This window comes from Rugamonas apoptosis (assembly GCF_014042355.1).
GTDB lineage: Bacteria > Pseudomonadota > Gammaproteobacteria > Burkholderiales > Burkholderiaceae_D > Rugamonas > Rugamonas apoptosis.
In genome coordinates this window covers 454,378-681,614 of sequence record NZ_JACEZU010000001.1, presented here as the reverse complement: position 1 = coordinate 681,614, position 227,237 = coordinate 454,378, and the positions used below count along the sequence as shown (strand labels likewise).

Here is a 227,237-nt window from a genome sequence, read left to right as displayed (position 1 = left end):
CTCCTGGTCAGTCGTTGCGTTAAGCTCAGGCGGCGTCGCCCGGCGCATCCTTGCGGGCCGCTTTTTCCACGATGCCGGACACGCCTTCGCGCCGCGCCAGTTCATCCAGCACCTGCTGCGGGCGCAGGTCGAACTGGGCCAGCAGCACCAGCGTGTGGAACCACAGGTCGGCGCACTCGTACAGCACCTTGTCGGCGTCGCCGGCGGCGCGGGCGTCCTTGGCCGCCATCACCGTCTCGGTGGCTTCCTCGCCGATTTTTTTCAGGATCGCGTCGTCGCCCTTGGCGAACAGGCGCGACACGTAGGAAGTGGCCGGGTCACCGCCGTTGGCCAGCTTGCGCGATTCGATGATGTCCGCCAGGCGGTCCAGGATTGCACTCATGTCGGTTTCGTCTTCGTCGTTTTGGCCACCGCCTTGGGCGCGGTCTTGGCCGGTTCGGGATAAATGGTGGCCGGGTCTTTCAGCACCGGCTCGGCGACCTGCCAGTCGCCTTCCAGCGCGTCGCCCTCGAATTTCTGGAAGAAGCAGGAATGGCGCCCCGTGTGGCAGGCGATGCCGCCGGCCTGCTCGATCTTGAGCAGCACCACGTCCTCGTCGCAATCGAGACGGATTTCCAGCACCTTCTGCACATGGCCGGACTCCTCGCCCTTGTGCCACAGCTTCTTGCGCGAACGGCTCCAGTACACGGCCTCGCCCAGTTCCACCGTGCGCGCCAGCGCCTCACGGTTCATCCAGGCGAACATCAGCACGTCGTTGCTGCCCGCTTCCTGGGCGATCACGGGCACCAGCCCGTTCTCGTCCCATTGTACTTTCTTCAACCATTTGGCCTTGGCGAGGCCGTTGTTGGGGGGAGTAGCCATCATCGTCGCTCCGCTCACGCCAGCCGCATGGGGATGCCCTGGGCCGCCAGGAACTGCTTGGCTTCCTGCACCGTATGCTGGCCATAGTGGAAGATACTGGCCGCCAGCACCGCGTCGGCGCGGCCCAGCTTGACGCCGTCGGCCAGGTCCTGCAGGCCGCCCACACCGCCCGAGGCGATCACGGGGATGCTGATGGCATCCGACACGCCGCGCGTGAGCGCCAGGTCGAAGCCGGACTTGGTGCCGTCGCGGTCCATGCTGGTGAGCAGGATTTCGCCCGCGCCCAGCTGTTCCATCTTGCGCGCCCATTCGATGGCGTCCAGGCCGGTGGCCTTGCGGCCGCCGTGGGTGAACACTTCCCACTTGCCGGGCGACACCTGCTTGGCGTCGATCGCCACCACGATGCACTGCGAACCGTGCTTTTGCGACGCGTCGTACACCAGCTGCGGATTGGCCACGGCCGAGGAATTCATGCTGATCTTGTCGGCGCCCGCGTTGAGCAGGCGGCGCACGTCGGCCACCTCGCGCACGCCGCCACCGACGGTGAGCGGAATGAACACTTGCGACGCCACCGCTTCGATGATGTGCAGGATCAGGCCGCGGTTGTCGCTGGTGGCCGTGATGTCGAGGAAGGTCAGTTCGTCGGCGCCCTGTTCGTCATAGCGGCGCGCGATCTCGACCGGGTCGCCGGCGTCGCGCAGCTCGGTGAAATTGACGCCCTTGACGACGCGGCCATCGGTCACGTCCAGGCAGGGAATGATACGTTTTGCAAGCATGTTGGAACCCGTCGGCCCGCAGGCCATAATCAAAGAAACTGGCGCTTATTCAGCGGCGCCGTCGGTCAGTTCGTCCGCGCGCACCTGGGCCGCGGCCAGGTCCAGCGTGCCCTCGTAGATGGAGCGGCCGCAGATCACGCCTTCGATGCCTTCGTCCTGCACCGCGCACAGCGCTTCCACGTCGCCCAGGTTATGCAGGCCGCCGGAAGCGATCACGGGGATCTTGACGGCCTGGGCCAGCTTGACGGTCGCTTCGATGTTCACGCCGCCCATCATGCCGTCGCGGCCGATGTCGGTGTAGATGATCGATTCCACGCCATAGGCTTCGAACTTGCGGGCCAGGTCGATCACTTCATGGCCGGACATCTTGCTCCAGCCATCCGTCGCCACCTTGCCATCCTTGGCATCCAGGCCGACGATGATGTGGCCGGGGAAGGCGCCGCAGGCGTCGTGCAGGAAACCGGGGCTCTTGACGGCGGCCGTGCCGATGATGACGTAGCTGATGCCGGCGTCCAGGTAGCGCTCGATGGTGTCGAGGTCGCGGATACCGCCGCCCAATTGGACGGGAATCTCCTCGATATCGTTTTCCAGCGCGAAGTCCTGCACCACCTTGAGGATGGCCTTGATGGCGCCTTCATTCTTCGGCTTGCCGGCGAAGGCGCCGTTCAGGTCGACCAGGTGCAGGCGGCGGGCGCCCTGCTTGAGCCAGTGCAGCGCCATGTCGGCTGGTTCTTCGGAAAATACGGTGGCAAGTTCCATATCGCCTTGCTTGAGGCGCACGCAGTGACCGTCTTTGAGGTCGATGGCAGGAATGAGCAGCATGATCGTGTCAAAAGTGAGAGTGAAAGGGGGTGGAACTCAAGGTTGCCAGTGAACGAAATTCTTGTACAGCTGCAAGCCCATGGCAGCGCTCTTCTCCGGGTGGAACTGGGTGGCGAAGATGTTGTCGCGCGCCACGGCGCAGGCGAACGGCTTGCCGTACTCGGTTTCGCCCACCACATGGGCCGCTTGCGCCGGCTGCACGAAATAACTGTGCACGAAATAAAAATAGCTGTTGTCCGGAATACCTTGCCACAACGGGTGAGACGCCGTCTGGCGCACTTGGTTCCATCCCATCTGCGGGACCTTGAAGCGCGAACCGTCCTCCTGCAGCATACCGTCGAGCTGGAAGCGTACCACTTTGCCCGGCAGCAGGCCCAGGCCGGCCGCGTCGCCTTCCTCGCTCACGTCGAACAGCATCTGCTCGCCGATGCACACGCCCATCAGCGGCTTGGTCTCGGCGGCCCGCATCAGCGCCTCCTGCACGCCCGACTCGCGCAGGCTGCGCATGCAGTCGGGCATGGCGCCCTGGCCCGGCAACACGATGCGGTGCGCGTTCTCGATGTCGGCCACTTCGCCGGAAATCTTGACGTCCGCTTCCGGCGCCACGGCGCGCAGGGCTTGCGCCACCGAGCGCAGGTTACCCATGCCGTAATCCACTACAACAATTTTATTCATATTCAAGCATCAAAATGTGACCGGAGCCGCCCGCCCGGCAGGGGCGTGCTTACAGGCTGCCTTTGGTCGAAGGAATGGTGCCGGCGGCGCGTTCGTCCAGTTCCGCCGCCATGCGCAGCGCGCGGCCAAAGGCCTTGAACACGGTTTCGCACTGGTGGTGGGCGTTGGTGCCGCGCAGGTTGTCGATGTGCAGCGTGACCAGCGCGTGGTTGACGAAGCCGCGGAAGAATTCCAGCGTCAGGTCGACGTCGAAGGTGCCGATCATGGCGCGCGTGAACGGGATGTGGTATTCGATGCCGGGCCGGCCCGAGAAATCGAGCACCACGCGCGACAGCGCCTCGTCCAGCGGCACGTAGGCGTGGCCGTAGCGGCGGATGCCCTTGCGGTCGCCGATGGCCTTGGCCACGGCCATGCCCAGCGTGATGCCCACGTCTTCCACCGTGTGGTGGTTGTCGATGTGGATGTCGCCCGTGGCCTCGATATCCAGGTCGATCAGGCCGTGGCGGGCGATCTGGTCCAGCATATGGTCGAGGAAGGGTACGCCCGTGTTGAGCTTTTGCTGGCCGGTGCCGTCCAGGTTGATGGCGACGCGGACTTGCGTCTCGTTGGTGTTGCGCGTGATTTCTGCGGTGCGGTTCATGAAGGGCTCTACGATGATATCAGGCTGCCAACGATGCTTTGAGGGCATCGAGGAAGGCGGCGTTTTCTTCCGGGGTGCTGACCGTGATGCGCAAACAATTGGACAGCACAGCGTGCATTTTACTCACATTTTTGACTAATACCTTGCGATCGAGGAGTTTCGCGTAGGCATCGTCGGCGTTTGGCACCCGTATCAAGATAAAATTTGCCGCCGACGGGAACACCGTCACGCCGGGCAGCGCGGCCATGGCGCCCGCCAGTTCAGCGCGCGCGGCCCGCAACAGGGCCGCTTGCCGGTTCAGCACGGCCACATGGTCGAGCGCGAATTCGGCCGCCGCCTGGGTCAGCACGTTGATGTTGTAAGGAGGCCGCACTTTGTCGATCTGGGCCAGCAATTCCGGCGCGGCCGACATGTAGCCGAGGCGGATACCGGCCAGGCCCAGCTTGGAGACGGTGCGCATCACCAACAGGTTGGGGAATGCGGGCAGGCGGTCCATGAAGCTGGCCTGGGCGAACGGCTCGTAAGCCTCGTCCACCACGGCGATGCCGGTTTCGCCCAGCGCATGGACGATGGCGACGACGGCGTCGGCGTCGAACAGGTTGCCGGTCGGGTTGTTGGGATAGGACAGGTAGACCAGCGATGGCCGGTGCTGGGCGATGGCCGCCAGCATGGCCGGCAAGTCCAGCGACAAATCATCCTTGAGCGGCACGCCGACGAAATCCATGCCCGCGAACTGGGCCGAGCGCTGGTACATGACGAATGATGGCGTGGGCGCCAGCACCACGGCGCGCCGCTCCTGCAAGGCGCAGGCCATGTCGAGGATGGCGATCAGCTCGTCCGAGCCGTTGCCCAGCATGACGTCGTAACCGGCCGGCACGCCCAGCCGGGCGCAGATGCGCTGCTTGAGCGCGCTGTACGACGCCACCGGGTAGCGGTTCAGCGCGGCGTCGGCCAGGCGCTGGCCCAGTTCGCGCAGCAGCGGTTGCGGCAGCACATACGGATTTTCCATCGCATCGAGCTTGATGTAGCCGCTCGCGTCGGGCACATGGTAGCTGCCGATGGCGCGCACGTCGGAACGGATGGTGGCGGCGATGAGGTTGGAAACGGCGGACATCTGGCGGGGCTCCTGGTAGGGTGGGCGGGCTAGGCGGCGACTTCGTCGTCGTCCATCGCGGCGATGGTGGTGCGGGCGCGCTTGGCGACGGGCTTGGGCTTGGCGGCCCGTTTGGCTGGCTTCTTCGGTGCCGGTGCCGCCGGCTCCGGCTGCGCCAGCCGCGCGTTGATGATGGCGCAGTAATCGGGATTCAGTTCAAAGCCGACGAAATTGCGGCCGCAGCGCCGCGCCGCGATGGCCGTGGTGCCGCTGCCCATGAACAGGTCCAGCACCACCCCGTTCGGCGGGCACGACGCCTTGACCATGCGTTCGATGATCTCCAGCGGCTTCTGGGTCGGATGGTCGGCCCGCTCCGGGTGCTCGCGGTGCAGGCGCGACACGCTCCACAAGTCCTTGGGGTTGTAGCCCACTTCCAGCCACTTGGCGCCCACGAAGATGGAGCGCGAACGGGCCTTCTTGGTGGCCGCGTCGTACGGGATGCGCACCGCGTCCAGGTCGAAATAGTAATCCTTGCGGCCCACGAAGAAGCCGATGGTGTCGTGCACCGACGAATAGCTGCGCACGCTGCCGCCCATGGACGGCACCCGGCGGTCCCAGATGATCTCGTTCATCATCGTCATGCGCCGCTTGAGCATGACGAAGATCTCGGGCGAGAAGCGCCAGGTGAGGAAGATGTACAGGCTGCCGTTGGGCTTGAGCTTGGGCAGGGCCAGTTCGATCCACTGCTCGGTCCAGCGCAGGTAATCGTCCACGCTTTGCTTGTCGGACGCGTTACCGTAATCCTTGCCCAGGTTGTAGGGCGGGTCCGTCAGGATCAGGTCGACGGAACCATCGGGGATGCGGGCCAGGCCGGCCAGCGCATCCTCGCAAAAAACCTGGTTCAGCCAAGCGTCGACGGACTCGCTCATACGGGACTCAGATGGCCGACTTCAAGCGCAGTTCAGCGCTGCGGGCGTGCGCCTGCAAGCCTTCGCCGTAGGCCAGTTCCGCCGCCACCTTGCCCAGCGTCTGGGCGCCCGCCTCGCTCACGTGGATGATGGAGGAGCGCTTCTGGAAGTCATACACGCCCAGCGGCGACGAGAACCGGGCCGTGCGCGACGTGGGCAGCACATGGTTGGGGCCGCAGCAATAGTCGCCCAGCGATTCGGACGAGAAGCGGCCCAGGAACATGGCGCCCGCGTGGCGGATCTTGTCGGCCCACTGTTGCGGTTGTTCGGCCGAGATTTCCAGGTGTTCGGCCGCGATCGCGTTGGCGATGGCGCAAGCCTCGTCCATATCGCGCACCTTGACCAGCGCGCCGCGGTCCGTCAGCGAGGTACGGATGGTGGCCGCGCGCGGCATGGACGGCAGCAGCTTGTTCAGGCTCGCTTCCACGCGGGCGATATAGGCCGCGTCCGGGCACAGCAGGATGGCCTGGGCCAGCTCGTCGTGCTCGGCCTGCGAGAACAGGTCCATGGCCACCCAGTCCGGGTCGGTGGTGCCGTCGCACACCACCAGGATTTCCGACGGGCCGGCGATCATGTCGATGCCCACCACGCCGAACACGCGGCGCTTGGCGGCGGCCACGTAGGCGTTGCCGGGGCCGACGATCTTGTCGACGGCGGCGATGCTCTCGGTGCCATAGGCCAGCGCGGCCACGGCCTGGGCGCCACCGATGGTGATCACGCGCGTCACGCCGGCGATGGCGGCGGCGGCCAGCACCATCTGGTTCTTCACGCCGTCCGGGGTCGGCACTACCATGATGATCTCACCCACGCCGGCCACGTGGGCCGGAATCGCGTTCATCAGCACGGACGAAGGGTAGGCGGCCTTGCCGCCGGGGACGTAGATGCCCACGCTGTCGAGCGGGGTGACCTTCTGGCCCAGCACCGTGCCATCCGCTTCCGTGTAGGTGAAGCCGTTCAGTTCCTGCTTCTGGCGCACGTGGAAGGCGCGCACGCGGTCGGCCGCCGTCTGCAGCGCCTGGCGCTGGGCGTCCGGCAGCGCGGCCAGCGCCCCCTGCAGCTCTTCCTGCGACACTTCGAAGGCGGCCATGCTGGTGGCGCCGCCGTAGGGGATGCGGTCGAAACGGTTGGTGTATTCCAGCACGGCGGCGTCGCCGCGCGCCTTGACGTCGGCCAGGATGGCCGTCACGGCCGTTTCGATGGCGTCGTCGGTGCTGGCCTCGAACGCCAGCAGGGCGGACAGGGCGGATTTGAAATCGGCTTGGCTGGAGTCGAGCTTGGTGATCTGAATCGGCATGGTGGGCGGGTTCCGGCTAGGGTCTGGTGTTGGGACTTATTGGCTCTTGGACTGGGAAGCGCGTTCGAACGCTTCGATGATCGGTTGCAGACGCTCGCGCTTGAGCTTCAAGGCGGCCTGGTTCACGATCAGGCGCGACGAGATCGGCATGATCGCTTCCACTTCCACCAGGTCGTTGGCGCGCAGCGTGTTGCCGGTGCTGACCACGTCGACGATGGCGTCCGACAGGCCCACCAGCGGCGCCAGCTCCATCGAGCCATACAGCTTGATCAGGTCCACGTGCACGCCTTTGGCGGCGAAGTGCTCGCGCGCCGTCTGCACGAACTTGGTGGCCACGCGCAGGCGTGCGCCCTGGCGCACGGCCGTCTCGTAATCGAAACCGTTCTTGACGGCGACCGACATGCGGCAGGCGGCGATGTTCAGGTCGATCGGCTGGTACAGGCCTTCGCCGCCATGCTCCAGCAGCACGTCCTTGCCGGCCACGCCGAAATCGGCCGCGCCATGCTGCACATAGGTCGGCACGTCGGTGGCGCGCACGATGATCACGCGCACGTTGGGATCGTTGGTGCCCAGGATCAGCTTGCGCGACGTTTCCGGATTCTCCGTCACGGTGATGCCGGCCGCTTCCAGCAGCGGCAGGGTGTCTTCGAAAATGCGGCCTTTCGACAGCGCCAGGATCAGTTGCGAATTGGACTGGCCGTTAAATGCACTCATGGTGGTTCCCGTTATTTGATGCGGCGGATATCGGCGCCCACGGCCGACAGCTTCACTTCCATGCGGTCGTAGCCGCGGTCCAGGTGGTAGATGCGGTCCACCAGCGTTTCGCCACGGGCCGCCAGCGCGGCGATCACCAGCGAGGCCGAGGCGCGCAGGTCGGTCGCCATCACGGGCGCGCCGACCAGCTGCTCCACGCCCTTGATGAAGGCCGTGTTGCCGTCCGTCTCGATGGCCGCGCCCAGGCGGTTCATTTCCTGCACGTGCATGAAGCGGTTCTCGAAAATCGTCTCGGTGACGCGGCTGGCGCCATCGGCCACCGTATTGACGGCCATGAACTGGGCCTGCATGTCGGTCGGGAAGCCCGGGTATTCGGTGGTGCGGAAGCTGACCGGCGTGGGGCGGCGGTTCATCTGCGCGCGGATCCAGTTATCGCCGATGGTCATTTCCAGGCCCACTTCGCGCAGCTTGTCGAGCGCCGCGTCCATGATGTCGGTGCGGGTGTTGCGCAGCGTGATGTCGCCGCCGGCCGCCGCCACGGCGCACAGGAAGGTGGCCGCTTCGATGCGGTCCGAGATCACGGCGTGCCTGGCGCCATGCAGCTCGGGCACGCCCTGGATCACCAGGCGGTCGCTGCCGATGCCTTCGATCCTGGCGCCCATGGCCACCAGCAGGTGGGCCAGGTCCGTCACTTCCGGCTCGCGGGCCGCGTTTTCCAGGATGGTTTCGCCTTCGGCCAGGGTGGCCGCCATCAGCAGGTTCTCGGTGCCGGTGACGGTGATCATGTCCGTCACGATGCGGGTGCCCTTGAGCTTCTTGCACTTGGCGTAGATGTAGCCGCCTTCGATCGAGATCTCGGCGCCCAGCGCCTGCAAGCCCTTGATGTGCTGGTCCACGGGGCGCGAGCCGATGGCGCAACCGCCCGGCAGCGACACCTTGGCTTCGCCGAAGCGGGCCAGCAATGGACCCAGCACCAGGATCGAGGCGCGCATGGTCTTGACCATCTCGTACGGCGCTTCCAGCTTGGTGATGGCGCTGCCGTTGAGGGTCACGCGCTCGCCGTCCTGGTCCACCTTCAAGCCCGTCTGGCCCAGCAGCTTGAGCATGGTGGCCACGTCGTGCAGGTGCGGCACGTTGGACAGTTCCAGGTCGCCCGCCGTCAGCAGGCCGGCGCACAGGATGGGCAGGGCCGCGTTCTTGGCGCCGGAAATGGCGATCTCGCCGGACAGGCGCTTGCCGCCTTGAATGAGGAGCTTGTCCATGCTTATCCTTGGAATTCTTCTGGGGTCAGGGTCTTCATCGACAGCGCGTGGATTTCCTCGCGCATGCGGTCGCCCAGCGCCGCGTACACCAGCTGGTGGCGCTGGATCAGACGCTTGCCGGCGAACGCGGGCGACACGATCACGGCCTGGAAGTGCTGGCCATCGCCATCCACCTCGAGGTGGGTGCATTCGAGGCCGGCGGCGATGTAGCTATGAATCAGTTCTGGCGTAGTGGACACGATAATTCCTTAATGTTCAATTCGGTATAAACGGTATAAATGATTAGTGCGGCATCCGGTAGCCGCTGCGCAGCAGGCGGATCGCCGCCAGCGCCAGCACCACCAGGAAGCCCGATACGATGCCCAGGCTGACCATCGGGTCGACGTCGGACTGGCCGAAGAAGCCGTAGCGGAAGCCGTCGATCATGTAGAAGAACGGGTTCAGGTGCGACACGGTCAGCCAGAACCTGGGCAGCGAATGGATCGAGTAGAACACGCCGGACAGGAAGGTGAGCGGCATGATGAGGAAATTCTGGAACGCGGCCAGCTGGTCGAATTTCTCGGCCCAGACGCCGGCGATCAAGCCCATGGTACCCAGGATGGCCGCGCCCAGCAGGGCGAACACGGCGATCCACAGCGGCGCCGTGAACGACAGGTGGGCGAACCAGGCCGTGACGATGAACACGCCCAGGCCGACGACGATGCCGCGCACCATGGAGGCCAGCACGTAGGCCGAGAAGATTTCCCAGTGCGACAACGGGGTCAGCATCACGAACACCAGGTTGCCCGTGATCTTGGACTGGATCAGCGAGGACGAGGAATTGGCGAACGCGTTCTGCAGCACGCTCATCATCACCAGGCCGGGAATCAGGAAGGCCGTGTAGTTGACGCCCGCGTACACCTGCACCCGGCCTTCGAGCACATGGCCGAAGATCAGCAGATACAGCATGGCCGTCAGGATGGGCGCGGCCACGGTCTGGGTCGCCACTTTCCAGAAGCGCAGGGTTTCCTTGTACACCAGGGTGCGGAAACCGGTCGAGAACAAACTCATACGGTCCCCTTTTCCATGATTTGCAGGAAGATGTCTTCCAGGTCGGCTTGCTGCAATTGCATCTCGTCGATCACGGCGCCGCTTTCGCGCACGCGCGCCAGGATGGTTTCCACTTCCGCGTAATCGTTGATGCGCAGGTTGTATTCGCCCGGCACGGTCAGTTCCGCATGGGTGATCAGGTGCTGCAACTGGGGCGGCAGCGCGCCCTTCAGGTGCAGGTTGAGCTGGGAGCCGGAAATGCGGCGGATCAGGGCGCTCATGGTGTCGAGCGCGACGATCTTGCCGGCCTTGAGCATGGCCACCCGCTTGCACATGGCTTGCGCCTCTTCCAGGTAGTGGGTGGTGAGCACCACCGTGTGGCCTTCGCGGTTCAGGCGCGAGATGAATTTCCACAACGTCTGGCGCAATTCCACGTCGACCCCGGCCGTCGGCTCGTCGAGCACGATCACGGGCGGCTTGTGCACCAGGGCCTGGGCCACCAGCACGCGCCGCTTCATGCCGCCCGACAGCGCGCGCATATTGGTGTCGGCCTTGTTGGTCAGGTCCAGGTTGAACATCACTTCGTCGATCCAGTCGTCGTTGCGCGCCAGGCCGAAATAGCCCGACTGCAAGCGCAGCGTCTCGCGCACCGTGAAGAAGGGGTCGAACACCAGTTCCTGCGGCACCACACCGAGCTTGCGGCGGGCGGCGCGGAAATCCGTCTGCACGTCATGGCCGTGGATGGTGACGCTGCCCCCATCCGGGCGGATCAGGCCGGCGATGATGGAGATCAGGGTGGTCTTGCCGGCGCCATTTGGACCCAGCAGGCCGAAGAACTCGCCCTCCTCGATCGCCAGGGAAACGCCGCCCAGTGCCTGCAGCGACTGGTAGCGCTTCTGGACCTGGTTGATGTGGATAGCTGTCATGCTTGACTTGTCAGTTGTTGCCGCAGCGCAAGGACACGGCAGGGATGCTCGTTGGCGGAAGGTGGTGCTCGTCGCCGCGGCACGGTTTTGGCGGCGGCAACGTTCAATTATAGGGGAAATTTGGTCCGGCAGAGCCGGACCGGGCGATTCGGGGGAGACGGGAAAGGGTCAATGGTGATGCAGTTCGGCCGCCGTCAGGCCGATGGTGGCCGACGCGGACGCGCCTGCCAGGGGAAGCGACTCGGCCGGGGCCGCGTCGGGGAACAACAGGTTGCACACGCCGTACAACTTGGTCAGGCTTTGCAGGGCCGGCGGCAGGTTGCGCAGCGCCAGCGCGAAGCCGGCCTCGCGCGCGGCCCGCTGCCACGCCAGCATGACGGCCACGGCCACCGAATCGACCGTCAGCACGTGGCACAGGTCGAATTCCTTTTGCCCCGCGCGGATGGCCGCCAGCCCGCGCTCGAGCGCCGCAGTGGCGTTGAGCACGGTCAGCGACGACAGCGACTGCAGGTTGTCTAACGTTTCGGCCATGGTCGTCTTAGGTCTTATTTCGCGTTGGAAGCGGCCTTGAGCGGCTTGTTGGCCAGCTTCTTGTTCTTCTCCGACAAGGCCTTGATCAGGCCGTCGATGCCGCCCTTGCTGATCTCGGAGGCGAAGGTACCCTTGTAGGTTTCCACCAGCCAGGCGCCCAGCACGTTGATGTCGTAGATCTTCCAGCCGTTAGCGGGCGACTTGGCGACGCGGTAGTTCAGCGGAATCGGTTCGCCGCGCGGCACGTTGACCTGGGAACGCACTTCCACTTCCGTGTCGGAAGGATCGGCGCGCATCGGCTTGAATTCCACCGTTTCATTCTTGATCTGCGACAAGGCGCCCGAATAGGTATAGATCAGCAGCGTGCGGAACTCGGCCGACAGGGCTTTCTGCTGGTCCGGGGTGGCGTCGCGCCAGAAGCGGCCCGAAGCCAGTTGCGTCATGCGCTGGAAGTCCACGTAGGGCAGAATCTTCGACTCCACCAGGTCCATGACCTTTTTCTGGTCGCCGGCCTGGATCGCCTTGTCGGCCTTGGCCGTGTCGATCACGTCCTGGGAAATGCGTTTGACGAGCACATCCGGCGCCTCGACGGCGGCCGGGGCGGCGCCGGCGGTGGTGGCGGTGGCAGCGGTGGCGGCGCCGGTGTAACCGGCCAGCGCGAAGGTTGCCAGGGCAAGCAATTGTTTGATGTATTTCATGTTTTTCTTACCTATGTTTGGTTCTCGACGGGGTCACAGGCTGTCTTTTTTTGCAGCCGGTGTCTCGGAGTTTAACTCTTTTGGCGCCGGTTCGGATGACACGGGCGCGGAAGTTTCTTCGTCGCCAACTTTTTTCACGCCATCGTCGTCATCATCCCGGGATGGCTTGTGCGGCGGCGCTTCGCCGTCGTAGACCTTGCTTTCGCGCCGTTGCAAAAAGCCGTCGCGCACGAATTCATAGCGGTCCAGCGCCGCGTCTTCCAGCAGCGAGGAAGCGTCCAGCAGGTTGGCGCGCTGGTCCACGGCACGGGTGGCCGTACCGATGTTGCGCAGGTAGATCGGTTCCTTGTAGCGCCAGATGTCGCCGTTGAAGTCCAGCGGCAGGGCGGCCGTGTCGCGCACGGTGGAGGCGCCGAACAGGGGCAGCATCAAATACGGACCGGACGGCACGCCCCAGTGGCCGAGCGTCTGGCCGAAGTCTTCATTGTGCTTGGGCAAGCCCGCCTGGGAGGCGAAGTCGATCAGGCCCAGCAAGCCGAAGCTGGAGTTCAGCGTGAAACGGGCCACATCCGACATGCCGGCCTCACCCTTGCCTTGCAACAAGTTGTTGACGGCGCTCCAGGCGTCGGCCAGGTTGCCGAAGAAGTTGTCGATGCCGGTCTGCACGAACGACGGCAGCACGGCGCGGTAGGCGGTGGCGGCCGGTTTCAGGGCCACCTGGTCGACCGTGTCGTTGAACTTGAACATGGCGCGGTTGAAGCTCTCGTACGGGTCGCGCGGGTTGGGGCCGGCGCAACCGCTGAGAACGGCGGCCGCACCCAGCGTCAGCGCGACGGAACGCCATTTGACGGGGATGGGATTCATTTGGCGTCCTTTCCTTCCGCTGCCTTGCTGTAGATGAACTGGTTGATCAAGTCTTCCAGCACGGCGGCCGACTGGGTGCGGGCGATCTTGTCGCCGGCGGCCAGGTTGTTGGTGTCGCCGCCCGCCTCGATGCCCACATACTGCTCGCCCAGCAGGCCGGCCGTCAGGATCTTGGCCGAGCTATCCTTGGGGAACTTGTAGCCTTCGTCCATGTCCAGCTTGACCAGCGCCTGGTAACTCTTGTCGTCGAACTGGATCTGGCCCACCCGGCCCACCACCACGCCGGCCGCCTTGACGGGCGCCTGGGGACGCAGGCTGCCGATGTTGTCGAACTTGGCCACGATAGTATAGGACTTGCCGAACGACAGCGAGTTCATATTGCCCGCCTTGAGGGCCAGGAACATCAGCGCCGCCGCGCCGATCACGATGAACAGACCTACCCACACATCCAGAGATTTACGTTGCATAACATCATCCTAAAGAATTTTTCGGGCGGCGGCGCGTGCCGCCAGCCACTGTGTTGCGTTTACCGGCGCTCAAACGGCGCTTATTTGCTGAACATCAAGGCCGTCAGCATGAAGTCCAGCCACCAGATCGCCAGCGACGACAGCACCACGGTACGGGTGGTGGCGCGGGCCACGTCTTCCGGCGTGGGTTGCGATTCGTAGCCCTGATACAGTGCGACGAAAGTGATGGCGATGCCGAACACCACGCTCTTGACGAAGCCGTTGAAAATGTCTTTCCAGATATCGACCCCGCCCTGCATCTGCGACCAGAACGCGCCATCGTCCACGCCGATCAGCTGCACGCCCACCAGATAGCCGCCGAACACGCCCACGGCGCTGAAAATGGAGGCCAGCAGGGGCACGGACAGCACGCCGGCCCAGAAGCGGGGCGCCAGCACGCGCTGCAGCGGGTTGACGGCCATCATTTCCATGGCCGACAGTTGCTCGCCCGCCTTCATCAGGCCGATCTCGGCCGTCAGCGAAGTGCCGGCGCGGCCGGCGAACAGCAAGGCCGTGATGACGGGGCCCAGTTCGCGCGTCAGCCCCAGCGCCACCAGCAGGCCCAGCGACTGTTCGGCGCCGTATTTGTTCAGGGTGTAATAACCCTGCAAGCCCAGCACCATGCCCACGAACAGGCCGGACAGGGTGATGATGAGCAGGGAATAATTGCCGATGAAATGCAGTTGCTCGACCACCAGGCGGGGCCGCTTGAGCATGCCCGCGGACAGGCCCAGCATGTTCACGAACATGCGCGCGCCGTAGCCCACGCTGGCGACCTGGTCGCGGGCCGTGGCGCCCAGGCGGGACAGCAGGTTTTCGCCGATCATGGACGCTCTCCCAGGCCCAGGTCGTCGGCCAGCGACTTGCCGGGGTAGTGGAACGGCACCGGGCCGTCCGCTTCCGCGTGGACGAACTGTTTCACGTAAGGGTCGGTCGACACCATCATGTCGTCCGGCGTGCCGTGGGCCACGATCTTGCCCTGCGACAGGAAATACACGTAATCAGCGATGGCGAAGCACTCCTTGACGTCGTGCGACACCAGCACGGTGGTGGAACCGAGCGCCGTATTGAGGTTGCGGATCAGGTTGGCCGTCACGCCCATGGAGATGGGGTCGAGGCCGGCGAACGGCTCGTCGTACATGATCAGTTCCGGATCCAGCGCGATGGAACGGGCCAGCGCCACCCGGCGCGCCATGCCGCCCGAGATCTCGGCCGGCTTCAGTTTGGCCGCGTTGCGCAAGCCGACCGCGTGCAGCTTCATCAGCACCAGGTTGCGGATCAGTTCTTCCGGCAAATCCGTGTGCTCGCGCAGGGGGAAGGCCACGTTTTCGAACACGGTCAAGTCCGTGAACAGGGCGCCATGCTGGAACAACATACCCATTTTGCGGCGCAACAGATACAGGTCATCGGTCTTGAGTTGATGCACCACCTGGCCGTGCACGGTCACCTGGCCCTTTTTGGGGCGCAACTGGCCGCCGATCAGGCGCAGGACAGTGGTCTTGCCGCTGCCCGAACCGCCCATGACGGCCACCACTTTCCCGCGCGGGAAGTCCATCTGGAGGCCAGACAGGATGGGCCGCTTGCCATAGGAGAAGTGCAAATCGCGGATTTCGACTAGATTGGGCACATCGGTACTCATTTTTTGGGATGCCGTATTGTAGTGCAGAAATACACAACTCTGCTGACAGGCCCCTGATTCGGGACGGGAAATGGCAGATAATACAACACTAATGAACGAAAAGTCAGCAAGTTACAATTGGAAACCAGTTTAATTTGTTGCGACGCAGCAAATCATAATGCAAAAAGCCGGAAGCGGCGGGTGCGGCACCCGTCGGCTTCCGGCCTGGTGCAACGATAATGCAGCTTAGCGCGGCAGGACCGACGAACCCATCAGGAATTCATCGACGGCGCGGGCGCACTGGCGGCCTTCGCGGATAGCCCATACCACCAGCGACTGGCCACGGCGCACGTCGCCGGCGGCGAACACCTTGGGCACCGAGGTCTGGTAGCAGCCATCGCCGTCGGTGGTGGCCTTGGCGTTGCCGCGGCCATCCTTCTCCACGCCGAACGCGTCCAGCACTTGCTGCACGGGCGACACGAAGCCCATGGCCAGCAGCACCAGGTCGGCCTTCATTTCGAATTCCGAGTTCGGCACTTCCGTCATCTTGCCGTCTTTCCACTCGACGCGGCAGGCGATCAGCTTTTCAACCTTGCCGCCCTTGCCTTCCAGGCGCTTGGTGGCCACGGCCCAGTCGCGCTGGCAACCTTCGTCGTGCGAGGACGAAGTGCGCAGCTTGGTCGGCCAGTACGGCCACACCAGCGGCTTGTTTTCCTGCTCGGGTGGCATCGGCATCAGTTCGAACTGGGCCACGGACGCGGCGCCATGGCGGTTGGAGGTGCCCACGCAGTCGGAACCGGTGTCGCCGCCGCCGATCACCACCACGTGCTTGCCGGTGGCCTTGATCTGGTCCTTGACCTTGTCGCCCGCGTTGACCTTGTTCTGCAACGGCAGGAAGTCCATGGCGAAGTGCACGCCCTTCAGTTCGCGGCCCGGCACGGGCAGGTCACGCGGCTGCTCGGCGCCGCCGGCCAGCACCACGGCGTCGAAGTCCTTGGCCAGGTCTTCCGGGAAAATGGTTTCCTTGGCCCAGTTGTTGACGTTGGCGGGGAAGTCCTTGCCCACCAGTACGCTGGTGCGGAACACGACGCCTTCCGCTTCCATTTGCTTGATGCGGCGGTCGATGTGCGACTTTTCCATCTTGAAGTCAGGGATGCCGTAGCGCAGCAGGCCGCCCACGCGGTCGCTCTTCTCGAACACGGTCACGGCGTGGCCGGCGCGGGCCAGTTGCTGCGCGGCGGCCAGGCCGGCGGGGCCGGAACCGATCACGGCCACTTTCTTGCCGGTCTGCTTGGCGGCCGGTTGCGGCACCACCCAGCCATGTTCCCAGCCTTCGTCGATGATCTTGTGCTCGATCGACTTGATGCCCACCGGGTCTTCGCTGATGCCCAGCGTGCACGCCGATTCGCAGGGCGCGGGGCAGATGCGGCCCGTGAACTCGGGGAAGTTGTTGGTCGAGTGCAGCACGTCCAGCGCTTCGCGGTAGTTGCCGCGATATACCAGGTCGTTCCAGTCAGGGATGATGTTGTTGACCGGGCAGCCGTTGTTGCAGAACGGGATGCCGCAATCCATGCAGCGCGCGCCCTGGACCTTGGCTTGCTCGTTGGTCAGCGGGATGACGAATTCCGCATAGTTCTTGAGACGGGCGGCAGGCGGCAGATAGCCCTCTTCCTGACGCTTGAATTCCATGAAGCCGGTGATTTTACCCACGATAAATCCTCAAATAATGTGCTGGCGGGGGGCAGGCCGGAGCCTGCCCTCGGTCGTAATGTGCTGGTTGGCTCAGGCGGCTTTAGGCTGCACGACGGACGCTTCGTTCGCCATGTCCTCGGCCATTTCGGCCAGCGCGCGCTTGTACTCGCTCGGGAACACCTTGACGAACTTGCTGCGGCCTTCGGCCCAGTTGTCGAGCAGGTAACGCGCGCGGGTGCTGCCCGTGTGCTTGAAGTGACGCTCGATCAGGCGCTTGAGGATCACTTCGTCCGCTTCCGGCTCGCCGTCGCGGTGCTGGCTGTGCCAGGTGGCGCGGTCGAGGTGCTGCTCGGCGGCCGTCAGCACGGATTCCAGGCTCACCATGGCCGTGTTGCACTTGCCGGCGAAGTCGCCGTCCGGGTCGTACACGTAGGCGATACCGCCCGACATGCCGGCCGCGAAGTTACGGCCCGTGGCGCCCAGCACCACCACCGTGCCGCCCGTCATGTATTCGCAACCATGGTCGCCCAGGCCTTCCACCACCGCCGTGGCGCCGGAGTTACGCACGGCGAAACGCTCGCCGGCCACGCCGTTGAAGAAGGCTTCGCCACTGATGGCGCCGTACAGCACGGTGTTGCCGATGATGATGTTATCGACCGCCCAGCCACGGAATTCCGTGTTCGGACGCACGATGATGCGGCCACCCGACAAGCCCTTGCCCACGTAGTCGTTGCCTTCGCCCACCAGGTCGATGGTGATGCCGTGCGCCAGGAAGGCGCAGGCCGACTGGCCAGCCGTACCTTGCAGCTGGATGTGGATGGTGTCGTCCGGCAGGCCGGCGTGGCCGTAGCGCTTGGCCACTTCGCCCGACAGCATGGTGCCGACCGTGCGGTTGACGTTGCGCACCGGCGAGATGAACGAGACGCGCTCGCCTTTCTCCAGCGCCGCCTTGGCTTGCGCGATCAGCTTGTGGTCCAGCGCCTTGTCCAGGCCGTGGTCCTGCTCTTCGGTGTGGAACACGGACTGGCCGTTCTGCACTTCCGGCTGGTAGAACACGGTGCTGAAGTCCAGCCCGCGCGCCTTCCAGTGGGCCACGGCTTTCGATTTGTCCAGCAGGTCGGCGCGGCCGATCAGCTCGTCGAAGGTGCGGATGCCCAGTTGCGCCATCAACTGGCGGGCTTCCTCGGCCACGAAGAAGAAGTAGTTGACCACGTACTCGGGCTTGCCGGAGAACTTGGCGCGCAGCTCGGGGTCTTGCGTGGCCACGCCCACCGGGCAGGTGTTCAGGTGGCACTTGCGCATCATGATGCAGCCTTCCACCACCAGCGGCGCGGTGGCGAAGCCGATCTCGTCGGCGCCCAGCATGGCGGCGATCACGACGTCGCGACCGGTCCGCATCTGGCCGTCGGCCTGGACCCGGATGCGGCTGCGCAGGCCGTTCAGGACCAGGGTCTGCTGCGTTTCCGCCAGGCCCAGTTCCCATGGCGTGCCGGCGTGCTTGACCGACGACAGCGGCGAAGCGCCCGTGCCGCCGTCATGGCCAGCCACCACCACGTGGTCGGCCTTGGCCTTGGTGACGCCGGCGGCCACGGTGCCGATCCCCACTTCCGACACCAGCTTGACCGAGATCGAAGCGCGCGGGTTGGCGTTCTTCAAGTCGTGGATCAGTTGGGCCAGATCTTCGATCGAGTAGATATCGTGGTGCGGTGGCGGCGAGATCAGACCCACGCCCGGCACCGAGAAGCGCAGCTGGGCGATGTATTCCGACACCTTGTGGCCTGGCAGCTGGCCGCCTTCGCCCGGCTTGGCGCCTTGCGCCATCTTGATCTGGATCTGGTCGGCCGAGTTCAGGTACTCGGCGGTGACGCCGAAGCGGCCCGAGGCTACCTGCTTGATGCGCGAGCGCATCGAGTCGCCTTCCTGCAGCGGAATGTCGACCACCACGCGGTCCTTGCCGACCACGGAGGCCATGGTTTCGCCCTGCTTGATCTTGATGCCCTTCAGTTCCATCGTGTAGCGCGCTGGATCCTCGCCGCCTTCACCGGTGTTGGACTTGCCGCCGATGCGGTTCATGGCCACGGCCAGGGTGGCGTGCGCCTCGGTCGAGATCGAACCGAGCGACATGGCGCCGGTGGCGAAGCGCTTGACGATTTCCTTGGCCGGTTCCACTTCTTCCAGCGGAATCGCCTTTTTCGGGTCGAGCTTGAACTCGAACAGGCCGCGCAGGGTCAGGTGGCGCTTGCTCTGGTCGTTGATGATCTGCGCATATTCCTTGTAGCTGGAATAGTTGTTGGCGCGGGTCGAGTGTTGCAGCTTGGCGATCGCGTCCGGGGTCCACAGGTGGTCTTCGCCGCGCACGCGGAATGCGTATTCGCCGCCCGCGTCCAGGTGGTTGGCCAGCAGCGGATCGTCACCGAAGGCCAGGTGGTGCAGGCGCAGCGCCTCTTCCGCCACTTCGAACACACCGATGCCTTCCACGTTGGAGGCCGTGCCCTTGAAGTACTTGTCGACCAGCGACTTGTTGAGGCCGATGGCTTCGAAGATCTGGGCGCCGCAGTAGGACATGTAGGTCGAGATGCCCATCTTGGACATCACCTTCATCAAGCCCTTGCCGATGGCCTTGGTGTAGTTGTAGATCGCCGTTTCGCCCGACAGTTCGCCCGGCATGTCCTGCGCCAGTTCGATCAGCGTTTCCATCGCCAGGTAAGGGTGGACGGCTTCCGCGCCGTAGCCGGCCAGCAGCGCGAAGTGGTGCGTCTCGCGGGCCGAGCCGGTTTCCACCACCAGGCCGGTGGAGGCGCGCAGGCCCTTGCTCACCAGGTGCTGGTGGATGGTGGAGGTGGCCAGCAGGGCCGGGATGGCGACGCGGTCGGCGCAGATCGAACGGTCCGACACGATCAGGATGTTGTGGCCCGACTTGACGGCGTCCACGGCTTCCGCGCACAGCGACGCCAGGCAGGCTTCCACGCCATCCTTGCCCCAGGCCAGCGGGTAGCAGATGTTCAGTTCATACGACTTGAACTTGCCGCCCGTGTGGGCGCTGATGCCGCGCAGGCGGGCCATGTCGTTGAAGCCCAGGATGGGCTGCGCCACTTCGAGGCGCATCGGCGGGTTGACGTTGTTGGTGTCGAGCAGGTTCGGTTTCGGGCCGATGAAGGACACCAGCGACATCACCATCGCTTCGCGGATCGGGTCGATCGGCGGGTTGGTCACTTGCGCGAACAGCTGCTTGAAGTAGTTGTACAGCGGCTTGAGCTTGTTGGACATGACGGCCAGCGGCGAGTCATTGCCCATGGAGCCCGTGGCTTCCTCGCCGGCCACGGCCATTGGCGCCATCAGGAACTTCAGGTCTTCCTGGGTGTAGCCGAACGCTTGCTGGCGGTCCAGCAGGGAAGGCATGGGCTTCTCGCCCGGCGCGGTGGCGTACTTGGCGCGGTTGTGGGCCAGCTGGCTTTCGCTCAGCTTGATCTCGTCGAGCTTGATGCGCACGGCGTTGATCCACGCCTTGTAGGGCTTGGCGTTGGCGTAGGTGTCCTTCAATTCCTTGTCGCCGATGATGCGGCCCGCTTCCAGGTCGATCAGGAACATCTTGCCTGGCTGCAGACGCCATTTCTGGATGATCTTCGATTCGGGAATCGGCAGCACGCCCGATTCCGACGCCATCACCACCAGGTCGTCATCGGTGACGATGTAGCGGGCCGGGCGCAGGCCATTGCGGTCCAGCGTGCCGCCGATGTAGCGGCCGTCGGTGAAGGCCATGGCGGCCGGGCCGTCCCATGGTTCCATCATGGCGGCGTGGTATTCGTAGAAGGCGCGGCGGTTGTCATCCATCAGGCCGTGGTTTTCCCACGCTTCCGGAATCATCATCATCATGGCCTGGGCGATCGGGTAGCCCGCCATCAGCAGCAGTTCCAGCGCGTTGTCGAAGCAAGCCGTGTCGGACTGGCCTTCATAGATCAGCGGGAACAGCTTTTGCAGGTCCTCGCCCAGCACGGCCGACTTCATCACGCCTTCGCGGGCGCGCATCCAGTTGAAGTTGCCTTTGACGGTGTTGATCTCGCCGTTGTGGGCGATCAGGCGGTACGGGTGGGCCAGCGGCCACTCGGGGAAGGTGTTGGTGGAGAAGCGCTGGTGCACCAGGGCCAGGGCCGACACGCAGCGTGCGTCCTGCAGGTCGCGGTAGTACACGCCGACCTGGTCGGCCAGCAGCAGGCCCTTGTAGACGATGGTACGGGCCGACATCGAGGCCACGAAGAATTCCTTGCCGTGGATCAGCTTCAGTGCCTGGATCGCGTGGCCCGACGATTTGCGGATCACGTACAGTTTGCGTTCCAGCGCGTCCGTCACCATGATGTCGGCGCCGCGGCCGATGAAGATCTGGCGGATCACGGGTTCTTTGGCGCGCACGGTGGGCGACATCGGCATGTCGCAGTCGACCGGCACATTGCGCCAGCCCAGCACGACCTGGCCTTCGGCGCGCACGGCGCGTTCGATTTCCTGTTCGCAAGCGATGCGCGACGCGTTTTCCTTGGGCAGGAATACCATGCCGACGCCGTATTCGCCTGGCGGCGGCAGTTCGATGCCTTGCTTGGCCATCTCGTCGCGGTAGTACTGGTCAGGAATCTGGATCAGGATACCGGCGCCATCGCCCATCAGCGCGTCGGCGCCCACGGCGCCCCGGTGATCGAGGTTCTTCAGGATCAGCAGACCCTGCTCAATGATCGAATGGCTCTTGTTGCCCTTGATGTGGGCGACGAAACCGACGCCGCAGGCATCGTGTTCATTGGACGGATCGTACAGACCTTGGGCTTTCATTGGGGGTTCTCCGCTGCAATTTGGACTATCGAAGCCCTAGAGTAGTGCAATGCAGCAGAAACTTCAACAATAACAATTAGGGTCGGAGTCGAATTAAATTTTTAAATGATGCCGCAAAATTTAATTAGGGACAGAGTGAGTGCAGGATAAAAGAAATGCGGCTGGGCGCCGTTTCCGGCGCGCCGCCGTGTGTGGTTCAACAATATCGATTGACATATCCAATATGCTGGACGAAAATTCCAACATGAAAGATCCTGCTTACCCACCGCCGCCACCAGACATCAACCAGCGCATCGCGGATCGCCTGCGCGCCTTGCGTGGCGAGCGCGGCCTGTCGCTCGATGTGCTGGCAAAGAAGAGCGACGTCAGCCGCTCGATGATTTCGCTGATCGAACGCGGCGAAACCAGCCCCACCGCCGTCGTGCTGGACAAACTGGCATGCGGCCTGGGCGTCACGCTGGCCTCCCTGTTCGAAGCGCCGCGCCCCGACGCCAGCCCGCTCGTGCGGCAAGCCGAGCAGTTGCAATGGACCGATCCGCAGTCCGGCTACACGCGGCGCAATATTTCGCCGCCCCATTTCCGTTCGCCGCTGCAGATCGTCCAGATCGATTTCCCGGCGGGCGCCACCGTGACCTACGAGGCGGGACGGCGCGAGGTCGGCATCCAGCAGCAGGTGTGGATGCTGGCGGGCTGCATGGAAGTCATTGTCGATGGCAACGAGCACCGCTTGCTGGCGGGCGACTGTTTGGCGATGCGGGAGAACCAGCACATCGTTTATCGGAATACCAGCGCGCTGGCGGCGCGCTACGCCGTGGTGGTCAACACCGGTTTTCTCACTTCCTGAAGGGACAACATGCGTATTTCCTTTGAATCCCCCGACCAGGCCGATGCCATCGCCCTGGTCGCCGAGCTGGATGCCTACCAGGACGCGCTGTATCCGCCCGAAAGCCGGCATGCGCTGGACCTGACAGCGGTCACGGAACAGGGCCTGCTGTTCGTCATGGCCCGGGACGAAGCAGGGCAAGCCGTGGGTTGCGGGGCCGTGGTGCTGGGCGCGGAATATGGCGAGCTCAAGCGCATCTACGTACGCCCCCAGCAACGCGGCTCAGGGCTGGCGAAAAAGATCGTGCGGACCCTGGAGGATGCGGCCATCGCGTCCGCATGCACGGTACTGAAACTGGAAAGCGGCCCCTATCAGCCGCAAGCGCTGGGCTTGTACGCTCGCTGCGGCTACGAACGCTGCGCTCGCTTCGGCACCTACGCGGATGATCCCTTAAGCGTATTCATGCAGAAGAATCTCGCGTTCAGTTGACCGGCTCGGACGGCTCCGCCACGCCGTTCTCTGCCGGCGCCGGCTTCTTGAACGGCCGCCCCCGCTTGGCGGGCAAGACCTGGCGCTTCATCTTGTGCTCCAGCTCGCGCTTGTACTGGTCCGAACCCAGCGGCCAGCCCTTGAGCACGGCCCGGTCGATGGTGTCGATCTGCTCCGCCGTGAGTGCCGTCTCGCCCAGCGCGATATAGGCCGCTTCGCGCTGGAATGGTGTGTTGCCCAACTCCCAATATTGCGGATGATCCGTGATCAGCGCGTCCACCAGCTGGCCCGCGTGGTGGGCGTAGCTGGACCAGGGATAGTCGGCGGCGGCCGCCGCCAGCCCGGCCCGCACCGGGTTGAACTCGATGTAGCGGCTGCATTGCATGAAGAAATGGTCGGCGTCCACCACGGAGGTCTTGTAACGGCCATTCCATAGCGTGCCGCTGCGGCCGTATTTCTGGTTGAAGTAGGGCACGTAGTAACGGCCTATCCATTGCATCATCTGGCCCAGGCCCTCCGCGTCGGAGGGCGTGGCGAGCAGGTGCACGTGGTTGGGCATGAGCACGTAGGCGTGGATGGCGACCTGGTAGTTGCGGGCGGCCGTGCGCAGCCAGCCGAGGAAAGCCAGGTAATCGGCCGTGTCCTGGAACACGGGCTGGCCATTGTTGCCGCGCTGGATGACGTGGTGCGGCTGGTTGGGAATGATGAGGCGGGGCAGTCGGGCCATGCGGAAATCAGGGGAAAGTGAGGCCGGCGAGGGCGGGCTAAGCCCTTATCTTACCCGCCAGCCTCTACTCTGTCCCTGATTATTTTTTAAAATCGTAACATCGGCCCGACTCTGTCCCTATATTGTCAGAATTCTTCCCACTCAGGCGCCGCCGCCTGTTGTTTGCCGGGGCGGACCACCGGCAGCGCCGTGCGCGCCGGGGCGGCCGGCAGGGAACGGGGCGCCGTTTGCGCCCGGCTCGGGCCTTGGCCGGCGCCCGTCAGCTGGAACACGCTCACCACCTCGGCCAGGGCCGTGCTCTGGTCCTGCAGTGAGGCGGCGGCGGCCGCCGCTTCCTCCACCAGGGCCGCATTCTGCTGGGTCACCTGGTCCATCTGCGAGATGGCGCGGTTGATCTGTTCGATGCCCACGGTCTGTTCCGAGCTGGCGGCCGTGATATCGCCGATGATATCTGTCACGCGCCGCACGTTGATCACGATTTCCTTCATCGTGCTGCCGGCCTCGTCCACCAGACGGGCGCCAGCCTCGACCTTGTCGACGGAATCGCCGATCAGTTCCTTGATTTCCTTGGCGGCGGCGGCGCTGCGCTGGGCCAGGTTGCGCACTTCGGTGGCGACGACGGCGAAGCCGCGTCCCTGTTCGCCGGCCCGGGCCGCTTCCACGGCCGCGTTCAGGGCCAGGATATTGGTCTGGAACGCGATGCCGTCGATCACGGCGATGATGTCGACGATCTTGCGGGCCGACGCATTGATCATGCCCATGGTGTCCACCACTTCCTCCACCACGGTGCCGCCCTTGACGGCCACTTCCGAGGCCGACAGCGCCAGCGTGTGGGCCTGGCGCGAACTGTCGCCATTCTGCTTGACGGTGGCCGTCAGCTGCTCCATCGAGGACGCCGTCTGCTGCAGCGAGCTGGCCTGCTGCTCGGTGCGGGCCGACAGGTCCAGGTTGCCGCTGGCGATCTGGCTGGAGGCGGTGGCGATGGTTTCCGTGCCCTGGCGCACCTGGCCGACGATGTTGACCAGGCTGGCGTTCATCTCCTTCAGCGCTTGCAGCAACATGCCCGTCTCGTCGGCGCTACGCACGTCGATCCGGCTGTTGAGGTTGCCCGCCGCCACCGTCTGCGCCACTTGCACCGCCTTGTGCAGCGGCCGCGTGATGGACACGGCGATCAGGTAGGCGAACCAGCTGCCCAGCACCAGCCCGCCGGCCACCAGCGCCAGCAGGAAGCGCTGGCCGTCGCGGTATTGCTGCTGGACTTGGGCGGCCAGAGTGCGGCCCACGTCCGCCTCATAGCTGCCGATCTTCTCCACACTGGTCAGGTAGGCCGTGAACTGGCCTTCCAGTTTGCTGTCGACCAACTGGCGGGTCGCCTCCTGGTCGGTCTTCTTGAGCTTGAACACGATGTCGCGGGTGGCGGCGTAATCCTTGCGCACGGCCGTCACGGCGTCCAGCAGGACTTTTTCCTCCGGACTGACGAGCATGGGTTCCAATTGTTTCTGGATGGCGTTCACACGGGCCCGGGTAGCCGCCGCCTGTTGCGCCTCGGTGGGCGACTCGGCCTGGTCCGCATTGCGGGCGAAGGCGATCACGCGGATACCGGAAATGCTGATCAGGTTGTGCCATTCGGCCGTCAGGCGTTCCTTGAGCATGGCTTCGCTGACCATTTGCTCCGTCAGCCGCCCCACCTCTTGCAGGCGCCAGATACCGGCCGCCGCCATCGCCATCATCAACACCAGCATCAGGCCAAAACCGCCGCCCAGCCGTACCCCAATTTTTAAGTCGGAAATCTTCATCGTGAACTCTCCCCAGTCATGGACAATGCGCCCACCCGCTGTCGGTAGATACGATCAGATGGTGCGTGGAAAGTTCATACTACGTGATGGATAGCAGGAGAAAACTCACATATTCCCACAAGCAATAAAAATACCTGCGGTATTGTTGAGTAAAAGTCAAGAAATGTTAAAGCTGGCCGACAGGCTGTAGCCTTCGCCATAGGCGCTGCGCAGGGGCAGATCCTGGCCCAGGCCGGTGCGCGCCTTTTTGCGCAAACGATACACCAGCATATCCACGCGGCGGCCGGCGTCGGGATCGTCGCCGCCGATCCCGGCCACGATCACCTGGCGCGGCACGGGCCGGGTGTTAATGGTGAGCAGGTGCAGGAAATTGCATTCCTTTTCCGTCAGCGTGATGGCCAGCCCTTGCAGCTCCAGCTGGCGGGCCGAAACCCGCAGCGTCCACTTGCTGGGCACAGGCACGGGATCCTGGGGACCCACGCGCCGGTCCAGCGCCTCGATGTGGGCGGCCAGTTCGGGGAATTTGATGGGTTTGGTCAGATAATGGTCGGCGCCCAGGCGCAGGCCCAGGATGCGGTTGTCGAACGCCACCCGCCCCGTCAGCACCAGCAGCCCGATCTGCGGATACAGCTGGCGCATGCGGGGAATCACATTGAAGCCATCCTCATCGGGCAAGCCCAGGTCCAGCACCACCACCCCCACCTTGCCCTGGCTGAGGGCGGACCACATCTCGCTGGCGTTGTTGGTGATATGCACCTCGTGTTCAAGCTCAGTCAAAAACTCTGCCATCTCTTCGGCATAGTCCAGATTGTCTTCCACGATGAGTATTTGCGTCATTGATGCGCCATTTGGTCCGATGTGTGAGCAATCGTGCTCAATTCTGCCCCGTGGCAGAGTGAACTTGCGTCGGGGAATTATCACTGCTGCCTAGTGCTTGTGCAAGGCTTTTCCCGGCGGCGGCGGCGGCCGGCAACCAAATCCGACATTCCACGCCGCTTTCAGGAAGATTCTTCACGTCCAGCGTGCCGCCGTGGACATCGACCACGGCCCGCGCCATGTACAGGCCCAAACCGGAGCCGGCGATGCCGGCCGCGTTCGCGCCACGGTAGCCCTTGTCGCATACGCGCCCCAGGTCGGCGGCCGGGATGCCCTCGCCATGGTCGCGCACCAACAATTCGATGCCGCCTTCCATTGCCTTTTTACCTATCAATTCTATCGCGGTATCGGGTTTTGTGTACTTAATTGCATTATCGATTAAGACTTCTATTGCCAGACGCAGCCCATCGGGCTCGCACCGTATCCACTGCGGCAAGCCGGTGCAGCGCACGGCGATGGCCGCGCGCCGGGCGCGGGCCTGGCTGGCGGCCGTTTCCAGCAGGGCCTGGGGCGAGAGCTCATTGGGCTGGCGGGCGCGGCCGATGCTGGCCAGCCGCTCCGGCGACAGGTAGTCGTCCACCATGGCCAGCAGGCGGTCGACGGCGCTCTGGATCTTGCTGTAGCGCTTGCGGGTGGCTTCATCGTGGTGGGCGCCCGTCATTTCCAGGCGCTGGATGGCGCCGTCGATGGTGGCCAGCGGGCTGCGGAATTCATGCGACACCATGGACGCGAATTTCTTGTGCTGTTCGGCCAGCGCGCGCTGTCCGCTCAGGTCGCGCACCACGCCCACCAGGGTGGCGGGGCGGCCATCGTCGCCCAGCACCACGGTCGATTCGATCTCGACCGGCACCAGGTGGCCATCCGCGTGCGGTTGCTCGGACTGGCGCACCACACGCATGCGGCTCAGGTCGCCCGCCGCCAGCCGGGCCAGCCGGGCCGGCAACTGGGCCAGCAGGGCGGCCGCCAGCGGCTGCGCCGTGTCGAGCCGGTAGCCGAACTGGCGTTCGGCCGCCGGGCTCAAATACGTCAGCCGGCCGCTGGCGCAGTCAGCCATCCAGCTCACTTCACTACTGTGTTCAAGCAGCAGCCGGTAGCGGGCCGCGTTGAGACGGGCCTCCCGCAGCGCTGTGTCGAGTTCCTGAACTGTTGGCATGAATGAAACTACATTTATAAAGCAACATGGGCGAGTATAGCCCCCTCGGCCTTAATCGACCAGCGGGGCGAAGATCTGCTGCAAGTCTTCCTGCGTCAACGCCATCTTCTGCGATTCCCCCTCGGCCAGGATGGATTGCGCCAGGTCCGATTTCTTCTGTTGCAAGACCTGGATCTTCTCCTCCAGCGTGCCTTTGGCGATCAGCTTGTAGACGAACACGGGCTTGTCCTGGCCGATGCGCCAGGCGCGGTCGGTGGCCTGGTTTTCCGCCGCCGGGTTCCACCACGGATCGTAATGGATCACCGTGTCGGCCGCCGTCAGGTTCAGGCCCACGCCGCCCGCCTTCAAGCTGATCAGGAAGATCGGCACGGCACCCTGCTGGAACGCGGCCACTTGCGCGCCGCGGTCCTTGGTGTCGCCGGTCAGCAAGGCGTACGGAATGTCGCGCGCCTCCAGTTCCTGCTCGATCAATTCCAGCATGGAGGTGAACTGGGAGAACACGAGGATCTTGCGGTCCTCCTCCAGCAAATCCTCCACCATCTGCATCAGGTCGGCCAGCTTGGCGGAACCGGCCGTCTGCTTCTTGGCCGGCAGCGATTTGACCAGGCGCGGATCGCAACATACCTGGCGCAGCTTGAGCAAGGCCTCCAGGATCACGATCTGGCTGCGGGCCACGCCCTTGCGGTCGATTTCGTCGCGCACTTTCTGGTCCATGGCCAGCCGCACCGTCTCGTACAGGTCGCGCTGGGCGCCCGTGAGTTCCACCTTGCGCACCATTTCCGTCTTGGGCGGCAATTCCTTGGCCACGCTGTCCTTGGTCCGGCGCAACAGGAAAGGCTTGATGCGGCGGTTCAGCAGGGTGCGCCGCAACGGATCGTCCTGGCGCTCGATGGGGTGGCGGAACTGGGTATTGAAGGTCTTCTCGTCGCCCAGCAGGCCCGGCAGCAGGAAGTGGAATTGCGACCACAGCTCGCCCAGGTGGTTTTCCAGCGGCGTGCCCGACAGGCACAGCCGGTGGCGCGCGCGCAACAGGCCGGCGCTCTGGGCCGCCTTGGAGCGGGTGTTCTTGATGTAGTGCGACTCGTCCAGGATGACCAGGTGGAAATCATGCTCGCGCAGTTTTTCCTCGTCGCGCGGCAGCAGGGCGTAGGTGGTCAGCACCAGGTCGGACTGGGCGATCTGGTCGAATTGGGCCATGCGATCCTTGCCTTGCAGCAGCAGCACGCGCAGGCTGGGGGCGAAACGGGCCGCCTCGTCCTGCCAGTTGCCCATCAGGCTGGTGGGGGCGATCACCAAGGTGGGGGCCGTCAGCCGGCCCGCCTCTTTTTCCACCAGGATGTGGGCCAGCGTTTGCACCGTCTTGCCCAGGCCCATGTCGTCGGCCAGGATGCCGGCGAAACCGTATTCGCGCAGGAACTGCATCCAGGCCAGACCGTCGGCCTGGTAGTCGCGCAGGGTCGCCTGCAGGCCGGCCGGGGTGGCCACCCGCTTGACGGCGCCGAACTGGTTCAGGCGCGCGCCCATCTGGCGCAATTCCTCGCCGCCCGTCCAGCGCAATGCCACGTTGCGCGACAGTTCGTCGAGGCGGGCCGCGTCCAGCGTGGCCATGCGCAGCGAAGTCTTGATTTTGTCGCTGAAATACAACTCACCGAGCGTATTGAGGATGGGTTGCACCCGGCCCCACGGCAAGGCCACCCGGTTGCCATCGGGCAAAGTGGCCAGCATCTGGTCGTGGGCCGCGTAGGCGGCCATGGTTTTCGGATTGAAATCGTGAGGCGCGTTGCGGATCAGCTGCACCAGCACCGGCAGCAGCGGCACCCGTTGCTGGTTGACGACGATGCCCAGTTCCAGCTCGAACCAGGCGTGGCCGCCGTCGGCGCTGTCCGGTGTCACGTCCGCATACCAGTCCTCCACGGCCGTCATGTCATAGCGATAACGGGGGCTCTTTTCCACTTTCCAGCCTTGCGCCAACAAGGTGGCCAGGCCGTCGCCGGCGAAACGGATCCAGTCGGCTTGGCCGGCCAGCAACTGGCCGCCTTTCACGCTGCTCAGCGGCTGGGCGCCCGGCTTGCGGAAGTCCATCGATTGCAACAGTTCCAGCGCGGCCGTCTCGGCCGCCATGTCGCGCTGGATGATTTCCGTCACGTCGCCGCGCTGGCGCACCACGCGCTGGGACGGGTCGAACGACACCCGCTCGCCATCGTAATCGTAGGACAGCACGGCGAAATCGTGCCAGCGCTGCACGCTGCCGTCGGCCAGCATGGCCGCGTCCAGCAGCAGCACGGGACGGGGACGCACGTCCTCGCGCACGCGCTGGGGCAAGGGCTGGGGCAGCGGCATCAGTTGCTGCAAGCCATGGGCCAGCAACAATTGCGATACACGCACCTTGTCGTTGGCTGTGAGCAACGGTGCCTGGGCCACCAGCGCCTGCAATTCAGCCAGCGGGATGGCGGCGCCGCCCTGGTTCAGTTGCAGCACGCCGCAGGACAGGTTGTCGATATACCACGGTGGATCGGTCGGCAACATGTAATCGATCTGGTCGGCGCCATGGTGGCGCGCGCCTTCGGGCGCCTCCACCTGCCAGCCCAGCCGCAGTCCCTTGCCTTCCTCGCGCCACACGAGGTTGGCCGGACGCAACGGTCCCGCCTTGAGCGGATATACCAGGCCATTGCCCACGTCGGCCCAGGAGTTGGCCCACAGCAATTTTTCCTGATCGGACAGCATTTGCAGCAGGGCCGCGCCGATCTTGCCGCGCGGCTCGGTGGCGCTGCCCGTCTGGGAGGCGGCGCCGCTGCGCATGGCCACGAAGAAACGGATCAAATCCTCATCGCCGGGGGCCAGGAAGCTGGGCGGGGCCGACAACAGGGAGAAAATCTCACTGACCGGGCTGGCGGCGGCCACGTCGCCGTTGGCGCGCAGGCGCGCCTTGTACAGGCACAGGGCCACATGGCGGCCGCCGCTGGTGGGCGCCATCACGTAGATCAAGCGGAACTGGGTCTGCTTGGGATCGGCGTCGACCGGGACGGCGGGCAGTTTGGCCTTGGGATGCGCGGCCGCATCCACCCGCTGCAGCCAGATGGCGACAGCGTACGACAATTGGTTCGCGGGCGGCGCGGGGCGTGCCGGTACGGCTGGGGCATCGGTGGCGTCGTCGCGGGTGATATCCATAGGGCGCATTGTTGGTCAAAGATGGTTCAAAAACGGCAACAGGCAATATTATCCGCGATACGGGGCTTCGTGTTTGCGTAATCTTCAGCAAGCTTCACGGCGCGTAGGGCGGCGCACAGTCCTTTTGGACTGTCAAGACTGGCGCAATCGCTCCGATTGCGTATCATTCCGGGCTTGACTGCTTAGGAACCACCCCTCATGTTGCCTTCCATCGAACAACGTCTTGCCCTGGAACTGGCCGCCAAGCCCGTCCAGGTCGCCGCCGCCATCGCCCTGCTGGACGAAGGCGCCACCGTGCCTTTCATCGCCCGCTACCGCAAGGAAGCCACCGGCGGGCTGGACGATACCCAGTTGCGCCTGCTGGAGGAACGGCTGCGCTACCTGCGCGAGCTGGAAGAGCGCCGCGCCGCCATCGTCGCCTCGATCACCGAGCAAAACAAGATGACGCCTGAGTTGTTAGATGCAGTCATGCACGCGGAAGACAAGACCCGGCTGGAAGACTTGTATCTGCCCTACAAGCAAAAACGCCGCACCAAGGCCCAGATCGCCATTGAAGCGGGCCTGGCGCCGCTGGCCGACGGCTTGCTGGCCAACCCGGAACTGACTCCTGAAATGGAAGCCAATAAGTTCCTGCGCGACGCTTTCACCACGGCCGACGGCAACAATCCCGGCGTACCCGACACCAAGGCCGCCCTCGACGGCGCGCGCCAGATCCTGATGGAACGCTTCGCCGAAGATGCCACGCTGCTGCAATCGCTGCGCGAGTACGTCCTCGATCATGGCGTAGTGGAATCGAAAGTCATTGAAGGAAAGCAAGAAGAAGGCGAAAAGTTCGCTGATTACTTCGATTATTCGGAAACCCTGGGCACCGTGCCGTCGCACCGCGCGCTGGCCCTGTTGCGCGGCCGCCGCGAAGGCATCCTGGACGTGACGCTGCGGCTGGACACGGAAGCGGAAAAACCGAAGTGGGACGCGCCCCACAACCCATGCGAAAGCCGCATCGCGGCCCGCTTCGGCATCAAGCAGGCCGGCCGGCCGGCCGACAAGTGGCTGGCCGACACGGCGCGCTGGACCTGGCGCGTGAAAAGCTTCATGCACCTGGAAACGGAACTGATGGGCGCACTGCGCGAACGCTCGGAACTGGACGCCATCAATATCTTCGCCACCAATCTGAAGGCGCTGCTGCTGGCCGCGCCAGCCGGCCAGCGCGCCACCATGGGCCTGGATCCGGGCCTGCGCACGGGTGTGAAAGTGGCCGTGGTGGACGCCACCGGCAAGGTGGTGGACACGGCCGTCATTTACCCGCACCAGCCCAAGAATGACTGGGAAGGCTCGCTGCACGTGCTGGGCAAGCTGGCCGCCAAGCATAACGTTTCCCTGATCTCGATCGGCAACGGCACCGCCTCGCGCGAAACGGACAAGCTGGCACAGGATCTGATCAAACGCCATCCGGACCAGAAACTGACCAAGATCGTCGTCTCCGAAGCGGGCGCCTCGGTGTACTCGGCTTCCGAATTCGCCTCGCGCGAGTTGCCGGACATGGACGTATCGCTGCGCGGCGCCGTCTCCATCGCCCGCCGTCTGCAAGACCCGCTGGCCGAACTGGTGAAGATCGATCCCAAATCGATCGGCGTGGGCCAGTACCAGCATGACGTGTCGCAAACCCAGCTGGCCCGTTCGCTGGACGCCGTGGTGGAGGATTGCGTGAACGCGGTCGGCGTCGACGTGAACACGGCCTCGGCGCCGCTGCTGGCGCGCGTGTCGGGCCTGTCGGCCTCGGTGGCCCAGTCCATCGTCACCTACCGCGACATGAAGGGCGCGTTCCCGTCGCGCGCGGCCCTGAAAGCCGTGCCGCGCCTGGGCGACAAGACGTTCGAACAGGCGGCCGGCTTCCTGCGCGTGATGGGCGGTGAAAACCCGCTGGACGCCTCGGCCGTGCACCCGGAATCGTATCCGCTGGTGGAAAAGATCCTGAGCGATATCAAAAAGGATATCCGCGCCGTGATCGGTGAAACGGCCGTGATCAAGACCCTGAGCCCGGCCAAGTATGCGGACGACAAGTTCGGCGTGCCCACCGTGACCGACATCCTGAAGGAACTGGAAAAACCGGGCCGCGACCCGCGGCCGGAATTCAGCACCGCCACCTTCAAGGAAGGGGTGGAGGAAATCCGCGACCTGCGTCCGGACATGATTCTGGAAGGCGTGGTGACCAACGTGGCCGCCTTCGGCGCCTTCGTCGACATCGGCGTGCACCAGGATGGACTGGTGCACATCTCGGCCCTGTCCAACAACTACGTCAAGGACCCGCACACGGTGGTCAAGGCGGGCCAGGTGGTGAAGGTGAAAGTGCTGGAAGTGGACGAAAAGCGCAAGCGCATCGCCCTCACCATGCGTCTGACGGACAGTGCGCCGCAAGCGGGCGCCAACCCGCAGCAGCGCGGCGACCGTAACGACCGCAAGAGCCTGGGGCAACACCAGAAGCAAACGGCCCGCTCGGAGCCGATTGGCGGCAGCATGGCGGCGGCGTTCGCGAAGTTGCGCGGCTAGGTCTCCGCCCCGGACCCGGGCCGGCGCCGGGGCGTGTATGCCCTCGTGCCGACGCCTCGCTCCCCCCGGACGCACCAGAAACAAGGACGCCACCTGCGGGTGGCGTTTTGATTGGTTCTACACGGATTGGCGGGAAGCTACTGCGCGGGCACAAGGGCCATACACCCCAGGGGCAGACCCTGATGCAGGCGCTGCCGTGGCCGGCCCCGCGCACCAGGGTCATTTCCTTCAATACAGGCGCGCCCTCGCCGCGTATCTTCCGCTCCGGTAGCGTTCATTCACCGGAGACCCGTCACTATGAGCATTCTTATTTCCATGGCCGCCTTCGCGCTGGCATCCTCTATTTCCCCCGGCCCCGTCAACATCGTCGCGCTCAGCAGCGGCGCGCAGCACGGCCTGCGGGCCAGCATGCGCCACGTGACCGGCGCCACCGTCGGTTTTACGTTGCTGTTGCTGTTGACCGGCGTGGGCTTGCAAGCCTTGTTGGCGCGCGTGCCCGCCCTGACACAGGCGACGCAGCTGGGCGGCGCCGCCTTCCTGCTGTTGATGGCATGGAAACTGGCCCGCGATGACGGCAAGCTCACGCTCGGCGGCGACGGCAAAGGCCCGTCACTGGTGGTGGGCGCGGCCATGCAGTGGCTCAATCCGAAAGCCTGGGTGGCGGCCGTGGCCGGCGTCAGCGCGTTCGCTGCGAACGGCGACGCGGCACTGGTCTGGCGATTCGCCGCCCTCTATTGCGCGGTCTGCTACGTGTCAATCGCTTGCTGGGCTTATGCCGGCACGTTCCTGCGCCGCCGTTTGCACGATCCGGCCGGCATGCGGCGGTTCAATCGCGCCATGGCGCTACTGCTGGCGGCCAGCGCCATTTACCTGCTGTTCAGCGGCGATATTGGCCCGGCGTCGCGGCCAGGAAGTGTTTGAAGATGCGCTGAAAATGGGCCTGGTCGGAAAATCCCGTTGCCAGCGCCACGTCGGCGATCGCGCCGCCACCTTTGAGCAAGCCACGGGCGCGCTGTACCCGGCGGTTCAACAGGTAGGTGTGCGGCGTCATCCCGTAATGCTTCCTGAATGCGCGGATCAGGTACGACGGCGACAGGTCGGCCGCGGCGCAGATGTCTTCCAGCTTGAGCGCCGCGCTGCAGTTGTCGCTGATGTAATCGGCCGCCCGCGCGAGCTTGTGGTTGGCATCGCGTGCCATTGGCGTGGCGGGGTCGAAACTGGACTGCATTTGCTCGAAAAACGCCACCGACGCGCACTGCCGCAACAAGGGATCGGCCGCATCGTCCGTCAACACGTCAAAAAACCGGTTGAAGTCCGCGTACAGCGCCGGCGCCGTGCTCATGGTGGCGGCAAGGGGATGAAAATCCTGGTTGGCGCTGAAACCCCATTCATGCTGCAGCCGGCCCAGCCAGGTGGGCTCGACGTACAGCATCCGGTACGACCAGGGCTCATCGCTGATCGGGTTGCAGCCATGGACGTCGCCGGGGTTCATCACCACCACGCTGCCGGGGCCGGCATGCTGCCGCGTGGCCTGGTTGATATAGTCGGTCCGTCCGTAACGGATCACGCCGATCGAAAATGTCTCGTGGGAATGCTTGGCGTAGCGTACCTTGCGCCCATCGACGATCGCCCGCGCCTCGACGAACGGCAGGCTGGCATCGCGCCAGAATTGGTGACCGGAGTGGGCAGGAGGAGGCGACATGCGCATAGGATACCTGCAACTTACATGCCGCGTCAGATCTTCACGCGCCACCTGACCAGCCTTTTTCGGAAACCTCTTTCATTTCTTCGAGGGCCGCCACTTTTTTGTCTTACCAGCGAGCAAACCAATAAAGCCACTGATGGTTGCCTCTGGGCGGGCCGCAATGGTCCGTGCCATCAACATCAAGATGCTTGGCGCTGACCCGTTCCCGCCCCGCCGACCCCGGTTTCTGCCAAAACCATGATCTCCGGGCGCTGCCCCGCCATACCCGCCCGGCCGTTTTCTTATAAAATACAGGCATCTTTAATTTATTTCCCCTGAGGCAGCTATGAGCGACGTACAAACCTGGATCAAAGAGACCGTGACCAACACCCCTGTGGTGCTGTTCATGAAGGGCACGGCCCAGTTCCCACAGTGCGGCTTTTCCGGCCGCGCCATCCAGATCCTGAAAGCGTGCGGCGTGGAAAACATCGCCACCGTGAACGTGCTGGACGATGCGGAAGTGCGCCAAGGCATCAAGGAATACTCGAACTGGCCCACCATTCCCCAGCTCTACATCAAGGGCGAATTCATCGGCGGTTCCGACATCATGAACGAAATGTATGAGTCGGGCGAACTGAAAGCCCTGCTGGATGCCTGATCGGCCGCAGCGGCTCGTCATCGCCATCACGGGCGCCACCGGCGCCGTGTATGGGGTGCGGCTGCTGCAACATCTGCGGGCCATGCCCGGCGTGGAGACGCATGTGATCGTCTCCGACGCCGCCGTGCTGACCCTGCAGCAGGAAACCGGCATGACGCGGCGCGCCGTCGAGGCGCTGGCCAACGTGGCGCACAAGACGCGCGACGTGGGCGCGTCCATCGCCAGCGGTTCCTTCCAGTCGGATGGCATGGTGATCGCACCATGCTCGATGAAGACCCTGGCCGCCGTGGCCCATGGCCTGTCTGACAACTTGATCGCGCGCGCGGCCGATGTGGTGCTCAAGGAGCGCCGCCGTCTGGTATTGATGGTGCGCGAGACGCCCTTCAACCTGGCCCACCTGCGCAATATGACGGCCGTGACGGAAATGGGCGGCATCATTTTCCCGCCCCTGCCCAGCTTTTACCACCAGCCCAAGAGCATAGACGAGATGGTCGACCATACCGTGGCCCGCGTCATCGACCTGTTCGGCATCGAACACACGCTGGCGCCCCGCTGGCACGGCATGAAGCCGGCGACGGACGCCTGAGCGGCCAACACCTGCCTTTTAAGACTGATGGGATGGCGGCACCGCCCCCGCGCCGTCCGCATGGCGGCGGCGACAGCACTGCTGGCACCACTGGCCGGGCCCTGATGGCCCCGGCACGACACCCTAACGTTTCTCGAACTGGGCGCCGCAGGCCTGCTTCAATTCCCGGGCTTCCTCCACCATACGGCGCTGGGCAATGCGCTTACGCATCACTTCCGCATGCTGGGCCGCTGTCATGGGCGGCGCGGTCATCAGGTCTTTCAGTTGTGCGACGTTGCTGTAATTGCTTTTGATAAGGCGGCTCAAATGCTCGACTCCGTAATGAAGACTGCTCGACGCGAAAACACCCCCAATTATGAGCCACTATTGGCAACTGCGCAGTAAGAAGCGAGTCATTGCCAAAAAATAAAATGGTTCATCGGGCATTGTGCGCTTCGCACGTGTCGCGCGCATGACACAGCGCGAACATGCCCGGCCCGCGTCGGGCGGGCAAGCCGGCGGCGCGGAGTTTTGCTACAGAGCAAAAAACCGAACAAAAATCGAAGGGGATTGAAGAGAGCTTAAATTTAATGCGGAATCGACGGCCTGCCCGGCCGTGATTTTTGTTCAGGACAAGCAATGGCGATTTGTTACTTTTGGTAGTTTACGCGCACCAGCATACGGATAAATTCACGCGCGATCTGGCGGTGATGTTCGTCCAGCCGCTGCAAATCAGCGATCAGCTTGACGTCGGCCGACTCAAAGCGCGACAGCCCGTTGCCGCCCTCGCCGGCGGGTGCGCCCGCCTCCGGTCCGCCAAAGCGCAGCCATTCCGCCGGCACGCCCAGCCACTGCGCGATCATGCGCAGCTTTTCCTGGGTGGGAATGGCTTCGCCTACCAGCCACTTGCGCGCCGCGTGGACCGTGATCGGACGGCCATCGAAGCGAATGTTAAATTCCCGGGCCAGACGCGTGGGGCTGTCGGGAGAGTAGTGAGCATTTTTGAGCGCCTGTTGCAGGCGCTGACTAAAGCTTTCGCGTTCATTGGAAGAATTCATAATTGCACTATTTCACGTTGCCGCATGAAAGTCAGTCTCTAGTATGCAAACACTAATTGTGACATATATTGATTTAACGTTTGACATTCTATCTCACATGCGCACGGCCAATGAGCAACACCGCTACCAAACTATATTTGGTCGCGGCCAGCGTCAGTTCCAGGCAAGCGGGATGCGGATGGAGGTTAAATGGCAAGATTGATACCATAACACTTTATGCCCACCGCCGGCCAGCCCGGCCACGCAATTTCCGTTATAAAACTACGGCATCCTCCCCCGGGCGGCCCGGGGCTGCTTATCGCCGCTGAAATCTAATGATGCCGTCGCGCCCCATTTCGCGGCGCACGATACCTTCCTGCCACAGCTTGTGCAGGTGGGCCAGCGCTTCCCCCAGGGCGAAGCTGAGCTGGTGGGCGTCCAGCGCCCGCTTGAACATGATGGGCACGATGTCGGCCGCCGACTGCCATTCGGCGCAGGCGGCCATCACTTCGGCCAGCCGCTCCACATGGTGCTGGCGCAGCTGGGCGATGCGGGTGTGCAGGCCGCGGAACGGCTTGCCGTGCGAGGGCAGCACCAGCACGTCGTCCGGCAGGGCGGCGAACTTGCCCAGCGAGTCCAGGTACAAGCCCAGCGGGTTGGCTTCCGGCTCGACGGCGAACACGGACACATTGGTCGAAATGCGCGGCAGCACCATGTCGCCCGAGATCAGCACGTTGAGCGCGGCGCAGTACAGCGAGGCATGCTCGGGCGCATGGCCAAAGCCGGTGATCACTTGCCACTGGTGGGCGCCGACGGTGATCAGCTGGCCATCCTGGATGCGGTGATAGCTTTCCGGCACGGACGGCACCAGCGACGGGTAGTACTGGCGCCGGCTGGCCATCTTGTCCAGCATCTCGGGGTCGCGCAGGCCGTGGCGCTGGAAGTGGGGCACGGCGGACGAGCCGTCCACACCGGGCAGGGCGGCCGACATCATGCGCGCGAACGCGTATTCGCCGGCCGTGGTCCACAGCGGCGCCTGCCAGCGCTGGCCCAGCCAGTCGGCCAGGCCGATGTGGTCGGGATGGCAATGGGTGGCCAGCACCCGCTGCAGCGGCCGGCCCGCCATGGGGCCGGCGAAGATGGCTTCCCAGCCGTCCCGGGTGGCGTCGGTGGCCACGCCGCAGTCGACCACGGTCCAGCCGGCGGCGCCCGTGTCGCTGTCGTTGTCGCTCAGCAGCCACAGGTTGATGTGATCGAGCGCGAACGGCAGCGGCATCCGCAGCCAGGCCACCCCATCCGCCAACGGTGTGACGGTGCCGACGGCGGGCACGGTGTCGCCCAGCGGATACTGCAATTGCGATTCAAGTGGATTCATGGCGATCTTTCGGTGCGGGCGCGCTACAATGTGATTGACGTTGACGTAAACGGAAGCTGGCGACGATTGTAAACGGCGCACACCGCGTCCGTCATCCAGATTCCGCCACTTTACCGCAAGCCCTACCATGCCGACCTATACTATTACCGAACTGGCCCGCGAATTCGATGTGACGGCGCGCGCCATCCGCTTTTATGAAGACCAGGGCCTGCTGAGCCCCACGCGCGAAGGCGCGGGCGGACGCAACCGCGTCTACACGCCGCGCGACCGCACCCGGCTCAAGCTGACCCTGCGCGGCAAGCGCCTGGGCCTGTCGCTGTCCGAGATCAAGAGCCTGGTCGACATGTACGAATCGCCCAAGGATACGGCGGCCCAGATGCACCGCTTCCTGAACGTGCTGGCGCAGCACCGGGAAACGCTGGAACAACAGCGCGAAGACCTGGAAATGGCGCTGGCCGAGCTGACCGCCCATGAAGATGAATGCAAACGCCTGCTGGCGGCCCAGACGGGCGAGCAGCAACCGGCCGCCACCCCATAAGCGTGGGCGGGGCCCTCAGGCCGCCGCCCCGCCCGTTTCACTTGACGTTTACGTTAACGTCACATAAGCGTATCATTGCCACACCACTACCCGGCCCACCCAGCCACTTACACGACAATAGAGGATGACATGCTCCATCTCCCCGGCCTGACCTTTGACCATGGCGAAGACATCGCCGCCCTGCGCGAAGCCGTGCAACAGTTCGCCGCCGCCGAAATCGCGCCGCGCGCCGCTGAAATCGACCGCAACGACCAGTTCCCCATGGACCTGTGGCGCAAGATGGGTGAGCTGGGCGTACTGGGTATCACCGTCGGCGAGGAATACGGCGGCGCCAACATGGGCTACCTGGCCCACATCGTGGCGATGGAGGAAATCTCGCGCGCCTCGGCTTCCGTCGGCCTGTCCTACGGCGCCCACTCCAACCTGTGCGTGAACCAGATCAAGCGCAACGGCACGGAAGAACAGAAACGCAAATACCTGCCCAAGCTCATTTCCGGCGAATACGTGGGCGCGCTGGCCATGTCCGAACCGAACGCCGGCTCGGACGTGGTGAGCATGAAGCTGCGCGCCGAATTCAAGGGCGACCGCTGGGTGCTCAACGGCAGCAAGATGTGGATCACCAACGGCCCCGACGCCGACGTGCTGGTGGTGTACGCCAAGAACGACCTGGAAGCCGGCCCGCGCGGCATGACGGCGTTCCTGATCGAAAAAGGCTACAAGGGCTTCTCCGTGGCGCAAAAGCTCGACAAGCTGGGCATGCGCGGCTCGCACACGGGCGAACTGGTGTTCGAAGATTGCGAAGTGCCGGCCGAGAACGTGCTGGGCGGCCTGGGCAAGGGCGTCAACGTGCTGATGTCGGGCCTGGACTTCGAGCGCACCGTGCTGTCCGGCGGCCCGCTGGGCATCATGCAGGCGTGCATGGACAACGTGGTGCCCTACATCCACGACCGCAAGCAATTTGGCCAGCCCATCGGCGAATTCCAGCTGATGCAGGGTAAGATAGCCGACATGTACTCGACCATGATGGCGTGCAAGGCATATGTGTACGCCGTCGGTCAGGCTTGCGACCGGGCCAAAACCCCGGAAGCGGTCCGCCAGCTGCGCAAGGACGCGGCAGGGGCCATTCTGTACAGCGCGGAAAAAGCCACCTGGATGGCCGGCGAGGCGATCCAGACCCTGGGCGGCAACGGCTACATCAACGAGTATCCGGTGGGCCGCCTGTGGCGCGACGCCAAACTGTACGAGATCGGCGCCGGTACCAGCGAAATCCGCCGCATGCTGATCGGTCGCGAACTGTTCGCGGAAACCATGTAAGCCTGGGGCGGTCCGTACGCCGTTCCCGCGCGGGAACGGCGCTCACTCACCAGCCCAACCGCGAGTAGGACATGACCCAAGCTGCTTTCCCTAAACTGCTGTCTTCCCAGATCGCTTTCGACATCGCGCGCACCATCCGCGACGGTTTCGACAAGCACTACCGGCTCTTTCGCCAGACCAGCCAGCAGGCCAAGCAGCACTTCGAGCAGGGCGCCTGGCGCGAGGCCCAGTTGGCCGCGCGCGAGCGCATCGGCTTTTACGACAAGCGCGTGCACGAATGCGTGCAGATGCTGGAAGACGAGTACGACCAGGAGGAATTGACGGACGATGTGTGGCGCGAACTGAAGCTGCACTACATCGGCATGCTGTCGGACCACAAGCAGCCGGAACTGGCTGAAACGTTCTTCAACTCCGTCTGCTGCAACATCCTGCACCGCACCTATTTCCACAACGACTTCATCTTCGTGCGGCCCGTCGTGTCGACCGAATATATCGAGACGGACGAGCTGTCGCCCACCTACCGGGTCTATTACCCCGGCAAGGACGGCTTGCACTTCGCGCTGCGGCGCATCATCACCAATTTCCAGCTGAACGCCAAGTTCGCCAACCTGGACCGCGACGTGGACCTGGTGGAAGCGCGCTTGCGCCAGCTGTTCGGCACCATCCGCATGGAGCCGAATCACCAGATCCAGGTACTGTCGAGCCTGTTCTTCCGCAACAAGGGCGCCTACATCGTGGGCAAGGGCATCAACGGCAACAAGGAATACCCGTTCATCGTGCCCATCCTGCACAACCGCAACGGCGAACTGATCCTCGACACCGTGCTGTTCGACCTGGAACAGATCACGGTGCTGTTCTCGTTCACGCGCGCCTACTTCCTGGTGGACATGGAAGTGCCGTCGGCCTACGTGCAGTTCCTGCGCAGCCTGATGCCGCGCAAGCCGCGCAGCGAGATGTACACCATCCTCGGCCTGCAAAAGCAGGGCAAGACGCTGTTCTATCGCGATTACCTGCAGCACCTCAAGCACTCCTCCGACCAGTTCGAGATCGCGCCCGGTATCCGCGGCCTGGTGATGCTGGTGTTCGCGCTGCCGTCCTTCCCCTACGTGTTCAAGGTGATCAAGGATTTCTTCCCGGCGCCCAAGGAAACCACGCGCGCCCTGATCAAGGAAAAATACCTGCTGGTCAAGAACCACGACCGCGTGGGCCGCATGGCCGACACGCTGGAATACTCCAACGTGGCCTTCCCCAAGCACCGCTTCACGGACGACCTGATCGCCGAGCTCAAGCACTACGCGCCATCGCTGGTGGAGGAGGAGGGCGAGCAGCTCATCATCAAGCACCTGTACATCGAGCGGCGCATGGTGCCGCTCAACATCTGGCTCAGCAACGCCGACAAGGATGGCGACGATGCCCAGATCGAGCATGGCGTGCTGGAATACGGCAACGCCATCAAGGAACTGGTGACCGCCAACATCTTCCCCGGCGACATGCTGTACAAGAACTTCGGCGTCACCCGCCACCAGCGCGTGGTGTTCTACGACTACGACGAAATCGAATACATCACCGACTGCAATTTCCGCGTGATCCCCACCCCGCGCACGGAGGAGGAGGAAATGGCGTCCGAACCGTGGTATCCGGTCGCCAGGAACGACGTGTTCCCGGAACAATTCGGCACCTTCCTGCTGGGCAACGCCAAGATCCGCAAGTATTTCATGAAGCACCACGCCGACCTGCTGACCCAGTCCTACTGGCAAGCCCGCAAGCAGCGCATCGTCGACGGTTACGTGGAAGACGTGTTCCCCTATCCGCAGCACATCCGTTTTTGCCATCAGCACCTCACCACACCCCCGGCGGTCACACCGCCACCCTTTATGGAGACGTTAGAAAATGAATGATCCCATCGTAATCGTCGGTGCCGCGCGCACTCCCATGGGCGCCTTCCAGGGCGACTTCTCGGCCAAGAGCGCCAATGACCTCGGTGGCGTGGCCATCGCCGCCGCCGTGGAACGGGCCGGCGTCGATCCCCAGCTGGTCGAGCACGTCTATTTCGGCAACTGCCTGATGGCCGGCCAGGGCCAGGCCCCGGCCCGCCAGGCCCTGCTCAAAGGTGGCCTGCCCACCTCCACCGGCGCCGTCACGCTGTCCAAGATGTGCGGTTCGGCCATGCAGGCGGCCATCTTCGCGCACGACCAGCTGGTGGCCGGCAGCGCCGACGTGGTGGTGGCCGGCGGCATGGAATCGATGACCAACGCGCCCTACCTGGTGCCCAAGGCACGCGGCGGCTACCGCATCGGCCACGGCATGCTGTTCGACCACATGATGTACGACGGCCTGGAAGACGCCTACTCGCGCAACGAGAAAACGGGCGAAGGCCGCTCCATGGGCACCTTCGCGGAAGAATGCGCGGCCAAGTACCAGTTCACCCGCGAAGCGCAGGATGCGTTCGCGATCGAGTCCGTCAAGCGCGCCCAGCTGGCCACGACGGAAGGCTATTTCAAGTGGGAAATCGCGCCCGTGACCGTGTCCGGCCGCGGCGGCGACACCGTGATCGACAAGGATGAAGGTCCGCTCAAGGCCAAGCTCGACAAGATCCCCGCACTGCGCCCAGCATTCAAGAAGGATGGCACCATCACGGCCGCCTCGTCCTCGTCCATCAACGACGGCGCCGCCGCGCTGGTGATGATGCGCGCCTCCACGGCCAAGAAGCTGGGCCTGACGGCCATCGCCACCGTGCACGGCCATGCCACCTTCGCCCAGGCGCCCGACCTGTTCGCCACCGCCCCGATCGGCGCCGTGCAGAAGCTGTACAAGAAGATCGGCTGGAGCACCAAGGACGTCGACCTGTTCGAGGTTAACGAGGCGTTCGCCGCCGTGGCCATGGCCGCCATGCGCGACCTGGAGATCCCGCACGAGAAGATCAACGTGCACGGCGGCGCCTGCGCACTGGGCCACCCGATCGGCGCATCCGGCGCCCGTATCCTGGTCACCCTGATCGGCGCCCTCAAGCGCACCGGCGGCAAGCGCGGCGTGGCCGCCCTGTGCATCGGCGGCGGCGAAGCCACGGCGATGGCGATCGAACTGGCGTAAGCGCCACCTGTCAGACGCGGCCCCGTCCCACCCCATGCACGGGGCCGGGCCGGGCGCCGCGTCACCCTTGAGCCGCAACACGGAATACGGCACATACCGCGGCACATACCGCAGCAAGTAACGCCGCAGATAAAGGACTCCCATGCCAACCGCACTCATCATCGGCGCCTCGCGCGGCATCGGCCACGAACTGGCGCGCCAATACCTGGCCGACGGCTGGCGCGTGATCGCCACCGCGCGCCAGCCACAGGATTGCCAATTGCTGGCCGACCTGGGCGCCGAAACCCACACGCTGGACGTGAACAACGTGGAAGCGTGCGCCGCGCTCGGCTGGCGGCTCGATGGCGAACAGCTGGAAGTGGCCATCCTCAACGCGGGCGTGTACGGCCCGCGCCACGATGGCTTCCCGCTGCAATCGGATTTCGACAGCGTGATGCACACCAACGTGCTGGCCGCCATGCGCTTGCTGCCCATCGTGGCGCCGCTGGTGTGCGCGGCGCGCGGCAAGCTGGGCGTGATGTCGTCACACATGGGTTCCTTATCCGAGCGCGACAACGCCAGCGGCACGTTATACCGGGCCAGCAAGGCGGCCCTCAATTCCGTGCTGATCGACACCGCGCTGCAGTACGGCGCCAAGGGCGCCACCTGCGTGGCCCTGCATCCGGGCTGGGTGCGCACCGACATGGGCGGCAGCGAAGCCGACCTGGACGTGGCGACCAGCGCAGCCGGCCTGCGCCGCACGCTGGCCGGATTGCCGCATGCGGAACACGCGGTCTATCGCAATTACGACGGCACGCCTATCGGCTGGTAAGCGTCTGAGCGCTCGCCGGCACGTAACCGGGGTCAGCCCCCTGGCTGCCGCCGGCGGTACGTTCCTTTTTCAACAACGAACACGAGACATCATGATACTGAGCGACGAACACAATATGATCCGCGACGCCCTGCGCGCGTTTTCCCAGGAGCGCCTGGCGCCCAACGCTGCGCGCTGGGACAAGGAACATTACTTCCCCAAACAGGAACTGAAGGAACTGGCCGCGCTGGGCGCGTTCGGCGTGGCCGTGCCGGAAGCACTGGGCGGCGCAGGCCTCGACTACGTGTCGCTGGCGCTGGTGCTGGAAGAGATCGCGGCCGGTGACGGCGGCACCTCCACCATCATCTCCGTCAACAACTGCCCCGTGTGCAGCATCGCCATGATGTATGCCAACGAGCGCCAGAAGGAACAGTGGCTGCGGCCATTGGCCCAGGGCGACATGCTGGGCGCGTTCTGCCTGACGGAACCGCACACGGGCAGCGACGCGGCCGCCCTGCGCACCACGGCCACCCGCGACGGCGACAGCTACGTGCTGAACGGCGTCAAGCAATTCATTACCAGCGGCAAGTATGCGGACGTGGCCATCGTCATGGCCGTGACGGACAAGGCGGCCGGCAAGAAAGGCATCAGCGCGTTCTGGGTGCCGACTTCGACGCCAGGTTACATCGTGGCCGGGCTGGAGCAGAAGATGGGCCAGCACTCGTCGGACACGGCCCAGATCCTGTTCGAGAACTGCCGCATCCCGGCCGAGAACCTGATCGGCGAGGAAGGCCAGGGTTACAAGATCGCCCTGTCCGGACTGGAAGGCGGCCGCATCGGCATCGCCTCGCAGTCGGTCGGCATGGCGCGCGCCGCGTATGAGGCCGCGCTCACGTACGCCAAGGACCGCGAAAGCTTCGGCCAGCCCATCTTCAACCACCAGGCCGTGCAGTTCCGCCTGGCCGACATGGCGACCCAGATCGAAGCGGCGCGCCAGTTGATCCGCCACGCGGCCTCGATGAAGGACGCCAGCCAGCCCTGCCTGAAAGAAGCGGCGATGGCCAAGCTGTTCGCCTCCGAGATGGCCGAGCGCGTGTGTTCGGACGCGATCCAGGTGCATGGCGGCTATGGTTATGTGTCCGACTTCCCGGTTGAACGCATCTACCGCGATGTGCGCGTGTGCCAGATCTACGAAGGCACGAGCGACATCCAGAAACTGCTGATCGCCCGCGCGCTCTAAGACGCTCGTCAATTTGGGACGTAACACAATTCTCACGGCGAGAATTGGGTTACGTCCCAATTTTTTTTAACGCGTGCGGGGTTCCACGTCCACATAGCGCCACGTCGTCAGCTCGACGGGATGGCGCTGGTAGTGCCGGAGCCACGGTTGCCGCAGGTCGGCCGAGATGGGGTGTGTCAACAGCACCCACGGCGCGTAGGCATGCAGCAACTGGGCCATCTCGTTGAACAGCCTGGTGCGCTCGGGTGAGTCGCCCAGTTTGCTGGCGCGCTCGTAGCGCTCGTTGAAGGCGGGCAGGTTGAAGCGGGCGTAGTTGGCGCGGCCGCTGTTGGGGCCGTACAGCAGCTGATAAAAATTGTCGCCGTCGGGGAAGTCGGCGATCCAGTTGGTTTCAAACATCATCACCTTGCCCAGGCGCGAGGCTTTGATCACTTCCGTCTTCTTGTCGCTCTTGAATTCCACCCGCAGCCCGATGGCGTTCAGGTTCTTGCGCCACAACTCGTCGCGCAGCCGGCCCACCGTGCTCGGTTCCGTGTGCATGATGAGCGTGAGCGGCTGGCCGTTGGGCTGGCGGCGGTAGCCGTCCGCGCCCAGCCGGTAGCCGTAGCGATCCAGCAGCGCGCGCGCCAGTGCGGGGTCGTAGGTGGTCGGGCTGCGGAAAGTCGGGTCGTAGCCGCGCACGTTGGGCGGCAGCGGCGTTTGCGCGGGCAGGGCCAGTCCTTTTTTCAACAACGCGATGTCTTCCGCGCCGTTGTAGCCGAGCGCGATGGCGCGCCGCAGCGCCACCTTGTCCTTGCTGTAGCCGCCGATCAGCGGGTCGTCCATGTTCATCCACATGTAGTAGGTCTGCAGCACGGGGAAGGGCGTGAGCGCGATCCCCTTGCGCGCCAGCTCGGGCTTGAGGGTGGGCGTGGCGTCGGCCGTCAGCACCATGTCCTTCATCGATTCGGGTACCTGCTCCAGATAGTCGAATTCGCCGTTCAGGAAGCCCAGCATGCGCGACTGGTATTCCTCCATGATCTTCACTTCCACCCGTTGCACCAGCGGCAGGCGCTTGCCTTCCAGCGACGCGGCCAGCGCGCGGTCGGCAGGCGCCACGTCCGGTCCGGCATGGAATACGGTGGGGCGGAAGTCGGGATTGGCCAGCAGCGTGATCTTGTCGCTGTGCTTCCATTCACCCATCACGAACGGACCGGTACCCACCGGGTGGTTGCCGAACTGGCTGCCGTAGGCGTCCGCCACTTCGCGCGCCACCACGCCGGTGGCGGGGATGGCCAGATAGAACAAAAAGTTGGGGTCGGGCGCCGTCAGGCGCAGTTGCAGCGTGTATTTGTCGAGCGCGCGCAGGCCGGCGATGGTCCGATCGTAGCGGAAGCCTTCTCCCTTGAGCGCGCTGTCGCCTTCCAGTTTGCCTTCCAGCAGGAACAGCCACGGTGATTTCAGGGCCGGGTCGTACAGGCGCATCAGGCTGTACACATAGTCCTGCGCCGTCACTTCGCGCCGCGTGCCGTGGAAGGCGGGGTCGGGCGAGAACACCATGCCGGGCTTGAGGTGGAAGGTGTAGCGCAGGCCGTTTTCATCGATGGTGGGCATGCTGCTGACCGTGTTCGGCTGCAACCGCACGGGACGGGCCAGGTAGTCGTAGCGCAGCAGCGGGTCGAACAGGTTTTCCAGCAGGCTCAGGCTGGCCAGGTCGGAGGCGACAGCCGGATCCAGCCCCGTTTCGCCCGTGCTCAGGAAAGCGTGCAGCACGTGGGGCGTGGCGGCCAAGCCGGCGGTGACAGCGCCGCTCATGGCGGCCGGGCCGGCGGATACTGCGCCGCTCGCGGCCGCCAGCGCCAGCAGCGCGGCGCCCAGCATCGGTTTCCAGTAACGCTTCATGTGATATCCAGTTGAGAATGCGCGGCCAGCATACTCTATACTCTGCCTGCAATATTGCCTATCCCATCTAGTCCGAGGAATAACCCGCTTTATGTCGCTCAATTACATCTGGTCTGGCTTCTTCCTGGTGGGTTTCGCCGCGGCGCTGGCGCAGTGGCTGGTGCTGGGCGATACGGAGATCTTCAAGCGCATCATCGAGGGCACCTTCGATTCGGCCCGCCTGGGCGTGATGGATATCGCCCTGCCGCTGGCCGGCGTGATGACGCTATGGCTGGGCATCATGAACATCGGCGAAAAGGCCGGCATGGTGAACCTGCTGGCGCGCGTGATCTCGCCATTCTTCTCGCGCATCTTCCCGGAAGTGCCGAAGAACCACCCGGCCACCGGCCACATGGTGATGAACTTCTCGGCCAACCTGCTGGGCCTGGACAACGCGGCCACCCCGTTCGGACTGAAGGCCATGGAAAGCCTGCAAACGCTCAATCCCAACAAGGATGAGCCAAGCAACGCGCAGATCATGTTCCTTGTGCTGCACACCTCCGGCCTGACCTTGATCCCGGTGGCCATCATGGCCCAGCGCGCGATCCTCGGCGCGCACGATCCATCCGACATCTTCATTCCCTGCATGATCGCCACCTATGTGGCCACCATGGCCGGCATCATCGGCGTGGCGATACGCCAGCGCATCAACCTGTTCAACGGTGTGGTGGTGGGCTGGCTGGGCGGGATCACGGCCTTCATCGGTGCCACCGTGTGGTACTTCACCCAGTACCTGGCGCGGAGCGAGATCGAGCAGGTGTCCAAGGTGGTGAGCAACCTGGTGCTGATGATCGTGATCGCCGCCTTCATCATCGCCGCGCTGTGGAAGAAGGTGAACGTGTATGAAGCCTTCATCGAAGGCGCCAAGGGCGGCATCCAGACTTCCATCACCATCATTCCCTACCTGGTGGGCATGCTGGTGGCGATCAGCGTGATCCGCAACGCCGGCGTGCTGGGCTTCGTGATCAGCGGCATGGACTGGCTGGTGACCCAGCTGGGCTGGAACGCCGACTTCGTGCCTTCGCTGCCGACGGCGCTCATGAAACCATTGAGCAGCAGCGCCTCCAAGGCCCTGATGATCGACGCCATGAAGACCTACGGCCCCGATTCCTTCATCGGCCGCCTCACCTGCGTGTTCCAGGGCTCGGCCGACACCACCTTCTACATCGTGGCCCTGTACTTCGGCTCGGTGGGCATCCGCAAGACCCGCTACGCCATTTCCTGCGGCCTCATCGCCGATTTCGCCGGGGTGGTGGCCGCCGTCCTCGTGTCCTACGCATTCTTCCACTGACCATGTCCAAGCTGCACCGCTATCTGCTGCCCACCCTGCTCGCCACCCTGTGCGCGAGCGCCCACGCCCAACTGCCGGAACCGGTGGCCCAACTGCTGCAAGCGGCCCGCATCCCGCAGGAGGCGATGGGCGCCGTGGTGCTGCGCGATGGCGTGCCGTTGCTGAGCCACGGGGCCGAACGCAGCATGCAACCCGCGTCCACCATGAAAGTGCTGACCACCATGGTGGCGCTGGAACAGCTGGGTCCCGTGTTCCGGGGACGTACGGAATTGCGTACGAGTGCGGAACTGGTGCGCGGCGTGCTGCGCGGCGACCTGTATTTGCGCGGCGGCGCCGACGCCGATTTCAACGAGGATGCGCTGACCCGCATGCTGCAAGCCTTGCGCAACCAGGGCGTGTGGCGCATCCAGGGCGACATCGTGCTGGACCGCCAGTTGTTCCAACCGGCCCAGCCGGACCCGCAGGCGCCGCCGTTCGATGAATATCCCTACGCCTACTACAACGTGGTGCCGGACGCGCTGCTGCTCAACACCAACCTGCTGCGGCTGGAACTGCGCACCACGGGCGGCCAGTTGTCGGCCGTGATGATGCCGGCCATGGACAAGGTGGGCCTGAAGACGGATTTGAAACTGGTGGACACGCCATGCGCGCAGTGGGAAACGGGCTGGAAGCCGCCCCAGGCCATGCGTACGGACGGCAAGATCAACGTACTGTTGCGCGGCACTTTCCCGCGCGATTGCAGCGCGGCCACCAGCATCAACGTATTGGACCGGCACGACTACCTGGAACGCTTGCTGCGCACCACCTGGAAGCGCCTGGGCGGTGTGCTCAATGGCGACGTGCGCGAGGCGGAAGCGGCCGGCGCCACGCCGGCCACGGCGCGCCTGCTGGCCGAACACGTGTCACGCCCGCTGCCCGAGCTGCTGCGCGACATCAACAAGCAATCTGATAACACGCTGGCCCGCACCATCTTCCTCAGCCTGGGCAGCCTGGAGGCTGACAGCGCGCTGGGCAGCCACCCGCTGCCGCCAGCGGCCGACAGCACGGCCACCCGCGCCGACCAGCGTATCCGCGCCTGGCTGACGGCGCACGGCATCGCCACCGATGGCCTGGTGCTGGAAAACGGTTCCGGCCTGTCGCGCACGGAGCGGGTCACGCCGGCCCAGTTGGCGGCCGTGTTGCAGGCGGGCCAGCGCAGCCTGTGGATGCCCGAATTCGTCTCCAGCCTGCCGATCGCGGGGCTGGACGGCACCATGCGCAAGCGCCTCAAGGACAGCCCCGCCGCCCTGCACGCGCGCCTGAAAACGGGCAGCCTGCACGCGGTGGTGGCGATTGCCGGTTATGTGCCCGACGCCAGCGGCCAGCCCTGCGTGGTCGTGGCTTTCATCAACGACGAACACGTGGCCAACGGCGCCGGCCGCGCCGCGCTCGATGCGCTGGTGGACTGGGTGGCGCGCGGCCCGCAGGCGGTTGCGCCCACCCGGTGAGCCGCCAGCACTATTGAACCATACTGTTTATATCGTTTCTCGCCGCTTCTTACAGCACGCGGATAAAGCTGCGCCGTACCCGATCACGGTCGCCGCAATCGAAATGCCACCATTCCGTGTTGATGCCGATCCAGCCCGCCTGTCCCATGGCGTCGCGCAGCAGTTGGCGGTTGCCGGCCTGGGTGGCGTTGAGGGCGCCGCTGGCCAGTAGTTGCGGCTCCAGCGCGGGGTGGGAACGCTCACTTAAATCGTCGAAGGCGGTGCCCATGTCCAGTTCCTCCCCCTGCTCATCGAGGATGGTCAGGTCGACCGCCATGCCGAAGGAATGGATGGAACCGCGCGCCGGTTCCGCGATATAGCCCAGCAAATCCGTGCCTTGCAGCGCCAGCCACAGTTGTTCCTGCACCCGTTGCGGGCGCAGCGCGTCCAGCACCAGCAGCCGGTAGCCGGGCCAGCGCAGGGCCAGCCAGGCGACCGCCTGTTCCAGCGCGATGGCGGCCTCCTCGTGCAGCCAGGCGCAGTCCAGCGGTGAATACAGGTCGCGGCCGACGAAGTTATCGGCCGTGGCATAGCGCAGGTCGATGGCGATGCCGGCCACGCTATTGAGGGGCCGGAACGCGCCATCGCTGGCGATCGCTTCGCAGCGCAGGCCGGGCGTCATGCCGGCCTCCGCGCCGCGCGCAGGGTGGTGGGGCAAAGGTCGATGTGGCGCAAACGCATGAGAACCATCCTTGTTCAGCTGCCGCGACTAATCACAGCACCAGCGTAGCACGATGGCCCGCGCGCCGCATGGGGCTGGCGCAAAAGCTGCCCGTCAGTGGCCTTCGCCGGGCTCCGCCGGCGGCACTGGCGACACTGGCTGCGCCGGTGACAATGGCGGTACTGGCGGTACTGGCGGTACTGGCGGTACGCGCGGCCCTGTCGGCACCGGGAGGGCCGGCGATGTCAGCACATCAAGGATGGCCGCCGTTTCCGCATCCGGCTCGCCATCGAAACGGGTCTGCCGATATTTGGACTGGAACACCTCCAGCACGTTGCGGGTGGCCGCATCCAGTTCACCCGTCTGCGGCACGGCATAGCCATGTTGCGCCAGTTTTTGCTGGAACCAGCCGATATCGGGCAATTGCGCCGCGAACACAGGCTGGCGCGCGGCCACCTGCACGGGGCTGGGCCAGCGCACCAGGCCGGCGTCGGCCAGTTGCTTCCACGGGAACAGCGGGCCGGGGTCCTGCTTGCGCTGGGGTGCGATGTCGCTGTGGCCCAGCACATTCTCTGGCGGGATGTTGTGGCGCGCCATGATTTGCTTGAGCAGCGGGATCAACTGGTCGATCTGGGCTTGCGGGAAGGGATACCACAACCGGCCATCCGGCGTCTCGCGGAAGCCGGGGTTGACGATCTCGATACCGATTGAACTGACGTTCAGCTGTGTATAAGTCTTCCAGTTACTCACACCCGCGTGGTTGGCCTGGCGCGATTCGTCCACCAGCGCATAGAAGAATGGCTGCTCGCCATCGGTCAGCAGGTAATGGCTGCTGACCACGTCCTGGGTCAGCGTCTTGAGCGAACGTGGCAGGTCGCCGGCCGTGTAGTGCAGCACGATGAACTTGACGCGGTCGCTCTGGCCCCGGGCCGAGTAGCTGTGGTCGAGCCGGGGGCCGGGCGGCGCCACGGCGCAACCGGCCAGCAGCGCCAGCAAGGCCAGCGCCACGCGTGCGCCGCCACGGCGCAAGGTTACTGATTTATTCATGATGGTTATCGGCCCGGTGGAACGGGAAGTGGCGGGCCTGGGCCGCGATGCGGGCCGCCGCGTGGTGCGAGCGCACGGTCTTTTGCTGCAGCGGCACATGGGCCGGTAACTCGGCGCGCATCGATTGCACCAGCAGCGGATGCAGCTCCGCCGCGCGCCCGGCCAGCACCACGGGCCGCAGGCCGTAGCGCCGTACCATGGCGTTGGCCAGCCGGGCCAGTTCCAGGCCGGCGTCCAACAGGATGCGGCGCGCTTCGGGGTCCGCCTCCGCGCTGGCGGCCACGGCCAGCGCCAGCCGGCCTATCGTGCCCCGGTCCTGGCCATACATGAACTGGCGGCTGTGGGCCCAGTCGCTGCCGCCCACGTGCGCGAACACGGCCTGCGCCAGCGGCGAATCGCGCCAAGCGCCCGGCGTTTCATCCTCGCGGCGCCAGATGCCGCGCAACGCTTCACGCGCGATCCAGTAACCGCCGCCGCCATCGTCGAGCAGCACGCCGCGCCCGCCGGCCCGCTGGAACTGGCCATGCTGGTCGACCCAGGCCGCGATCGAGCCCGTGCCGGCGTAGACCAGGTAGCCGTGGCCGGGCGCGAACGTGTCCAGGCAGGCGATTTCGATATCGTTGCGGACGGTGACGGCGTCCGGCGCGATGGCCAGCAAAGTGGCCAGCCAGTGCGCCATTTGCACGCTGTCGCCACCAAAACCGGTGAGGCCGGCGCACACGGCGTCTGGACGGCCGGCCGCCAGCACGGCCGCGCACAGCGCCGTGAAGCTGGCGTGGACGGCGGCGCGGCCCGTTTCGCTCGCCATCTGCAAGGCGGTCAAGCCGCCCACGTGGCCCTCGGCCACGATGGTACCGTCGGCGGAGGCCAAGGCCCAGCGGGTCTGGGTGCCGCCGGCATCGATGCCCAGGCCAAGGCGGGACGTTGGGTGGATGATGGCCATGGTACTCACGCGGCGGCCACCGTCACGCGCGCACTCTCGTTGCCGAGACGGTCCACGGCGCTGACCACAACGGCGCTGGCGGCGCCCGCCGTGCCATCGTCTGGCAGGCGCAGTTCCGTGCGCGCGCCGGGGGCGACGGCGAAGCGCCATTCATTGCCGTAGCGCGACCACACGGCATACTGGGCCACGGCCTTGCCGGCGCCGGGCGCCAGCTTGAGCGCGAGTCCGGCGCCATCACGGCGTGCTGTCACAGCCGGCGTGGCCGGCGGCGTGGTGCCCAGCCATGGCGCGGCCGGCACCAGCGCCGCGTATTGGTATGCCTGGGCCTTGAGCTGGTCGCACACGCCCTTGCGGTTTTCCATCAGGGGCGCCACGCTGAAATGCAAGTGGCCATGGCCGCCAGTACGGCTGCGCGTGACGCCGATCTGCTTGACGATCTCCTCGGGCGGGAAAGCCTTGCCGGCATTGTCGATACGGCTGGTGTACAGGCCCGGCCATACGTGGCGGCGCTGGGTGTTCTGCGCCAGCCAGTAGTCGAGCAGCACGTCGAACGCTTGCGGCGCCTGCGCCACCGGCCAGTACAGCTGCGGCGCCAGGTAATCGAGCCAGCCGTTGGCCAGCCACGTTTCCGCGTCCGCGTACAGCTTGTCGTACTGGCTGAAGCCGACGATGCCGGCCGGGCGCCGGTCCGGCCGGCCGATGCCGAACGGGCTGATACCGAAGCGCACCCACGCCTTTTCCCGGTGGATGCCCTTGTACAGCGCTTCGATCAGCTGATTGACGTTCTGGCGGCGCCACGCGGCCCGGTCCAACTGCCCGCCGGCCAGCAGGTAACGCTGCCACGAGGGCTGGTCGGGAAACTCCAGCTCCGCCTTCTGCCACGCGCCGCCATCGAGCGCCGCGCTCTCGGCGCCGGCCGCGTTGGGCGCGTCGATGGGATAAGGGTAGAAATAATCGTCGATGTGGACGCCGTCGATATCGTAACGGCGCACCACATCCAGCACCACGTCCAGCGTGTGGCGCAAAGCGGCCTGCTCACCGGGGTCCATCCACAGGTAGCGGCCGTAGGACTTGACGGCGTCGGGCTGGGTGTTGGCGATGTGGCCGGGCGTGAGCGGACTTTTGGCCGTCGCGTGGCGGGCCCGGTAGGGGTTGAACCAGGCGTGCAGTTCCAGCCCGCGCGCGTGGGCCTGGTCGATCCAGAATTGCAGCGGATCGTACAGGGGACGGGGCGCGCGGCCCTGCTGGCCGGTGAGGAATTCCGACCACGGTTCCAGCTCGGACGGGTAGATGGCGTCGGCGCTGGGGCGCACCTGCAGCACGATGGCGTTCAGGTTCAGGGCCTTGGCCCGGTCCAGGATGGCCAGCGCCTCGGCCTGTTGCTTGTCCACGCTCAGGTTGGCGCGGCTGGGCCAGTCGATATTGGCCACGGTGGACACCCAGGCGGCGCGAAATTCACGCGGCGCCGGCGGTGGCGCGGCCGGATCGGCGGGCGCGCCCGCGCTGCCTGTCGCTGCACTCCCGCCAGCGCCCATGCCCGCGCCGGTGCCGCTGCCGGGGGCAGCGCCAGGGCCGGGCGGCGCGGGCTGGGCCGGTGCAGCCGGCGGCAGCGGTGTGGACACGCAACCGCTCAACAGCGCGGCCACGCCGCCAGCCACGCAGGCGGCCAAGGACTGCCGCTTTTTCGCATTAAACTCCACTTCCCGTTCCCCGATTCAGATGACGCGCGATGCGCCGCAATGTCTTATTGTAATGCGGCGGGCGCCTGTTTCCGGCCGAACGCCGGATCGATTTTCACCAGCGCGGCCATGAGGAAAGCCGGCACCGTGGCCACGCACACCCAGATGAAGAAGCGCTGGTAGCCCAGTTGCTGCTCGATCCAGCCGCTGGCCATGCCCGGCACCATCATGCCGAGCGCCATGAAACCGGTGCAGATGGCGTAATGGGCCGTCTTGTGTTCACCCTCGGCCACCATGATCATGTACATCAGGTAGGCCGCGAAGCCGAAGCCATAGCCCAGTTGTTCCAGCGCGATACTGGCGCCGATCAGGTAGACATCCTGCGGCTGCGCGCTGGCCAGGTAGACGAACACCAGGTCCGGCACATGCACGGCCAGCACCATGCCCCACAGGCAGCGCTTGAGGCCATAGCGCGCGATGGCCACGCCGCCCAGCAAGCCGCCCGCCGTCAGCGCCAGCACGCCGATGGTGCCATAGACCAGTCCCACCTGGGCCGTCGTCAGCCCCAGCCCGCCCTTGTCGGCCGGGTCCAGCAGGAAGGGCACGGCCAGCTTGAGCAACTGGGCCTCGCCCAGCCGGAACAGCAGCAGGAAACCGAGAATGACGCCGATGCCGGGCTGGCGGAAGAAACTCTTGAAGGTGGCGAAGAAATCGCGCAGCAGCGCGCCGCCAGCGGCCGGCGGCCGGTCCGCGGCAGGACGCGGCAGCATCAACTGGTGGTAGACAAACAGCAGCACGAACAGGATGGCCAGCACGAAGAACACCACCGACCAAGCCAGCCGCACGCTGCCCGTCGCTTCGGCCAAGGTGCCGGCCAGGTACACCAGCCCACCCTGGCCGGCGATCATGGCCAGCCGGTAAAACGTGGAGCGCACGCCGACGAAGGCCGCTTGCTGGTGCTGGGGCAAGCCCAGCATGTAGAAGCCGTCGGCGGCGATGTCGTGGGTGGCGGAACTGAAGGCCATCAGCCACAACACGGCCAGGCTGATCTGGAAAAATTGGGGCAGGCTGGTGGTCAGGGCCACCAGCGCCAGCGCCGCCCCCAGCAGCAATTGCATGGCGATGATCCACAACCGGCGCGTGCGCAACAGCTCTACCAGCGGCGACCACAGCGGCTTGATCACCCACGGCAGGTACAACCAGCCCGTGTACAGGGCGATATCGGTATTCGATATGCCCAAATTCTTGTACATGACGACCGACAGCGTCATCACTACCACGTAGGGAATGGCTTGGCCAAAATATAAAGTGGGCACCCACCACCACGGACTACGTTGCTGCGCTTGCTCCATACCGTCCTAATGATTCAGTTTTTGGTGCCGGGATATAAAATATGTATCATTTTGTCAACGCGGCGCGCACGCTGCCGTCAGCCGCGTCCAGCCAGGCCTGGGCCTGCTCCACGTCCACTTGCCGCAGCAGGGCCACGATGGCCACCTTGACGTGGAACCGGCACTGCTCCAGCACCTGGCGGGCGGCGGCCGCGTCGGCGCCGGTGGCAAGCATGGTGAGCCGCACGGCGCGCGCCATCAGCTTGGCGTTGGTCGGTTGCAAGTCTACCATCAAGTTTCCATACACTTTATGCAAGCGCACCATCAGTGCACTGGACAAGGTGTTGAGCACGATCTTCTGCGCTGTGCCGGCCTTGAGCCGGGTGCTGCCGGAGATGATTTCCGGTCCCGTATCCACCGTGATACCGAGATCGGCCTCCCGCGCCAGCGGCGAACCGGCGTTGTTGGCAATGCCGATCGTGAACGCGCCCAACTTGCGGGCCGCCTGCAGCGCCCCCAGCACATACGGTGTGGCGCCGGACGCGGCCAGCAGCAGCACCACGTCGTGCGGGGCCGGATACAGGCGGCGCAGGTCGGCTGCGCCCTGTTCCGGCTTGTCCTCCGCCCCTTCCACCGACGCGAACATGGCCGGTTGGCCGCCGGCCAGCACGGCCAGCGCCCGTTCATGGGGCCAGGAAAAAGTGGGATGCAGTTCCACGCTGTCGAGCACACCGATGCGGCCCGAGGTGCCGGCGCCCACGTAGATCAGGCGCCCTCCGGCGCCAATACGGGGCAACATGGCTTCCACGGCGGCCTCGATGGCCGGTGCGGCGGCCCGTACGGCTTGCACGGCCCGCGCCTGATCGTCGACCAGGGCCGCGATCAGTTCCGGCAGCGGGTACTGGTCCAGCTGGCCGTGGTCCGGATGGGGGGTTTCCGTTTTCAGCATCGCCCTGGTCCGAGGAGGAGACAGGCTCAGTGTAATCCTAAATTCGTGCCTACCGCCATGAAAGCTTTCCGCCGGATGCTAATTCAGGTGGGGCGGCGCATCTCCGCCACGAAATCGTAGTGATCGCTGTGGCAATAGGAATGGGTCAGTTCCATCGCCTCGCCCGACTCCAGGTAGGCGATGCGGGTGATGTAGAGCACGGCCTGGCCCTCCGGCACGCCCAACTGGCGGGCCAGCTCGGCCGAGGCGTTCATGGCGCGGATGTGCTGCAAGGCCCGCACCGGCGCCTTGCCGATGCTGTCCAGGTACCGGTACAGCGAATCGCCCACCGCCTCCGGGTTGGCCAGTATGGTTTGCGGCAACACGCTGACCTCGTAGGCCATCACCACGTCATCGGCCAGGCGCAGGCGCTCCAGCCGCGCCACCTTGGAATAGGGCGACAGGCCCAGGCTCAGTTGCTCGTCCGGCGACGGCGCCACGATGGAACGCTTGAGCCAGCGCGAGCCGGGCTGGTGGCCGCGCTGCTGCAACTGCTCGGAAAAACTGGTCAGGTTCGACAGCGGCTGCTCGATGCGGGGCGCGATGTAGTTGCCCGAGCCGCGGCGGCGCACCACCAGGCCCTGGTCCACCAGCTGGTCGATGGCCTTGCGCGCCGTCACCCGCGATACATTCAGCAATTCGGACAGCGTCCGCTCGGACGGCAGCGCCTGGTCCACCTGGTAAAGGCCGCTGTGCACGTCATCGGTCAGCTTGCGCGCGATTTGCATGTACAAGGGCGAATTGTCCTTGTCGTCCGGTTTGAATACAGCACTGCTCTGGGTCATACGGATCTCCTATCGGCGCTAGTGTACTGGCGTTGGAGGCCGTGCGCCGGCCAAACAGACGAATTTCCTTCTGTTTGTCGGAAAATGACAAGCGTTCGTACGCACGAATAATGTATTTTCATCATGCTCCGCGCGGCAACGGCGCTATGCTGGCGCCATGGCGCAGCGGTAAACATGCGATCCGGATGCGAAGCGGGCAAGCGGCCCGCCACGCGCCACGATGGGAGAGGCAATGGGACAGCGGGTGATTGTCGTCGGTGGCGGCGTGGTGGGCTTGACCACGGCATGGTGGCTGCTGGAAGCGGGCTACCGCGTGCGCGTGCTGGAGCGCGCGGCCGAGCCGGCCAGCGGCGCCAGCCACGCCAACGGCGGCCAGCTCAGCTACCGCTACGTGTCGCCATTGGCCGATGCCGGCGTGCCCCTGAAAGCGCTGCACTGGCTGCTGCAACGGGACGGCCCGCTGCGGCTGCGGCCCGAGGCCGACCCGCGCCAGTGGCGCTGGCTGGCGCAATTCCTGCGCCGATGCAATACCGTCAGCAACGCCCGCACCACGGCCATGCTGCTGCAGTTGGGCGAGTGCAGCCGCACGGCCATGCAGCAGCTGATGGCGCTGATCCCGCCGGATCAGTTCGCGTGGCGCGCGCCGGGCAAGCTGGTGCTGTATCGTTCGCCGTCGTTGTTCGACCAGGCCGCCGCGCGGGCGAAGGCGGAACGGGTGCCCGAGCTTGGCCAAGACGACGGGCAAGCGGTTCGGCTCTTGTCGCCGGGCGAAGCGCTGCGCCTGGAACCGGCACTGGAGGCACTGCAACCGGCGCTGGCCGGCGCCATCTACACGGGCGGCGAAGCGGTGGCGGATTGCCGTGCGTTCTGCCTGTCGCTGGCACGGCTGCTGCACAGCCATCCCCGCTACGACGGCACGCTGCATGGCGATGCGCACGGCTGGCGCATCGCGGCCGGCAAGGTGGTGGCGCTGGAAACAAGCCTTGGGCCGCAAACGGCCGACCAGTTCGTGCTGGCAGCCGGCATCCAGAGCCGCGACCTTGCCGCACGCGCCGGCCTGCAGCTGCCCCTGTATCCGCTCAAGGGTTACAGCCTGAGCGCGCCGGTGCGCCCCGGCGACCTGGCGCCTTCCATCAGCGTCACGGACTTCGAACGCAAGACCCTGTACGCCCGCATCGGCGACCAGCTGCGGATCGCGGCCATGGTCGACCTGGTGGGCGAGCGGCCCGCCATCGACCCGCGCCGCATCGCCAGCCTGATGCGCACAGCCCGCGCCGCCATGCCCCACGCGGCCGACTATGCGCACGCCGTCGCCTGGTCCGGCCTGCGCCCCGCCACGCCTGACGGCGCCCCCATCATCGGTCCCACGCCGGTACCCAGGCTGTGGCTGAACGTGGGCCACGGCCCGCTGGGCTTCACATTTTCCAGCGGCAGCGCCAGCCTGCTGGCCGGCATGATGCAGGGCCGGCCCGTGCCAATTGCGCTCGGCGGGCTAACGCTGCGCTAATCGGCCGGCGCGGCCCAGGGCACCGATATCAGCGTACTGGGCCTGTACACGGGCAAGGCGCTGCTGGTGGTCGACGGCGGCACGCCCAGGACCTATGCCGTGGGCGACAAGAGGCATTGATTGCCGCAAGGGCCGGGTGGTGCCCGTCAACACGGCCAACGGCACCGTGCCGGGTTACCTGGTCCGGCTCAATAGCGTGCGGGTGGGCGAGCTGGAGCTGTTGCAGGTCGATGCCCTGGTGCAGGAAGGCGGCCTGTCCGTGGTCTTGCTGGGCAATTCCTTCCTGAACCGCTGCGAACTGCAGCGCAACGCCAGCCAAATGACGCTCACCCGCAGCTACTAACGCCTGCCACTGGCCCCGGCCCCGACCGCCTGAGCCGCGCCGGCGGCCCGCAGCGCCTTGGGGCAACCACCCCCGCCCCGTAAATTGGCGGATAATGCGGGATTGTTCTGCAGTCCGCCCCTCACTTCATGCCAAAAAAGACAACTTTGCCAGCCGCCTGTCCCTGCGGCGGTCCTTCCTATGCCAGCTGCTGCGGCCCCTATATCGAGGGCGCCGCCATCCCCGCCACGGCCGAGGCACTGATGCGTTCACGCTACACTGCCTACACTTTAGGCAATGAACCTTACCTGCTGGCGACCTGGCATAGCAGCACGCGCCCCACAGAACCCATCATCGTGGCAGGAGAAAAATTGCAGTGGCTGGGACTTGAGGTAAAATCTGCTTTACGTTTACGTCAACGTAAAGCAGAATCGGATAACGCGCTGCTGCAAGACACCGTCGAATTCGTGGCGCGCTGCAAGCTTAACGGCCGTGCCCAGCGGCTGCACGAGGTCAGCAATTTCGTGCGGGAGCAGGGCGAAGGCGGTTTGCGTTGGTATTACGTTGACGGGAGTTTTCCAGAATAAAGGCGCCGGAGACAGCGCCACAACACGAGGAACAACCATGCCGCACATCGAAAGCAAACTCAATCCGCGCAGCGAGGACTTCAAGGCCAACGCCGCCGCCATGCAAACCGTGGTCGACGACCTGCGCGCCAAGGTGGCGCAGATCGCGGCCGGCGGCGGCGCGGCCGCGTCGGCCAAGCACGTGGCGCGCGGCAAACTGCTGCCGCGCGACCGGGTCCAGATGCTGCTCGATCCCGGCACCCCCTTCCTTGAGTTTTCCCAGATGGCCGCCTACGGCATGTACCAGGACGCCAACGGCGTGGACGCGGCGCCGGCGGCAGGCATCATCACCGGCATTGGCCGCGTGGCCGGCCAGGAATGCGTGATCGTCTGTAACGACGCCACCGTCAAGGGCGGCACCTACTACCCCATGACGGTGAAAAAGCACCTGCGCGCGCAGGAGATCGCGGACCAGAACAACCTGCCTTGCATCTACCTGGTGGACTCGGGCGGCGCCAACCTGCCCAACCAGGACGACGTGTTCCCCGACCGCGACCACTTCGGCCGCATCTTCTACAACCAGGCCAATATGTCGGCCAAGGGCATCCCGCAGATCGCGGTGGTGATGGGTTCCTGCACGGCCGGCGGCGCCTACGTGCCGGCCATGAGCGACGAATCGATCATCGTCAAGGAACAGGGCACCATCTTCCTGGGCGGCCCGCCGCTGGTGAAAGCGGCCACCGGCGAAGTGGTCACGGCCGAGGACCTGGGCGGCGGCGACGTCCACACCCGTTTGTCCGGCGTGGCCGATCACCTGGCCCAAAACGACCTGCACGCGCTGTCGCTGGCGCGCACCATTGTCTCGAACCTGAACCGCACCAAGCCGCAGCAGATGGCGCTGCGCGAGTCGGCCGAGCCGAAATACCCGACCGAGGAACTGTACGGCGTGATCCCGGTCGACACCCGCAAGCCGTTCGATGTGCGCGAAGTGATCGCCCGCATCGTCGACGGCAGCGAGTTCGATGAATTCAAGGCCCGCTACGGCACCACGCTGATCTGCGGCTTCGCCCACATCTTCGGCATGAAGGTCGGCATCATCGCCAACAACGGCATCCTGTTCTCCGAGTCGGCGCTGAAGGGCGCCCACTTCATCGAACTGTGCGCGCAGCGCAAGATCCCGCTCGTGTTCCTGCAAAATATCACCGGCTTCATGGTCGGCCGCAAGTACGAGAACGAAGGCATCGCCCGCAACGGCGCCAAGATGGTGACGGCCGTGGCCACGGCCGCCGTGCCCAAGTTCACCGTCATCATCGGCGGCAGCTTCGGCGCCGGCAACTACGGCATGTGCGGCCGCGCCTACTCGCCGCGCTTCATGTGGATGTGGCCCAACGCCCGCATCTCCGTCATGGGCGGCGACCAGGCCGCCAGCGTGCTGGCCACCGTCAAGCGCGATGGCATCGAAGCCAAGGGCGGCCAGTGGTCGGCCGAGGAGGAAGCGGCCTTCAAGCAGCCCATCAAGGACCAGTACGAGCATCAGGGCCACCCCTACTACGCCACCGCGCGCCTGTGGGACGATGGCGTGATCGACCCGGCCGATACCCGCATGGTGCTGGGCCTGGGCCTGTCGGCCGCCCTCAATGCGGAAATCCCCGATACCAAATTCGGCGTGTTCCGCATGTAATGGAGGCTGCCATGACCTATCAAACCCTGACCATCGCCATCGCCGACAAAGTCGCCACCGTCACCCTCGACCGGCCCGACGTGCGCAACGCTTTCAACGAAACCACCATCAGCGACATCACGCGCGCGTTCGACGCGCTGGGCCGCGACGAATCAGTGCGCGCCATCGTGCTGGCCGCCAACGGCTCCGCCTTCTGCGCCGGCGCGGACCTGAACTGGATGAAGAAAATGGCCGGCTACTCGCACGCCGAGAACAGCGCCGACGCCATGCAACTGGCCGAAATGCTGCGCACCATCTACCTGTGCCCCAAGCCCGTGGTGGCCAAGGTGCAGGGCGACTGCTACGCCGGCGGCATGGGCCTGGTGGCCGCGTGCGACATCACGGTGGCGGTGGAGGAAGCCAATTTCTGCCTGAGCGAAGTGAAACTGGGCCTGATCCCGGCCACCATTTCGCCTTACGTCATCAAGGCCATGGGCGAGCAGGCGTCGCGCCGCTACTTCCTCACGGCCGAGCGCTTCACGGCGCAGCAGGCGCTGCGCATCGGCTTCGCCCACGAGGTGGTGGCCGCCAGTGAACTCGACGCCACCGTGGCCGCCATCGTCAAGGCCCTGGTCAACAACAGTCCGAACGCCGTGCGGCAAGCCAAGGTGCTGGTGCGCGACGTGGCCGGACTTCCCGTCACCGATGCGCTGCTGGCCGATACGGCCGAACGCATCGCCCATATCCGCGCTTCCGAGCAGGGCCGCGAAGGCGTGCAGTCCTTCCTGGAAAAGCGCAAGCCGGCCTGGTTGAACTAGGCCACCTTTAAGCTGGAGTATTTTTGGAACCGAACAAACAAAGCGACTGGGTCGCACGCAGCCTGCGCAGCGTGTGGCATCCGTGCACCCAGATGCAGCATCACGAAACTGTGCCGCTGATCCCCGTCAGCCATGGCCGCGGCGCCTGGCTGTACGACCTCGAAGGCAAGCGCTATCTGGACGCGATCAGCTCCTGGTGGGTGAACCTGTTCGGCCATGCCAACCCGCGCATCAACGCCGCCCTCAAGGAGCAGCTGGACCTGCTGGAACACGCCATGCTGGCCGGCTTCACCCATGAACCGGTGATCCGCCTGTCCGAGCAACTGGCGGCCCTGACGGGCGACGTGCTGGGCCACTGCTTCTACGCCAGCGATGGCGCCTCGGCGGTGGAAATCGCGCTGAAAATGAGCTTCCACAGCTGGCGCAACCGCGGCCAGGCCGAGAAGCAGGAATTCGTCTGCCTCAAGGGCAGCTATCACGGCGAAACCATCGGCGCCCTGGCCGTGACCGACGTGGCCCTGTTCAAGGACGCCTACGGCCCGCTGCTGCGCGCCAGCCAGACCGTGATGTCGCCCGACGCACGCCAGGCCGTGGACGGCGAAACGGCGCAGGACGTGGCGCGCCGCGCGGCGGCCGACGTGGAGCGTTTGTTCACCGAGCGTGGCGACAAGATCGCCGCCATCATCATCGAACCGCTGGTGCAGTGCGCCACCGGCATGGCCATGCACGACCCGCTGTACCTGACGCTGGTGCGCGAACTGTGCGACCGCCACCAGGTGCACCTGATCCTGGACGAAATCGCCGTCGGCTGCGGCCGCACGGGCACCTTCTTCGCCTGCGAGCAGGCCGGCATCTGGCCCGACTTCCTGTGCCTGTCCAAGGGCATCAGCGGCGGCTACCTGCCGCTGTCGCTGGTGATGACGCGCGACGACATCTACCAGGCCTTCTACAGCGCCGACGTCACGCGCGGCTTCCTGCACTCGCACTCGTACACGGGCAACCCGCTGGCCTGCCGCGCCGCCCTGGCCACGCTGCAGATCTTCCAGGAAGACCACGTACTGGAGCACAACCGCGTGCGCGCCGCGCGGCTGACGCAGGCGCTGGCACCGCTGGCCGACCACGAACGGGTACGCAACTTCCGCCAGCGCGGCATGATCTGGGCTTTCGACGCCATCGACGCGCCGGCCGACTTCTCGCGCCGCTTCTTCGCCACGGCGCTGGAACACGAACTGCTGATGCGCCCCATCGGCCCCACCGTCTACATGATGCCGCCCTACATCCTGAGCGACGAGGAAATCGACGGCCTGGCCGCCAACACGCTGGCCGTGTTCAACCAGGTATTGGCGGGCTGACCATGGAACTGTTGAACCGACTGGACGCCCAGCTGCAAACGCTGGCGCAACAAAGCCTGATCCGCACCCGCCGCGTGGTGGATTCGCCGTGCGGCCCGCGCGTGCGCGTGGACGGGCGCGAGCTGCTGGCCTTCTGCAGCAACGACTACCTGGGCCTGGCCAGCCATCCGGCGCTGGCCGCCGCATTGCAAAAGGGCGTCGCCTTGTACGGCGCCGGCAGCGGCGCCTCGCACCTGATTTCCGGCCACGGCCGCGCCCACGCCCAGCTGGAGGACCGGCTGGCCGAATTCGTCGGCGCCCACCTGGAGCGCCCGCGCGCACTGTATTTCTGCACCGGCTACATGGCCAACCTGGCCATCATCACCGGCCTGACGGCGGGCGACCGCGAGGCGGCCGTCTTCTCCGAATCGCTCAACCACGCTTCGCTGATCGACGGCGCCCGCCTGTCGCGCGCCGCCGTGCAGGTCTACCCGCACGCCGACCTGGAAGCGCTGGAGAGCATGCTGCAAGCCAGTACCGCCGCCACCAAGCTGGTGGTGACGGACAGCGTATTCAGCATGGACGGCGACCTGGCCGACCTGCCGGCCCTGCTGGCGTTGTGCGAACGGTACGGCGCCTGGCTGGTGGTGGACGACGCCCACGGCTTCGGCACGCTGGGTAAAAACGGCCACGGCGCGCTCGAGCATTTCAAGCTGCAATCGCCCTACCTGGTCTACATGGGCACCCTGGGCAAGGCGGCCGGCGTGGGCGGCGCCTTCGTGGCGGCCCATGAAACCGTGATCGAAACGTTAACCCAGAAAGCCCGCCCCTACATCTTCACCACCGCCGCCGCGCCCGCGCTGGCGCACGCGCTGCTGGCCAGCCTGGACCTGCTGGAAGGACCGGAAGGCATGCAAAGACGCGCACACCTGGGGGCATTGGTGGCACAATTGAACGATGGCCTGCGCCTGACGCGCTGGCGACGGCTGCCCTCGGACACGGCGATCCAGCCTATCCTGATCGGCGACAACGCCGAAACCATGCGCGCCGGCGCCGCCCTGTATGAGCAGGGACTGTGGGTGGGCACGATCCGTCCGCCGACCGTGGCGCCGGGCACTTCGCGCCTGCGCGTGACGCTGTCGGCCGGCCACACCCACGCGGACGTGGCGACGCTGATCAACGCCATCAATGCCTTGGAAAGGATGTGACATGAGTCTGGACGACCCCGTTCTGGCCGCCACGCCGCAGGTGCAGTCCGCACCGGCGGCCGCCGGCGCGCGCCCCCGCTTCGCCTGTTTCACCACCGGCACCGACACGGAAATCGGCAAGACTTTGGTGTCGGCCGCCATGCTGTACGCGCTGGTGCAAAGCGGCGTACGCGCTTGCGGCATGAAACCCATCGCGGCCGGCGCCGAACTGCGCAACGGCCGCTGGCACAATGAAGACGCCGACCAGCTGATCGCGGCCGGCAACGTGGCGCTGCCGCAGGAACTGACCACGCCCTTCCTGCTCAAGGAGCCGGCCGCGCCCCACATCGCGGCCGAACTGGAAGACGCTTACATTTCGCCCGTGCCCATCCTGGCCGCCTACATCGAAGTGAGCGCCGCCTCGGACGCGGTGGTGGTGGAAGGAGTGGGCGGCTTCCGCGTGCCCTTGAACGAGGAATTCGACACCGCCGACCTGGCCGAGCAGCTCGACTTGCCGGTGGTGCTGGTGGTGGGCATGCGCCTCGGTTGCATCAGCCACGCCCTGCTGACGGTGGAGGCGATCGCCAACCGCAACCTGATGCTGGCCGGCTGGGTCGCCAACGAAGTCGACCCCGACATGGCCTTCATCGACGAGAACATCGCCGCGCTGGAGGAACGCATCCCGGCGCCGCTGCTGGGCCGCGTGCCGCGCCTGGCGCAACCGTCGGCCGCCGCCGCCGCCGAATACCTGGACTTTACCAAGCTGCCCAACTGGCCGGCTGCCTAACCTGTTTGAATGTAGAAGGAAACACGATGTCCCTGACCCAAGAACCGAAAACCGTCGAACTGCACCGTCCCACGGCGCCCATCACTCTGCCCGCCGCCGCCACCTGGCCGGTGGAGGACGTGCTGGCCCTGTTCGAGCTGCCGTTCAACGACCTGATGTTCCAGGCCCAGCAAACCCACCGCACCAACTTCCCCGATGGTGACGTGGAACTGGCCACGCTGCTGTCGATCAAGACCGGCGGCTGCGAGGAGGATTGCGGCTACTGCCCGCAGGCGGCCCGCTACGACACGGGCGTGGAAGCGAAGAAGATCCTCGACATCGACACCGTGCTGGACGCGGCCAGGCAGGCCAAGGACAGCGGCGCCACCCGCTTCTGCATGGGCGCTGCCTGGCGCAGCCCGAAGGACCGCGACATGGACAAGGTCGAGGAAATGGTCCGCGAGGTCAAGGCACTGGGCATGGAAACCTGCGCCACGCTGGGCATGCTGGAAGAGGAACAGGCGCTGCGCCTGAAAGCGGCCGGCCTCGATTACTACAACCATAACCTGGACACGGCGCCCGAGTTCTACGACAACGTGATCTCCACCCGCGACTACCAGGACCGCCTGGACACGCTGGGCCGGGTGCGCGAAGCGGGCCTCAAGGTCTGCTGCGGCGGCATCGTCGGCATGGGCGAATCGCGCCTGCAACGCGCCGGCCTGATCGCGCAACTGGCCAACCTGAACCCGTATCCGGAATCGGTGCCCGTCAACCACCTGGTGCAGGTGGAAGGCACGCCGCTGTACGGCCTGGAGCCACTGGACCCGCTGGAATTCGTGCGCACCATCGCCGTGGCCCGCATCACCATGCCGAAAGCGCGCGTGCGCCTGTCGGCTGGCCGCCGCCAGTTGGGCGAGGCGGTGCAAGCCATGTGCTTCCTGGCCGGCGCCAACTCCATCTTCTACGGCGACAAGCTGCTCACCACCGGCAACCCGGAAGCGGAGGACGACCGCACGCTGCTGACTAAACTGGGCCTGAAAACCCGCGGCACGGTGCTCGAATCGGCGCCGAAAGAGAAGTGCGGCTGCTAAGCAGTTGACGGACCAGCGGCGCCGCTTCCGCGAAGGACGGCGCCACGGCAGGGCACACCAACAGAAAACTTCCAGCTTCGAGCTGCACAGAGAGAGACTATGTTCACAAAAATCCTGATCGCCAACCGCGGTGAAATCGCCTGCCGTGTCGCCGCCACCGCCCGCCGCATGGGCATCAAGACGGTCGCCGTCTACTCCGAAGCCGACGCCAGCGCCAAGCACGTCGCCGTGTGCGACGAAGCCGTGCTGCTGGGCCCCGCCCCGGCCAAGGAAAGCTATCTGCGCGGCGACAAGATCATCGAAGTGGCGCTGGCCACGGGTGCCCAGGCCATCCACCCCGGCTACGGCTTCCTGTCCGAGAACGCCGAATTCGCCGACGCCTGCGCCGCCGCCGGCCTGGTGTTCATCGGCCCACCGGCGTCCGCCATGCGCGCCATGGGTTCCAAGTCCGCCGCCAAGTCGCTGATGGAAAAAGCCAATGTGCCACTGGTGCCGGGCTACCACGGCGACGAACAGGACGCCGACTTCCTGCACGCCCAGGCCGACCGCATCGGCTACCCGGTGCTGCTCAAGGCTTCCGCCGGCGGCGGCGGCAAGGGCATGCGCGTGATTGACAACACGGCCGACTTCAAGGCCGCGCTGGCCTCGTGCAAGCGCGAAGCGATCAGCTCCTTCGGCGACGACAAGGTGCTGGCCGAGAAATACCTGCAGCGTCCCCGCCACATCGAAATCCAGGTGTTCGCCGACACGCTGGGCAACTGCATCTACCTGTTCGAGCGCGACTGCTCGGTGCAGCGCCGCCACCAGAAAGTGCTGGAAGAGGCGCCGGCGCCCAACATGCCGGCCGAACGGCGCGCCGCCATGGGCGAAGCGGCCGTGGCCGCCGCCAAGGCGGTGGGTTATGTAGGCGCCGGCACGGTGGAATTCATCGCCAACCAGGATGGCTCGTTCTACTTCATGGAGATGAACACCCGCCTGCAAGTGGAACACCCGGTCACCGAAATGATCACCGGCACCGACCTGGTGGAATGGCAGATCCGCGTTGCGTTCGGCGAGCCGCTGCCACGCAAGCAGCACGAACTGGCCATCCAGGGCCACGCCATCGAAGCGCGCATCTACGCCGAGAATCCCGAGAAGGGCTTCCTGCCCTCGATCGGCACGCTGCGCCACATGGACACCCCAGCCGCCGTCACCTTTGAACTGGGCGGTGGCGGTGCCGCAGGCAGCGCGGCACCTAACCTACCCGCCGCCGTGCGCATCGACTCGGGCGTACGCGAAGGCGACGCCATCTCGCCTTACTACGACCCCATGATCGCCAAGCTGATCGTGTGGGGCGCCGACCGCAAGCAGGCGCTGGCCCGCATGGCGCAGGCGCTGGCGCAATACAAGATCGTCGGCCTGGCCACCAACATCGCCTTCCTCAAGCGCCTGGTGGAAGGCGACGCCTTCGCCAACGCGGACCTCGATACTGGCCTGATCGAACGCAACCAGGACAGCCTGTTCCCGGCCGCCCACGCCGCGCCGTCGGCCGCGCTGGCGCTGGCCGCCGTCTCCCTGATCGAATCGGAGAAGGACGCCGCCGCCGCGCAGTCGGGCGCCAACCGCGCCGACCCGTGGGGCCAGGCGCTGGGCTGGCGCATGAACTTCCCGTACGCGCGCGCGCTGTCGTTCGCGGACGACTACGCGGCCACGCTGCCGGCCAAGGCCTACGGCGTGGCCGTCACCTACCGCGCCACCGACTGGCTGTTCGCGCGCGATGGCGGCGAACCGCAGGTACTGAGCCTGATGCAGCAAGATGGCAGTGACCTCAGCATCAAGCTGGGCAACACCGCCGTGCATGGCACCGTGCGCCGCGACGGCGAACTGCTGCACGTGTTCACGGGCGGCCAGCACTATCCGCTGCACTACAACGATCCCATGGCCCACGCCGGCGAAAGCGAAGCGGAAGGCGGCCGCCTGACGGCGCCCATGCCGGGCAAGGTGGTGGCCGTGCTGGCCGCCAAGGGCCAGGACGTCAAGAAGGGCGAGGCGCTGGTGATCATGGAAGCGATGAAGATGGAGCACACCATCGCCGCGCCGCACGACGGCCTGGTAGAGGAAATCCTGTACAACGTCGGCGACCAGGTGGCGGACGGCGCGCCGCTGCTGGCCTTCAAGGCGGCGGCGTAAGCGGAGGGCATCATGCGCATCCTGTTGCACCGCGCGGACGGCAAGACCGAGCCGTGGATCAAGGACTTCGGCAAATTCCTGCCAGAGGCCGAGATCGCGATCTGGCACGCGGGCGAGAAAGCCCCGCCGTGCGACTATGCCGTGGTGTGGGCGCCACCGGAAACCATGCTGCCTGAGCTGGCCGATGTGAAAGCCATCTTCAACACGGGCGCCGGAGTGGACGCGCTGCTCAAGTTCGGTGACGCGCTGCCGCGCCACGTACCCATCATCCGCCTGGGCGACGCCGGCATGGGCGCGCAGATGGCCGAATACGTGGTGCACGCCGTGCTGCGTTACTTCCGCCGTTTCGACCAGTATGAAACCCAGGCCCGCGCCAGCACCTGGGCGCCGCTGCCGCAATACCACCGCGAAGACTTCACGGTCGGCGTGCTGGGCATGGGTGCGCTGGGCGGCCAGGTGCTCAAGGCGCTGGCGCCGTTCGGCTTCCCGCTGCGCGGCTGGAGCCGCACCGAGAAAAGCATGGCCGGCGTGCAGTGTTTCCATGGTCCGGCCGGACTGGACACCTTCCTGCGCGGCACGCGCGTGCTGGTGTGCATGCTGCCGCTCACGCCCGACACCAGCAACATCATCGACCGCGGCAACATGTCCAAGCTGCCGCAAGGGGCTTACCTGATCAACGTGGCGCGTGGCGCCCACCTGGCCGAACCGGACCTGCTCAACCTGATCAAGGCCGGCCACATCGCCGGCGCCACGCTGGACGTGTTCCGCAACGAACCGCTGCCGGCCCAGCACCCGTTCTGGCAGGAGCCGCGCATCACCATCACGCCGCACATCTCCGCACTCACGCTGCGCCGCGAAAGCGTGCAGCAGATCGCGGAAAAGATACGCAAGATCGAAAACGGCGAAATGGTCGACGGCATCGTCGACCGCAACCTGGGATACTGAAAACATGAACAAGCAAGCGAGCCTGCCCAAGCAAGTCAAGATCGTCGAAGTGGGGCCGCGCGACGGCCTGCAGAACGAAAAGGAAAACGTCCCGGCCGAGGTCAAGATCGAACTGGTGAACCGCCTCACCAACGCCGGTTTCCCGAATATCGAAGCGGCGTCGTTCGTGTCGCCCAAGTGGGTGCCGCAGATGGCCACCAGCCGCGAGGTGATGGACGCCATCGTGCGCAAGCCGGGTGTGATCTACTCGGCTCTCACGCCCAATATGCAAGGCTTTGAAGCGGCGCTGGCCGCGCGTGCCGACGAAGTGGTGATTTTCGGCTCGGCCTCGGAAGCGTTCTCGCAAAAGAACATCAACTGCTCGATCGCCGAATCGATCGCCCGCTTCGAAGGCGTGGCCAAGGCGGCCAAGGATAACGGCCTGCGCCTGCGCGGCAGCATCAGCTGCGCCTTCGGCTGCCCCTACCAGGGCGACGTGCCGCTGGACGCGGTGGCCGACGTGGTGGGCCGCATGCGCGAGCTCGGTTGCGACGAGATCGACATCGCCGACACCATCGGCGTGGCCACCCCGCGCAAGACGCAAGCGGTGATGGAGCGCGCCATCGCCGCGTTCCGCGTGGACGGCCTGTCGGGCCACTTCCACGACACCTACGGCCAGGCCCTGGCCAACATCTACGCCAGCATGGAAGTGGGGATCGCCATCTTCCATTCGTCCGTCTCGGGCCTGGGCGGCTGCCCGTACGCCAAGGGCGCCACCGGCAACGTGGCCACCGAGGACGTGCTGTACATGATGCAGGGGCTGGGTGTGGAAACGGGGATAGACCTCGACATCGTGGTCGACGCCGGCCAGTACATCTCGCAATTCCTGGGCCGCAAGGGCGCCAGCCGCGCCGGCAACGCCATCGCCGCCAAGCGCGCGCAATAACGAAAAGCGGGGTCAGTTCCGGCATCGTGCCACTCATTTGGCAGATTGCCGGAACTGACCCCGCTTTTGGAATGGAAAAACCCCGTGTGACGTTTCCATCACACGGGGTTTTAAATTTTGGTCGGAGTACAAGGATTCGAACCTTGGACCCCCTGGTCCCAAACCAGGTGCGCTACCGGGCTGCGCTACACTCCGAATAAAGAGAATCATACCGGCTTAGGCACCATCCGTCAAGGGTCAGACCAAACAGTATGTACCATGGCGCGATTTTTTCAAGGCGAAATAGCAAAAATTCAAGGTTGACGCCACACCGCCATGGCCCCGGCGCCACAACACCTTACGCCACCTCACTCGCCGCCGTCCGCCTTCATCTTCAAGGCCAACTCATACAGTGCGTTCTTCTTGCGCCCCGTGATCTGCGCGGCCAGCCCGGCGGCCTGTTTGACGGAACATTCGGCCAGCAGGATGGACAGGATACGCGCGGCTTCCGCGTCCTGCGCGTCGTCGGCGGGCGGGGCGCCGGCCAGCAGCACCACGAATTCGCCTTTTTCCCGGTGCGGATCGGCCTTGATCCACGCTTCCGCCTCGGACAGCGGGCAGCGGTGGACTTCCTCGAACATCTTGGTCAGCTCGCGCGCGAACACCACCTGGCGCTCCGGTTCGAACGCGGCCGCCAGCGCGCCGGCGCAATCGAGGATGCGGTGCGGCGCCTCGTAGAACACCATGGTGGCTGTGACGGCCCGCAGCGACTGCAGGAACGATTCACGCTGCTTGGCCTTGGCCGGCAGGAAACCGACAAAGTAGAACTGGTCGTTCACCAGCCCACTGGCCGACAAGGCCGTCACCGCCGCCGAGGCACCCGGCAGCGGCAGCACGCGCAAGCCGGCCGCGCGCACCGCGTCGACGATGCGGGCGCCGGGGTCGGAGACGGCCGGCGTGCCGGCATCCGACACCAGCGCGATCCGTTCGCCCGCCTGCAGCCGCGCGATCAGGGTGTCCGCCACCTCGCGCTCGTTGTGCTGGTGGGCCGCGATCAGGGGCTTGTGCAGGCCGAAACGGGTCATCAACTGGGCCGTGTTGCGGGTGTCCTCGCACGCCACCGCATTGACCAGGCTCAAGACGTGCAGCGCGCGCAGGCTAATGTCCGTCACGTTGCCGATCGGGGTCGCCACTACATACAATGTTGCGCTAGGATAGGTCTGGTGCGCCGTTTCGCCCATCACGGGCAGGGTGGCGATGGTGCTGGAATCTTGTACTGTCATTGGGGGTAGGATGCTGGCTAAGAGTGTCAGATTACTGGTGCTGGGCATGGCGGCCACGTTGGCCGGCTGCAGCACGCCCTGCGGCGCGCCCGGCCGATTGTGCGCGCCTATCACCTCAATTACAAGCCCGGTGACCAGCCCGGCTCCCGCTGGCGCCACGCGGCCGGCGCCCCGGCCCGCCCCCGAAACGCCGCCAGCGCCGGCCGAAACCTTCGCCGTCGCCATGCCCGGCGCCGGCGGCCCGTCCGGCGCCACCGGCACGACAGGAACGGCCCTGCCATCGTTATCGTCCATGTCGGCCGCCACCGCCCCGGCGGCCGACATGGACGCCATCCCCTCCAATACGCCGCTGCGCTTGTCGCTGCTGCTGCCGCTGCGCTCGGACACGCTGGGCCAGGCCGCCACCGCCGTCAAGGCGGGTTTCCTGGCCGCCTGGGAGCGCGACCGCGACGGCGTCACCGTCACCGTCACCGACACGGGAGACGCCACCGACGACGTGCTGGCCAGCTACGCCAGCGCCCAGGAGCGCTCGGACCTGGTGGTGGGCCCGCTGGGCCGCTCCGCCGTCGGCGCGCTGGCCGCCAGCCCGCTGCTGCGCAAGCCCACCATCGCCCTCAACACGCCGGAAGGCTACGGCACGCCGGGCCAGCCGCCGCTGCCGGCCCGCATGCTGGCCATGGGGCTGTCGATCGAGGAGGAGGCGCGCCAGGCCGCCAACTGGGCCGCCACCGAGCAACCGGGCGCCAGCGCACTAGTGCTGACCACCAGTACGCACTGGCAGCGCCGCAGCGCCGCCGCCTTCGCCGCCCAGTGGCAACGCCAGGGGCTGGCCGTCAGGACGGTCGAGCTGGGCGCGAGCAACGGCTACCTGAACGACCCGGAACTGGTGCAGCTGCGCGCCCGCCTGCAATCGGACCCGCCCGGCCTGCTGTTCGCGGCGCTGGACGCGGCCCAGACCCGCCAGTTGCGCGGCGCGCTCGACGGCGCGCTGCCGCAGGCGCTGCCCATCTACGGCACGTCCGCGCTCAATCCCGGCAACGGCAACAGCTTCCCCAACCGGGAACTGGATGGCGTGCGGCTGCTGGACTTGCCGTGGCAGCTGCAGGCCGACCATCCGGCCGTGATGATTTATCCTCATCCGCCCCAGCCCGAGGAACGCAAGCCCGGCGCGGCCGACCTGGAACGGCTGTACGCGCTGGGCATCGACGCCTACCGGGTGGCGCGTGAGATCGGCCGCCACTCCGGCGTGCGCTTCCAGCTCGATGGCGTGACGGGCCGGCTGACGGTCAGCTTCGGCCTGGGGCCGGCCAGTTTCGAGCGCGTCGAGCAGGCCGCCGTGTACAAGAACGGCGTGCCGCAACCGGTCACCCCGTGAGCGCGCCGTGGCCCGCACCGAGCGCCAGCAACTGGGCATGGAGGGCGAAGACGAGGCGCTGGCCCACCTGAGCCGGCACGGCTTGACGCTGGTGACCCGCAATTTCCTGTGCAAGGGCGGCGAGATCGACCTGATCATGCGCGACGGCGCCCACCTGGTGTTCATCGAAGTGCGGCGCCGGGCCGACACCCGCCACGGTGGGGCCGCCGCCAGCATCACGCCGCATAAGCAGCGCCGCATGGTGCGCGCGGCCCAGGCCTACCTGCTGCGCTGCGCCACGCTGCCGCCATGCCGCTTCGACGTGGTGGCCATCGACGGCGGCCAGTTGCGCTGGCTGCGCAATGTGCTGCAAATGTAAGCATTTTTTACAGCGCTTGTGGGGCGGGCGCGGCCATTGCACTATAATCGCCAGCTATGAATACTCAACGCATCCTGTCGCACTTCCACGAAAGTGCCGAACTCAAAATCCAATCGGCGACCGTGCTCGCCCAGCCGATCTCGCAAGCCATCGAGATGATGTTCTTCGCACTCTCGAACGGCAACAAGATCCTGGTGTGCGGCAACGGCGGTTCGGCCGCCGACGCCCAGCACTTCGCCGCTGAACTGGTGGGCCGCTTCGAACGCGAACGCTTCCCGCTGCCGGCGCTGGCGCTGACCACCGATACCTCGATCCTGACGGCGGTGGCCAACGACTACAGTTACCGTGAGATCTTCTCCAAGCAAGTGCAGGCCTTCGGCCAGGCCGGCGACATCCTGCTGGCGCTGTCCACCTCGGGCAACTCGGGCAACGTGATGGCGGCCATCGAGGCGGCGCTGGAGCGCGAGATGCGGGTGGTGGCCATGACCGGCAAGGGCGGCGGCGCCATCGGCAAGATGCTGACCGACGCCGATGTCCACATCTGCGTGCCGGCCGACCGCACGGCCCGCATCCAGGAAGTGCACCTGGTGACCATACACTGCATCTGCGACGGCATCGACGTCGCCCTGTTCGGAGGAGACGTCAATGAGTGAGTCGCTGACCAAGTCCCGCGCCGGCCAGCGCTGGCAACGCCCGCTGGCGATGACGCTGCTGTGCGGCGCCCTGCTGGCCACCCTGTCGGGCTGCGTGGAGATGATGGTCGGCAGCGCCGTGGTGGGCACCGTGGCCGCCTCGGACCGCCGCACCTTCGGCGCCCAGACGGAAGACCAGGCCATCGTCGTCAAGGGCGAGATCAAGGTGCACAACCTGGTGGGCGACGCCGGCCATGTGAACATCAACAGCTTCAACCGCCGCGCCCTGCTGACGGGCGAAGTGCGCGACCAGGCCATGAAGGAACAGGTCGAACGTGAAGTGCGCGGTATCGAAGGCGTGGCCTCGACCGTCAACGAACTGGAAATCTCGGGCCTGAGCAGCTTCACCTCGCGCTCCAACGACACCCTGATCACCACCAAGGTCAAAGCCAGCCTGGTGGACCAGAAGGATATCTCGGCCAACACGTTCAAGGTGGTCACCGAGCGGGGCGCCGTGTTCCTGATGGGCCGCGTGACCCAGCGCGAAGGCACCATCGCGGCCGAAGTGGCACGCGGCGTGAGCGGCGTGCAGAAAGTGGTCAAAGTGTTCGAGTACATCTCGGAAGAGGAATGGAAGTCCTACCAGCCCAAGCCAACCCCGGCCCAGGCGGCGCAGGGCGGCCAGCAAGGCCAATAAGGCCAGTCAGCCCGGCAAGTGCCATCCGGCCCGCAAGGCACGCTTAAGAATACGGGTCTATAATGGCCCGTACCTGAACTCGCAGCCCAACGTAGCCGATTCCGACCATGCAAGCGACAACTTCCTCCTCCAAGGCCTGGCTCAAGCCCGCGCTGGCCGCCGTGCTGCTGGCTGGCGCCGGCCTGGCCGCTTATGCCACGCTGAACCAGCGCAGCAGCGCGCCCGCCGTCACGTTCATGAGCATCAAGGGCGAGAAGATTTCGCCGGACAGCCTGCATGGCAAGGTGGTGATGGTCAATTTCTGGGCCACTTCCTGCGCCACCTGCGTGGCCGAGATGCCGCAGATGGTGGAAACGTACAATAAATACAAGTCGCAGGGACTGGAATTCGTGGCCGTGGCCATGAAGGACGACCCACCCAACTACGTCGTCAACTACGCCGAAACGCGCCAGCTGCCGTTCAAGGTGGCGCTGGACGTGGCCGGCGACGCGGCCAAGGCCTACGGCAACGTGGCCATGACGCCCACCACCTTCGTCATCGACAAGGATGGCAAGATCCTCAAGCGCTACGTGGGCCAGCCGGAATTCCCGGCGCTGCACAAGCTGCTGGAAAAAGCCTTGCAGGGATAAGCAAAAGACAGGAAAAAGGAGCCGCCGGCTCCTTTTTTACGTCAGAAGCCCGCCTGCAACGACAGGTAGGGGCCGCGCTGGCGCACCGGGTTGAACACGGTGATGTCGCCCAGCACCGCGTAGGCCGCCGTCACCGACACATGCTTATTCGGGAACCAGGCCACGAAGGCGTCGTAATACGCCTTTTCATTATCCACGCTCAGGTTGTGCGGTTTGCGGCGGTACTCCACGCCCAGCACCAGCTTGCGGTCGGCCAGCCAGGCCAGCGACACTTCCGGCATCAACCGCATGCTGTCGCCACGGTCGCCGCCAAAGCCCAATAAGCCCATCTGGTTGGCGCGGGTGGCGCGCACGGTACCGTTCAACAGCAGGCTCTGTTCCAGCAGCAGCTTGGTGGCCGCCACGTAGTAGTCATAGCCATGGTCGTCGCGCGCGCCCAGCTGGCGCACGTCCGTCACGCCCAGCGCGCCCAGGCCGCCCACACCCTTATCGCGCTTGTAGAGCACACCGATGGCCAATTGCGGCATCAGGCTGTCCTGCCCATACACGGCGTCGCCGGCCACGCGCAGCTTGAGGCCGACGATCTGCTGGCGCAGCCGCAGCCGGTCCAGTGGCGCCAGGCTGCCCGCGAAGGTCTGCTCGGCCAGCGACAATTCCAGCCGGTCGGCCAGCCCCACGGCCACGCCGCCGCTGCCCAGCGCGTAATCCTGGGTGCGCACCCACGTGTAATGGGCGTTGGCGCCCCAGCTGTCGCGGGTGCCGTAGCCGCCGATCAGGGCCCACGGCGTGAGGCCACCGCCGGCCGCGCCTTCCAGCTGGCTGACGCCGCCCGTGGCCAGCAACTTGCCCAGATCCGGCCGGGCCCCGCCGGCGCGGGCGGTGACGATCATGGACCGCATCGGCGCCAACCTGCCGATCAAGCGGTTGGCCACGCCGTTGGGCACCTGGTTGCGCGCCATGGCCAGTTGCAGATCCTCGGCCAGCGCGTTGAACTGGGCATCCGTGATCTTCAAGTCCTGGTGCACGGTCACCATGTCGCGCACGGTGCCCACGCCGTCCATGGTCTTGTCGCGGTACTTGCCGGTGTAGGTGCACGGGCCGCCGCTCACTTCGCAGAACTGGTCGGCCAGGCGCTTGGCCACCTGCTCCATGTCGAAATCCTCGAAGCTGTCGCGGATCACGGGATCGGCCAGCACCAGCGGGATGAAGGTGGCGACGATCTTCTGGATGCCCTGCTGGCCGCCCAGGCCACGGTAGACGGCATCATCCCGGGCTGGCGTCTGCGCCGTGGCCAGCGTGGCCGACAGCAGCAGGGCCAATCCCGCCAGCGGGGTCGATCTGCGCATCCTGGCTCCTTATTTCGGGTACAGCACCATTTGCGTACAGCGGAACAGCGCCATGGTCTTGCCGCTGGCCTTGTTGCGCACGGTCGCATCCCATACCTGGGTGGTCTTGCCCAGGTGGACCACGGAGGCGGTGGCCACCACCGTTCCCTCGCGCGCCGTGCCCAGGTGGTTGGACTTCAGTTCGATGGTGGTGAAACTGGACGCGCCTTCCGGCAGGTGGGCCACGCAGGCGTAGCCGCAAGCCGTGTCGGCCAGCGTGACGACGCTGCCCGCGTGCAGGTAGCCGTTGGGCGCCAGGTGCTGGGGCGTGACCTCGAATTCGGCCGTGACGCTGCCTTCGCTCACGTCGGTGACGACGATGCCCAGATAGGCCGGCAACGTGCCGGCGCCGATCTGGTTGAAATAGGCGGGGGTGGGTTTTTTTTCGGTCATGGCGGCTCGGTCGATATCGGTTGCAGGGCCGGGCATGCATCAAGGTGCGGCTCCGGGGGCTGCAACGATGATAGCAATTTTTCCCGACGCGCGTGGCGGGCCGCCGGTTCCCGATCCGATCATGGCCAGGCGGGCCCCGCACAACCTATCCTACAAGACGCGTACCCATGGTCCTTGGTACAGTATCGGCCCGCTGGGGCCGTGCGGATCGGGCGAACCGCCCTTCGGTTCAAGGCTCACGGCCAGCAGCGCCACATCCTCGCCGATGGCGTTGGCCGGCAGCGCCAGCCGGTTGTCGCGCCCGGCCAGCACGCCCAGCGAACGGGGCGCGCCCTGGTGCGGCACGGCCCACAATTGCAACGAGCGGTCGGCCGCCACCGGCGCGGCCGTGAGCAGCCGCACCGTCAACGCGCGATGGCGACTGTCGGCGGTGAGCAGCAGCGCCGGATGGGCCTGCGCATCGGCCAGCGTGGCCACATAGTTAATCACCGGCGCCTCCGCTCGCCCATTGAGCACCAGCGCCAGCACCACCACCAGCAGCGCCGCCAACGCGCTTGAAGCCAGCCCCAGTCCGCGCCAGAACGCCAGCGGCGGCTGGCGCCAGAAAGCCCAGGCCGGCGCCGGCGCGGGCAGTTGCAGGCGCCGCGTGATGCCCTGCCATACCTGCGGCCGTGGCGCCTGCGCGGGCGTGAATTCTGCCAGCGGCGCCAGCCGGTCCTGCCACTCGGCCACGGCGCGGCGCAGGGCCGCGTCGGTCGTCAGCCAGTGCTCGAAGCGGCGGCGCGCGCCGCCGCGCAAGGTGCCCAGCACGTATTCGGCCGCCAACTGCTCGCGCAAATTGTCGTTGCCGCCGATCTTCATGTGCGCTCCCGCTGCGCCAGGCAGCGCCGCAAGCGCTCCAGTCCACGCCGTATCCATGTTTTCACCGTGCCCACGGGCAGCGCCAGCTGATGCGCCACCTCGCTGTGCGACAGGTCGTGAAAATAGGCCAGCCCGATCGCTTGCCGCTGCATGCCTTCCAGCGCGGCCAGGCAGCGGGCCAGCGCCCGCGCCTCGCTGCTCAGCTGCAGCACGTCGGGTGGGGTGGCATGGGGATCCTGCAATGCGTTCATCACGTCGGTGGCAAAGGGGTCGCTGTCGATTTCCACCGTGGCGTCACTGCGGCGCAGCAAGTCGAACGCCTTGTTGCGCACGATGGTGGTCAGCCACGTCATGGGGGCGGCAAGCTGGCTCTGGTAGCTGGCGGCGTTGTGCCAGATGGCGACAAAGCTCTCCTGCAACACATCCTCGGCCAGCTCGCGTTTATGCAATATACGCAGCGCGAAGCCAAACAGTTTCGCGGAGGTAGCGTCGTATAAGGCGCGGAAAGCCTGGGCGTCGCCATGGGCGGCGTCCTGCAGCCAGCGGCGCAGCTGGACGGGGTCGGGTGCTTGGGCGGCGGAGGACACGGCTGGCCTTTGCGCGGGCGGAGGGATGCTGACAAAAATATCACACTTTTGCCAGCCGGCGGGGCGCCACATCAAATCTGCATCCGATTCCGGCGCCGCCACGTATAAGTCCATGCAACACAACTCTGGACTGACTTTCGAGGAGGATGATGATGTCTACTATCAGCAAACGGGCGCTGGCGACGGCGCTGCTGGGCACCGTGGCGGCGGCTTGGTCGCCGTGGGCGGCGGCCTCCAGCCACCGGGAAGCGCCGTTCATCACGCAACACCCCAAGACCGACGGCACCGATTTTTACTTGTTCCGCAGCTACGAACCGGGCCGCGCCGGCTTCGTCACGCTGATCGCCAACTACGTGCCGCTGCAGGATGCCTACGGCGGCCCGAACTTCTTCCACATGGACCCGAACGCCCTGTACGAAATCCACATCGACAACAACGGCGACGCGCGCGAAGACCTGACGTTCCAGTTCCGCTTCACCAACACCAACAAGGACAACACGCTGACCGTGGGCGGCAAGCAGGTGGCGATCCCGCTGGTGATCAACGGCGGCCCCATCGCAGGCGTCAATCCGCCGGGGCTGAACGTGCGTGAAACCTACACGGTCAGCCTGGTGCGCGGCGACCGCCGTGGCGGCAGCCGCACTGCCGTGCTCAATGCCGATACGGGCGGCGCCGTGTTCGACAAACCGGTCGACAACATCGGCAATAAGTCGATTCCCGACTACGCCGCCTACGCCGCCGCGCACGTGTACAACATCACCATCCCCGGCTGCGGCACGCCGGGCCGCATGTTCGTCGGCCAGCGCAAGGACCCGTTCGTCGTCAACCTGGGCGAGACGTTCGACCTGATCAACATCAAGGCGCCTGCCACCGAGTTCGCCGCCAACGCGGAACGGGCCGCGCGCGACGACCTGGACGACAAGAATGTGACGGCCATCGAACTGGAAGTGGCCGCCGCCTGCCTGACGGCGCCCGGCGCGTCCGACCCGGTGATCGGCGGCTGGACCACGGCCAGCCTGCGCCAGGGACGGCTGCTCAATCCGGCGCCCCAGGGCAGCACGGCCTCGAAGGAGGGCGGCCCATGGACGCAGGTGTCGCGCCTGGGCATGCCGCTGGTGAACGAGGTGGTCATCGGCCTGAAGGACAAGGATGGCTTCAACAGCAGCAAGCCATCGGCCGATGGCCAGTTCGCCACCTACGTCACCAACCCCACGCTGCCGGCGCTGATCGAAATCCTGTTCGGCGCCGCCGGCGCCAAAGCACCCACCAACTTCCCCCGCAACGACCTGGTGGCCACCTTCCTCACCGGGGTCAAGGGCCTGAACCAGCCGGCCCATGTGACGCCGGCCGAAATGCTGCGGCTGAATACGGCCATCGCACCGCTGGCGAAGGGTGCGCAGAACCGGCTGGGGGTGATCGGCGGCGACAACGCCGGCTTCCCCAACGGCCGCCGTCCCGGTGACGACGTGGTCGACATCGCGCTGCGGGTGGTGATGGGCAAACTGTGCACGCTCAACATCGGCTGCGTGCCCGGCGATGCGCCGGCCGGCGCCCTGCATTTCACGGACGGCGCCTACCTGGACGACAGCTTCTTCAACGCCGCCTTCCCGTATCTGAAAACGCCCATCCCCGGCTCGCCGCAACAGTAACCGGGTCCATCCGAACAGGAGCGCATCATGAAAAAGCTCAGTCTCATTTTGATGTTGGCCTTGAGTGCCTGCGGCGGTAGCGGTGGTGGCGGCGGCAACGGCGATGGGGCGGGCGGCCCGTCACCTGTGGCGGCGCCCCCGCCATCCGTGGTCGACACCTTCGTCACGGCGCTGCTGGCGCTGGTCAGTGACAGCGGCGACAGCACCGAACCGGCCGCCGTCGACACGCTCGCCGCCACCGCGCCGGAGGACAGCGAACCGGCACCCGTGAAGTAGCGCGCCCGCCACCGGCACAACGATCAGAAAGGCTACGTCATGCACCACCACGCCACCATGCGCCGCCAACTTGTCCTGCGTCTGGCCCTGGCACTGCTACTGCAGGCATGGGCCGCGCTGACGGGCACCGCGCGCGCCACGCCCTACCTGCCCGCGCACGGCGACGACGTGATCGAAGTGCTGCCGCGCCGGGCCGACGCCACGCAAACGGAACTGCGCCGGCTACGCCTCGCGCTGAATGCGCGGCCGCGCGACGTGGCGTTGGCCACCGCGCTGGCGCAACGCTACATCGCCGTTGGCCGCGATGCTGCCGACCCGCGCTATCTCGGTTACGCGCAAGCGGCGCTGGCGCCCTGGTGGCGCGAGGCGGTGGCTCCGCCCGCCGTGCTCCTGCTGCGCGCCACGTTGCTGCAAAGCGGCCATCACTTCCCCGCCGCGCTGGCCGACCTGGAACGGCTGCTGGCGGCCGAACCGGCCAACGCGCAGGCGTGGCTCACGCGCGCCACCGTGCAGACGGTACGCGGCGACTACGCCGGCGCCACGGCCAGCTGCGCGCGCCTGTCGGCGCTGGCCAACGAACTGGCCACGGCCGCCTGCATCGCCAGCGTAGGCGCGCTGACCGGGCGCGCGCAGCCTAGCGAACAACTGCTGGCACTGACCTTGCAGCGCGGCGCCAGTGCGCCGCCGGACCAGCGGCTATGGGCGCAGACCCTGCTGGCGGAATTGGCTGCGCAGCGCGGCGACGTAGCAATGGCCGATGCGCGTTATCGCGACGCACTGGCCCTTAATCCACACGACGCTTACCTGCTGGGCGCCTACGCCGACTTCCTGCTCGATCAAGGACGTCCGGCCGACGTGCTGGCACTGCTGAAGGAGTACACCCGCGTCGACGCGCTGCTGCTGCGCCGCGCGCTGGCGCTGCGGCAGATGCCTGGCGCGGCGGCCGCTCTGGCCACCGACGTGGCCGCGCTGGCCGCGCGCTTCAGTGCCGCCACTGAGCGCGGCGACACGGTGCACCAGCGCGAGCAGGCGCGCTTCGCGCTATACCTGCAACGTGACACGGCATCGGCGCTGGCGTTGGCGCGGCAAAACTGGGACGTGCAAAAGGAAGCGGCCGACATGCGCATCTACCTGGAGGCGGCGGCCCAGGCGCACGATGCAGCGGCCGCCCGGCCAGTACTGGACTGGATCGCCCGCCACCGTACGGAAGGCGCCACCTTGCGCGCGCTGGTCCATCAACTGAACCCGGGGGCATGATGGGACAACTACTCTTGCTACTGGCGCTGCTGCTGTACGGCGCCGCACCACCGGCGCAGGCGCACAAGCCCAGCGACAGCTACCTGACCCTGCGGGTGGATGGCGCCCGGATCGATGGCCAGTGGGACATCGCCCTGCGCGACCTCGATTACGCCATCGGCCTCGATGCCGACGGCGACGGCCGCCTGACCTGGGATGAAATCCGCGCCCGCCAGCCAGCCATCGCCGCCTACGCGCTGGCGCGGCTGGAACTGGGCACGCCGGGCGGTGCGTGCGCGGCCAGCGTCACCAGCCAGCTGATCGACCGCCATACGGATGGCGCCTACAGCGTGCTGCGCCTGCGCGCCCTGTGCCCGCAGCCGGTCGACGCGCTGACCATCGTCTACCGGCTATTCGCCGAGCTCGACCCGCAGCACAAAGGGCTGCTGCGCCTGGTCCGCGACGGCCGCACCAGCAGCGCCATTTTCGATCCCGACCACGCGCGGCAAGCGCTGGCGCCGGCGGCGCCCAACCGGCTGGACCAGTTCCTCCAATACCTGCGGCACGGCGTGTGGCATATCTGGATCGGCTACGACCACATCCTGTTCCTGCTGTCGCTGCTGCTGCCGGCCGTGCTGGCCGCGCGCGGCGCGCCGGCCGCCAGCCTGCGCACGGCATTCATCGACGTGCTGCAAGTGGTGACGGCGTTCACGCTGGCCCACACGCTGACGTTGACGCTGGCCAGCCTGGCGCTGCTGTCACCGCCTTCGCGCTGGGTGGAATCGGCGATCGCCGCCTCGGTGGTGCTGGCGGCGCTGAACAACCTGGTGCCACTGTTTCGCGGACGGCGGCCGTGGGTCGCCTTCGGCTTCGGCCTGATCCACGGCTTCGGCTTCGCCAGCGTGCTGACGGAGCTGGGCCTGGCGCGGGATGCCCTGCTATTGAGCCTGTTCAGTTTCAATCTCGGCGTGGAAGCGGGGCAATTGGCCATCGTCGCGCTGTTCCTGCCGCTGGCCTTCCTGCTGCGGAGGACAGTGTTCTACCACCGCCTGCTAACCGGCGGCTCGGCCTTGATCGCGCTGGTGGCCACCGTGTGGCTGCTGGAACGGGCGTTTGACTTGAAACTGGCCGGTGTGTGACAGCACCAGCCACACGCCCCCACAACGACCACGGACGCCGCATACAAAAAAGGCCGCTGACAACAGCGGCCTTCATTTCGCGGCGGAGCGGAACGCTTATTCGCCGGCCAGCACGTTATGGGCCTGCACGTCGGCGTGGTACGAGCTGCGCACCATGGCGCCCACGGCGGCGTGCTTGAAGCCCATCTTGTACGCTTCCGCCTCGAACATCTTGAACACGTCCGGGTGCACGTAGCGGCGCACCGGCAGGTGGCTGTTGGACGGCGCCAGGTACTGGCCGATGGTCAGCATGTCGATGTCGTGCTCGCGCATGTCGCGCATCACCTGCAGGATTTCCTCGTCCGTCTCGCCCAGGCCGACCATGATGCCGGACTTGGTCTTGACGTTCGGGTAGATGGCCTTGAAGTCCTTGAGCAGCTTGAGCGAGTGCAGGTAGTCGGAACCGGGACGGGCTTCCTTGTACAGGCGCGGCACCGTTTCCAGGTTGTGGTTCATGACGTCCGGCAGGCCGTCCTTGAACAGCTCGAGCGCCTTTTCCAGGCGGCCGCGGAAGTCCGGCACCAGCACTTCGATCTGGGTCTTGGGCGACAGCTCGCGCGTGTGCTGGATGCACTCGACGAAGTGGCCGGCGCCGCCGTCGCGCAGGTCGTCGCGGTCCACCGAGGTGATCACCACGTAGTTCAGCTTGAGGGCGGCGATGGTTTTCGACAGGTTGGCCGGTTCATCCTTGTCCAGCGGGTCCGGACGGCCGTGGCCGACGTCGCAGAACGGGCAGCGGCGGGTGCACTTGTCGCCCATGATCATGAAGGTGGCCGTACCCTTGCCGAAGCATTCACCGATGTTGGGGCAGCTGGCTTCTTCGCACACGGTCACCAGCTTGTTCTCGCGCAGGATATCCTTGATCTCGTAGAAGCGGGTCGAGGCGGAGGCGCCCTTGACGCGGATCCAGTCCGGCTTCTTCAACCGCTCCACCTGCTCGACCGGCACGATCTTGATCGGGATGCGCGCCGTTTTGCTGGCGCCTTTTTGCTTCTCGTTCGGGTTGTAGGCGGGGGCGACGGTGGAGTTGGTGTCAGAAGTCATTTGGCTGCGTGCCCACAGGGGCGGTGGTTGGTTGTTCGATATCGGCTTGTTTGTTGTGCAAACTTGCCGCTTGCGGCGCCAGGTTGCGCCCAGTTAGCTTAATTGCGCTTGTTTACGCTTCGATGCGCGCCAGTTCGCGCACCAGTTCCTGGGCCAGCGCCTGCTGCACGTCGGCCAGTTCGGCCGTCGCGCCCATGGAGCGCATGTCGACCGTTTCCAGTCCGGCATAGCCACAGGGATTGATCCAGGAAAACGGCGCCAAGTCCATCGCCACATTGAGCGACAAGCCATGGTAGGTGCAGCCGTTGCCGCGCACTTTCAGGCCGAGGGCGGCGATTTTGGCGCCTTTCTTCGGTCCATCGGCCATGTAGATACCGGGCGCGCCTTCGACGCGCTCGCCTGCGAGATTATACGCCCCTAATACGTTGATGATCGCTTGCTCGATTTTATGCACGAATTGGCGGGCGTACAGCTTGCCGCCCGGTTTGTTGCGGCGCAAGTCCATCAGCAGGTAAATCACGACCTGTCCGGGGCCGTGGAAGGTCACTTCGCCGCCACGGTCGGTCTGTACCACAGGTATCGAATCGGCCCCGGCCAGCAGGTGGCCACGGTCGGCGCCCAGGCCCAGCGTGAACACGGGCGGGTGCTCGACGATCCAGAATTCGTCGCGCGTGTCGGGCGTACGGGCGTCGGTGAAGGCGCGCATGGCCGCGAACGTGGGTTCATAATCGGCGTGGCCCAGGTGGCGGATCAGCGCCGGTTCAGCTTGGAGTGTGGACATAATGGCTGGCTGCAGGCTGGTTTCGGAGCCGGACGGCGGAAACCGGAACCCCGCATTATAAGCCAGGCCGGCATTCCGGGCTGTCCGCCCCGTCAAGCCGGCCGTAGCCGAGGGCGGCCGGCGCACGCGCCGCCCTGGGCACTACATCAGTTCGGCTGGTGGTGGGCCAGCCAGCGCTGCACGGACGGGCGCTGCCACTGGCCGGCCGCATAGTCGCGCAGCCGTTGCGGCACTGGATCGCCATTGACGATCAGGCGTTGCAGCATCATGGCCAGATCGGTATCGGCGATGCTCCATTGACCAAACAAGTGGGCGCCATCCACCAGTTGTTCGGCCGCGCGGATCAGCAGGTCGGCGCACTGCTGGGCGTCGGCGCTGAGCGGCACGCTGGTGGGGCGGAAGAACACCGATTCCGTGTCACGCGCGGCGCGCAGCGGCATCAGGCCGCTGCGCAACCAGCCTTGCAACTGGCGGGCGCGGGCACGCGAATGGATCTCCTTCGGGTACAAGGCCGTGTATTCCGGCGCGGGGAATGCCTCGTCCAGGTATTCCGTGATGGCGCTCGATTCCGTCAACACGAAACCATCGTGCACCAAGGCCGGGATCCGGCCCGTCAGCGCCTGGTCGCGGTAGGGTGCGCGGCGGTGGGCGCCCGCTTCCAGGTCCATGGTTTCCAGGCTGAAGGGCAAGCCTTTCTCGGTCAGCGCCACATATGCGGACATGGCGTAAGGACTGGCGAACAGGCTATCGACATACAATTTGAAAGACATCATGGCTCCGCGTGCTGAGTGAATGGATTTCACATGGTAAGCCTTGCAAAGGAATAGACATAACGATATATTTTGGCAACTCTAGCTAATTTTATTCACATAAAACCATGCCCGACCCGCACCGCCTGCCCAATTTTTCCGCCCTGCGCGCCTTCGAGGCGGCGGCCCGGCACCAGAATTTTTCACGCGCGGCCGAGGAACTGCACCTGACCCATGGCGCCATCAGCCACCAGGTGCGGGCGCTGGAGGAGGAGCTGGGCACGCCGCTGTTCGTGCGCAATGGCCGCCACGTGAAGGTGACGGCAGACGGCCTGCGTTTCGCGCGCCAACTGGCCAAGGCCTTCAGCGACATTTCCCTGGCGGCCGACGCGCTGCGGCCTGCCAGCGCCAGCCGGCGCCTGACCGTGTCGTCGATACCCTCGTTCGCGGCACGCTGGCTGGCGCCCCGGCTGGGCCAGTTCATCGACCAGCATCCGGATGTGGAAGTGGTGCTGCAGGCCAGCGGCCAGTTACAGGATCTGGTGCGCGACGCGGTCGACGTGGGCATCCGCTTCGGACGAGGCCACTATCCGGGCATGGTGGTGCAGCGGCTGATGGGGGACGTGTACTACCCGGTGGTGAGTCCAACGTACCGGGGCGGTCGCCTGCCGGCCACGCCGGCCGAGCTGGAGCAGGCTTGCCTGCTGCGCTCGGTGGAACCGTGGACGCCCTGGTTCCGCGCGACCGGGCTCGCGCTGGCCGAACCAGCCGGCGGTGTCATGTTCGAGGATTTATCGATGCTGGTGCGCTCGGCCGTGGACGGCAACGGCGTGGCGCTGGTGCGCCATGTGGTGGCGATGCAGGAAATCGCCTCGGGCCAGCTGGTGCGGCTGTTCGACATCGCCACCCCGTGCCCGGATGAGTACTACTTCGTCAGCCCGCCGGCGGCGGCCGTCAAGCCGCAGGTGCAGGCGTTCCGCGCCTGGCTGCTGGCCGAAATCGATCTGTTCCGGCAGCAGCAGGGCGGCTGATTACATGACCACCTTGACCATCGGGTGGGCCGACAATTCCGTGTACAGCGCGTCCAGCTGTTCCCGGCTGGTGGCGCGCACCACCACCGTCAAGCCCGTGTAATTGCCCTTGGCCGAAGGGCGCACCTCGAGCTTGCCTTCGTGGAAGGTCGGGTCGTGCTTTTGCACCACCTGCAGGATCGTGGTGGCGAACTCGACGTGCGTCAAGCCCATCACCTTGATCGGGAAGTCGCTCGGATACTCGATGAGGGACTCCGATGGAGGGATGGTGGGTGGGATCGTCGCTGCCATGGTCATTCCAATCAATATAAATAACGGTCGCGCCAACGCGGCGCTCACCCGTATATTGTAGCCAATTCAGGAATTACCAGTACCGTCCAACGCCATATTAACAAATTAGCAACCACGGGACGTAACACGGTTTTGCCTGGCAGGAAAATCGTGTTACGTCCCCGATTTTGTTCGCGGACAAAAAAAAGCCAGCTGCGGAAGCTGGCTTAAAAAACTATTCTCACTGTCATGAAAATAGTCGGGATAGACTGGTTACGATCCCGACGACCTGGCGTTGCGGGAGTGCCCTCCCTGTCTTGACGCGCTGTCGCCACTGTTGCATAAAACACATACTGTAAATAAAAATAATGTTTTTGGCTACAGTTTTGTGATGAACGGCAACTTTCGCGGCCTGAACGACCAATTTCCTGCCCTGAAATGCAGGATAGGGCCGCGCCTCGACAGGCCGGCGCGGCGTTAGCGCTCCATCTGGCGGCCCCGCTTTTCGCGTTCCTCGTCCCGGTGCTTGTCACTCTCGTTGCCCGGATGGCCGCCGCCCGGATGCGCCTGTTCGTGCTGCTGGGGCTGAGGCTGCGCCTGCGGTGCGGGTTGCGGCTGGGGCGCGGGCCGGGCCGGCGCCTGGTATGACTGCGGCTGGGATGGCGCTGGTTGCTGCGGCATCGCGCGCTGAGCTGGCTGCGCGGGCTGCTGCTGGGGTGGCGCCTGGAACGGTTGCGCGGCGGAACGGGCCGGCTCGGCCTCCGGCCGGATCTGGCGCCGGCCATCCTCATAGCGCACGCCGCGCTCACCGCGTTCGCCACGATCGCCGCGTTCGAACCGCTCGCGATTGCGGTCATCCTGCGACGGCGTCGGCTGCTGGGTGCCGCGCGGCTCGATCAGACGGCCCGGCGGTTGCGTACTCAACGGCTGGTTTTGCTGCTGGTTCTGGAACTGTTGCTGCTGTTGCTGCCGTTGGCGCCGTTGCTGCTCCTCCAGCTGCTGGCGCTGCTGTTCTTCCTGCCGCTGGCGTTGCTGCGCTTGCTGTTGCTGTTGCTGCACCTGTTGTTGCTGTTGCTGCTGCAATTGTTGCTGCTGCTGGAGCTGTTGCTGCTTCAGTTGCAGTTGCTGCTGCTGAAGTTGTTGTTGCTGCTGTTGTTGCTGTTGTTGCTGTTGTTGCTGCTGTTGTTGCTGCTGTTGTTGTTGCTGCAACTGCTGCTGGTACGCGGGCTGCGATTGCCCACGCAACTGCGGCTGCACCACCTGCCCCTGCGGCGCATACCCGGCGCCGCCACGCTCCGGCCGCCGGCCATCGCCGTCACCATGGCGCCTGTCATCGCCATCGCTACGGCGCCGGTCTTCGCTATCGCCACGGCGCCGGTCGTAACCGCGCACGAACGCGGGCGCGGCCGGGGCGGGCGCGGCCACCAGCGGCACTGTGTGTATGACGGCCGGCGGCAGGATCACTTGCGGGCTGGCGCGCACCGGCACCACGTGGCGGGCATCGAACTGCTCGCGCGGCACCACGGTCACGCCTTGATGCGGACCATCGCGGCGTTCGGCCGGACGGCCATTGTGGGTCCACACGAGACGCCGTTCGTGTTCGGGCGACAGGTGGAACGGCGCCACATACGCCTCATGCGGCGCCAGCGGATACCAGCCCAGACCCGGGCCGCGGTGGCCGTCGCGGTGCGACGCCTCCAGCCGGTTGCCGCCCACCCAGCCCACCAGCGCCGGCGCCCAGGCGGGCCGGCCCACATAGCGTCCCGGCGCCCAGCGCCAGCGGTTATCGACCATCACCCAACGGCCATAGTGCGAGGGCGCGTAGCCCCACGGCGCGCGGTCGACCCAGGTCCAGCCGAACGACACCATCCAGATCCATTGCCCATCGCGGTAGGGTGCCCAGTCGGGCGCCACCACGCGCGGCGTCCACAGCGGACCATAATCGGGGCTGTCGGTCCAGCCGCCGTACCGGTCCAGCTCCTCGTAACCGGTCACTTCGCTGGGTACGTAGCGGCTGGCGATGGACGATTCGTATTGGCGGTCGCGCAGGTCGGCCCAGGTGTCGAAACCGTCGCGCAGGGCGGCCCCGGTGCGCACATCGTCGCTGCTCACTTCAGCCCGGTGGCCGGCCCGCACCACCAGCTGGCTGCCGGCGCCGTCCACCCGCGCCACGCCGGTCAGCACGTTGACGACGGTGGTGTCGGCGATACGTTCGGCATCCACCCGCACCGTGCCCGGTTCCACCAGGGTCACGCGGGACTGCGGGGTGGTCAATTCGAAATCGCGCAGCAGGCTGGCGTCGCGCAGGTGGACGCTGGCGCTGCCGTAGTGCAGGCGCAGGCGCACGTTGTCGTCGTCCAGTTGGATCACTTCCAGGTCGGAATCGCCATCGAGCCGGATGGCGGCCGGCCCCACCCGGAATTCCCCGCGCGCGCCGCCGGCCGTGCTCAGGTGATCGCCCGTGGTGACGGGCCAGTTCAGCATGGCGTCGGCCGGATCGCCTTGGCCCACCACCGTCACCTGGCCTTCGACACTGGAAATGCGGCCCACCCGGCCCGGAATATCGTCGGCCAGCACGGGCAGGGTCCAGGCCAGCAACGCGGCGAGGACGGCGGAGGGGAGGGTGATGCGGCGCATGGCGGCGCTCCTAAGCGTATGGCCGCCGGCATGCGGAACGGCCCTGTTTATCGTTGTCTATTTAACGCTGCACAGCCAATGAGGACTACCTGGGTTACAAATGTTTGCACATTCGGTTTTTGCCCATTCGCCCAGCGGTCAACGGTCACGCCGTCGCCGCCGCGCCTCGCTTGACGAAGAACAGGGCGGTGCCGACCGCCATCAGCAGGCCGCCGAAGAAACGGTTCTGCTTGCGCACGGCGCGCGCATCGCGGAAGAAGCGCTGCATGGACGAAGCCAGGAAGGCGTAGCTGTGCATCACGATCAGGTCGATGGTGCACATGGTGGCGGCCAGGATCAGCAACTGCGGCAGCACGGGCGCGCCGCGCGCGATAAACTGGGGCAGCACCGCCACCATGAAGATGATGCCCTTGGGGTTGGTGGCATTGGTCAGGAACCCGGTCAGCACCCGCTTGCGCAGCGACGGCACGATGGCCACTGCCTGCGCCGCCACGGCGTTGGCATCCACGCTGACCTTGGCGCGCCACTGGCTCAGGCCCAGGTAGATCAGGTACAACGCACCCACCGTCTTGACCACGTTGAATGCGATTTCGGAGGCCAGCAGCAGTGAACCGACCCCGGCGCCGGCGATGAACAGCACCAGCAGCAGCCCGGCCTGCAGGCCCACAATGGTGCCGCTGGTCTTGCGCACACCGTACGACAAGCCGTGCGACATCGACAACACCGCGCCCGAGCCCGGCGAGATAGCGATGATGGCGGCGGCGATGACAAACGTGATCCAGGTGGTAAAGCTCATGCTGATATCCGATCCAAAAAAAAAACGCATCCAAAATACTGGCCACGGCGGCGACGCGCCACACGGTATGGGCCATTGTAGCGGCTTCGGCCGCCCGCCGCCGGCGCCGGCTGAGGTAAGATTGCCGGACTTACATCCCGGAGCCCCACCATGCGCGACACCACCACCACCACCCGCCCCACGGAGGGCCGCTGACATGGCCGGCTCCAGCCTGCTGGCCCTGATCGACGACATCGCCGCCATCCTCGACGATGTGGCCCTGATGAGCAAAGTGGCGGCCAAGAAGACGGCCGGGGTGCTGGGCGACGACCTGGCCCTCAATGCCCAGCAGGTGGCCGGGGTCCAGGCCGAGCGCGAATTGCCCGTGGTGTGGGCGGTGGCGCGCGGCTCGCTGCGCAACAAGGCGATCCTGGTGCCGGCCGCGCTGGCCATCAGCGCCCTGGCGCCGTGGGCCGTCACGCCACTGCTGATGGCCGGCGGCGCCTACCTGTGCTACGAAGGCTTCGAAAAGCTGGCCCACAACCTGCTGCACCCGGCCGAGCATGCACAGCACCTGGAGCAACTGGCCGATGCCGTCAGCGATCCCGCCATCGACCTGGTGGCGCTGGAACGCGACAAGATCGCCGGCGCCGTGCGCACCGACTTCATCCTGTCGGCAGAGATCATCGTGATCGCATTGGGCACGGTGGCCGGCGCCCCGTTCGGCCAGCAGGTGGCCGTGCTGGCCGGGGTGGCGGTGCTGATGACGGTGGGCGTGTATGGCCTGGTAGCGGCCATCGTCAAGCTGGACGACGCCGGCCTGTACCTGCGCCAGCGCGGCGGCGCGGTCCTGCAAGCGCTGGGCGGCCTGCTGCTGGCAGCCGCGCCCCGGCTGATGCAGCTGCTGTCGGTGGCCGGCACGGTGGCCATGTTCATGGTGGGCGGCGGCATCCTGTTGCACGGCGTGCCGGGCAGCCACGCGCTGCTGGACGCGGCCGCCCGCGCGGCCGGCCTGGTGCCGGTGGCCGGTCCCGTGCTCGCGCCCGTCACGCCCAGCGTGCTGAACGCGGTGGCCGGGGTGCTGGCCGGCGCCGCCGCGCTGGCCATGGCCGGGCTGGCCAGCCGCTTGCGGCGCCTGCTGCCGGGTCGCTGAAGCAAGGCCTTGGCGAGCGGAACTCGCGCCCGGCGCGAAAGTCCAACCGTGTAGACAGCCGCTGGTCGGCACAGGGCCAGCGTGCAGCGTGCAATGGGCGCGGGAACAGCGTACAGTGGGCAGTGGGCAGTGGGCAGTGGGCAGTGGGCAGGGTACAGGTATGCCCGCAGGACAGGGAGCAGACCATGGAAACCTTACAGGAAAGACTACAATTGGCGCTGGAAGCGGCCAATATGACCACCTGGGATTCGGAGTTGGATGACGGCGACGTGCGCAACAGCACCGTCCGCTGGATGGCGCCGGGTCCGGCGCTGATGGGGCTGGCGCCGGAGGATCTGTCCCAGCCGTTCTCGGCCTTTCTGGCCTGCGTGCACCGGGCCGACCGCGACGCCGTGTTGCGTACCATGCAGGCGGGCGTGGATCGCGGCGACGGCTACGAGCTCGAATTCCGGGTCGTCTGGCCGGACAGCACGCTGCACTGGCTGGCCGCCAAGGCCAAGATCCTGTTCACGCCGCAACACCAGCCATGCGGCACGCTGGGCATGGTATGGGACATCAGCCGCCGCAAGTCCGAGGCGCGGCATGTGGCGCGCCAGCGCGAGCTGGCCGAGATCACGCTGCGCTCGATCGGCGAAGGGGTGATCACGACGGACGCCGACGGTCATACCCTGTATCTGAACCGGGTGGCCGAGCAATTGACGGGCTGGACCAGCGAACTGGCCCAGGGCGTGGACGTCGCCACCACCTTGCGCCTGGTGGACGAGGAGGCCGGCGCCGACCAGGAACACGTGGCCCGCAAATGCCTGCGGCTGCGCCAGACGGTCACGGTGGAGGCCAACAGCCTGCTCATCACGCGCGAAGGGCGCCATATCCCCATCGAGGAGTCGGCCGCCCCCATCTGGACCGACGACAACGAACTGCTGGGCGCGGTGGTGGTGTTCCGCGACGTCAGCCACGAGCGGCGCCTGACCCGCCAGCTCAGCTGGCAAGCCACGCACGACGCCCTGACCGGCCTGATCAACCGCGCCGAATTCGAGAACCAGTTGGCAGTCGCCCTGCACAGCGCCAAGGAGGAAGGCCACGTGCACGCGCTGCTGTACCTGGACCTGGACCAGTTCAAGGTGGTCAACGACACCTGCGGCCACAGCGCCGGCGACCTGCTGCTGCAACTGCTGGCCAAGCTGCTGCAAACCCAGATGCGCGATTCCGACATCCTGGCCCGCCTCGGCGGCGACGAACTGGGGGTGCTGCTGCCCCACTGCCCACCGGCCCAGGCGCTGCATGTGGCCGAGGGTTTGCGCCACTCCGTCAAGGGCTTCCGCTTCGTGTGGGATAACCACAGCTTCGAGCTGGGCGTGAGCATCGGCGTGGTGGAGGTGAACGAGACCAGCAAGTCGCTCAGCGAACTGCTGGTGGCGGCCGACCAGGCGTGCTACCAGGCCAAGGAACGGGGCCGCAACCGGGTGCACCAGTACCAGGAGTCGGACGCCAGGCTGACCCAGCGCCATGGCGAGATGCTGTGGGTATCGCGCCTGACGGAGGCGTTCGATAAGCGGCGCTTCCGGCTGTACGCCCAACCCATCGTGGGCCTGACGGCCCAGGTCGAGCCGCACGAGGAGGTGCTGGTGCGCATCCGGGACGCCAAGGGCCGCCTGATCCTGCCGGGCGCCTTCATCCCTGCCGCCGAACGCTACGACATGATGCTCGACATCGACCGCTGGGTGATCCGCTCCGTGTGCCGCCACATCCAGAGCGTGCGCGACAGCATGACGCCGGACCAAGCCTATGTCGACAGCCACCAGCGCCAGCCGGCGCGCTACGCCATCAACCTGTCGGGCACCTCGATCGGCGACGACGCGCTGCACGACTTCATCGTCGAGCAATTCCGCCAGTACGACGTGGCCCCCGACGAGATCTGCTTCGAAATCACCGAGACGGCCGCCATCGCCAACCTGCCTGCGGCGCAGGAATTCATGCGCAAGCTGAAAGCGCTCGGCTGCAGCTTCTCGCTCGACGACTTCGGCAGCGGCCTGTCCTCGTTCGCCTATCTGAAAGCGCTGCCGGTCGACTTCCTGAAAATCGACGGCGTGTTCGTGCGCGACCTGGCCACCAACGCCATCAACCGCGCCATGGTCAAGGCCATCAATGAAGTGGGGCACGTGATGGGTATCCGCACGGTGGCCGAATTCGTCGAAGATGACGCCATCCTGGCCCAAGTACGCGACATCGGCGTCGATTATGCCCAGGGCTACGCGGTCGGCCAGGTGCGCCCGCTGACGCCCGGCCGCGGCTGAACCGGCGCGGCGCGCCCCCCACCCCCGCAAGCTTGCCAAAACCGCATGGCGACGCGCCTGGCGCCCGCCCGGCTAGCCGATTCCAATCTGGAGATTTTTGATCTAAATCAATAAATTTGCGAGGCTGACTCCTTACACTTGACGTTATAGCTTGCGATAGAGCAAGAATAGACTTTTTTCCTTGGAGATAGCCGTCATGCGCACCAACCTGCCCGTCACCGACCGCGAACAGGAAGTCCTGGACGAACACGCCATCGTGTCCAAGACGGATTTGGACGGCAATATCACCTACGTCAACCCGTATTTCTGCGAAGTGAGCGGCTTCAGCGCCGAGGAACTGATCGGCGCGCCGCAAAACATCGTGCGCCATCCGGACATGCCGCCGGAAGCCTTCGCCGACCTGTGGAACTCCATCAAGGCCGGCTTCCCGTGGACCGGCCTGGTCAAGAACCGCTGCAAGAACGGCAACTATTACTGGGTCAAGGCCAACATCACCCCGATCCGCGACGCCGGCCGCACCATCGGCTACATGTCGGTGCGGGTGCGCGCCGAGCGCGACCAGGTGGTCAAGGCCGAACAGGCTTACCGCGCCATCCGCCAACAGCCCAAGGATAAACCCGGCATCAAGATCCACCATGGCGAAGTGGTGCTGCCCGGCCTGGCCAACCTGCTGGGCCGCCTGCGCCACGCCTCGCTGGCCATGCGCATCTGGGCCAGCACCAGCCTGGTCAACACGCTGCTGGCCGGGGTCTGCGTGGCCAGCCTGCTGGGTTCGGACGGCCGCAACACGGCGCTCAGCTACGGCATCTTCGGCGCCACCTTCATCGGCCTGATCGTCAACGTGTTCCTGTGGTACACGCTGCGGGTGGGCATGTTGCAGCCGCTCAACCACGCGCTGCACGGCGCCCGCGCCATCGCCGCCGGCGACCTGTCGGCCCGGTTCGACACCGACTCGACCGACGAGGTGGGCCAGTTGCTGCGCGCGCTGCAGCAAATGAACAGCAACCTGATCGCCACCATCCGCGACGTGCGCATGAACGTGGAAACCATGGCCGTGGCCACGCGCCAGATCGCGGCCGGCAACGCCGACCTGTCGGGCCGCACGGAAGCGCAAGCGGCCAGCCTGGAGGAGACCGCCTCCAGCATCGAGCAATTCGCCGCCACCGTCAAACAGAACGCCGACAATTCCGTGGAAGCGAACACGCTGGCCGTCAACGCCTCCACCGTGGCGCAGGAGGGCGGCGTGATCGTGGCCGACGTGATCGCCACCATGGACGACATCAACAGCTCGTCCAAGAAGATCGTCGACATCATCAGCCTGATCGAAGGCATCGCCTTCCAGACCAACATCCTGGCCTTGAACGCGGCCGTGGAAGCGGCCCGCGCCGGCGAGCAGGGCCGCGGCTTCGCGGTGGTGGCGGGCGAGGTGCGCAACCTGGCCCAGCGCAGCGCGACGGCCGCCAAGGACATCAAGAACCTGATCGACATGTCGGTCGGCAAGGTCAGCGCCGGCATGGAGCAGGTGCACCGGGCCGGCTCGACCATGGAACAGGTGGTCAAATCCGTACAGCAGGTGACGGCCATCATGCAGGATATTTCCACCGCCTCGCGCGAGCAGAGCATCGGCGTGGACCAGGTCAACTCGGCCATCGCCCACCTCGACCAGGTGACCCAGCAGAACGCGGCGCTGGTGGAGCAGGCCGCCGCCGCCGCCGCCAGCCTGGCCCAGGAAGCGAGCGGCTTGTCGCAGGCGGTCAGCCTGTTCAACTTTGGCCACACCTTGCGCCCACGGGGCGGCAAGCGGCCAGCCAAGCTGCAGCCCGGCAACGTCAAGCGCCTGGCGGCCTGAAGCGGAATTTTTTGTCCCCATCGCACCATTAGATAGTAGAAATGATCATGTCCCCATCCGAAGCCAGCGCCCCACCCAGCGTCGCGTTTTTCCCGACGGTGCAGTTCGACGCTGACATCATCGGCAAGCTGAGCCAGTCCGGTCCCCGCTACACCTCGTATCCCACGGCCGACCGCTTCAGCGAGGACTTCGGCTACGGCAACTACCTGGAAGCCATCGCCGGGCTGCGCATGCGCGGCGGACGGCGCCCGCTGTCGCTGTACATCCACATCCCGTTCTGCGACACGATCTGCTACTACTGCGCATGCAACAAGATCGTCACCAAGGACCGCAGCAAGGCCACCACCTACCTCAGCTACCTGAAGCAGGAAGTGGCGATGCAGGGCAAGCTGTTCTCGGGCATGAACCACATCGAGCAACTGCACTTCGGCGGCGGCACGCCCACCTACCTGAGCGACCGCCAGATGGACGACCTGATGGCCCACCTGCGCCACCACTTCGAGTTCGCGCCCGACGACATCGGCGAATATTCGATCGAGATCGATCCGCGCACGGTCAGCCGCGAACGGGTGCAGTCGCTGCGCGCGCAAGGCTTCAACCGCATCAGCCTGGGGGTGCAGGATTTCGACCCGGAAGTGCAGCGCGCCGTCAACCGCATCCAGCCGGCGGCCGACACGCTGGCCGTGATGCAGGCCGCGCGCGAGGCCGGTTTCCGCTCCATCAGCATCGACCTGATCTACGGCCTGCCCAAGCAGAACATGGACAGCATGGAACGCACGCTGGCGCAGGTGATCGAAGCGAGCCCGGACCGCATCGCGCTATACAACTACGCCCACATGCCGCATTTGTTCAAGCCGCAGCGCCGCATCCTGGAGGCCGACTTGCCGCCGGCCGCCGTCAAGCTCGACATGCTGGCGCTGTGCATCCGCCGCCTGAGCGCGGCCGGCTATGTCTACATTGGCATGGACCACTTCGCCAAACCGACGGACGACCTGGCCGTGGCCCAGCGCCAGGGCCGGCTGCACCGCAATTTCCAGGGCTATTCCACCCACGCGGAATCGGACCTGGTGGCGTGCGGCGTGTCGGCCATCAGCGCCGTGGGCGCCACCTACAGCCAGAACGAAAAGACGCTGGACGCCTATTACGAGAAGCTGGACGAGGGCAAGCTGCCCGTCGCGCGCGGCATCAAGCTGACCAGCGACGACCTGCTGCGCCGCATCATCATCCAGATGCTGATGTGCAACTTCGAACTGTCGATCGACTCCATCGAGCAAGCCTATCCGATCGACTTCCGCACCTATTTCGCCACCGAGCTGGAAGCGCTGGCGCCGCTGGAACAGGATGGCCTGGTGACGCTGGAGCCGCACTGGCTGAGCGTGACGCCCAAGGGCCGGCTGCTGATCCGCAACATCTGCATGGTGTTCGACCGCCACCTGCGCATCGCCCGCGCCCAGGCGCAAGTGGTGCAGCCGCTGCGCTTCTCGCGCACCATTTGAGCGGCACACCATGAACGGGGCGCACCTACTGTCCGTGTTCGCCGTCGGCCTGGCCGGCAGCGTGCATTGCATCGGCATGTGCGGCGGCATCGTCAGCGCGCTGTCGGCCACGTCCCGTCCGTCGCCGCCACCGGCCCGCGTGATCGCCATCACCCCTGCTACTGCGCTGGCGCCGGCCGGCCAGCGCCTGCTGCGCGTGGCCGCCTACAACACGGGCCGGATCAGCAGCTACATGGTGGCCGGTGCGCTGGCCGGCGGCCTGGCGCAAGGCGCGGCCAGCCTGGCCAGGCTGGCCACGCTGCAACTGGCGTTCTACTGGCTGGCCAATCTGATGCTGGTGGCGCTGGGCCTGTACCTGATGGACGTGTGGCGCGGCCTGGCCCACCTGGAAAGCGCGGGCCAGATCGTGTGGCGCCGCGTGCAACCGCTGCTCAAGCTGCTGCTGCCCATGGATAGCCAGCTCAAGGCGCTGGCGCTGGGCGGGCTGTGGGGCTGGGTGCCGTGCGGCATGGTCTACAGCGTGCTGCTGACCGCGCTGCTGAGCGGCTCGGCCATCGACGGCGCGGCCGTCATGCTGGCGTTCGGTCTCGGTACCTTGCCGATGCTGGTCACGCTGGGCCTGATGGGCGCGGGCGTACGGGCCCGCTTGCAGCAGCGCAGCGTGCGCCTGGCGTGCGGCTTGCTCGTGCTCGGCTTCGGTGTGCTAGGCTTGGTGCGGGCCAGCCACGGCGCCTCGCTGGGCTGGCTCGATGCCCTGTGCCTGACGGGCCATCCCTGAACCGCCTATCCATTCCTCGCATGAGCAACAATTTGAATACCGACCTGCGCGCCCGCCCGGACGCCGTGCTGCCAGACATGGCCGGCCAGACCGATCACGTCTCCCGCGCCAACGCGAGCACGGCCACTGCGGCCACCACGGACATGGCCGCCGCGGCTGCGGTGGCCGGCTGCTTCCACTGCGGCCTGCCGCTGCCGCGCGACGGCCGCTGGTCGGTGCGTATCGATGACGTCGAGCGCCCCATGTGCTGCCCCGGCTGCGCCAGCGTGGCGCAAGCCATCGTCGACATCGGCCAGAGCGCCTACTATCACGACCGCACGCAATATGGCGCCACCGCCAGCGCCGACCAGCTGGTGCCGCCCGAACTGCAGCTCTACACCAACGCCGATCCCCGCTTCGCCGACTGCGAGGACGGCCGCGCCGCCGCCCTGTCGGTGGAAGGCATACGCTGCGCCGCCTGCGTGTGGCTGATCGAACGCCGTCTGCAACAGCAGCCGGGCGTGCTGGAAGCGCACCTGAACGTGGCCACGGAAACCTTGCACGTGCGGTGGAATCCAGCCCATTGCGAACCGGCCCAGATCCTGCAAGCCGTGCGCGAAGTGGGTTACACGGCCTATCCTTACGAGCCGGGCCGCCACGGCGAGCAGTTGCAACGCGCCGTCAAGACCCTGGGCCGCCAGTTGTTCGTGGCCGGCCTGTCCATGATGCAGGTGATGATGTACGTGGCGCCAGCCTACCTGGCCGGCGACGACGGCACGCTGGAACCGGCCATGGCGGCCCTGATGCGCTGGGCCAGCCTGCTGCTGACGCTGCCGGCCATCTGCTATTCGGCGCTGCCGTTCTACCAGGGCGCGCTGTCCAGCCTGCGGGCCAGGGTGCCAGGCATGGACGTGCCCGTCACGCTGGGCATCGTGGCCGCGTTCGGCGCCAGCCTGGTGGCCACCTGGCGCGGCACGGGCGAAGTGTATTTCGATTCCGTCACCATGTTCATCTTCCTGCTGCTGTGCAGCCGCTACCTGGAGTTGCAGGCGCGGCGCAAGGCGGCCGGCGCGCTGCAACGGCTGCACCACGCGCTGCCGGCCTCGGCCACCCGCGTGGCCGGCTATCCGGAACAGCGGGACGGCGCCGTGGTGCCGGCCGCCGCGCTGGCGGTGGGCGACGTGATCCTGGTCAAGCCGGGCGAGGCGGTGGCGGCCGACTGCGTGCTGCTGGACGCCGACACCTCGTTCGACGTGTCGCTGCTGACGGGCGAAAGCGCGCCCCAGCTCAAACGCGTGGGCGAAGCCGTACCCGGTGGCGCCATCAACGCCAGCCGCGCCGTGCTGGGCCGCGTCACGCGCACGGCGCGCGACAGCACCCTGTCGGACCTGATCCGGCTGGTGGAACGGGCCGGCCAGGGCAAGCCACGCATCGCCCTGTGGGCCGACAAGGCGGCCGCCCATTTCGTGACGGCGCTGCTGGTGTTCGCCCTGCTCAGTTTCGGCTTCTGGTATTGGTATGACGCGGCGCGCGCCTGGCCGGTGGCCATCGCCGTGCTGGTCGTGTCGTGCCCGTGCGCGCTGTCGCTGGCCACGCCGACGGCACTGGCGGCGGCCGGCGACCGCCTGTTGCGGCGCGGCGTGCTGGCGGTCGGCCCGCAAACGCTGGAAACGCTGCACCGCGCCACCCATATCGTCTTCGACAAGACCGGCACCCTGACCGTGGGCAAACCGGTGCTGCAGGACGTGCTGCTGTACGGCGCCGCACGGCGCGCCGACTGCGTGCAGATCGCCGCCGCGCTGGAGGCATCGAGCGCCCACCCGCTGGCGCGCGCGCTGGCGGGCGCCGCCGACGGTCCGCTGCCGTGGAACGCCACGGCCGTGGAGGAAACCCCGGGCCAGGGCCTGGCCGGCATGGTGGACGGACAACTTTATCGGCTGGGCAATGCCGCCTTCGTGGCGGGGCTGGCCGGTGCCAACGGCGCCGGTCCGCTGGTGGCCGGTGCGCCCGGCACCACGGCCGTATTCCTGGGCAGCGCCCAAGGCTGGCTGGCCTGCTTCCTGTTGCAGGACGCGCTGCGCGACGATGCCCGCGCCACGGTCGATTATTTCCGCGCCAACGGCAAGACCGTGGTGCTGCTCAGCGGCGACACGCCCGGCCTGACCCGCCACGTGGCCGAGGCACTGGGCATAGACCACGCGCAAGGCGGTTGCCTGCCGGCCGACAAGCTCGCTTACGTGCAAAAATTACAAGCCGAGGGCGCCGTGGTGGCCATGGTGGGCGACGGCATCAACGACGCGGCCGTGCTGCGGGCGGCCGATGTATCGTTCGCCATGGGGTCGGGCGCCGCGCTGGCCCAGGCCCAGGCCGACGCCGTGCTGCTGTCCGGTTCGCTCGACGCGGTGGCCGGCACGGCCCGCACGGCACGCGCCACCATGGCCGTGATCCGCCAGAACCTGGCCTGGGCCACGCTGTACAATCTGGTGGCCATCCCGGCCGCCGCGCTGGGTTGGCTCAATCCCTGGCTGTCGGGCGCCGGCATGGCCATCAGCTCGGCCGTGGTGGTGCTGAACGCGGTGCGGCTGCGGCGCGCCTGATCTTTTATCAAAGCTTATCAATTCAATATCATGGAAGCCCTGTACCTGCTCATCCCCATCAGCGTGCTGCTGGTATTCGGCGCCCTCTGGCTGTTCTTCCGGGCCGCCGACCATGGCCAGTTCGACGACCTGGTCGGTCCCGGCATGCGCGTGCTGCAGGACGATGACCGTCCGCCCAGCCCCGACGACAAAAAAACCTGATTGAAATCCAGCCAGCCGTCACCATATGGCTTCATTCCGGCAATTTTGATCCAAATCAAAGATTTTTGAAGTCCTTCCTCGTACCCTTTGATGCACATCATCGAAGCGTTCTCAGGAGAACATCAAGTGGATCAAGCACAGAACTACAACTACAAGGTCGTGAAGCAATTCGCGGTCGCTACGGTAGTCTGGGGCATAGTGGGCATGCTGGTAGGCGTCATCATCGCCGCCCAGCTGGCATGGCCAGCTCTGAACCTGGACATCCCCTGGCTAACTTATGGACGGCTGCGCCCGCTCCATACCAATGCCGTCATCTTCGCCTTTGGCGTCAGTGGCTTGTTCGCCACGTCCTACTACGTCGTCCAACGTACCTGCCAGGTGCGTTTATTCTCTGACAAACTGGCCGCCTTCACCTTCTGGGGTTGGCAAGCCGTGATCCTGTCCGCCGTCATCACTCTGCCCATGGGTCTGACCCGCGGCAAGGAATACGCGGAACTGGAATGGCCTATCACGATCCTGATCGCCGTCGTCTGGGTGGCCTACGCCACCGTGTTCTTCGGCACCCTCATGACCCGCAAGGTCAAGCACATCTATGTGGCCAACTGGTTCTTCGGCGGCTACATCCTGGCGGTGACCCTGCTGCACGTGGTCAATGGCGCCAGCCTGCCCGTGTCGGCGTTCAAGTCCTACTCCGCCTACGCCGGTGTGCAGGACGCCATGATCCAGTGGTGGTACGGCCACAACGCGGTGGGCTTCATCCTGACCGCGGGCTACCTGGGCATGGTTTACTACTTCATCCCCAAGCAGGCCGAGCGCCCTGTGTACTCGTATCGCCTGTCGATCGTGCACTTCTGGGCCCTGATCTTCACCTACATGTGGGCCGGCCCACACCACCTGCACTACACCGCGCTGCCTGACTGGACCCAGTCGCTGGGCATGGTGTTCTCGCTGATCCTGTTGGCACCATCGTGGGGCGGCATGATCAACGGCATGATGACCCTGTCGGGCGCCTGGCACAAACTGCGCACCGACCCGATCCTGAAATTCATGATCGTCTCGCTGTCGTTCTACGGTATGGCCACCTTTGAAGGCCCAATGATGTCGATCAAGACCGTCAACTCGCTGTCGCACTACACCGACTGGGGTATCGCCCACGTCCACGGCGGCGCACTGGGCTGGGTTGGTTTCATCACCATGGGTTCGATCTACTACCTGCTGCCACGCCTGGCTGGCCAGCAAAAGATGTGGAGCACCAAGCTGATCGACGTGCACTTCTGGGTCGCGACCATCGGTATCGTGCTGTACATCGCCGCGCTGTGGATCGCCGGTGTGATGCAAGGCCTGATGTGGCGCGCGGTCAATCCGGACGGCACCCTGACCTACACCTTCGTGGAAGGCGTCAAGGCTTCCTATCCGTACTACGTGGTGCGCGTGGGCGGTGGCCTGCTGTACCTGACGGGCATGTGCCTGATGGGTCTCAACACCTTCATGACGCTGCGCAACCGCGAGACGGCTGTGGCCCGCATCCCGGCGCTGAGCGCCACGCACGCCTAATATTGGAGCCGACAAATGAAATTTACGCATGAATGGATCGAGACCAAGCCCTGGCTGCTGATCGCCCTGGTCACGCTGGTGGTCAGCGTGGGTGGCGCGGTCGAAATCATCCCCCTGTTCTTCCAGAAGTCGACCACTGAACCGGTGGCCGGCCTGAAACCCTACTCGGCGCTGCGCCTGACGGGCCGCGACATTTATATCCGCGAAGGTTGCTACAACTGCCACTCGCAGATGATCCGCCCGTTCCGCGCTGAAACGGAACGCTATGGCCACTACTCGGTGGCCGGCGAGTACGTCTACGACCGTCCGTTCCAGTGGGGTTCCAAGCGCACCGGGCCGGACCTGGCCCGCGTGGGCGGCCGCTACAGCGACGAATGGCACAAGACGCACTTGAACAACCCGCGTGACGTGGTGCCGGAATCGAACATGCCGAACTACCCATGGCTGTCGCAGAACAAGCTTAACCCGGACGAGGTCCAGCCCAAGATGCGCGCCCTGCGCACGCTGGGCCACCCGTACAGCGACGCGGAAATCGCGGCCGCGCCGGAAGAGCTGAAAGACAAGACTGAAGAAGATGCCCTGATCGCCTACCTGCAAGGCCTGGGCACTGTAATCAAGACGAGGAACTAGTCATGGCACTCGACACCATTTTTGACAACGCCAGCAGCGTGATGACGGTGATTTCCTTCATCACCTTCGTCGGCATCCTGTGGTGGACCTACTCGGGCCACCGCAAATCCGCATACGCGACCGCGGCCCAGCTGCCGTTCGCCGATGACGAGGAGCATACCCATGTCTGATTTCACCAGCGGTTTCTGGAACATCTATATTATCGTCCTGACCATGCTGGGCGTGTTCGGTTGCGGCATCCTGCTGTATTCGCAGTCCAAGATCAAGGTCAACCCGAACGACAAGCATGACGGTCCGGTCGGCACCACCGGCCACATCTGGGACGAGGACTTGACGGAACTGAACACCCCGATGCCACGCTGGTGGATGTTCCTGTTCTACATCACCATCGTGTTCGCACTGGCCTATCTGTTCCTGTACCCAGGCCTAGGCACCTACAAGGGCAGCCTGGGCTGGAGCTCGGGCGGCCAGCACGCGGCCGAGCTGAAGCAGGCCGAGAACGACTACGGCCCGCTGTTCAACCAGTACCTGAAGCAGGACCTGAAGGCCGTGGCGGCCGATCCCAAGGCGCATGCCATGGGTGAACGCCTGTTCCTGACCTACTGCGCGCAGTGCCATGGTTCCGATGCCCGCGGCAACAAGGGCTTCCCCAACCTGACCGACAAGGACTGGCTGCATGGCGGCACGCCCGAAATCATCAAGACCACCATCATGGGCGGCCGTCACGGCATGATGCCGCCGATGGGCGCGGCGTTGGGCGGAGACAAGGATGTCGAAAACGTGGCAAACTACGTGCTGAGCCTGTCCGGTTCCACGGCCGACCCCATCAAGGCCGTATTCGGCAAGGCTAAATTCGGCGCGTGCATGGCTTGCCATGGCGCCGATGCCAAGGGCAACCAAGCCTTGGGCACGCCTAACCTGACGGACAAGATCTGGCTGTATGGTGGTAGTCTGGAAACCGTCATGGAAACCATCCGCAAGGGCCGCAACAACACGATGCCGGCTTTTGGTGAGTTCCTGGGTGAAGGCAAGGTCCATGTGCTGGCGGCCTATATCTGGAGTCTGTCCAACACCCCCGGTACAGCCGAGGTGGCGGCCACCGCCGACACCACAGCCACTGCCGCCAAGCCGTAAAGAAGTCATGGAATGAATGCGCCACAACCTCAAGTCATCAAGATGTATGCGGCGCGGGAGGAAATCTACCCGCGCGAAACCAAGGGCCGTTACGCCCGCTTGCGCTGGGTCTTTGTCTGGCTGACCCAACTGGTCTTCTACGGCTTCGCCTGGCTGCAGTGGAATGGCCGCCAGGCCATGCTGTTCGATCTGGCGGCCCGCAAGTTCTACATCTTTGGCCTGGTGTTGTGGCCGCAGGATTTCATCTACCTGGCGGCGTTGCTCATCGTCTGCGCCTACCTGCTGTTCCTGGCCACCGCGGTGGCCGGGCGCGTGTGGTGCGGCTTCGCCTGCCCCCAGACGGTCTACACGGAAATCTTCCTGTGGATAGAACGTCAAATTGAAGGCAAACGCAGCGCCCGCATGGCGCTCGACAAGCAAGGCCCGTCGCTCAAGAAGTTTGTCAAGAAAACCACCAAACACGTGGTCTGGGGCGCGCTGGCGCTGTGGACCGGTTTCACCTTCGTCGGTTATTTCACCCCCATCAAGCAACTGGCGGCCGAAGTCACCACCCTCAGTTTCGGTCCGTGGGAATGGTTCTGGGTGGTGTTCTACGCCTTCGCCACCTACGGCAACGCCGGCTGGATGCGCGAGCAAGTGTGCAAATACATGTGCCCGTATGCCCGCTTCCAGAGCTCCATGTTCGACCCCGACACCCTGATCATCACCTACGACAGCAAGCGCGGCGAACCGCGCGGCGCGCGCAGCAAGTCGGGCGATAACAGCAAGCTGGGCGACTGCATCGATTGCACCATGTGCGTCCAGGTATGCCCGACCGGCATCGACATCCGCCAGGGCCTGCAATACGAATGCATCGGTTGCGCCGCCTGCATCGACGCCTGCAATGGCGTGATGGACAAGATCGACCTGCCGCGCGGCCTGATCCGTTACAGCACGGACCACGCCATGGCGGAGAATTACACGACGGCCCAGATCCGCGCCCACACCATGCGGCCACGGGTGCTGATCTACACCGGCATCCTGTGCCTGATCGTGGCCGCCGTGGGCACCGCCCTGTGGCTGCGCACGCCGCTCAAGATGGACGTGATCCGCGACCGCGGCGCCATGGGCCGCGAAGTGGAAGACGGCATGATCGAGAACGTGTACCGGTTGCAGATCATGAACACCACCGAGCAAGCGCACACCTACCGTATCCGCGTGGCCGGCATGGAACACCTGCACCTGGTCACGCCCGACACGGTCAAGGTGGGCGCCACGGAAACGCTGGCCTACCCGATCCGCCTGCGCGCCGAACATGAGTCCGGCCACAAGGGCTCCAACAAGATCGAGGTGGAGCTGGAGGCGACGGACGACCCCAGCCTGCACGTGCGTGAACATGCGGTCTTCATCGTACCGCGCTAAGAACCCAGGAGTAATACATGGCAGACGTAATTCCCATCGACCAGGCTGAGCGCAGCCTGCCCTGGTACCGCCACCGCTGGCCCTGGCTGTTGATGCTGGGCCCGTTCCTGGTGGTCCTGGCCGGCAGCTACACCATGTACCTGGCCTACACCCGCCAGGACGCGCTGGTGGTGGGCGACTATTACAAGCAAGGCAAGGCCATCAACCAGGACTTGCGGCGCGACCGCGTGGCCGCCTCGCTCAACCTGGCCGTGGCGCTGCGCTACAACCCGGAACAGGGCGTGCTGATGGGCCGCCTGGACAGCCCCGTGAAAGCCCAGCCCGGCCGCCTGCTGCTGCACCTGGCGCATGCCACGCTGCCGGAAAAGGATGTGCAACTGGTGGTGCAGCCGGATCGCGATGGCGGTTTCACGCTGGCGCTGCCCATGCTGGAACGCAGCCGCTGGCTGGTGCAGGTGGAAAGCGAAAAGCGCGACTGGCGCCTCGATGGCGTATGGAACTGGCCGGCGGAACGGGAAATCCAGTTGCGCGCCGATACCCCCTCCAACGCGCCGGCCGAATAAGGCCGCTGGTCGTCTGCAAACAACAAGGGCGCCCCGCAGGCGCCCTTGTTTCAAAATCGGGGACGTAACACCATTTCGCCTGCCGGCAATATGGTGTTACGTCCCCGATTTTGCTCAGCCGCAGGTGCGGGTGCCGGCCGTGATGGCCTTCAGCATGGCCGGATTGAGCAACTCGATTTCGCGGTTGCTGACCCGCAGCATGCCTTCCTTCTTGAACTTGGACAGCAAGCGGCTCACGCTCTCGATCGTCAGGCCCAGGTAGTTGCCGATTTCCTCGCGCGTCATGCGCAGCTGGAAGGTGGTGGCCGAATAGCCGCGCGCCTCGTAGCGCGACGACAGGTTGACCAGGAAGGCGGCGAAGCGCTGGGTGGCCTGCATATTACCCAGCAACAGCATCACGCTTTGTTCGCGCGTGATTTCCTGGCTCATCATGCGGTGGAAGTGGCGCAGCAAGGTTGGCATATCGACCAGCAATTGCTGCAGGCTGGCGAACGGAATCTCGCACACTTCGCTGTCTTCCAGCGCGATGGCGTTGCAGTGGTGGCGGTCGGTGCTGATGGCGTCCATGCCCAGCAGCTCACCGGCCATCTGGAAGCCCGTGATCTGTTCGGCGCCGTCCGGATTGACCTGGAACGTCTTGAAGTGGCCGAGCCGGATCGCGTACAGGCTGACGAACGGGTCGCCGATGCGGAACAGGGTGGCGCCGCGCGGCACCTTGCGGCGCCGGCCGATGATCTGGTCGAGGCGTTCCATGTCGGCCGTATCTAGCCCCATGGGCAAACATAGCTGGTGCATGCTGCAACTGGAGCAGCGCGCGCGCAACGCTTCCACCGACACACCCGGCAAAACGAGGGAGGGAAGAGCTTGTATCATGCCGCTAGTGTAGCTTACTTGCCGCCAAATACCGCTAAAGCCGCACTCATCCAATCAAGTATTGCCGTCAGAAAATATGGCGCGCGCCGGTCGCGCACCTTGCCATGGATGGGTATTGATAGGAAAATTCCTCGTGCTCATGCACCGCTCACAAGGACCCCATGAAGCCCCTCGGCATCAAAGCCAAAGTCGCCCTGGCCACCAGTCTCACCTCGATCCTGATGATCGCGCTGGTGACCGTGGTGCAGACACAACGCATGCGCGACGATTTCACGAAAGTCCTGTTCGACCAGCAAACGGCGCTGGTCAACCGCACGGCCGAGGAACTCGATGACAAATTGCTCATGTTGCTCACCATCGTGGAACGCTCGGCCAAGCTGCAACCGGCCGCCATCGCCACCTCGACGGCACAACTGCGCGCCTATTACAGCGAACGGGCCATGTTGTCGCTGTTCGACGATTTGCTGGTGCTGGGGCCCGATGGCGCCATCGTGGCCGACTTGCCGGCCGTGCCCGGGCGCCTGGGCGTGAACGCCGCCGACCGCGCCTTCTTCCAGCAAGTGATGCGCACCCGCCAGGCCATGATCACGGAACCGCTGATCGGCAAGACCAGCAAGCAACCGATCGTGCAAATGGCGGCCCCCGTGTTCGACGCCCAGGGCCGCGTGGCGTGCGTGCTGGTGGGTGTGCTGCAGCTGTACAAGGATAATCTGCTGGGCCACTTGCGCACCGCCAAGGTGGGCCGCAGCGGCTATTACTTCGCGCTCACCCGCAGCCCGACGCCGGTGTACGTGCTCCATCCCGACGCCACGCGCCTGCTGCAGCCCCGTCCGCCCAACGCCAACCTGTCCACCACGCGCGCGCTGCGCGATGGCTTCGAGGGCACGGCCCTCTCCACCAACAGCAAAGGGGTACTGGCCCTGACCAGCTTCAAGTCCCTCAAGTCGGTCGACTGGGTGCTGGGCGCCTCGCTGCCGGCCGAGGAAGCGTTCGAACCGTTCAATGGCGTGCTGTACCGGGTGGCCCTGTGGAGCGCGCTGGCCGCCGCGCTGGGCGCGCTGCTGATCGGCTGGTTCACGCTGCACCTGATGGCGCCGTTGTTGCGGCTGCACGAAGCCATCGTGCGGCTGCGGCGCGACACCAGCCATTTCAGTCCGCTGCCCGTCACCAGCCAGGACGAGATTGGCCAGCTGACGACGGCCTTCAACAGCCTGATGCACGAACGGCTGGCGGCCGACGCCCGCCTGCAGCGCCTGATCGAGCTGGCGCCCAACGCCATCGTGGTGGTGGATGGCGCTGGCCGGGTGGAAACCTTCAACCGCGAAGCCGAACGCTGTTTCGGCTATGGCCGCGCCGACATCATTGGCCAGCCGCTGGAAACGCTGATGCCAGCCCGGCTGCGCGAGTTGCACAGCGCCCACCGGCTGCGCTTCGTGACCGACCGCCTGAGCGACGAGCCCATGCGCATGGGCAAGGGCGCCGCGCTGCTGGGGCTGCGCCGCGACGGCAGCGAGTTCCCCATCGAAGTCAACCTGAGCGCGGTGCGCACCGACCAGGGCACCAAGGTGCTGGCCGTGATCGCCGACGTGACGGAGGCACGGCGCCTGCGCGGCGAGCTGGAGGCCCGCGCCAGCGAGCTGGAGCGCGAGCGCGACCGGGCCGAGGCGGCCAACCGCGCCAAGAGCGACTTCGTGGCCAACATGAGCCACGAGATCCGTACCCCGATGAACGCCGTGCTGGGCATGGTCTACCTGCTGGGCAACACCGCGCTCACGCCGCAGCAGCGCAAATACCTGACCATGGTGCGCATGTCGGGCCAGTCGCTGCTGGCCATCCTCAACGACGTGCTCGACTTCTCCAAGATCGAGGCGCGGCGCATGGAACTGTCGCCCACGGAGTTCGAACTGGACGAAGTGCTCAACACGCTGGCCACCACCATGACCATGAGCGCCGGCGACAAGGAACTGGAACTGGCCATCGAAGTGGAACCGGACGTGCCGCGCCTGCTGCGCGGCGACGCGCTGCGCCTGCAACAGGTGCTGGTCAACCTGGCCGGCAACGCCATCAAGTTCACGGCCCAGGGCGAAGTGGTGGTACGGGTGGCGCTGGAACGGCGCGAGGGCGACCAGGCCCGCTTGTGCTTCGAGGTGCGCGACACCGGCATCGGCATCGCCGAGCCGCAGCAAGCCCAGTTGTTCACCGCCTTTTCCCAGGGCGACGAAAGCATCACGCGCCGCTTCGGCGGCACCGGCCTGGGGCTGGCCATCAGCAAGCGCCTGATCGAAATGATGGGTGGCCAGATCGCCGTCAGCAGCGTGGTGGGCCAGGGCACGCGCTTCTGGTTCACGCTGCCGTTCACAGAGTTGCCGGCGCAGGCCAGGCCGCGCCGGGCGCCCACGCTGGGGCCGCTGCGCGTGCTGGTGGCCGACGACAACCGCACCAGCCGCGAACTGATCGGCAAGCTGATCCGGGCCTGGGGCTGGCATGCCGACGAGGTCGACTCGGGGACGGCCGCGCTGGCCCGCTACCGGGCCCGGCGCGACGCCGGCCAGCCCTACGACGTGGTGCTGGCCGACTGGCACATGGCCGACATGGGCGGACTGGCCGCCGCCAAGGCCATCTGCCAGGCATCCCACGGCGGCAAGCAACTGATCGTGGTGATGATCAACGCCTTCGCGCTGGACCGGCTGGAGGAGATTTCCAACGCACCCGAGGCGGACGTGGTGCTGGTCAAGCCCATCACCAGTTCCAACCTGTTCGACGCACTGCACCAGGCGCTGGCCGCCAAGGCCGAAGGCGCGGCCGCACCAGCGCCAGCGCGCGGGATCACCGGCCGCCTGCGCGGCGTGCACCTGCTGCTGGTGGAGGACAATCTGTTGAACCAGACGGTGGCGCGCGGCATCCTGGAACAGGCCGGGGCCACGCTGGACGTGGTGGGTGACGGCCAGCAAGCCGTGGACTTGCTGCGCAGTTCAGCCGGCCACTACGACGCCGTGTTGATGGACATGCAGATGCCGGTGCTGGACGGTTTCAGCGCCACCCGCATCCTGCGCCAGGAACTGGGCCTGCGCTTGCCCGTGATCGCCATGACGGCCGGCGTGCTGGCGTCCGAGCGCGACCGCTGCGTGGAGGCTGGCATTTCAGACTTCATCCCCAAGCCGATCGAAGTGGAGCAGATGCTGGCCGTACTTGAACGCCAGTTGCCGGCCACACCGGGGGGAGCACCTGGCCTGGCACCGCCAGCCGCGCCAGCCGCGCCGTCCGCCGATCGCATTGATAGCATTGATAGCACTGATAGCGCGGCCACGCCGCCCGCCGACGGCAACGTGTTCAACATGGACAGCCTGATGCGCGTGATGGGCAAGGACCCCAAGGGCCGCGAAGTGATGTTCAAGATGGTGCGGGGCGCGCTCGACACAGGCATGGCGCCGCTGACGGACGCCGCCACGGCGCTGCGCGAAGGCCGCATGCAGGACGCGGCCCGGCTCTACCACAGCCTGCGGGGCGCCGTCGGCGTGCTGGGCGCCAAGCGCCTGGTGCAAGCCACCATCGCGGCCGAGACGGCCATCACCGAACAGCGCGACACGGAAGCGCAGGCGCACTGGCAAGCCGTGCAAACCGAGCTGTCGGACACGCTGCGCCAGGCCCGCGCCTGGCTGGAACGCGAGCAGGGCTGAATATCAAGGCTGGAAAACAGGGCTGTGGTTGCGCTTATTCGGGCTTCGGCTCGGCCTTGTTGTCACCCAGGTATTTGCGGTAGATGGCGTCGAAATGGCCGTTTTCCTTGATGTGCTTGAGGCCGGCGTTGAAGTCGTCGCGGTAGCGCTTGTTCCAGAACACGGCGCGGTAATCCATCGGGTTGAATTTGACGAAACTTTGCTCCGTCACGGGCCGCAGCTGAATCGATTTGTTGAGCGACAGCAGCAGGGTGAAATAGCGGAAGATGTTGCGGTCGCTGAGCACGACGTCGTAGCGGCCCTTGTCGAGCGTGAGCACTTGCAGCGCCTGGTCGTTCTGCTCGAAATACCGGCCGGACCTGGCCACCGGCCCCAGCCAGTCGGGATAGCGCTTGGCGCCGCCGGGAAAGGACAACACGCTCAAGCCCTTCAAATCCTGCGGCTTGCGGATCACGATGTTGCGCTCCTTGAGCGTGATGAACACGTTATCGTAGTAGACGGCCGGCTCGGCGTAATACGCGCCCACGGCCGTCATGTCCTGGCCCAGGTCCGTCATGGCCGCGTCCACCTGGTGGGACTTGAAGGCCACCGGGATGCGGGCGAACGAATAGTAGACCGGCTTGAGCACATGGCCACGGAACGCCAGCGCCTGGCTCAGCACTTCGATCTCGATGCCGGAATTGGTTTCCGGGAAACAGAACGGCGGGATCTTCTCACCGAACGCCATGCTGATCTCATCGGCGCGGGCCGGCCCGCTTCCCAGCCACCACAGCGCCGCCGCCAGCCCCGTCACCCACCAGCGACGCCCACCACCACGCGCATCCATGACCACTCCGTTCAAAACTGGTGGCGCATGCCCGCCGCGATCACACGCCGCGTGCCACCGGGCAGCGAGACCTGGTAACTGGCCGCGCCATCGTTGCTCAAATGCGAGCCGATCAAATACAAATTGCTGCGCTTCGAGAGCGTGTGATAGTAGGCCAGCGCCAGCTGGGTGGCGTCGGCGTCGCGGTTGTAGAGATCGCTCTTGTGCACATAATCGGCCGCGATCACGTCGCGCCCGACGGGCACGCTGAGGCCGAACAGGGTATCGCGCGTGTCGAGCGTGCTGTCGTTACGGCTGCGGGCCAGCACCAGCCAGCCTTTGACGGGGCCGAAATCGTAGCTGCCGCCGACCAGGTGGCTGCGGGCCAGCTTCAGGCCCTGCGCGTCATTGGCGCTGTGGTAGGCCAGCACCACATTGAGCGGACCGGCCGCGTAACCGATGTCGCCGCTGAGCTGGCGGTTGGCCTGGCTGTTGCCCGCCACCTCGCCGGCGCCGTAGGCCAGGTCGCCATACAGACCGCCCAGCGTGGGCGGCAGCGAATACTTGACCGTGTTATCCATGCGCACGCCGGAATCGTAGAACACCCGCGTCGATTCGCCGGGCCCCTTGGCGTCGAACGGATCGTTGCTGGCGATGGCGCCGAAATAGGGCGTGAACATGCGGCCCGCGCGCACGGCGCCGAACGGGCCGCTCAACCCCACCCAGGACTGGCTGCCGAACGGCCGGCCTGCGAACGAGGGCTGGCCGGTGTCGGCCTCGATCTGGGATTCCACGTCGAATATAGCGCGCAGCCCGCTGCCCAGCTCTTCCGAACCCTTGATGCCAAGCCGGCTGGCCGTCTGTTGGCCGCTATCGACCCTGGTGAGGCGCTTGCCGGAATCGCTGTCGGAGGTGATGGCCAGGTCCAGCACGCCGTACACCTCGACCTGGGCCTGCGCCAGCGCCGGCTGCAACGCCAACGCGGCACATAACGGTATAAATCGTTTCACGCTGATCCTCTGGGCATGGCTGGTCATCCGCGGCAGTGCGCGCCAGCACGCCCGTTGCTGGGGCTGGTGGTGCAAATTACCGATGTTTAAAGTTGTACTCCGCGGCGTGTTGCTGGTCAACAATTTGTACCCCGGCGGCAACAGGATATCGCCGCGCTGGCCGGCGCCTCACAGGGCGGGCCATGCCGGCCACGCGGCATGGAAACAACAGCTTGCGCGCCCCGGCGGCGGCCCTCCCCAGCGGGCTCGTGCGGTCGTGGCACGGGCAGGGAGGAGAAACACCACCACGCCTTGCTTAGAGGCAAGAATATACGGTATCGTATCGGTCGCCATAGCGTATGCGATGCGCTACCATTGTCCTTTACAATTACACCACCCTTTTCTGGAGACCGATATGCCACGCCAAGAAGTCACACTCGACGAAGTCACGGCGGCGGCCTCCGGCCTGCAGGACGAAGGTAAAGAAGTTTCCCTCGACACAGTGCGCGAAGCGCTGGGCGCCGGCTCGGCCAGCGCCATCCACCGCCACCTGGCCGAGTGGCGCGCCAGCCACATCGAACCACCGGCGCCACCGAAACCGGAAATGCCGGCCGCGCTGGTCGCCGCGCTGGGCAACTGGGCCCAGCAATTCGCCGAGGAAGCGGGCATCGGCGGACGCGAAGCGCTGGCCCAGGCCGAGCGCGACATGGACGACCTGCTCAAGGCCGGCGAGGAACTGGAAGCCGCGCGCGACGAGCTGCAAGCGCAACTGGCCAGCGTGACCATCGCGCGCGACCAGGCGCTGGCGCTGGCGGCCGAACGGGGCGAGGACATCGACCGCCTGCGGGCCGAGCTGCGCGACGCGCGCCAGGTGGCCACCGACGCGCTGGTGGGCAAGGCCAAGGATCAACTGGCCATCGGCGGCAAGGACGACCAGCTGGCCGACCTGCGCCAGCAGATCGAACGCAATGTGGCCGCGTCGGCGGCCCAGTCGGACGCCCGCCTGAAAGCCGAGATGGAACTGATAGGCGCCGTCACCGCGCGCGACAATTTCGAGGCCGATGCCAAGGAATTGCGCACCAAGCTGGACGCCTCCAACGCCGAGCGCATCGCGCTGCGGGCCGAGCTGGAGGCGCTCAAGGCGAGCGCCTAGTCCCCAGGACGTCGGCAGTGGCGGGTTGCCGTCCAACGGATGGCGGCATGCTAAATCTTGATGATGGTATCGCTGTAGGCGGCCATTTGCACATCGTGGGTCATCAGGCGCATGGGCTCCACCATGGCCTGCGCCACGAGCATGCGGTCGAAAGGATCGCTGTGTAGTGCGGCCAGGTCTTCAACAGCTATCGCATGCTCAGCCACTACCGGCAGAAATCGATAACCGGACGCGCGAAAATAACGCGCAGCATCCTGGCTGGAAATCGGTACGTCACCGCGGCCCAGCGCATGTTTGATGGCGATTTCCCACATGCTGGCGGTGCTGATCCAAACTATCGTGCTCGGTGACAGAATCAAGTCCCGCGCCGTCTGCGTCAACTTCGGGCTGTCGGCTATCGCCCACAGCGCGACGTGCGTATCCAACAGCAGGTTCACTTGTCCGTCCCATACCTGAACAGGCGTGCCACTTCATCGTTATGCCTGTCGATATTTTCCGGGACCTCGAACTTTCCCTTGGCGACACCTATACGGCATTCCACCGGCGCCGATTCAAGCGGAACCAGCTTCGCTGCCGGGCGGCCATTACGAGCAATGACAATCTCCCTTTCCTGGCCACGTTCGATGGCGTCGACCAAACGAGAAAGCGAGGACTTAGCTTCCAGCATATTGATGGGTTTCACGGCGTTCTCCCCGTACTTCCTATTAGTCTAATCTGGCTAAGCTCACAGGACAAGCGGGCATTCGTTCCGGCATATCGTTCTACGGCGCGCCCGCTTCAAGGCCAACGCGCGAGGCTACGCCCAGTGTGGCGCCGCAGTGGGCGTTGTCCCGCGCTTTGCGGCGCTTAGGCGCCCTCCCGAAACAATTGTCCAGTTCTTTATCGTCCTCGCAGATTTCAACGCGGCCTATTTCGTTGATCTCAAGATACTGACCAACTAACTAGCGTTGAGATAGCTGCTATTCTTGCCAAATATAGTCGTAAATTAGTCAAGGGCAAGACTCAATATTGCCGCCTCACGCGAGTTTGCAAGAGTCGTAAATTGATACCTCAGCAAGTTTCAATTTTTTGGGAGTTTGAACAATAAAGTCGTAAATTTAATCAGCTGTTGCCACCGACCGTTTTTATAGACCGGAGACAAAAGTCTTCTCGGACGCGCACACAGATGTAAAAGCAGACCAGTGTTCGAAATCCTTGTTAAATGCCGGACAGTTCACAGCCACCCGAGACGGAGCGAAGTTGCAGGCCACGGCTCTTAAAAGTGAGGGTCCTGGCGTCGGTCTCGAAGCCTGAGAAACAGCCGGGCCAGCTGAGATTGGCGATCCTTCCTTGCGGCATGCCGGATAGCTGGACAATAGCGAAAAGATTGGGATCGTAGTAAAGACTGCTTAAACGCTCAAACGCTCCTTGTCAAGAATGCAAATCAGGGTATCCGCCGCCGGGGCTGATGGTGTAGCAGCCAAACGCTCCTTTGCGCATGGCGTCATATCTGACGCCGGTCCCTGCGTGGACTCTCGTTAATGTAAACGCTGGCCAGATCTGAGAACCTGGCGCCGATGCTTACTGCATCGAACAATTGCTCAATAAGGCTACCTCATACCTTCCTGGTCGACAGTGGTAATCTCTAATATACACATCAGCTAATTCGCACAACAAATGCCTCAGATCTCCGCCTCTGGTATTCGCTCGGACGTTCTGAACGATCTACGTCCACTTTTTGAAACAGTTCCGATGCTGAAGATGTTTGCAGGCATCGCGCAGCTTTCTCTCATCATTGATGCCAACATACTTATGGGTGACCTGTTATGGATGACAAAGAAAAGGGCAACAGCCGGCGCGCGCACTGAACTTTTCGAGCTCTTGAAGGCGGGAACGATTCAGGCATTCGCACCAACGTTTTTGATCGATGAAATGGCTGTAAATCTTACAAGAGAGGCTAAGCGAAAGAAGATATCACTAGATGCCCTCAATGGCGTCTGGATGGAATATCGCGAATTCATCTCCTTCGTGGATGTGGGAGGGCCGGACGCTGCGTTCCTTGATCCCAAAGATGCCCCCTACATTAAGTTGCAGCAGAAGATTGGAGCGTTGATCTACTCACGGGATGAGCACATTAAAATGATGAATGGTATAGTCGTCAGTGCGGCTATCGTTGCGTCACTACGCATCTATTCTCGCCACGTAGTGGTTGAATCGCCACCATACCACTAGACACTTCTGAGCCATAATTCTAGGCAAAGGAGTCATCATGAGTGGAAAGCGGTACACGGAAGAATTCAAGGTCGCGGCAGTCAAGCAGGTGATTGATCGTGGCCATCCTGCAGCGGAGGTGGCAGAGCGCCTTAGCGTGAGCATTCACAGCATCTACGCATGGATCAAGCGCTACGGCGTTCCAGATACCGAGCGTAAGGCCAACGATGCACAAGCCGAGGAAATGCGGCGCCTGAAGGCCGAGCTTAAGCGCGTCACTGAGGAGCGCGATATTTTGCGAAAGGCCGCTGCGTACTTTGCCAAGACGTCCGGGTAAGGTACGCCTTCATTCGCGAGCACGAGGCTGTGTATTCAATCCGACGCCTGTGCAAAATGGTCGGAGTTCACCCCAGCGGTTACTATGCTTGGTGCATTAGCCCGGAAAGCCCGCGCACAAAGGAGTTGGAGGCGTTTGCTCAAAAAAAAATATGGGCTACGTCGTCAGATCGTAGCCCGTATCGAGTTTCCCGAATCGGTATTTGCCTAGCTCACCAGATTGGCGACCATCTGCGACGTATCACGCAAGGTACTCGTAGAAAGGTGTGCATAGCGCTGGGTTGTTGCATTCGATGCATGTCCTAAAAGCAACTGTACCTGATAAAGCGTCGCACCAGCATTCACCAGCAGGCTGGCAAAGGTGTGTCGGCAATCATGCAGTCGGCAACGTTCCACGCCAGCGGCAGCTAGGATGCGGTGCCATGCCTTGGTCGGATTGTTCAACGGCTTCATCGGGTCTTTTCCAGGAAAGATCCAAGGCGAGCCGTCGATGCGCGGCGTGGACTTGAATATTTGCAGCGCAGCATCGTTCAGCGCCACGTGCCTAGACTTGCCACTCTTGGTCTTTGGCAGGAACAGCGACTTCTTCTCCAGGTCGAGATGCTCGTGACGGCTGCGCAGGATTTCCTCCCGGCGCAGGCCGGTCAAAATTAGCGCCGAGATCGCATTGGCTGCCACGCGGTTCATGTCCAATTGCGCCATGGCGAGAATCTCGCGAACCTGATCGGAGGTCAGGAAGCGTTCCTTCTTGTTGGCTTCCTTCAGTTTCTTCATGTTGGCGCAAGGGGACTCCTTAATTTTCTTGTACGAAACAGCTAGATTGAAAAATACGCTCAGCAGGGCGTGGATTCTGTTAATTGTTGAATTGGCAAGTTTGTCTTTCTGGCTCCCTAGCAGCAATTGAATGTCCTTCTGCGTCACGTCTCCCAGTCGCAGGTGGCCAATGGCTGGCAAGATGTAATCGCGGAACTTGGCCTGATCGTTTTTGTAGGTGATTTTCGTCAGCTTTGCCTGCGCCATGTAGTCCTCAACGAACTCGCTTACTAGCGGCATGGCTTTGAGCTGCAGGCGCAATTCCTGCGGGTTGCCGCCGAGATCAAGCGTAGCGCGGTGCTCCATTGCCTTTGCCCGGGCTTGGTCAATGCTCAGTGGCCCAAACTCACCAATTCGTACTGAGCATTTTTCGCCACGATAGGTATAACGGAACCAGAAAAATTTGCGGCCAGTCACGCCGATCTGTAGCTTCAGGCCTGCGGTCGATGGATCGGTAACTTCGTAATTGCTGGACTTCGCGCCCTTGACGTGTGCTGGCAATTTCTCCAGTGCTGCTTTGGTCCATTTAATAGATGCTGCCATGATTGATGCCTTTCTTTCCAATATTTTTCGTTTAATAGCTAATACGAATTCGGTCTTGCTGGCGTGCCATATGCCTGTTGAGCGGGATGCCGTTTACGGCTGATCGACCGCTACAAAATGAGATGCACGGCCAGCGATGGGGGCGGGCGACACGGCGACATTGGCGACACACGAAAGGTCGGCAATGAACCGGTATTACCCGGAATTGAGTCCAAGCTGGTCTTTAACTTCCGGCAGACATGGCCCTGCGTGTGCTGGCCACGTCGCCTTTAGTTTCTTTCTACCTACTCGGGTTCGTTGCCCATGCCTGTCACGGTATAGTTGTCGTTTGAACGCTTGCCTTTGTATTGGACGGGTCTGGCGTCCTTGCTCACCTCGCCGCGCGCCAGTAGGACGCTGAGCAGTTCATTGGTGCGCGTAGATGGGCGAGCGCAGCGTGGACCGTCTTGGTACATCATGCGAGCAGGGATCGCATACATGTTGAGTTCAACCGTTTTGTTCTTCATCCATTCCAGTAAGGTGCGGGCATCAAGTTCGGTCTTATTGGCTGGGGCAGCGGTGAATGCTTCCATGGCGGAGCCTAAGTAATAGTCGCCCAACTCGATTGCGCGAGCCATGGTGTCCGCGCTAATCGTTACCGCGTGTGGATTCTCGACGAATTCCAGCACGGCTGAGGTGCGTAAGACCTGTTCCGCGAAGCGGGTTACATATCCGGCGTGTGTCGCCATTTCGCCGCCGGGGCCAGCGGCCAGTTCCTGCTTGTTGTAATAGATCGCCCATACTTGTTTGGCTTCGGAGCTAAGCCGCATCGTTTGAGGCTCAACGCCTTGAGTGTGTTCGTTGATGGTCCAGGGCAAATTAGCCAGCGCGCCGATTTTTTCGCAGTAATCCAGATACAGCGGGTCGCTGTCCAGGTCAATGTCATTAAACTGACGCGAACCGACGAGCGATTGAGGTTGGCTGTACAGGAAGCGGTTGCCCAGGCCCTGCTGCATCACCATTTCGGAACTCAGAAACTCCATAGCGACGATAGGTTGCGTGAAGATGGTCGCGCTGAGGCGGCGATCTTCGCCGGTGCAATGCTGATCGACCCGGGTACGAGAGATGGCTTCATTCGAGTACAGCGAAGACACAATACCCAGAAAACGCCCCAGATTTTCCTGCTTCATGGCATGGCCGGAGAGCAGCGTAGCCCCTTCCATTACAAGGAGGTATTGGGCAACGCAACGTTCGATCAAGCCGACGACCATCCCGTCCACCGTAATGTCCTGGATGATCATTTGGCGGCGCTGATCTATGGCACGGCTGATTGCGAGGTACATCGGCTTTGCCACGGCTTGCAGCGTGCTGGACTTGCGTTCTCCCGAAGCGGCGATGATGAATAGATTGAGCGAAACAGGCATACCCTTGCCGGACGCCTTGACGGAGACATTGATCAACGGCTGCGCCAGCGCAGACAGCATACCGAGCATAACGGAGCCGACCAATTCCGGAGCCACTTGAATGGCACTCGCGATCAGCATGATGAGCCCTTCTAAGAAGACGCCAAAGGCGTGCACCGGGTATGGCGGTTTCTGTTTGACGACGATGCGGCCAGCGTTTGATGGCGTCGGCGGCAGCTCTTCCTGCTCGTCGGTGACAGTAGTGTTTGCTGGTGGCGGTGGAGGCATTTTCTGCCCAGCCGAAGGCGACGCGGCGGGCGCAACTTCATCGGTGTCGAATTCATCCTCGCCGTCGGTAGTTGCGTCGTCTTCCTGGGCCCTTTTTTTCTCGTACTCGGCCAAGAACTTGGCGCGCCGTGCTCGTTCCTCTTTAATTTTTGTTGCGAGCTCCTTGAACGTCGGTTTTTTCTTCAGAACTGGCTGATGCGCGCTGTCTTGTTCCGCAACAGCAGTATTATTTTGCAGATCCATCTTGTCGCCTTAAGAAGTTAGCGACGCCGTTGTTAATTTGGGGTGTCACGAGCAGCCGCGCATTTGGCGTGGGGCGTGACGATGGCGCGCGCTTCGTTCGCAAGGAACGAAAGCCGCTGAAGTGGATGAAGGAACGCTTTTCGTTGGCGTCGACTTGGCTGCGTTAATTGGCAGCACGAAGTTAGTCTTCCGGGCGCAGCGCTACAAGCACCAGCGCATTTTGCTGGTGGTACTGAGCATTGACGCAAGGGGACTAAAACGAATCCCTAATGCACTGTCGTGCCGGTGAATGGCGTAATCCAATTGGATCACGGAGCCACCGGCCCTGTATGTGATTTATTAGAGCGCCTAGATGATTAACATCTGGGGCGCCATAGAGATTCGGACGCATTGGCTTTACGCGGAAAGCCTAACGAACCGGTTCGACGCTTGGGCTTGACTGGGAAGCCGGTACGAACCTGTCATGTAGGGTAAATCTTATGGACATATGACCAGTAGAGTGACAAGCTCCTGAAGGGTCGCCATTTAATGTGGTTGCAATGTTGCATCAATGATTTCTGTGTGTCAAGTGTATTTTTTGCTCTCCATAAATTTTTCTCTTTTGGCTGACTTGTCGAGGCAGGTCTAACAAGTCCCAGGAACTGGCTGCTACGTACAGGGTGCTCAATTCGCATAAACTCGGCGCGAGCCTCGATCTATGCGAAGTAGGACGGTTTGAGTGCTGGACGAATACCCTTCGGTTCGGTCCATTTCCGGCCTTTACGGTTGACCGTGCGGAGAGCGCGGCGGATTTGATGAAGGGATGCGTAATAATGCGCAACTGGCGTGGACGGTGGCGGACGACTTGGCGACACGGCGACATTGTTGAGGGAGGATGTGTCGCCAATGTCGCCGTGTCGCCACCTGTCCCAAGCGCCGATGCTGGCTTCTTGTCCCCCTCTCTATATTGCGTGATGATTCGCTGCTTCGATTTCTGGGAAATCGAATGCGGCTGATCGGACCTCCTTGCGATTATTGGTGCCGTTGGAAATTGGCTGGGAGATTTATCAAGGTGCAGGGGAGATAAGCTCAGTACGTATACCCGTAGCTGGACATCAGGCTGTGTAGTGCCGACAAAATGATGCTGTCGGGATCGGGCGATGCCAGCACATCTGAGACACGGAGATACAGCGTTTCTGATTGTTCGTAGGTGAATGGGAGATATTCCTGCGTGGATTGATAGCCCTCTACTTCAATGCCAAGCATGGCCGTATTGATCGGAATGGTTAGCGCTACGAAATGGTCCGGGTCCAATTTTTCCACCGCTGCGGCCAGCCCTTGGACGATGATGACGAGACCGTCGCTCAGCAAGATATCGTCGCTGCCACTATTGCCGTCTCCGGCAATGGTTTCGCCTGCTTCGTCGCTGTCGGTGAGCTTAACGCAGTAGCAGTTGAGGACGTTTTGAAAAAATACAGCCCCCCGATGATGGGTGGTTGGAACCAGCGGCGACCAGTACTTGATGATCTTGGCATAGTCCTGCGGAAGATTCGGTGCGCCTGAGAAGATTGGGCCACGTAGGTTGGCAGGGGCAGTCAGCCTTTGGCCGGATGTTGCGATATCGGTCGGCGTGACTTGGAGAGAAACTACTGCGTTCGGAGGAAGTGACGCAAGGCGAAGTTCATTGGTGTTCAGGTAGTAGCCTGGCGACGTGCTCAGATCGGTAGCCGGATCGTCGCTGAGGGATACGCGATCGTAATAGTCCAGGTCCTTGATGGCGTTGACGGTCGCCATTGCTGCATCGCTGATATAGATGGTGGCTTGCATGGTTTGAAGTCCTTTAATTGTTGATGGTGAAGCCTTTTCGCAGCAGCTTGATTTTGTGACGCTGCTCGACTTGGGGGCGATTGATGCTGAATAGGCTGAGGTCCCGTGCATCGCTAATGAGATTGATCTGCTTGGTGTTGATGGCGTTGCGGATGACCTCTTCGCCGACCGTGCCGTCGAAATGGAATTGGCCAGCACTGAAGCTCACGCGATCAGCGTCGTATTGCGCCGCTGCGATGAATTTCATTGCATCGGCCGACGAGTTCATTAGAATGAGTTGGATGGTCTTACCTGCACGTTCTGATTTGCCGAGGAAGTAGCGGGGATAGCTGGTCGCTGATTGCGATACGTCCTTGAAGGTGTAGGAAAACTGGTCCTCCAGAATCCGCATCGTGTCGGTGGTTTGAGATATCAGGTCGATGTCCGAATACTCTGGATGGACCCTCGGCGAAAGTAGGTGCTTGACGAAGCCGCCAAACAAATGCAGGCGCGGCTCGTTCATGAGATAGCGCGCCAGCTGCTCGGTATCCTGCACGATGTCGTGGCCGACGCAATCCACCGTGGAGAGATATCGACCAGATAGGCATAGATCCTTGGTGACGAATACGATGCCAGTATGGCCGAAGGTCAACTGATCGAAATCGAGCGGATAGATGCTGTTGAGGTTCTCGCGCAGCACCAGACGCCGACCAAGGCGGCGGTATAGCGCGAAATACTGGGGTTTTAGCGAGACAATATCGGCGGTGGGTAATGGTGGCAGGACCAGCGAGTATTCAATGTCTAATCCATCCCATTCGTGCTGATAGCGCCCCAGCGCATCCAGCACGTCTGTATCGAGGGACACCGAAAAGTAATCGACGATGCCACGCAGTTTGGCGATGTGCTGGAGTTCACGGGTGATGATGCGGGCCTTGTAGCCATGTTCCTTAATGGTCTGGATCATCGCCAGCAGTTGCGGGGAATACTCCTCGAATTTGTATAAGGGATCTGCACCTCCGCTTATTGTGATAAACGGTTTATCACATTTCTTAATAAAGGAGGAAATTTCTTCCTTGCTTTGGCCGCCGTGCGGTAGCAGTGGTGAATCACGCCAGTTGCAGTAGGTGCATGCCTTGGCACAGCCGAATCCTTTTTCCCTCCAGTTCACCACAATCGAAAAGTTGGGGGATTTCGGTCTCATTGGCCGGCCTTTCGGTCACGGTTGCCAATGCGGCCTGCATGTTCAGCGAGATGGCGAACTAGACCGACGCAACGCCGTAGCCAGCGTGGGTGCGATGGCTGGGGCGGAATGGGTGACCACGTAAGGAGTGGGCGAGGGGATGCATTGCTCATGATGGAAGCCTTGATTTGATTGGGAAAATGAAAAACGCCCGAAGATCCAGGTGGATCGTCGGGCGTTTTGTGGTAGCCGTAACGGCTCGGTGGTCGATGCTGAGTATTCGGAATTTTTAGCTCATTGGAACTTCGCCATCTCGGCTTTGTAAGTTGGGTCATTGACGACCGTTTTCGAGATCGCCAGCACGATAACCCAGCGGGCCAGACCAGCCGGAACGAACGTCATGCCGCCGTTGGCTTCTTCGCGGCTATAGACCATCTGGTGGTCGATGTCGAAGTTGCGCACGTCCGTATTGACCGAGAAGCCGTCGCTGAACTCACCGCGCATGCTGCATACGATTGCGCCGGTACCGTTGCGAATGCCCTTGTAGGTTGCGTCCGTGAAGCGATAGTACATCTTCTTACCGAGACTGGCGGGAAGCGTGTAGGACTTCAGGATGAAGTCATAGTTTTGCCCGGAATAGTCGGAATTCAGAACGAATGCGCCTTTGCTGTTGAAGTAGATGTCGTTAAAGGTTCGGACGGAATCGGCGGCCAGTGCCTTGGCGATGGCGGCGTTGGCTTCGGTAGCGTAGGAAATGCATGGGTTTGCTGCGGATGCCGATACGGTCGTGATCGTAAGGACGGTGGCGAATATGGCGATTTTGATTGTGTTCAAGATGATTTTTCCTTGGATAGTAATTGGAGAAATGGATTTACGTTGAGTGCGTCTGGTTAGTTGGCGCAGGGCCGCTGGCTATGTCTGCACTGACGCTGTTTATCAGGATTTTTTGAGGGGGATTCCGAGCGGTTTCTTGTGTTCCTTGTGATCCGGTAAGACCACGCCGTCGCTCTGCTTTTCGCCGGTTTTTTTTGCGGCAGGGGCAATCAGCGTGCCCTTCTCCGTGAACATGGCTTTCTTCCATGTCGCCATGTCGCCGTGTCGCACATGCTGCGTTTCGGAATCTGGTGCTGCCGCCAGTAGACCTTCTTTGCGCAGTACAGCCACGAGAAACCCGGCGTTATTGCTGCTTCGCCCTGTGAATGCATCCTTGAACGTTTTCGATGGAAATGCCTTGTCGGGTTGGATTGTGCCCAAGCAGGTTTCGATTTTATTGAACGACACTCGCTCGCGGCTGAAGTAGCCACCGCTCTCGTTGCCGGTAATGGCGATGTAGAGCTGCTGGCGGTCAGCATCTGCGAGAACCTGATAGCGAATCCCGCTCTCGGCGCGTGCACCCAGTTTGGGTGCTGTGCCGTCCTTGAGCAGCCAGAACGATGGGATGGTGTTGCTGTCTAATGCCGTCCTGTCGGCAGGCGCTGTCGATGCCATATTGGTCGGACTGGTATCCGTTGTGGGCTTGGTCATGTGCTTCTCCAGTGTTGTATGTATTTGCTTTTGATAGCAAAAATCCCCATGACGCGCAGTCATGGGGATTGGAATGTATTGGTACGGGGTGTGATTAGCCGGTCAGCGCCTGTATTTCAGAGAGAATTCCAGATCTAAGCTGCGAGGCATGAGCGCATGCTTGAGGGCTGATGCGCCCGTGTTGCGGACTTGTGCGCCGGGGGAGCGTGGCAGGGCGTTCTTGCCTGACCATTGCCAGGTCGGCTTTGCCGTCAGATTTATCATTGATGGGATTTCCTTTTCTGTTTCAGAATGAAAAAAGCCCAAGACCTTGACAGGGCTTGGGCTTGGTCGGGATCAACCACCAGAATGATATATGCGGGAAATCACCGTCGATTCGGGGCGGAAGCGGGTGAACATTACTGCTTATTAGTGCTCGCCCAGTAGGTAGGGAATACGCCATCTAGTTGGCAGCGCGTTCCGGTAGCGAAGCGCGTTGCCCTTGCCCGCGCAATCATGTGAAGTATCGCAACTGCCGCGCGATCTAACAGCGGAAGAACATGTCATCTTCCGAGAGCAACAAGATCGCATCAGGCAGGTAACGTTCGTACATCTCTTCGGTGAACTTATCGGATAGCATTGACACAATCTGTTGCCCAGGGATTTTTTCTGCCAAGGCGAAAATTGCGTCAATCTGTTTTTGGTCAATGTCCTCAATACTGTCGTGAAATACGAATCTTGGTCGCTTAATGTCCAGTTCGGCTACCGCCAAAATATATGCAAGATCGTAGGCGATAACCTCCGCCTTTTTCTTGCCGCCTTCCGGATTAGAAACCTTGTTCTTGATATCGATGTTGCAAATGCCAGATTCCTCATCGAACTCAAGAGTAAATTCATAGGGTTCGGCATGAATCAAGTTGGTTACATACTTGAAATGCTTATTAAATATCTCTCCAAACTTTTTCACCGTGGCCAACTCAGTCGATATTTGCACCAATACCTTCTTGAGCGCGTCATTTGCAAGACTAAGTTCATTCGACGCAATCTGTCGTTGCTCAATTAGGCCCTCAAGCCTACCAAGTTTGACCTTCAGCTCCCCTAACGCTTTCAGATTCTGCGTGATCTTCCCCATGCTCTCCTCTGATCGCATATCGGCGAAGACTTCCAACTTAAGGCTACGAACCCCTTCCAATCTGGACTTCATTGCCAACTGGGAAGCGCTTAGCGCGGGCAATTCAGTCGCAATGAATTGTTTCTTTCGGGCCACCAATGAATCGTGAAAGGCCAGCAAGTCTTCATAGCGACTAATTGCACCGTCAACTACAACGCCAGCAAAATCATATATTTCCTTTACCTCATTGACCAAGTAGTTTCCACCCAATCGGTCAAGCATTTCAACGGTTCTTCCTATGTTCGCGATCTTTCTCTCGATGTCGAGCAAGATATCTGTCGCTTCGTTTTCTTCAATTTGAAGCTCGTTGAGTCTCTCAATTGGATTTACATATTTTGGTGAATAATTAAATCGAAGAAAATCTCGCTCCAGTTCTTGAGCTTCAACTCGATAACGACCAATTTCAGTACTTGGCTTCTGCTCTTTGACAATCGCGTTTAAGGCTGAGCTGTGCTTCTTTCGCTTTGTGACCAGATTCGTCGCTTCGCGTTTTTCTGTAAGCAATGCTGTATTTTCAAATCCGAACAAATATAAAAATAACTCGCTGTAATCCTTTGCACTGGCGTGCTGATCAATGAACTTCGTTGTATTTAGCATCTTATGACTGTCGTTGCGCATGAACTTCGGTGCGACAAACCTAACTGATGGGCGTCGAGTAGTGACATCGAAGCACAATCGCTGGATCGACTCTTCGTAAGCAGATTCATTTATCGACTTGCCATCGACGTAAAACTTGCGCTCAGCCGAAACAACACAGAGATTGCGAGTTATAGTATGTATTGCATCATCCAAGCCGATGAACTCTAGCTGAGCCTCAACATGCGAATTCTGAAACAAGGATTCAATGCGTTCGTTAGATTTCTTAAACTCCTCATCGATATAGATCGGCGAAATCGAACCCATAAACAAATAGTCTACGACGCGCGCCAGTGTAGACTTGCCGACACTGTTACCTGATCTACCTACTCCCCGCCTGTTCAAAACCAGATTCAGGCCGTTAACGAATTTGACTTCTCGCACGAGACTTCCGTCAACTTGGATTTTAAGGTTATTCAGTTTCATATTTTCATGATCCGATTGTCACTGTATTTAATCGCAGAGATTGCGAACAACCAATCCAATGATAAGATTATATGGTCGACCGAAACTCCAAGCTCCGCAGAACTGTTCATGAGTAGCTCATCTACGTCGCGCGCCTCTTTAAACAGTGACTTTAAAAGGTGTGCCCCTATCCGAACTACATTAATCTGTGGATCGCATCCAGTGTTAGGTATCATTTTCAGGATTCTCGAAGATGATGCATTCGATGAATGCATGCGCAACTACGACATTAATGCCTTGCTCGATCTGTTCTTTAACGCAATTCTGATTCTTTGATTCAATTGCCAAATTCTTGAGTTTTAAGATAATGAAGTCGAGAACCAGTACTGCATTTTCCCTCAATTTTTCTAATTCAATTTCACCGCCAAGATAGTCGACGCCGATATTATCAAGCGCGGCAAAATATAGATTTCTCAAATTGAGCAATACTGTTTGCTTTCCAAAAGGGATAACGGAGTCAATGCCACGGTAGGCTGCTTCGATTGCTGCCGACTGCTCCAAGTATTGCCTGATAATGTGTCGACGAGATTGAATATGATTGTGTTCAATCTTGGCAATTGTGGCGGAAGGTGCTTTACGCGGGGATGAGCCAAACTGAAAGGGAGTGCTAGCCAACGCGTTCAGGAGCTCGTTGATGGCCGAATTGACCTTATATTCCGGCGAGTCCCCGATGTAGACGTTACCAATGTTTTGCGCAATTGAAACGGTTTTCGTCATTCATGACTCACATGTTGATCGTCATTCCGCCGGTGTTTGTTTTCGTGTAGACATTCTTACCTCCAGACTGATTAACTAGGTTCTGGCTAGAATCGTCTCCCATCGAATTCAACGAATTCTGGAGGCTAAACACCAATTCTTGAGTTTGATGCAGTTGCAGCTTTAAGGTACTGTTTTCCTTTTTCTGCAAAAATGCATATAAGAAGCCTCCGACAGTACAAATCCAAGCAATCGCAACTCCGATATCCGAACTGAAAAACGACATTCGCTCCTCCTAGAAGATCATCACCAAAACCTGCGAGCGTACCTGGTCCGCACGCCACCATTTACCTTTATGAAAGTGTATTCTTGGCGAAATAGGTTGTCTACTAGAAATTAAAATTTTAGGTAGAGTGGCGTGCGGTCAAGAACACGGACTACGAAGCGGCTATCAAATCAAAGCTGCAGCATCGCTGCCGGAAAATTGAAAGGTTGGAATAGGCGCAATTACGCTTACCTCTTCGGTATCGTGAGTCCTGAGGGGCGGTCTCAATTGCTCCATGCTAACAGTCACGGCCCACATCACTCCTTGGGTGAGCCACGCCACGATATGGCAGAGCTGCGAAGTCCGCTTTGGGGGGCGTGGGGAGGTAGGAGGTGTGCCGGAAATAGACCGGACACGAGGACTTCTTGAGCCGGAAACAAAAACGCCGACCTGCATGGATCGGCGTTTCGTCAAGGATATTCTTGGTGGCCCGGGGCGGAATCGAACCACCGACACAAGGATTTTCAATCCTCGCTTCGGAATTTACGCCTTAAGTATTATTGGTTTCTCAACAAGCCTCATGTTCCTCAATTCGCATTTACGACTTTAATACGTCATTTACGACTTTAATGAACAATTTACGACTTTAATTGGCGAGAATAGCTGCCATTCACATCGCGGCCGCTCACTCCACCGTCACCGACTTCGCCAGATTCCGCGGCTTATCCACATCCGTCCCACGCGCCAGCGCCGAATGGTAGGCCAGCAGCTGCAGCGACACCACGTGCAGGATCGGCGACAGCAAGCCATAGTGCTCCGGCATGCGGATCACATGCACGCCTTCGCCCGGGGTGATGCGCGAATCGACGTCGGCAAACACGTACAACTGACCGCCACGGGCGCGCACTTCCTGCATGTTCGATTTCAGCTTTTCAATCAGCGTGTCGTTCGGGGCGATGGTGACGACCGGCATTTCCTCGGTCACCAGCGCCAGCGGGCCGTGCTTGAGTTCGCCTGCAGGATAGGCTTCAGCGTGGATGTAGGAAATTTCCTTGAGCTTGAGCGCGCCTTCCAGGGCGATCGGGTAGTGCATGCCTCGGCCCAGGAACAGAGCGTTTTCCTTGCGGGCGAAATCGTCGGCCCAGGCGATGATCAGCGGTTCCAGCGCCAGCACGGACGAAATGGCGACCGGCAGGTGGCGCATGGCTTTCAAGTGGGCAGCTTCTTCCTCGTCCGTCAGGCGGCCGTTGACCTGGGCCAGCGTCAAGGTCAGCAGGAACAACGCGGCCAGCTGGGTGGTGAAGGCCTTGGTGGAGGCCACGCCCACTTCCACGCCGGCGCGGGTGATGTAGGCCAGCTTGCATTCACGCACCATGGCGCTGGTGGCCACGTTGCACACGGTCAGCGTGTGCTCCATGCCCAGGCTGCGGGCGTGCTTGAGGGCGGCCAGGGTGTCGGCCGTCTCACCGCTCTGGGAGATCGTCACCACCAGCGTGTTGGGGTGCGGCACGCTGTCACGGTAGCGGTATTCGCTGGCGATTTCCACGTTGACGGGGATCTTGGCCACCGATTCGATCCAGTATTTGGCCGTCAAACCGGCGTAGTAGCTGGTGCCGCAGGCCAGCACCAGCACGCGGTCGATCTGCTTGAACACCTTGTAGGCGCCGTCGCCGAACAGTTCGGGCATGATGCCGGTCACGCCTTCGAGCGTGTCGCCGATCACGCGCGGCTGTTCAAAGATTTCCTTCTGCATGTAGTGGCGGTACGGGCCCAGCTCGGCCGCGCCGGTGTGGGCGTGGACGGTTTTCACTTCACGTTGCGCGGGCTTGCCGTCGACGTCGACGATCCAGGTGCGGCCCAGTTGCAGGTCGACCACGTCGCCTTCTTCCAGGTAGATGATCTGGTCGGTGGTGCCGGCCAGCGCCATGGCGTCGGAGGCGACGAAGTTCTCGCCCTGGCCCACGCCTACGATCAGCGGCGAGCCCTGGCGGGCGGCCACGACGCGGTGCGGTTCCTCGCGACAGAACACGGCGATGGCGTAGGCGCCATGCAGGCGCTTGACGGCTTGCTGGACGGTGTCGAACAGGTCGCCGTTGTACATGTGGTCGACCAGGTGGGCGATCACTTCCGTGTCGGTCTGGCTCTGGAACACATAGCCGAGCGCCGTCAGTTCGGCGCGCAGTTCGTCATGGTTTTCGATGATGCCGTTGTGTACCAGTGCGATCCGGGCCTGTTCGGCGCTGGGCGAGAAGTGCGGGTGGGCATTATGGGTGGCCGGCGCGCCGTGGGTGGCCCAGCGGGTGTGGGCGATGCCGGTGAAACCTTGCAGGCCCGATTCCTCGGTCTGCTTTTGCAGGTCGGCAACGCGCGAGGTGCTACGCGAACGCTGCAATTGGCCATCCGTGTGCAGCGCCACGCCGCAGGAATCGTAGCCGCGGTATTCCAGCCGTTTCAAGCCTTCCAGCAGGATGGGAGTGATGTTACGTTGCGCTACCGCGCCGACGATGCCGCACATGATGACCTCTTGGATGAGAAATTTGCAATGAATGCATCGTAGAGCAGCGGCTATGAAATATGCTTTCTAAATTCGCCTCTTTTTGAAATAATATTTCATCACTGAGAGCGCATGAAATATTATTTCATTTATCGCTGTATTTTTTACGAATTGATCACGCCGCCATGACCGACACCGCCTTGCCGCTGGACGATATTGATCGTCGCATCCTCAATGCCCTGCAAATTGATGCATCACAAACCAATAGTGAGCTGGCGCATGAAGTTCATGTGTCGCCGCCCACTTGCCTGCGCCGCGTCAAACAGTTGACGGAAACGGGGGTGATCGCGCGCCAGGTCGCCATCGTGGCGCCGGAGAAGGTGGGTGCGCGCCTCACGGCGATTGTGGAAATCTCGCTCGATATCCAGGCGGCCGAGCGCATGGACGAGTTCGAAGCGCGGGTGGCTGGCGACAACGCGGTGCTGCAATGCTACCGCGTGGCGCCCGGGCCGGATTTTGTGCTGATCGTGCAGGTGACGGATATGCCGGCCTACCACGCGCTGGCGCACCGTCTGTTCGCGGCCCAGACCAATGTGCGCAACGTGAAAGCGTATTTCTCCACCTTCCGCAGCAAATTCGAGACCCGTATCGTCGTTTGAGGCAGTTATCCCCGCCTTGTTCAGGCGGTTTTACACAGGCTTATACACAACGTCTCGTTACCGATGCTGGCGCTGGAAGACTTTTCCCAAGTTTTCCAGGCGCTATCCAGTGCTTTTCCAGTGGGTTTTACACATCTTTATCCACAGAAAAAAGTTACTCTCGCATTTCCCACCGTTTTCCCACAGGCTTATCCACACGCAACAGCAGGGAGATGGCAAAGTCGCATCATTACACGCTTTATGCGATCCTTTCACCTCTCGCATCCTCACGAGCACTGACTTATCCTACGGTTTTCCCACCCTTATACCGCGGTTTTCCTCCGTTTTTGCCTACACTTCTCCACATATTTATCCACAGAGCAAAAACCAGCTTGTTTTGGACAAAAATACGGACGTAAAAAAAGCCGGGAAGTTATCCCGGCTTGTTCAGGTACTTGCCCACAGCTTTATCCACAAAGCTGTGTAGCGTAGGCTGCTATTTCTTGATTTTGACGGGGCGGGTCCAGCCTTCCACCGTCACCTGGCGGGCGCGTGAGACGGTCAGCTTGCCGGCCGGTGCATCCTTGGCCAGCGTGGTGCCGGCGCCCAGGGTGGCGCCTTTGCCCACCGTCACGGGAGCGATCAGTTGAGTGTCGCTGCCGATGAAGCAGTCGTCCTCGATCACGGTGCGGAACTTGTTGACGCCATCGTAATTGCAGGTGATGGTGCCGGCGCCGATGTTGACGCGCGATCCGACCGTGGCGTCGCCCACATAGGCCAAGTGATTGGCCTTGCTGTGCGCCGCGATCTGGCTGTTCTTGATCTCCACGAAGTTACCAACGTGAACATCCTGGCCCAGCTCCGTACCGGGACGCAGCCGCGCATAGGGGCCGATGATGGATGCTGCGCCCACCACCGCCTGCTCGATGTGGCAGAACGGCTTGATGGCGACGCCGGCGCCGATGCTGGCGTTGACCAGCACGCTGTGCGCGCCCACGGTCACGCCATCGGCCAATTCCACCTTGCCTTCGAACACGCAGCCGACGTCGATGGTGACGTCACGGCCGCAGATCAGCTCGCCGCGCACGTCGATGCGGGCGGGGTCGAGCAGGGTGACGCCCTGTTCCAGCAAGCGGTTGGCGATATTGCCCTGGTGGATGCGTTCGAGCTGGGCCAGTTGCACCTTGCTGTTGACGCCCGCCACTTCCCACTGCGCGCCGGGCTGGGCCGACACGACAGGCACGCCGTCGGCCACGGCCATGGCCACGATGTCGGTCAGGTAGTACTCGCCTTGGGCGTTATTGTTCTGCAAGGCGCCCAGCCACTGCTTGAGCTTGCCACCGGGCGCGACCATGATGCCGCTGTTGATTTCCTTGATGGCGCGTTCCGCTTCGGTGGCGTCCTTTTGCTCGACGATGCGTACGATGCGGCCTTCCTCGCGGATGATGCGGCCCAGGCCGAACGGGTCGTCCTGCTCCACCGTCAGGATGGCCAGCTTGTCGTTACCGGCCGCGTCCGCCAGCGCGCGCAGGGTGGCGGCGCTGGTCAGCGGCACGTCACCGTACAGGATCAGGGTGGGCTGGTCTTCGTCCAGCGCGGGCAAGGCTTGCATGACGGCATGGCCGGTGCCCAGTTGCGGTTCCTGCAGGGCGGTGGAAACCGGTTCGGTCTGTTTGGACAGCAGGTCCAGCACAGCCGCGCCGCCATGACCATAAATCACGCATAATTGATGGGGAGACAAGCTGCGCGCGGTATCGATCACGTGCGACAACATGGGCTTGCCGGCCACCGGGTGCAATACCTTGGGCAGGGCCGATTGCATGCGCTTGCCCATGCCGGCGGCGAGGATGACTACATTCATAGGCCGAAAACTCAGAAAGTTGAAAAGATGGAAAAGTTTAACATGCACGCCGCCGCGCTACGGCGCACGGCACGTCTTTTCCTGCTGGGTATCATGCTGCTGCTGGCCGCGTGCAGCTCGCTGCAACTGGCCTACAACCATGGCGACACGCTGCTCTACTGGTGGCTCGATGGCTATGTGGATCTCGAGAGCGACCAGAAACCCTGGGTCCGCCAGGATATCGACGAGTTTTTCCAGTGGCATCGCAAAACCGAGCTGCGCGACTATGCGCAAGTGCTGCAAACGGCGCGGCGCCAGTTACAGGGCACGCCCACGGAGGCGGACCTGCTGGGCGATTACGAGGATATCCGCGAGCGCACCCGATTGCTGCTGCTCAAGGCACTGCCCCAGCTGGCTGAACTGGCCCGCTCGCTGCGGCCTCAGCAGATCGCGCAAATAGAAAAGAAATTCGCCTCCAATAACGACACTTTCCGCCACAAGAACATGAAAGGCGACCGCGAGCACCAGCTCGCCTTCCGCTACGACAAGGCGATGGACCAGTTCGAGCTGTGGTTCGGCAATTTCAGCCGCGAACAGGAGGCGGCCATCCGGCAGGCGTCCGACGCCCGTCCGCTCGACAACGCATTGTGGCTGGACCAGCGCATGCGGCGCCAACGCGCCATCCTGGCGCTGCTGCGGCAAGTGCAGCGCGACAAGCTGGGCCAGGAAGCCACCATGACCCTGATCCGCACCCTGATCGACGACAGCTTCGCCCGCCGCGATCAAGGCGACCGCAAGGACTTTTTCGAGGTGTACGACCAGGACACGGCGCAACTGGTGCTGACCGTGATCCAGCTCGCCACGCCGGCCCAGAAAGCGCACGCACTCAAGCGCATGCAAGGCTGGATCGACGACTGCAACACGCTGGCGGCGCAAGCCCGTTGATGAGTACCAGCGCCAGCGCCAGCAAGGCCATATGCTATAGTGCCCGCTGTTGAATCAATGACTTAGCCACATGCACAAGAAGCCAGCCAAGCCCGCCAAGGTCCCGGTCCACGGTCCGAAACACAGCAACCAGGTCCGCATCATCGGCGGCGCATGGAAGCGCACGCCGCTGCCCGTGCTGGAAGCGCTGGGCCTGCGTCCGACCCCGGATCGGGTGCGCGAAACCGTGTTTAACTGGATCAACCACTTGCGGGACGGCCACTGGGCCAATGCCCAGGTGCTGGACCTGTTCGCCGGCAGCGGCGCGCTGGGATTCGAGGCGGCCAGCCGCGGCGCCCAGTCCGTCACCATGGTGGACAGCCACGCCCCCGTCGTGCGCCAGCTGGAAGTGATCAAGGACAAGCTCAAGGCCGACAACGTGCAATTGCTGCGCGCCGACGCGCTGGCCGTGGCGCAAGGCGCGCCCGCCCGTGGCCAGCGCTACGACCTGGTGTTCCTCGATCCGCCCTACCAGCAGGATTTCCTCAGCCGCTGCCTGCCCTTGTGCGCGAAACTGCTGAAGGAGGGCGGCCTGGTCTATGCCGAATCGGGCCTGTCGCTCGTCATGGAAGAGGGCGCCGAAGCGCCGGACTGGCTGGCGCCGTGGGAGGTCATCCGCGCCGACAAAGCCGGCATGGTGTACTTCCACTTGTTGAAGCTCAAGCCCGCCGCGGCCTGAACTGAAAGGCGCGCGCGACTAACCATCACGACGGCGGGAAAACCCCTACAAATCATGGCCCATGGCCTGCTATGGGGGCGATCGCCCGTTTTTGAGGCATAATGCGCGTTTATTGGTGCATCTGCAGGGAGTCGCAATGGTTGTAGCCGTTTATCCGGGAACTTTCGATCCGCTGACCCGTGGTCACGAAGACTTGGTGCGCCGCGCATCCGGTCTGTTCGACACGCTGGTGGTGGGTGTTGCCGACAGCAAGAACAAAAAGCCGTTCTTTTCGCTGGACGAGCGCCTGACCATCGCCAACGAAGTGCTGGGCCACTATCCCAACGTCAAGGTGCAAAGTTTTTCCGGATTGCTCAAGGATTTCGTGCGCGAGCATGATGCGCGCGTGATCGTGCGCGGCTTGCGGGCCGTGTCCGACTTCGAATACGAGTTCCAGATGGCGGGCATGAACCGCTACCTGCTGCCGGACGTCGAAACCCTGTTCCTGACTCCGTCCGACCAATACCAGTTCATTTCCGGCACCATCGTGCGGGAAATCGCCGTACTGGGCGGCGATGTCTCCAAGTTTGTGTTCCCGTCCGTCGACCGTTGGCTGCAGAAGAAAATCGCCGCCACCCGCGACGAGCAGGCTAGTTAGTCAGCAAGCAAGTAAGCGAGTTCTGTCATGGCATTAATGATTACCGACGAGTGCATCAATTGCGACGTATGCGAGCCCGAGTGCCCGAACGACGCGATTTCCATGGGCACCCTGATTTACGAGATCGACCCGGACAAATGCACGGAATGCGTGGGCCATTTCGATGAGCCCCAATGCAAGATCGTCTGCCCCGTCAATTGCATCCCCTTCAATCCCGCCTGGCGCGAGTCGGAAGAGCAACTGCGCGACAAGTTCGCGCGCCTGCAAGCCACCAAGGCTTGAGCTTCACCCGCGGACGCCCGTCCGCGTGCTGTCTCGCGTCCCGCCTTGGCGCCCCGCCTTGGCGTCCCGCCTTGGCGCTAGGGAACTTCCTCTAAAATAGCATGACCGTGCGGCTATTTGGCCGCATCATGCTTTCGCGCGCGCTTGCCGGTGGTATATTTCGAGCACGCCAACATTGCGCACTGGATGGGGGCGACCTAACACTTACCCCTGGAGACAGTATGACCAATCGCAGAACCACCCTGAAAAGCCTGCTGGCCGCCGCCATGCTGGCATCGAGCTTCAGCCTTCCCGCCGTGGCCGCCACGGAAGTAGCCGGCATCAAGTTTGACGACAACGTCACCCTGGCCGGCAAGGAGTTGAAACTGAACGGCGCCGGCTTGCGCACCAAGGTGATCTTCAAGGTGTATGCGCTGGGCTTGTACCTGCCGGAAAAGAAATCGACCGTGGCCGACATCCTGGCCCTGCAAGGCCCGCGCCGCGTGTCCATCGTGATGATGCGCGACCTGAGCTCGGAAGATTTCGGTGAAGCCTTCATGGCCGGCCTGAAAGCTAACTCGACGGATGCAGAACGCACCAAAGTCTTGTCGCAAACGATGAAATTCGGGGAAATTTTCGCCCAGATTCCTGCGCTGAAGAAGGGCGACGTGCTGGCGCTGGACTGGACGCCGGGCGAGGGCACGCAGTGCCAGCTGAACGGCAAGAAGCTCGGCGAGGCGCTGCCCGACCTGGCTTTCTATAACGCGGTGTTGCGGATCTGGCTGGGCGAGAAGCCTGTAGACAGCTCGCTCAAGCCCCATCTGCTGGGTGCGGCGAAGTAATTGCTGCGATGCGGCATCGGGCACTGCCCGTTGCCGCCCATCGCCAGCTTAGCCGCGTGCGGCCAGCGCGCGCAGTTCGGCCGCGTGGCTGGGCGAACCTTCCATCGAATTCAACATGCGGTTCAGCAGCATCGCGTCGCGCATCAGGCGGCGCTGCAAACGCTGTTCCTTGGTCAATTTTGGCTTAATCACCAGCTGCAACGCCCGAGCCACGCCCAACAGCAGTGGTTTGAACAGCAGCAGCAAGGCCAGCGCCGCGCCCAAGGCGGCGGTAATTTCAAGTGCGGCCATCAGGGAAAACTGCGGTGCGGTCGCGTGCACGAGGGAGATGAAGGTAGACATGATGTTCCGGTACATTTAGAATCTACCGTAACTATAGTGCAGCGCAACATATCCATCCAATTTCATTTCCCGATAACAATTATGCGGATGGTGAATAGGATGGGTTATAGTTGACGAGAAAATCATATTTCTGGATTTTCCCGCCATACTCTACACTTGCCTCCAATCAACTAACCGCTGGGCTGCCATGAGCTTTCTGACGCTGGACTTGAATTTGTTGCGCGTCTTCGACGCCGTGATGACGGAACAAAACCTGACTCGCGCCGCCGGGCATCTGGCCATGACCCAACCCGCCGTTTCCAACGCCATCAAGCGTCTGCGCGAAAGCCTGGGCGATGAATTGCTGATCCGCACGGCCTACGGCGTGAAGCCCACGCCGCGCGCCGAAACGCTGTGGCCGTCCGTGCGCAGCGCGTTGGCCAGCCTGGAAGCGGCCGTGGCGCCGGAAACGTTCGACGTTTCCAAGGCCCACGCCACGTTCCGCATGGCCATGGCCGACGCCACCGCCGCCTTCTGGCTGCCGTCGCTGATGCGTTCGATCGAGCGCGAAGCGCCCGGCGTGAATGTACGCATGATGCCGCTGACCACGCGCGAACCGCGGCCCATGCTGCTGCGTGGCGATATCGACCTGGCCGTCGGCTTCTTCCCCGGCGTGGCGGCCCAGTTGTCGAGCGATATCGGTTCCCCGATCCGCCATGAACGGCTGTATTCCGGTCATTACGTGTGCGTGATGCGGCGCGACCATCCGCTGGCCAAGAGCGAGCTGACGCTGGACAATTACTGCGCCGCCAACCACTTGCTGGTGAGTTTCTCGGGCCGGGCCCACGGCCTGGTGGACGAGGCGTTGGCCCAGTTGCAGCGCGAACGCCGCATTCTGTTGACGGTCAACCAGTTCTTCACGGCCGGCAAGGTGGTGGCCAATTCCGACCTGATCACCGTGCTGCCGCGCCACTTGATCGCGTCCACCGGCATGACGGACGCGCTGGTATCGAAAGATTTGCCGTTCACGCTGCCGGCCGTGCACCTGGACATGCTGTGGCACGAACGCGATGCCCGCAGCCCGGCCCATAAATGGTTGCGCCAGCACCTGGAAGGCATGAATGCCGTGGGCCAGCGCCTGGCGCCCGGCACCAGCCCTAAGAACGACACCTACTAAGCAGGTTCGGCCGGCCGCCCCGGCCAGCCAGCCAGCTTCTCAGTCTCTCAGCTAGCCAGCCTCTCAACCAGCCACCGGCCAAGCGGCCAGCCTGGCCTGGTAGCAGCCTAGGCTAGCCTAGCCGTGGCCGCTGGACCGGTAACCGACCCGGAAGCCGCCCCAGTGGCGGCCGTCCACGTAGATGGGCGCCGACAGATCGTGCATCACTTCCCCCGTATCCCGTTTGTACGTTTGCAGCAGGAAAGGCTTGGTGTTGGCGCCGCAGCGCTTGCCCGTGCGGTCGCTGAAGATGCGCTTGGTGCGGTTGTTGACCATATCGACGTCGTAATTGCCCGTCAGCGGCTGGGAAAACTTCTTGTTGTGGGTGGGGAAATATCCATTGTTATCCACAGCGCCCGCATAAGTGAGCTGGGGCAGGGCCCGCAGCACGGCTTCCTGCAACTCCGGCAAGGCCCGATCGGTGAAGGCATCGAAGCGGGTAGTGTGCTTGGGCGGATTGGTGTTCGGGATCGGCGTGTAGTGGCGGTCGAACAAGGCTTCGCGCGTGATCTGGCCGCTGGCGATGGCTTGCGAGAAAATCTTGCCCACTTCCTGCGCCGCCTGCTGGGCTGCGACGCGGATCGCGTCGTGCGAAGTTTCAATGGCCGTGTCGCCCAGCGCGCCCGTGATCACTTCGGCCCGCTCGGCCAGCGCCATGGCGGAACTGGCCGCCTTGGGCAGTTCCGCATCGGTGGACAACATGCTGTCGTGAATGCTGCGGATGGCGTCCGCGATATCGTGGGTGGTGGCCACCTGCTCGCGCGAGGCGCGCGCGATCTGGCCGATCTCATCCTCGGACACGCCCGATGAACGCTCAATATTGCCCAACAAGCCATGCACGGTTTCCACATTGCCGGCCGCCGCGCTCACGGCATCGGCCAGCGCGTGCATGCCGGCGGTGGCCCGTTCAGCCTGCTCATTAATTTCCCGCACCATGTGGCTGATTTCGTCAGTGGCTTCCTTGGTGCGCATGGCCAACTGGCGCACTTCGCCCGCCACCACGGCAAAACCGCGTCCATGCTCGCCGGCGCGGGCCGCTTCGATAGCGGCGTTCAGCGCCAGCAGGTTGGTGCGGGCGGAAATTTCGCTGATCGCTTCCGTGAAACCGTAAATGCGGCGGGAATTGGCTTGCAGGTTCGTCATCACGGTGGCGGCCGTCTGGGCGTCCTCGCGAGCGGCGCTGATGCGCTGCAAGCCCTGGTCCACTTCCTTGCGGCCCGTTTCCGTTTCCGCCCGCACCTGGGACGCCACTTTGGCGGCCCGTTCGGCGTTGGCGGCGATGCGTTCGATGGTGGCGACGTTGCGGCCGGAGCTGTCGGCGATACCGCTGGCCGTCTCGACGTCCTGCTCGATCTTCTTTTTGACGGAGTCGACGAAGTAGGAAGTTTCCGCCGCGCCGATCATGAGGGCGTCGATTTCCTCGCCCACCGTTTGCGCGAAGCGGTGCGCGCCGTCGTCATCGGCGTTGCGCCGGCCCAGGCTGACAATGAGCGCGCCGGCCAACGCGGCCGGCGCCGCGACCAGCAGCGGCGCGCCGCCGCCGAACGCCAGCGAACCCAGATAAGCCAGGCCGGTGCCGCCCGCCGTCGCGCCCAGCAGCCACGCTCCCTGGCGCACCATCGTGTGCTGCAAGAATTTCATGTGCCCTCCATCCGTTCATCACAGCGGCGCCCGGCGCCAGGTCAGGCGCCGTCCCGGACACGAATGCGTCCAATTCCCATGTGACAAACTGATTCCAAAATACAACAGAACTTAAACTAGCTCAATCGCTATTTGTGACTAGGGGCACGACGGTACGCTATTTGATGGGCAGCTTGGTAGTATTCTTTACCTCTTCCATGACGGCATAGGTATGCGTTTCGCGCACGCCTTTTTGCAGCAGCGTCTTGCCCAGGAATTCGCGGTAGGCAGCCATGTCCTTGACGCGGGCCTTGACCAGGTAGTCAAAGCCGCCAGCGACCATATGGCACTCCAACACTTCCGGAATCAATTGCACGCTCTGCTTGAAGGCATCGAACACTTCCGGCGTGGTGCGGTCGAGCACGACCTCGATGAAGACCAGCAGCGATACGTCCAGCAGTTGCGGATTGAGCTGGGCGGTATAGCCCATGATATAGCCCGATTCGTGCAACTTGCGCACCCGCTCCAGGCAGGCGGCCGGCGACAGGTTGACGCGGGCCGCCAGCTCGACGTTGCTGATGCGGCCGTCGCTCTGCAATTCCATCAGAATTTTCTTGCTGATCTTGTCCAGCATACTGCAATCTCCCCCTCAATTTTATTTGGTCAAATTGTCGCACCAAAAACTATCTATTGCTAGTCCCTTGCAATACCAGAATTAATCCAGAAGATTCCGCTTTACAATCAAATCATCAGCAGTTCATCGATTTGACGCCGATTGCGCCCGCCAGTCCACGAGCCTGCCGGGCGTTTTTTGCACGTGGACTCGTCAATAACTTCACCTACAAGAGTATTCCATGCACCCAGCCGCTACCCCGGTTTCCCCCCTTCCCTTCGCCGCGCTGCAAGCGGAAATCCTGCGCGACCCGACGCCGTTGCGCGCCGCCATCACGGGCGCCTACCGCCGCGACGAGGCGACGGCTGTGCAGTGGCTGTTGGGCCAGGTGCGTGCCAGCGACGACGCCACCAGCGCGCAGGTGCAGCAACTGGCGCACAAACTGGTGAGCGCGGTACGCGAAAAACGCACCCGCTCCTCGGGCGTGGATGCGTTGATGCATGAATTCTCGCTGTCGTCGGAAGAGGGCGTGGCGCTGATGTGTTTGGCTGAAGCGCTGCTGCGCATTCCCGACAGCGCCACGGCCGACCGCCTGATCGCGGACAAGATCAGCAAGGGCGACTGGCGCAAGCACCTGGGCGAATCGCCGTCGCTGTTCGTCAACGCCGCCACCTGGGGCCTGCTGATCACGGGCAAGCTGGTGACCACCAGCAGCGAGACGGGCCTCGGTTCGGCCATGACCAAGCTGATCGCCAAGGGCGGCGAACCGCTGATCCGCAAGGGCGTGGACCTGGCCATGCGCATGCTGGGCAACCAGTTCGTGACGGGCCAGACCATCGCCGAAGCCATCAAGAACGGCCGCGACAATGAAGCGCACGGCTACCGTTATTCCTACGACATGCTGGGCGAAGCGGCGCTGACCGAGACGGACGCGGCCAACTATTACGCTTCCTACGAAACGGCGATCCACGCCATCGGCAAGGCATCGAACGGCCGCGGCATCAAGGACGGCCCCGGCATTTCCGTCAAACTGTCGGCCCTGCATCCCCGTTACAGCCGCGCCCAACATGCGCGCGTGATGAACGAATTGCTGCCCCGTGTGAAACAACTGGTGCTGCTGGCCAAACACTACGACATCGGCCTGAACATCGACGCGGAAGAGGCGGACCGTCTCGAACTGTCGCTGGACTTGATGGAGGCCATGGCTTTCGATCCGGAACTGGCCGGCTTCGACGGCATCGGCTTCGTGGTGCAGGCATACCAGAAACGTTGCCCCTTCGTTATCAACTACCTGATCGACCTGGCCAAACGCAGCGGCCGCAAGTTCATGGTGCGCCTGGTCAAGGGCGCCTATTGGGATGCCGAAATCAAGCGCGCCCAAGTGGACGGCATGAGCGGCTATCCGGTCTACAGCCGCAAGGTATACACGGACGTGTCCTACCTCGTGTGCGCGCAGAAACTGCTGGGCGCCACCAGCGTCATTTATCCCCAGTTCGCCACCCACAACGCGCAAACCTTGTCCACCATCTACACTTGGGCCAAGCGCGACGGCGTGACTGACTACGAATTCCAGTGCCTGCATGGCATGGGCGAAACCCTGTATGACCAGGTGGTGGGCAAGGACAACCTGGACAAAGGCTGCCGCATCTACGCGCCGGTCGGCTCGCATGAAACGCTGCTGGCCTACCTGGTGCGCCGCCTGCTGGAAAACGGCGCCAATTCCTCGTTCGTGAACCAGATCGTCGACGCCAACGTGCCGATCGAGTCGCTGATCCAGGATCCGCTGCAACAGGCTCGGGTGCTGGGCGGTTCGCCCCATCCCGGCATCGCGCTGCCGCTCGCCATGTTCGGCGCCGAACGCCGGAACTCGGCCGGCATCGACTTGTCCAACGAAGACGTGCTGCGCGCGCTGGCCGATGCGCTGGCCACCCCGCGCAACTGGCATGCCACGCCCTTGCTGGACGGCCCCGTCAGCGTGGGCCAGCCATCGCAACCGGTGACCAATCCGGCCCTGCGCACGGACGTGGTGGGCCAGCTCGTTGAAGCGAGCGCGGCGGACGTGGAAACGGCGCTGGCCAGCGCCAGCCAGTACGCCATGGATTGGCAGACGACGGAACCAACGCTGCGCGCGGCAGCGCTGAACCGTGCCGCCGACCTGTTCGAAACCCATCAGCTGGAACTGATGACACTGGCGATCCGCGAAGCGGGCAAGTCGCTGCCGAACGCGATCGCGGAAATTCGTGAAGCGGTCGATTTCCTGCGCTACTACGCGGGCCAGGTGCAAGGCGCCGCCAACACGCTGGCGCTCGGTCCCGTGACCTGCATCAGCCCGTGGAACTTCCCGCTGGCCATTTTCACGGGCCAGGTGGGCGCGGCGCTGGCCGCCGGCAACGTGGTGCTGGCCAAGCCGGCCGAGCAGACGCCGCTGATCGCTTACCGCGCCGTGGAATTGCTGCACGAAGCGGGTATTCCGCGTGGCGCGCTGCAATTCCTGCCGGGCCGCGGCGAAGTGGTGGGCGCCGGGCTGTGCAATGACGAGCGCGTCAAGGGCGTGATCTTCACCGGCTCGACGGAAGTGGCGCAACTGATCAACCGCACACTGGCGCGCCGCGCCGTGGACGAAGGCACGGATATTCCCCTGATCGCGGAAACGGGTGGCCAGAATGCCATGATCGTCGATTCGTCGGCGCTGCCGGAACAAGTGGTGCAGGACGCCATTTCATCCGCGTTCGACAGCGCCGGCCAGCGTTGCTCGGCGCTGCGTGTGTTGTTCCTGCAAGAAGATATCGCCGACAAGACCATCAACATGCTGAAAGGCGCCATGCTGGAATTGAAAGTCGGCAATCCCGACCGGCTGGCGACGGACATCGGCCCCGTGATCGATGCGGAAGCGCAGCAAAATCTGCTGGGCCACATCAACCGCCTCAAGCAGACGGCCGTCAGCCATTTCGCGCTGGAACTGCCGGCCAACGTGGCCGGCACTTTCGTGCCGCCGACCGTGATGGAAATCCGCTCGCTGAGCGAACTGAAGCAGGAAGTGTTCGGCCCCGTACTGCACGTGATCCGCTACAAGCGCGCCGACCTGCCCAAGCTGGTGGAACAGATCAACGCCAGCGGCTACGGCTTGACGCTGGGCGTCCATTCGCGCATCGATGAAACCATTGAATTCATCAGCGCGCGCGCGCACGTGGGCAATATCTACGTCAACCGCAACATCGTGGGCGCCGTGGTCGGTGTGCAACCGTTCGGCGGTGAAGGAAAATCGGGCACCGGCCCGAAAGCGGGCGGCCCTTTGTACTTGAAACGCCTGCAGCGGGGCGCCGCCATCGTGGCCCAGCATGGCCACCAGGGTTCGGCGGCACTGGACGACTTGACCTCCTGGGCCAAGAAACAAGGCAAGGACCAGTTGGCCGAGATGGCGGAACAATACAGCCGCACGACCATGCTGGGCAGCACCACCGTCCTGCCTGGTCCCACGGGTGAACGCAATACGCTGACTTTCGTGGGCCGTGGCGCCATCGTGTGCGCCGCGTCGACCCCCGCCTGCCTGCTGAACCAGTTGGCCGCCACGCTGGCGACGGGCAATACCGCCCTGATGAGCACGGAAACGGCCTTGTTGCTGCCGGCCGACTTGCCGGCGGCGGTGATGGGACGTATCCAGACGAGCGCGGCGTTGGACAAACTCGATAGCGCGTTCCAGGTTGCTTTGGTGGAATCGTCGCTCGTCAACGCGCTGCGCCCGCAATTGGCGGCCCGTGACGGGGCGCTGGTGGCCCTGATCGATACCAACGAAGATGGCGCCATCCCACTGTGGCGTCTGCTCGCCGAGCGCGCGCTGTGCGTCAATACGACTGCCGCTGGGGGCAACGCCAGCCTGATGACCCTGGAAGCATAAAAAAAGCGGCCTGACGGCCGCCTCTCTCTCTCCGATTGGGGGACGTAACACAATTGATCCCAATTGTGTTACGTCCCCATTTTTTATTCGGTGCGGCAGAAACGCTGAAGAATGTCGAAGGCGTAGGGGGAGGCGACGGTTTTGACAAAATGCATGAAGTCGGTGGCGGCGTCTTCATTGGCTTTGTCGGAGATGGTGCGGATCACGGCAAACGGAATGCCCAGCTCGAAACACACTTGCGCCACGGCGGCGCCTTCCATTTCCACCGCCAGCAATGCGGGCAACGCCGCTTTCAATTGCGTAACCTGGCCCCGCTTGCCGATGAACTGGTCGCCGCTGGCGATCAAACCCCGGTGCAGCCGCGCCGCATCCAGCATGAACGCTTGCGCCGTTTCCGGACCGATCACGCGGTCCAGGCCGTGATCGATGAACTGCCGGGCAGCGCCAGCCATCCGCTCGCTCAGTTTCACGTCCGTTTCGAAGTGGGACAGGCCCGTCAGCGGGATCTGGTAACGCGGAAATAGCGGACTGGCATCGAAATCATGCTGAATCAGCGATTCGGCCACCACAATGTCCCCGACATTGACGTCAGGATCGGCACTTCCAGCCACGCCCGTGAACACAATGTGGGTAACTTCGAACTTTTCCACAAGGATTGCGGCTGTCATGGCCGCTGCAACCTTGCCTATACGCGATAGAACGCACACAGCGTCGATTTCCCACAACTTCCCCGCCGTGTACTCCCGCATACCGTGCATGAGCTTGTAGGGCCCTTCCATGGCTTCTATCAGCCCGTGCTGTTCTTCAGCCAAAGCACTGATGATGCCTAAACGCATAGTTTTCTGTGAATTCATCTTCCTGGGGGCGGTTTTTCAGGGTGGACAACTTCTGTTTTTTCCACCGCAGGCTGTTGCTTGGTGTTTTATATAAAGATGTATATATAAACCTGATAGTAGATAGTAAACCAGCACTTTTCTGTGGATAAGCTGGTAAACCATAACAAAATCATGGTCTTAGCGTGCAGAAAACTGGCTGCACAAGCATTGTATCTAGCGCGGATGAATTTGGGATAAAAAAATTCGTGTGCACAAGTCGCGTGTTTTCCCACATCTCGTCCTGTGGATATGCAGGCGCTTATCCACAACACAGAGGCAGCAACAACGCGTTTAGAGCCGTTTCTTGTCCAGCTTTGCCATTCTGGATGCAGAGCAGGTGCTTGTAATACGGTCTTCCAGGAGCGCGGTTAACGAATTTTTTTTGAGCGACCGGCGGCTTTTGCGTTTTAGTTGTTTACAAAAGTTTTATATCAAAATAGTAGTAGTAGTAAACGTGCAAATTCCTGTGGATAAGTCGGTTAACGGCTTAAAAATCATCCATTTACGGCGTAGATAAGGTCTTGCATAATCGTTGTATCAGTTCAGGAGCAAATCTGTATAAAATGACGGCCTCTGGACAAAGTTGTCCTTACGCACAAGTCGTCCTGTGGATATCCAGTTGGTTATCAACAGGCGAATCGACGTTTTGGCCCGGTTTTTCAGCTTTTCCCTTCCTTACAGCCAGCAAAACGGCTTTTTCTATCCAAAATCGCAACTTTCAATGTTGAGCGTCTTCACCGCTGAGGCGTTGCCTTGCTTTCAGGCGGTCGAGTAACCTGGACACGAGGCGGTCACCAGGAACATCGTTTTCAGGCCACGGCATGCGAACGTGGCGCGACGTCGTCTGTGGTCCGTTGACTTCAATGTTTTGCAGATGTGTAGCACTTAGATGTGTGGCACTTCATTGATGGCTTGCCAACTTGCGCTGAACCTGGCGAAGCGGGCAGCGCGTGCGCCAGTGCCGTGAACCCATCCCCGATTTTTCTTCGCGTCGCGTTGGCTTTGGTTTACTGTAAAGACATATATAAAAATAATAGTAGTTGTTAACGTAGACATGTTTCTGTGGATAAGTCCGTAATTTGAATTAGAATCAAGCGTTTGCGCGATGCATAAGCAGGCGCGTAAACCTTGTATGAGCGGGGAACTGTTTTGGGATAAAAAAACGGCTGCCGACTTTTGATTTGTTTACTCACATTTGGCGCCTGTGGATATCCAGAGACTTATCCACACAAAAAAACGGCGTTTTTTGCCGGTTTTTTGTGCATGAACTGCCACGGGACGATGTTTCAGGAGGAAATGCATGGATTTACAGTCAATTTTTCCACACCCCATCATTCAGGGGCCTACGGCTGGCGGCAACAATACACCTGCCCAGGTGGCGGCCGTCTCGAACGCTGGCGCGCTGGGTTCGCTGGCCGGTTCGTTGTTGTCACCCGACACCTTGCGGACCCAGGTCGCACAGATTCGCAGCCTGACGGATCGCCCTTTCTGTCTTAATTTCTTTGTTTTGCAGACCCCGACGCCCGATGCGGCCGACGTGGCAGCCGGCGTCGCCATGCTGGAACCCGTTTGGTCGGCCCTGGGTTGGTCCGAATTGCCGAAACCCGCCAAGTGGTGCGAGGATTTCGCGGCCCAGTTTGAAACGCTGATCGAGTTGAAACCAGCCGTCGCCAGTTTCACGTTCGGCATCCTGAGCGCTGAGCAGATTTCACGCCTGCATGCGGCGGGTATTGCCGTGATCGGCACCATCACGACCGTGGACGAGGCGCTGGCCTGGCAGGAACGGGGCGCCGACGCCGTGATCGCTTCGGGCGTGGAGTCGGGTGGCCATCGCGGCACTTTCCTCGGTCCACAAACGGAGGCGACGCTAACCACTTTCGAGTTGCTGCCGCAAGTGGTGGCGGCCGTACGGATACCCGTGATCGCGGCGGGCGGCATCATGGACGGCGCCGACATCAAGCGGGCACTGACGGCGGGCGCGCAGGCGGTGCAAATGGGCACGGCGTTTCTCGTCACGGACGAATCGGCCATCCATCCCGCCTACAAACAGCGTTTGTTGACGGCTGGCGACCATCCAACCCGGCTCACGCGTAGTTTCTCCGGCCGTTACGCGCGCGGTTTGGACAACCGCTTCATGCAGATGATGGCGGCTGTGGAGCAACAAGTGCCACCATACCCCGTGCAAAACGCGTTGACCGGCAGTATCCGGGCGGAAGCGGCCAAGCGGGGCGATACGGAATTCATGTCCCTGTGGTGCGGCACGGGTGTGGCGCGTGCCCGCCCCATGCCGGTCGCGCAACTGATCCAGACTTTGCTGGCGGAAATCGCCGCGGCTTGAACACGCGTTACAGCCGAAACTTTATCGTGGAGGAACGGCATTGGAATCAGCGGGAGAGTACGACTACATCATCGTGGGTGCCGGTTCGGCCGGTTGCGTACTGGCCAACCGGCTCAGCCGTGACAAAGATGCCCAGGTGTTGCTGATCGAGGCGGGCGGCAAGGATGATTATGTGTGGATCCATATTCCCGTTGGCTATCTGCATTGCATCGGCAATCCGCGCACGGACTGGCTGTACCGTACGGAAGCCGATGCTGGCCTGGGTGGGCGCAGCCTGATTTATCCGCGTGGCAAAGTGCTGGGCGGCAGTTCTTCCATCAACGGCATGATTTATATGCGTGGCCAGGCGGGCGATTACGACCGTTGGGCCGCGTTGACGGACGATCCGAGCTGGCGCTGGGATGCCGTGCTGCCCTTGTTCAAGCAAAGCGAGGATTACCACGGCGGCGCGTCGGCTGTGCATGGCGCCGGTGGCGAGTGGCGGGTGGAAAAGCAGCGTTTATCCTGGAAGATCCTGGATGCTTTCCGCGCCGCGGCCGCACAGACCGGCATCGCCAGCGTGGATGATTTCAACGGTGGCGACAATGCCGGTTGCGGTTATTTCGACGTCAACCAGAGGCGTGGGATACGGTGGAATGCCTCCAAGGCCTTCCTGCGGCCGGTGGCCGAGCGGCCCAACTTGACCATCATGACGGGGTGTCACGTGGAACGCTTGCTGATCGAGCAGGGCGAACAAGGCCCTGTTTGCCGTGGCGTGCAATTCACGGGCGGCGGCACGGCCTGGAGCGCGCGTGCCCGGCGGGAAACGCTGCTGACGGCCGGCGCCATCGGCTCGCCCCAGATCCTGCAGTTGTCCGGCATCGGACCGGCGGCATTGCTGCAGGCGCATGGCATTGTGCCCGTGGTTGACTTGGCCGGCGTGGGCGAGAATTTGCAGGATCATTTGCAGTTGCGCATGGTGTACAAGGTGAAGGGGGCGAAAACCCTCAACACCATGGCCAGCACCTGGTACGGCAAGATGAAAATCGGACTGGAATATGCGCTGCGTCAAAGCGGCCCCATGTCGATGGCGCCATCGCAACTGGGCGCGTTCGCCAAATCCGATCCCGGCCTGGCCACGCCGGACCTGGAATACCACGTCCAGCCTCTATCGCTGGAGAAATTCGGTGAACCCTTGCACCCGTTCCCCGCTTTCACGGCCAGTGTTTGCCAGTTGCGGCCCACGTCGCGTGGCCAGGTGCGCATCGTGTCGGCCGATTCCCATGTTGCGCCGGCCATCGCGCCCCATTATCTGAGCACGGCCGAGGACCGCAGGACAGCGGCCGCCGCGCTGGCTTTGACGCGCCGCATCGTGGCCGCGCCCGCCTTGCAGGCCTACGCGCCGGAGGAATTCAAGCCGGGGCCGGGTTTTCGTACCGAGGAGGAGTTGGCGCAGGCCGCAGGCGCCATCGGCACCACGATCTTCCATCCCGTCGGCACCTGCAAGATGGGGCGGGCCGACGACGCGACGGCCGTGGTCGATCACACGTTGCGCGTGATCGGCGTGCGAGGCTTGCGTGTGGTAGATGCGGCAATCATGCCGAATATTACTTCCGGAAATACCAACTCTCCCACTATGATGATCGCGGAGAAAGCAGCCGGACTGATCCATGCCGCCTGGAAAGCCCGGTAACAGAATGGCGTTTCTTTAAAGATTTTTGCCGCACATTTGCTAGGCATGGATCAAAAATCACTGGTATTTATACTGTATTGTTAGCGAAATTGTTAGTGTGTATGATTTAGAAAAAATTTGTAGTTTGCAAAGAATAACTAGGAGACAGAATGTCCAGCGTTATCTTGGAAACAAAGAATTTGACCAAGGAATTCAAGGGGTTCACGGCCGTCAATGATGTGAATTTGAAGGTCCAGCGCGGCCACATTCACGCGCTGATCGGCCCCAATGGCGCAGGCAAGACCACTTGCTTCAACCTGCTCACCAAATTCCTGGTCCCCACCTCCGGCCAGATCCTGTTCAACGGCAAGGACATCACGGCCGACAAGCCAGCCCAGATCGCCCGCATGGGCGTGATCCGTTCCTTCCAGATTTCCGCTGTCTTTCCCCACCTGACCGTGCTGCAGAATGTGCGCATCGGTTTGCAGCGCCAGCTGGGCACCAGCTTCAATTTCTGGCAAAGCGAACGCACGCTATCCAAGCTCAATGCACGCGCCATGGAATTGCTGGCGGAAGTGGATTTGACGGAATTCGCCGACACCGTCACGGTCGACATGCCGTACGGCCGCAAACGGGCGCTGGAAATCGCCACCACCCTGGCGATGGAACCGGAATTGATGTTGCTCGATGAACCGACCCAGGGCATGGGCCACGAGGACGTGCACCGGGTCACGGAACTGATCAAGAAAGTGTCGGTGGGCCGCACCATCCTCATGGTCGAACACAACATGAAAGTGGTGTCCGGCATCTGCGACAAGATCTCCGTCCTGCAGCGCGGCGCCATGCTGGCCGAGGGCAGTTATGCGGAAGTATCAAACAATCCCCAGGTGATGGAAGCGTACATGGGCACGGAAGCGGCCGTGCTGGAAGGAGCGCACTGATGACGGCCGCTCTGGAAATATCCAACCTGCAAGCCTGGTATGGCGAATCGCATATCCTGCACAACGTGGACTTGAAGGTGCAGCCGGGCGAAGTGGTCACCCTGCTGGGCCGCAACGGCGCCGGCCGCACCACGACCATGCGCGCCATCATGGGACTGACGGGGGCGCGCAAGGGCTCGATCAAGGTCAACGGGGTGGAAGCGATCGGTTTGCCGACCCATAAAGTGGCGCACCTGGGCGTCGGTTATTGCCCCGAGGAGCGCGGTATTTTCTCGTCGCTGTCGACGGAGGAAAACCTGATGCTGCCGCCGCACCTGGCCACGGGCCAGCAGGGCATGTCGGTGGCGGAAATTTATGCCATGTTCCCCAACCTGGAGGAACGCAAGCATAGCCAGGGCACACGTTTGTCGGGCGGCGAACAGCAGATGCTGGCCGTGGCCCGCATCCTGCGCACGGGCGCGCGGCTGTTGTTGCTGGATGAAATTTCCGAAGGCCTGGCGCCCGTCATCGTGCAGGGCCTGGCCCGCATGATCACCACGCTCAAGGCCAAGGGCTACACCATCGTCATGGTGGAACAGAATTTCCGCTTCGCCGCGCCGCTGGCGGACCGGTTTTATGTGATGGAACACGGGCAGATCGTGGAAACCTTTGTTGCGTCTGAATTGAGCGCCAAGATGCCGGTGTTGACCGAGCTGCTGGGCGTGTAATGCCGTTGTATCGCTGACTGACAAGTTGTTTCAAAACGACCATGGCCAGGCGTCACCACGACGCCTGGGCATTTTGAAATGACTTCTAACAATACCAATCCTGAACGGAGACATTATGAAACTCAAGACCATCGCCATCGCCGCCACCGCCGTCTGCGCCCTGGGCCTGTCCTATGCCGCGCAAGCCCAGGTCTCTGGCGACACCATCAAGATCGGTTTCATCACCGACATGTCCGGCCTGTATTCCGACATCGACGGGCCCGGCGGTGCTGAAGCGATCAAGATGGCGATCGCCGATGCGGGCGTGGTCATCGCCGGCAAGAAGGTTGAGTTTATTTCCGCGGACCACCAGAACAAGGCTGACATCGCCGCCTCCAAGGCGCGCGAATGGTTCGACCAGCAAGGTGTGGACTTGCTGGTAGGCGGCACCAACTCCGGCGCCAACCTGGCCATGGCCAAGGTGGCGGCCGAGAAGAAGCGCGTGTTCATCTCGATCGGCGCTGGCTCGGCCCGTTTGACGAACGAGGAATGCACGCCCTACACTGTGCACTACGCCTACGACACGGTGGCGCTGGCGCGCGGCACGGGGGGCGCCATCGTCAAGCAGGGCGGCAAAAACTGGTACTTCCTGACGGCCGACTATGCCTTCGGCCAGTCGCTGGAAAAAGACACGGCCGAGGTGGTCAAGGCCAACGGCGGCAAGGTGCTGGGCAGCGCCAAGCACCCGCTGTCGGCGTCGGACTTCTCGTCCTTCCTGCTGCAGGCGCAATCGTCCGGTGCGCAGATCCTGGGCCTGGCCAACGCCGGTGGCGACGCCATCAACTCGATCAAGGCCGCCAACGAATTCGGCATCACCAAGAAGATGAAGCTGGCCGGCTTGCTGATGTTCATCAACGACGTCCACTCGCTGGGCCTGAACCTGACCCAGAATATGTACCTGACCGACAGCTGGTACTGGGACCTGAACCCCGAAACCCGTGCCTGGGCCAAGCGCTACTTCGACAAGATGAAGAAGGAACCGTCGAGCCTGCAGGCGGCCGACTATTCGGCCGTGAGCACCTACCTGAAGGCCGTCAAGGCTGGCGGCACGGATGACGCCGACAAGGTGATGGCACGCCTGAAATCGACCAAGATCAACGACATGTACACCAAGACCGGCGAGATCCGTCCCGACGGCCGCATGGTGCACGATATGTATTTGATGGAAGTGAAGAAGCCGGGCGAGTCCAAATATCCATGGGACTACTACAAGGTGGCCGCCGTGGTACCGGGTGCCCAGGCTTACGTGACCAAGGCCGAAACCAAGTGTTCGCTGTGGAAATAAGCTGACGGGAAGGGCGCCGCCATGCGCGGCGCCGCCCGCGTAGTGCTCGTAGTGCTGGATGCCGCCGGCCCGATGCCGGCGGCGTGTTCCCTGTTCACCCTCACCGCGCGCGGTGCTACTTGACTGTGATCTCATGGATATATTCGGCGTTCCTCTGCCCGCGATGCTGAGCCAGTTGTTGTTGGGGCTGGTCAACGGTTCGTTCTACGCCATGCTGTCGCTGGGCCTGGCGGTCATCTTCGGTTTGCTGAACGTGATTAATTTTTCCCACGGCGCGCTGTACATGATGGGCGCCTTCCTGGCCTGGATGGGCATGGCTTACCTGGGCTTGAACTACTGGGTGATGCTGGTGCTGGCGCCGGTGCTGGTGGGGGTGTTCGGCATCGTGGTCGAGAAGACCATGCTGCGCTGGCTGTACAAGCTGGACCACCTGTACGGCCTGCTGTTGACGTTTGGCATCACGCTGATGGTGGAAGGCGTGTTCCGCTCGGTCTACGGCGTGTCCGGCCAGCCGTTCGAGGTGCCGGCACTGCTGGCCGGCGCCACCGACCTGGGCTTCATGGTGCTGCCCAATTACCGCGCCTGGGTGGTGGTGGCTTCGCTGGCCGTCTGCCTGGCGACCTGGTTTGTGATCGAAAAAACCAAGCTCGGTTCCTACCTGCGGGCCGGCACGGAAAACCCGAAACTGGTGGAAGCGTTCGGCGTCAATGTGCCGCTGATGGTGACCATGACCTATGGCTTCGGCGTGGCGCTGGCGGGCTTTGCCGGGGTGCTGGCGGCGCCCATCATCCAGGTGTCGCCGCTGATGGGCTCCAACCTCATTATCGTCGTGTTCGCCGTTGTGGTGATCGGCGGCATGGGTTCCATCATGGGGTCCATCCTCACCGGCCTGGGACTGGGCGTGATCGAGGGCCTGACGCGGGTGTTCTACCCGGAAGGCTCGGCCACGGTGGTGTTCGTGGTGATGATCATCGTGCTGCTGTTGCGTCCCGCCGGCCTGTTCGGCAAAGAAAAATAAAGAGGTCACCATGAACAAGAATACAGGCTACGCAATCGCGTTCGCTATCGCCCTGGCCGCGCCGTTCATCGGCTATCCGGTGTTCCTGATGAAGCTGCTGTGCTTCTCGCTGTTCGCGTGCGCCTTCAACCTGCTGATCGGCTTCACGGGCTTGCTGTCGTTCGGCCACGCGGCCTTCTTCGGCGCGGCCGGCTACGTGGCCGGCAACGCGCTCAAGGTATGGGGCTTGCCGGTCGAGCTGGGCTTGCTGGCGGGGGCGGGCGCGGCGGCCGTCATCGGACTGGTGATGGGGGCGCTGGCGATACGCCGCCAGGGGATCTACTTCTCGATGATCACGCTGGCGCTGGCGCAGATGGTCTATTTCGCCTGCCTGCGGGCCGGCGAGTTGACGGGCGGCGAGGATGGCTTGCAGGGCGTTCCACGTGGAAAACTGCTGGGCATGCTCAACCTGGGCAATGACTTCGTGCTGTATTACGTGGTGCTGGCCATCGCCGTGGGCGGTTTCGCGCTGATCGTGCGCACCGTGCATTCGCCGTTCGGGCAGGTGCTCAAGGCCATCAAGGAAAACGAGCCGCGCGCCATTTCGCTCGGCTACGACGTGGACAGGTACAAGCTGCTGGCGTTCGTGCTGTCGGCCACGCTGGCCGGGCTGGCGGGCGCCACCAACACGCTGGTGCAGGGCTTTGAGACGCTCACTGACGTGCACTGGAGCATGTCGGGCCTGGTGATCCTGATGACGCTGGTAGGGGGCATGGGCACGCTCGCCGGCCCCATCCTGGGCGCCATGATCATCATCGCGCTGGAGAACAAGCTGGGCGACCTGGGCGGCTTCCTGGCCGGCCATACGGGCATCGAGTGGTTCAACCAGCTGGGTGAGGCCGTGAGCATGGTGACGGGCCTGATTTTCGTGGCCTGCGTGCTGTTGTTCCGGCGCGGCATCGTCGGGGAATTCGTGGCCCGTTTCGGGGGCAACGGCGGCGGCAAGCACGCCTGACGTCGCGACCGGCGCCGGACTTCCTGTCCGGCGCTTTTTCTTGCAATATTGTCTTTGTATCTAGCATTTGGCCTGGATGGGGCAGACTCGTCCCAGACGTTGTCGATCGTGCCTGGTTGGGCCGGAAATCCACTTCTAACGTGACCAAGGGGGAAGACATGAAACACACACTGACAAGATTCGCCGTGCTGGCCGGCGCCGGCGCGGCGCTGGCCTCCTGTGGCGGCAACAGCCATATGCCTGACGAATTGAATGTCTTGCCGTCTTATCTGGGCGCCATCACCATCACCAGCTATGACGGCACCAGTGACGATTTGCTGACGGCGGGCTTGGGCAAGACCGGGCTGGCGGCCGCCGTGCCCGCCTACGCCGATCCGCTCAATCCCAAGGCCGCTGAGCTGCGCCGTAACGCGATCTGGGCCAATTACCGGGCTGTGCTCGATATCAACGCCAACAGCGGCTACGGCACGCTGTACGGCCCCAATGTGGACGCCAAGGGCAATGTGACGGCCAGCGAAGGCAAGATAGCCGGCACCGAGTACCTGGCCTATTCCGATGATGGCACCGGCAACCAGAACGTGACGCTGATGGTGCAGGTGCCGGCCGGTTTCGATCCGGATCATGCCTGCATCGTCACCGGCACCTCAAGCGGCTCGCGTGGCGTCTACGGCGCCATCGGCAGCGCCGGCGAATGGGGACTGAAGAACAATTGCGCGGTGGCGTATGCCGACAAGGGCAGCGGCAACGGCCTGTACACGTTCGACGACGACAGCGTGAACCAGCAGAACGGCGTGCGGGCCACGCGCACGGTGGCGGGCAAGAACGCCAATTTCTCGCCCGCCCTGAGCGATGCCGACCGGGCCGCCTTCGCCAAGCTGACGGGCCGGGTCGCCTTCAAGCACGCGCACTCGCAGCAGAATCCGGAAAAGGATTGGGGCAAGTTCACGCTGCAGGCGGTGGAATTCGCCTACTACGTGCTCAATGAAAAGTACGGCGTGCTGGCCTCGGACAACAAGAGCCACGTGATCCGCCTCACGCCGCGCAACACGGTGACGATCGCATCGAGCATTTCGAACGGCGCCGGTTCCGCGCTGCTGGCGGCGGAGCAGGATACCAAGGGCCTGATCAGCGGCGTGGCGGCCACCGAGCCCCAGATCCAGCCCAAGACGTCCACCGGCTATACCGTGCGGCAGGGCGGCGCGCCGGCGACGGCGCAAGGCAAGGCGCTGTTCGATTACTCCACCTATGCGGCGCTGTACCAGCCCTGCATCGCCGGCAGCGCCGGACGCTGCACCGCGCTGGCAGCCAAGGGCTTGCTGGCGGCGGGCGACCTGGCCACGCAGCAGGCCGACGCCAAGGCGCGCCTGAAGGCCTACGGCTGGCTGGCCGATTCGGATGTGTTGCAGGCGGCCCATGCCGGCACCAACATCCTGGTCGCCGTGACGTACGCAAATGCGTACGGCAAGTTCTCCGTGACGGACAAGGTGTGCGGCTTCTCGTTCGCGCCGGTGGATGCGACGGGCTTGCCGGTCGCGTTCACGGCCGCGCAGAAAGCCTCCAGCTTCGCCACCCAGAACGGCATCATCGGCAGCGTGATTTACGAGAATTCCGCCGATGGCATCCCCAAGGTCTACACGCTGGGGATTTCGCCCAGCAACGGCCAGGCCGACCAATCGCTGGATGGTTTCCTGTGCCTGCGCGCATTGGCTACCGGCATGGACCCGGTCACCGGCGGTGTGCTGGATGCCGGCTTGCTGGCGCAGAGCACGCGGGTGAAGGCCGGCATGGCGGAGGTGGCGGCCACGGGCAATCTGCATGGCAAGCCCGCCATCATCGTGCAGGGGCGCAGCGACACGCTGATCCCGGTCAACCACGCGTCACGGGCCTACCTGGGCTTGAACGCGTCGGCGGAGGGCGCCACCAGCAAGCTGCGTTATATCGAAGTGACCAATGCCAATCACTTCGACGCGTTCACCAACGCACTGCCGGCCAATATCGTGCCCTTGCACGTCTACCTGTTCCGCGCGCTGGATGCCATGTATGCCAGCCTGAAGAGCGGTTCGTCGGCGTCCTTGCCGCCATCGCAGGTGGTGCGGACGGTGACGCGGGCTGACGCCAGCACGCCGATCACGGTCGCCAATGTGCCGCCGATCTCCGCGTCGCCGGCCGCGGCTGACGCGATCACGGTAACGGGTACCGTCGTGGACGTGCCGAACTGAGTTTGAACAGGCGATGAAGGGCGGGGAGGTGATGGCTTGCCTCCCCGTTTTTTTTTCGTGCCGGACTGGGTGTCTGCGTGTGAACAACTTGCTGTGTTGGGGGGGGACGTAACCGGTGTTACGTCCCCGCTTTCGTTTACAGCGCGGCGGCGTAGATGGCGCGGGCGTCGGCGCGGGTGACGGGTCGGGGATTGTTGCCCAGCAGCCGGGTCTGCAACATGGCTTCGTCGGCCAAGCGGTCGAGGTCGCTTTCCTGGATGCCCACTTGCTGCAAGGTGCGCTCAATACCGGCGATGATGGCAAATTGCTGCATTGCAATAACCAGCGCTTCCGCCCTGGCCTCTTCGCTGCCGCTGGCCTGCGGCACGACCACGGCGGCCAATTCCGCGTACAGCCCGGCCGCTTCCGGCGCGTTGAAGCGCAGCACGTGCGGCAGCACGAGCGAGTTCGACAGCCCATGTGGCACGTGAAACATGCCACCGATCGGGTAAGCCAGCGCGTGCACGGCGGCCACTGGAGCGTTGGAGAACGCCTGTCCGGCCAGCATGGCACCTAGCAGCATGGCCTGGCGCGCGGCCAGGTTGCGGCCATTCTCGCAGGCACGGATCAGGTTCGCGGACAGCAAGCCCAGCGCCTGACGGGCCAGGATGTCGGACATGGGGTTCTTCTTGTGGCGGCTGGTGTAGGCCTCGATCGCATGGACCATGGCGTCGATGCCGGTGGCGGCCGTCACCATGGCGGGCAGGCCCAGCGTGAGTTCCGCATCCAGGATGGCCAGGTCGGCGTACAGCTGGGGCGCGACGATGCCCATCTTGGTGGTGGCGCCGGTGGTGACGATGGCGATGTTGGTCACCTCCGATCCGGTGCCGGCCGTGGTGGGAATCTGCACCAGCGGCAGCCGCGTGCCGCGCACATTGCCGATGCCGTAGATGGCGTTCAATTGCCGGGTGTCGTCGGCCAGCACGGCGATCAGCTTGGCCACGTCCATGGAACTGCCGCCGCCGAAGCCGATGATGATGTCGCTCTCGTCGGCGCGGGCGGTGGCGACGGCATCCTGTATCACCTGCTCGGGCGGGTCGGATACCACGTCCGAGTACACGCGCACATGCAGGCCGGCTGCCTGCAGGCTGGCCATGGGGGCGTCCACCAGACCGGTCTTGAGGAAGCCGGGATCGGTGACGAGCAGGGCGCGGCGGGCGGTGGGGAAGCGCTGAGTGAGCAGGGCGCCCAGCTGACAGGCGGCGCCCGGTTCGGAAATGATCTGTGGGACGGTGCTGAATGCGAACGCTGGAATATCGTGCATGGCGGTTTCCGCGGGTTGTGGATTTCACGTGAAGCTTACACCAAGCGGGCAACTATGCGGCATCGGCATGAGGCTGGATGTTGGTTTGATGGGAGGTTGATGCGGGCTTGATTATGCCGGATGGCGGCTGGCCCCGGCGATGGGCCGCGGCTCAGCGTCCAGCTACGGGTGACGGTCGTTGCCGGAGTTCGCCGGTTGGGGCGAGGTTGGGCGGATGTTGGGCGGATGTTGGGCGGATTGCGGGCGCAACTATGCGCAATCGGCATCGGGGCCGCCCGGTTGGGTTGCTCTTTCTTCCGTACAATAAGGCCCTTGTTTTCTTGCTTCGATAGGGTAGGTGATGGTTGATTATCTGGTGTTGGGTGTGGCCGCGTTCGGCGCGGGGCTGGTGGATGCGGTGGTCGGGGGCGGGGGATTGATCCAGATTCCGGCGCTGTTTTCAGTCTTTCCCAACATGGCCCCAGCCACGCTGATCGGTACCAACAAACTGGCCAGCATCTGCGGCACCAGCGTGGCGGCCGTCAGCTATGCGCGCCGGGTGAAGATCGCCTGGTCGACGGCGGCGCCGGCCGCCATCGCCGCGCTGGTGTTCGCCTTCGCCGGCGCCTACACGGTGACCAAGGTATCGCCCGACTTCATGCGCGCGCTGCTGCCGTTCATCCTGCTGGCCGTGGCCGTCTACACCTTCGCCCGCAAGGACCTGGGCGCCGTCCATGCGCCCATGCACAGCGGCGCCAAGGAACAGGCGCTGGCGCTGGGCGTCGGCGCCTGCATCGGTTTCTATGACGGCTTCTTCGGTCCGGGCACGGGCAGCTTCCTGGTATTCCTGTTCGTACGTGTGTTCGGCTTCGACTTCCTCGGTGCGTCGGCCGTGGCCAAAATCGTCAACGTGGCGTGCAACTTCGCCGCGCTGCTGTGGTTCGGTTACAGCGGCCACCTGGTCTGGCAGCTGGGCGCGATGATGGCGGTGGCGCAGATCGGCGGTTCCATCGTCGGCTCGCGCATGGCGCTCAAGCATGGCAGCGCTTTCGTCCGCAAGTTGTTCCTGGTGGTGGTGGCGGTCTTGATCTGCAAGACCGGCTACGACGCGGTGATCCGACTAGCATAGATTGTTCCACGTGGAACACAGGGGGCGCCACCGAAAGGGGCGCCCTTTTTGTTTTTTGGCCGCCAAAATTCGTCACTTGAGCCCTGTTCCACGTGGAACAATTTATGCCCGGTTTGATGAAAATTTGTGCTGAAAAAATTCGCAGCTGAAAAAAGACTCTATAATCTGACCTCAATCCCTTCGCATTTACCAATTCCATCATGTTATTTCCTACTGAATTCGACGTCATCGTTGTCGGCGGTGGTCACGCCGGTACCGAGGCGGCCCTCGCTTCCGCCCGCATGGGGCAGAAGACTCTGCTGTTGACGCACAACATAGAGACGCTGGGCCAGATGTCGTGCAACCCATCCATCGGCGGTATCGGCAAAGGCCATCTGGTCAAAGAAGTCGACGCCATGGGCGGCGCGATGGCGATCGCCACCGACGAATCGGGCATCCAGTTCCGCATCCTCAATTCCTCCAAAGGCCCCGCCGTGCGCGCCACCCGCGCCCAGGCCGACCGCATGCTGTACAAGCAAGCCATCCGTTCGCGGCTGGAGAATCAGCCCAACCTGTGGCTGTTCCAGCAAGCCGTGGACGACCTGATGGTGGAGGGCGACCGCGTGGTTGGCGCCGTCACCCAGATCGGCCTCAAGTTCGCGTCGCGCGCCGTGGTGCTGACGGCCGGTACTTTCCTTGACGGTAAGATCCACGTCGGCCTGCAAAACTACTCGGCCGGCCGCGCCGGCGATCCGCCCGCCATTTCCCTGTCGGCCCGGTTGAAAGAATTGAAGCTGCCGCAAGGCCGCCTGAAGACGGGCACGCCGCCGCGCATCGACGGCCGCAGCATCGACTTCGCCGCCATGACTGAACAGCCGGGTGACCTGGATCCGGTGCCCGTGTTCTCCGTGATGGGCAACGCCGCCATGCACCCGCGCCAGATGCCGTGCTGGGTCACCCACACCAACAGCCAGACGCACGACATCATCCGTGCCGGCCTGGACCGCAGCCCCATGTACACCGGCGTGATCGAGGGCGTGGGCCCCCGTTACTGCCCGTCCATCGAGGACAAGATCCACCGCTTCTCGGCCAAGGAATCGCACCAGATTTTCCTGGAGCCGGAAGGCTTGACCACCAATGAGTTCTACCCGAATGGCATCTCGACCAGCCTGCCGTTCGACGTGCAATTGAACCTGGTGCGCTCGATGAAGGGCATGGAAAACGCCTTCATCCTGCGTCCCGGCTATGCCATCGAGTACGATTATTTCGACCCGCGCGGCCTGAAAGCGTCGCTGGAAACGAAGGCCATTTCCGGCCTGTATTTCGCCGGCCAGATCAACGGCACCACCGGCTACGAGGAAGCGGCCGCGCAAGGCATGCTGGCCGGTATCAACGCGGCGCTGCAAACCTCGGGCCGCGAGTCGTGGACGCCGGGCCGTTCGGAAGCCTACCTGGGCGTGCTGGTCGATGACCTCGTTACGCAGGGGGTGCAGGAACCGTACCGCATGTTCACCAGCCGCGCCGAGTATCGTTTGAGCCTGCGCGAAGACAACGCCGATATGCGCCTGACGGAAATCGGCCGCAAGCTCGGCTGCGTGGGCGACGCCCAGTGGGCCGCGTTCGACCGCAAGCGCGAAGCGGTGGCGCAGGAACTGGAACGGCTGCGTTCCACCTGGGTCAACCCGCGCATCCTGGCGGCGGCCGAATCGGAGCGTGTGATAGGCCAGGCCATCGAGCGTGAATATTCGCTGGCCGACCTGCTGCGCCGTCCCGGCGTCGAGTATGAAAAACTGATGAGCCTGTCCGGCGTGGATGGCCGCGAGCTGGCCGGCCCCGGCGTGAGCGATGCGGCGGTGCGCGAGCAGGTCGAAATCCAGCTCAAGTATTCGGGCTATATCGACCGCCAGACCAAAGAGGTGGAGCGCCACGAACACTACGAAAACCTCAAGCTGCCGGAAGCGTTCAACTACCTGGACATCACGGCGCTGTCGGTGGAAGTGCGGCAAAAGCTGCATGCCCAGCGGCCCGAAACCCTGGGCCAGGCATCGCGTATTTCCGGCGTGACGCCGGCCGCCATTTCGCTGCTGCTGGTGCATTTGAAGAAGGCCGGTTACGGCGGCTTCGCCACCCTCAAGGAAGAGGCTGCTCAATGAAGGTGTTTGACCGTAACGCGCTGTCGCAGGTCCTGAACGATGGCATCAAGGGTTTGCACCTGGAACTGAACGCGCAGCAAGTGGAGCAGTTGCTGGACTATCTGGCGCTGCTGAACAAGTGGAACAGCGTGTACAACCTGACGTCGGTGCGCGATCCCATGCAGATGGTGACCTTGCACCTGCTCGATTCGCTGGCCGCCGTGCCGGCCTTCGCGGGCGCGCGCAACGTGCTGGACGTGGGCGCGGGCGGCGGGCTGCCCGGCATCGTGCTGGCCATCGCGCGGCCGGACATGAAAGTGTCGATGATCGACACGGTGCATAAGAAAACGGCCTTCCTCAACCAGGTGAAGGCGGAGCTGGGCCTGGCCAACGTGACCGTGTACACGATGCGGGTGGAGCAGCTGCAAGTGAAGCAGCCGTTCGACGTGATCACCTCGCGGGCGTTCGCGGACCTGTCCGACTTCATCAACTGGTCAGGACACCTGCTGGAGGAGGGCGGTCAATTCATCGCCTTGAAAGGGGTGGCCCCGGCCGAGGAGCGAGAGCGACTGCCAGAGCCATGGAAAGTGAGCAAATTACAGCCTTTGGAGGTGCCGGGGCTGGGCGCGGAGCGTCATCTGGTATTTATCTGCAAAACTGAATAAACGATTTATACGGTTTAAATGGTTTATTCGGTATAAATAGTATAAATCGTTTATACCGTAGTAATAGTATAAATAATATTAATCGTATCGCCGGTGGCTGCATGAAAGCCGCCGCGCAGGTACGGCAACTCCTGATAAGAATATACATGGCGAAAATTTTTTGCGTAGCGAATCAAAAGGGCGGCGTAGGCAAGACCACCACCAGCGTGAACCTGGCGGCCGGACTGGCCAAGCTGGACCAGCGCGTGCTGCTGGTGGACCTGGACCCACAAGGCAATGCCACCATGGGTGCCGGCATCAACAAGGCCGGGCTGAAGGCTTCCACCTACGAGGTGATGCTGGGTGAATCCGATGTCGCCAGCGCGCGCCAGCGTTCGGAAGCGGGGCGCTTCGACGTGCTGCCGTCCAACCGCGAACTGGCCGGCGCCGAAGTGGAGATGGTGGAGCTGGATAACCGCGAACGCCGCCTGAAGGATGCGCTGGCGCTGGTGGACAAGGACTACGAGTTCATCCTGATCGATTGCCCGCCCGCCCTGTCGATGCTGACGCTGAACGGCCTGTGCGCGGCGCACGGCGTGATCATCCCCATGCAGTGCGAGTACTACGCGCTGGAAGGCTTGTCGGACCTGGTCAACACCATCAAGAAGGTGCACGCCAACCTGAACCAGGACTTGAAGATCATCGGCCTGTTGCGGGTGATGTTCGATCCGCGCATGACGCTGTCGCAACAAGTGTCGGCCCAGCTGGAGCAGCACTTCGGCGACAAGGTATTCAACACCATCATCCCGCGCAACGTGCGGCTGGCCGAAGCGCCATCCTACGGCTTGCCGGGCGTGACTTTCGATCCATCGTCCAAAGGTGCGCAAGCGTATATCGCGTTCGGCGCCGAGATGGTGGAACGCATCAAGAAAATGTAAGGGAAGTTCTCAGCATGGCAACCAAAAAACTCAAGGGCCTCGGTCGTGGCCTGGACGCGCTGCTCGGCGGCGATGGCGACCTGAACAATCCGGCGCTGGGTACGCCGTCCGAATTGCCCGTGTCGCAAATGCAAGCGGGCAAGTATCAGCCCCGTACCCGCATGGACGAGGGCGGCTTGCAGGAGCTGGCCGCCTCCATCAAGACCCAGGGCATCATGCAGCCTATCCTGGTGCGCCCGGTGGGCAAGGACAAGGCGACCGGCCTGACCAAATATGAAATCATCGCCGGCGAGCGCCGCTTCCGCGCCGCACAACTGGCCGGACTGGAACAGCTCCCGGTGTTGGTGCGCGATGTGGACGACCAGGCCGCCGCCGCCATGGCGCTGATCGAAAATATTCAACGCGAGGATTTGAATCCGCTGGAAGAAGCGCAAGGCATCCACCGCCTGATCACGGACTTCAGTTTCACGCATGAACAGGCGGCCACGGCTGTCGGCCGTTCGCGCAGCGCCGTCAGCAACCTGCTGCGCCTGATGAACCTGGCCGCGCCGGTGCAAACCATGTTGATGGCCGGCGATATCGACATGGGGCACGCGCGCGCGCTGCTGGCCGTGGACGCGGCCACCCAGATCACGCTGGCCAACCTGGTGGTGGCCAAGCGTCTTTCCGTACGGGAAACGGAAAAGCTGGTCAACAAGACGCTGGAGGAGCAGCAAGCCCATCCGGCCGAAAAAGCCCAGAAGGAGAAGTCGGGCGACATCCTGCGCCTGGAAGAGGAACTGTCGGACGCCCTGGCCACGCCGGTGGTGTTCAAGATGGGGACGAAAGGCCGCGGCCAGATGATCATCGATTTCGCCGACCTCGACATTCTGGACGGCGTGCTGGCCCGGCTGCGTGCCTGAGCTTGGTTGGTGACACCAGCGCGTGACACCAGATTGTCACAAAAACAAGGCACCGCTGAGGTGCCTTGTTTTTTTACAACACCGCCGGCAAAAATTAATTCCTATCGGAAAACTTGCCAAGCGAACATTGTTACTGTTGGGTAAATCCCACCCCCCGCCCGGCGAGCGCCACAATTTGTTGCAAACCGGCCCCGCTGTCAGTTTCACATAAGCAAAAACCCATACAATACCGGCTCGGTTCAAGCGCCCCAAAAAGGTGCAAACTTTAGTTATATGGTTCTAAAAGCGTCGCTTTCAAGCCGCAAATGCTCTGCTGCGGTGCAGCAATGTTTGACGTTGATACGTAAAGACACTTATAATCCCGTGTCTTTGGTATATCGACATCTCTAGGAACCTGGCGCGTGAGTGATACAACACAAAGTATTTCCCGGCCCGTGTATCGAGTTGTCACCCTCCAGTTGGTTATCGCCACTGGGTTTGCCTTGCTCGTGGGAACCATGAGCAGCGCGTTGAAAGGTTGGTCGGCCGCATACGGCGGAGGAATCGCAGTCATCGGGAGTCTGATGTACGCGATGATCGTCGCGGGCGGCTCAAATGACGCCAACCGAGCTTTTCGGACGCATATCCGCGCCGAAGTCGTAAAGATTTTTACCACGGTAGTGCTGTTCGTACTGGCACTGGCGCTGTTTCAGTCGGCCTCTTGGTTATGGCTGATCTTAGGTTTCGCGGTGGCAACCTTGGCTTACTGGTTTTCACTGCTCGCAGTTTAATCACCAAAATCTATTACTTATATGACCACAGAACACGCTGTTGAGGCGGCCCACGGGGCGCCGGCGAATGCCACCGAATACATTCAACACCACTTGAGCCACCTGCACGACGCCAATGGCATGTGGAATCTGGACACGTTCTGGATTTCCGCGTTCCTGGGCCTGGTGTTCCTGGGGGTGTTCTTCATGGCTTCGCGCCGCGCCACGGCCGGTGTGCCGGGCAAACTGCAAAACTTCGTTGAAGCCGTGATGGAACTGGTCAACGAAGTCGTCAATTCCGCTTTCCACGCCAAGAGCAAGGTCATCGCGCCGCTGGCCATCACCATTTTCGTCTGGGTCTGGCTGCTGAACGCCATGGACTTCCTGCCGGTCGACCTGCTGCCCAAGCTGTTCAGCTTCGTGGGCGTGCACAAGCTGCGCGTGGTGCCTACCGCCGACGTCAACCACACCTTCGGCATGTCGTTCGGCGTCATGCTGTGCATTATTGGTTTCTCGATCAAGGCCAAGAGCCTGAGTGGCTGGTTCAAGGAACTGCTGACGGCACCGTTCCACGCGCATGGCGTCATGGCCATCGTGCTGGCGCCCGTCAACTTCATCTTCCAGATGATCGAGCTGCTGGCAAAACCACTGTCGCTGTCGCTGCGATTGTTCGGCAACATGTATGCCGGCGAACTGATCTTCATTCTGATCGCTCTGCTGCCATGGTGGGCGCAGTGGCTGCTCGGTGGTCCATGGGTCATCTTCCACATCCTGGTGGTGACTTTGCAAGCGTTTGTGTTTATGGCGTTGACTGTTGTGTACCTGAGCCTCGCGGTTGAGAAGCACTAAGCAACAAATCGTTTTTCATTTTTTGGTATCTGTAGTCTTTTTTAAAATCTTAGGAGAAATAAATGCAAGCTCTGATCGCACAAGTACAAGGCATGACCGTTCTGGCAGCAGCTATCATCATCGGCCTGGGCGCCATCGGCACCGCGCTGGGTTTCGCAATTCTGGGCGGCAAATTCCTGGAAGCGTCGGCACGTCAACCTGAACTGATGCCACAACTGCAAACCAAACTGTTCGTTATCGCCGGTCTGCTGGATGCGATCTCGATGATCGGCGTCGGTGTTGCTCTGCTGTACACCTTCAACAACCCATTCCTGACCGCCGTTCTGGCCGCCGCTGGTAAGTAATCTGCTCCAACCCTAGGAGAAACTTTTAGTTAGGAGCAAAGGTATGGACATCAATATGTCGCTCATCGGCCAGATGCTCACCTTCGCGGTGTTGGTCTGGGTTTCGATGAAGTTCGTATTTCCAGCGCTGAACACGGCGTTGGATGAGCGTGCCAAGCGTATCGCTGACGGTCTGGCTGCGGCTGACCAGGGCCAGCAAGCCATGGTCGTCGCTGAGAAGCGTGCGGCCGATGCACTGGCCGGTGCACGCGAAGAAGCTTCGCAGCGCGTTGCGGACGCCGAAAAGCGTGCGCAACTGGTCGCGGAAGAAATCAAAGCTAATGCACAAGCCGAAGCGGACCGCATCATTGCGCAAGCCAAGGCAGACGCCGATCAGCAAGTGGCCAAGGCTCGCGAAGCACTGCGCGCTCAGGTGGCTGACCTGGCTGTCAAGGGCGCCGAGCAAATCCTGAAGCGCGAAGTTTCCGCAGCGGCCCACGCCGATCTGCTGTCGCGCCTGGCTGTCGAGCTGTAATCATGGCAGAAAACGCAACCGTCGCCCGTCCCTACGCGGAAGCCCTGTTCCGCGTAGCCCAAGCAGGTAAGGAATCGTTCAGCCTCGCGGCGTGGTCCGAACTGGTGTCCGAACTGGCCCAGATCGGTACCCACCCCGAGGTACAAGCGTTCGCCCGTAATCCGAAAGTGTCGGAGAGCGATGTGATCGCCACTATCACCACCCTGGTGAAGTCGCCGCTGAATACGGAAGCCAAGAACTTCCTGGCGATGCTGGTCGAAAACGGCCGCATCAGTCTGCTGCCGGAAATCGGCGCGCAATTCCAACTGTTGAAAAACAGTGTGGAAGGTGCGGCGGATGCAGCCATTTCCAGCGCGTTTGAGCTGAGCACGGCGCAAGTGGCCGAGCTGGTCGCGACGCTGGAAAAGAAATTCAGCCGCAAGCTCAATCCAGCCGTCACGGTTGATCCATCGCTGATCGGTGGCGTGCGCGTGGTGGTGGGCGATGAAGTGCTCGACACTTCGGTCCGCGCCAAGCTGCAGCACATGCGTGCTGCGCTGGCGGCCTAAGGGACCGCCTGCTTAGAACAGATTCTTCCCCTCGCGCAAGCTGAGAGAAACACTTTTAGGAGTTAGTATGCAACTCAACCCATCTGAAATCAGCGAGTTGATCAAGAGCCGGATCCAAGGTCTTGACGGCGGCGCTGAAGTGCGCAACCAAGGCACGGTTATTTCCGTCGCCGACGGTATCTGCCGCATCCACGGCCTGTCCGAAGTGATGCAAGGCGAGATGCTGGAATTCCCTGGCAACACCTTTGGTCTGGCGATGAACCTGGAGCGCGACTCCGTCGGCGCCGTGATTCTGGGTGCTTACGAGCACATCTCCGAAGGCGACACGGTCAAGTGCACCGGCCGCATTCTGGAAGTGCCAGTCGGTCCTGAACTGCGCGGCCGTGTGGTCAACGCGCTGGGCCAGCCGATCGACGGCAAAGGCGCCATCGACGCCAAGCTGACTTCGCCAATCGAAAAAATCGCCCCCGGCGTGATCGCCCGCGAATCCGTGTCGCAGCCGATGCAGACCGGCTTGAAATCGATCGACGCCATGGTGCCGATCGGCCGTGGCCAGCGTGAGCTGATCATTGGCGACCGCCAGACCGGTAAATCGGCCGTGGCCGTCGATGCCATCATCAACCAGAAGGGCCAGGGCATGACGTGCATCTACGTCGCCATCGGCCAGAAGGCATCGACCATCAAGAACATCGTGCGTTCGCTGGAACAGCACGGCGCCATGGAGTACACCATCGTCGTGGCCGCTTCGGCCGCCGAATCGGCAGCGATGCAGTACATCTCGGCCTACTCGGGCTGCACCATGGGCGAATACTTCCGCGACCGCGGCGAAGACGCCCTGATCGTGTACGATGACTTGTCCAAGCAAGCTGTGGCATACCGTCAGATCTCGCTGCTGCTGCGCCGCCCACCAGGCCGCGAAGCGTACCCAGGCGACGTGTTCTACCTGCACAGCCGTCTGCTGGAACGCGCAGCCCGCGTCAACGCCGACTACGTCGAAGCCTTCACCGGCGGCGCCGTCAAAGGCAAGACCGGTTCGCTGACGGCACTGCCGATCATCGAAACCCAGGCTGGCGACGTGTCCGCATTCGTGCCGACCAACGTGATTTCGATTACCGACGGCCAGATCTTCCTGGAAACGTCGTTGTTCAACTCCGGTATCCGTCCTGCGATTAACGCCGGTATTTCCGTGTCGCGCGTCGGTGGCGCCGCCCAGACCAAGGTCATCAAAAACCTGTCCGGCGGTATCCGTACCGACTTAGCGCAGTACCGTGAACTGGCTGCGTTCGCGCAGTTCGCTTCCGACCTGGACGAATCGACCCGCAAGCAGCTGGACCGCGGTGCCCGCGTGACCGAACTGCTGAAGCAGGCTCAGTATTCGCCACTGTCGATCTCGCTGATGGCCGCCTCGCTGTTCGCCGTGAACAAAGGCTACCTGGACGACGTCACCGTCAAGAAAGTACTGCCATTCGAAGCCGGTCTGCATTCGTACCTGAAGACCAAGCAAGCTGCGCTGCTGGCCAAGATCGAAGAAACCAAGCAACTGGACAAGGACGGCGAAGCTGCGCTGTCGGCCGCCATTGCTGATTTCAAGAAATCCGGCGCATTTTAAGCATACGGCGGCCCCTGTTACGGCAGCGGGCCGCCCCCAGCGCAGAAGGAGTAAGGACTCATGGCAGTAGGCAAAGAGATACGTGGCAAGATCAAGAGCGTAGAGAATACGAAAAAGATCACCAAGGCGATGGAAATGGTCGCCGCATCGAAAATGCGCAAAGCGCAAGATCGTATGCGCGCCGCCCGTCCCTACAGTGACAAGATTCGTAATATCGCCGCCAATCTGGCGACCGCCAATCCGGAATACACGCACCCGTTCCTCGCTGAAGAGCAGAGCGTGGCGGCGAAGGCAGTGGGTTTCATCATCGTCACGACCGACAAGGGTCTGTGCGGTGGCTTGAACACCAACGTGCTGCGCCTGGTGACGTCGAAGACGCGCGAGCTGGAAACGGCTGGCAATAAGATTGCGGCGGTAGCAATCGGTAACAAGGGTTTGGGGTTTTTGAATCGCGTAGGCGTTCCTGTGGTGGCCCAGGCTACCCAGATCGGCGACACGCCGCACCTGGACAAGCTGATCGGACCTGTCAAGGTCATGCTCGAGCAGTTCCAGAACGGCCAGCTCGACGCCGTCTACCTGTGCTACACCAAGTTCATTAACACGATGAAGCAGGAACCGATGGTGGAGCAGCTGCTGCCCCTGCCAGCGGGCAAGAAGCAGGCTGATAAAGGTACCCATTCGTGGGATTACATTTACGAGCCCGATGCTGCGACCGTGATCGATGAACTGCTGGAGCGCTATGTAGAAGCGCTGGTGTATCAGGCAGTGGCGGAAAACCTGGCGTCCGAGCAATCGGCGCGCATGGTGGCGATGAAGTCGGCCAGCGACAACGCTGGCAATGTGATCGGCGAACTGAAGCTGATCTACAACAAGACGCGCCAAGCTGCGATTACCAAAGAACTCTCCGAAATCGTTGCCGGTGCGGCTGCGGTTTAAACGAATTTAACTATATTTGAAGGAACGAACATGGCTGATGGCAAAATCGTTCAGTGTATCGGCGCTGTGGTGGACGTTGAGTTTCCACGCAACGCGATGCCCAAGGTATTCGATGCCTTGAAAATGGAAGGCTCCGAGCTGACCCTGGAAGTACAACAACAGCTGGGCGACGGCGTGGTCCGTACCATTGCTCTGGGTTCGTCGGACGGTCTGCGTCGCGGCATGAGCATCCAGAACACCGGCAAGCCGATCATGGTGCCAGTGGGTAAAGCCACCCTGGGCCGCATCATGGACGTGCTGGGTAACCCCATCGACGAATGCGGCCCGGTCGCGCACGACCAGATCGCTTCGATCCACCGCACCCCGCCTGCGTACGACGAACTGTCGCCATCGCAGGATCTGCTGGAAACCGGCATCAAGGTGATTGACCTGGTGTGCCCGTTCGCCAAAGGCGGTAAAGTGGGTCTGTTCGGTGGCGCCGGTGTGGGCAAGACCGTGAACATGATGGAACTGATCAACAACATCGCTAAAGCGCACTCGGGTCTGTCCGTGTTCGCCGGCGTGGGTGAGCGTACCCGTGAAGGTAACGACTTCTACCACGAAATGGCTGACGCCAAAGTGGTGGACCTGGAAAACCCCGCCAACTCGAAAGTGGCGATGGTGTACGGCCAGATGAACGAACCACCAGGCAACCGTTTGCGCGTGGCGCTGACCGGCCTGACCATCGCGGAATCGTTCCGTGACGAAGGCAAGGACGTGCTGTTCTTCGTCGACAACATCTACCGCTTCACGCTGGCCGGTACCGAAGTGTCGGCACTGCTGGGCCGTATGCCTTCCGCCGTGGGTTACCAGCCTACCCTGGCCGAAGAGATGGGCCGTCTGCAAGAGCGCATCACCTCGACCAAGACCGGTTCGATCACCTCGATCCAGGCCGTGTACGTCCCTGCGGATGACTTGACCGACCCGTCGCCTGCGACCACCTTCGGTCACTTGGATTCGACCGTCGTGCTGTCGCGTGACATCGCTTCGCTCGGTATCTACCCTGCCGTGGACCCACTGGACTCGACCTCGCGCCAGCTGGACCCGCTGGTCGTGGGCCAGGAGCACTACGACACCGCCCGCGCCGTGCAAGGCACGCTGCAGCGCTACAAGGAACTGCGTGACATTATCGCGATTCTGGGTATGGACGAACTGGCACCGGAAGACAAACTGCTGGTGGCCCGCGCCCGTAAGATGCAGCGTTTCCTGTCGCAGCCATTCCACGTCGCTGAAGTGTTCACCGGCGCGCCTGGTAAATACGTTTCGCTCAAGGACACGATCAAGGGCTTCAAGATGATCGCTTCCGGTGAACTCGATCACCTGCCAGAACAAGCGTTCTACATGGTCGGCACGATTGAAGAAGCCATCGAAAAAGCCAAAAAACTCAACTAATCATTGAGTCTGGCGCGGTTCCGCCTCCGGGCGGGACCGCAACAACCCGACAGGACACACATGGCAAACACTATTCACGTTGACGTGGTTTCCGCCGAAGAGCTGATCTTCTCCGGTGAAGCCGAATTCGTCGCGTTGCCGGGCGAGCAGGGCGAGCTGGGTATCTACCCCAAGCACACGCCGCTGATCACCCGCATCCGTCCGGGCGCGGTGCGCATCCAGGTACCAGGTCAAGCTGAGGAAGAATTTGTCTTCGTCGCTGGCGGCCTGCTGGAAGTGCAGCCGACCGCCGTGACGGTGCTGGCCGACACCGCGATCCGTGGTCACGATCTGGACGAAGCAAAAGCGACGGCCGCCAAGAAGCTGGCTGAAGAAGCACTGGCCAACAACACCGGCGCCATCGACTACGCCAAGGCGCAAGCCGAGCTGGCGAGCGCGATCGGCCAGCTGGCCGCCATCGCCAAGCTGCGCGCGAAGCACTAAGCGTCGTCACGCGGCACACAGAAAGGCAGCTTCGGCTGCCTTTTTTTTTCGTCCGCGCCCCTGGTCGTTGGCGTGCGCCAAAAAAACAGCGCACACGTAAGACGCGGCACAATGTTGCTGTTATTATAATCCCCTCATCTCACCCGATACGGAGATCACCATGACACGCCATTTCACCCTGTTCCACGCCCCGCAGTCGCGCTCGACGGGCGCGCTGGTGCTGGTCCATGAACTGAAGGCCGATTACACGCTGCACTTGTTGAATTTGAAAGCGAACGAACAGCGCCAGCCGGAATATCTCGCCGTTAATCCCATGGGCAAGGTGCCGGCCGTGCTGCATGACGGCGCGCTGGTGACGGAGCAGGTGGCCGTTTATCTGTATCTGGCGGACATGTATCCGGAGGCGGGCCTGGCGCCGGCCATCGGCGATCCGCTGCGTGGTCCCTATCTGCGCTGGATGGCGTTCTATGGTTCCAGCTTCGAGCCGGCCCTGTGCGACCGCGCCATGAAGCATCCGCCCACGCCGCCGTCCATGTGTCCGTGGGGTGACTGGGACACCATGCTGAAAACCATCACCGACCAGCTGGAACAAGGCCCCTATCTACTGGGCGACAAGTTCACTGCGGCCGACGTGCTGTGGGGTTCGGCGCTGACCTGGACCACGGCCTTCGGCCTGATCCCCAAGACGCCGGCCATTGCCGCCTATATCGAGCGCGTCCAGGCTCGTCCGGCCTACATCACGGCCAACGCCAAGGATGCGGAGCTGGTGGCGGCCCAGAACCTGTCCGCCTGAGTGTTTGCCGGCGCGCCGGCCTCAGCCGCCCGGCGCCGCCCGGCGTATCGTATGCAGGGCGCGTGATTGAGGCTGCAGCGCCTCTGTGATGATAGCGAGCGCTAACTCTGGTTGCGCGCCGCCGCACATGAAGATGTCGGCGGCGGCAAATCCCGCCTCCGGCCAAGTGTGGATGGAGATGTGGGATTCGGCCAGCAGCACCACCCCCGTCACGCCCAATCCTTCACCAAAACCGTGGAAATGGCTGTGCAGCACATGGGCGCCGGCCGCGTGGGCGGCGCCGCGCAGCAGTTGTTCGATGTGGCCGCAATCGCTGAGCTTGTCGGCCGCGATGCCACCCAGGTCGGCCAGCAGATGGGTGCCGGCCGCTTGGTGGGGCGTCTGTGCCGGCAGGTACGGTTGCTCCCTCATTTGTGCCCACCACCACTGGAACCGCCGCCGAAGCTGCCGCCACCACCACCCGTGTGGGAGCTCCAGCTGCTGCCGCTGCCGTAGTTGCTGCCGCTAAAGCCCCGCACCCACGTCGAACACGAAGTGAACATGGTGACGACCAGGGCGTAGATCACGTATTTGCTCATGCGAATGTGCCTAAGATTTCTTGCTGTCGTCGTTGGAGTCGAGGAATAGGGCCGGCAGGTACAGCGCCAGCGCGCCCAGCGCGCTCAAGGCCCAGGTGCGGGAAAAGTTGGCCAGCAAGGGCACGGCGTTAATCGCCAGCATGACCATGATGAACTTTTTGGCCACGCTCTGGTAGCGCTGGTGCTGGAATGGTGCGCCGGGCGTGGGCGCGCGGCCGTGGAATTGGGGGCCGAACCAGGCCAGCAACTGGTCCACCGGCACGGGCGACGAGCGGGACCACGTCATTTCCGCATCCGTCGTTTCCACGGCCAGCCGTACCTGGCCGCTGGAAAACTCGGCCACATGGCACTGGTCGCCCACCTGCACGCGCCAGTTGAAGGCGCCGGCCGCGAAGGTGACCCGCGCACCATATTCGTACAGCTTGCTAAATGTGGACTTATCCACAACCACATCCTGTCCGGCAGGCCCGCCGAACTGGGGCCATTCCGGCATGACGTTGGCGCGCCACCAGCCTTCATCCGTTTCCACCAGCCAGGAAAAACCGGCCCGCGGCGCGTACAGCAGGTATTCCGTCCACTGCGTGCCTTCGTCGTCGGCGCGCCGCATGACGCCGATGGCCGTGTATTCCTGATTGTTGAGCTTGGCCTGGGCGCCCAGTTCCAGGGTGGTGACGACGGTGGCCACCCGTTCGCCAGCCGCCAGCACCTGGGCCTTGGGGCTGGCCGCGTCCACTTGCGCCTGGCAGGCGGGGCAGACCAGGTGGGCCGTCATGCCGGGCAGGTATTTGATGGGGCTGCCGCAGGAAGGGCAATCGAGTGCGTCGAGCTTGCCCCGGTAGCGGCCGGCGCTGCGCTGGATCTGGTCTTCGTCGCGCAGCAACTGGCATTGCAGGCTCTCCAGCGTGACGGCCTGGCCGGTGTAGACCATGGGACTGGGGCCGTCGGAATAATCGAGCGTGAGGAAGCTGGCGCCGCGCCGGAAGTCGGCCACCTTGGCCTGCCAGCCCTGGCCCACCTTGAACGGCAGCTCGCCCTGGCCGCCGATGCAGTCGGCGGTGCGGATTTCAGCCGCCGTGTAGTAGTCGCCGCCTATGGGCAGGTTGCGCCCAGGCGCCAGTTGCTCGAAGGCGGGCAGGGGGCCATCGACCTTGCGTTCCATGGTGACGGTGAACATGCCGGACGAGTCGCCCAGCCAGGCCGTGGTGCCGTCGTCGAACAGCAAATACCACTCGTTCCACAGGCCGGCGTCGTATTTGAGCTGGATGCGGCCCACCGCCGTGAAGTGGCGTCCGCCCAGCACGCCGGCCGTGCCGATCTGGATCGGCGAGTAGTCCTCCAGCACGGACGACATCTTGCCCAGGTCCTTGACGGCGTCGGCGTCCTTGAGCACGCTGGTGCCGCAGTACTCGCACACGGCCATCACGGAAGCGTGCGAGCGGAACTTGACCTCCGCCCCGCAGCTGGGACAGGAAACGATTTGCATGTAGTGGTCCGGCCTAGCCTATCAGTTTCTTGAGCAGTTCCGCCTTGGTGCCGTCGTAGTCGGCGGCCGAAATCAGGCCCTTGTCGAGCAGACCCTTGAGCTTTTCCAGCCGCGCTTCGATGCTGTCCTCGGCCGGCGCGGCGGCCGCCACGGGGGCCGCGGCCGGTGCCGCTGCCGCCGGCTGGGGCGCCAGCGATGCGCCCAAGGCCTGGCCGATGGTCTGGCCCACGGTCAGCCCCGCGCCCAGGCCGGCGCCGATGCCGGCCATGCCGCCTTCGTTCTGGGCCGCCAGTGGAATCGCGCTGGCCACCTGGTATTTGGTGAAGCCGGCCATCTTGTCGGCGCTCATGCCGCCCTTCATGCCGGCCGAGATCCGTTCGTCCAGCGCCGCCTGCAGTTCCTCCGGCAGGCTGACGGAGGCGACGTTGAATTCATCGAGGCCGATGCCATAGCGGCCGAACGCCGTGGCCAGGTCGCCCTTGACCTGCTGCGCCATCAGCGCCTGGTTGGCGGCCATGTCGAGGAAGGGCACGTTGGCGCCGCCCAGCGAGCTGGCCATGCTGGCCATCAGGATGCCGCGCAGCTGGTCTTCCACCTCGTCGCGCGTGTAGACGTCGCGGGTGCCGCTGATCTCCTTGAAGAACAGGCGCGGATCGGCCACCCGGTACGAGTACATGCCGAAGGCGCGCACGCGGATCATGTCGAAATCCTTGTCGCGGATGGTGATCGGTTGCGGCGTACCCCATTTGCGGCCCGTCTGCACCCGGGTGCTGAAGAAGTACACGTCCGACTTGAACGGGGAGGCGAACAGCTTGTCCCAGTTTTTCAGGTTGGTCAGCAGCGGCAGGGTTTGCGTGGTGAGCTTGTAGGTACCGGCACCGAACACGTCGGCTACCTGGCCTTCGTTGACGAACACCGCCATCTGCGATTCGCGCACGATCAGCACGCCGCCGTTCTGGATCTCGAAATCCTGCATCGGGTAGCGCCAGGACAGCACGCCGTCCACGTCCTCGTTCCATTGCAGTACGTCGATAAACTGCTTTTTGATAAAGCTGCCGATGCCCATGATGGTGTCCTTCGCAAAAATTAGGAAATGCACGCGCCGTTGATCACGCCGATCGACAGCGAAATGGCGCCCAGCAAACCACCGAAGGCGCAGTTGTTCGATTCAATCTGGTCCTTGGACATGCGCAGCAGCCGGGTGGTGATGGCGTAGGCCAGCATCTGCACCACCATGGCGCCGAAGGCCCAGGCGAAAAATTCGCGGTAGTCGGCCGTGTGCACCAGGGCCGAGCCGATGGTGGCCGAAAAACCCAGCAGCGCGCCGCCCAGCGACAGGGCGGCCGCATGGTTGCCCTGGCGGATCAGCAGCACCTCGTCGTACGGCGTCATGCGGGTGTAGGCGGCGAAGAACGCCGCCAGCAGCGCGGCGGCCAGCATCAGGTGGATCAGATAGTTTAGGATGGCGGACACGGCGTACCTTCGGTTAAAGTGGTTAACTTGATAACCCAAATCAATCTTAGTGCAAAAGCGTGTAAATGACCAAAAAAATTCTGATACTTTCCGTTTTTGTGGTCGCTTCCTGCGGGCTGGCCTATGAGTTGATCGCCGGGGCGCTGTCGAGTTACCTGCTGGGTGACTCGATCCTGCAATTCTCCACCATTATCGGCTGTTATCTGTTCGCCATGGGCGTGGGCGCGCATTTTTCCAAGTTCGTGCGCGACGACGACGTGCTGGCCCGCTTCGTGGACATCGAACTGGCCGTGGGCCTGATCGGCGGCGTGTCTGCCGCGGCCTTGTTCCTCACCTTTTCGTGGATGGCGGCGCCGTTCCGCACCTTGCTCTACGTGCTGGTGTTCCTGGTCGGCGCGCTGGTGGGCATGGAGGTGCCGCTGGTGATGCGGGCCTTGAACGCGCGCCAGACGGAATTCAATGAACTGGTCAGCCGCGTGCTCACCTTCGACTACCTGGGCGCGCTGGCGGTGTCGCTGCTGTTCCCGCTGGTGCTGGCGCCGTATCTGGGCCTGGTACGCACCGGATTCTTGTTCGGGATGCTGAACGTGGGCGTGGCGCTGTGGACCATCGTCACCTTCCGCCACGAGCTGGCCAACCTGGGCGGCCGGCTGCTGCGGGCCAGCGCCGTGATGTGCGTGCTGGTGTTCGGCTTCGCGCTGGCCGACCGCATGACCTATTGGGGCGAGCACGGTTTGTTCGGCGACGAAATCGTCTACTCCACCACCACGCCTTACCAGCGGCTGGTGATCACGCGCTGGAAGGACGACCTGCGGCTCTACATCAACGGCAACCTGCAATTCTCCTCGCGTGACGAGTACCGCTACCACGAGGCGCTGGTGCATCCAGCCCTGCAAGCGCTGCCCTGGGCGCGCCGGGTGCTGGTGCTGGGGGGCGGCGACGGCCTGGTCCTGCGCGAGATCCTCCGTTATCCGAATATCGAGCAGGTCACGCTGGTGGACCTGGACCCGGCCATGACGCACGCCTTCACCACGCGCGATGAACTGGTCAAGCTCAATCACGGCTCGTTCAGCGACAAGCGGGTGCGCGTGATCAACGCCGACGCGGCGATCTGGCTGCAGCACAACGAGGAACTGTTCGACGCGGCCATCGTCGATTTCCCCGACCCGTCCAGCTTCGCGCTGGGTAAGCTGTATTCGGTGCCGTTCTATGGCATGGTCAAGCGCCACCTGGCGGCCAATGGCTTGATGGTGGTGCAATCGACGTCGCCGTTCTTCGCGCCGCACGCTTACTGGACGGTGGACGCCACGCTGCGCGAAGTGGGGCTGCGCACCTGGCCTTACCACGCTTATGTGCCTTCGTTCGGCGAGTGGGGCTTCATCCTCGCTTCGCCGCAGCTCGATTTCAAGCCGCCGGCGTCGTACCGGCTGCCGATGCGCTATTTGAACGCCGACACCACGCGCGAGATGTTCATCTTCCCGCCCGACATGCAGCGCCTGCCGATGGAGCCGAACCGCCTCAACACGCAGTCGCTGGTGCGCGAGTTCGAGCAGGACTGGCGGCGGGTGATCCGCTGATGGAGCGCCGTTCCTTCCTGCTGTGGGCCGGCGCCAGCGGGCTGGCCGCGGCGGGCAGCGTGGCCGGCTTCCACCATTGGCAGGAGATCACGCCCACGGTCCATTACCCGGGCCGCGATGAAGGCCACTTCCTGCGCGACCGGCGCGCGCTGCCGCCGCCGTCCGAAGTGGTGGAGACGGATATCGCCATCTTCGGCTCCGGCATCGGCGGTTTGATGGCGGCCTGGCGGCTGCGCAAGCTGGGCGGACAGGATGCGCTGATGATCGATGGCCCCCAGCCCTACGGCAACGCGGCCGGCGGCGCTTTCGGGGACCTGGAATATCCCACCGGCGGACATTACCTGCCGCTGCCGTCGCCGGAATCGGTGCATGTGCGTGAGCTGCTGGCCGACCTGGGCATCATCGAGCGCGACGCGATGGCGGAAAAGCCTTACTACGACGAGCGTTACATCCTGCACGCGCCCGAGGAACGCTTGCTGTACAACGGCCGCTGGCAGGATGGCTTTATTCCGACGGACGGCGTGCCGCGCTGGGAGCTGGACGAGCACGCGCGCTTTTTCGCGGAAGTGAACCGCTTGCGCCAACTGCGCGGCGGCGACGGGCGGCGCATCTTCGTGTTCCCCACCGTGCTGTCGTCGGAGGATGCGGCGTGGCAGGCGCTGGATGGCATCACGCTCAAGCAGTGGCTGGAGCGGAACGGCTACCGTTCGCCCACGCTGCACTGGTATCTGAACTACTGCTGCCGCGACGATTACGGCACCCGCTACGACCAGGTGTCTGCCTGGGCCGGCCTGCATTACTACTGCAGCCGTTGGGGCCAGGCCGCCAACGCCGGCAATGGCGCCTGGCTCACGTGGCCGGGCGGACTGCAACCGCTGGCCAGGGCCATGGGCGAGGCGGCCGCGATCCGGCGCGTGGCCGGCACCGCCGTGTCCATCGAACGCAAGGCGGGTGGCGTGGAGGCGCTGTGCTTCCGGCTCGAAGGTGGCCAGCCACGCAGCTATCTTGTGCGGGCGCGCAAGGCCATCTGCGCCATGCCGTTGATGGTGGCCGCGCGCGTGGTGCGGGACATGGCCGGCTATGGCTTCGATCCGGCACGCCACATGCCCCAATACGCGCCATGGATGGTGGCCAATTTCCTGCTCAAGCGCTTTCCGGACGAGCGGCCGGCCCAGCCCCTGTCGTGGGATAACGTGGTGTACCAGGAGCCGGGGCTGGGCTTCGTGGTGTCCACCCACCAGGACATCCGCGTGCGGCCGCCGGAAAAGACCGTGTTCAGTGCCTACGTCGCGCTGTCGGACCGTACGCCGCGCGAGGCGCGCCGCTGGCTCAACACGGCCAGCCCGGAAGCTTTGCTGGCGCTGGCCAGCGCGGATTTGAAGACGGCCTACGGCGCCGATTTCGCGTTATGCGTGGAACGGGTCGATATCACGCTGCGCGGCCATGCGATGGCGGCGCCGCTGCCCGGCTTCCGCCACAACGCAGGGCTGAAGGCGCTGCGCGAGGCCGATGGCCCCATCCTGTTCGCCCATGCCGACCTGTCCGGCTTTTCCGTATTCGAGGAAGCGGCGTGGTGGGGCGATCGCGCCGCCCGGCTGGCGGCCCGTCCCGCGTAACCGGGGAGCAGGGGCAGACAGGTGGCGTCCTGATCTGTTACGCTAGTCCGGCGAGGCAGCGCCCTCCGGCGCGCCGCAACGACAGGAGATTGCCACCATGCCCGTATCCGCCCGTCAGCGTTTTCGTGCCAACGCCAAGCTCAAACTGCGCGAGGAGGATGCGGACGACTGTGCGCTGTCGAGCCGCGCGGCCAAGCCCAAGCTGGCCAAGGCCAAGGCCAAGGCGCTGGACCAGGAGCACACGGCCAGCCTGATCCAACGGGTGTCGGAATTGCAGATGATGCTGTACGCGCAGCGCAAGCAGCAGGTGTTGCTGGTGTTGCAGGGCATGGACACGGCCGGCAAGGATGGCACCGTGCGCACCATGTTCAGCATGATCAATCCCATGGGCATACGGGCGGTGGCGTTCCGCCAGCCGACCGACATCGAACTGGCGCACGACTACCTGTGGCGGGTGCACCAGCAAGTGCCGGTGAAGGGCGAGATTGCCATCTTCAACCGCAGCCATTACGAGGATGTGCTGATCACCAAGGTGCAAGGCTGGATCGACGGGCGCGAATGCCGGCGGCGCTATGCCCAGATCCGCGACTTCGAGCGCATGCTGGCGGAGAACGGCACCGTCATCGTCAAGGTGTTCCTGCACATTTCGCGCGAGGAGCAGCGGCAGCGCCTGCAGGAACGGCTGGACGATCCCAACAAGCAGTGGAAATTCAATCCCACCGACCTGACCCAGCGCGAGAAGTGGGACGACTACCAGCGCGCCTACGAGCAGGCCATCCGCGCCACGGACGCCGAACATGCGCCGTGGTATGTGGTGCCGGCCAATTCCAAGACCCACCGCAACCTGGTGATCGCCACCATCCTGCTTGAAACGCTGACGGCCATGAAGCTGACCTTCCCCGCGCCCGATCCGGGGCTGACGGCGATCACGGTCGACTAGCGGGCCGTCAGGCGCCGCTTTGCAGCAGCAGGGGCGGCAGCCGTTCGCCAAGCTGGCGGAATTGCTCGCCGTCGCGCCCGCGCAGCTTGACGATGGCGTCCTCGATGTCCTGGGCCGTCATCGCATGCCCATCCGTGCCCCGGTCGGGCTTGAGCTGCTGGATCTTCCGGTTCGCCTCCGTCAGGCGCGCCAGCGCCTTGCGCCCATCGTCGCTCTTGGGAGGATGCGTGGCGGCCAGATCCAGCAGGATTTCCGAAATCCAGCCCAACTGGCGGCCGTAGGACGCCACGTCGAACGCCTTGTGCTCGATCTCGCCATCACCGGCCTTGGGCGGAATGGCGTCGAAGAAGCGATCCAGCCCGATCTGCTGGGCCACCCCGCCGCTCCATGGGAAGTGCAGCTGGGGCGACCAAAACCATAGCATCGGATACATATGACCTCCTGTGGCGGAATGGACGGCCGGCGTCACGGACAACTGCCGACCACGTAGAAATTGGGGCCCGTGCGCTTGAGCGTGGTGTGGATGAAGATGTTGTCGAACCCCATGTTCTGGTTGGAGCCATTGGCCAGCGCGCGGAACAGGCTGTCGTGCGCGCGTCCGGCCAGCACGTGGTCGCGGTTGCTGGCGGTGTAGCACTGGCTGGGCGGCGGTGGTGGCGGCGGGGCGGCGCCGCCCGTCAGCCGGTCCACCATCTGCTTGACGGCGGCCATCTGGTGGCCCGTCTTCTGTGCGTAATGGGGATCGTCGTAGTTGAACCAATCCCAGCAGGCGTTGGGATTGGTCATCGGATAAATCGGGGCGGCTTGCGGGTACAGCAGCACGATGCGGTTGCTGTCGGCCCAGGCGTTGTAGCCGGCGTGGCGCAGCCAGGTGTCGCCGATGGTGCCGGCGTCCTGCAGGCAGCCGTGGAATACCACGTGCAATCGGCACCCCTGGCCGCCATTGCTGTCGCAGCCGGGCGGCAGGTACAGGTAGCCGCTGGCGGCCATGCCATGCGAAGTGGGATCGGACAGGAATTCCGTCTGGTCGAACTCGATGAAGCGGCCGGCCGGGCTGGCGCTGGTGCGGTTGTTCAGGCTGCCGTAAATCCATTTGAGCAGTTCGCCGGCCGCGTCGTAGCCGCAGTTGTTGATGTAAGGCGAACCGAGCTTATCGCAATTGTTGCCGTAGTTGTCCGTGGGCATGGCGTGCTGGGCCGGCAAGTCTTGCTTGTAGAAGATGTTGGCCGTGTTGATGTAATGACGGTAATAGGTTTGCAGGTCGTTCATCACGGCCTGGGGCACGATGGAATCGGCCGTGCCGGACAGCAGCCAGATGCGGTGGCTGGCCAGCCCGGCCGTGGGGTCGACCGTGCCGTTGGCCGCGTTCTGGTCGGTCAGCTTGATCAGGCTGGCCACGCCCGTGCCGCCGGCTGTCACGCGGCAGGAATAGGGCGTACCCGTGCAACTGCAGACGGTGGTGGCCGTGGCGACGCTGCCTTGGGCGCAGTAGTACGGCCCGCCGGCCACGACGCCGGCACCCATCACGCTGGCGGAATAGGCGACGTCGAACTGTACCGCCATGTAGCCGCCGGACGACAGGCCGGACACGCTGACATTGGCCGTTTGCATGGCAGGCAACGGGACCACCTGTGCGCTCGCTGGCAGCAGCCCCAGGCAGCACGACACGAACAAGAATACGCGTAGCAACATGGCTAACTCCGGCGGAAAAAGGCGGGGACAGCGGGAACTGCCATTGTGGGCGAGGAGCGTGGCGCGGGTTTAATCTCGCTCAACCGAGCCGACAATCGTGCGCGCCGAGCCAAACGGCACCGCGATCGCCCATGCCATGCCGGTTTGACATAGAATGGACCGTCAATTCACTTGAAGTTGCTGCCAACATGTTCCCAATGACCGCTAAAGCGATTTTCGCGCTGAGCTGCGCCGCCCTGCTGGGCGCCACGCCGGCGCACGCCGCCACACCCGCCGCGCCCGCCGCACCTGTGGCCTCGGCCGCCGCCGGCAGCTGCCCCGCCATCCTCAAGCAGACCTTCAACCGCCTGCAGGACGATATGCCGCAGGACTTGTGCCAGTACGCGGGCAAGGTGGTGCTGGTGGTGAATACGGCCAGCTACTGCGGCTTTACCAATCAGTACGAAGGGCTGGAGGCCATGTACGCGAAGTACGCGCCCAAGGGCCTGGTGGTGCTGGGCTTCCCGTCGAACGATTTCGGCAAGCAAGAGCCGGGCAACAGCAAGGAGATCGCCGATTTCTGCTACAACACTTATGGCGTCAAGTTCCCCATGTTCGCCAAGTCCGTGGTGCATGGCGACCATCCCAATCCGCTGTACGTCAACCTGATCAAGATTACCGGCAAGGCGCCGGCGTGGAACTTCCACAAGTATTTGATCGACCGCAACGGCAAGGTGGTCGACAGCTTCCCCAGCAAGGTCACGCCCACCGACAAGGAATTGGTGTCGGCGGTTGAACACGCGCTGGCGCAATAAACCATAGGGGCCGCACGATGATGTCCAACAAAGTCTCCCATGCGGCCGATCTGCTCGGATTGTCGCGCCTGACCATCAGCGCCGTCACGGGCGTGGCTGACCTGGCCGAAGAAGTCCATTTGAACGTGATCGCGCAGGCGCCGGGCGCCGTGGCCAGGCCGCTGGCGCGCGTCACCTCGCTGGTCTACAGCGGTGTGCGCGGGGTGACGCGGCTGGTGGGCGGCGGCATGGATGGCGTGCTGAGCCGCCTGGAGCCGCTGCTGGGCGAAGGCAGCGGCTGGGCTGGCCGTGAACCGTTGCTGGCCGCCGTCAACGGCGTGCTGGGCGATTACCTGGCCGAGACCGACAATCCCTTGCGGATACCGATGCAGTTCCGGCGCGACGGCGCGCCGTTCGTGCCGCAGGCGGGCGCCGTCACGGGCCGCGTGCTGGTGCTGGTGCACGGTTTGTGCATGAACGACCTGCAATGGCGGCGCGCCGGCTACGACCATGGCGAAGCCTTGCAGCGCGAACGCGGTTACACGCCAGTCTACCTGCACTACAACAGCGGGCGCCACATTTCAGAGAACGGGCGCGAGTTCGCCGCTCAGCTGGAAGACTTGCTGGCCAAGTGGCCGGTGCCCGTCAAGGAATTGGTGATCGTCGGCCACAGCATGGGCGGGCTGGTGGCGCGCAGCGCCTGTCACTACGGCCAGCTGGATGGACAGAAGTGGCTCAAGCGGCTGAGCAAGTTGGTCTGCCTCGGTTCGCCCCACCATGGCGCGCCGCTGGAGCGGGGCGGCAACTGGTTTCACGTGATCACGGGCATGAGCAGCTACACGGCGCCGTTCTCGCGGCTGGGCAAGATCCGCAGCGCCGGCATCACGGACTTGCGCCACGGCAGCCTGCTGGACGAGGACTGGAATGGCAAGGACCGCTTCGAACACGGCAGCGCGTTGCCGCTGACGGTGCCGTTGCCGTCCCATGTGGCGTGCTACGCGGTGGCGGCCACCATCAGCAGGCCGTCCGCCGAGGAGGGCGCGCGGCTGGCGGGCGATGGCCTGGTGCCGGTGGCCAGCGCGCTGGGCCAGCATTCCCACAAGAAGCGCCAGCTCGATTTCGCGCCGGAACATCAAGCCAAGGTGTACCGCAGCAATCACATGGACTTGCTCAATTCGCCCGAGGTGGCGCAGTTGCTGCTGGACTGGCTGTAGCCTGCTCAGGCGGCCGCCGAAACCGGCCGTCCTGGCGCGCACGATAGCGCATTTCTGTTTGTCTTTTTGATCATCGTTGCCTACGCTGTTTGAATCAACTATGACGGAGGCGATCATGGCTTACGTGGATGGATTTGTGGTGCCGGTGCCCAGGAACAAGCTGGATGCGTATGAAAAAATGTCGCGCGCTTGTGGCGCCATCTGGAAGGAACTCGGGGCGCTCGAGTTTCGCGAATGCGTGGGTGACGACGTCAAGCCCGGCAAGCTGACCTCGTTCCCGCAAAGCGTGCTGCTGGAGGAGGGCGAGGTGGTGGTGTTCTCGTGGATCATCTACGAGTCGCGTGCGCAGCGCGACGAGATCAACGACAAGATCATGCAGGACCCGCGCATGAAGGAATACATGGACCCCAAGAATTGTCCGTTCGACGCCAAGCGCATGTTCTTCGGCGGCTTCCAGATGATGGTCGACATGTGAGGCTGTGAATCGCGGGGCGATGCGCGTATGCTGGAGAATCAGCGACCACATCACCTTGCGGAGGACGACATGAGCATTGCCGGCAGCAGCTTGCGGGACACGGTATCGGCGGAAGAATGGCAAATCCGGGTGGACCTGGCGGCGGCCTACCGCCTGACGGCGTTGTTCGGCTGGGACGACTTGGTGTTCACCCACATCTCGGCCCGCGTGCCGGGGCCGGAGCACCATTTCCTGATCAACCCCTACGGCATGATGTTCGACGAGATCACGGCGTCTTCGCTGGTCAAGATCGATGGTGAAGGCAACAAGGTCAGCGAGTCGCCGTATGACATCAACCCGGCCGGTTTCGTGATCCACAGCGCCGTGCACGCGGCGCGCGAGAACGCCCATTGCGTGATGCACACCCATTCCGTGAACGGGGTGGCCGTGTCGGCCCAGCGCGAGGGGCTGCTGCCCATTTCGCAGCAGTCGATGGGCGTGCTGTCGTCGCTCGGCTATCACGATTATGAAGGCATCGCGCTCAATCCGGACGAGAAGCCGCGCCTGGTGCGTGACCTGGGCAACCACACCTACTTAATGCTGCGCAACCACGGCTTGCTGACGGTGGGCGCCACGCCGGCTGATGCCTTCGTGGCCATGTATTTCTTCGAGAGCGCCTGCACGATTCAATTGCGGGCGCAATCCGGCGGCGGGCCGCTGGTGCACATTCCGCAGGCAGTGCTGGACGGCGTGCGCGAGCAGATCAAGGTGGCCACGCGCGGCGTGCGTCCCGGCCCCTTGGCCTGGCCCGGCCTGTTGCGGCGGCTGGACCGCGCCAATCCTGGTTACGCTGATTGAGCCTGTTATTTCAGCCGGTCGCGGAGATGACAGGGGCAGACCCCAGGGGCTGGCACGTTGACCAACAGGGTGTCAGCGCACGGCGCGGATAGGACCGCGCAGCGCGTTGCACAGCACGATTTCCTGCGCCTGCTCGAACATGGCGCGGGTGATCACGCGTTCCTGCGCCTGCCAGGCCGGATCGTCCAGCATCACGCTGCGCATTACACCCGGCAGCACGCCGCTGGCCAGGGGCGGGGTGCACCACTGGCCGTCGAGTTTGACGAACACGCAGCTGCGCCCCCCCTCCGTCAACTCGCCGCGCTCGTTGAAGAACAGCGTATCGAATGCGCCTTGCGCTTCCGCTTCGCGCCAGGCCGCGTCGTAGCGGGTGCGCACGCTGCTTTTGTGGCGCAGGAACAGGTCGCTGGCGCTGGTGGTGTCCGGCGCCAGCAGCACCCGCACGGGCTCAGCCAGCGGCGCCAGCGGCGCGTGCTGGATGGAGAATGCGCCCGATGGCGCCAGCGCCAGCCGCACCCGGCATGGCTGGCCGGCCGGCAGGGCGGCGCGGGTGGCGTCCAGGTAGGCGTTGGCGGCGGCCGTGTCCCAGGGGTAGCCGAAGTAGGCGGCCGATGCGGCCAGCCGCGCCAGGTGGCGTTCGCGGTGGCGCATGCCGTCTTCGCGGGTGGCGTACAGGGTTTCGAACAGCTCGAAGTCGTTGTCCAGCCCCGTCAGGAAGCGGGCCTTGAGCGCGCATTCGGCATATTCCGCGCTGGCGTCGCTGTCGAAGACGATGCCGGCGCCGACGCCCATTTCACCGCGCCGCACGCCGTCCGCTTCCGCTTGCAGGGCCAGGGTGCGGATCGGCACCGACAGGCAGAAGTCGCCCACCGGCCGTCCTTGCGTCGGCTCGAACCAGCCGATGGCGCCCGTGTACAGGCCGCGCCGGTTCGGCTCCAGCTCGCGGATGATCTCCATGGTGCGGCGCTTGGGCGCGCCCGTGATGGAGCCGCAGGGGTAGAGCGCGTCGAAAATGTCGGCCAGGGTGGCGTCCTCGCGCAGGCGGGCCTGCACGGTGGAGGTCATTTGCAGCACGCCGCTGTATCGGCGCACTTCGAACAGGGCCGGCACGTCGACCGTGCCCGTCTGGGCCACGCGGCCGATGTCGTTGCGCAGCAGGTCGACGATCATCAGGTTCTCGGCCTGGTTCTTGGGATCGGCCGCCAGCGCGGCGGCGCGGCGCGCGTTTTCGTCCTGCTGGGCCGCCGGTGCGGCGGGCGCCGTGCCTTTCATGGGGCGCGCTGTCAGCAGGCCGTCCGCGTGGCGCACGAACAGTTCCGGCGACAGCGACAACACGGCCGTGCCATCGTCCAGCGCCACCAGCGCGCCGTAGGGCACGGGCTGGCGTGCGCGCAACCGCGCGTACAGGGCGGGCAGGCTGCCGAAGGCGTCGAAGCGCAAGCGGAAGGTGTAGTTGACCTGATACGTGTCGCCCGCTTCGATGTAGGCGTGGATGCGGTCCAGCGCCGCCGTGAATTCCGCCTGGTCCACGTTGGCGCGCACGGCGGCGATGCCGGCCGGGCGTTCGATGGGGAAGGAGCGGGCCGCCAGCCATTCGCCCACTTCTGGCGCCGACAGCAACTGGCATTGGTCGAACAGCAGCACCTGCGCCAGTGGCGTTGGCTGGGCCTCGGCCACGCTCAGTCCTTGCAGGTGTTCGCCCAGCTCGTAGGTGCACAGGGCCACGGCATGCTGGCCGCGCGCCAGCGCCGTTTGCATCTGTTCCAGCAACGCCGGCCAGTGCGCGATGTCGCGGCAGCGCAGGGTGGCGCAGTGGCCCGTGTACAGGCGGGAACGGGCATGGGTGCTGCCATCGGGGCTGGCGTCGTCCAGCAGGGCGAATACTTCAGGGGTCATTTCGATGTCGTGTTACGCCAGCAGCAGGGCGATCTGCAGCGCCGCGTCCTGTGCCGGATGGTGTTTGAAGCCGCTCTTGGCGTAGCGGTGCCAACGGCCCAGCACGAAGCTGGTCAGCATGCCGGCGCGGGCCGTCACTTCGGCCTCTGGCGCCTGGCCTTCGGCGGCGGCCGCGCGCAGCGCCTGTTTCAGGGCCAGTTCCACGCGGTCGTAGAACTGGTTCATGCGCTGCTGCAGGCGCTCATCCTCGTTGACCAGGGCATCGCCGATCAAGACCCGCGTCATGCCGGGATTATTGCTGGCGAATTGCAGCAGCATGGCCACCATGTCGCGCGCCTGCGCCATGCCGTCGTCCTGGCGCTCGGTGATCTGGTTGATCAGGCTGAACACGGACGTTTCGATGAACTCGATCAGTCCTTCGAACATCTGGGCCTTGCTGGCGAAGTGGCGGTACAGGGCCGCCTCGGAAAACGCCAGCTTGCGCGCCAGCGCGGCGGTGGTGATCTTGTCGCCCTTGGGTTGTTCCAGCATCTCGGCCAGGGCCTGGAGAATTTGCATCCGGCGCTGGCCCGGCGGTGTGCTTGCCATGTGATCTCGATAGGAAGGATGAAAAAACCCGCGTCAGCGCAGCCGGTGCAGGCGCGCGGGCAAATGCCTGACAGATTTTACTTTGACATCGACATAGCCGGGGCGATTTAGCGTTTTGGCGGGATGGGCCAGGCCCACCGCGTCGCCCACCCGCAGGTATTGGGTGATCCAGGCCGTGCGCATGCCCAGCGCGTGGGCGCTGCGCAGGTTGGCCAGGGTGTCCTCCACCAGCACGCAGCGGCCGGGCGTGAGGCCGTGGCGCCGCATCAGTTGGCGCAGCAGCAGCTTGGACGGCTTGGGCCGCAACTGGCCATGCACCCGCATCGCTTCCACCGCCACATGGTGCTGGAAATGGCGGTGCAGGCCCAGGTGGCGCAGCACTTGGGTGGAATAGCCGTGCGGTGCGTTGGTCAGCAGGATTTTGCGGCCGGGCAGGCGGCGCAGCAGGTGGCGCAGGCCCCGTTCGGCCCGTATCATGGCCGTCAGCTCGGGCATGTGGTGGGTTTCGGCCAGGAAGTGCTCGGCCCGCACGCCGTGGTGCTTGACCAATCCCAGCAGGGTGGCACCGTAGCGCTGCCAATACAGGGTGCGGGCCGCGTTGACCGCGTCCTGGCTGGCCGGCGTGGTGCCGTCGCCCAGCACGCGGGCGATGTAGTGGTTCATGTTGGCCATGATGGCCGGGAAGATGGCATGCGAGGCGTTGTGCAGCGTATTGTCCAGATCGAACAGCCACACGGGCGGGTTGCGGTTAATATTCACGGACGTCTCGATCAATAGCAGCAAAGGAAAGCATGCGACGCCAGATTATAGTGTTGTTCTGCAGTTTGTTCTGGTTTGCCCCCCATCCGCTGTTGGCGCAGGAGGGCGCGCAGCCGCAGGCGGGCCAGCCGGCCAATCAGCAGGCCACACCAAACCACGGCGCCCTGTTCAAGGTGGCGCGCGATGGCCACACCCTGTATTTGTTCGGCACCATTCACGTCGGCGCGCCCGATTTCTATCCGCTGGAAGCGCGCGTGCTGGGCGCACTGGAGCGTGCTTCCGTGCTGGCGCTGGAGATCGATCCGCTGGCCGACCCGGCCCGCATGGCGCAGGCGGTGCAGCAGTACGGCATGTACGCGCGCGGCGCGGGCAACGCGCAGGCGGCCTTGCCGGCGCCATACCGGCCGCGCCTGGAGCGCCTGTTGCGCCAGTACGCGCTCGATTCCGACACGGTGGCCGGCATGAAGCCCTGGTTGCTGGCCAGCGTGCTGACGGTGAGCGAATTCTCGGCCCAGGGCTACGACACGGCGCTGGCGGTGGACGCCTGGCTGGCGCGCCAGGCGCACCAGCGCAAGCTGCCGGTGCTGGAACTGGAATCGCCGGAAAGCCAGATGGCGCTGTTCGACCGCATGACGATCGAGGAGCAGTCGCGCTTCCTGCAGGAGGGCATCGCCGCCATCGAAGACCACCAGCAGAGCAGCCAGGCGCGCGAAATCGCTGAAGCATGGCGCGCCGCCGACGCCACGGCGCTCGACACGCTGGCGCGCAAGGCGGCCGACGATGACACCTTCTCAGGCCGTTTCGTGCAGCGGGTGCTGCTGGATGGGCGCAATCCGGGCCTGGCCGATGGCATCGCGGCGTTGCTGGCGCGCGAAACGAACAGCCTGGCGGCGATCGGGGTGTTGCATCTGGTGGGAACGAATAGCGTGCCGGAATTGCTGCGCAAGCGCGGACTGGCGGTGGAGCGGATTTACTGACTGCTGGGGAAGGGGGCTGCGGAGGGGAGTGCGAACTGTGCTGCGGATGGTGCCCTTGACGTGGATTGAACACGTGGCCTCTCCCTTACCAAGGGAGTGCTCTACCACTGAGCTACAAGGGCATTTTGATGTGGCGACGCGCTGTCAGAACGGTGCGCAACGCGTCGCCGTTTTTTCAGTGCGAACGGATCATAGTGCCAAAAGCCTGTTCGGTCAAGACTTCGAGCAATAAAGAGTGTTCAATACGGCCGTCAATGATGTGCACCGTGTTCACGCCGGACTTGGCGGCGTCCAGCGCCGATGAAATTTTAGGCAGCATGCCGCCCGAGATGGTGCCGTCGGCGAACATCTCGTCGATCTCGCGGGCCGACAGGTCCGTCACCAGGTTGCCCTGCTTGTCCTGCACGCCGGCGATGTTGGTCATCATGATCAGTTTTTCGGCTTTCAGGATTTCGGCGATCTTACCGGCCACCACGTCCGCGTTAATGTTGTAAGCCTGACCATCCTGGCCGAAGCCGATCGGCGAAATGATGGGGATGAACGCATCGTCCTGCAGCGCCTTGACCACGGCCGGGTTGATGGCGTCGATCTCGCCCACGAAGCCGATGTCGAGGAACTGGCCCGGATTGTCCTTGTCCGGCATCGCCATCTTGCGGGCGCGGATCAGGCCACCGTCCTTGCCGGTCAGGCCCACTGCCTGGCCGCCGTAGTGATTAATTAACATCACGATATCCTGCTGCACTTCGCCGCCCAGCACCCACTCCACCACTTCCATGGTTTCCTCGTCGGTGATGCGCATGCCCTGCACGAATGTGCCCTGCTTGCCGATCTTTTTCAGGGCATTGTCGATCTGCGGCCCGCCGCCGTGCACCACCACCGGATTCATGCCCACCAGCTTGAGCAGGATGACGTCGCGCGCGAAGCCGTGCTTCAGGCGTTCGTCGGTCATCGCGTTGCCGCCGTATTTGATGACGATGGTCTTGCCGTGGAAATTGCGGATGTACGGCAGCGCCTCGGCCAGAATTTGGGCCTTGATCTGCGGCGCCACCGCAGTCAGGTCGTCATTCATGCCTAGGTTCAGGTTGGTCAGGTGGGTCATGGCGGGTCCGGAATTAAGATTTTTGCGATTTTACAGCCTGCAGCTGTGCTCAAGTACGCATTATAGGGCCAACGTGTTGTATTTTCAGAGATCATCCGATAGTCTGAGCCCTTATGACCCCCACTCCCACTCTCCACCGCGAACTGGAAGCGATGCGGCCCCTGCTGGTCCGATTCGCCCATCTGCAGTTGCGCAACCAGGCGCTGGCCGAAGACGCCGTCCAGGACGCACTGATCGCCGTGCTGGAAAAACCCGAGCGGTTCGCCGGCCAGTCGTCGCTGCGCACCTATGTGACGGGCATCCTCAAGTTCAAGATCATCGACAACCTGCGCGCCAGCACCCGCGAGCGCCAGATCGACAGTTGCGACGACCAGTCCGAGGACGACGCCATCGACGCGCTGTTCCTGGCCGACGGCCACACCCGCGAACAACCGCTGGCTTGGGGCGATCCGGACCGCACGCTGGAGCAAAAGGACTTTTTCAAGGTGCTGGAGGTGTGCCTGGAGAAGCTGCCCGCCAAGACGGCCCGCATTTTCATGATGCGCGAGTGGCTGGAGCTGGAAACGGACGAAATTTGTAAGGAATTGGCGATTACCACGTCTAATGCTTGGGTACTCCTGTATCGGGCCCGCATGCGCCTGCGTGAATGCCTGGATTTGAACTGGTTTGGCAACCGCCAGACCGCCTGACCGTGCCATGGACTGCCTGCGATGACGGATACACATAAAACCCGCCTCAAGCCTACCTGCCGCGAAGTGCACCGGCTGGTGTCGGAAGGACTGGACCGCGAGCTGTCGCTGGTCGAACGCACCCGCATGCGGCTGCACCTGATGGTGTGCGACGCCTGCACCCGCTTCAACGGCCAGATGTCGCTGCTGCGCAAGGCCATGCGCGGCTTCCCGCTGGACATGGACGCGCCGCCCGGCCCCACCAACCCAAGCGACAAGGACGGCCAGCCATGAGCGTGTGCACGCGTTGCGGCGCCAGCTTCACCTGTGCCATGGCCGACGGTGGCGCCGATCCCTGCTGGTGCGCCAGCCTGCCGCTGGTGATGCCGGTGCCCTCGACTGAAGTGCTGGCACCGGCCGCCGACCCGTCGTGCTGGTGCCCCGATTGCCTGCGGCACCATATCTCAGGCAGCGCCGCCAGCGCCGCCGGCCCCACCACCGCCACCGCCACCAAACCCGAATAATTCACCGTAGCGAAGGAAAGCCGCATGCGTTTCAGCGATATCCGTATCCGGGCGCGGGTCAGCATCGGTTACGCGATCCTGATCTTGCTGATGATGGGGGTGATCGTGATCGGCGTGAGCCGCATCTACGCCATCCGCGCCGAGGCCGACCATATCCTGAGCCAGGACTGGGCCGCCGCCACTGCCATCAACATTATCGACACCCAGTCGCGCGAAGCGGCCACCCGCATCGTCACCCTCATCATCCAGAAGGACAAGCGGCAGCGGGTGGACAGTTACGCCCGCATTGACCAGATCAAGCGCGAGATCGACGCCCAGCTGGACCGGTTGGCCGTGCTGGACGCCACCCCGGAGGCGCGGTTGCAGATCGAGCGGGTCAAGCTGGCCCGTGCAGCCTACTACGATTCCTTCATCGCCGTGGCCGACCTGGTGGAAGCCGAGGAGCGCGACGCCGCCGAGGCGAAGATGAACACCATGGCGCTGCCGGCGCTGAACCACCTGCTGGAGCAGATCAAGACCCTGGACGGCGTGCAGCAGCGCCAGGTGATGGCCAGCGCCGACCGCGCCCGGGCCGACATCAACCGTTCGCTGCTGATCATGTCGCTGATGGGCGTGGCGGCGCTGGCGGTGGGCGTGAGTTTCGCCATCTCGGCCCGTTCCATCACGCGGCCGCTGGAGGCGGCCATCGCCATCGCCACCCGGGTCGGGCAGGGCGATCTCAGTTCCGTGATCGAGGTCACCTCGCGCGACGAGACAGGCGAACTGCTGCAGGCGCTCAAGCACATGACGGCCAGCCTGGCGGCCGAACAGCAACTGCGGCATGCCGTGACGGCGGCCGAGGACGCGACCAAGATGAAGTCCGACTTCCTGGCCAATATGTCGCATGAGATCCGCACGCCGATGAACGGCATCATCGGCATGACCCATCTGGCGCTGCAAACGGACCTCACGCCCAAGCAGCGCAATTACCTGGAAAAGGTGGAATCGGCCTCACGCAACCTGCTGGGCATCATCAACGACATTCTCGACTTCTCCAAGATCGAGGCGGGCAAGCTGGCCTTCGAGCGGGTCGACTTCTTCCTGGAAGACGTGATGGGCAACATCGCCGACCTGTCCACGATGCGGGCCCAGGAAAAAGGCCTGGAGCTGCTGTTCGACGTGGCGCCGGACGTGCCGCACGCGCTGCTGGGCGATCCGCTGCGCTTCGGCCAGGTGCTGATCAACCTGACCAACAACGCCATCAAGTTCACCGAACAGGGCGAGATCGTGGTCACTATCCGCGTGCTGGAGCGGAGCGCCGAACACGTGACGTTGCGGGTGGACGTGCGCGACACGGGCCCCGGCCTCACGCCGGAACAACAGTCGCGCCTGTTCCGCGCCTTCACCCAGGCCGATGCCTCCACCACGCGCCACCATGGCGGTACGGGCCTGGGCCTGACCATCAGCAAGCGGCTGGTGGAAATGATGGATGGCCAGATCGGGCTGGACAGCCAGCCCGGCGTGGGCAGCAATTTTTACTTCACGGCCCGCTTCGGGGTTGGCCAGCAGGAGCCGCCGCAGCCGCTGCCCGACGTCAGCGGCCTGCGGGTGCTGGTGGTGGACGACAACGCCAGCGCGCGCGAGATATTCCTCGGCATGCTGGGCTCCCTGAAGTTCGACGCGGCGGCGGCCGATAGCGGTGCCCACGCCGTGTACGCGGTGGCGCAGGCGCGCGAGCAGGGGCGCCCGTTCCGCGTGGTGCTGATGGACTGGCAGATGCCGGGCATGAATGGCGTCGCCGCCGTCAAGGCGATCCGCGCCGAGGCCGAGGCGGCGGGGGCGGCGCCGCCGGCCATGGTGATGGTGAGCGCCTACAGCCGCGACGCCCTGCTCGATGAGCTGCACGACCTGGCCGTGGAAGCCACGCTGAGCAAGCCGGTGAGCGCCTCGACCTTGCTCGATTCGATCTCCACCGTGTTCGGCCAGGACTTGCGGCGCTGCCGCAAGGCGCGCCGCGACGACAGCTATCGCCAGGCCGAACTGGCCGTGCGCGGGGCTTACCTGCTGCTGGTGGAGGACAATGAAGTGAACCAGGAGGTGGCGCAGCAGATCCTGAGTGACGCCGGTGTGCGGGTCGACATCGCCAGCAACGGCGCCCTGGCGCTGGCCAGGCTCGCCGCCAACGATTACGACGGGGTGCTGATGGACTGCCAGATGCCCGTTATGGATGGCTACGACGCCACCCGCAAGCTGCGCGAGGATGTGCGCCACGCGGCCTTGCCCGTGATCGCCATGACGGCCAACGCCATGGTGGGCGACAAGGAGAAATGCCTGGCGGCCGGCATGAACGATTTCATCGCCAAGCCGATCGACGTGGCGCAGCTGTTTACGACGCTGGCGCGCTGGGTCAAGCCGCGCGTACCGGCGCCGGAACCGGCCGCGCCGGAAGCCGTGCCGGAAGCGCAGCCGCTGCCCGCCATCGCCGGCCTGAAAATGGAAGCGGCGCTGCAGCGGGTGGGCGGCAACGCGGCCTTGATGCGCAAGCTGCTAAGCCGATTCGTGGAAACCCAGATCGACGCCATGCAGCGCATCGCCGATGCGATGGATAACAACGACCTGGCGGCGGCCACGCGCGAGGCCCACACCGTCAAGGGCCTGGCGGGCAATATCGGCGCCATGGCGCTGGCCGACGCGGCGGCCAAGGTGGAACAGATATTGGCCCAGGGCGTGGAGGAGGGGCGCGATGCGGCCCTCGCCGCCATGGGCCAGGAGTTGGGCGAGATGGTGACGCGGGTGTCGATGGCGCTGCGCGGCACGGCCGCCGCGGCGCCTGCGGCCGCGCAGGCGGGGCAAGCGGCGCTTGCGGCCCCGGCGCCCGCCGATCCGGCCGTGCTGGCCGGCGAAGTGCGCGAGATGGCGCGGCTGCTGGCGCAGGACGATGCGGCCGCCGTCAAGCTGCTCGATCGCGTGTGCCCCATGTTGACGGCGGCCGGGCAAGGCGAGCCATCACGCCAGCTGCGCCGCATGCTGGCGCAATACGATTTCGAGGGCGCGCTCGACGAATTGCGCGGTGTCGCGACTGCCTTGCAAATATCGCTATAAAATACGGTATTAGCCGAGGAAGATGATGACCACCCCATTGCAAGCCAAGCCGACCATCCTGGTGGTGGACGACACGCCGGACAACATCGACCTGCTGTGCGCCGTGCTGGAACACGATTACCGCACCAAGATCGCCGTCAACGGCGAGCGCGCGCTCAAGATCGCCCGGGGCGAGGCCAAGCCGGACCTGATCCTGCTCGACATCATGATGCCGGGTATGAGCGGCTACGACGTGTGCAAGGCGCTCAAGGCCGATCCGGCCACGCGCGATATTCCCGTCATCTTCGTCACCGCCATGAGCGAGGTGGCCGACGAGCAGCTGGGCCTGAGCCTGGGCGCGGTCGACTACATCACCAAGCCCGTATCGGCGCCCATCGTGCTGGCGCGGATCAAGACCCAGTTGTCCATGAAGCGGGTGCACGACTTCCTGCGTGACCAGAACCAGTTCCTGGTGACGGAAGTGGAGCTGCGCACGCGCGAGATCGTGGCGCTGCAGGATGTGACCATCCACACCATGGCGTCGCTGGCCGAAACGCGCGACAGCGAGACGGGCAACCATATCCGCCGCACGGCGCATTACGTCAAGGCGCTGGCGGAAAGGCTGCGCACCAACCCGCGCTTCGCCGCCTTCCTGACCGACGAGACGATAGAACTGCTGTTCAAGTCCGCGCCGCTGCACGACATCGGCAAGGTCGGCATCCCGGATCGCATCCTGCTCAAGCCGGGCCGCTTCGAGCCGTACGAGATGGAGATCATGAAGACCCACACCACGCTGGGGCGCGACGCCATCATGACGGCCGAGCGTGAACTGGGCATCGAGGTGGACTTCCTCAAGTACGCCAAGGAGATCGCCTACGGCCACCAGGAGAAGTGGGACGGCAGCGGCTATCCGCTAGGACTGGCGGGCGACGCCATCCCCATCTCCGCGCGCTTGATGGCGGTGGCTGATGTGTACGACGCCCTCATCAGCCGCCGCGTGTACAAGGAAGGCATGTCGCACGAGGAGGCCGTGGCCATCATCACGGCCGGGCGTGGCCAGCACTTCGACCCGGACATGGTGGACGCCTTCCTGGCCTTGCAGGACGAATTTATCGCGATCGCGAAACAGTATGCCGACTCCGACCAGGACATGGAGCGCAAGCGCGAAACGCTGGAATTATTTACGAAAGTAGCAGATGCAAATTGACACAGACATGCTGGGATTCGCGGCGGCCAGCTGCACCACCTGTTCCTTTATTCCGCAGGTGTGGCTGGTATGGCGGCAACGCGCCGCCGCCGGTATCTCGATCGGCATGTATTCGATCTTCAGCTTGGGCGTGTTCCTGTGGCTGTGCTATGGCGTGATGATCACGGCCTGGCCCATCATCATCGCCAACGCCCTTACCTTGCTGCTGGCGCTCAGTGTGCTTGGGATGAAGTGGCATTTCGAGCGGGTGGCACCGGAGGATCGCAGCGTTTAGCCCGGATTCAGCTTGATACCTGCCGTGGCGGAATGGCGGTCGCCAGGAAGCTCGCGATACGGTCCACCACCGCGCCCTCCTTTTCGCGGTGCGGCACATGGCGCAGGCCTGGCATGATCGCCACTTGTGCGGGGCCGCCGACCAAACCGGCGATGCGCTCGGGCTGCTGCGGGGAGCCATATTCATCGTCGCCGCCATGCATGACCAGCGTTGGGCAGCGCACCAACGGCAGCACTTGGTCCAGCGACCAGGGCGCGAACGCGGGAGACAGCCAGGTCTCCGTCCACGCATCCAGCACCCAACGGGCTTTGTCGCCGTGGTATTGGCGCAGCCGTGCGAATGCTTGCTCGTGCTGGAACGATGCCTTGGCCTCGACGATGCCGGCCCGCGTGCGGTCTTCCACAAACGCTTGCGCCGATTCCGTGATCAACGCCTGGCAGGCATCCGCATGGCGCGCCGCGCAATGCACGGCCATGCCGCCGCCCACGCTGTGGCCCATCGCGACAAAGCGCTGCAGGCCGAAATGGCGCAGTACCAGCGGAAAATACATGGCCGCTTCCTCCTCAATGAAATCCATGCCGATGTCGTCGCTGCGCGGATCGGACTGCCCAAAGCCCAGCCGGTCGTAAGCGATCACCTGCCTGCCGCTGCCTGCCGCCAGCGCGGCGGGAAAGGAACGCCACAACTGGATACTGCCCAGCGAATCGTGCAGCAGCACGATGGGCGCGCGGCCGTCCGTTGGCGCGGCTGGCGTCCAGCTGCGGGCGAACAGACGGCCTTGCGGCGTGGCGATCCAGTGGTCGGAGGTCGTTGGATTGGAAGTATTCATCGCGGCGGGTTAGTTCAGCAAATGATGCAGCATGGCTGTTGAAGTACTGCCGATCATAACAGCCCGCAGCGCTTTGCCGTCACCACCCCATCAGCTCACCGTGCTGAAAAACCGCATCATCTCCCGGCTCGCATCGGGCCCTTTGCCGTCCGTGTAGCTGCCTTGCGCGCTGCCGCCGGACCAGGCGTGGCCCGCGCCGTGCACCACCCAGTGTTCGACCACGGGCTTGCCATCGTCGCCACGGTGGGTAGTCTGGGTGTAGCGGTGGCCGTTGGGCACGCTGCCCGATTGCACCGACGGCACGCTGGCCGCCGCGTTGCCGTTCAGCCGCTGCGCCATCACCGCCTCGCCGTTGCGGGGGTGGACGGTGGTGTCGCGGTCGCCGTGGAACACGATGATGGGCAGGCTGCCGCCGGAGGCCTTGTTTGCGCCGGTGCCGCGCTTCATGGCGCTCAGCGCCGACGGCAAATCCTGCGCCGACGCATATGGCAGACCGGAATGCACACCCACGGCCGCGAATACGTCCGGGTACAGCGTGCCCACGATGACGGCCATGGCGCCGCCGGCCGACAGGCCCGCCACGTACACTTGCCCGTCCAGCACGCGGTAATCGCGCTTGACCTGTTCAGCGATGCCGGCGATCAGCGATGGCTCGCCCTGGCCGCGCTGCTGGTCGATGGCGTTGAACCAGTTCCAGCATTTGCCATTGTTGGCTTGCCTGGTCTGTTCGGGATAGGCCACCAGGAACTGGCGTTCCTCGGCCACTTCGTTCATGCGGGTGCCGGCCGCGAAGTCGTCCGGGTTCTGGGTGCAGCCGTGCAGCATCACCAGCAGCGGCATGGGCTGGCCGTTGTAGCTGGACGGGATGTATAGCTTGTATTTGCGCTCGCCTGCGTGGTTGGCGTAACTGCCCGTGATGAATTGCGCGCCCGGCGGCAACGGGGCCGGCGCGGCGCGGGGCGCGTCGTAGCCGGGCAGGTCGAGGCCGGACAGGTCCAATGGCGGCAGGTTGAGGTTGGCGACGTCGAACTTCGGTAGTTCGAAGTTCTTCAAGCCGGACGGCAGGGCGCCGTTGATCCCGGCCTGGATATCGACCGCGATGCCCATGCGGTTGAGCAGGTCCTGCGCATACTCGATGGGGTGGGTGGCCGGATCGGGCGCGGCACCGGCTGGGTGGAACGATGCGTCCGGCGGCGGTTGTGGTGCGGTCCTGGCGGCGGCCTGCCGGGCGTCGGCGGCGCTTGGTGCGCGTGGTGCGCCTCGGGCACCGGGAGCGTCGGCGGCGTTGTGAACGTCGTGATCGGCCCGCGCATCGACGCAGACGGCGTCCTCCACCGCCACGTCCGTACCATGGCCGTGTGCATCGGATGCGTCCTCCGTCCTGGCGGGCGGTGAATTAATGTCGCGCATGGCTGGCGTAGTTGGCGTGGTGGCGCGCGGTGTGCCGCGCAGGCCGTTCAGCGCCTGCTGGATGGCCGCCGTGGCGGCGGCCGGTCCCTTGTTCAGTAGTTTGTTGGTCGCGGCGCGCATTTGCGCCAGCAGTGTGGAATCGAATTTCATAAGCCGTCCTTCAACAATGCTGCGCCATCCGGACTACTGGTGGACAGGCGCGTTAGTGAATTCGCCCGGCCAGGGCGGTCTTGACCACGGTGCTCGCGTGCAGCGCGCCGAGCACGAAAATCGATTCGATGGTGGCCAGCGCCAGTTCCACCGAGACGTCGCTGGCGATGCTGGCCATCCCCAGCACCTGGATCTGCAGGCGCTGGCCGGCGGCCTGGATGGCTTCCAGGTCGGCGCGCGAATAGTGCTGCATGCCCAGCACCAGGCTTTTGCGCGCCACCGTCTGCTTGACCACGTCCGCGTGGGCATTGAGCTGGTTGCGGATCGCCGTGCGTATCAGGTCGGTGCGGTTGGAATAAAACCCTTCCTGCACCAGTAAATCGATTTGTCCCAGGTCGATTGGTCCCAGATTGATGGTGATTTTTTCCGATTCGCTCGTTTTGAGCTTCAGCTCTTGCTTGGCCATATGTCTCCGTGCGGCGCTTGGGTTTGGTTGCTGGCATCTGGTAGCCATCCAACCACCATCTACATGGATGGTAGTATAGCCCCATGACGTGGCAGGTCAAGCGCGATTTCCCGCTTTGCGTTATGGTGACGCATCGAAATAGTCGGGCCGCCGCGCCTGCGGCACGGCATAATGGACGCATTTCTTCGTTAACAATACAGCAATATGAATTCAACACCGTCCACCACCGCTCCTACCGTGCCCGAACTGGCCACGCCGGTACCATCACCGTGCGTCAGCCTGTGCAAGATGAGTCCCGAGACGGGCTATTGCCTCGGCTGCATGCGCACCCTCGAGGAAATCATCGCCTGGTCCAAGGCGGACGACACGTACAAGCGCGGCGTGTGGGCGGAAATCCGGCGCCGCGAGGCATTGATCGACTTTTAAGGGAAGGTGGCAGGCATGCATGGATTACCCGATTCGATCCAGGTGTTCGAGCGCGGCTGGCTCTCGTCCAACAACATCCTGCTGGTGGGCCGCCACGACACGGCCCTGATCGACAGCGGCTACCTGACCCATGCGCCGCAGACGCTGGCGCTGGTGCGCCACGGGCTGCACGGCCGCCATCTGGACCGGCTGCTCAACACGCACCTGCATTCCGACCACTGCGGCGGCAACGCCATCCTGCAGGCCCATTATGGCTGCAATACGGCGATTCCGGCGGCGGAGGCGGACAAGGTGCGGCATTGGGACGTGGAGGCGCTCAGCTTCAAGGCCACCGGCCAGCAGTGCGAGCGCTTCAGCTTCGACAGCACCATCTCCTGCGGCGACGTGCTGACGCTGGCCGATATGGAATGGCGCGCCCTGGGTGCGCCCGGCCACGATCCCCATTCGCTGATTTTCTACTGTCCTGAGCACCGCGTGCTGGCCTCGGCCGACGCGCTGTGGGAGAACGGTTTTGGCGTGATCTTCCCGGAGCTGGACGGCGAGTCCGGCTTCGCCGAGGAGCGCGCCACGCTGGACCTGATCGAAGGGCTGGACGTGCGGCTGGTGATCCCCGGCCACGGCGCGCCGTTCACGGACGTGCAGGGCGCGCTGGCGCGGGCCCGCTCGCGGGTCGATTACCTGGAGGCCGATCCGGTGCGCAACGCGCAGAACGCGATCAAGGTGCTGCTCAAGTTCCTGCTGCTGGAACGGCAGCGCATCGCCCTGGCCGAATTGCCGCAGATGCTGTTGTCCATGCCCGTGTTCGCGACCGCCAATACGCGCTATCTGCGCCAGACGCCGGAGCAACTGGCGCAATGGGCGGTGGGCCAGCTGGTCAAGGGTAGCGCGGCACACGTCGAGGGTGAGTACTTACTTAACGACTAGCGGCGGGGCGCTGTAGCGCGCCTCCTCCGTTACCCGCACGACCGTTCGGTTTGCGGTCTATAATCGTTCGACCGCCGTTTTTATCCACTTCCATCCACTTCCGTCAGCGAGTTCGATATGGCCTTGCCAGCAGTGTTGCAGAACCTCACGCTCCCCGTGATCGCCTCCCCCATGTTCATCGCCAGCGGCCCGGCCCTGGTGGCGGCCCAGTGCAAGGCCGGCATCGTCGGCTCGTTCCCGGCCCTGAACGCGCGCCCGGCCGAGCTGCTCGACACCTGGCTGACGGATTTGCAGGCCGAGCTGGCCGAGTTCCAGCGCGCGCATCCGGACCAGCGCGTGGGGCCGATCGCCGTCAACCAGATCGTGCACCATTCGAACGACCGGCTGGCGCATGACGTGGAGGTGTGCGTCAAACACCAGGTCCCCATCATCATCTCGTCGCTGCGGGCGCCGCCCAAGGAAATGCTGGACGCCATCCACAGCTACGGCGGCATCGTGCTGCATGACGTGATCTCGATCCGCCATGCGCAAAAGGCGCTGGAGGCGGGCGTGGATGGCTTGATTTTGGTGGCCAGCGGCGCCGGCGGCCATGCCGGCACGCTGTCGCCGTTCGCGCTGGTGGGCGAGGTGCGCAAGTTCTTCTCGGGGCCGATCGCGCTGTCGGGTTCTATCGCCACCGGCGACGCTATCCTGGCGGCGCAGGCCATGGGCGCCGATTTCGCCTACATCGGCTCGCGCTGGCTGGCCACCAAGGAGTCCAACGTGGCTGACAGCTACCGCGATGCGATCGTGGCGTCGTCCGCTGCGGATATCGTTTATACCAATTTGTTCACCGGGGTGCACGGCAACTACCTGAAGAAATCCATCCTCGCCGCCGGGCTGGATCCGGAAGCGCTGCCGGAATCCGACAAGAGCGCCATGAGCTTCGGTTCCGGCAGCGCCAAAGCGTGGCGCGACATCTGGGGCGCTGGCCAGGGCGTGGGCTTGATGGACGACGTGCCCACCACGGCCGAGATGGTGGCGCGCCTGAAACGCGAATACGACGCGGCGCGCGCGCGGCTGAGCCTGTAGCTGGCGCTGGCAGGCTGGTGCGCCAGCCCGCAGCCCGCTCGCCAGCGGAGTTCGGCGCTACCTGCTCGGGTCGTCCACGCGCGCGGCCCGCCGCTTGCCGCCCACGCTTGATGATTTTTTCTTTTTCGTCTGGGGCTGCGCCTGTTTGCGCAGGGCGGCCGCCATGCCCAGCCTGGCCCAGCGCAGCATGTCGCTGGCGTCATCCATCGCTTCGTCGGGCACGCGGTAGTAACGCAGCGCGCACGTCTCGCCCAGCTTCTGGTAGGTGAACTGCACGCAGTGGGCGGCACGGAACTGGGCTTCATTGTCGTCGTCAGCCTTGAAGTACAGGCAGTCGTCCAGAATGATGGCGCAGAACAGGCCGTCGATGTAAATCCCCACGCCACCGAACATACGCTTGCTGCGCACGCTCCCCAGCGGCGCCAGCACGTCGGACAGATAGCTCAGGAAATCAGGCGATACCATGGTCAGTTCCCTTCACGCACGCGATGTTCATTGCGGGCGATGGATTTCGTAGCGCGCGAAGTGCTTCCAGGTACCGTCCGGCTTGGCCGATTCGATCTCAAGCGTCCAGGACGCCGATTCCGGCTGGTAGCTCAGCGTGTCGCGGAAAGGCGCGCTGGCGTAAGGGAAGGTGAATTCGATGGTGTGGTCCGTCATCTTGCCGGTCGCGTGAGGAATCGAACCCTTGGCGCCGAAGCTATCCATCCAGTGCGCAATGACGGCCTGGCTGCCCTGGTCGTAACCGATGAAGACGCGCGCCTCGTATTTGGCCGGCACCTGTACGTCCTTCATGTGCATTTCCGTGAACGTGCCGTTCAGGGCGGGCGTGGCGGCCATGTTGTAGCGCACCGGTTTGCCCATCACGTCCCCCGTCATGACCCAGTCGCCGTCCAGCGCTTTCAACAGGGCGGGGCGGGCGTCGGCAGGGGCGGGTGGCGGGGCGGCGTGGGCGGTGGCCGTCGCCAGCACGCTGGCGAACAGGAAAGTGGTGGAAATGCGCATGGTTCGGGAACGGTTCGCGTTTGGATGGACCAGACGATAGGGGAATATGGACTTTTTGGCAAATGAATCGATGTCTTGCGCCGGCAGCGCGGCAGCGAGACAGCCAGGCAATGAGGCAGCGCGGCGGCTAGGCAGCTAGACAGCGCGGCCGCTGGTGGGCTAGTCCTCCTGCTCCAGCCACTTGCGGGCCGTCGTCACCACCTGCTCGGTCAGGCGGCGCGTGAGCGGGGTCTGGATGTCCCACGCGTGCCAGATCAGTGGCACGTTCAAACTGGCGCCGGGCGCCAGTTCCACCAGCGCGCCCGCGCGCAGTGCCGCTTCACATTGCAGCACGGGCAGCATGCCGTAGGCGTAGCCCGCTTCCAGGAATCGTACAAATCCCTCGGAACTCGATAGCGCGTGGTGCGGATAGCGCACCGGTTGGCCGAAATGGCGGCCGAGGAACTGGTCCAGCAGCGCGTCCTTGCGGTCGAACACCAGCGCCGGCGCCTTCTGCACCGCGTCCAGCGTGAAGCCCTCCTTGAACCAGCGCTGCGCGAACGCGGGCGCGGCCACGCACAGGTAGCGCATCGCGCCCAGCGGTGTGGCGGTGGTGCCGGCCACCCGCGTCGCTTCGCTGGTGACGCAGGCGAACACGCGGCCTTCGCGCAGCTGGCTCAGTGTGTGGTCCTGGTCGTCGAGGCGGATGCGCAGCAGGCAGGCGTCCGACAGCAGCAGCGGCGCCACCGCTTCCTGCAGCCAGGTGGCGGCGCTGTCGGCGTTGACGGCGATGGCGATGTCGGGCCGCTCGTCGGCCTGGCCGGGGCGCTGCTTCAAGGCCGCTTCCAGCAGGCGCACCTGGCGATAGTGGGCGATCAGGCGCTGGCCCGCCTCCGTCGCTTGCGGCGGCTGGGTGCGCACCACCAGCAGTTCGCCGGCGTCGTTCTCCAGCAGCCGGATGCGCTGCGACACGGCCGATTGCGTGATCGACAGGGCCACGGCGGCCTTGTCGAAACTGCCATGCTCGATCACGGCGTCGAGGGCGGCCAGGCCCCGGTAATCCACTGCGCTCATTAGTTTCTCTAATGTTTATCCAATATTATTAATTATACTTATATCCACCCTGGCCGTAAGCTGGCGGCCTGTTGAAGGAGAAAACATGGCGGCGACGGCATTTTTGAAGGGACTGGGCTTGGGCGGCAGCCTGATTGTGGCGATCGGATCGCAGAACGCTTACCTGCTGCGGCAGGCGCTCAAGCGCGAGTTCGTGCTGACCTGCGTCGCCATCTGCGTCGTGTGCGACATGGCGCTGATCGCGGCCGGGGTGGCGGGCATGGGGCAGCTGATCACCGGTGCGCCGGCATTGTTGTTGTGGTTGAAGACAGGCGGCGCGGCGTTCCTGCTCGCGTATGGCTGGCGCGCGGCCCGTTCCGCGCTGCGGCCCGCGGCGCTGGTGGCGGGTGAGGCGGCGGCCGTGTCCAGCCACGGCGCGGTGGTGGCGGCCATGCTGGCATTCAGCCTGCTTAATCCCCACGTTTATCTGGACACGGTGATCCTGCTCGGCTCCATCGGCGGCCAGCAGGCAGGCAATGGGCGCCTGTATTTCGCGGCCGGGGCGATGGCGGCATCACTGGCTTGGTTCAGTGGGCTGGGATTGGGCGCGCGCTATCTGGCGCCCGTGTTCGCGTTGCCACGGGCGTGGCAGGTGCTCGATGGCGTGATCGCCGTGGTGATGTGGGCCATCGCCGCGTCGCTGTTCATTGGATGAACGCAGGGCTTGTGAACTTGGAGTCAGACCATGCCGCCACAGCGGCGAGTCTGACCCTTTGGCCGGCAGGCCTTACTTCTCGCTGTCGGTCTTGATGGCCCACAGGCCGGGCAGGTTGCGCCAGTAGCCGTAGGCGTCCATGCCGAAACCGACCACGAAGCGGTTCGGGATGGTGATGCCGACGATGTCGGCCTTGCATGGCTTGGCCTTGCCGATCGCCTTGTCGCAGAACACGGCCAGGATCACTTCGGACGCGCCCATGTCCAGCAGGCGTTGTTTGACGTGGGCCAGCGTTTCGCCTTCGTCCAGGATGTCGTCCAGCACGATCACGGTGCGGCCCGTCACGTTCGAACGCGGCACGACTTTCCACACCACCTGGCCGCCCTGGTCCTCGTCGCCATAACGGCTGACGTGGATGTAGTCGAATTCGAGTGGGAAGGTCAGCTGCGGCAGCAGGTTGCCCGTGAAGACGACGGCGCCGCCCATCACGCCCAGCACCAGCGGGAATTCCTGGCTGTCGGGCGCGTTGAAGCGGGTGTTGAGGGTGTCGGCCATGCGCGTGACGGCGGCATCGACGGTCTCTTTGTTGAACAGTTCTTCTGCCGTTTCCAGCAGGGCGCGCGCGCGGTTGTGGTGGAAGTCTTGCATGATCTTCTAGTTTTTCTAAAACGGGTGAACAATCCCGCTATTATCCGTCATATCCCACCGTGTCGGGGTAGTTGGATTTGCGCCACAGCCACTGCACCTAGTGTGGTTTAGCGATAATCGCGCACGTCGTCGATCACCTTGCCGTCGCTGGGCAGGCTGCCGCGCGCGGCAAAACACACTTCGCCGCGCAGCTTGGTGAGATCGCGTATCGAATCGATCACGGCCGCGCCCAGGCTGGCGCTGGCGGCCTGCGGATCGTCCACTTCGCAGTGCAGCGTCATCACGTCCTGCGCCATGTGGCCAGATACCACCAGCCGCGCCTTGTGGATCTGCGGATGGCGGCGTGCGATGTCGTGCACCTGCGAAGGGTGGACGAACATGGCGCGCACCTTGGTGGCCTGGTCGGCCCGTCCCAGCCAGCCGCGGATGCGCGTATTGGTGCGCGCGCCCGCCGCCGGCGCGTGCGCCAGTTCGGCCGACAGGTCGCCCGTGGCGAAGCGGATCAGCGGATAGTCGTGGTTGAACAGCGTGACCAGCACTTCGCCGATCTCGCCCGGCGCCACCGGGTCGCCCGTGCCGGGGTGGACGATCTCCAGGATCACTTCCTCGTCCAGCACCATGCCTGGATCGAGCACGCCGGCACTGGCCGTTTCATAGGCGATGCTGCCGATATCGGCCGAGGCGTAGGTCTGGAACACATGCGGCACGCCGTTCTGCACGAACCACGCGCGCAGCGATTCGGGCAGCGCTTCGGCGCCCATCATGGCGTTACGCACGCTGGAAATGTCGGCGCCCATCTCGCGTGCCTTTTCGATGATGAGCTTCAGGAACGATGGCGTGCCGATGTAGGTGTCGGGCCGCAGTTCGGCCATGGCCTGCACCTGCATCTCCGTCTGCCCGGCGCCGGCCGGGATCACGGCGCAACCGATGCGGGCCGCGCCGCCTTCGACCATGAAGGCGGCCGGCGTGAAGTGGTAGGAGAAGCAGTTCTGTATCAACCCGCCCGGGCGCACGCCGGCCGCGAACATGGGCCGCGAGAAGCGCCACCAGTCCTGGCCCGCGCCTTCGGGATCGAAGATGGGGCCGGGCGACATGTAGATGCGCGCCAGCTGGCTGGCCGGGGTGGCGTTCAGGCCGCCGAACGGCGGGTGCTGGCGCTGCAGTTCCTTCAAGCCGGACTTGCGCGTCACGGGAAGCTGGGCCAGCGCGGCGCGGCTGCCGATGTCGCCCGCCTGCACGCCGTGCAGGATGCGCGCCCAGCCGGGCGTGCCCTGGGCCTGCGCCACCAGGCGCGGCAGGCGTTGCATCAGGTCGCGTTCGCGCTGTACGGGGTCGCGCGTCTCCAGGCTATCGAGCGTATCGGCCATGTTGAATCCTTGTGTGAAGTCAAATTTTTTCGGCAGTGATGTCAGGCCAGCCAGCGTTTGCGGCGGCGGTAGAACTTCATGTCGCGGAAGCTCTTGCGCCCGGCGCCGGACACGCCCAGGTAGAACTCCTTGACGTCCTCGTTGCTGGCCAGGTCGGAGGCAGCACCTTCCATCACCACCCGGCCGTTTTCCAGGATGTAGCCGAAATCGGCGTAGCGCAGCGCCACGCTGGTGTTCTGCTCGGCCAGCAGGAAGGACACGTTCTCCTTCTGGTTCAGGTCCTTGACGATGCCGAAGATCTCCTCGACGATCTGCGGCGCGATGCCCATCGACGGTTCATCCAGCAGGATCATGGACGGCTTGGCCATCAGCGCGCGGCCGATGGCGCACATCTGCTGCTCGCCGCCGGAGGTGTAGCCGGCCTGGCTGGCGCGGCGCTCCTTCAGGCGCGGGAAGTAGTGGTAGACCTTGTCCAGCGCTTCCTTCAGTTGCGGGCGCGACAGGCTGCGGGTGTAGGCGCCCGTCAGCAGGTTGTCCTCGATGGTCAGGTGGCCGAAGCAGTGGCGCCCTTCCATCACTTGCGACAGGCCCCGCTTGACCAGTTCATTGGGCGTGAGCTGGTCCACCCGCTCGCCCTTGAACTGGACTTCGCCCTTGGTGACGTCGCCGCGCTCGCCGCGCAGCAGTGTCGAAATGGTTTTCAGGGTGGTCGACTTGCCGGCGCCGTTGGCGCCCAGCAGGGCCACGATCTTCCCTTGCGGGACTTGTAGCGATACGCCTTTGAGCACGAGGATCACATGGTCGTAGATCACCTCGATGTTGTTGACCGACAGGTAGGGCTGGCTGCTTACGGTTTCGGCTGCGGCGGCTGTGTTCATGGTCATTCTTCGCTGGTTAAAAAAGATGCGGGGAGGAGGAGGGACTCCCCGCATCAGGGCGCGTTACAGCTATGGCGTGGCTATTTCGCGCAGGCTGGCGTTATTTTTTTCTCGGCTGCGTAGGCGTTGGACGAATCCTCCAGCAGCTTGCGGGTCAGCGCCTTGTCGCCCACCACCCAGTTCGGCGTGATGGCGTTCCACTTCTTGCCGTCCCACTGCTGGACCTTCACGGCGCCCGAGCCTTCATGGTCGTCGCAGCTGGTCTTCACCACCGGCAGCATGCCGAAGGCGCCAATGGCTTTCTCGCGCGCCTCGTCCACGTTCAGGTGTTCCAGGCCCCAGCGCAGTTGTTCGCCGGTGACGGCCTTGCCCTTGCCGAATTTGTCCTGCGCGGTGCGCATCGCTTCCACCCACAGGATGGCGGCCGTCACGCCGCGCATGTGGTACACGGAACCGACGCGGTTGCGGTCGGCCAGGTTGCCCTTGCCGGCGTCATACAGCTTCTTGTGGATCTCGTCCATCACCGGATAGTTGCCGGGAGTGTTGAAGGTCATCGCGCTGTAGCCCTTGGCGGCATCGCCGGCCGGCACGGTGTCTTCCTCGGAACCGGCCCACCACACGCCCAGCATCTTCTCGCGCGGGAAGCCGTTGCGCTGGGCGGTCTTGATGGCGACCGAATTCATCACGCCCCAGCCCCACAGGATCACGTAGTCAGGATTGGCCTGGCGGATCTGCAACCATTGCGACTGCTGCTCACTGCCCGGCGGCGGCACGGCGATCTTGATCAGTTCAAAGCCATGCTGCTTGGACAACGCCTCCAGCACCGGCAACGGTTCCTTGCCGAACGCCGAGTCGTGGTACAGGTGCACGATCTTCTTGCCCTTGAGCTTGTCCATGCCGCCGCTCTTGTCGCCCAGGTACTTGATCATGCCAGCGGCCTGGTTCCAGTAGCTGGTGATGAGCGGGAAGACATAGGGGAACACTTTGCCGTTGGCCGCGTCGGAGCGGCCATAGCCCAGCATCGTCATGGGGATCTTGTCCTGCGGCAGCCGATCCAGCACGCCGTAGGCGATACCGGTCGACAGCGGTTCGACCATGGTGGCGCCGCCGTTCTTGGTCTTCAGGCGCTCGTAGCATTCCACCCCGCGCGAGGGGTTGTATTCCGTTTCGCATTCCTCCCAGCTGATCTTCACGCCGTTCACGCCGCCGTTCATGTTGACCAGGTTGAAGTAGTCGATCACGCCGCCGTAGAAGCCGGAACCGCCCGCCGCATAAGGCCCCACGCGATACGATGGCAGGGCGATGAACTGGTCGGCCCAGGCCGGAACAATGGCACTGGCCGCCAGCGCGGCGCCCAGCATGAGGGATTTGATGCACTTCATTGTTGTCTCCTCCAAGAGTCGGACTACGGATATACCAGCTATATGATTGCGCTCAGTGATGTTCAATGCGGGAACGGCCACAGGCGCAATTTCTCTTTACCGATTTGCCACAAGCGCGCCAAGCCATGCGGCTCGACGATCAGGAAAAATACGATCAGGGCGCCGAACACCATCAGCTCCAGGTTGGACGCCACGTTGGTGGGCAGGGCCAGCCCGTGCGCCAGCACGTTCAGGAACACGGGCAGCAGCACGATGAAGGCCGCGCCCAGGAAGGAGCCGAGCACCGAGCCCACGCCGCCGATGATGACCATGAACAGGATGCGGAACGACAGGTCCAGGTTGTAGGCTTCCGGCTCCACCGTGCCCAGGTAGGCGAAGGCGTACAGCGCGCCGGCCACGCCGCAGTAGAAAGAGCTGACGGCGAACGCCAGCAGCTTGGTGCGCATCAGGCGGAAGCCGATCACTTCGGCCGCCACGTCCATGTCGCGCACCGCCATCCACGAGCGGCCCACGTTGGAGCGGATCATGTTTTTGGCCAGCAGCGCCATCACGGCCACCACGCCCAGCACCAGCAGGTATTTGCTGGCGGGCGTGTCGAATTCGTAGCCCAGGATGGTGATCTTCTGCGCCGTGATCACGCCCGAGCTGCTGTTGTTGGTCAGGAAGGGGATCTTGGTCAGGCACCACAGCACGAAGAACTGGGTGGCCAGCGTGGAGGCGGCCAGGTAGAAGCCGCGGATGCGCAGCGACGGCAGTCCGAACGCGATACCCACCAGCGCCGCCGACAAGCCGCCCAGCACGAAAGCCAGCAGGATCGGCATGCCGGGCACGCGCAGCACGAAGTTGTAGGCGCCGAACGCGCCCACGGCCATGAAGGCGGCCGTGCCCAGCGACAGCTGGCCGGCGTAACCGGTCAGGATGTTGAGCCCCAGCGCGGCCAGCGAGAAGATCAGGAACGGGATCAGGATGGCTGACAGCGCATACGGTGAGGCCAGTACGGGCGCCAGCGCCAGCGCCAGCGCCACCACCAGCAACGCGGCAAGGGCGATGCGGTCCTGGCGGATCGGGAAGATCTGGTTATCGGCCTGGTAGCTGGTCTTGAATTGTCCGGCTTCGCGGTAGAACATGGACGTTCCTCTCAGATTCTGCGGATGATTTTTTCGCCGAACAGCCCTTCGGGCCGCACCAGCAGGAACAGCAGGGCCAGTATGTAAGGGAACCAGCCCTCGATACCGCCGCCGACCATGGGACCGAGGTAGACTTCGGCCAGCTTTTCCGACGCCCCGATGATCAGGCCACCGACGATGGCGCCCGGCATGGAAGTGAAGCCGCCCAAAATCAGCACCGGCAGCGCCTTCAGCGCGACAAAGGTGAGCGCGAACTGCACGCCGTTGCGGGCGCCCCACAGCAAGCCCGCCACCAGCGCCACCATGCCGGCCACGGACCACAGCACGGCCCAGATGCGCTGCAGCGGAATGCCCACGGCCAGCGCGGCCTGGTGATCGTCGGCCACGGCGCGCAGCGCGCGGCCCACCTTGGTGCGGGCGAACAGCAGGGCCAGCGCCGTCACCAGCAGGGCGCAGATGCCGGCCGCCGCCACGTCGAACTGCGACACGATGATGTTGAATTTATCGAGCAGGAATTGCAGCGGCACGTCCTCGATCGGCAGTTCCAGCTTGTGCACCTGCGAGCCCCACATCAGTTGCGCCAGGCCCTCGATGAAGAAGGCCAGGCCGATGGTGGCCATGAACAGCGTGATCTCGGGTTGGTTGACGAGCGGGCGCAGCACCACCCGTTCGATGGCCAGGCCCAGCACGACCATCACGACGATCGTGATCGGGATCGCCAGCCACACGGACAGGCCGAACTTGTCGATCAGGCCCACGCAGGTGAGGGCGGCGAAGAACACCATCGCGCCCTGGGCGAAGTTGAACACGCCGGAGGCCTTGTAGATCAGCACGAAGCCGATCGCCACCAGCGCGTACATCACGCCCGACAGCAGGCCGCCGATCAGCACTTCGAAGAAAAAGTTTACGTTCATTTAGTGTTCCACCCCGAGATATGCGTTGATCACGTCCTGGTTGGTGCGCACCTCGTCGGGGGTGCCGTCGCCGATCTTCTTGCCGTAGTCGAGCACCACCACGCGGTCCGAGATATCCATCACCACGCCCATGTCGTGCTCGATCAGCACGATGGTGGTGCCGAATTGGTCGTTCACGTCCAGGATGAAGCGGCACATGTCCTGCTTTTCCTCCACGTTCATGCCGGCCATCGGTTCGTCCAGCAGCAGGATTTCCGGTTCGGCCGCCAGCGCCCGGCCCAGCTCCACGCGCTTTTGCAGGCCGTAGGGCAGGCGGCCCACCGGCGTCTTGCGGATAGCCTGGATTTCCAGGAAGTCGATGATCTCCTCGGCCTTGATGCGGTGTTCGATCTCCTCGCGCCGCGCCGGGCCCCAGTACAGCGCCTGCAGCAGGAAGTTCGATTTCATCTTCAGGTTACGGCCCGTCATGATGTTGTCGAGCACCGTCATGCCCTTGAACAGGGCGATGTTCTGGAAGGTGCGCGCAATGCCGGACTTGGCGGCCGCGTAGCAATCCATATTCCGGCGGTGTTCGCCCCGGTAGATGATCTCCCCTTGCTGCGGGCGGTACACGCCGTTGATCACGTTGAGCATGGAGCTCTTGCCGGCGCCGTTGGGGCCGATGATGGCGCGGATCTCGTGTTCCTTGACGTTGAAGGAGATGTCTGTCAGCGCGCGCACGCCGCCAAAGGACAGCGAGATGTTTTTCATGTCCAGGATCACGGGGCCGGTGCGACGGCCGGCGCTGGCGCCCAGATGCGCTTCGATTTCGTTCATTTGCATGGTGGTGTCCTCGGTCATGCCGCTGCCTGGACCGCAGGGTAGGTCTTGCAGTCCCAGATTTTCAGGTCGGCCGAGACGGCGCCCGTGCGGCCGTCCTCGAACTTGACCTGGGTGGTGATGAACTGCGAGCTCTTGCCGTCGTACAGGGCCTCGATCAGCACCGCGTACTTCTCGGCGATGAACTTGCGGCGCACTTTGCGGGTGCGGGTCAGCTCATCGTCGTCCGGGTCCAGCTCCTTGTGCAGCACCAGGAAGCGGTGGATCTGGGTGCCCGCCATCGTGGCCTCGGCGGCCAGGCCGGCGTTGACCTTCTCCACGCAGTCGCGCACCAGTTCATAGGTTTGCGCATGGGCCGCCAGGTCGGTGTAGCCGGCGTAGGCGATGCCGCGCCGTTCGGCCCAGTTGCCCACCGCTTCCATGTCGATGTTGATGAAGGCGCACACCTGGTCGCGCGCATGGCCGAACGCCACCGCCTCTTTAACGAAGGGGAAGAACTTGAGCTTGTTCTCGATGTAGTTGGGCGCGAACATGGCGCCGTCGTGCATGCGGCCCACGTCGGCCGCGCGGTCGATGATCTTCAGGTGGCCTTCGCTGTCGAACAGGCCGGCGTCGCCGGTATGGAAATAGCCGTCGGCGTCGATCACTTCGGCCGTCGCGTCGGGCCGCTTGTAGTAGCCCTCCATGGTGGCGGGCGAGCGCACCAGCACTTCGCCGTTGTCGGCCAACCGTACTTCCACGCCGGGCGCGGGCAGGCCCACGCTGTCGAACTTGATGTGGCCATCTGGCTGCAAACAGACGTAGGCACAGGTTTCCGTGGAACCGTACAGCTGTTTGAGATTGACGCCGATCGAGCGGTAGAAGCGGAACAGGTCGGGCCCGATGGCCGCGCCGGCCGTGTAGGCCACCCGCACCCGCGACAGGCCCAGTACGTTCTTCAATGGGCCATACACCAGCAGGTTACCCAGCGCGTAGGTGGCGCGGTCGGCCAGCGGCACCGGCTTGCGGTCCAGGATGTCGGCGCCGCAGCGGCGCGCCACCTCCATGAAGTGGTGGAACAGGCGGCGCTTGATGGCGCCCGCGTCCTCCATCCGTATCATCACCGTGGTCAGCATGTTCTCGAAAATGCGCGGTGGGGCGAAGTAATAGGTGGGGCCGATTTCGCGCATGTCGGTCAGCACCGTGTCGCCCGATTCCGGGCAGTTGACGGTGAAGCCGGCCACCATGGCCTGGGCCAGCGAGAACAGGCAGTCGCCCACCCACGCCATGGGCAGGTAGGACAGGATGTCTTCGCGTTCCGTCAGCTGGTCGAAACCGACGCCGCCGGTGCCGGCCGCGAGCAGGGAAGTGTGGCTCTGGCACACGCCTTTCGGTTTGCCGGTGGTGCCGGAGGTGTACAGCATGATGGCGTGGTCCGCACCTTTGCCGGCCGCGATGGCCGCTTCGTAGGCGCCGGGATGGTCGCGGTCCCAGGCCCGGCCCAGTTCCTGCACGGCGGCGAAGGCGCTCAGTTCCGGCTGGCGGTAGTGGCGCATGCCCCGTTCGTCCTCGTAGACGATGTGGGCGATGCCGGGGTAGGCGTCCCGCAGTTCGAGCAGCTTGTCGACCTGTTCCTGGTCTTCCACCACGGCGAAGTGGATTTCCGCGTTCTCCAGCACGTAGGCCATGTCGGCGGCCGGCGCGTCCTGGTACAGCGGCACGGGCACGCCGCCCAGCGCTTGCGCGGCCAGCATGGCCCAGTACAAGCGGGGCCGGTTGTCGCCGATGATGGCCAGGTGCATGCCGCGCTCGAAGCCCAGCGCGGCCAGGCCGCAGGCCAGCGCCCGCACTTCCGCGTTCACTTGCGCCCAGTCCCAGCTTTGCCAGATACCGAGGTATTTTTCGCGGAAAGCGGGCCGCTGCGGCCGGTCTACGCCATGCTGCAATAGCCGGCGTGGGAAAGTATCCAATTCAGTTTGCACCAGTGTCTCCTGTTGCGGTCTGTTGTTATGGTGCCGTGCGCGCTAGCGGATTGCCATCCGGATCGCGGCCCGTCATCCCTTTTTGTGTGATGATAGTAGCCTGATGGAAGGGGCCAGGATGTCTTTTCGACGACAATTGCCCTACTTTTTTATGGTGCAATGCAACAATGCAAACAGAACAACTTAGCTTGAAGGAGGCGTTACGCGCAGCCAACTGGGCCCACTGCCTGACGCCGGAGCAGATGGCGCGGGTCGAAGCCGATACCATCGAGACTTTTGTACCCAAGGGCGGCTATGTGTGCCGCAAAGGCGACATGGTGGAAAATTGGCTGGGTATCGTGGGCGGCATGGTCAAGATGAACAACTTCTCGGCCTCGGGCAAGAGCGTGACGTTCACGGGCGTGCCGCCGGGCGGCTGGTTTGGCGAAGGCTCGCTGCTCAAGAACGAACACCTCAAGTACGACGCCATGGCGCTGCGCGACAGCCGCATCGCGCGCATGCCGGCCGCCACCTTCCACTGGCTGCTGGAGAACAGCCTGCCGTTCACGCGCTTCCTGCTGATCCAGCTGAATGAACGGCTGGGGCAGTTCATCGGCATGGTGGAGAACGACCGCCTGCTGAATGTAGACACGCGGGTGGCGCGCTGCCTGGCGTCGATGTTCAATTCCCACCTGTATCCGGGGCTGGAGCCGCTGGTGCAGATTTCGCAGGAGGAGCTGGGCTTCCTGTCGGGCGCCTCGCGCCAGCGCGCCAACCAGGCGTTGCAACTGCTGGAGAAGCAGGGACTGCTCAGCATCGACTACTGCGGGATACGGATCCTGGACCTGGAGGGCTTGCGGCGGTTTGAGGCGTGAGGTGAAAGTGCAGGCGGACAGCCGGGCGGCAATGAGCGTATTGTTCGCTGGCGCGTGCCAGCGCATCTATTTGGGGGAGGTGGCCTTTTCCTTGCGCGGCCTGCCACCTAGCTTGCCGTTCTCACGGGCTGCCGCAGCCTTGGCGGGCGTTATCGCACTGCCGCCGGCCTTGCCGCGTTGGGCAGCCATCCAGCGTTGCGTGCCGAGAAAGCCTTCCAGTAACGCGGGCAGATAGAGGTCAGCGTCCAGCTTGGGAAAGTGGATGCCGAGGCCGGACGGACTGATGTCCGCGTCGGTCAGATCATCCGGCTGCGCGTTCTCCAGCCCTTGCACGTCGCGCGGTGCGAAGGTGATGTGCAGACCTGACGCCAATTTGATAATGACGCGCGCGCTGCGCCGGTCATAGCCAACTGCCGTGGCGGCGGGAAACGTGGCTTGGATGGCCGCCCCGCGCCGGTTAGCTGCTTTGTATGCACGGTCAGTAATTGCCATGAATCAGTCTCCATTTGGCGCAGAGCAGGTTTAATTCTGTTGTCAGCGCCGATGCGATCTTCGATAACGCTGTTTGAGGAAAGCCGTAGTTTTCCCTCAGTTGCGGCGGCCCGTCCGGGCAAGCCAGATTAAATACCGCTTCCATTCCGTTGCCCAGGACATGCACATGTGCTGGGCGATGGTCGTTGAGAAAGACGACTACGCGCAGACCAAGAAAATGCAGTAGCGTTGGCATTGATTATAAACCCAACTAGCTTTGGTTATGCGTCGAGAGAACCGCGCCAGTCACCGGTTTGGCGGAAATAAGCGGTTTTCCATTTCCGCCTCAAAAAACGCATCGGAAATGGAGACATTAGCCGCATCGATGTGCCTGGCTTATGCGTTAACGCAAAGGCGCGGCATTCCGACGATGTGATGGATACCGGCGCGCCATCGATGCATAGCCGTCCCGGCCGCCTTCTGCCCTAGCCGCAATCGCGGTATCATAGAGCTACCTACCATCGTCGCAGGCAGATCCGTATAAACGATTTGCACCCACTTCATGTCCAATACTGACAGTCCCGACATCGCCGCCCGCCTCGCGCGGCTGCGCCAGGCCATGCGCCGCCACCACATCGACGCGCTGATGGTGCCGTCCTCCGACCCGCACCTGTCCGAATACCTGCCCGCCCGCTGGCAAGGCCGCCAGTGGCTGAGCGGCTTCACCGGCTCGGTCGGCACCTTCATCATCACCCTGGACTTCGCCGGCGTGTGGACCGACGCCCGCTACTGGACCCAGGCCGAAACGGAATTGGCCGGCAGCACCGTGCAGCTGATGAAAATTCCCTCCGGCGCCAGCGTGCTGTATATCGACTGGCTGGCGGAACACCTGCTGGCTGGCCAGACGCTGGCCGTGGACGGCGCCGTGCTGGGCCTGGCCACGGCCCGCCTGCTGGCCCAGGCGCTGGAGCGCAAAGGCGCGCTGCTGCGCACCGACCTGGACCTGCTGGATGAGGTGTGGCCAGACCGTTGCGCGCTGCCGGCGGCGCCCGTGTTCGAACATGTGCCGCCGCACGCGGACCTGGGCCGCGCCGCCAAACTGGCCGCGCTGCGGCAGGCCATGCGCGAGCAGGGCGCCAGCCACCACGTGCTGTCCACGCTGGACGATATCGCCTACCTGTTCAACCTGCGCGGCGCCGACGTCAATTTCAATCCCGTGTTCCTGTCGCACGCCCTGGTCGATACGGCTGGCGCCACCCTGTTCGTGGCCGATGGCAAAGTCGCGCCGCCGCTGCGCGCGGCCCTGGCCCGGGATGGCGTGACGCTGGCGCCATATGCCGAAGCCGCCGCCGCGCTGGCCGCGCTGCCGGCCGGCGCCGTGCTGCTGCTGGACCCGCGCCGCGTCACCCACGGCACCCGCCAGGCCGTGCCGGCCGGCGTGGCGGTGGTGGAGGCGATCAACCCCACCACGTTCGCCAAGTCGAAAAAAACGGCGGCCGAGGCGGCCCACGTGCGCCACACCATGGAGCAGGATGGCGCGGCCCTGTGCGAATTCTTCGCCTGGCTGGAGCCGGCCCTGGCCGAACGGCGCGCCACGCCGCTGACGGAACTGGACATCGACCGTGAACTGACGGCCGCCCGCGCCCGCCGGCCCGGCTTCGTCAGCCCCAGTTTCGGCACCATCGCCGGTTTCGGCGCCAACGGCGCCATCATGCATTACCGCGCCACCACGGCGGCCCACGCCGTGATCGAGGGCGACGGCCTGCTGCTGATCGATTCGGGCGGCCAGTACCTGGGCGGCACCACGGACATCACGCGCGTGGTGCCGGTGGGCGAAGCCACAGCCGCCCAGCGGCGCGACTTCACGCTGGTGCTGAAGGGCGTGATCGCGCTGTCGTCAGCCCAGTTCCCGCGCGGCACGCGCTCGCCCATGCTCGACGCGCTGGCGCGCGCGCCCCTGTGGGCGGCCGGCATGGACTTCGGCCACGGCACCGGCCATGGCGTCGGTTACTTCCTCAACGTGCACGAGGGACCGCAGTCGATTTCGCCCACCGCCATGCCGGAGCCGCATACGGCCATGGAACCGGGCATGATCACCTCCGTCGAACCGGGCCTGTACCGTCCCGGCCAGTGGGGCATCCGGATCGAGAACCTGGTGCTCAATGTGGACGGGGGCAGCACGGAATTTGGCAGCTTCCTGCGTTTTGAAACGCTGACCCTGTGCCCGATCGACACCCGCTGCGTGGATTTGTCCCTGCTGCGCGACGATGAGCGCCAGTGGCTCAACGATTACCACGCCACAGTGCGCACGCGCCTGCGTCCCTATCTGGCGGGCGCGCCGCTGGCCTGGCTGGAACGCCGCACGGAGGCCGTATGAGCGCCCGTTCGACCCGGGCCACGTCGGCCATCGACCGCCTCAAGGTCCGCAGTGGCAATGCCAAATACACCATGTCGCGCACCGGCGCCGGCCTGTTCTTCCTGACCGAGGGACCGGGCTTGCCGCCCTTGTGCGCGCCGCTGGAACTGGACGAATTCGTCGCCTTCGTCAACGGGCTGGGGCCGCAGACGCCCAAGCGCATCAGCAAGCTCGATGTGGCGTTTGAAAAACAATTGAACAAGAAGGCGCCTTGAGCGCCACGGCGCGCCCGCTGGCGCGCGCCAGGCAACTAACACAGACAAGAGGCCCATCATGCCCACCATCGATTTCCTGATCGCCTATTGGTCCTCGGGCGAACTGGCCACCAATGGCGTCATCCTGCTCAACCTGATCGGCGCGCTGCTGCTGGGCTTGTTGGTCGGATACGAGCGCTCCTACCACGGCCGCGCGGCCGGCATGCGCACCTACGGCCTCGTATGCATGGCCTCGGCCGCGCTGACCGTGATCACCGGCTATCCCCATTTCTGGTTCGGCGGCCACGTGATCCCGTCGGCCATGGGCACCGATCCCACCCGCATCGTGCAAGGTATCGTGACGGGCATCGGCTTCCTGGGCGCGGGCGTGATCATGCGCGAGGGCTTCAACATCAGCGGCCTGACCACGGCCGCTTCGATCTGGGCCTCGTCCGTGATCGGCGTGATGGTGGGCGTGGGTTTCTATATGTCGGCCATGGGCCTGGCCGTGCTGTGCGCGATGTCCATGATCTTCCTGTCCAAGGTGGAGGCGTGGCTGCCGTCGCGCCATGCGGTGGCCATCACCATGCGCTTCCGGCCCGGCTACATGCCGCAGGAACCGGCGCTGCGCGAAATGGCGCTGGCGCGCGGCTATGAGATCGCCAGCGGCACGCTGATGATCGGCAGCGATGGCGGCGCCCAGGAATGGCGCTTCGTCGCCATCGCGCTCAGCAAGCGCAGCGGCTCGACCCTGCCCCAGGTGGCCGCCGAGCTGGCCGTGTTCGACGGCATCGACAGCTTCCAGCTATCGCATGCCCGCAACTGAGGCAGTCCCACCGATGGAGGCCGACATGATGAACGTGGACGCAAAGGCGATCTTCGATTTCTGGTTCCTGCCGGCCGGCAGTCCCGGCGCCGGCGCCGCGCGGGCCGAATGGTTCCGCAAGGACGACGCCTTCGACCGCCAGATCGAGCGCCAGTTCGGCCCCCTGATCGAACAGGCGCTGGCCGGCGGCCTGCACCACTGGGACGCGGGCGGCCCGCAGCCGGCGCTGGCCCGCATCCTGCTGCTGGACCAGTTCACCCGCAACGTCTATCGCGGCACGCCGCGCGCCTTCGCCGGCGACCGGCTGGCGCTGCAGGCCGCGCAGGACATGGTGGACGACGACGAGGACCTGGCCCTGCCGCCGTTGCAGCGCGCCTTTGTCTACCTGCCGTTCGAGCACGCCGAGGATGTGGACATGCAGCGCCAGTCGGTGGCCCTGTTCACGCGGCTGGCGGCGGCCGGCACGGGCTTCGAGAGCATGCTCGGTTACGCCCAGCGGCATCGCGAGGTGATCGAACGCTTTGGCCGCTTCCCGCACCGTAACGCCATCCTGGGCCGGCCCTCCACGCCGCAGGAGCTGGAATTCCTGAAACAGCCGGGATCGGGTTTCTGATGCGCCGTCCGACCTTGACCCTGATCGGCGCCGGCCATGTGGGCCGCGTGTTCGGCCGCCTGCTGGCCCAGGCCCATTGTTTCGAGATCGCCGACGTGTTGACCCGCTCACCGGCTTCGGCCCAGGCGGCGCTGGCGTTCATCGGCGCCGGCCGCGCTGCGGGCGGCTGGGATGGCTTGCGCCCGGCGGACGTGTACCTGCTGGCCGTGGGCGACGACCAGATCGTGCCCGCCTGCGCCGCGCTGGCCCAGGCGGTGCCGCTGGCCGGCGCCGTCGTGTGCCATTGCAGCGGCGCGCTGGCCTCGGACCAGTTGCAGGCCGCGCGCGCGGCCGGGGCGCTGGTGGCCAGCGTCCACCCGATCCGCAGCTTCGCCGATCCCGAGGCAGTGGCGGCCGCTTTCGCCGGCACCTATTGCGGCGTGGAGGGCGATGCGGACGCGCTGGCCATCCTCAACCCGGCGCTGGAAGCGATCGCCGCGCGGCCGGTGGCCATCGACGCCTCGGCCAAGACGGTGTATCACGCGGCGGCCGTGTTCGCCAGCAATTACCTGGTGACGGTGCTGGACGCGGCCTTGCGCGCCTATCAGGCGGCCGGTGTGCCGGAAGCGGTGGCGCGTGAACTGGCCAAGCCACTGGCGACGGAAACGCTGGCCAATGTGTTCCGGTTGGGCGCGCCGGCCGCGCTCAGCGGCCCGGTGGCGCGCGGCGATTACGCCACCGTGGCGCGCCAGCAGCAGGCCGTGACCGCGTGGGATGGCGCCACGGGCGCGCTGTACGAGGCGCTGGTGGCGCCCACGGCGGACGTGGCGCGCCGCAAATCCCGCTAGCTTGCGCCCGCAGCCCGTGCGCCACCCTTGCAAATTACTAGTTCACAACTATATTTTAAACAAGAGGCAGGACCGTCCCCGTGCGCCGTTGCCGCCGTGGAGATACGAATTTGCAAATTAATGGCCGGACTAGTCGACAAACCCCGGAATTAGCAATAAGCTTGTCCTCTGGAATCTTTTTGTTGACGAATCAGGCAATCAGAAAAACAAGTGAGCGTGCGCGCGGCCCAAGCCAGCGCCTATAGGATAGGGATAGGGGTAAGAACATGTTATTTCTGAAGAGTACGACGGTAACCAAGGCGCCCGGCATCTACGAAGTGGACATCGCCGCCAAGCCGCCAGGCAAGACCTACGGCGTCTTCCTGGCCACCGATCCGGACAACCAGCCAACGGAAGTGCTGTCGGCCCTGGCCGCCATGGGTTTCCACAACACTTACAGCGGCGGCTACACCCACAAGGACCGCGGCAAGGTGCTGGACCTGCATTTCCAAAAGGATGGCACCGACCTGTTCAAAGGCTGGAAGGCCGAGGAATGCGAGGCCAACCTGGCCGCCATCACCAGCCTGTTCAACGGCATCGGCATCCAGATCAGCCCGCGTGTGATGACGCTGGCCGAAGCCTACGCCTGATCCCGGCCTGGTCCCGGTCCAGGCATCAAGCCTGGACTTCGATGTGGTACAGGGCCCACGGGCAGGCACCGAAGCGCTCCGGCAGCGGTTTGGCGGCCATTTCCGGCACCTGATCGGCATCGTAGACGGCCCATAGCGGGCCCAATCCCCCCAACGCCATCGGTGCGCCATCCAGATGGGTGGCCACGATGTAGCGTTGCGCCCGCGCTTGCGCCAGGCTCAGCGTGGCCGCATAACCATCCACCGCCCGCAACACCAGCTTGCCGCTGTCGGCCAGGCTGGCGCCGGCCGCCTTGACCACATCCACCAGTGCCGGACCGCGCAGCAGGTGCGGCTTGCCGTCGTATTCCAGCGTGGGACGGATGGTGAACGCGGGCAAGGCCAGCAGCGCGTTGTAGTCAAACGCATGGGCCTTGTCGAAACTGAGCTTTTGCTTGTGCATCATCTGGTCCGTCACCGGGTCGAACGGGCCGCGGTTGGGCTGGACCATGGCGCCTGTCACCGTTAGCAGGGCCGGTCCGCGCAAGGCCGGGGCGGGCGCGGCGGCGTTGGCGCGCAAGACGGGCAGCGATATGGCGGCTGCGCTGGCGGTCAGGAACTGGCGTTTTTTCATGAGTGGCGTCCTCGGCTGATGGGATGCCGCTATCATAACGCGCATGGACTTGTTTGACGCCACCACCGGCCTGACCCCCATTCCCATCGAGGATGGCGCACTGGCGTTCCAGCAGCGGCTGGCCTTGCCTTGGCCGCCGGAACAGGTGCTGGCGCGCCTGATCGCGGAAACGGACTGGCGCGCGGAATCGATTACCTTGTGGGGCAAGACCCACCCCCAGCCGCGCCTGACGGCCTGGTATGGCGAGGCCCGCTACCGCTATTCCGGCATGACGCTGGAACCGCAGCCGTTTACGGCCTTGCAACTGGCCATCAAGGCCGCTGTCGAAGCAGCCACAGGGCGGCGCTACAACAGCGTGCTGCTCAATTACTACCGTGACGAGCGCGACAGCATGGGCTTCCACAGCGACGATGAAGCGGAACTGGGGCCGGAACCGGCCATCGCCTCCGTCAGCTTCGGCGCGCCGCGTACTTTCATCCTCAAGCACAAGCGCTTGCCGCGCACGGTCAAGCTGGCGCTGGGCGACGGCAGCCTGCTGTTGATGGCCGGCACCCTGCAGCGCCACTGGCGCCACGGCATCAACAAGGAGCGCACGCCGTGCGGGCCGCGCGTCAACCTGACTTTCCGCAGCATTCTTTAATTCATCTAATTTGCGCCAATTACGCGCTATTGCACGCATCCGCCGCCATGGCGGGCTGGTCGCCGTGCGCGCCCCCGGCCTTACAACTTGACACACTTCTTACGGATTCGGGACGGACGTTGCCTGACCTAACTGATATCTTGGTCACATCGCAATTCAGAGAACTGCGATCCCAGGCAAGTCCCTCAACTTTTTGCTGAAAGATCCAACAAATGAAAAAGATTCTGTTCGCATTGATTGCTTCCGCCACCGCCTTGACGGGCGTGGCCGCCCATGCCGCCGATGCCGGCACGGGCTATGTGGGCGCCGGCCTGGTCGGCAGCCGCTACAACTTCGACGTGCCCGTCACGTCCGCCACGGATGACCACAGCGGCAACAAGGCCAGCGGCAAGATCTTCGCCGGCTACAACATTGACAAGACCTTCGCTGTGGAAGGTGGTTACACCAACTTCGGCAGCCAGAGCTATAACTACACGCTGAACGGCGCCAACGGCCGCCTGGAAAGCGATGCCCATTCGTTCTATGTGGCCGGCAAGGCCAGCATGCCCGTCAACGAGCAAGTCAATGTGTTCGGCAAGCTGGGCGTGGCACGCAACCACAACAGCGTGGACGCGACGGGCGCGGCGGCGGCCTACGGCGGCAGCGGCAACAAGAACGCGCTGTACGCCTCCGTGGGCGGCGAGTACGCGCTCAACAAGAACGTCTCGCTGTCGCTGGAATATGAACACTACGGCAAGAACGACAACGATCAGGGCCGCAAGACCGGCGCCATCACGGGCGGTCTGCGCTACAACTTCTAAGCCACCCCTCGCGCCTCACGCAGCTGCGACTTAGAAACGGGAGCGCCGTTCCGGCTCCCGGGCAACAAAAAAAGGCACGGTGTTTGCGCACCGTGCCTTTTCCGTTCAGCGCTGAGGCTTACACCGTCAGTGGCTTGTAGCGGATACGTTTGGGCTTGGCGCCTTCTTCGCCCAGGCGTTTCTTCTTGTCGGCTTCGTATTCCTGGTAGTTACCGTCGAAGAAGGTCACTTGCGAGTTGCCTTCGAACGCCAGGATGTGGGTGGCGATACGGTCCAGGAACCAGCGATCGTGCGAGATCACCATCACGCTGCCGGCAAATTCCAGCAGCGCATCTTCCAGCGCGCGCAGGGTTTCCACGTCCAGGTCGTTGGACGGTTCATCGAGCAGCAGCACGTTGCCGCCCATCAGCAGCGTCTTGGCCAGGTGCAGACGGCCGCGTTCACCGCCCGACAGGTTGCCGACGATCTTTTGCTGGTCGCCGCCCTTGAAGTTGAAGCGGCCCAGGTAGGCGCGCGACGGCATTTCGAAGCGGCCCACGCTGAGCATGTCGGCGCCGCCCGTTACGTCCTCGAACACGGTCTTGCCGTCCGACAGCGCATCGCGGTGCTGGTCGACGATGGACACCTTGGCCGTCTTGCCGATCACCACTTCGCCGCTGTCCGGGGTTTCCTTGCCGGTGATCATCTTGAACAGGGTCGACTTACCGGCGCCGTTGGGGCCGATGATACCGACGATGGCGCCAGCCGGAATGGTGAACGACAGGTTGTCGATCAGCATGCGGTCGCCGAAGGACTTGGACACGTTCTTGAACTCGATCACTTCATTGCCCAGGCGCTCGGCCACGGGGATGAAGATCTCCTGGGTTTCGTTGCGTTTCTGGTATTCGTGCTCGCTCAGTTCATTGAAGCGGGCCAGACGGGCCTTGGACTTGGCCTGGCGCGCCTTGGGATTCTGGCGCGACCATTCCAATTCCTTCTGCAGCGCTTTCTGGCGTGCCGATTCCGTCGCCTCTTCCTGCTTCAGGCGGGCTTGCTTCTGGTCCAGCCACGAGCTGTAGTTGCCTTTCCATGGAATGCCGCTGCCGCGGTCCAGTTCCAGAATCCACTCGGCGGCGTTGTCGAGGAAGTAGCGATCGTGGGTGATGGCCACCACGGTGCCAGGGAAGCGCAGCAGGAATTGCTCCAGCCATTCCACCGATTCAGCGTCCAGGTGGTTGGTTGGCTCGTCCAGCAGCAGCATGTCGGGCTTGGACAGCAGCAGACGGCACAGCGCCACGCGGCGCTTCTCACCACCCGACAGCACGCCGATCTTGGCGTCCCATGGCGGCAGGCGCAGCGCGTCGGCCGCCATTTCCAGTTGCAGATTCAGGTTGCCGCCGTCGGAGGCGGAAATAATGGCTTCCAGCCGGGCCTGTTCGGCGGCCAGCGCGTCGAAGTCGGCGTCTTCCTCGGCGTAGGCCGCGTACACGGCGTCCAGCTTGGCTTGCGCCTCGAACGCTTCACCCAGGCCGCCTTCGACGGCCTGGCGCACGGTCTGTTCCGGGTCCAGTTGCGGTTCCTGCGGCAGGTAGCCGATGTTCAGGCCCGGCATGGGGCGTGCTTCGCCCTGGATGTCGGTATCGATGCCGGCCATGATCTTGAGCAAGCTCGACTTACCGGAGCCGTTCAGGCCCAGCACGCCGATCTTCGCGCCCGGGAAGAAGGACAGCGAAATATCTTTCAGGATCTGGCGCTTGGGCGGGACGATTTTGCCCACGCGGTTCATGGTATAGACGTAATTTGCCATTGAAAATCTCGGTTAGAAAACGGTAAAACGGGTGGAAAAACGGGGAAGGGTGACAGCATACACAAAAACGGCCGCCATGCGCCAAAAACCCGGGCCGCGGCAAGGCTGTCCTTGACCGCGGCGAAGAAACCGTCCCGCAAATCGGGGACGTAACACCATTTATCCACAAGGGAATATTGTGTTACGTCCCCGATTTTTCAGCACGGCAAGGGCGCGGGGCGGCGCATCAGCCACAACCCTTCGGCCACGTACAGCACCAGCGCGCCCCAGATCACGGCGAAGCCGGCCAGCCGGGCCGGCGTGAACGTTTCGTGGAAGTACCATACGCCCAGCAGCATCTGCCCTGTGGGGCCGATGTATTGCAGCAGGCCCAGCACGGACAGCGGAATGCGGCGCGCGCCGGCCGCGAACAGCAGCAGCGGAATGGCCGTGATGGGGCCGGCCGCCACCAGCAGCCAGCGCGTGCTGTCGTGCGGCGTGCTGAGGAAGGTGCTCTGGCCATGCCAGCCGAGCCAGCCCAGGTAAACGAGCGCCAGCGGGAACAGCAGCATGGTTTCCAGCGACAAGCCTTCCAGGGCGGCCAGCGCGGCCGTCTTGCGCAGCAGGCCATATACGCCGAAAGTGCCCGCCAGCAGCAGCGCGATCCACGGCAACTGGCCGCCCTGCCAGGTGAGCCAGGCTACGCCGCAGCCGGCCACGACTATGGCCAGCCACTGGCCGCGCCGCAGCTTTTCCTTCAGCACCAGCAAGCCCAGCAGCACGTTGACCAGCGGATTGATGAAGTAGCCGAGGCTGGAGTCGAGCACATGGCCATTGTTGATGGCCCAGATATAAATGAACCAGTTGCTGCTGAGGAAAATGGCGCTGGCCACGAAGCTGGCCAGCACCTTGGGCTGCTGGCGCAGCTTGGGCAGCCAGCCCCATTGGCGCCGCACGGTCAGCACGATGGCCAGGAACAGCAGCGACCACACCATGCGGTGGGCCAGGATTTCCAGCGGCGTCACTTCACCGATGGCGTGAAAATACAGAGGGAACAGGCCCCAGACGAGAAACGCCAGCGCGGCGTAGATAATTCCGGTGTTCATGGTGTGGCGGGGGAGGGCGCGAGGCAAGGCCTGTCATTATCCCCGAAATGGTGCAGGCCCGCTGACGGCCCCTGATAACGCGGCAGTTTCCACTTTGCCACGGCCAGCGTACACTGCGGGATTCGCATCGCTACGAACGCCACAGCATGTCAAAATATTCTTGCTATTTGCTAATACATATCCTATTGTGCAATGCACCAAAACAACAACAGGTGCAATCTTGACCGCGCATCACAAGAAGAGCAATCTCGTCGGCCTGACCCTGGCCGCCATCGGTATCGTGTATGGAGACATCGGCACCAGCCCGCTGTACACCCTCAAGACCATCTTCTCGCCGGAGCACGGCCTGGCGCTCAACCCGGCCAACCTGCTGGGCGTGATTTCCCTGATTTTCTGGGGTCTGACCATCATCGTCTCGCTCAAGTACGTGACCCTGGTGCTGCGCGCCGATAACCGCGGCGAGGGCGGTATCATGGCCCTGATGGCGCTGGCGCTCAATTCCGTCAGCAAATCGCCCGGCCTGCACTACAAGTTGATGCTGTGCGGCGTGTTCGGCGCCGCCCTGTTCTACGGCGACAGCGTGATCACGCCCGCCATTTCCGTGCTGTCGGCGATCGAAGGCCTGGAAGTGGCGACCCCGGCCCTCAAACCCTACGTGGTGCCGCTCACCATCGCCGTGCTGGTGGCCCTGTACGCGCTGCAGCAGCACGGCACGGCCGGCATAGGCCGCTGGTTCGGCCCCGTGATGATAGTGTGGTTCGCCGCGCTGGCCGCCATGGGCGTGGTCAACATTATCGCCGCGCCGCAGATCCTGGCCGCGCTCAATCCGTGGCACGCCTTGCAGTTCGTGCTGGCCAACCGCTTCATCGCCTTTATCGCGCTGGGCGCGGTGGTGCTGGCCTTCACCGGCGCCGAGGCGCTGTACGCCGACATGGGCCACTTCGGCAAGAAGCCGATCCGCATGGCCTGGTTCCTGATCGTGTTCCCGTCGCTGGCGCTGAACTACCTGGGCCAGGGCGGCCTGCTGCTGGCCCATCCCGACGCCATCTCCAACCCGTTCTACCAGCAGCTGGGCGCCTGGAGCGTGTATCCGCTGGTGGCCATGTCGACCCTGGCCACGGTGATCGCGTCGCAAGCGACCATCTCGGGCACCTTCTCGATGACCAAGCAAGCCATCGCGCTGGGCTTCCTGCCGCGCATGCGCATCCTGCACACCTCGGCCAGCGAGATCGGCCAGATCTACATGCCGATGGTGAACTGGCTGCAACTGGTGGTGGTGCTGCTGGCCGTGATCGGCTTCGGTTCGTCCGACAACCTGGCGGCCGCCTACGGTATCGCCGTCACGGCCACCATGCTGGCCACCACGGTGCTGACCTTCTTCGTGATCCGCTACCGCTGGCAGATCAACCTGCTGCTGTGCTGGGCCGCCACCGGCTTCTTCCTGCTGATCGACGTGCTGTTCTTCTCGGCCAACGCGCTCAAGCTGTTCCATGGCGGCTGGTTCCCGCTGCTGCTGGGCTCGGTGCTGTTCATCGTCATGCTGACCTGGCGCGCCGGCCGTGGGCTGGTGTTCCAGAATTTGCAGAAGCACGCCATTCCGCTGGAAGACTTCCTGTCCTCGCTGTTCGTGGCGCCGCCCACGCGCGTGCCGGGCACCGCCATCTTCCTGCGCGGCGAAAGCGATGGCGTGCCGCATGCCATGCTGCACAACCTGTCGCACAACAAGGTGCTGCACGAGCGGGTGGTGTTCTTCACCATCCACATCATCGAGGAACCGTACGTGCCGGAAGCGGAACAGATCAAGATCGTCGACCTGGGCCACAACTGTTTCCAGCTCAATGTGCATTACGGCTTCAAGGACGAGCCGGACATCCCGCGCGTGCTGTCCTTGTGCGCCAACCACGGCCTGCCGTTCGAGATGATGGAGACGTCGTTCTTCATCGCCCGCCAGACCGTGATCTCGACCCCCGGCGCCGGCATGGCGCCATGGCGCGAGCACCTGTTCGTGGCCATGTCGCGCAATGCCCGCGGCGCGGCCGACTACTACCAGATTCCAAGCAACCGGGTGATCGAGCTGGGCACCCAGGTGGAAATCTAAAAAATGTAACGGAATGTAGGGCCCGGAGCGGAACAGGCGCAGTCTGCTAAACTTCTGCTCCGATCGGCGCGCGGCGGCGCGCATCTATTCGACCCCACAACACAAAGGTAACCATGAAATCGATGTTTCAACTTATCGCTGCCGTCGCCGTCGGGCTGACGCTGACGGCTTGCGGCGGCGGTTCCAGCACGCCGGCCGCCACCACGCCGGTCGTGGCGCAACCCGCGTTCCAGAAGGCCGATATCGTGACCGGCACCGGCACGGAAGCGGCCAATAATGACCTGTTGGTGATCAGCTATACGGGCTGGCTGTACGACGCCTCGAAATCCGATTTCAAGGGCGCCAAGATCGACAGTTCGGTCGACCGCAACGCACCGGTCGCGTTCACGCTGGGCACCGGCCAGTGGCTGGCCGGTCTGGATCAGGGCATCCTGGGCATGAAGGTGGGCGGTAAGCGTACGCTGGTCCTGCCGGCATCGCTGGCGTATGGCGCCAACAGCAAGACGGCCGCCGCTTCCGTGGGCAGCATCACCTACGCCGCCATCCCCGCCAATGCGGCGCTGGTGTACGACGTGGAACTGGTGAGCGTGACCAAGGCCAGCGTGCCGGTCTTCGTGGCCGCGCCGACCGTGCTGAAGAGTGTGGACACGGCGGTGGGCACGGGCGACACGGCGGTCGCGGGCAAGACCTTGACGGTCAAGTACACCGGCTATCTGTATGACGGCAGCCGCCCCGACTACAAGGGCGACGTGTTCGACAGCTCGGTGATCAGGAACGCCACGTTCGACTTCGTGCTGGGCGCTGGCAAGGTTATCCCCGGCTGGGACCAGGGTGTGCCTGGCATGCTGGTGGGCGGCAAGCGCACGCTGATCATTCCTCCCGGCCTGGGCTATGGCAGCGTGGCGCAGGCCGCGCTGCCCGCCGTGAACGGTTTTAACTTCGTGGCGATTCCCGCCAATTCGACGCTGGTGTTCGATATCGAACTGGTGAGCGTGAAATAAATAAACGCCATGCCGCGCCCCGCGCGGACATGTGACAAGGGCGGCCCGTGTGGCCGCCCTTGTTTTTTGGCGCCGCGTGCGCCAGGCCTTCAGCGCACCATGTCGATGTGCAAGATGCCGTCCTCGTCATACGGCGCGGTGACAGTCTTGAATCCCAGGCTGGCGTAGAACTGCTCCAGCCGGGCCTGGGCACCGATGCGGAAGTGGTGGCCGGGATGCTGTTGCTCCGCCAGCCGTATGCCCTGTTCCACCAGCTGGCGGCCGATGCCGCCGCCGCGCGCCGCTTGCGTCGTCAGCACGCGGCCCAGCGACATTTCCTCGTATTTGGCGCCTGGCGCCAGGCAGCGCAGATAGGCGGCCAGTTGGCGTTTGCCATCGACCATACGCCAGCCCAGCAGGTGGCGGGCGGCCAGGTCGTAGCCATCGATGTCCGGATACAGGCATTGCTGCTCCAGCACAAACACTTGCTGGCGCTGATACAGCACTTCATACAGGTCAGCGCCGGGGATATCGTTGAATGCAAGCCATTGCCAGTCGATCATGTGTGCCTCGTTTCCAGGGTAAGGCAACAATTGTAAGGCAGCGCGGCGAATCGGGCAGGGCAGGACGCCGCACGGCCGGCGTGGCCGTGCGGCAGGCGCC

215 protein-coding genes, 2 tRNA genes and 1 pseudogene are annotated in these 227,237 nt (G+C 63.9%); 113 read left to right on the top strand and 105 right to left on the bottom strand.

All coding sequences use genetic code 11. From position 1 onward, the window contains the following. Window positions 1-25: 25 nt before the first annotated feature. The 22 genes from H3H39_RS03070 to H3H39_RS02965 all read right to left on the bottom strand — a co-directional run bounded on the left by H3H39_RS03070 (window position 26) and on the right by H3H39_RS02965 (window position 21,784). Entirely contained in the window at window positions 26-382 is a 357-nt protein-coding gene (locus tag H3H39_RS03070; RefSeq protein ID WP_182151766.1) for a phosphoribosyl-ATP diphosphatase, read from the bottom strand. Beyond that, the gene (gene hisI / locus H3H39_RS03065) at window positions 379-861 is read right to left on the bottom strand and encodes a phosphoribosyl-AMP cyclohydrolase (RefSeq protein WP_182151963.1); all 483 of its coding nucleotides are present in this window, start codon (window positions 859-861) and stop codon (window positions 379-381) included. The genes H3H39_RS03070 and hisI overlap by 4 nt, the downstream gene beginning before the upstream one ends. Window positions 862-875: 14 nt before the next feature. Beyond that, window positions 876-1,637 (bottom strand): imidazole glycerol phosphate synthase subunit HisF, encoded by a 762-nt coding sequence (gene hisF / locus H3H39_RS03060; RefSeq protein ID WP_182151765.1) that lies wholly within the window; start codon window positions 1,635-1,637, stop codon window positions 876-878. Window positions 1,638-1,682: 45 nt separating this feature from the next. After that, entirely contained in the window at window positions 1,683-2,459 is a 777-nt protein-coding gene (hisA, locus tag H3H39_RS03055) for a 1-(5-phosphoribosyl)-5-[(5-phosphoribosylamino)methylideneamino]imidazole-4-carboxamide isomerase (RefSeq protein ID WP_182151764.1), read from the bottom strand. Between the two features lie 36 nt (window positions 2,460-2,495). Further along, complete coding sequence (gene hisH, locus H3H39_RS03050) at window positions 2,496-3,134, bottom strand: imidazole glycerol phosphate synthase subunit HisH (protein ID WP_182151763.1); 639 nt, start codon at window positions 3,132-3,134, stop codon at window positions 2,496-2,498. A 49-nt stretch (window positions 3,135-3,183) separates the two neighbouring features. Further along, window positions 3,184-3,774, bottom strand: coding sequence for an imidazoleglycerol-phosphate dehydratase HisB (hisB, locus tag H3H39_RS03045; RefSeq protein ID WP_182151762.1), 591 nt, complete (start codon window positions 3,772-3,774; stop codon window positions 3,184-3,186). 19 nt (window positions 3,775-3,793) lie between these two features. Further along, a complete protein-coding gene (gene hisC / locus H3H39_RS03040) occupies window positions 3,794-4,888 on the bottom strand; it encodes a histidinol-phosphate transaminase (protein WP_182151761.1) in 1,095 nt (364 codons plus the stop codon). 29 nt (window positions 4,889-4,917) lie between these two features. Next, a complete protein-coding gene (locus H3H39_RS03035) occupies window positions 4,918-5,796 on the bottom strand; it encodes a DNA-methyltransferase (protein WP_182151760.1) in 879 nt (292 codons plus the stop codon). A gap of 7 nt (window positions 5,797-5,803) precedes the next feature. After that, window positions 5,804-7,129, bottom strand: coding sequence for a histidinol dehydrogenase (gene hisD, locus H3H39_RS03030; protein ID WP_182151759.1), 1,326 nt, complete (start codon window positions 7,127-7,129; stop codon window positions 5,804-5,806). A 36-nt stretch (window positions 7,130-7,165) separates the two neighbouring features. Beyond that, window positions 7,166-7,843 carry an ATP phosphoribosyltransferase gene (gene hisG, locus H3H39_RS03025; protein ID WP_182151758.1) on the bottom strand — a complete coding sequence of 226 codons (678 nt, stop codon included), beginning with the start codon at window positions 7,841-7,843 and terminating at the stop codon, window positions 7,166-7,168. An 11-nt stretch (window positions 7,844-7,854) separates the two neighbouring features. After that, window positions 7,855-9,105 carry a UDP-N-acetylglucosamine 1-carboxyvinyltransferase gene (murA, locus tag H3H39_RS03020; protein ID WP_182151757.1) on the bottom strand — a complete coding sequence of 417 codons (1,251 nt, stop codon included), beginning with the start codon at window positions 9,103-9,105 and terminating at the stop codon, window positions 7,855-7,857. A gap of 2 nt (window positions 9,106-9,107) precedes the next feature. Beyond that, on the bottom strand, window positions 9,108-9,344 hold the full coding sequence (locus tag H3H39_RS03015; protein ID WP_182151756.1) for a BolA family protein: 237 nt from the start codon (window positions 9,342-9,344) through the stop codon (window positions 9,108-9,110). A gap of 43 nt (window positions 9,345-9,387) precedes the next feature. Then, window positions 9,388-10,155, bottom strand: a complete 768-nt coding sequence (locus tag H3H39_RS03010) for an ABC transporter permease (protein ID WP_182151755.1) — start codon at window positions 10,153-10,155, stop codon at window positions 9,388-9,390. Further along, complete coding sequence (locus tag H3H39_RS03005; RefSeq protein WP_182151754.1) at window positions 10,152-11,060, bottom strand: ABC transporter ATP-binding protein; 909 nt, start codon at window positions 11,058-11,060, stop codon at window positions 10,152-10,154. Before H3H39_RS03005 ends, H3H39_RS03010 begins: the two co-directional genes overlap by 4 nt. A 168-nt stretch (window positions 11,061-11,228) precedes the next feature. Continuing rightward, entirely contained in the window at window positions 11,229-11,591 is a 363-nt protein-coding gene (locus tag H3H39_RS03000; protein WP_182151753.1) for an STAS domain-containing protein, read from the bottom strand. A 14-nt stretch (window positions 11,592-11,605) separates the two neighbouring features. Further along, complete coding sequence (locus H3H39_RS02995) at window positions 11,606-12,289, bottom strand: MlaC/ttg2D family ABC transporter substrate-binding protein (protein WP_182151752.1); 684 nt, start codon at window positions 12,287-12,289, stop codon at window positions 11,606-11,608. A 33-nt stretch (window positions 12,290-12,322) separates the two neighbouring features. After that, a complete protein-coding gene (locus H3H39_RS02990) occupies window positions 12,323-13,153 on the bottom strand; it encodes an MlaA family lipoprotein (RefSeq protein ID WP_182151751.1) in 831 nt (276 codons plus the stop codon). Beyond that, window positions 13,150-13,620 carry an outer membrane lipid asymmetry maintenance protein MlaD gene (gene mlaD, locus H3H39_RS02985; protein ID WP_182151750.1) on the bottom strand — a complete coding sequence of 157 codons (471 nt, stop codon included), beginning with the start codon at window positions 13,618-13,620 and terminating at the stop codon, window positions 13,150-13,152. The genes H3H39_RS02990 and mlaD overlap by 4 nt, the downstream gene beginning before the upstream one ends. 80 nt (window positions 13,621-13,700) lie before the next feature. After that, on the bottom strand, window positions 13,701-14,486 hold the full coding sequence (mlaE, locus tag H3H39_RS02980) for a lipid asymmetry maintenance ABC transporter permease subunit MlaE (RefSeq protein ID WP_182151749.1): 786 nt from the start codon (window positions 14,484-14,486) through the stop codon (window positions 13,701-13,703). Continuing rightward, entirely contained in the window at window positions 14,483-15,286 is an 804-nt protein-coding gene (locus tag H3H39_RS02975; protein ID WP_182151748.1) for an ABC transporter ATP-binding protein, read from the bottom strand. The genes mlaE and H3H39_RS02975 overlap by 4 nt, the downstream gene beginning before the upstream one ends. 237 nt (window positions 15,287-15,523) lie before the next feature. Next, window positions 15,524-16,987 (bottom strand): glutamate synthase subunit beta, encoded by a 1,464-nt coding sequence (locus H3H39_RS02970; protein ID WP_182151747.1) that lies wholly within the window; start codon window positions 16,985-16,987, stop codon window positions 15,524-15,526. Between the two features lie 72 nt (window positions 16,988-17,059). Beyond that, the gene (locus H3H39_RS02965; RefSeq protein ID WP_182151746.1) at window positions 17,060-21,784 is read right to left on the bottom strand and encodes a glutamate synthase-related protein; all 4,725 of its coding nucleotides are present in this window, start codon (window positions 21,782-21,784) and stop codon (window positions 17,060-17,062) included. 244 nt (window positions 21,785-22,028) lie between these two features. Here H3H39_RS02965 and H3H39_RS02960 point away from each other — a divergent pair, with 244 nt between their 5' ends. After that, window positions 22,029-22,628: a helix-turn-helix domain-containing protein gene (locus H3H39_RS02960; RefSeq protein WP_229217832.1), complete on the top strand. Its 600-nt coding sequence runs from the start codon at window positions 22,029-22,031 to the stop codon at window positions 22,626-22,628. 9 nt (window positions 22,629-22,637) lie between these two features. Then, on the top strand, window positions 22,638-23,096 hold the full coding sequence (locus H3H39_RS02955; RefSeq protein WP_182151744.1) for a GNAT family N-acetyltransferase: 459 nt from the start codon (window positions 22,638-22,640) through the stop codon (window positions 23,094-23,096). Here H3H39_RS02955 and H3H39_RS02950 read toward each other — a convergent pair. The 5 genes from H3H39_RS02950 to H3H39_RS02930 all read right to left on the bottom strand — a co-directional run bounded on the left by H3H39_RS02950 (window position 23,089) and on the right by H3H39_RS02930 (window position 30,816). Then, window positions 23,089-23,823 carry a transposase gene (locus H3H39_RS02950; RefSeq protein WP_182151743.1) on the bottom strand — a complete coding sequence of 245 codons (735 nt, stop codon included), beginning with the start codon at window positions 23,821-23,823 and terminating at the stop codon, window positions 23,089-23,091. The two genes, H3H39_RS02955 and H3H39_RS02950, sit on opposite strands and share 8 nt — an antisense overlap. 125 nt (window positions 23,824-23,948) lie before the next feature. Then, window positions 23,949-25,619: a methyl-accepting chemotaxis protein gene (locus H3H39_RS02945; protein ID WP_182151742.1), complete on the bottom strand. Its 1,671-nt coding sequence runs from the start codon at window positions 25,617-25,619 to the stop codon at window positions 23,949-23,951. 156 nt (window positions 25,620-25,775) lie between these two features. Then, window positions 25,776-26,456 (bottom strand): response regulator transcription factor, encoded by a 681-nt coding sequence (locus H3H39_RS02940; protein WP_182151741.1) that lies wholly within the window; start codon window positions 26,454-26,456, stop codon window positions 25,776-25,778. A 37-nt stretch (window positions 26,457-26,493) separates the two neighbouring features. Then, on the bottom strand, window positions 26,494-27,648 hold the full coding sequence (locus H3H39_RS02935) for a PAS domain-containing sensor histidine kinase (RefSeq protein ID WP_182151740.1): 1,155 nt from the start codon (window positions 27,646-27,648) through the stop codon (window positions 26,494-26,496). 51 nt (window positions 27,649-27,699) lie between these two features. Continuing rightward, window positions 27,700-30,816 carry a DEAD/DEAH box helicase gene (locus H3H39_RS02930; RefSeq protein ID WP_182151739.1) on the bottom strand — a complete coding sequence of 1,039 codons (3,117 nt, stop codon included), beginning with the start codon at window positions 30,814-30,816 and terminating at the stop codon, window positions 27,700-27,702. A 198-nt stretch (window positions 30,817-31,014) separates the two neighbouring features. Between H3H39_RS02930 and H3H39_RS02925 the strand changes: the two genes are divergently transcribed. Beyond that, a complete protein-coding gene (locus H3H39_RS02925; RefSeq protein WP_182151738.1) occupies window positions 31,015-33,363 on the top strand; it encodes a Tex family protein in 2,349 nt (782 codons plus the stop codon). A gap of 297 nt (window positions 33,364-33,660) precedes the next feature. Continuing rightward, on the top strand, window positions 33,661-34,284 hold the full coding sequence (locus H3H39_RS02920; RefSeq protein ID WP_182151737.1) for a LysE family translocator: 624 nt from the start codon (window positions 33,661-33,663) through the stop codon (window positions 34,282-34,284). Here the strand turns inward: H3H39_RS02920 and H3H39_RS02915 are convergent. Continuing rightward, window positions 34,241-35,065 carry an AraC family transcriptional regulator gene (locus H3H39_RS02915; RefSeq protein ID WP_220461401.1) on the bottom strand — a complete coding sequence of 275 codons (825 nt, stop codon included), beginning with the start codon at window positions 35,063-35,065 and terminating at the stop codon, window positions 34,241-34,243. The genes H3H39_RS02920 and H3H39_RS02915 overlap by 44 nt on opposite strands. Before the next feature lie 328 nt (window positions 35,066-35,393). On the opposite strand from H3H39_RS02915, the gene grxD reads away from it, so the two are divergent. Further along, window positions 35,394-35,705 (top strand): Grx4 family monothiol glutaredoxin, encoded by a 312-nt coding sequence (gene grxD / locus H3H39_RS02910; protein ID WP_182151735.1) that lies wholly within the window; start codon window positions 35,394-35,396, stop codon window positions 35,703-35,705. After that, entirely contained in the window at window positions 35,698-36,291 is a 594-nt protein-coding gene (locus tag H3H39_RS02905; RefSeq protein ID WP_182151734.1) for a UbiX family flavin prenyltransferase, read from the top strand. Before grxD ends, H3H39_RS02905 begins: the two co-directional genes overlap by 8 nt. A 123-nt stretch (window positions 36,292-36,414) precedes the next feature. Here H3H39_RS02905 and H3H39_RS02900 read toward each other — a convergent pair whose 3' ends face one another. The 3 genes from H3H39_RS02900 to H3H39_RS02890 form a co-directional block, all read right to left on the bottom strand. After that, on the bottom strand, window positions 36,415-36,597 hold the full coding sequence (locus H3H39_RS02900; RefSeq protein ID WP_182151974.1) for a hypothetical protein: 183 nt from the start codon (window positions 36,595-36,597) through the stop codon (window positions 36,415-36,417). 323 nt (window positions 36,598-36,920) lie between these two features. Next, a complete protein-coding gene (locus H3H39_RS02895) occupies window positions 36,921-37,328 on the bottom strand; it encodes a hypothetical protein (protein WP_182151733.1) in 408 nt (135 codons plus the stop codon). 295 nt (window positions 37,329-37,623) lie between these two features. Then, window positions 37,624-38,682 carry an MBL fold metallo-hydrolase gene (locus H3H39_RS02890; RefSeq protein WP_182151732.1) on the bottom strand — a complete coding sequence of 353 codons (1,059 nt, stop codon included), beginning with the start codon at window positions 38,680-38,682 and terminating at the stop codon, window positions 37,624-37,626. Between the two features lie 127 nt (window positions 38,683-38,809). Between H3H39_RS02890 and H3H39_RS02885 the strand changes: the two genes are divergently transcribed. The 6 genes from H3H39_RS02885 to H3H39_RS02860 all read left to right on the top strand — a co-directional run bounded on the left by H3H39_RS02885 (window position 38,810) and on the right by H3H39_RS02860 (window position 45,654). Continuing rightward, on the top strand, window positions 38,810-39,220 hold the full coding sequence (locus tag H3H39_RS02885) for a MerR family transcriptional regulator (protein ID WP_182151731.1): 411 nt from the start codon (window positions 38,810-38,812) through the stop codon (window positions 39,218-39,220). Window positions 39,221-39,349: 129 nt separating this feature from the next. After that, window positions 39,350-40,534: an isovaleryl-CoA dehydrogenase gene (locus tag H3H39_RS02880; protein WP_182151730.1), complete on the top strand. Its 1,185-nt coding sequence runs from the start codon at window positions 39,350-39,352 to the stop codon at window positions 40,532-40,534. A gap of 71 nt (window positions 40,535-40,605) precedes the next feature. After that, window positions 40,606-42,432, top strand: coding sequence for a bifunctional isocitrate dehydrogenase kinase/phosphatase (gene aceK, locus H3H39_RS02875; RefSeq protein WP_182151729.1), 1,827 nt, complete (start codon window positions 40,606-40,608; stop codon window positions 42,430-42,432). After that, the gene (locus tag H3H39_RS02870; protein WP_182151728.1) at window positions 42,425-43,624 is read left to right on the top strand and encodes an acetyl-CoA C-acyltransferase; all 1,200 of its coding nucleotides are present in this window, start codon (window positions 42,425-42,427) and stop codon (window positions 43,622-43,624) included. The genes aceK and H3H39_RS02870 overlap by 8 nt, the downstream gene beginning before the upstream one ends. 142 nt (window positions 43,625-43,766) lie before the next feature. Then, window positions 43,767-44,435, top strand: coding sequence for an SDR family oxidoreductase (locus H3H39_RS02865; RefSeq protein ID WP_182151727.1), 669 nt, complete (start codon window positions 43,767-43,769; stop codon window positions 44,433-44,435). Between the two features lie 91 nt (window positions 44,436-44,526). Then, window positions 44,527-45,654, top strand: a complete 1,128-nt coding sequence (locus H3H39_RS02860; RefSeq protein WP_182151726.1) for an acyl-CoA dehydrogenase family protein — start codon at window positions 44,527-44,529, stop codon at window positions 45,652-45,654. Window positions 45,655-45,720: 66 nt separating this feature from the next. On the opposite strand, the gene H3H39_RS02855 is transcribed toward H3H39_RS02860, so the two are convergent. After that, window positions 45,721-47,535, bottom strand: a complete 1,815-nt coding sequence (locus H3H39_RS02855) for an ABC transporter substrate-binding protein (protein ID WP_229217831.1) — start codon at window positions 47,533-47,535, stop codon at window positions 45,721-45,723. Window positions 47,536-47,626: 91 nt separating this feature from the next. Between H3H39_RS02855 and H3H39_RS02850 the strand changes: the two genes are divergently transcribed. Both H3H39_RS02850 and dacB read left to right on the top strand, forming a co-directional pair. Then, window positions 47,627-48,865, top strand: coding sequence for a spore maturation protein (locus tag H3H39_RS02850; RefSeq protein ID WP_182151725.1), 1,239 nt, complete (start codon window positions 47,627-47,629; stop codon window positions 48,863-48,865). A gap of 2 nt (window positions 48,866-48,867) precedes the next feature. Next, window positions 48,868-50,352 (top strand): D-alanyl-D-alanine carboxypeptidase/D-alanyl-D-alanine endopeptidase, encoded by a 1,485-nt coding sequence (dacB, locus tag H3H39_RS02845; protein ID WP_182151724.1) that lies wholly within the window; start codon window positions 48,868-48,870, stop codon window positions 50,350-50,352. A 49-nt stretch (window positions 50,353-50,401) separates the two neighbouring features. Here the strand turns inward: dacB and H3H39_RS02840 are convergent, their stop codons facing one another. From H3H39_RS02840 to H3H39_RS02810, 7 genes are all read right to left on the bottom strand, one after another. Continuing rightward, the gene (locus H3H39_RS02840; RefSeq protein WP_182151723.1) at window positions 50,402-51,013 is read right to left on the bottom strand and encodes a M15 family metallopeptidase; all 612 of its coding nucleotides are present in this window, start codon (window positions 51,011-51,013) and stop codon (window positions 50,402-50,404) included. A gap of 153 nt (window positions 51,014-51,166) precedes the next feature. Then, on the bottom strand, window positions 51,167-52,099 hold the full coding sequence (locus tag H3H39_RS02835) for an N-acetylmuramoyl-L-alanine amidase (protein WP_182151722.1): 933 nt from the start codon (window positions 52,097-52,099) through the stop codon (window positions 51,167-51,169). After that, on the bottom strand, window positions 52,092-53,042 hold the full coding sequence (locus tag H3H39_RS02830) for an N-acetylglucosamine kinase (protein ID WP_182151721.1): 951 nt from the start codon (window positions 53,040-53,042) through the stop codon (window positions 52,092-52,094). The genes H3H39_RS02835 and H3H39_RS02830 overlap by 8 nt, the downstream gene beginning before the upstream one ends. Window positions 53,043-53,047: 5 nt before the next feature. Beyond that, complete coding sequence (locus H3H39_RS02825) at window positions 53,048-54,742, bottom strand: glycoside hydrolase family 10-like protein (RefSeq protein WP_311196836.1); 1,695 nt, start codon at window positions 54,740-54,742, stop codon at window positions 53,048-53,050. A 44-nt stretch (window positions 54,743-54,786) separates the two neighbouring features. Further along, entirely contained in the window at window positions 54,787-56,073 is a 1,287-nt protein-coding gene (locus tag H3H39_RS02820) for an MFS transporter (protein WP_182151720.1), read from the bottom strand. 46 nt (window positions 56,074-56,119) lie between these two features. Next, window positions 56,120-57,001, bottom strand: a complete 882-nt coding sequence (gene murQ / locus H3H39_RS02815) for an N-acetylmuramic acid 6-phosphate etherase (protein ID WP_182151719.1) — start codon at window positions 56,999-57,001, stop codon at window positions 56,120-56,122. Between the two features lie 83 nt (window positions 57,002-57,084). Beyond that, window positions 57,085-57,825, bottom strand: a complete 741-nt coding sequence (locus tag H3H39_RS02810) for a GntR family transcriptional regulator (protein WP_182151718.1) — start codon at window positions 57,823-57,825, stop codon at window positions 57,085-57,087. Between the two features lie 232 nt (window positions 57,826-58,057). Between H3H39_RS02810 and H3H39_RS02805 the strand changes: the two genes are divergently transcribed. The 12 genes from H3H39_RS02805 (at window position 58,058) to H3H39_RS02750 (ending at window position 71,112) form a co-directional block, all read left to right on the top strand. After that, complete coding sequence (locus H3H39_RS02805) at window positions 58,058-59,332, top strand: D-amino acid dehydrogenase (RefSeq protein ID WP_182151717.1); 1,275 nt, start codon at window positions 58,058-58,060, stop codon at window positions 59,330-59,332. A 94-nt stretch (window positions 59,333-59,426) separates the two neighbouring features. Further along, window positions 59,427-59,675 carry a retropepsin-like aspartic protease family protein gene (locus tag H3H39_RS02800; RefSeq protein ID WP_229217830.1) on the top strand — a complete coding sequence of 83 codons (249 nt, stop codon included), beginning with the start codon at window positions 59,427-59,429 and terminating at the stop codon, window positions 59,673-59,675. A 128-nt stretch (window positions 59,676-59,803) separates the two neighbouring features. Continuing rightward, window positions 59,804-60,241: a YchJ family protein gene (locus tag H3H39_RS02795; protein WP_182151716.1), complete on the top strand. Its 438-nt coding sequence runs from the start codon at window positions 59,804-59,806 to the stop codon at window positions 60,239-60,241. 37 nt (window positions 60,242-60,278) lie between these two features. Further along, window positions 60,279-61,901: a carboxyl transferase domain-containing protein gene (locus H3H39_RS02790; protein WP_182151715.1), complete on the top strand. Its 1,623-nt coding sequence runs from the start codon at window positions 60,279-60,281 to the stop codon at window positions 61,899-61,901. Between the two features lie 11 nt (window positions 61,902-61,912). After that, a complete protein-coding gene (locus H3H39_RS02785) occupies window positions 61,913-62,698 on the top strand; it encodes an enoyl-CoA hydratase/isomerase family protein (RefSeq protein ID WP_182151714.1) in 786 nt (261 codons plus the stop codon). A 23-nt stretch (window positions 62,699-62,721) separates the two neighbouring features. After that, window positions 62,722-64,050 carry an adenosylmethionine--8-amino-7-oxononanoate transaminase gene (bioA, locus tag H3H39_RS02780; protein WP_182151713.1) on the top strand — a complete coding sequence of 443 codons (1,329 nt, stop codon included), beginning with the start codon at window positions 62,722-62,724 and terminating at the stop codon, window positions 64,048-64,050. 2 nt (window positions 64,051-64,052) lie between these two features. After that, the gene (bioF, locus tag H3H39_RS02775; RefSeq protein ID WP_182151712.1) at window positions 64,053-65,237 is read left to right on the top strand and encodes an 8-amino-7-oxononanoate synthase; all 1,185 of its coding nucleotides are present in this window, start codon (window positions 64,053-64,055) and stop codon (window positions 65,235-65,237) included. A gap of 1 nt (window position 65,238) precedes the next feature. Next, window positions 65,239-66,003 (top strand): dethiobiotin synthase, encoded by a 765-nt coding sequence (gene bioD / locus H3H39_RS02770; protein WP_182151711.1) that lies wholly within the window; start codon window positions 65,239-65,241, stop codon window positions 66,001-66,003. Between the two features lie 26 nt (window positions 66,004-66,029). After that, complete coding sequence (gene bioB / locus H3H39_RS02765) at window positions 66,030-67,073, top strand: biotin synthase BioB (RefSeq protein ID WP_182151710.1); 1,044 nt, start codon at window positions 66,030-66,032, stop codon at window positions 67,071-67,073. Window positions 67,074-67,172: 99 nt separating this feature from the next. After that, the gene (locus tag H3H39_RS02760; protein ID WP_182151709.1) at window positions 67,173-69,242 is read left to right on the top strand and encodes an acetyl/propionyl/methylcrotonyl-CoA carboxylase subunit alpha; all 2,070 of its coding nucleotides are present in this window, start codon (window positions 67,173-67,175) and stop codon (window positions 69,240-69,242) included. Between the two features lie 12 nt (window positions 69,243-69,254). Further along, a complete protein-coding gene (locus tag H3H39_RS02755) occupies window positions 69,255-70,187 on the top strand; it encodes a 2-hydroxyacid dehydrogenase (protein ID WP_182151708.1) in 933 nt (310 codons plus the stop codon). Between the two features lie 4 nt (window positions 70,188-70,191). Then, window positions 70,192-71,112 (top strand): hydroxymethylglutaryl-CoA lyase, encoded by a 921-nt coding sequence (locus H3H39_RS02750; RefSeq protein ID WP_182151707.1) that lies wholly within the window; start codon window positions 70,192-70,194, stop codon window positions 71,110-71,112. Between the two features lie 118 nt (window positions 71,113-71,230). Here H3H39_RS02750 and H3H39_RS02745 read toward each other — a convergent pair. Together H3H39_RS02745 and rsmI are read right to left on the bottom strand one after the other, a co-directional pair. Further along, window positions 71,231-71,307, bottom strand: a tRNA-Pro gene (locus H3H39_RS02745). A 152-nt stretch (window positions 71,308-71,459) separates the two neighbouring features. Beyond that, on the bottom strand, window positions 71,460-72,374 hold the full coding sequence (gene rsmI, locus H3H39_RS02740; RefSeq protein ID WP_182151706.1) for a 16S rRNA (cytidine(1402)-2'-O)-methyltransferase: 915 nt from the start codon (window positions 72,372-72,374) through the stop codon (window positions 71,460-71,462). Between the two features lie 10 nt (window positions 72,375-72,384). On the opposite strand from rsmI, the gene H3H39_RS02735 reads away from it, so the two are divergent. The 5 genes from H3H39_RS02735 (at window position 72,385) to H3H39_RS02715 (ending at window position 76,065) form a co-directional block, all read left to right on the top strand. After that, window positions 72,385-73,749, top strand: a complete 1,365-nt coding sequence (locus tag H3H39_RS02735) for a penicillin-binding protein activator (protein ID WP_229217829.1) — start codon at window positions 72,385-72,387, stop codon at window positions 73,747-73,749. Between the two features lie 7 nt (window positions 73,750-73,756). Further along, window positions 73,757-74,107, top strand: coding sequence for a YraN family protein (locus H3H39_RS02730; RefSeq protein WP_182151705.1), 351 nt, complete (start codon window positions 73,757-73,759; stop codon window positions 74,105-74,107). 56 nt (window positions 74,108-74,163) lie between these two features. After that, on the top strand, window positions 74,164-74,760 hold the full coding sequence (locus H3H39_RS02725) for a phosphoheptose isomerase (RefSeq protein ID WP_182151704.1): 597 nt from the start codon (window positions 74,164-74,166) through the stop codon (window positions 74,758-74,760). After that, window positions 74,753-75,436 (top strand): BON domain-containing protein, encoded by a 684-nt coding sequence (locus H3H39_RS02720; protein WP_229217828.1) that lies wholly within the window; start codon window positions 74,753-74,755, stop codon window positions 75,434-75,436. The genes H3H39_RS02725 and H3H39_RS02720 overlap by 8 nt, the downstream gene beginning before the upstream one ends. A 107-nt stretch (window positions 75,437-75,543) precedes the next feature. Next, window positions 75,544-76,065 (top strand): TlpA disulfide reductase family protein, encoded by a 522-nt coding sequence (locus H3H39_RS02715; RefSeq protein ID WP_182151703.1) that lies wholly within the window; start codon window positions 75,544-75,546, stop codon window positions 76,063-76,065. 41 nt (window positions 76,066-76,106) lie between these two features. Here the strand turns inward: H3H39_RS02715 and H3H39_RS02710 are convergent, their stop codons facing one another. The 4 genes from H3H39_RS02710 to H3H39_RS02695 form a co-directional block, all read right to left on the bottom strand. Then, a complete protein-coding gene (locus H3H39_RS02710) occupies window positions 76,107-77,411 on the bottom strand; it encodes a DUF3034 family protein (RefSeq protein WP_375540396.1) in 1,305 nt (434 codons plus the stop codon). A 9-nt stretch (window positions 77,412-77,420) separates the two neighbouring features. Further along, window positions 77,421-77,843, bottom strand: a complete 423-nt coding sequence (locus H3H39_RS02705; protein WP_182151702.1) for a PaaI family thioesterase — start codon at window positions 77,841-77,843, stop codon at window positions 77,421-77,423. 150 nt (window positions 77,844-77,993) lie between these two features. Then, window positions 77,994-78,704 (bottom strand): anti-sigma factor, encoded by a 711-nt coding sequence (locus tag H3H39_RS02700; protein WP_182151701.1) that lies wholly within the window; start codon window positions 78,702-78,704, stop codon window positions 77,994-77,996. After that, window positions 78,701-79,291 (bottom strand): RNA polymerase sigma factor, encoded by a 591-nt coding sequence (locus H3H39_RS02695; protein ID WP_311196833.1) that lies wholly within the window; start codon window positions 79,289-79,291, stop codon window positions 78,701-78,703. The genes H3H39_RS02700 and H3H39_RS02695 overlap by 4 nt, the downstream gene beginning before the upstream one ends. 149 nt (window positions 79,292-79,440) lie before the next feature. On the opposite strand from H3H39_RS02695, the gene H3H39_RS02690 reads away from it, so the two are divergent. Genes H3H39_RS02690 through H3H39_RS02675 form a run of 4 tightly spaced genes read left to right on the top strand, consistent with a single transcriptional unit; the run spans window position 79,441 to window position 83,591 of the window. After that, complete coding sequence (locus tag H3H39_RS02690; RefSeq protein WP_375540395.1) at window positions 79,441-80,940, top strand: DUF4331 domain-containing protein; 1,500 nt, start codon at window positions 79,441-79,443, stop codon at window positions 80,938-80,940. Window positions 80,941-80,967: 27 nt separating this feature from the next. Beyond that, entirely contained in the window at window positions 80,968-81,216 is a 249-nt protein-coding gene (locus H3H39_RS02685) for a hypothetical protein (protein ID WP_182151699.1), read from the top strand. 39 nt (window positions 81,217-81,255) lie between these two features. Further along, on the top strand, window positions 81,256-82,473 hold the full coding sequence (locus tag H3H39_RS02680) for a tetratricopeptide repeat protein (protein WP_229217827.1): 1,218 nt from the start codon (window positions 81,256-81,258) through the stop codon (window positions 82,471-82,473). Beyond that, window positions 82,470-83,591 carry a HupE/UreJ family protein gene (locus H3H39_RS02675; protein ID WP_182151698.1) on the top strand — a complete coding sequence of 374 codons (1,122 nt, stop codon included), beginning with the start codon at window positions 82,470-82,472 and terminating at the stop codon, window positions 83,589-83,591. The genes H3H39_RS02680 and H3H39_RS02675 overlap by 4 nt, the downstream gene beginning before the upstream one ends. Window positions 83,592-83,687: 96 nt before the next feature. On the opposite strand, the gene lipA is transcribed toward H3H39_RS02675, so the two are convergent. The 3 genes from lipA to yfcF all read right to left on the bottom strand — a co-directional run bounded on the left by lipA (window position 83,688) and on the right by yfcF (window position 86,225). Next, complete coding sequence (gene lipA, locus H3H39_RS02670; protein WP_182151697.1) at window positions 83,688-84,674, bottom strand: lipoyl synthase; 987 nt, start codon at window positions 84,672-84,674, stop codon at window positions 83,688-83,690. Between the two features lie 112 nt (window positions 84,675-84,786). Further along, window positions 84,787-85,455, bottom strand: coding sequence for a lipoyl(octanoyl) transferase LipB (gene lipB, locus H3H39_RS02665; protein WP_182151696.1), 669 nt, complete (start codon window positions 85,453-85,455; stop codon window positions 84,787-84,789). Window positions 85,456-85,601: 146 nt separating this feature from the next. Next, a complete protein-coding gene (gene yfcF, locus H3H39_RS02660; protein ID WP_182151955.1) occupies window positions 85,602-86,225 on the bottom strand; it encodes a glutathione transferase in 624 nt (207 codons plus the stop codon). 107 nt (window positions 86,226-86,332) lie between these two features. On the opposite strand from yfcF, the gene gcvA reads away from it, so the two are divergent. Next, the gene (gene gcvA, locus H3H39_RS02655; protein WP_182151695.1) at window positions 86,333-87,235 is read left to right on the top strand and encodes a transcriptional regulator GcvA; all 903 of its coding nucleotides are present in this window, start codon (window positions 86,333-86,335) and stop codon (window positions 87,233-87,235) included. Here the strand turns inward: gcvA and H3H39_RS02650 are convergent, their stop codons facing one another. The 3 genes from H3H39_RS02650 to H3H39_RS02640 all read right to left on the bottom strand — a co-directional run bounded on the left by H3H39_RS02650 (window position 87,236) and on the right by H3H39_RS02640 (window position 90,938). Then, window positions 87,236-87,532, bottom strand: coding sequence for a DUF493 family protein (locus tag H3H39_RS02650; RefSeq protein WP_182151694.1), 297 nt, complete (start codon window positions 87,530-87,532; stop codon window positions 87,236-87,238). It lies immediately after the preceding gene. Between the two features lie 450 nt (window positions 87,533-87,982). Beyond that, window positions 87,983-90,142: a DUF6600 domain-containing protein gene (locus H3H39_RS02645; RefSeq protein WP_182151693.1), complete on the bottom strand. Its 2,160-nt coding sequence runs from the start codon at window positions 90,140-90,142 to the stop codon at window positions 87,983-87,985. A 145-nt stretch (window positions 90,143-90,287) separates the two neighbouring features. Further along, window positions 90,288-90,938 (bottom strand): LysE family transporter, encoded by a 651-nt coding sequence (locus tag H3H39_RS02640; RefSeq protein ID WP_182151692.1) that lies wholly within the window; start codon window positions 90,936-90,938, stop codon window positions 90,288-90,290. 196 nt (window positions 90,939-91,134) lie between these two features. Here H3H39_RS02640 and H3H39_RS02635 point away from each other — a divergent pair, with 196 nt between their 5' ends. From H3H39_RS02635 to H3H39_RS02575, 13 genes are all read left to right on the top strand, one after another. Beyond that, entirely contained in the window at window positions 91,135-92,070 is a 936-nt protein-coding gene (locus H3H39_RS02635) for a DUF808 domain-containing protein (RefSeq protein WP_182151691.1), read from the top strand. Between the two features lie 185 nt (window positions 92,071-92,255). Next, window positions 92,256-94,364, top strand: a complete 2,109-nt coding sequence (locus tag H3H39_RS02630; RefSeq protein ID WP_182151690.1) for an EAL domain-containing protein — start codon at window positions 92,256-92,258, stop codon at window positions 94,362-94,364. Window positions 94,365-94,560: 196 nt separating this feature from the next. Next, a complete protein-coding gene (locus tag H3H39_RS02625) occupies window positions 94,561-96,213 on the top strand; it encodes a methyl-accepting chemotaxis protein (RefSeq protein ID WP_182151689.1) in 1,653 nt (550 codons plus the stop codon). 47 nt (window positions 96,214-96,260) lie between these two features. Next, entirely contained in the window at window positions 96,261-97,709 is a 1,449-nt protein-coding gene (gene hemN / locus H3H39_RS02620; RefSeq protein ID WP_182151688.1) for an oxygen-independent coproporphyrinogen III oxidase, read from the top strand. A 10-nt stretch (window positions 97,710-97,719) separates the two neighbouring features. Continuing rightward, complete coding sequence (locus H3H39_RS02615) at window positions 97,720-98,487, top strand: sulfite exporter TauE/SafE family protein (RefSeq protein ID WP_182151687.1); 768 nt, start codon at window positions 97,720-97,722, stop codon at window positions 98,485-98,487. A gap of 143 nt (window positions 98,488-98,630) precedes the next feature. Then, window positions 98,631-101,063: a heavy metal translocating P-type ATPase gene (locus tag H3H39_RS02610; protein ID WP_182151954.1), complete on the top strand. Its 2,433-nt coding sequence runs from the start codon at window positions 98,631-98,633 to the stop codon at window positions 101,061-101,063. 30 nt (window positions 101,064-101,093) lie between these two features. Beyond that, window positions 101,094-101,264 carry a cbb3-type cytochrome oxidase assembly protein CcoS gene (gene ccoS, locus H3H39_RS02605; RefSeq protein ID WP_182151686.1) on the top strand — a complete coding sequence of 57 codons (171 nt, stop codon included), beginning with the start codon at window positions 101,094-101,096 and terminating at the stop codon, window positions 101,262-101,264. 126 nt (window positions 101,265-101,390) lie between these two features. Next, window positions 101,391-102,818 (top strand): cytochrome-c oxidase, cbb3-type subunit I, encoded by a 1,428-nt coding sequence (ccoN, locus tag H3H39_RS02600; RefSeq protein ID WP_182151685.1) that lies wholly within the window; start codon window positions 101,391-101,393, stop codon window positions 102,816-102,818. Window positions 102,819-102,833: 15 nt separating this feature from the next. Further along, the gene (gene ccoO, locus H3H39_RS02595) at window positions 102,834-103,448 is read left to right on the top strand and encodes a cytochrome-c oxidase, cbb3-type subunit II (RefSeq protein WP_182151684.1); all 615 of its coding nucleotides are present in this window, start codon (window positions 102,834-102,836) and stop codon (window positions 103,446-103,448) included. Between the two features lie 2 nt (window positions 103,449-103,450). Continuing rightward, window positions 103,451-103,618: a cbb3-type cytochrome oxidase subunit 3 gene (locus tag H3H39_RS02590; protein ID WP_182151683.1), complete on the top strand. Its 168-nt coding sequence runs from the start codon at window positions 103,451-103,453 to the stop codon at window positions 103,616-103,618. Continuing rightward, entirely contained in the window at window positions 103,611-104,582 is a 972-nt protein-coding gene (ccoP, locus tag H3H39_RS02585; RefSeq protein WP_182151682.1) for a cytochrome-c oxidase, cbb3-type subunit III, read from the top strand. Before H3H39_RS02590 ends, ccoP begins: the two co-directional genes overlap by 8 nt. 12 nt (window positions 104,583-104,594) lie before the next feature. Next, window positions 104,595-105,983: a cytochrome c oxidase accessory protein CcoG gene (gene ccoG, locus H3H39_RS02580; RefSeq protein WP_182151681.1), complete on the top strand. Its 1,389-nt coding sequence runs from the start codon at window positions 104,595-104,597 to the stop codon at window positions 105,981-105,983. 17 nt (window positions 105,984-106,000) lie between these two features. After that, window positions 106,001-106,546, top strand: coding sequence for a FixH family protein (locus H3H39_RS02575; protein ID WP_182151680.1), 546 nt, complete (start codon window positions 106,001-106,003; stop codon window positions 106,544-106,546). Window positions 106,547-106,660: 114 nt separating this feature from the next. Here the strand turns inward: H3H39_RS02575 and fnr are convergent, their stop codons facing one another. Beyond that, the gene (gene fnr, locus H3H39_RS02570) at window positions 106,661-107,419 is read right to left on the bottom strand and encodes a fumarate/nitrate reduction transcriptional regulator Fnr (RefSeq protein ID WP_182151679.1); all 759 of its coding nucleotides are present in this window, start codon (window positions 107,417-107,419) and stop codon (window positions 106,661-106,663) included. Window positions 107,420-107,580: 161 nt separating this feature from the next. Here fnr and H3H39_RS02565 point away from each other — a divergent pair, with 161 nt between their 5' ends. After that, window positions 107,581-111,096 (top strand): response regulator, encoded by a 3,516-nt coding sequence (locus H3H39_RS02565; RefSeq protein WP_182151678.1) that lies wholly within the window; start codon window positions 107,581-107,583, stop codon window positions 111,094-111,096. A gap of 34 nt (window positions 111,097-111,130) precedes the next feature. Here H3H39_RS02565 and H3H39_RS02560 read toward each other — a convergent pair whose 3' ends face one another. Both H3H39_RS02560 and H3H39_RS02555 read right to left on the bottom strand, forming a co-directional pair. Then, window positions 111,131-111,922, bottom strand: a complete 792-nt coding sequence (locus H3H39_RS02560; RefSeq protein ID WP_220461399.1) for a substrate-binding periplasmic protein — start codon at window positions 111,920-111,922, stop codon at window positions 111,131-111,133. Between the two features lie 11 nt (window positions 111,923-111,933). Further along, window positions 111,934-112,911: a porin gene (locus H3H39_RS02555; RefSeq protein ID WP_182151677.1), complete on the bottom strand. Its 978-nt coding sequence runs from the start codon at window positions 112,909-112,911 to the stop codon at window positions 111,934-111,936. Between the two features lie 394 nt (window positions 112,912-113,305). Between H3H39_RS02555 and H3H39_RS02550 the strand changes: the two genes are divergently transcribed. Beyond that, window positions 113,306-114,043: a DNA-binding protein gene (locus H3H39_RS02550; RefSeq protein ID WP_182151676.1), complete on the top strand. Its 738-nt coding sequence runs from the start codon at window positions 113,306-113,308 to the stop codon at window positions 114,041-114,043. A gap of 50 nt (window positions 114,044-114,093) precedes the next feature. Here H3H39_RS02550 and H3H39_RS02545 read toward each other — a convergent pair whose 3' ends face one another. Both H3H39_RS02545 and H3H39_RS02540 read right to left on the bottom strand, forming a co-directional pair. Next, window positions 114,094-114,480, bottom strand: coding sequence for a type II toxin-antitoxin system VapC family toxin (locus H3H39_RS02545; RefSeq protein ID WP_182151675.1), 387 nt, complete (start codon window positions 114,478-114,480; stop codon window positions 114,094-114,096). Continuing rightward, window positions 114,477-114,725, bottom strand: coding sequence for a type II toxin-antitoxin system Phd/YefM family antitoxin (locus H3H39_RS02540; RefSeq protein ID WP_182151674.1), 249 nt, complete (start codon window positions 114,723-114,725; stop codon window positions 114,477-114,479). Before H3H39_RS02540 ends, H3H39_RS02545 begins: the two co-directional genes overlap by 4 nt. A gap of 974 nt (window positions 114,726-115,699) precedes the next feature. On the opposite strand from H3H39_RS02540, the gene H3H39_RS02535 reads away from it, so the two are divergent. Together H3H39_RS02535 and H3H39_RS02530 are read left to right on the top strand one after the other, a co-directional pair. Then, complete coding sequence (locus H3H39_RS02535; protein WP_182151673.1) at window positions 115,700-116,254, top strand: PIN domain-containing protein; 555 nt, start codon at window positions 115,700-115,702, stop codon at window positions 116,252-116,254. Window positions 116,255-116,291: 37 nt separating this feature from the next. Then, window positions 116,292-116,695: pseudogene (locus H3H39_RS02530) on the top strand (transposase); the annotation flags it as partial. 81 nt (window positions 116,696-116,776) lie between these two features. Here the strand turns inward: H3H39_RS02530 and H3H39_RS02525 are convergent. From H3H39_RS02525 to glmS, 11 genes are all read right to left on the bottom strand, one after another. Further along, the gene (locus H3H39_RS02525; RefSeq protein WP_182151671.1) at window positions 116,777-117,925 is read right to left on the bottom strand and encodes a site-specific integrase; all 1,149 of its coding nucleotides are present in this window, start codon (window positions 117,923-117,925) and stop codon (window positions 116,777-116,779) included. Between the two features lie 284 nt (window positions 117,926-118,209). Further along, complete coding sequence (locus H3H39_RS02520) at window positions 118,210-119,838, bottom strand: DUF3987 domain-containing protein (RefSeq protein WP_182151670.1); 1,629 nt, start codon at window positions 119,836-119,838, stop codon at window positions 118,210-118,212. A 1,068-nt stretch (window positions 119,839-120,906) separates the two neighbouring features. After that, window positions 120,907-121,644 carry a hypothetical protein gene (locus tag H3H39_RS02515; RefSeq protein ID WP_182151669.1) on the bottom strand — a complete coding sequence of 246 codons (738 nt, stop codon included), beginning with the start codon at window positions 121,642-121,644 and terminating at the stop codon, window positions 120,907-120,909. Between the two features lie 13 nt (window positions 121,645-121,657). Next, entirely contained in the window at window positions 121,658-122,824 is a 1,167-nt protein-coding gene (locus H3H39_RS02510) for a radical SAM family protein (protein ID WP_182151668.1), read from the bottom strand. A 273-nt stretch (window positions 122,825-123,097) separates the two neighbouring features. Continuing rightward, window positions 123,098-123,637, bottom strand: coding sequence for a hypothetical protein (locus tag H3H39_RS02505; RefSeq protein WP_182151667.1), 540 nt, complete (start codon window positions 123,635-123,637; stop codon window positions 123,098-123,100). A gap of 102 nt (window positions 123,638-123,739) precedes the next feature. Further along, the gene (locus H3H39_RS02500; protein ID WP_182151666.1) at window positions 123,740-124,327 is read right to left on the bottom strand and encodes a hypothetical protein; all 588 of its coding nucleotides are present in this window, start codon (window positions 124,325-124,327) and stop codon (window positions 123,740-123,742) included. A gap of 523 nt (window positions 124,328-124,850) precedes the next feature. Then, window positions 124,851-126,539: a DUF2326 domain-containing protein gene (locus H3H39_RS02495; RefSeq protein ID WP_182151665.1), complete on the bottom strand. Its 1,689-nt coding sequence runs from the start codon at window positions 126,537-126,539 to the stop codon at window positions 124,851-124,853. Further along, on the bottom strand, window positions 126,536-126,754 hold the full coding sequence (locus H3H39_RS28495; RefSeq protein WP_375540394.1) for an ABC-three component system middle component 6: 219 nt from the start codon (window positions 126,752-126,754) through the stop codon (window positions 126,536-126,538). The genes H3H39_RS02495 and H3H39_RS28495 overlap by 4 nt, the downstream gene beginning before the upstream one ends. Further along, window positions 126,744-127,295: a hypothetical protein gene (locus H3H39_RS02490; protein WP_182151664.1), complete on the bottom strand. Its 552-nt coding sequence runs from the start codon at window positions 127,293-127,295 to the stop codon at window positions 126,744-126,746. Before H3H39_RS02490 ends, H3H39_RS28495 begins: the two co-directional genes overlap by 11 nt. A gap of 7 nt (window positions 127,296-127,302) precedes the next feature. Beyond that, complete coding sequence (locus H3H39_RS02485) at window positions 127,303-127,560, bottom strand: hypothetical protein (RefSeq protein WP_182151663.1); 258 nt, start codon at window positions 127,558-127,560, stop codon at window positions 127,303-127,305. Window positions 127,561-128,224: 664 nt separating this feature from the next. Then, on the bottom strand, window positions 128,225-130,054 hold the full coding sequence (glmS, locus tag H3H39_RS02480; protein WP_182151662.1) for a glutamine--fructose-6-phosphate transaminase (isomerizing): 1,830 nt from the start codon (window positions 130,052-130,054) through the stop codon (window positions 128,225-128,227). A 164-nt stretch (window positions 130,055-130,218) separates the two neighbouring features. Here glmS and H3H39_RS02475 point away from each other — a divergent pair, with 164 nt between their 5' ends. Then, window positions 130,219-130,692, top strand: coding sequence for an Lrp/AsnC family transcriptional regulator (locus H3H39_RS02475; protein WP_182151661.1), 474 nt, complete (start codon window positions 130,219-130,221; stop codon window positions 130,690-130,692). 475 nt (window positions 130,693-131,167) lie between these two features. Here H3H39_RS02475 and glmU read toward each other — a convergent pair whose 3' ends face one another. Then, a complete protein-coding gene (gene glmU, locus H3H39_RS02470) occupies window positions 131,168-132,532 on the bottom strand; it encodes a bifunctional UDP-N-acetylglucosamine diphosphorylase/glucosamine-1-phosphate N-acetyltransferase GlmU (RefSeq protein WP_182151660.1) in 1,365 nt (454 codons plus the stop codon). A 27-nt stretch (window positions 132,533-132,559) separates the two neighbouring features. Here glmU and H3H39_RS02465 point away from each other — a divergent pair, with 27 nt between their 5' ends. The 5 genes from H3H39_RS02465 to H3H39_RS02445 all read left to right on the top strand — a co-directional run bounded on the left by H3H39_RS02465 (window position 132,560) and on the right by H3H39_RS02445 (window position 135,914). Then, a complete protein-coding gene (locus tag H3H39_RS02465; protein WP_229217825.1) occupies window positions 132,560-133,456 on the top strand; it encodes a DUF6279 family lipoprotein in 897 nt (298 codons plus the stop codon). A 70-nt stretch (window positions 133,457-133,526) separates the two neighbouring features. Next, a complete protein-coding gene (rsmD, locus tag H3H39_RS02460; RefSeq protein WP_182151659.1) occupies window positions 133,527-134,174 on the top strand; it encodes a 16S rRNA (guanine(966)-N(2))-methyltransferase RsmD in 648 nt (215 codons plus the stop codon). 136 nt (window positions 134,175-134,310) lie between these two features. Then, window positions 134,311-134,811 carry a pantetheine-phosphate adenylyltransferase gene (gene coaD / locus H3H39_RS02455; RefSeq protein WP_182151658.1) on the top strand — a complete coding sequence of 167 codons (501 nt, stop codon included), beginning with the start codon at window positions 134,311-134,313 and terminating at the stop codon, window positions 134,809-134,811. Window positions 134,812-134,838: 27 nt separating this feature from the next. Further along, window positions 134,839-135,093: a YfhL family 4Fe-4S dicluster ferredoxin gene (locus H3H39_RS02450; protein ID WP_182151657.1), complete on the top strand. Its 255-nt coding sequence runs from the start codon at window positions 134,839-134,841 to the stop codon at window positions 135,091-135,093. Window positions 135,094-135,314: 221 nt separating this feature from the next. Further along, entirely contained in the window at window positions 135,315-135,914 is a 600-nt protein-coding gene (locus H3H39_RS02445) for a chalcone isomerase family protein (RefSeq protein WP_182151656.1), read from the top strand. Between the two features lie 48 nt (window positions 135,915-135,962). On the opposite strand, the gene H3H39_RS02440 is transcribed toward H3H39_RS02445, so the two are convergent. After that, a complete protein-coding gene (locus H3H39_RS02440) occupies window positions 135,963-136,256 on the bottom strand; it encodes a hypothetical protein (protein WP_229217824.1) in 294 nt (97 codons plus the stop codon). 187 nt (window positions 136,257-136,443) lie between these two features. Between H3H39_RS02440 and H3H39_RS02435 the strand changes: the two genes are divergently transcribed. Further along, window positions 136,444-137,412, top strand: a complete 969-nt coding sequence (locus H3H39_RS02435) for a LysR family transcriptional regulator (RefSeq protein ID WP_182151654.1) — start codon at window positions 136,444-136,446, stop codon at window positions 137,410-137,412. Between the two features lie 117 nt (window positions 137,413-137,529). Here H3H39_RS02435 and H3H39_RS02430 read toward each other — a convergent pair whose 3' ends face one another. Both H3H39_RS02430 and H3H39_RS02425 read right to left on the bottom strand, forming a co-directional pair. Further along, window positions 137,530-139,092 (bottom strand): methyl-accepting chemotaxis protein, encoded by a 1,563-nt coding sequence (locus tag H3H39_RS02430; RefSeq protein WP_182151653.1) that lies wholly within the window; start codon window positions 139,090-139,092, stop codon window positions 137,530-137,532. Window positions 139,093-139,249: 157 nt separating this feature from the next. Next, window positions 139,250-139,705 (bottom strand): Lrp/AsnC ligand binding domain-containing protein, encoded by a 456-nt coding sequence (locus tag H3H39_RS02425; protein ID WP_182151652.1) that lies wholly within the window; start codon window positions 139,703-139,705, stop codon window positions 139,250-139,252. 220 nt (window positions 139,706-139,925) lie between these two features. Between H3H39_RS02425 and putA the strand changes: the two genes are divergently transcribed. Further along, window positions 139,926-143,579, top strand: coding sequence for a trifunctional transcriptional regulator/proline dehydrogenase/L-glutamate gamma-semialdehyde dehydrogenase (gene putA, locus H3H39_RS02420; RefSeq protein WP_182151651.1), 3,654 nt, complete (start codon window positions 139,926-139,928; stop codon window positions 143,577-143,579). 83 nt (window positions 143,580-143,662) lie between these two features. Here putA and H3H39_RS02415 read toward each other — a convergent pair whose 3' ends face one another. Continuing rightward, complete coding sequence (locus tag H3H39_RS02415; RefSeq protein ID WP_182151650.1) at window positions 143,663-144,415, bottom strand: 5'-methylthioadenosine/adenosylhomocysteine nucleosidase; 753 nt, start codon at window positions 144,413-144,415, stop codon at window positions 143,663-143,665. Window positions 144,416-145,754: 1,339 nt separating this feature from the next. Between H3H39_RS02415 and H3H39_RS02410 the strand changes: the two genes are divergently transcribed. The 8 genes from H3H39_RS02410 to H3H39_RS02375 all read left to right on the top strand — a co-directional run bounded on the left by H3H39_RS02410 (window position 145,755) and on the right by H3H39_RS02375 (window position 155,646). Continuing rightward, window positions 145,755-146,792, top strand: a complete 1,038-nt coding sequence (locus H3H39_RS02410) for an NAD(P)H-dependent flavin oxidoreductase (protein ID WP_182151649.1) — start codon at window positions 145,755-145,757, stop codon at window positions 146,790-146,792. Window positions 146,793-146,832: 40 nt separating this feature from the next. After that, a complete protein-coding gene (locus H3H39_RS02405; protein WP_182151648.1) occupies window positions 146,833-148,464 on the top strand; it encodes a GMC family oxidoreductase in 1,632 nt (543 codons plus the stop codon). Between the two features lie 149 nt (window positions 148,465-148,613). Continuing rightward, window positions 148,614-149,384, top strand: a complete 771-nt coding sequence (locus tag H3H39_RS02400) for an ABC transporter ATP-binding protein (protein WP_182151647.1) — start codon at window positions 148,614-148,616, stop codon at window positions 149,382-149,384. Then, complete coding sequence (locus tag H3H39_RS02395; RefSeq protein ID WP_182151646.1) at window positions 149,384-150,091, top strand: ABC transporter ATP-binding protein; 708 nt, start codon at window positions 149,384-149,386, stop codon at window positions 150,089-150,091. Before H3H39_RS02400 ends, H3H39_RS02395 begins: the two co-directional genes overlap by 1 nt. Window positions 150,092-150,206: 115 nt before the next feature. Then, the gene (locus H3H39_RS02390; protein ID WP_182151645.1) at window positions 150,207-151,415 is read left to right on the top strand and encodes an ABC transporter substrate-binding protein; all 1,209 of its coding nucleotides are present in this window, start codon (window positions 150,207-150,209) and stop codon (window positions 151,413-151,415) included. 133 nt (window positions 151,416-151,548) lie between these two features. Then, window positions 151,549-152,433 carry a branched-chain amino acid ABC transporter permease gene (locus H3H39_RS02385; protein WP_182151644.1) on the top strand — a complete coding sequence of 295 codons (885 nt, stop codon included), beginning with the start codon at window positions 151,549-151,551 and terminating at the stop codon, window positions 152,431-152,433. Between the two features lie 10 nt (window positions 152,434-152,443). After that, window positions 152,444-153,427: a branched-chain amino acid ABC transporter permease gene (locus H3H39_RS02380; protein WP_182151643.1), complete on the top strand. Its 984-nt coding sequence runs from the start codon at window positions 152,444-152,446 to the stop codon at window positions 153,425-153,427. Window positions 153,428-153,585: 158 nt separating this feature from the next. Continuing rightward, window positions 153,586-155,646 carry a 3-hydroxybutyrate oligomer hydrolase family protein gene (locus H3H39_RS02375; protein WP_182151642.1) on the top strand — a complete coding sequence of 687 codons (2,061 nt, stop codon included), beginning with the start codon at window positions 153,586-153,588 and terminating at the stop codon, window positions 155,644-155,646. A 136-nt stretch (window positions 155,647-155,782) separates the two neighbouring features. Here the strand turns inward: H3H39_RS02375 and H3H39_RS02370 are convergent, their stop codons facing one another. Next, window positions 155,783-156,940 carry an iron-containing alcohol dehydrogenase gene (locus H3H39_RS02370; protein WP_375540399.1) on the bottom strand — a complete coding sequence of 386 codons (1,158 nt, stop codon included), beginning with the start codon at window positions 156,938-156,940 and terminating at the stop codon, window positions 155,783-155,785. 349 nt (window positions 156,941-157,289) lie between these two features. Between H3H39_RS02370 and H3H39_RS02365 the strand changes: the two genes are divergently transcribed. The 15 genes from H3H39_RS02365 (at window position 157,290) to H3H39_RS02295 (ending at window position 170,908) form a co-directional block, all read left to right on the top strand. Continuing rightward, complete coding sequence (locus H3H39_RS02365; protein WP_182151640.1) at window positions 157,290-158,057, top strand: TSUP family transporter; 768 nt, start codon at window positions 157,290-157,292, stop codon at window positions 158,055-158,057. A gap of 200 nt (window positions 158,058-158,257) precedes the next feature. Next, entirely contained in the window at window positions 158,258-160,189 is a 1,932-nt protein-coding gene (gene mnmG, locus H3H39_RS02360) for a tRNA uridine-5-carboxymethylaminomethyl(34) synthesis enzyme MnmG (RefSeq protein WP_182151639.1), read from the top strand. After that, window positions 160,186-160,833 carry a 16S rRNA (guanine(527)-N(7))-methyltransferase RsmG gene (gene rsmG / locus H3H39_RS02355; RefSeq protein ID WP_182151638.1) on the top strand — a complete coding sequence of 216 codons (648 nt, stop codon included), beginning with the start codon at window positions 160,186-160,188 and terminating at the stop codon, window positions 160,831-160,833. Before mnmG ends, rsmG begins: the two co-directional genes overlap by 4 nt. Window positions 160,834-160,979: 146 nt before the next feature. Beyond that, window positions 160,980-161,750 carry a ParA family protein gene (locus H3H39_RS02350; protein ID WP_182151637.1) on the top strand — a complete coding sequence of 257 codons (771 nt, stop codon included), beginning with the start codon at window positions 160,980-160,982 and terminating at the stop codon, window positions 161,748-161,750. A 14-nt stretch (window positions 161,751-161,764) separates the two neighbouring features. Continuing rightward, window positions 161,765-162,652: a ParB/RepB/Spo0J family partition protein gene (locus H3H39_RS02345; RefSeq protein ID WP_182151636.1), complete on the top strand. Its 888-nt coding sequence runs from the start codon at window positions 161,765-161,767 to the stop codon at window positions 162,650-162,652. Between the two features lie 401 nt (window positions 162,653-163,053). Continuing rightward, a complete protein-coding gene (locus tag H3H39_RS02340) occupies window positions 163,054-163,422 on the top strand; it encodes an ATP synthase subunit I (RefSeq protein WP_182151635.1) in 369 nt (122 codons plus the stop codon). Between the two features lie 21 nt (window positions 163,423-163,443). Further along, window positions 163,444-164,250, top strand: coding sequence for a F0F1 ATP synthase subunit A (gene atpB, locus H3H39_RS02335; protein ID WP_182151634.1), 807 nt, complete (start codon window positions 163,444-163,446; stop codon window positions 164,248-164,250). Between the two features lie 62 nt (window positions 164,251-164,312). Further along, window positions 164,313-164,594, top strand: coding sequence for a F0F1 ATP synthase subunit C (atpE, locus tag H3H39_RS02330; protein ID WP_182151633.1), 282 nt, complete (start codon window positions 164,313-164,315; stop codon window positions 164,592-164,594). Between the two features lie 43 nt (window positions 164,595-164,637). Further along, the gene (locus H3H39_RS02325) at window positions 164,638-165,108 is read left to right on the top strand and encodes a F0F1 ATP synthase subunit B (RefSeq protein ID WP_182151632.1); all 471 of its coding nucleotides are present in this window, start codon (window positions 164,638-164,640) and stop codon (window positions 165,106-165,108) included. 2 nt (window positions 165,109-165,110) lie between these two features. Continuing rightward, window positions 165,111-165,656, top strand: coding sequence for a F0F1 ATP synthase subunit delta (locus H3H39_RS02320; RefSeq protein WP_182151631.1), 546 nt, complete (start codon window positions 165,111-165,113; stop codon window positions 165,654-165,656). 67 nt (window positions 165,657-165,723) lie between these two features. Next, window positions 165,724-167,265, top strand: a complete 1,542-nt coding sequence (gene atpA, locus H3H39_RS02315; RefSeq protein WP_182151630.1) for a F0F1 ATP synthase subunit alpha — start codon at window positions 165,724-165,726, stop codon at window positions 167,263-167,265. Between the two features lie 60 nt (window positions 167,266-167,325). Beyond that, a complete protein-coding gene (gene atpG / locus H3H39_RS02310; protein ID WP_182151629.1) occupies window positions 167,326-168,201 on the top strand; it encodes a F0F1 ATP synthase subunit gamma in 876 nt (291 codons plus the stop codon). A gap of 30 nt (window positions 168,202-168,231) precedes the next feature. Continuing rightward, complete coding sequence (gene atpD, locus H3H39_RS02305; RefSeq protein WP_182151628.1) at window positions 168,232-169,632, top strand: F0F1 ATP synthase subunit beta; 1,401 nt, start codon at window positions 168,232-168,234, stop codon at window positions 169,630-169,632. A 60-nt stretch (window positions 169,633-169,692) separates the two neighbouring features. Then, the gene (locus H3H39_RS02300) at window positions 169,693-170,115 is read left to right on the top strand and encodes a F0F1 ATP synthase subunit epsilon (protein ID WP_182151627.1); all 423 of its coding nucleotides are present in this window, start codon (window positions 169,693-169,695) and stop codon (window positions 170,113-170,115) included. A 154-nt stretch (window positions 170,116-170,269) separates the two neighbouring features. Then, complete coding sequence (locus H3H39_RS02295; RefSeq protein WP_311196844.1) at window positions 170,270-170,908, top strand: glutathione S-transferase family protein; 639 nt, start codon at window positions 170,270-170,272, stop codon at window positions 170,906-170,908. Window positions 170,909-170,929: 21 nt separating this feature from the next. Here the strand turns inward: H3H39_RS02295 and speD are convergent, their stop codons facing one another. The 5 genes from speD to H3H39_RS02270 are packed head-to-tail and all read right to left on the bottom strand — an operon-like array spanning window position 170,930 to window position 174,442. Further along, window positions 170,930-171,319, bottom strand: coding sequence for an adenosylmethionine decarboxylase (speD, locus tag H3H39_RS02290; protein ID WP_182151625.1), 390 nt, complete (start codon window positions 171,317-171,319; stop codon window positions 170,930-170,932). Beyond that, on the bottom strand, window positions 171,316-171,486 hold the full coding sequence (locus tag H3H39_RS02285; protein WP_182151624.1) for a hypothetical protein: 171 nt from the start codon (window positions 171,484-171,486) through the stop codon (window positions 171,316-171,318). Before H3H39_RS02285 ends, speD begins: the two co-directional genes overlap by 4 nt. A 10-nt stretch (window positions 171,487-171,496) precedes the next feature. Next, a complete protein-coding gene (locus tag H3H39_RS02280; RefSeq protein WP_182151623.1) occupies window positions 171,497-172,969 on the bottom strand; it encodes a DUF4178 domain-containing protein in 1,473 nt (490 codons plus the stop codon). Window positions 172,970-172,982: 13 nt separating this feature from the next. Beyond that, a complete protein-coding gene (locus H3H39_RS02275; protein WP_182151622.1) occupies window positions 172,983-174,035 on the bottom strand; it encodes an SPFH domain-containing protein in 1,053 nt (350 codons plus the stop codon). A gap of 20 nt (window positions 174,036-174,055) precedes the next feature. Next, a complete protein-coding gene (locus tag H3H39_RS02270; protein ID WP_311196831.1) occupies window positions 174,056-174,442 on the bottom strand; it encodes a DUF350 domain-containing protein in 387 nt (128 codons plus the stop codon). Between the two features lie 65 nt (window positions 174,443-174,507). On the opposite strand from H3H39_RS02270, the gene H3H39_RS02265 reads away from it, so the two are divergent. The 3 genes from H3H39_RS02265 (at window position 174,508) to H3H39_RS02255 (ending at window position 178,575) form a co-directional block, all read left to right on the top strand. Next, window positions 174,508-176,019: a polyamine aminopropyltransferase gene (locus H3H39_RS02265; protein WP_182151621.1), complete on the top strand. Its 1,512-nt coding sequence runs from the start codon at window positions 174,508-174,510 to the stop codon at window positions 176,017-176,019. Next, window positions 176,019-177,635 carry an NAD(P)-binding protein gene (locus H3H39_RS02260; protein WP_182151620.1) on the top strand — a complete coding sequence of 539 codons (1,617 nt, stop codon included), beginning with the start codon at window positions 176,019-176,021 and terminating at the stop codon, window positions 177,633-177,635. The genes H3H39_RS02265 and H3H39_RS02260 overlap by 1 nt, the downstream gene beginning before the upstream one ends. Before the next feature lie 97 nt (window positions 177,636-177,732). Then, entirely contained in the window at window positions 177,733-178,575 is an 843-nt protein-coding gene (locus H3H39_RS02255) for a PPK2 family polyphosphate kinase (protein WP_182151619.1), read from the top strand. Between the two features lie 7 nt (window positions 178,576-178,582). On the opposite strand, the gene H3H39_RS02250 is transcribed toward H3H39_RS02255, so the two are convergent. Together H3H39_RS02250 and H3H39_RS02245 are read right to left on the bottom strand one after the other, a co-directional pair. Then, window positions 178,583-179,008, bottom strand: a complete 426-nt coding sequence (locus tag H3H39_RS02250) for a hypothetical protein (protein ID WP_182151618.1) — start codon at window positions 179,006-179,008, stop codon at window positions 178,583-178,585. 32 nt (window positions 179,009-179,040) lie between these two features. Beyond that, window positions 179,041-180,267 (bottom strand): extracellular catalytic domain type 2 short-chain-length polyhydroxyalkanoate depolymerase, encoded by a 1,227-nt coding sequence (locus H3H39_RS02245; protein WP_229217823.1) that lies wholly within the window; start codon window positions 180,265-180,267, stop codon window positions 179,041-179,043. Window positions 180,268-180,455: 188 nt separating this feature from the next. Here H3H39_RS02245 and H3H39_RS02240 point away from each other — a divergent pair, with 188 nt between their 5' ends. The 4 genes from H3H39_RS02240 to H3H39_RS02225 all read left to right on the top strand — a co-directional run bounded on the left by H3H39_RS02240 (window position 180,456) and on the right by H3H39_RS02225 (window position 183,566). Further along, a complete protein-coding gene (locus tag H3H39_RS02240) occupies window positions 180,456-181,061 on the top strand; it encodes a glutathione peroxidase (protein ID WP_182151617.1) in 606 nt (201 codons plus the stop codon). Window positions 181,062-181,078: 17 nt separating this feature from the next. Further along, a complete protein-coding gene (locus tag H3H39_RS02235; RefSeq protein ID WP_229217822.1) occupies window positions 181,079-182,254 on the top strand; it encodes an esterase/lipase family protein in 1,176 nt (391 codons plus the stop codon). A gap of 115 nt (window positions 182,255-182,369) precedes the next feature. Then, window positions 182,370-182,729 (top strand): DUF1428 domain-containing protein, encoded by a 360-nt coding sequence (locus H3H39_RS02230; RefSeq protein ID WP_182151948.1) that lies wholly within the window; start codon window positions 182,370-182,372, stop codon window positions 182,727-182,729. 69 nt (window positions 182,730-182,798) lie between these two features. Then, window positions 182,799-183,566, top strand: coding sequence for a class II aldolase/adducin family protein (locus H3H39_RS02225; protein WP_182151616.1), 768 nt, complete (start codon window positions 182,799-182,801; stop codon window positions 183,564-183,566). 72 nt (window positions 183,567-183,638) lie between these two features. Here the strand turns inward: H3H39_RS02225 and pabB are convergent, their stop codons facing one another. The 3 genes from pabB to H3H39_RS02210 are packed head-to-tail and all read right to left on the bottom strand — an operon-like array spanning window position 183,639 to window position 186,809. Beyond that, complete coding sequence (gene pabB, locus H3H39_RS02220) at window positions 183,639-185,462, bottom strand: aminodeoxychorismate synthase component I (RefSeq protein ID WP_182151615.1); 1,824 nt, start codon at window positions 185,460-185,462, stop codon at window positions 183,639-183,641. A 12-nt stretch (window positions 185,463-185,474) separates the two neighbouring features. Beyond that, window positions 185,475-186,050, bottom strand: a complete 576-nt coding sequence (gene slmA, locus H3H39_RS02215; protein WP_182151614.1) for a nucleoid occlusion factor SlmA — start codon at window positions 186,048-186,050, stop codon at window positions 185,475-185,477. A 33-nt stretch (window positions 186,051-186,083) separates the two neighbouring features. Beyond that, on the bottom strand, window positions 186,084-186,809 hold the full coding sequence (locus H3H39_RS02210; protein WP_311196830.1) for a pyrimidine 5'-nucleotidase: 726 nt from the start codon (window positions 186,807-186,809) through the stop codon (window positions 186,084-186,086). Between the two features lie 32 nt (window positions 186,810-186,841). Here H3H39_RS02210 and H3H39_RS02205 point away from each other — a divergent pair, with 32 nt between their 5' ends. Then, window positions 186,842-187,786, top strand: a complete 945-nt coding sequence (locus H3H39_RS02205) for a TraB/GumN family protein (RefSeq protein WP_182151613.1) — start codon at window positions 186,842-186,844, stop codon at window positions 187,784-187,786. A 47-nt stretch (window positions 187,787-187,833) separates the two neighbouring features. On the opposite strand, the gene H3H39_RS02200 is transcribed toward H3H39_RS02205, so the two are convergent. Together H3H39_RS02200 and argB are read right to left on the bottom strand one after the other, a co-directional pair. Continuing rightward, window positions 187,834-187,908: transfer RNA gene (locus H3H39_RS02200), tRNA-Thr, on the bottom strand. 53 nt (window positions 187,909-187,961) lie between these two features. Then, entirely contained in the window at window positions 187,962-188,855 is an 894-nt protein-coding gene (gene argB, locus H3H39_RS02195; RefSeq protein ID WP_182151946.1) for an acetylglutamate kinase, read from the bottom strand. 143 nt (window positions 188,856-188,998) lie between these two features. Here argB and H3H39_RS02190 point away from each other — a divergent pair, with 143 nt between their 5' ends. Genes H3H39_RS02190 through H3H39_RS02165 form a run of 6 tightly spaced genes read left to right on the top strand, consistent with a single transcriptional unit; the run spans window position 188,999 to window position 194,618 of the window. After that, window positions 188,999-189,574, top strand: a complete 576-nt coding sequence (locus H3H39_RS02190) for a sigma-70 family RNA polymerase sigma factor (protein ID WP_182151612.1) — start codon at window positions 188,999-189,001, stop codon at window positions 189,572-189,574. 21 nt (window positions 189,575-189,595) lie between these two features. After that, a complete protein-coding gene (locus tag H3H39_RS02185; protein WP_182151611.1) occupies window positions 189,596-189,847 on the top strand; it encodes a zf-HC2 domain-containing protein in 252 nt (83 codons plus the stop codon). Next, a complete protein-coding gene (locus H3H39_RS02180; protein ID WP_182151610.1) occupies window positions 189,844-190,077 on the top strand; it encodes a cysteine-rich CWC family protein in 234 nt (77 codons plus the stop codon). Before H3H39_RS02185 ends, H3H39_RS02180 begins: the two co-directional genes overlap by 4 nt. Before the next feature lie 24 nt (window positions 190,078-190,101). Next, complete coding sequence (locus H3H39_RS02175) at window positions 190,102-193,158, top strand: hybrid sensor histidine kinase/response regulator (RefSeq protein WP_182151609.1); 3,057 nt, start codon at window positions 190,102-190,104, stop codon at window positions 193,156-193,158. A 22-nt stretch (window positions 193,159-193,180) separates the two neighbouring features. Beyond that, window positions 193,181-194,344, top strand: coding sequence for a response regulator (locus H3H39_RS02170; RefSeq protein ID WP_182151608.1), 1,164 nt, complete (start codon window positions 193,181-193,183; stop codon window positions 194,342-194,344). Beyond that, complete coding sequence (locus H3H39_RS02165) at window positions 194,334-194,618, top strand: SemiSWEET transporter (protein WP_182151607.1); 285 nt, start codon at window positions 194,334-194,336, stop codon at window positions 194,616-194,618. Before H3H39_RS02170 ends, H3H39_RS02165 begins: the two co-directional genes overlap by 11 nt. 7 nt (window positions 194,619-194,625) lie before the next feature. On the opposite strand, the gene H3H39_RS02160 is transcribed toward H3H39_RS02165, so the two are convergent. The 3 genes from H3H39_RS02160 to H3H39_RS02150 all read right to left on the bottom strand — a co-directional run bounded on the left by H3H39_RS02160 (window position 194,626) and on the right by H3H39_RS02150 (window position 197,473). Beyond that, window positions 194,626-195,447 (bottom strand): alpha/beta fold hydrolase, encoded by an 822-nt coding sequence (locus H3H39_RS02160; protein WP_182151606.1) that lies wholly within the window; start codon window positions 195,445-195,447, stop codon window positions 194,626-194,628. 90 nt (window positions 195,448-195,537) lie between these two features. Further along, complete coding sequence (locus H3H39_RS02155; protein WP_229217821.1) at window positions 195,538-197,007, bottom strand: extracellular catalytic domain type 1 short-chain-length polyhydroxyalkanoate depolymerase; 1,470 nt, start codon at window positions 197,005-197,007, stop codon at window positions 195,538-195,540. Between the two features lie 52 nt (window positions 197,008-197,059). Beyond that, window positions 197,060-197,473: a ribbon-helix-helix domain-containing protein gene (locus H3H39_RS02150; protein ID WP_182151605.1), complete on the bottom strand. Its 414-nt coding sequence runs from the start codon at window positions 197,471-197,473 to the stop codon at window positions 197,060-197,062. Between the two features lie 204 nt (window positions 197,474-197,677). Between H3H39_RS02150 and H3H39_RS02145 the strand changes: the two genes are divergently transcribed. The 3 genes from H3H39_RS02145 to H3H39_RS02135 all read left to right on the top strand — a co-directional run bounded on the left by H3H39_RS02145 (window position 197,678) and on the right by H3H39_RS02135 (window position 199,894). Continuing rightward, complete coding sequence (locus tag H3H39_RS02145) at window positions 197,678-197,899, top strand: DUF1289 domain-containing protein (protein ID WP_182151604.1); 222 nt, start codon at window positions 197,678-197,680, stop codon at window positions 197,897-197,899. 15 nt (window positions 197,900-197,914) lie between these two features. Then, window positions 197,915-198,823, top strand: coding sequence for an MBL fold metallo-hydrolase (locus tag H3H39_RS02140; protein WP_182151603.1), 909 nt, complete (start codon window positions 197,915-197,917; stop codon window positions 198,821-198,823). 117 nt (window positions 198,824-198,940) lie between these two features. After that, on the top strand, window positions 198,941-199,894 hold the full coding sequence (locus tag H3H39_RS02135; RefSeq protein ID WP_182151602.1) for an NAD(P)H-dependent flavin oxidoreductase: 954 nt from the start codon (window positions 198,941-198,943) through the stop codon (window positions 199,892-199,894). 57 nt (window positions 199,895-199,951) lie between these two features. Here H3H39_RS02135 and H3H39_RS02130 read toward each other — a convergent pair whose 3' ends face one another. From H3H39_RS02130 to H3H39_RS02120, 3 genes are all read right to left on the bottom strand, one after another. After that, window positions 199,952-200,359, bottom strand: coding sequence for a TfoX/Sxy family protein (locus tag H3H39_RS02130; protein ID WP_182151601.1), 408 nt, complete (start codon window positions 200,357-200,359; stop codon window positions 199,952-199,954). 27 nt (window positions 200,360-200,386) lie between these two features. Further along, the gene (locus H3H39_RS02125; RefSeq protein ID WP_182151600.1) at window positions 200,387-200,899 is read right to left on the bottom strand and encodes a DUF1579 family protein; all 513 of its coding nucleotides are present in this window, start codon (window positions 200,897-200,899) and stop codon (window positions 200,387-200,389) included. A 159-nt stretch (window positions 200,900-201,058) separates the two neighbouring features. Continuing rightward, window positions 201,059-201,952, bottom strand: a complete 894-nt coding sequence (locus tag H3H39_RS02120; protein WP_182151599.1) for a LysR family transcriptional regulator ArgP — start codon at window positions 201,950-201,952, stop codon at window positions 201,059-201,061. Between the two features lie 85 nt (window positions 201,953-202,037). On the opposite strand from H3H39_RS02120, the gene H3H39_RS02115 reads away from it, so the two are divergent. Next, window positions 202,038-202,646, top strand: a complete 609-nt coding sequence (locus tag H3H39_RS02115) for a LysE/ArgO family amino acid transporter (protein ID WP_182151598.1) — start codon at window positions 202,038-202,040, stop codon at window positions 202,644-202,646. A 72-nt stretch (window positions 202,647-202,718) separates the two neighbouring features. Here H3H39_RS02115 and H3H39_RS02110 read toward each other — a convergent pair whose 3' ends face one another. The 8 genes from H3H39_RS02110 to H3H39_RS02075 form a co-directional block, all read right to left on the bottom strand. Beyond that, window positions 202,719-203,294 carry a hypoxanthine-guanine phosphoribosyltransferase gene (locus tag H3H39_RS02110; protein WP_182151597.1) on the bottom strand — a complete coding sequence of 192 codons (576 nt, stop codon included), beginning with the start codon at window positions 203,292-203,294 and terminating at the stop codon, window positions 202,719-202,721. A gap of 107 nt (window positions 203,295-203,401) precedes the next feature. After that, on the bottom strand, window positions 203,402-204,661 hold the full coding sequence (locus tag H3H39_RS02105; RefSeq protein WP_182151596.1) for a phenylacetate--CoA ligase family protein: 1,260 nt from the start codon (window positions 204,659-204,661) through the stop codon (window positions 203,402-203,404). Window positions 204,662-204,702: 41 nt separating this feature from the next. Then, window positions 204,703-205,545, bottom strand: coding sequence for an ABC transporter ATP-binding protein (locus tag H3H39_RS02100; RefSeq protein WP_182151595.1), 843 nt, complete (start codon window positions 205,543-205,545; stop codon window positions 204,703-204,705). Between the two features lie 74 nt (window positions 205,546-205,619). Continuing rightward, entirely contained in the window at window positions 205,620-206,921 is a 1,302-nt protein-coding gene (locus tag H3H39_RS02095) for an ABC transporter substrate-binding protein (RefSeq protein ID WP_182151594.1), read from the bottom strand. Window positions 206,922-206,983: 62 nt separating this feature from the next. Beyond that, window positions 206,984-208,048: a branched-chain amino acid ABC transporter permease gene (locus H3H39_RS02090; protein ID WP_182151593.1), complete on the bottom strand. Its 1,065-nt coding sequence runs from the start codon at window positions 208,046-208,048 to the stop codon at window positions 206,984-206,986. A gap of 11 nt (window positions 208,049-208,059) precedes the next feature. Next, window positions 208,060-208,962 carry a branched-chain amino acid ABC transporter permease gene (locus H3H39_RS02085; RefSeq protein ID WP_182151592.1) on the bottom strand — a complete coding sequence of 301 codons (903 nt, stop codon included), beginning with the start codon at window positions 208,960-208,962 and terminating at the stop codon, window positions 208,060-208,062. Continuing rightward, entirely contained in the window at window positions 208,963-209,784 is an 822-nt protein-coding gene (locus tag H3H39_RS02080) for an ABC transporter ATP-binding protein (RefSeq protein ID WP_182151591.1), read from the bottom strand. 14 nt (window positions 209,785-209,798) lie between these two features. Beyond that, a complete protein-coding gene (locus H3H39_RS02075) occupies window positions 209,799-211,745 on the bottom strand; it encodes an AMP-binding protein (protein WP_229217854.1) in 1,947 nt (648 codons plus the stop codon). Window positions 211,746-211,909: 164 nt separating this feature from the next. Here H3H39_RS02075 and H3H39_RS02070 point away from each other — a divergent pair, with 164 nt between their 5' ends. After that, the gene (locus H3H39_RS02070; protein ID WP_182151589.1) at window positions 211,910-212,596 is read left to right on the top strand and encodes a Crp/Fnr family transcriptional regulator; all 687 of its coding nucleotides are present in this window, start codon (window positions 211,910-211,912) and stop codon (window positions 212,594-212,596) included. Window positions 212,597-212,662: 66 nt separating this feature from the next. Here H3H39_RS02070 and H3H39_RS02065 read toward each other — a convergent pair whose 3' ends face one another. Together H3H39_RS02065 and H3H39_RS02060 are read right to left on the bottom strand one after the other, a co-directional pair. Further along, complete coding sequence (locus H3H39_RS02065; RefSeq protein ID WP_182151588.1) at window positions 212,663-213,088, bottom strand: DUF2442 domain-containing protein; 426 nt, start codon at window positions 213,086-213,088, stop codon at window positions 212,663-212,665. After that, complete coding sequence (locus H3H39_RS02060; protein ID WP_182151587.1) at window positions 213,075-213,323, bottom strand: DUF4160 domain-containing protein; 249 nt, start codon at window positions 213,321-213,323, stop codon at window positions 213,075-213,077. The genes H3H39_RS02065 and H3H39_RS02060 overlap by 14 nt, the downstream gene beginning before the upstream one ends. Window positions 213,324-213,629: 306 nt before the next feature. Here H3H39_RS02060 and H3H39_RS02055 point away from each other — a divergent pair, with 306 nt between their 5' ends. From H3H39_RS02055 to H3H39_RS02030, 6 genes are all read left to right on the top strand, one after another. Next, the gene (locus tag H3H39_RS02055) at window positions 213,630-215,444 is read left to right on the top strand and encodes an aminopeptidase P family protein (protein WP_182151586.1); all 1,815 of its coding nucleotides are present in this window, start codon (window positions 213,630-213,632) and stop codon (window positions 215,442-215,444) included. Beyond that, complete coding sequence (locus tag H3H39_RS02050; protein ID WP_182151585.1) at window positions 215,441-215,698, top strand: hypothetical protein; 258 nt, start codon at window positions 215,441-215,443, stop codon at window positions 215,696-215,698. The genes H3H39_RS02055 and H3H39_RS02050 overlap by 4 nt, the downstream gene beginning before the upstream one ends. 58 nt (window positions 215,699-215,756) lie before the next feature. Continuing rightward, window positions 215,757-216,503 carry an MgtC/SapB family protein gene (locus tag H3H39_RS02045; protein WP_182151584.1) on the top strand — a complete coding sequence of 249 codons (747 nt, stop codon included), beginning with the start codon at window positions 215,757-215,759 and terminating at the stop codon, window positions 216,501-216,503. Window positions 216,504-216,531: 28 nt separating this feature from the next. Then, a complete protein-coding gene (locus H3H39_RS02040; protein ID WP_182151944.1) occupies window positions 216,532-217,116 on the top strand; it encodes a DUF924 family protein in 585 nt (194 codons plus the stop codon). Beyond that, window positions 217,116-217,943 carry a Rossmann-like and DUF2520 domain-containing protein gene (locus tag H3H39_RS02035; RefSeq protein WP_182151583.1) on the top strand — a complete coding sequence of 276 codons (828 nt, stop codon included), beginning with the start codon at window positions 217,116-217,118 and terminating at the stop codon, window positions 217,941-217,943. Before H3H39_RS02040 ends, H3H39_RS02035 begins: the two co-directional genes overlap by 1 nt. Before the next feature lie 266 nt (window positions 217,944-218,209). After that, window positions 218,210-218,572 (top strand): hypothetical protein, encoded by a 363-nt coding sequence (locus H3H39_RS02030; RefSeq protein ID WP_182151582.1) that lies wholly within the window; start codon window positions 218,210-218,212, stop codon window positions 218,570-218,572. Between the two features lie 25 nt (window positions 218,573-218,597). Here the strand turns inward: H3H39_RS02030 and H3H39_RS02025 are convergent, their stop codons facing one another. After that, on the bottom strand, window positions 218,598-219,185 hold the full coding sequence (locus H3H39_RS02025) for a putative pterin-binding protein (protein ID WP_182151581.1): 588 nt from the start codon (window positions 219,183-219,185) through the stop codon (window positions 218,598-218,600). A gap of 43 nt (window positions 219,186-219,228) precedes the next feature. Between H3H39_RS02025 and H3H39_RS02020 the strand changes: the two genes are divergently transcribed. Together H3H39_RS02020 and H3H39_RS02015 are read left to right on the top strand one after the other, a co-directional pair. Beyond that, on the top strand, window positions 219,229-219,825 hold the full coding sequence (locus H3H39_RS02020) for an alpha-ketoglutarate-dependent dioxygenase AlkB family protein (RefSeq protein ID WP_182151580.1): 597 nt from the start codon (window positions 219,229-219,231) through the stop codon (window positions 219,823-219,825). 212 nt (window positions 219,826-220,037) lie between these two features. Beyond that, window positions 220,038-220,625, top strand: a complete 588-nt coding sequence (locus H3H39_RS02015; protein WP_182151579.1) for an outer membrane beta-barrel protein — start codon at window positions 220,038-220,040, stop codon at window positions 220,623-220,625. A 118-nt stretch (window positions 220,626-220,743) separates the two neighbouring features. On the opposite strand, the gene ettA is transcribed toward H3H39_RS02015, so the two are convergent. Together ettA and rarD are read right to left on the bottom strand one after the other, a co-directional pair. Next, complete coding sequence (gene ettA, locus H3H39_RS02010) at window positions 220,744-222,411, bottom strand: energy-dependent translational throttle protein EttA (protein WP_182151578.1); 1,668 nt, start codon at window positions 222,409-222,411, stop codon at window positions 220,744-220,746. A gap of 197 nt (window positions 222,412-222,608) precedes the next feature. Further along, window positions 222,609-223,496, bottom strand: coding sequence for an EamA family transporter RarD (rarD, locus tag H3H39_RS02005; protein WP_182151577.1), 888 nt, complete (start codon window positions 223,494-223,496; stop codon window positions 222,609-222,611). 220 nt (window positions 223,497-223,716) lie between these two features. Between rarD and H3H39_RS02000 the strand changes: the two genes are divergently transcribed. Next, the gene (locus tag H3H39_RS02000; RefSeq protein WP_182151576.1) at window positions 223,717-225,594 is read left to right on the top strand and encodes a potassium transporter Kup; all 1,878 of its coding nucleotides are present in this window, start codon (window positions 223,717-223,719) and stop codon (window positions 225,592-225,594) included. A gap of 113 nt (window positions 225,595-225,707) precedes the next feature. Then, on the top strand, window positions 225,708-226,595 hold the full coding sequence (locus tag H3H39_RS01995) for an FKBP-type peptidyl-prolyl cis-trans isomerase (RefSeq protein WP_182151575.1): 888 nt from the start codon (window positions 225,708-225,710) through the stop codon (window positions 226,593-226,595). Window positions 226,596-226,684: 89 nt separating this feature from the next. On the opposite strand, the gene H3H39_RS01990 is transcribed toward H3H39_RS01995, so the two are convergent. Then, on the bottom strand, window positions 226,685-227,137 hold the full coding sequence (locus H3H39_RS01990) for a GNAT family N-acetyltransferase (protein WP_182151574.1): 453 nt from the start codon (window positions 227,135-227,137) through the stop codon (window positions 226,685-226,687). Window positions 227,138-227,237: the final 100 nt, after the last annotated feature.

Bases quoted from the DNA above. Each gene is read 5' to 3' on its own strand.
- H3H39_RS03070 (WP_182151766.1), bottom strand. From the start codon at position 382: ATGAGTGCAATCCTGGACCGCCTGGCGGACATCATCGAATCGCGCAAG.
- hisI (WP_182151963.1), bottom strand. From the start codon at position 861: ATGGCTACTCCCCCCAACAACGGCCTCGCCAAGGCCAAATGGTTGAAG.
- hisF (WP_182151765.1), bottom strand. From the start codon at position 1,637: ATGCTTGCAAAACGTATCATTCCCTGCCTGGACGTGACCGATGGCCGC.
- hisA (WP_182151764.1), bottom strand. From the start codon at position 2,459: ATGCTGCTCATTCCTGCCATCGACCTCAAAGACGGTCACTGCGTGCGC.
- hisH (WP_182151763.1), bottom strand. From the start codon at position 3,134: ATGAATAAAATTGTTGTAGTGGATTACGGCATGGGTAACCTGCGCTCG.
- hisB (WP_182151762.1), bottom strand. From the start codon at position 3,774: ATGAACCGCACCGCAGAAATCACGCGCAACACCAACGAGACGCAAGTC.
- hisC (WP_182151761.1), bottom strand. From the start codon at position 4,888: ATGTCCGCCGTTTCCAACCTCATCGCCGCCACCATCCGTTCCGACGTG.
- H3H39_RS03035 (WP_182151760.1), bottom strand. From the start codon at position 5,796: ATGAGCGAGTCCGTCGACGCTTGGCTGAACCAGGTTTTTTGCGAGGAT.
- hisD (WP_182151759.1), bottom strand. From the start codon at position 7,129: ATGCCGATTCAGATCACCAAGCTCGACTCCAGCCAAGCCGATTTCAAA.
- hisG (WP_182151758.1), bottom strand. From the start codon at position 7,843: ATGAGTGCATTTAACGGCCAGTCCAATTCGCAACTGATCCTGGCGCTG.
- murA (WP_182151757.1), bottom strand. From the start codon at position 9,105: ATGGACAAGCTCCTCATTCAAGGCGGCAAGCGCCTGTCCGGCGAGATC.
- H3H39_RS03010 (WP_182151755.1), bottom strand. From the start codon at position 10,155: ATGAGTTTGTTCTCGACCGGTTTCCGCACCCTGGTGTACAAGGAAACC.
- H3H39_RS03005 (WP_182151754.1), bottom strand. From the start codon at position 11,060: ATGACAGCTATCCACATCAACCAGGTCCAGAAGCGCTACCAGTCGCTG.
- H3H39_RS03000 (WP_182151753.1), bottom strand. From the start codon at position 11,591: ATGGCCGAAACGTTAGACAACCTGCAGTCGCTGTCGTCGCTGACCGTG.
- H3H39_RS02995 (WP_182151752.1), bottom strand. From the start codon at position 12,289: ATGAAATACATCAAACAATTGCTTGCCCTGGCAACCTTCGCGCTGGCC.
- H3H39_RS02990 (WP_182151751.1), bottom strand. From the start codon at position 13,153: ATGAATCCCATCCCCGTCAAATGGCGTTCCGTCGCGCTGACGCTGGGT.
- mlaD (WP_182151750.1), bottom strand. From the start codon at position 13,620: ATGCAACGTAAATCTCTGGATGTGTGGGTAGGTCTGTTCATCGTGATC.
- mlaE (WP_182151749.1), bottom strand. From the start codon at position 14,486: ATGATCGGCGAAAACCTGCTGTCCCGCCTGGGCGCCACGGCCCGCGAC.
- H3H39_RS02965 (WP_182151746.1), bottom strand. From the start codon at position 21,784: ATGAAAGCCCAAGGTCTGTACGATCCGTCCAATGAACACGATGCCTGC.
- H3H39_RS02960 (WP_229217832.1), top strand. From the start codon at position 22,029: ATGAAAGATCCTGCTTACCCACCGCCGCCACCAGACATCAACCAGCGC.
- H3H39_RS02955 (WP_182151744.1), top strand. From the start codon at position 22,638: ATGCGTATTTCCTTTGAATCCCCCGACCAGGCCGATGCCATCGCCCTG.
- H3H39_RS02950 (WP_182151743.1), bottom strand. From the start codon at position 23,823: ATGGCCCGACTGCCCCGCCTCATCATTCCCAACCAGCCGCACCACGTC.
- H3H39_RS02945 (WP_182151742.1), bottom strand. From the start codon at position 25,619: ATGAAGATTTCCGACTTAAAAATTGGGGTACGGCTGGGCGGCGGTTTT.
- H3H39_RS02940 (WP_182151741.1), bottom strand. From the start codon at position 26,456: ATGACGCAAATACTCATCGTGGAAGACAATCTGGACTATGCCGAAGAG.
- H3H39_RS02935 (WP_182151740.1), bottom strand. From the start codon at position 27,648: ATGCCAACAGTTCAGGAACTCGACACAGCGCTGCGGGAGGCCCGTCTC.
- H3H39_RS02930 (WP_182151739.1), bottom strand. From the start codon at position 30,816: ATGGATATCACCCGCGACGACGCCACCGATGCCCCAGCCGTACCGGCA.
- H3H39_RS02925 (WP_182151738.1), top strand. From the start codon at position 31,015: ATGTTGCCTTCCATCGAACAACGTCTTGCCCTGGAACTGGCCGCCAAG.
- H3H39_RS02920 (WP_182151737.1), top strand. From the start codon at position 33,661: ATGAGCATTCTTATTTCCATGGCCGCCTTCGCGCTGGCATCCTCTATT.
- H3H39_RS02915 (WP_220461401.1), bottom strand. From the start codon at position 35,065: ATGTCGCCTCCTCCTGCCCACTCCGGTCACCAATTCTGGCGCGATGCC.
- grxD (WP_182151735.1), top strand. From the start codon at position 35,394: ATGAGCGACGTACAAACCTGGATCAAAGAGACCGTGACCAACACCCCT.
- H3H39_RS02905 (WP_182151734.1), top strand. From the start codon at position 35,698: ATGCCTGATCGGCCGCAGCGGCTCGTCATCGCCATCACGGGCGCCACC.
- H3H39_RS02895 (WP_182151733.1), bottom strand. From the start codon at position 37,328: ATGAATTCTTCCAATGAACGCGAAAGCTTTAGTCAGCGCCTGCAACAG.
- H3H39_RS02890 (WP_182151732.1), bottom strand. From the start codon at position 38,682: ATGAATCCACTTGAATCGCAATTGCAGTATCCGCTGGGCGACACCGTG.
- H3H39_RS02885 (WP_182151731.1), top strand. From the start codon at position 38,810: ATGCCGACCTATACTATTACCGAACTGGCCCGCGAATTCGATGTGACG.
- H3H39_RS02880 (WP_182151730.1), top strand. From the start codon at position 39,350: ATGCTCCATCTCCCCGGCCTGACCTTTGACCATGGCGAAGACATCGCC.
- aceK (WP_182151729.1), top strand. From the start codon at position 40,606: ATGACCCAAGCTGCTTTCCCTAAACTGCTGTCTTCCCAGATCGCTTTC.
- H3H39_RS02870 (WP_182151728.1), top strand. From the start codon at position 42,425: ATGAATGATCCCATCGTAATCGTCGGTGCCGCGCGCACTCCCATGGGC.
- H3H39_RS02865 (WP_182151727.1), top strand. From the start codon at position 43,767: ATGCCAACCGCACTCATCATCGGCGCCTCGCGCGGCATCGGCCACGAA.
- H3H39_RS02860 (WP_182151726.1), top strand. From the start codon at position 44,527: ATGATACTGAGCGACGAACACAATATGATCCGCGACGCCCTGCGCGCG.
- H3H39_RS02855 (WP_229217831.1), bottom strand. From the start codon at position 47,535: ATGAAGCGTTACTGGAAACCGATGCTGGGCGCCGCGCTGCTGGCGCTG.
- H3H39_RS02850 (WP_182151725.1), top strand. From the start codon at position 47,627: ATGTCGCTCAATTACATCTGGTCTGGCTTCTTCCTGGTGGGTTTCGCC.
- dacB (WP_182151724.1), top strand. From the start codon at position 48,868: ATGTCCAAGCTGCACCGCTATCTGCTGCCCACCCTGCTCGCCACCCTG.
- H3H39_RS02840 (WP_182151723.1), bottom strand. From the start codon at position 51,013: ATGACGCCCGGCCTGCGCTGCGAAGCGATCGCCAGCGATGGCGCGTTC.
- H3H39_RS02835 (WP_182151722.1), bottom strand. From the start codon at position 52,099: ATGAATAAATCAGTAACCTTGCGCCGTGGCGGCGCACGCGTGGCGCTG.
- H3H39_RS02830 (WP_182151721.1), bottom strand. From the start codon at position 53,042: ATGGCCATCATCCACCCAACGTCCCGCCTTGGCCTGGGCATCGATGCC.
- H3H39_RS02820 (WP_182151720.1), bottom strand. From the start codon at position 56,073: ATGGAGCAAGCGCAGCAACGTAGTCCGTGGTGGTGGGTGCCCACTTTA.
- murQ (WP_182151719.1), bottom strand. From the start codon at position 57,001: ATGCTGAAAACGGAAACCCCCCATCCGGACCACGGCCAGCTGGACCAG.
- H3H39_RS02810 (WP_182151718.1), bottom strand. From the start codon at position 57,825: ATGACCCAGAGCAGTGCTGTATTCAAACCGGACGACAAGGACAATTCG.
- H3H39_RS02805 (WP_182151717.1), top strand. From the start codon at position 58,058: ATGGGACAGCGGGTGATTGTCGTCGGTGGCGGCGTGGTGGGCTTGACC.
- H3H39_RS02800 (WP_229217830.1), top strand. From the start codon at position 59,427: ATGCCGTGGGCGACAAGAGGCATTGATTGCCGCAAGGGCCGGGTGGTG.
- H3H39_RS02795 (WP_182151716.1), top strand. From the start codon at position 59,804: ATGCCAAAAAAGACAACTTTGCCAGCCGCCTGTCCCTGCGGCGGTCCT.
- H3H39_RS02790 (WP_182151715.1), top strand. From the start codon at position 60,279: ATGCCGCACATCGAAAGCAAACTCAATCCGCGCAGCGAGGACTTCAAG.
- H3H39_RS02785 (WP_182151714.1), top strand. From the start codon at position 61,913: ATGACCTATCAAACCCTGACCATCGCCATCGCCGACAAAGTCGCCACC.
- bioF (WP_182151712.1), top strand. From the start codon at position 64,053: ATGGAACTGTTGAACCGACTGGACGCCCAGCTGCAAACGCTGGCGCAA.
- bioD (WP_182151711.1), top strand. From the start codon at position 65,239: ATGAGTCTGGACGACCCCGTTCTGGCCGCCACGCCGCAGGTGCAGTCC.
- bioB (WP_182151710.1), top strand. From the start codon at position 66,030: ATGTCCCTGACCCAAGAACCGAAAACCGTCGAACTGCACCGTCCCACG.
- H3H39_RS02760 (WP_182151709.1), top strand. From the start codon at position 67,173: ATGTTCACAAAAATCCTGATCGCCAACCGCGGTGAAATCGCCTGCCGT.
- H3H39_RS02755 (WP_182151708.1), top strand. From the start codon at position 69,255: ATGCGCATCCTGTTGCACCGCGCGGACGGCAAGACCGAGCCGTGGATC.
- H3H39_RS02750 (WP_182151707.1), top strand. From the start codon at position 70,192: ATGAACAAGCAAGCGAGCCTGCCCAAGCAAGTCAAGATCGTCGAAGTG.
- rsmI (WP_182151706.1), bottom strand. From the start codon at position 72,374: ATGACAGTACAAGATTCCAGCACCATCGCCACCCTGCCCGTGATGGGC.
- H3H39_RS02735 (WP_229217829.1), top strand. From the start codon at position 72,385: ATGCTGGCTAAGAGTGTCAGATTACTGGTGCTGGGCATGGCGGCCACG.
- H3H39_RS02725 (WP_182151704.1), top strand. From the start codon at position 74,164: ATGAATACTCAACGCATCCTGTCGCACTTCCACGAAAGTGCCGAACTC.
- H3H39_RS02720 (WP_229217828.1), top strand. From the start codon at position 74,753: ATGAGTGAGTCGCTGACCAAGTCCCGCGCCGGCCAGCGCTGGCAACGC.
- H3H39_RS02715 (WP_182151703.1), top strand. From the start codon at position 75,544: ATGCAAGCGACAACTTCCTCCTCCAAGGCCTGGCTCAAGCCCGCGCTG.
- H3H39_RS02710 (WP_375540396.1), bottom strand. From the start codon at position 77,411: ATGCGCAGATCGACCCCGCTGGCGGGATTGGCCCTGCTGCTGTCGGCC.
- H3H39_RS02705 (WP_182151702.1), bottom strand. From the start codon at position 77,843: ATGACCGAAAAAAAACCCACCCCCGCCTATTTCAACCAGATCGGCGCC.
- H3H39_RS02700 (WP_182151701.1), bottom strand. From the start codon at position 78,704: ATGAAGATCGGCGGCAACGACAATTTGCGCGAGCAGTTGGCGGCCGAA.
- H3H39_RS02690 (WP_375540395.1), top strand. From the start codon at position 79,441: ATGATGTCTACTATCAGCAAACGGGCGCTGGCGACGGCGCTGCTGGGC.
- H3H39_RS02685 (WP_182151699.1), top strand. From the start codon at position 80,968: ATGAAAAAGCTCAGTCTCATTTTGATGTTGGCCTTGAGTGCCTGCGGC.
- H3H39_RS02680 (WP_229217827.1), top strand. From the start codon at position 81,256: ATGCACCACCACGCCACCATGCGCCGCCAACTTGTCCTGCGTCTGGCC.
- H3H39_RS02675 (WP_182151698.1), top strand. From the start codon at position 82,470: ATGATGGGACAACTACTCTTGCTACTGGCGCTGCTGCTGTACGGCGCC.
- lipA (WP_182151697.1), bottom strand. From the start codon at position 84,674: ATGACTTCTGACACCAACTCCACCGTCGCCCCCGCCTACAACCCGAAC.
- lipB (WP_182151696.1), bottom strand. From the start codon at position 85,455: ATGTCCACACTCCAAGCTGAACCGGCGCTGATCCGCCACCTGGGCCAC.
- yfcF (WP_182151955.1), bottom strand. From the start codon at position 86,225: ATGTCTTTCAAATTGTATGTCGATAGCCTGTTCGCCAGTCCTTACGCC.
- gcvA (WP_182151695.1), top strand. From the start codon at position 86,333: ATGCCCGACCCGCACCGCCTGCCCAATTTTTCCGCCCTGCGCGCCTTC.
- H3H39_RS02650 (WP_182151694.1), bottom strand. From the start codon at position 87,532: ATGACCATGGCAGCGACGATCCCACCCACCATCCCTCCATCGGAGTCC.
- H3H39_RS02645 (WP_182151693.1), bottom strand. From the start codon at position 90,142: ATGCGCCGCATCACCCTCCCCTCCGCCGTCCTCGCCGCGTTGCTGGCC.
- H3H39_RS02640 (WP_182151692.1), bottom strand. From the start codon at position 90,938: ATGAGCTTTACCACCTGGATCACGTTTGTCATCGCCGCCGCCATCATC.
- H3H39_RS02635 (WP_182151691.1), top strand. From the start codon at position 91,135: ATGGCCGGCTCCAGCCTGCTGGCCCTGATCGACGACATCGCCGCCATC.
- H3H39_RS02630 (WP_182151690.1), top strand. From the start codon at position 92,256: ATGGAAACCTTACAGGAAAGACTACAATTGGCGCTGGAAGCGGCCAAT.
- H3H39_RS02625 (WP_182151689.1), top strand. From the start codon at position 94,561: ATGCGCACCAACCTGCCCGTCACCGACCGCGAACAGGAAGTCCTGGAC.
- hemN (WP_182151688.1), top strand. From the start codon at position 96,261: ATGTCCCCATCCGAAGCCAGCGCCCCACCCAGCGTCGCGTTTTTCCCG.
- H3H39_RS02615 (WP_182151687.1), top strand. From the start codon at position 97,720: ATGAACGGGGCGCACCTACTGTCCGTGTTCGCCGTCGGCCTGGCCGGC.
- H3H39_RS02610 (WP_182151954.1), top strand. From the start codon at position 98,631: ATGGCCGCCGCGGCTGCGGTGGCCGGCTGCTTCCACTGCGGCCTGCCG.
- ccoS (WP_182151686.1), top strand. From the start codon at position 101,094: ATGGAAGCCCTGTACCTGCTCATCCCCATCAGCGTGCTGCTGGTATTC.
- ccoO (WP_182151684.1), top strand. From the start codon at position 102,834: ATGAAATTTACGCATGAATGGATCGAGACCAAGCCCTGGCTGCTGATC.
- H3H39_RS02590 (WP_182151683.1), top strand. From the start codon at position 103,451: ATGGCACTCGACACCATTTTTGACAACGCCAGCAGCGTGATGACGGTG.
- ccoP (WP_182151682.1), top strand. From the start codon at position 103,611: ATGTCTGATTTCACCAGCGGTTTCTGGAACATCTATATTATCGTCCTG.
- ccoG (WP_182151681.1), top strand. From the start codon at position 104,595: ATGAATGCGCCACAACCTCAAGTCATCAAGATGTATGCGGCGCGGGAG.
- H3H39_RS02575 (WP_182151680.1), top strand. From the start codon at position 106,001: ATGGCAGACGTAATTCCCATCGACCAGGCTGAGCGCAGCCTGCCCTGG.
- fnr (WP_182151679.1), bottom strand. From the start codon at position 107,419: ATGATACAAGCTCTTCCCTCCCTCGTTTTGCCGGGTGTGTCGGTGGAA.
- H3H39_RS02565 (WP_182151678.1), top strand. From the start codon at position 107,581: ATGAAGCCCCTCGGCATCAAAGCCAAAGTCGCCCTGGCCACCAGTCTC.
- H3H39_RS02560 (WP_220461399.1), bottom strand. From the start codon at position 111,922: ATGGATGCGCGTGGTGGTGGGCGTCGCTGGTGGGTGACGGGGCTGGCG.
- H3H39_RS02550 (WP_182151676.1), top strand. From the start codon at position 113,306: ATGCCACGCCAAGAAGTCACACTCGACGAAGTCACGGCGGCGGCCTCC.
- H3H39_RS02535 (WP_182151673.1), top strand. From the start codon at position 115,700: ATGCCTCAGATCTCCGCCTCTGGTATTCGCTCGGACGTTCTGAACGAT.
- H3H39_RS02525 (WP_182151671.1), bottom strand. From the start codon at position 117,925: ATGGCAGCATCTATTAAATGGACCAAAGCAGCACTGGAGAAATTGCCA.
- H3H39_RS02520 (WP_182151670.1), bottom strand. From the start codon at position 119,838: ATGGATCTGCAAAATAATACTGCTGTTGCGGAACAAGACAGCGCGCAT.
- H3H39_RS02515 (WP_182151669.1), bottom strand. From the start codon at position 121,644: ATGCAAGCCACCATCTATATCAGCGATGCAGCAATGGCGACCGTCAAC.
- H3H39_RS02510 (WP_182151668.1), bottom strand. From the start codon at position 122,824: ATGAGACCGAAATCCCCCAACTTTTCGATTGTGGTGAACTGGAGGGAA.
- H3H39_RS02500 (WP_182151666.1), bottom strand. From the start codon at position 124,327: ATGACCAAGCCCACAACGGATACCAGTCCGACCAATATGGCATCGACA.
- H3H39_RS02495 (WP_182151665.1), bottom strand. From the start codon at position 126,539: ATGAAACTGAATAACCTTAAAATCCAAGTTGACGGAAGTCTCGTGCGA.
- H3H39_RS28495 (WP_375540394.1), bottom strand. From the start codon at position 126,754: ATGATACCTAACACTGGATGCGATCCACAGATTAATGTAGTTCGGATA.
- H3H39_RS02490 (WP_182151664.1), bottom strand. From the start codon at position 127,295: ATGACGAAAACCGTTTCAATTGCGCAAAACATTGGTAACGTCTACATC.
- H3H39_RS02485 (WP_182151663.1), bottom strand. From the start codon at position 127,560: ATGTCGTTTTTCAGTTCGGATATCGGAGTTGCGATTGCTTGGATTTGT.
- glmS (WP_182151662.1), bottom strand. From the start codon at position 130,054: ATGTGCGGCATCGTCGGCGCGGTAGCGCAACGTAACATCACTCCCATC.
- H3H39_RS02475 (WP_182151661.1), top strand. From the start codon at position 130,219: ATGACCGACACCGCCTTGCCGCTGGACGATATTGATCGTCGCATCCTC.
- glmU (WP_182151660.1), bottom strand. From the start codon at position 132,532: ATGAATGTAGTCATCCTCGCCGCCGGCATGGGCAAGCGCATGCAATCG.
- H3H39_RS02465 (WP_229217825.1), top strand. From the start codon at position 132,560: ATGGAAAAGTTTAACATGCACGCCGCCGCGCTACGGCGCACGGCACGT.
- rsmD (WP_182151659.1), top strand. From the start codon at position 133,527: ATGCACAAGAAGCCAGCCAAGCCCGCCAAGGTCCCGGTCCACGGTCCG.
- coaD (WP_182151658.1), top strand. From the start codon at position 134,311: ATGGTTGTAGCCGTTTATCCGGGAACTTTCGATCCGCTGACCCGTGGT.
- H3H39_RS02450 (WP_182151657.1), top strand. From the start codon at position 134,839: ATGGCATTAATGATTACCGACGAGTGCATCAATTGCGACGTATGCGAG.
- H3H39_RS02445 (WP_182151656.1), top strand. From the start codon at position 135,315: ATGACCAATCGCAGAACCACCCTGAAAAGCCTGCTGGCCGCCGCCATG.
- H3H39_RS02440 (WP_229217824.1), bottom strand. From the start codon at position 136,256: ATGTCTACCTTCATCTCCCTCGTGCACGCGACCGCACCGCAGTTTTCC.
- H3H39_RS02435 (WP_182151654.1), top strand. From the start codon at position 136,444: ATGAGCTTTCTGACGCTGGACTTGAATTTGTTGCGCGTCTTCGACGCC.
- H3H39_RS02430 (WP_182151653.1), bottom strand. From the start codon at position 139,092: ATGAAATTCTTGCAGCACACGATGGTGCGCCAGGGAGCGTGGCTGCTG.
- H3H39_RS02425 (WP_182151652.1), bottom strand. From the start codon at position 139,705: ATGCTGGACAAGATCAGCAAGAAAATTCTGATGGAATTGCAGAGCGAC.
- putA (WP_182151651.1), top strand. From the start codon at position 139,926: ATGCACCCAGCCGCTACCCCGGTTTCCCCCCTTCCCTTCGCCGCGCTG.
- H3H39_RS02415 (WP_182151650.1), bottom strand. From the start codon at position 144,415: ATGCGTTTAGGCATCATCAGTGCTTTGGCTGAAGAACAGCACGGGCTG.
- H3H39_RS02410 (WP_182151649.1), top strand. From the start codon at position 145,755: ATGGATTTACAGTCAATTTTTCCACACCCCATCATTCAGGGGCCTACG.
- H3H39_RS02400 (WP_182151647.1), top strand. From the start codon at position 148,614: ATGTCCAGCGTTATCTTGGAAACAAAGAATTTGACCAAGGAATTCAAG.
- H3H39_RS02395 (WP_182151646.1), top strand. From the start codon at position 149,384: ATGACGGCCGCTCTGGAAATATCCAACCTGCAAGCCTGGTATGGCGAA.
- H3H39_RS02390 (WP_182151645.1), top strand. From the start codon at position 150,207: ATGAAACTCAAGACCATCGCCATCGCCGCCACCGCCGTCTGCGCCCTG.
- H3H39_RS02385 (WP_182151644.1), top strand. From the start codon at position 151,549: ATGGATATATTCGGCGTTCCTCTGCCCGCGATGCTGAGCCAGTTGTTG.
- H3H39_RS02380 (WP_182151643.1), top strand. From the start codon at position 152,444: ATGAACAAGAATACAGGCTACGCAATCGCGTTCGCTATCGCCCTGGCC.
- H3H39_RS02375 (WP_182151642.1), top strand. From the start codon at position 153,586: ATGAAACACACACTGACAAGATTCGCCGTGCTGGCCGGCGCCGGCGCG.
- H3H39_RS02365 (WP_182151640.1), top strand. From the start codon at position 157,290: ATGGTTGATTATCTGGTGTTGGGTGTGGCCGCGTTCGGCGCGGGGCTG.
- mnmG (WP_182151639.1), top strand. From the start codon at position 158,258: ATGTTATTTCCTACTGAATTCGACGTCATCGTTGTCGGCGGTGGTCAC.
- rsmG (WP_182151638.1), top strand. From the start codon at position 160,186: ATGAAGGTGTTTGACCGTAACGCGCTGTCGCAGGTCCTGAACGATGGC.
- H3H39_RS02350 (WP_182151637.1), top strand. From the start codon at position 160,980: ATGGCGAAAATTTTTTGCGTAGCGAATCAAAAGGGCGGCGTAGGCAAG.
- H3H39_RS02345 (WP_182151636.1), top strand. From the start codon at position 161,765: ATGGCAACCAAAAAACTCAAGGGCCTCGGTCGTGGCCTGGACGCGCTG.
- atpB (WP_182151634.1), top strand. From the start codon at position 163,444: ATGACCACAGAACACGCTGTTGAGGCGGCCCACGGGGCGCCGGCGAAT.
- atpE (WP_182151633.1), top strand. From the start codon at position 164,313: ATGCAAGCTCTGATCGCACAAGTACAAGGCATGACCGTTCTGGCAGCA.
- H3H39_RS02325 (WP_182151632.1), top strand. From the start codon at position 164,638: ATGGACATCAATATGTCGCTCATCGGCCAGATGCTCACCTTCGCGGTG.
- H3H39_RS02320 (WP_182151631.1), top strand. From the start codon at position 165,111: ATGGCAGAAAACGCAACCGTCGCCCGTCCCTACGCGGAAGCCCTGTTC.
- atpA (WP_182151630.1), top strand. From the start codon at position 165,724: ATGCAACTCAACCCATCTGAAATCAGCGAGTTGATCAAGAGCCGGATC.
- atpG (WP_182151629.1), top strand. From the start codon at position 167,326: ATGGCAGTAGGCAAAGAGATACGTGGCAAGATCAAGAGCGTAGAGAAT.
- atpD (WP_182151628.1), top strand. From the start codon at position 168,232: ATGGCTGATGGCAAAATCGTTCAGTGTATCGGCGCTGTGGTGGACGTT.
- H3H39_RS02300 (WP_182151627.1), top strand. From the start codon at position 169,693: ATGGCAAACACTATTCACGTTGACGTGGTTTCCGCCGAAGAGCTGATC.
- speD (WP_182151625.1), bottom strand. From the start codon at position 171,319: ATGAGGGAGCAACCGTACCTGCCGGCACAGACGCCCCACCAAGCGGCC.
- H3H39_RS02285 (WP_182151624.1), bottom strand. From the start codon at position 171,486: ATGAGCAAATACGTGATCTACGCCCTGGTCGTCACCATGTTCACTTCG.
- H3H39_RS02280 (WP_182151623.1), bottom strand. From the start codon at position 172,969: ATGCAAATCGTTTCCTGTCCCAGCTGCGGGGCGGAGGTCAAGTTCCGC.
- H3H39_RS02275 (WP_182151622.1), bottom strand. From the start codon at position 174,035: ATGGGCATCGGCAGCTTTATCAAAAAGCAGTTTATCGACGTACTGCAA.
- H3H39_RS02265 (WP_182151621.1), top strand. From the start codon at position 174,508: ATGACCAAAAAAATTCTGATACTTTCCGTTTTTGTGGTCGCTTCCTGC.
- H3H39_RS02260 (WP_182151620.1), top strand. From the start codon at position 176,019: ATGGAGCGCCGTTCCTTCCTGCTGTGGGCCGGCGCCAGCGGGCTGGCC.
- H3H39_RS02255 (WP_182151619.1), top strand. From the start codon at position 177,733: ATGCCCGTATCCGCCCGTCAGCGTTTTCGTGCCAACGCCAAGCTCAAA.
- H3H39_RS02250 (WP_182151618.1), bottom strand. From the start codon at position 179,008: ATGTATCCGATGCTATGGTTTTGGTCGCCCCAGCTGCACTTCCCATGG.
- H3H39_RS02245 (WP_229217823.1), bottom strand. From the start codon at position 180,267: ATGTTGCTACGCGTATTCTTGTTCGTGTCGTGCTGCCTGGGGCTGCTG.
- H3H39_RS02240 (WP_182151617.1), top strand. From the start codon at position 180,456: ATGTTCCCAATGACCGCTAAAGCGATTTTCGCGCTGAGCTGCGCCGCC.
- H3H39_RS02235 (WP_229217822.1), top strand. From the start codon at position 181,079: ATGATGTCCAACAAAGTCTCCCATGCGGCCGATCTGCTCGGATTGTCG.
- H3H39_RS02230 (WP_182151948.1), top strand. From the start codon at position 182,370: ATGGCTTACGTGGATGGATTTGTGGTGCCGGTGCCCAGGAACAAGCTG.
- H3H39_RS02225 (WP_182151616.1), top strand. From the start codon at position 182,799: ATGAGCATTGCCGGCAGCAGCTTGCGGGACACGGTATCGGCGGAAGAA.
- pabB (WP_182151615.1), bottom strand. From the start codon at position 185,462: ATGACCCCTGAAGTATTCGCCCTGCTGGACGACGCCAGCCCCGATGGC.
- slmA (WP_182151614.1), bottom strand. From the start codon at position 186,050: ATGGCAAGCACACCGCCGGGCCAGCGCCGGATGCAAATTCTCCAGGCC.
- H3H39_RS02205 (WP_182151613.1), top strand. From the start codon at position 186,842: ATGCGACGCCAGATTATAGTGTTGTTCTGCAGTTTGTTCTGGTTTGCC.
- argB (WP_182151946.1), bottom strand. From the start codon at position 188,855: ATGAATGACGACCTGACTGCGGTGGCGCCGCAGATCAAGGCCCAAATT.
- H3H39_RS02190 (WP_182151612.1), top strand. From the start codon at position 188,999: ATGACCCCCACTCCCACTCTCCACCGCGAACTGGAAGCGATGCGGCCC.
- H3H39_RS02185 (WP_182151611.1), top strand. From the start codon at position 189,596: ATGACGGATACACATAAAACCCGCCTCAAGCCTACCTGCCGCGAAGTG.
- H3H39_RS02180 (WP_182151610.1), top strand. From the start codon at position 189,844: ATGAGCGTGTGCACGCGTTGCGGCGCCAGCTTCACCTGTGCCATGGCC.
- H3H39_RS02175 (WP_182151609.1), top strand. From the start codon at position 190,102: ATGCGTTTCAGCGATATCCGTATCCGGGCGCGGGTCAGCATCGGTTAC.
- H3H39_RS02170 (WP_182151608.1), top strand. From the start codon at position 193,181: ATGATGACCACCCCATTGCAAGCCAAGCCGACCATCCTGGTGGTGGAC.
- H3H39_RS02165 (WP_182151607.1), top strand. From the start codon at position 194,334: ATGCAAATTGACACAGACATGCTGGGATTCGCGGCGGCCAGCTGCACC.
- H3H39_RS02160 (WP_182151606.1), bottom strand. From the start codon at position 195,447: ATGAATACTTCCAATCCAACGACCTCCGACCACTGGATCGCCACGCCG.
- H3H39_RS02155 (WP_229217821.1), bottom strand. From the start codon at position 197,007: ATGAAATTCGATTCCACACTGCTGGCGCAAATGCGCGCCGCGACCAAC.
- H3H39_RS02150 (WP_182151605.1), bottom strand. From the start codon at position 197,473: ATGGCCAAGCAAGAGCTGAAGCTCAAAACGAGCGAATCGGAAAAAATC.
- H3H39_RS02145 (WP_182151604.1), top strand. From the start codon at position 197,678: ATGAATTCAACACCGTCCACCACCGCTCCTACCGTGCCCGAACTGGCC.
- H3H39_RS02140 (WP_182151603.1), top strand. From the start codon at position 197,915: ATGCATGGATTACCCGATTCGATCCAGGTGTTCGAGCGCGGCTGGCTC.
- H3H39_RS02135 (WP_182151602.1), top strand. From the start codon at position 198,941: ATGGCCTTGCCAGCAGTGTTGCAGAACCTCACGCTCCCCGTGATCGCC.
- H3H39_RS02130 (WP_182151601.1), bottom strand. From the start codon at position 200,359: ATGGTATCGCCTGATTTCCTGAGCTATCTGTCCGACGTGCTGGCGCCG.
- H3H39_RS02125 (WP_182151600.1), bottom strand. From the start codon at position 200,899: ATGCGCATTTCCACCACTTTCCTGTTCGCCAGCGTGCTGGCGACGGCC.
- H3H39_RS02120 (WP_182151599.1), bottom strand. From the start codon at position 201,952: ATGAGCGCAGTGGATTACCGGGGCCTGGCCGCCCTCGACGCCGTGATC.
- H3H39_RS02115 (WP_182151598.1), top strand. From the start codon at position 202,038: ATGGCGGCGACGGCATTTTTGAAGGGACTGGGCTTGGGCGGCAGCCTG.
- H3H39_RS02110 (WP_182151597.1), bottom strand. From the start codon at position 203,294: ATGCAAGACTTCCACCACAACCGCGCGCGCGCCCTGCTGGAAACGGCA.
- H3H39_RS02105 (WP_182151596.1), bottom strand. From the start codon at position 204,661: ATGGCCGATACGCTCGATAGCCTGGAGACGCGCGACCCCGTACAGCGC.
- H3H39_RS02100 (WP_182151595.1), bottom strand. From the start codon at position 205,545: ATGACCATGAACACAGCCGCCGCAGCCGAAACCGTAAGCAGCCAGCCC.
- H3H39_RS02095 (WP_182151594.1), bottom strand. From the start codon at position 206,921: ATGAAGTGCATCAAATCCCTCATGCTGGGCGCCGCGCTGGCGGCCAGT.
- H3H39_RS02090 (WP_182151593.1), bottom strand. From the start codon at position 208,048: ATGTTCTACCGCGAAGCCGGACAATTCAAGACCAGCTACCAGGCCGAT.
- H3H39_RS02085 (WP_182151592.1), bottom strand. From the start codon at position 208,962: ATGAACGTAAACTTTTTCTTCGAAGTGCTGATCGGCGGCCTGCTGTCG.
- H3H39_RS02080 (WP_182151591.1), bottom strand. From the start codon at position 209,784: ATGCAAATGAACGAAATCGAAGCGCATCTGGGCGCCAGCGCCGGCCGT.
- H3H39_RS02070 (WP_182151589.1), top strand. From the start codon at position 211,910: ATGCAAACAGAACAACTTAGCTTGAAGGAGGCGTTACGCGCAGCCAAC.
- H3H39_RS02065 (WP_182151588.1), bottom strand. From the start codon at position 213,088: ATGGCAATTACTGACCGTGCATACAAAGCAGCTAACCGGCGCGGGGCG.
- H3H39_RS02060 (WP_182151587.1), bottom strand. From the start codon at position 213,323: ATGCCAACGCTACTGCATTTTCTTGGTCTGCGCGTAGTCGTCTTTCTC.
- H3H39_RS02055 (WP_182151586.1), top strand. From the start codon at position 213,630: ATGTCCAATACTGACAGTCCCGACATCGCCGCCCGCCTCGCGCGGCTG.
- H3H39_RS02050 (WP_182151585.1), top strand. From the start codon at position 215,441: ATGAGCGCCCGTTCGACCCGGGCCACGTCGGCCATCGACCGCCTCAAG.
- H3H39_RS02045 (WP_182151584.1), top strand. From the start codon at position 215,757: ATGCCCACCATCGATTTCCTGATCGCCTATTGGTCCTCGGGCGAACTG.
- H3H39_RS02040 (WP_182151944.1), top strand. From the start codon at position 216,532: ATGAACGTGGACGCAAAGGCGATCTTCGATTTCTGGTTCCTGCCGGCC.
- H3H39_RS02035 (WP_182151583.1), top strand. From the start codon at position 217,116: ATGCGCCGTCCGACCTTGACCCTGATCGGCGCCGGCCATGTGGGCCGC.
- H3H39_RS02030 (WP_182151582.1), top strand. From the start codon at position 218,210: ATGTTATTTCTGAAGAGTACGACGGTAACCAAGGCGCCCGGCATCTAC.
- H3H39_RS02025 (WP_182151581.1), bottom strand. From the start codon at position 219,185: ATGAAAAAACGCCAGTTCCTGACCGCCAGCGCAGCCGCCATATCGCTG.
- H3H39_RS02020 (WP_182151580.1), top strand. From the start codon at position 219,229: ATGGACTTGTTTGACGCCACCACCGGCCTGACCCCCATTCCCATCGAG.
- H3H39_RS02015 (WP_182151579.1), top strand. From the start codon at position 220,038: ATGAAAAAGATTCTGTTCGCATTGATTGCTTCCGCCACCGCCTTGACG.
- ettA (WP_182151578.1), bottom strand. From the start codon at position 222,411: ATGGCAAATTACGTCTATACCATGAACCGCGTGGGCAAAATCGTCCCG.
- rarD (WP_182151577.1), bottom strand. From the start codon at position 223,496: ATGAACACCGGAATTATCTACGCCGCGCTGGCGTTTCTCGTCTGGGGC.
- H3H39_RS01995 (WP_182151575.1), top strand. From the start codon at position 225,708: ATGAAATCGATGTTTCAACTTATCGCTGCCGTCGCCGTCGGGCTGACG.
- H3H39_RS01990 (WP_182151574.1), bottom strand. From the start codon at position 227,137: ATGATCGACTGGCAATGGCTTGCATTCAACGATATCCCCGGCGCTGAC.